At 42.3% G+C, this 230,686-nt stretch carries 236 protein-coding genes, 2 pseudogenes, 2 riboswitches and 2 other annotated features (2 of these 242 running past the window's edge); of the genes and pseudogenes, 33 read left to right on the forward strand and 205 right to left on the reverse strand.

The window, feature by feature from the left end; translation table 11 throughout:
• The 6 genes from ACN6MY_RS16640 to ACN6MY_RS16665 all read right to left on the reverse strand — a co-directional run.
• A protein-coding gene (locus tag ACN6MY_RS16640) for a CCA tRNA nucleotidyltransferase (RefSeq protein ID WP_419881193.1) crosses the window boundary here: on the reverse strand, nucleotides 1–134 show its start. 1,057 nt of this gene lie to the left of the window's left edge; the window shows 134 of its 1,191 coding nt (coding positions 1–134); the start codon lies at nucleotides 132–134; its stop codon lies beyond the left edge, outside the window.
• Complete coding sequence (bshA, locus tag ACN6MY_RS16645) at nucleotides 127–1,287, reverse strand: N-acetyl-alpha-D-glucosaminyl L-malate synthase BshA (protein ID WP_419881194.1); 1,161 nt, start codon at nucleotides 1,285–1,287, stop codon at nucleotides 127–129. The genes ACN6MY_RS16640 and bshA overlap by 8 nt, the downstream gene beginning before the upstream one ends.
• Nucleotides 1,288–1,423: 136 nt before the next feature.
• Nucleotides 1,424–2,122, reverse strand: a complete 699-nt coding sequence (bshB1, locus tag ACN6MY_RS16650; RefSeq protein ID WP_419881195.1) for a bacillithiol biosynthesis deacetylase BshB1 — start codon at nucleotides 2,120–2,122, stop codon at nucleotides 1,424–1,426.
• On the reverse strand, nucleotides 2,115–2,513 hold the full coding sequence (locus ACN6MY_RS16655) for a methylglyoxal synthase (RefSeq protein ID WP_090989351.1): 399 nt from the start codon (nucleotides 2,511–2,513) through the stop codon (nucleotides 2,115–2,117). The genes bshB1 and ACN6MY_RS16655 overlap by 8 nt, the downstream gene beginning before the upstream one ends.
• Before the next feature lie 12 nt (nucleotides 2,514–2,525).
• A complete protein-coding gene (dapB, locus tag ACN6MY_RS16660; protein ID WP_419881196.1) occupies nucleotides 2,526–3,326 on the reverse strand; it encodes a 4-hydroxy-tetrahydrodipicolinate reductase in 801 nt (266 codons plus the stop codon).
• The gene (locus ACN6MY_RS16665) at nucleotides 3,313–3,723 is read right to left on the reverse strand and encodes a nucleotide pyrophosphohydrolase (RefSeq protein WP_419881197.1); all 411 of its coding nucleotides are present in this window, start codon (nucleotides 3,721–3,723) and stop codon (nucleotides 3,313–3,315) included. Before ACN6MY_RS16665 ends, dapB begins: the two co-directional genes overlap by 14 nt.
• A gap of 176 nt (nucleotides 3,724–3,899) precedes the next feature.
• Between ACN6MY_RS16665 and ACN6MY_RS16670 the strand changes: the two genes are divergently transcribed.
• Nucleotides 3,900–4,772 (forward strand): YitT family protein, encoded by an 873-nt coding sequence (locus tag ACN6MY_RS16670; protein WP_419881198.1) that lies wholly within the window; start codon nucleotides 3,900–3,902, stop codon nucleotides 4,770–4,772.
• A gap of 53 nt (nucleotides 4,773–4,825) precedes the next feature.
• On the opposite strand, the gene ACN6MY_RS16675 is transcribed toward ACN6MY_RS16670, so the two are convergent.
• The 30 genes from ACN6MY_RS16675 to ACN6MY_RS16820 form a co-directional block, all read right to left on the reverse strand.
• A complete protein-coding gene (locus tag ACN6MY_RS16675) occupies nucleotides 4,826–5,503 on the reverse strand; it encodes a zinc metallopeptidase (RefSeq protein ID WP_419881199.1) in 678 nt (225 codons plus the stop codon).
• 57 nt (nucleotides 5,504–5,560) lie between these two features.
• A complete protein-coding gene (ypjB, locus tag ACN6MY_RS16680) occupies nucleotides 5,561–6,346 on the reverse strand; it encodes a sporulation protein YpjB (protein ID WP_419881200.1) in 786 nt (261 codons plus the stop codon).
• A gap of 74 nt (nucleotides 6,347–6,420) precedes the next feature.
• A complete protein-coding gene (locus ACN6MY_RS16685; RefSeq protein ID WP_419881201.1) occupies nucleotides 6,421–7,014 on the reverse strand; it encodes a DUF1405 domain-containing protein in 594 nt (197 codons plus the stop codon).
• Between the two features lie 437 nt (nucleotides 7,015–7,451).
• The gene (locus tag ACN6MY_RS16690; protein ID WP_419881202.1) at nucleotides 7,452–7,697 is read right to left on the reverse strand and encodes a hypothetical protein; all 246 of its coding nucleotides are present in this window, start codon (nucleotides 7,695–7,697) and stop codon (nucleotides 7,452–7,454) included.
• A complete protein-coding gene (locus ACN6MY_RS16695; protein ID WP_071351193.1) occupies nucleotides 7,672–8,436 on the reverse strand; it encodes a menaquinol-cytochrome c reductase cytochrome b/c subunit in 765 nt (254 codons plus the stop codon). The genes ACN6MY_RS16690 and ACN6MY_RS16695 overlap by 26 nt, the downstream gene beginning before the upstream one ends.
• Nucleotides 8,437–8,490: 54 nt before the next feature.
• Nucleotides 8,491–9,165 carry a menaquinol-cytochrome c reductase cytochrome b subunit gene (gene qcrB, locus ACN6MY_RS16700; RefSeq protein WP_071351192.1) on the reverse strand — a complete coding sequence of 225 codons (675 nt, stop codon included), beginning with the start codon at nucleotides 9,163–9,165 and terminating at the stop codon, nucleotides 8,491–8,493.
• A gap of 14 nt (nucleotides 9,166–9,179) precedes the next feature.
• Nucleotides 9,180–9,677: a ubiquinol-cytochrome c reductase iron-sulfur subunit gene (locus ACN6MY_RS16705; protein WP_071351191.1), complete on the reverse strand. Its 498-nt coding sequence runs from the start codon at nucleotides 9,675–9,677 to the stop codon at nucleotides 9,180–9,182.
• Nucleotides 9,678–9,836: 159 nt separating this feature from the next.
• Complete coding sequence (locus ACN6MY_RS16710) at nucleotides 9,837–10,295, reverse strand: YpiF family protein (protein ID WP_419881203.1); 459 nt, start codon at nucleotides 10,293–10,295, stop codon at nucleotides 9,837–9,839.
• Nucleotides 10,296–10,812: 517 nt separating this feature from the next.
• Entirely contained in the window at nucleotides 10,813–11,358 is a 546-nt protein-coding gene (locus ACN6MY_RS16715; protein WP_090989424.1) for a ReoY family proteolytic degradation factor, read from the reverse strand.
• A 44-nt stretch (nucleotides 11,359–11,402) separates the two neighbouring features.
• Complete coding sequence (locus ACN6MY_RS16720) at nucleotides 11,403–12,674, reverse strand: tetratricopeptide repeat protein (protein ID WP_419881204.1); 1,272 nt, start codon at nucleotides 12,672–12,674, stop codon at nucleotides 11,403–11,405.
• A gap of 431 nt (nucleotides 12,675–13,105) precedes the next feature.
• On the reverse strand, nucleotides 13,106–14,395 hold the full coding sequence (aroA, locus tag ACN6MY_RS16725) for a 3-phosphoshikimate 1-carboxyvinyltransferase (RefSeq protein WP_419881205.1): 1,290 nt from the start codon (nucleotides 14,393–14,395) through the stop codon (nucleotides 13,106–13,108).
• Nucleotides 14,396–14,416: 21 nt separating this feature from the next.
• On the reverse strand, nucleotides 14,417–15,520 hold the full coding sequence (locus ACN6MY_RS16730; RefSeq protein WP_419881206.1) for a prephenate dehydrogenase: 1,104 nt from the start codon (nucleotides 15,518–15,520) through the stop codon (nucleotides 14,417–14,419).
• Nucleotides 15,521–15,660: 140 nt separating this feature from the next.
• Nucleotides 15,661–16,779, reverse strand: coding sequence for a histidinol-phosphate transaminase (hisC, locus tag ACN6MY_RS16735; RefSeq protein WP_419884194.1), 1,119 nt, complete (start codon nucleotides 16,777–16,779; stop codon nucleotides 15,661–15,663).
• Nucleotides 16,780–16,949: 170 nt separating this feature from the next.
• Nucleotides 16,950–17,315 carry a chorismate mutase gene (aroH, locus tag ACN6MY_RS16740; protein ID WP_419881207.1) on the reverse strand — a complete coding sequence of 122 codons (366 nt, stop codon included), beginning with the start codon at nucleotides 17,313–17,315 and terminating at the stop codon, nucleotides 16,950–16,952.
• 17 nt (nucleotides 17,316–17,332) lie between these two features.
• Entirely contained in the window at nucleotides 17,333–18,421 is a 1,089-nt protein-coding gene (aroB, locus tag ACN6MY_RS16745; protein ID WP_419881208.1) for a 3-dehydroquinate synthase, read from the reverse strand.
• Between the two features lie 3 nt (nucleotides 18,422–18,424).
• Nucleotides 18,425–19,597: a chorismate synthase gene (aroC, locus tag ACN6MY_RS16750; protein WP_419881209.1), complete on the reverse strand. Its 1,173-nt coding sequence runs from the start codon at nucleotides 19,595–19,597 to the stop codon at nucleotides 18,425–18,427.
• Between the two features lie 257 nt (nucleotides 19,598–19,854).
• A complete protein-coding gene (locus ACN6MY_RS16755) occupies nucleotides 19,855–20,628 on the reverse strand; it encodes a CheR family methyltransferase (protein WP_419881210.1) in 774 nt (257 codons plus the stop codon).
• 145 nt (nucleotides 20,629–20,773) lie between these two features.
• A complete protein-coding gene (gene ndk, locus ACN6MY_RS16760; protein ID WP_419881211.1) occupies nucleotides 20,774–21,220 on the reverse strand; it encodes a nucleoside-diphosphate kinase in 447 nt (148 codons plus the stop codon).
• Between the two features lie 94 nt (nucleotides 21,221–21,314).
• Nucleotides 21,315–22,277, reverse strand: coding sequence for a heptaprenyl diphosphate synthase component II (gene hepT, locus ACN6MY_RS16765; RefSeq protein ID WP_419881212.1), 963 nt, complete (start codon nucleotides 22,275–22,277; stop codon nucleotides 21,315–21,317).
• Between the two features lie 33 nt (nucleotides 22,278–22,310).
• Entirely contained in the window at nucleotides 22,311–23,018 is a 708-nt protein-coding gene (locus tag ACN6MY_RS16770; RefSeq protein ID WP_419881213.1) for a demethylmenaquinone methyltransferase, read from the reverse strand.
• Nucleotides 23,019–23,023: 5 nt separating this feature from the next.
• The gene (locus ACN6MY_RS16775) at nucleotides 23,024–23,848 is read right to left on the reverse strand and encodes a heptaprenyl diphosphate synthase component 1 (RefSeq protein ID WP_419881214.1); all 825 of its coding nucleotides are present in this window, start codon (nucleotides 23,846–23,848) and stop codon (nucleotides 23,024–23,026) included.
• A gap of 228 nt (nucleotides 23,849–24,076) precedes the next feature.
• A complete protein-coding gene (mtrB, locus tag ACN6MY_RS16780; protein ID WP_083392109.1) occupies nucleotides 24,077–24,307 on the reverse strand; it encodes a trp RNA-binding attenuation protein MtrB in 231 nt (76 codons plus the stop codon).
• Nucleotides 24,308–24,354: 47 nt separating this feature from the next.
• Nucleotides 24,355–24,921, reverse strand: a complete 567-nt coding sequence (gene folE / locus ACN6MY_RS16785; RefSeq protein ID WP_419881215.1) for a GTP cyclohydrolase I FolE — start codon at nucleotides 24,919–24,921, stop codon at nucleotides 24,355–24,357.
• A 236-nt stretch (nucleotides 24,922–25,157) separates the two neighbouring features.
• Entirely contained in the window at nucleotides 25,158–25,430 is a 273-nt protein-coding gene (locus tag ACN6MY_RS16790; RefSeq protein ID WP_419881216.1) for an HU family DNA-binding protein, read from the reverse strand.
• Nucleotides 25,431–26,101: 671 nt separating this feature from the next.
• Nucleotides 26,102–27,580, reverse strand: coding sequence for a stage IV sporulation protein A (gene spoIVA / locus ACN6MY_RS16795; RefSeq protein ID WP_419881217.1), 1,479 nt, complete (start codon nucleotides 27,578–27,580; stop codon nucleotides 26,102–26,104).
• A 368-nt stretch (nucleotides 27,581–27,948) separates the two neighbouring features.
• Nucleotides 27,949–28,671, reverse strand: a complete 723-nt coding sequence (locus tag ACN6MY_RS16800) for a hypothetical protein (protein ID WP_419881218.1) — start codon at nucleotides 28,669–28,671, stop codon at nucleotides 27,949–27,951.
• A 13-nt stretch (nucleotides 28,672–28,684) separates the two neighbouring features.
• A complete protein-coding gene (locus ACN6MY_RS16805) occupies nucleotides 28,685–28,882 on the reverse strand; it encodes a DUF2768 domain-containing protein (protein ID WP_419881219.1) in 198 nt (65 codons plus the stop codon).
• 303 nt (nucleotides 28,883–29,185) lie between these two features.
• On the reverse strand, nucleotides 29,186–30,238 hold the full coding sequence (locus tag ACN6MY_RS16810) for an NAD(P)H-dependent glycerol-3-phosphate dehydrogenase (RefSeq protein ID WP_419881220.1): 1,053 nt from the start codon (nucleotides 30,236–30,238) through the stop codon (nucleotides 29,186–29,188).
• Nucleotides 30,239–30,255: 17 nt separating this feature from the next.
• Nucleotides 30,256–31,566, reverse strand: coding sequence for a ribosome biogenesis GTPase Der (gene der / locus ACN6MY_RS16815; protein ID WP_071351170.1), 1,311 nt, complete (start codon nucleotides 31,564–31,566; stop codon nucleotides 30,256–30,258).
• Nucleotides 31,567–31,979: 413 nt separating this feature from the next.
• A complete protein-coding gene (locus ACN6MY_RS16820) occupies nucleotides 31,980–32,582 on the reverse strand; it encodes a YphA family membrane protein (protein WP_419881221.1) in 603 nt (200 codons plus the stop codon).
• A gap of 131 nt (nucleotides 32,583–32,713) precedes the next feature.
• Between ACN6MY_RS16820 and ACN6MY_RS16825 the strand changes: the two genes are divergently transcribed.
• Nucleotides 32,714–32,848, forward strand: coding sequence for a YpzI family protein (locus tag ACN6MY_RS16825; RefSeq protein ID WP_071351168.1), 135 nt, complete (start codon nucleotides 32,714–32,716; stop codon nucleotides 32,846–32,848).
• A gap of 161 nt (nucleotides 32,849–33,009) precedes the next feature.
• On the opposite strand, the gene rpsA is transcribed toward ACN6MY_RS16825, so the two are convergent.
• From rpsA to prsW, 8 genes are all read right to left on the reverse strand, one after another.
• A complete protein-coding gene (rpsA, locus tag ACN6MY_RS16830; protein ID WP_419881222.1) occupies nucleotides 33,010–34,146 on the reverse strand; it encodes a 30S ribosomal protein S1 in 1,137 nt (378 codons plus the stop codon).
• A 200-nt stretch (nucleotides 34,147–34,346) separates the two neighbouring features.
• Nucleotides 34,347–34,928, reverse strand: a complete 582-nt coding sequence (locus tag ACN6MY_RS16835) for a lysophospholipid acyltransferase family protein (protein ID WP_071351166.1) — start codon at nucleotides 34,926–34,928, stop codon at nucleotides 34,347–34,349.
• Between the two features lie 2 nt (nucleotides 34,929–34,930).
• The gene (cmk, locus tag ACN6MY_RS16840; RefSeq protein ID WP_419881223.1) at nucleotides 34,931–35,605 is read right to left on the reverse strand and encodes a (d)CMP kinase; all 675 of its coding nucleotides are present in this window, start codon (nucleotides 35,603–35,605) and stop codon (nucleotides 34,931–34,933) included.
• A gap of 270 nt (nucleotides 35,606–35,875) precedes the next feature.
• Nucleotides 35,876–36,058, reverse strand: a complete 183-nt coding sequence (locus ACN6MY_RS16845; protein ID WP_071351244.1) for a DUF5359 family protein — start codon at nucleotides 36,056–36,058, stop codon at nucleotides 35,876–35,878.
• Nucleotides 36,059–36,145: 87 nt separating this feature from the next.
• The gene (locus tag ACN6MY_RS16850; RefSeq protein ID WP_419881224.1) at nucleotides 36,146–36,805 is read right to left on the reverse strand and encodes a flagellar brake protein; all 660 of its coding nucleotides are present in this window, start codon (nucleotides 36,803–36,805) and stop codon (nucleotides 36,146–36,148) included.
• Between the two features lie 185 nt (nucleotides 36,806–36,990).
• Nucleotides 36,991–38,343, reverse strand: a complete 1,353-nt coding sequence (ypeB, locus tag ACN6MY_RS16855; RefSeq protein WP_419881225.1) for a germination protein YpeB — start codon at nucleotides 38,341–38,343, stop codon at nucleotides 36,991–36,993.
• 53 nt (nucleotides 38,344–38,396) lie between these two features.
• Nucleotides 38,397–39,182 (reverse strand): spore cortex-lytic enzyme, encoded by a 786-nt coding sequence (gene sleB, locus ACN6MY_RS16860; RefSeq protein WP_419884195.1) that lies wholly within the window; start codon nucleotides 39,180–39,182, stop codon nucleotides 38,397–38,399.
• A 374-nt stretch (nucleotides 39,183–39,556) separates the two neighbouring features.
• Entirely contained in the window at nucleotides 39,557–40,222 is a 666-nt protein-coding gene (prsW, locus tag ACN6MY_RS16865) for a glutamic-type intramembrane protease PrsW (protein WP_419881226.1), read from the reverse strand.
• Nucleotides 40,223–40,376: 154 nt separating this feature from the next.
• Here prsW and ACN6MY_RS16870 point away from each other — a divergent pair, with 154 nt between their 5' ends.
• Complete coding sequence (locus tag ACN6MY_RS16870) at nucleotides 40,377–41,306, forward strand: asparaginase (protein ID WP_419884196.1); 930 nt, start codon at nucleotides 40,377–40,379, stop codon at nucleotides 41,304–41,306.
• Between the two features lie 51 nt (nucleotides 41,307–41,357).
• On the opposite strand, the gene ACN6MY_RS16875 is transcribed toward ACN6MY_RS16870, so the two are convergent.
• From ACN6MY_RS16875 to ACN6MY_RS16900, 6 genes are all read right to left on the reverse strand, one after another.
• Nucleotides 41,358–42,332: a YpdA family putative bacillithiol disulfide reductase gene (locus ACN6MY_RS16875; RefSeq protein WP_419881227.1), complete on the reverse strand. Its 975-nt coding sequence runs from the start codon at nucleotides 42,330–42,332 to the stop codon at nucleotides 41,358–41,360.
• Nucleotides 42,333–42,501: 169 nt separating this feature from the next.
• Nucleotides 42,502–43,779 (reverse strand): Glu/Leu/Phe/Val family dehydrogenase, encoded by a 1,278-nt coding sequence (locus tag ACN6MY_RS16880; RefSeq protein ID WP_419881228.1) that lies wholly within the window; start codon nucleotides 43,777–43,779, stop codon nucleotides 42,502–42,504.
• A gap of 674 nt (nucleotides 43,780–44,453) precedes the next feature.
• A complete protein-coding gene (locus ACN6MY_RS16885) occupies nucleotides 44,454–45,032 on the reverse strand; it encodes an adaptor protein MecA (RefSeq protein ID WP_419881229.1) in 579 nt (192 codons plus the stop codon).
• Nucleotides 45,033–45,099: 67 nt separating this feature from the next.
• On the reverse strand, nucleotides 45,100–46,005 hold the full coding sequence (locus ACN6MY_RS16890; RefSeq protein WP_419881230.1) for a MerR family transcriptional regulator: 906 nt from the start codon (nucleotides 46,003–46,005) through the stop codon (nucleotides 45,100–45,102).
• A gap of 86 nt (nucleotides 46,006–46,091) precedes the next feature.
• Complete coding sequence (locus tag ACN6MY_RS16895) at nucleotides 46,092–46,901, reverse strand: metallophosphoesterase (RefSeq protein ID WP_419881231.1); 810 nt, start codon at nucleotides 46,899–46,901, stop codon at nucleotides 46,092–46,094.
• Nucleotides 46,902–47,118: 217 nt separating this feature from the next.
• Complete coding sequence (locus tag ACN6MY_RS16900; protein WP_419881232.1) at nucleotides 47,119–47,577, reverse strand: YpbF family protein; 459 nt, start codon at nucleotides 47,575–47,577, stop codon at nucleotides 47,119–47,121.
• A 227-nt stretch (nucleotides 47,578–47,804) separates the two neighbouring features.
• Here ACN6MY_RS16900 and ACN6MY_RS16905 point away from each other — a divergent pair, with 227 nt between their 5' ends.
• The gene (locus ACN6MY_RS16905; protein ID WP_419881233.1) at nucleotides 47,805–48,602 is read left to right on the forward strand and encodes a phosphotransferase family protein; all 798 of its coding nucleotides are present in this window, start codon (nucleotides 47,805–47,807) and stop codon (nucleotides 48,600–48,602) included.
• Between the two features lie 325 nt (nucleotides 48,603–48,927).
• Here the strand turns inward: ACN6MY_RS16905 and ACN6MY_RS16910 are convergent, their stop codons facing one another.
• Genes ACN6MY_RS16910 through ACN6MY_RS16925 form a run of 4 tightly spaced genes read right to left on the reverse strand, consistent with a single transcriptional unit; the run spans nucleotide 48,928 to nucleotide 52,782 of the window.
• Nucleotides 48,928–49,692 (reverse strand): LysM peptidoglycan-binding domain-containing protein, encoded by a 765-nt coding sequence (locus tag ACN6MY_RS16910; RefSeq protein ID WP_419881234.1) that lies wholly within the window; start codon nucleotides 49,690–49,692, stop codon nucleotides 48,928–48,930.
• 15 nt (nucleotides 49,693–49,707) lie between these two features.
• Entirely contained in the window at nucleotides 49,708–50,289 is a 582-nt protein-coding gene (locus ACN6MY_RS16915) for a CPBP family intramembrane glutamic endopeptidase (protein ID WP_419881235.1), read from the reverse strand.
• Nucleotides 50,279–51,796, reverse strand: a complete 1,518-nt coding sequence (locus ACN6MY_RS16920) for a RecQ family ATP-dependent DNA helicase (RefSeq protein WP_419881236.1) — start codon at nucleotides 51,794–51,796, stop codon at nucleotides 50,279–50,281. The genes ACN6MY_RS16915 and ACN6MY_RS16920 overlap by 11 nt, the downstream gene beginning before the upstream one ends.
• Nucleotides 51,793–52,782, reverse strand: coding sequence for a helix-turn-helix domain-containing protein (locus tag ACN6MY_RS16925; protein ID WP_419881237.1), 990 nt, complete (start codon nucleotides 52,780–52,782; stop codon nucleotides 51,793–51,795). Before ACN6MY_RS16925 ends, ACN6MY_RS16920 begins: the two co-directional genes overlap by 4 nt.
• A gap of 400 nt (nucleotides 52,783–53,182) precedes the next feature.
• Between ACN6MY_RS16925 and ACN6MY_RS16930 the strand changes: the two genes are divergently transcribed.
• Entirely contained in the window at nucleotides 53,183–53,431 is a 249-nt protein-coding gene (locus ACN6MY_RS16930; protein WP_071351144.1) for a ferredoxin, read from the forward strand.
• A 155-nt stretch (nucleotides 53,432–53,586) separates the two neighbouring features.
• Here the strand turns inward: ACN6MY_RS16930 and ACN6MY_RS16935 are convergent, their stop codons facing one another.
• From ACN6MY_RS16935 to ACN6MY_RS16945, 3 genes are all read right to left on the reverse strand, one after another.
• Nucleotides 53,587–54,498 carry an ABC transporter permease subunit gene (locus tag ACN6MY_RS16935; protein WP_419881238.1) on the reverse strand — a complete coding sequence of 304 codons (912 nt, stop codon included), beginning with the start codon at nucleotides 54,496–54,498 and terminating at the stop codon, nucleotides 53,587–53,589.
• Nucleotides 54,499–54,504: 6 nt separating this feature from the next.
• Complete coding sequence (locus tag ACN6MY_RS16940) at nucleotides 54,505–55,380, reverse strand: ABC transporter permease subunit (RefSeq protein ID WP_419881239.1); 876 nt, start codon at nucleotides 55,378–55,380, stop codon at nucleotides 54,505–54,507.
• A gap of 615 nt (nucleotides 55,381–55,995) precedes the next feature.
• Nucleotides 55,996–56,577, reverse strand: coding sequence for an ECF transporter S component (locus tag ACN6MY_RS16945; RefSeq protein WP_419881240.1), 582 nt, complete (start codon nucleotides 56,575–56,577; stop codon nucleotides 55,996–55,998).
• A gap of 171 nt (nucleotides 56,578–56,748) precedes the next feature.
• A riboswitch (FMN riboswitch) is annotated at nucleotides 56,749–56,881 on the reverse strand.
• 524 nt (nucleotides 56,882–57,405) lie between these two features.
• Here ACN6MY_RS16945 and serA point away from each other — a divergent pair.
• On the forward strand, nucleotides 57,406–58,980 hold the full coding sequence (serA, locus tag ACN6MY_RS16950) for a phosphoglycerate dehydrogenase (protein WP_419884197.1): 1,575 nt from the start codon (nucleotides 57,406–57,408) through the stop codon (nucleotides 58,978–58,980).
• 241 nt (nucleotides 58,981–59,221) lie between these two features.
• Here the strand turns inward: serA and ACN6MY_RS16955 are convergent, their stop codons facing one another.
• From ACN6MY_RS16955 to rluB, 9 genes are all read right to left on the reverse strand, one after another.
• Complete coding sequence (locus tag ACN6MY_RS16955) at nucleotides 59,222–59,389, reverse strand: hypothetical protein (protein ID WP_419881241.1); 168 nt, start codon at nucleotides 59,387–59,389, stop codon at nucleotides 59,222–59,224.
• An 82-nt stretch (nucleotides 59,390–59,471) separates the two neighbouring features.
• Nucleotides 59,472–60,659 carry a hypothetical protein gene (locus tag ACN6MY_RS16960; RefSeq protein ID WP_419881242.1) on the reverse strand — a complete coding sequence of 396 codons (1,188 nt, stop codon included), beginning with the start codon at nucleotides 60,657–60,659 and terminating at the stop codon, nucleotides 59,472–59,474.
• Nucleotides 60,634–61,185 carry an RNA polymerase sigma factor SigX gene (gene sigX / locus ACN6MY_RS16965; RefSeq protein WP_419881243.1) on the reverse strand — a complete coding sequence of 184 codons (552 nt, stop codon included), beginning with the start codon at nucleotides 61,183–61,185 and terminating at the stop codon, nucleotides 60,634–60,636. The genes ACN6MY_RS16960 and sigX overlap by 26 nt, the downstream gene beginning before the upstream one ends.
• 165 nt (nucleotides 61,186–61,350) lie before the next feature.
• Complete coding sequence (locus tag ACN6MY_RS16970) at nucleotides 61,351–63,138, reverse strand: ATP-binding protein (protein WP_419884198.1); 1,788 nt, start codon at nucleotides 63,136–63,138, stop codon at nucleotides 61,351–61,353.
• Entirely contained in the window at nucleotides 63,135–63,851 is a 717-nt protein-coding gene (locus tag ACN6MY_RS16975) for a response regulator transcription factor (RefSeq protein WP_071350431.1), read from the reverse strand. The genes ACN6MY_RS16970 and ACN6MY_RS16975 overlap by 4 nt, the downstream gene beginning before the upstream one ends.
• 486 nt (nucleotides 63,852–64,337) lie before the next feature.
• On the reverse strand, nucleotides 64,338–65,516 hold the full coding sequence (ccsB, locus tag ACN6MY_RS16980; protein ID WP_419881244.1) for a c-type cytochrome biogenesis protein CcsB: 1,179 nt from the start codon (nucleotides 65,514–65,516) through the stop codon (nucleotides 64,338–64,340).
• 11 nt (nucleotides 65,517–65,527) lie between these two features.
• Nucleotides 65,528–67,156 (reverse strand): cytochrome c biogenesis protein ResB, encoded by a 1,629-nt coding sequence (gene resB, locus ACN6MY_RS16985; protein ID WP_419881245.1) that lies wholly within the window; start codon nucleotides 67,154–67,156, stop codon nucleotides 65,528–65,530.
• A gap of 19 nt (nucleotides 67,157–67,175) precedes the next feature.
• Entirely contained in the window at nucleotides 67,176–67,706 is a 531-nt protein-coding gene (resA, locus tag ACN6MY_RS16990; protein ID WP_071350388.1) for a thiol-disulfide oxidoreductase ResA, read from the reverse strand.
• Nucleotides 67,707–67,965: 259 nt separating this feature from the next.
• The gene (gene rluB / locus ACN6MY_RS16995; RefSeq protein WP_419881246.1) at nucleotides 67,966–68,697 is read right to left on the reverse strand and encodes a 23S rRNA pseudouridine(2605) synthase RluB; all 732 of its coding nucleotides are present in this window, start codon (nucleotides 68,695–68,697) and stop codon (nucleotides 67,966–67,968) included.
• Nucleotides 68,698–68,934: 237 nt separating this feature from the next.
• Here rluB and ACN6MY_RS17000 point away from each other — a divergent pair, with 237 nt between their 5' ends.
• Nucleotides 68,935–69,120: a hypothetical protein gene (locus ACN6MY_RS17000; RefSeq protein ID WP_419884277.1), complete on the forward strand. Its 186-nt coding sequence runs from the start codon at nucleotides 68,935–68,937 to the stop codon at nucleotides 69,118–69,120.
• 189 nt (nucleotides 69,121–69,309) lie between these two features.
• Here ACN6MY_RS17000 and ACN6MY_RS17005 read toward each other — a convergent pair whose 3' ends face one another.
• The 7 genes from ACN6MY_RS17005 to ACN6MY_RS17035 form a co-directional block, all read right to left on the reverse strand.
• Nucleotides 69,310–69,846 carry a spore maturation protein gene (locus ACN6MY_RS17005; RefSeq protein ID WP_419881247.1) on the reverse strand — a complete coding sequence of 179 codons (537 nt, stop codon included), beginning with the start codon at nucleotides 69,844–69,846 and terminating at the stop codon, nucleotides 69,310–69,312.
• Nucleotides 69,847–70,440 carry a nucleoside recognition domain-containing protein gene (locus tag ACN6MY_RS17010; RefSeq protein WP_419881248.1) on the reverse strand — a complete coding sequence of 198 codons (594 nt, stop codon included), beginning with the start codon at nucleotides 70,438–70,440 and terminating at the stop codon, nucleotides 69,847–69,849. It abuts the gene before it with no gap.
• Nucleotides 70,433–71,587, reverse strand: a complete 1,155-nt coding sequence (locus ACN6MY_RS17015; protein ID WP_419881249.1) for a D-alanyl-D-alanine carboxypeptidase family protein — start codon at nucleotides 71,585–71,587, stop codon at nucleotides 70,433–70,435. The genes ACN6MY_RS17010 and ACN6MY_RS17015 overlap by 8 nt, the downstream gene beginning before the upstream one ends.
• A 208-nt stretch (nucleotides 71,588–71,795) precedes the next feature.
• A complete protein-coding gene (locus ACN6MY_RS17020; protein ID WP_419881250.1) occupies nucleotides 71,796–72,284 on the reverse strand; it encodes a YpuI family protein in 489 nt (162 codons plus the stop codon).
• 49 nt (nucleotides 72,285–72,333) lie between these two features.
• Nucleotides 72,334–72,723: a hypothetical protein gene (locus ACN6MY_RS17025; protein ID WP_419881251.1), complete on the reverse strand. Its 390-nt coding sequence runs from the start codon at nucleotides 72,721–72,723 to the stop codon at nucleotides 72,334–72,336.
• Nucleotides 72,724–72,813: 90 nt separating this feature from the next.
• Entirely contained in the window at nucleotides 72,814–73,401 is a 588-nt protein-coding gene (gene scpB, locus ACN6MY_RS17030; RefSeq protein WP_419881252.1) for an SMC-Scp complex subunit ScpB, read from the reverse strand.
• On the reverse strand, nucleotides 73,391–74,152 hold the full coding sequence (locus ACN6MY_RS17035; RefSeq protein WP_071350398.1) for a segregation/condensation protein A: 762 nt from the start codon (nucleotides 74,150–74,152) through the stop codon (nucleotides 73,391–73,393). The genes scpB and ACN6MY_RS17035 overlap by 11 nt, the downstream gene beginning before the upstream one ends.
• A 586-nt stretch (nucleotides 74,153–74,738) precedes the next feature.
• Here ACN6MY_RS17035 and ACN6MY_RS17040 point away from each other — a divergent pair.
• The gene (locus ACN6MY_RS17040) at nucleotides 74,739–75,263 is read left to right on the forward strand and encodes a DUF309 domain-containing protein (RefSeq protein WP_419881253.1); all 525 of its coding nucleotides are present in this window, start codon (nucleotides 74,739–74,741) and stop codon (nucleotides 75,261–75,263) included.
• Between the two features lie 90 nt (nucleotides 75,264–75,353).
• On the opposite strand, the gene ACN6MY_RS17045 is transcribed toward ACN6MY_RS17040, so the two are convergent.
• Nucleotides 75,354–75,701, reverse strand: a complete 348-nt coding sequence (locus ACN6MY_RS17045) for a GNAT family N-acetyltransferase (RefSeq protein WP_419881254.1) — start codon at nucleotides 75,699–75,701, stop codon at nucleotides 75,354–75,356.
• Between the two features lie 694 nt (nucleotides 75,702–76,395).
• Here ACN6MY_RS17045 and ACN6MY_RS17050 point away from each other — a divergent pair.
• Nucleotides 76,396–77,271 carry a DUF1002 domain-containing protein gene (locus ACN6MY_RS17050; protein ID WP_419881255.1) on the forward strand — a complete coding sequence of 292 codons (876 nt, stop codon included), beginning with the start codon at nucleotides 76,396–76,398 and terminating at the stop codon, nucleotides 77,269–77,271.
• Nucleotides 77,272–77,965: 694 nt separating this feature from the next.
• Here the strand turns inward: ACN6MY_RS17050 and lysA are convergent.
• The 17 genes from lysA to spoIIM all read right to left on the reverse strand — a co-directional run bounded on the left by lysA (nucleotide 77,966) and on the right by spoIIM (nucleotide 94,710).
• Nucleotides 77,966–79,285 carry a diaminopimelate decarboxylase gene (lysA, locus tag ACN6MY_RS17055; RefSeq protein ID WP_419881256.1) on the reverse strand — a complete coding sequence of 440 codons (1,320 nt, stop codon included), beginning with the start codon at nucleotides 79,283–79,285 and terminating at the stop codon, nucleotides 77,966–77,968.
• A 319-nt stretch (nucleotides 79,286–79,604) separates the two neighbouring features.
• Nucleotides 79,605–81,083: a spore germination protein gene (locus tag ACN6MY_RS17060; RefSeq protein ID WP_419881257.1), complete on the reverse strand. Its 1,479-nt coding sequence runs from the start codon at nucleotides 81,081–81,083 to the stop codon at nucleotides 79,605–79,607.
• The gene (locus tag ACN6MY_RS17065; protein WP_419881258.1) at nucleotides 81,046–81,645 is read right to left on the reverse strand and encodes a stage V sporulation protein AE; all 600 of its coding nucleotides are present in this window, start codon (nucleotides 81,643–81,645) and stop codon (nucleotides 81,046–81,048) included. The genes ACN6MY_RS17060 and ACN6MY_RS17065 overlap by 38 nt, the downstream gene beginning before the upstream one ends.
• Before the next feature lie 63 nt (nucleotides 81,646–81,708).
• Entirely contained in the window at nucleotides 81,709–82,131 is a 423-nt protein-coding gene (locus tag ACN6MY_RS17070; protein WP_419881259.1) for a stage V sporulation protein AB, read from the reverse strand.
• Nucleotides 82,121–82,717, reverse strand: coding sequence for a stage V sporulation protein AA (locus ACN6MY_RS17075; protein ID WP_419884199.1), 597 nt, complete (start codon nucleotides 82,715–82,717; stop codon nucleotides 82,121–82,123). Before ACN6MY_RS17075 ends, ACN6MY_RS17070 begins: the two co-directional genes overlap by 11 nt.
• A gap of 491 nt (nucleotides 82,718–83,208) precedes the next feature.
• On the reverse strand, nucleotides 83,209–84,501 hold the full coding sequence (locus ACN6MY_RS17080; protein ID WP_419881260.1) for an NCS2 family permease: 1,293 nt from the start codon (nucleotides 84,499–84,501) through the stop codon (nucleotides 83,209–83,211).
• Nucleotides 84,502–84,804: 303 nt separating this feature from the next.
• Nucleotides 84,805–85,563: an RNA polymerase sporulation sigma factor SigF gene (gene sigF, locus ACN6MY_RS17085; RefSeq protein WP_419881261.1), complete on the reverse strand. Its 759-nt coding sequence runs from the start codon at nucleotides 85,561–85,563 to the stop codon at nucleotides 84,805–84,807.
• Nucleotides 85,564–85,576: 13 nt separating this feature from the next.
• Nucleotides 85,577–86,017: an anti-sigma F factor gene (gene spoIIAB / locus ACN6MY_RS17090; RefSeq protein WP_419881262.1), complete on the reverse strand. Its 441-nt coding sequence runs from the start codon at nucleotides 86,015–86,017 to the stop codon at nucleotides 85,577–85,579.
• Nucleotide 86,018: 1 nt separating this feature from the next.
• A complete protein-coding gene (spoIIAA, locus tag ACN6MY_RS17095) occupies nucleotides 86,019–86,369 on the reverse strand; it encodes an anti-sigma F factor antagonist (protein WP_071350409.1) in 351 nt (116 codons plus the stop codon).
• 120 nt (nucleotides 86,370–86,489) lie between these two features.
• Nucleotides 86,490–87,656, reverse strand: a complete 1,167-nt coding sequence (locus ACN6MY_RS17100) for a D-alanyl-D-alanine carboxypeptidase family protein (protein WP_419881263.1) — start codon at nucleotides 87,654–87,656, stop codon at nucleotides 86,490–86,492.
• A gap of 144 nt (nucleotides 87,657–87,800) precedes the next feature.
• Nucleotides 87,801–89,105: a pyrimidine-nucleoside phosphorylase gene (locus ACN6MY_RS17105; protein WP_419881264.1), complete on the reverse strand. Its 1,305-nt coding sequence runs from the start codon at nucleotides 89,103–89,105 to the stop codon at nucleotides 87,801–87,803.
• A gap of 61 nt (nucleotides 89,106–89,166) precedes the next feature.
• A complete protein-coding gene (locus tag ACN6MY_RS17110; protein WP_419881265.1) occupies nucleotides 89,167–89,982 on the reverse strand; it encodes a purine-nucleoside phosphorylase in 816 nt (271 codons plus the stop codon).
• Between the two features lie 11 nt (nucleotides 89,983–89,993).
• Nucleotides 89,994–91,181, reverse strand: a complete 1,188-nt coding sequence (gene deoB, locus ACN6MY_RS17115) for a phosphopentomutase (RefSeq protein ID WP_419881266.1) — start codon at nucleotides 91,179–91,181, stop codon at nucleotides 89,994–89,996.
• Between the two features lie 545 nt (nucleotides 91,182–91,726).
• Nucleotides 91,727–92,620 carry a site-specific tyrosine recombinase XerD gene (gene xerD, locus ACN6MY_RS17120; protein ID WP_419881267.1) on the reverse strand — a complete coding sequence of 298 codons (894 nt, stop codon included), beginning with the start codon at nucleotides 92,618–92,620 and terminating at the stop codon, nucleotides 91,727–91,729.
• Between the two features lie 5 nt (nucleotides 92,621–92,625).
• On the reverse strand, nucleotides 92,626–92,853 hold the full coding sequence (locus tag ACN6MY_RS17125; protein ID WP_090989276.1) for a YqzK family protein: 228 nt from the start codon (nucleotides 92,851–92,853) through the stop codon (nucleotides 92,626–92,628).
• A gap of 629 nt (nucleotides 92,854–93,482) precedes the next feature.
• Entirely contained in the window at nucleotides 93,483–93,953 is a 471-nt protein-coding gene (locus ACN6MY_RS17130) for a Fur family transcriptional regulator (RefSeq protein ID WP_071350418.1), read from the reverse strand.
• A 109-nt stretch (nucleotides 93,954–94,062) separates the two neighbouring features.
• Entirely contained in the window at nucleotides 94,063–94,710 is a 648-nt protein-coding gene (gene spoIIM / locus ACN6MY_RS17135) for a stage II sporulation protein M (RefSeq protein WP_419881268.1), read from the reverse strand.
• A gap of 174 nt (nucleotides 94,711–94,884) precedes the next feature.
• On the opposite strand from spoIIM, the gene ACN6MY_RS17140 reads away from it, so the two are divergent.
• The gene (locus tag ACN6MY_RS17140; RefSeq protein WP_419881269.1) at nucleotides 94,885–95,448 is read left to right on the forward strand and encodes a GNAT family N-acetyltransferase; all 564 of its coding nucleotides are present in this window, start codon (nucleotides 94,885–94,887) and stop codon (nucleotides 95,446–95,448) included.
• Nucleotides 95,449–95,502: 54 nt separating this feature from the next.
• On the opposite strand, the gene ACN6MY_RS17145 is transcribed toward ACN6MY_RS17140, so the two are convergent.
• Nucleotides 95,503–96,675: an endonuclease Q family protein gene (locus ACN6MY_RS17145; RefSeq protein ID WP_419881270.1), complete on the reverse strand. Its 1,173-nt coding sequence runs from the start codon at nucleotides 96,673–96,675 to the stop codon at nucleotides 95,503–95,505.
• Nucleotides 96,672–97,226 carry an NUDIX hydrolase gene (locus ACN6MY_RS17150; RefSeq protein WP_090989271.1) on the reverse strand — a complete coding sequence of 185 codons (555 nt, stop codon included), beginning with the start codon at nucleotides 97,224–97,226 and terminating at the stop codon, nucleotides 96,672–96,674. Before ACN6MY_RS17150 ends, ACN6MY_RS17145 begins: the two co-directional genes overlap by 4 nt.
• Nucleotides 97,227–97,299: 73 nt before the next feature.
• Here ACN6MY_RS17150 and mciZ point away from each other — a divergent pair, with 73 nt between their 5' ends.
• Together mciZ and ACN6MY_RS17160 are read left to right on the forward strand one after the other, a co-directional pair.
• Nucleotides 97,300–97,482 carry a Z-ring formation inhibitor MciZ gene (gene mciZ / locus ACN6MY_RS17155; RefSeq protein ID WP_419881271.1) on the forward strand — a complete coding sequence of 61 codons (183 nt, stop codon included), beginning with the start codon at nucleotides 97,300–97,302 and terminating at the stop codon, nucleotides 97,480–97,482.
• A 57-nt stretch (nucleotides 97,483–97,539) separates the two neighbouring features.
• A complete protein-coding gene (locus ACN6MY_RS17160; RefSeq protein ID WP_419881272.1) occupies nucleotides 97,540–98,463 on the forward strand; it encodes an aldo/keto reductase in 924 nt (307 codons plus the stop codon).
• A gap of 70 nt (nucleotides 98,464–98,533) precedes the next feature.
• Here ACN6MY_RS17160 and ACN6MY_RS17165 read toward each other — a convergent pair whose 3' ends face one another.
• Nucleotides 98,534–98,797 carry a YqkE family protein gene (locus tag ACN6MY_RS17165; RefSeq protein ID WP_419881273.1) on the reverse strand — a complete coding sequence of 88 codons (264 nt, stop codon included), beginning with the start codon at nucleotides 98,795–98,797 and terminating at the stop codon, nucleotides 98,534–98,536.
• Between the two features lie 137 nt (nucleotides 98,798–98,934).
• Here ACN6MY_RS17165 and ACN6MY_RS17170 point away from each other — a divergent pair, with 137 nt between their 5' ends.
• Nucleotides 98,935–99,843, forward strand: a complete 909-nt coding sequence (locus ACN6MY_RS17170; RefSeq protein ID WP_419881274.1) for an alpha/beta hydrolase — start codon at nucleotides 98,935–98,937, stop codon at nucleotides 99,841–99,843.
• Between the two features lie 249 nt (nucleotides 99,844–100,092).
• Here ACN6MY_RS17170 and ACN6MY_RS17175 read toward each other — a convergent pair whose 3' ends face one another.
• From ACN6MY_RS17175 to ACN6MY_RS17185, 3 genes are all read right to left on the reverse strand, one after another.
• The gene (locus ACN6MY_RS17175) at nucleotides 100,093–100,425 is read right to left on the reverse strand and encodes an iron-sulfur cluster biosynthesis family protein (protein WP_419881275.1); all 333 of its coding nucleotides are present in this window, start codon (nucleotides 100,423–100,425) and stop codon (nucleotides 100,093–100,095) included.
• Nucleotides 100,426–100,487: 62 nt separating this feature from the next.
• Entirely contained in the window at nucleotides 100,488–100,898 is a 411-nt protein-coding gene (locus tag ACN6MY_RS17180) for a DUF3997 domain-containing protein (RefSeq protein ID WP_419881276.1), read from the reverse strand.
• A 326-nt stretch (nucleotides 100,899–101,224) separates the two neighbouring features.
• The gene (locus ACN6MY_RS17185) at nucleotides 101,225–102,160 is read right to left on the reverse strand and encodes an NADP-dependent oxidoreductase (RefSeq protein WP_419881277.1); all 936 of its coding nucleotides are present in this window, start codon (nucleotides 102,158–102,160) and stop codon (nucleotides 101,225–101,227) included.
• A gap of 165 nt (nucleotides 102,161–102,325) precedes the next feature.
• Here ACN6MY_RS17185 and ACN6MY_RS17190 point away from each other — a divergent pair, with 165 nt between their 5' ends.
• The gene (locus tag ACN6MY_RS17190; RefSeq protein WP_419881278.1) at nucleotides 102,326–102,541 is read left to right on the forward strand and encodes a CDGSH iron-sulfur domain-containing protein; all 216 of its coding nucleotides are present in this window, start codon (nucleotides 102,326–102,328) and stop codon (nucleotides 102,539–102,541) included.
• 151 nt (nucleotides 102,542–102,692) lie between these two features.
• On the opposite strand, the gene ACN6MY_RS17195 is transcribed toward ACN6MY_RS17190, so the two are convergent.
• From ACN6MY_RS17195 to ACN6MY_RS17205, 3 genes are all read right to left on the reverse strand, one after another.
• A complete protein-coding gene (locus tag ACN6MY_RS17195) occupies nucleotides 102,693–103,028 on the reverse strand; it encodes a YolD-like family protein (protein WP_419881279.1) in 336 nt (111 codons plus the stop codon).
• A 45-nt stretch (nucleotides 103,029–103,073) separates the two neighbouring features.
• Nucleotides 103,074–104,330 carry a DNA polymerase thumb domain-containing protein gene (locus ACN6MY_RS17200; protein ID WP_419881280.1) on the reverse strand — a complete coding sequence of 419 codons (1,257 nt, stop codon included), beginning with the start codon at nucleotides 104,328–104,330 and terminating at the stop codon, nucleotides 103,074–103,076.
• 258 nt (nucleotides 104,331–104,588) lie between these two features.
• On the reverse strand, nucleotides 104,589–105,116 hold the full coding sequence (locus ACN6MY_RS17205; RefSeq protein ID WP_419881281.1) for a hypothetical protein: 528 nt from the start codon (nucleotides 105,114–105,116) through the stop codon (nucleotides 104,589–104,591).
• A gap of 220 nt (nucleotides 105,117–105,336) precedes the next feature.
• Here ACN6MY_RS17205 and ACN6MY_RS17210 point away from each other — a divergent pair, with 220 nt between their 5' ends.
• Entirely contained in the window at nucleotides 105,337–105,876 is a 540-nt protein-coding gene (locus ACN6MY_RS17210; RefSeq protein WP_419881282.1) for a peroxiredoxin family protein, read from the forward strand.
• Between the two features lie 40 nt (nucleotides 105,877–105,916).
• Here the strand turns inward: ACN6MY_RS17210 and proS are convergent, their stop codons facing one another.
• The 3 genes from proS to ACN6MY_RS17225 form a co-directional block, all read right to left on the reverse strand.
• On the reverse strand, nucleotides 105,917–107,347 hold the full coding sequence (gene proS / locus ACN6MY_RS17215) for a proline--tRNA ligase (RefSeq protein ID WP_419881283.1): 1,431 nt from the start codon (nucleotides 107,345–107,347) through the stop codon (nucleotides 105,917–105,919).
• Nucleotides 107,348–107,392: 45 nt separating this feature from the next.
• Nucleotides 107,393–107,623, reverse strand: a binding site (T-box leader).
• A 53-nt stretch (nucleotides 107,624–107,676) separates the two neighbouring features.
• Nucleotides 107,677–108,468, reverse strand: a complete 792-nt coding sequence (locus ACN6MY_RS17220; protein ID WP_419881284.1) for an SDR family NAD(P)-dependent oxidoreductase — start codon at nucleotides 108,466–108,468, stop codon at nucleotides 107,677–107,679.
• Nucleotides 108,469–108,472: 4 nt separating this feature from the next.
• Entirely contained in the window at nucleotides 108,473–109,450 is a 978-nt protein-coding gene (locus ACN6MY_RS17225) for an MBL fold metallo-hydrolase (RefSeq protein ID WP_419881285.1), read from the reverse strand.
• 821 nt (nucleotides 109,451–110,271) lie between these two features.
• On the opposite strand from ACN6MY_RS17225, the gene proC reads away from it, so the two are divergent.
• Nucleotides 110,272–111,120 (forward strand): pyrroline-5-carboxylate reductase, encoded by an 849-nt coding sequence (proC, locus tag ACN6MY_RS17230; protein WP_419881286.1) that lies wholly within the window; start codon nucleotides 110,272–110,274, stop codon nucleotides 111,118–111,120.
• A gap of 97 nt (nucleotides 111,121–111,217) precedes the next feature.
• A complete protein-coding gene (gene namA, locus ACN6MY_RS17235; RefSeq protein WP_419881287.1) occupies nucleotides 111,218–112,231 on the forward strand; it encodes an NADPH dehydrogenase NamA in 1,014 nt (337 codons plus the stop codon).
• Between the two features lie 423 nt (nucleotides 112,232–112,654).
• Here namA and ACN6MY_RS17240 read toward each other — a convergent pair whose 3' ends face one another.
• From ACN6MY_RS17240 to rnz, 5 genes are all read right to left on the reverse strand, one after another.
• Entirely contained in the window at nucleotides 112,655–113,449 is a 795-nt protein-coding gene (locus ACN6MY_RS17240; protein ID WP_419881288.1) for an ABC transporter ATP-binding protein, read from the reverse strand.
• Complete coding sequence (locus ACN6MY_RS17245; protein WP_419881289.1) at nucleotides 113,442–114,452, reverse strand: ABC transporter permease; 1,011 nt, start codon at nucleotides 114,450–114,452, stop codon at nucleotides 113,442–113,444. The genes ACN6MY_RS17240 and ACN6MY_RS17245 overlap by 8 nt, the downstream gene beginning before the upstream one ends.
• Before the next feature lie 81 nt (nucleotides 114,453–114,533).
• Nucleotides 114,534–115,526: an ABC transporter substrate-binding protein gene (locus ACN6MY_RS17250; RefSeq protein ID WP_419881290.1), complete on the reverse strand. Its 993-nt coding sequence runs from the start codon at nucleotides 115,524–115,526 to the stop codon at nucleotides 114,534–114,536.
• 207 nt (nucleotides 115,527–115,733) lie between these two features.
• Nucleotides 115,734–116,549, reverse strand: a complete 816-nt coding sequence (locus ACN6MY_RS17255) for a squalene/phytoene synthase family protein (protein WP_419881291.1) — start codon at nucleotides 116,547–116,549, stop codon at nucleotides 115,734–115,736.
• Between the two features lie 189 nt (nucleotides 116,550–116,738).
• On the reverse strand, nucleotides 116,739–117,671 hold the full coding sequence (gene rnz / locus ACN6MY_RS17260; RefSeq protein ID WP_419881292.1) for a ribonuclease Z: 933 nt from the start codon (nucleotides 117,669–117,671) through the stop codon (nucleotides 116,739–116,741).
• 249 nt (nucleotides 117,672–117,920) lie between these two features.
• Here rnz and zwf point away from each other — a divergent pair, with 249 nt between their 5' ends.
• Both zwf and ACN6MY_RS17270 read left to right on the forward strand, forming a co-directional pair.
• Nucleotides 117,921–119,414: a glucose-6-phosphate dehydrogenase gene (gene zwf / locus ACN6MY_RS17265; RefSeq protein WP_419881293.1), complete on the forward strand. Its 1,494-nt coding sequence runs from the start codon at nucleotides 117,921–117,923 to the stop codon at nucleotides 119,412–119,414.
• A 680-nt stretch (nucleotides 119,415–120,094) separates the two neighbouring features.
• Nucleotides 120,095–120,478 (forward strand): SET domain-containing protein, encoded by a 384-nt coding sequence (locus tag ACN6MY_RS17270; RefSeq protein WP_419881294.1) that lies wholly within the window; start codon nucleotides 120,095–120,097, stop codon nucleotides 120,476–120,478.
• 176 nt (nucleotides 120,479–120,654) lie between these two features.
• On the opposite strand, the gene ACN6MY_RS17275 is transcribed toward ACN6MY_RS17270, so the two are convergent.
• The 7 genes from ACN6MY_RS17275 to mce form a co-directional block, all read right to left on the reverse strand.
• A complete protein-coding gene (locus tag ACN6MY_RS17275; protein ID WP_419881295.1) occupies nucleotides 120,655–121,974 on the reverse strand; it encodes a DNA polymerase IV in 1,320 nt (439 codons plus the stop codon).
• A 1,039-nt stretch (nucleotides 121,975–123,013) separates the two neighbouring features.
• Nucleotides 123,014–124,705, reverse strand: coding sequence for a DUF2642 domain-containing protein (locus ACN6MY_RS17280; protein WP_419881296.1), 1,692 nt, complete (start codon nucleotides 124,703–124,705; stop codon nucleotides 123,014–123,016).
• A gap of 66 nt (nucleotides 124,706–124,771) precedes the next feature.
• Complete coding sequence (locus ACN6MY_RS17285; RefSeq protein WP_419881297.1) at nucleotides 124,772–125,395, reverse strand: hypothetical protein; 624 nt, start codon at nucleotides 125,393–125,395, stop codon at nucleotides 124,772–124,774.
• Between the two features lie 776 nt (nucleotides 125,396–126,171).
• A complete protein-coding gene (locus tag ACN6MY_RS17290) occupies nucleotides 126,172–126,648 on the reverse strand; it encodes a chemotaxis protein CheW (RefSeq protein WP_419881298.1) in 477 nt (158 codons plus the stop codon).
• A gap of 181 nt (nucleotides 126,649–126,829) precedes the next feature.
• Nucleotides 126,830–127,951: a M20/M25/M40 family metallo-hydrolase gene (locus ACN6MY_RS17295; protein WP_419881299.1), complete on the reverse strand. Its 1,122-nt coding sequence runs from the start codon at nucleotides 127,949–127,951 to the stop codon at nucleotides 126,830–126,832.
• A gap of 158 nt (nucleotides 127,952–128,109) precedes the next feature.
• On the reverse strand, nucleotides 128,110–129,660 hold the full coding sequence (locus ACN6MY_RS17300) for an acyl-CoA carboxylase subunit beta (protein ID WP_071352718.1): 1,551 nt from the start codon (nucleotides 129,658–129,660) through the stop codon (nucleotides 128,110–128,112).
• A complete protein-coding gene (gene mce / locus ACN6MY_RS17305; RefSeq protein ID WP_419881300.1) occupies nucleotides 129,653–130,075 on the reverse strand; it encodes a methylmalonyl-CoA epimerase in 423 nt (140 codons plus the stop codon). The genes ACN6MY_RS17300 and mce overlap by 8 nt, the downstream gene beginning before the upstream one ends.
• 239 nt (nucleotides 130,076–130,314) lie before the next feature.
• Here mce and prli42 point away from each other — a divergent pair, with 239 nt between their 5' ends.
• Nucleotides 130,315–130,410 (forward strand): stressosome-associated protein Prli42, encoded by a 96-nt coding sequence (prli42, locus tag ACN6MY_RS17310; protein ID WP_170846185.1) that lies wholly within the window; start codon nucleotides 130,315–130,317, stop codon nucleotides 130,408–130,410.
• A gap of 481 nt (nucleotides 130,411–130,891) precedes the next feature.
• Here the strand turns inward: prli42 and ACN6MY_RS17315 are convergent, their stop codons facing one another.
• The 16 genes from ACN6MY_RS17315 to ACN6MY_RS17390 form a co-directional block, all read right to left on the reverse strand.
• Nucleotides 130,892–131,395: a L,D-transpeptidase gene (locus ACN6MY_RS17315; RefSeq protein ID WP_419881301.1), complete on the reverse strand. Its 504-nt coding sequence runs from the start codon at nucleotides 131,393–131,395 to the stop codon at nucleotides 130,892–130,894.
• A 36-nt stretch (nucleotides 131,396–131,431) separates the two neighbouring features.
• The gene (locus ACN6MY_RS17320) at nucleotides 131,432–132,427 is read right to left on the reverse strand and encodes an aromatic acid exporter family protein (RefSeq protein ID WP_419881302.1); all 996 of its coding nucleotides are present in this window, start codon (nucleotides 132,425–132,427) and stop codon (nucleotides 131,432–131,434) included.
• Nucleotides 132,428–132,687: 260 nt separating this feature from the next.
• The gene (locus ACN6MY_RS17325; RefSeq protein WP_419881303.1) at nucleotides 132,688–133,410 is read right to left on the reverse strand and encodes an amino acid ABC transporter ATP-binding protein; all 723 of its coding nucleotides are present in this window, start codon (nucleotides 133,408–133,410) and stop codon (nucleotides 132,688–132,690) included.
• Nucleotides 133,403–134,062, reverse strand: coding sequence for an amino acid ABC transporter permease (locus ACN6MY_RS17330; protein WP_419881304.1), 660 nt, complete (start codon nucleotides 134,060–134,062; stop codon nucleotides 133,403–133,405). Before ACN6MY_RS17330 ends, ACN6MY_RS17325 begins: the two co-directional genes overlap by 8 nt.
• Before the next feature lie 113 nt (nucleotides 134,063–134,175).
• A complete protein-coding gene (locus ACN6MY_RS17335) occupies nucleotides 134,176–134,973 on the reverse strand; it encodes a transporter substrate-binding domain-containing protein (protein ID WP_419884200.1) in 798 nt (265 codons plus the stop codon).
• A gap of 223 nt (nucleotides 134,974–135,196) precedes the next feature.
• Nucleotides 135,197–135,634 carry a BrxA/BrxB family bacilliredoxin gene (locus ACN6MY_RS17340; RefSeq protein WP_419881305.1) on the reverse strand — a complete coding sequence of 146 codons (438 nt, stop codon included), beginning with the start codon at nucleotides 135,632–135,634 and terminating at the stop codon, nucleotides 135,197–135,199.
• Between the two features lie 183 nt (nucleotides 135,635–135,817).
• Complete coding sequence (meaB, locus tag ACN6MY_RS17345; RefSeq protein ID WP_419881306.1) at nucleotides 135,818–136,942, reverse strand: methylmalonyl Co-A mutase-associated GTPase MeaB; 1,125 nt, start codon at nucleotides 136,940–136,942, stop codon at nucleotides 135,818–135,820.
• Nucleotides 136,942–139,134, reverse strand: a complete 2,193-nt coding sequence (gene scpA / locus ACN6MY_RS17350) for a methylmalonyl-CoA mutase (protein WP_419881307.1) — start codon at nucleotides 139,132–139,134, stop codon at nucleotides 136,942–136,944. Before scpA ends, meaB begins: the two co-directional genes overlap by 1 nt.
• A complete protein-coding gene (locus ACN6MY_RS17355; protein WP_419881308.1) occupies nucleotides 139,121–141,046 on the reverse strand; it encodes a methylmalonyl-CoA mutase family protein in 1,926 nt (641 codons plus the stop codon). Before ACN6MY_RS17355 ends, scpA begins: the two co-directional genes overlap by 14 nt.
• 214 nt (nucleotides 141,047–141,260) lie before the next feature.
• On the reverse strand, nucleotides 141,261–142,541 hold the full coding sequence (locus ACN6MY_RS17360; protein ID WP_419881309.1) for a dihydrolipoamide acetyltransferase family protein: 1,281 nt from the start codon (nucleotides 142,539–142,541) through the stop codon (nucleotides 141,261–141,263).
• A gap of 27 nt (nucleotides 142,542–142,568) precedes the next feature.
• Entirely contained in the window at nucleotides 142,569–143,552 is a 984-nt protein-coding gene (locus tag ACN6MY_RS17365) for an alpha-ketoacid dehydrogenase subunit beta (protein ID WP_071352245.1), read from the reverse strand.
• Nucleotides 143,553–143,563: 11 nt separating this feature from the next.
• Nucleotides 143,564–144,559 carry a thiamine pyrophosphate-dependent dehydrogenase E1 component subunit alpha gene (locus ACN6MY_RS17370; RefSeq protein WP_419884201.1) on the reverse strand — a complete coding sequence of 332 codons (996 nt, stop codon included), beginning with the start codon at nucleotides 144,557–144,559 and terminating at the stop codon, nucleotides 143,564–143,566.
• A 173-nt stretch (nucleotides 144,560–144,732) separates the two neighbouring features.
• Entirely contained in the window at nucleotides 144,733–146,154 is a 1,422-nt protein-coding gene (gene lpdA, locus ACN6MY_RS17375; RefSeq protein ID WP_419881310.1) for a dihydrolipoyl dehydrogenase, read from the reverse strand.
• Between the two features lie 74 nt (nucleotides 146,155–146,228).
• Nucleotides 146,229–147,359, reverse strand: coding sequence for a butyrate kinase (buk, locus tag ACN6MY_RS17380; protein ID WP_419881311.1), 1,131 nt, complete (start codon nucleotides 147,357–147,359; stop codon nucleotides 146,229–146,231).
• A 210-nt stretch (nucleotides 147,360–147,569) separates the two neighbouring features.
• Nucleotides 147,570–148,667: a branched-chain amino acid dehydrogenase gene (bcd, locus tag ACN6MY_RS17385; protein WP_090989231.1), complete on the reverse strand. Its 1,098-nt coding sequence runs from the start codon at nucleotides 148,665–148,667 to the stop codon at nucleotides 147,570–147,572.
• Nucleotides 148,668–149,183: 516 nt separating this feature from the next.
• Entirely contained in the window at nucleotides 149,184–151,262 is a 2,079-nt protein-coding gene (locus ACN6MY_RS17390) for a sigma 54-interacting transcriptional regulator (protein WP_419881312.1), read from the reverse strand.
• A 168-nt stretch (nucleotides 151,263–151,430) separates the two neighbouring features.
• Here ACN6MY_RS17390 and ACN6MY_RS17395 point away from each other — a divergent pair, with 168 nt between their 5' ends.
• Nucleotides 151,431–151,661, forward strand: coding sequence for a DUF2627 domain-containing protein (locus tag ACN6MY_RS17395; RefSeq protein ID WP_419881313.1), 231 nt, complete (start codon nucleotides 151,431–151,433; stop codon nucleotides 151,659–151,661).
• Between the two features lie 130 nt (nucleotides 151,662–151,791).
• On the opposite strand, the gene ACN6MY_RS17400 is transcribed toward ACN6MY_RS17395, so the two are convergent.
• The 28 genes from ACN6MY_RS17400 to ACN6MY_RS17535 all read right to left on the reverse strand — a co-directional run bounded on the left by ACN6MY_RS17400 (nucleotide 151,792) and on the right by ACN6MY_RS17535 (nucleotide 179,205).
• Nucleotides 151,792–152,520 carry a glycerophosphodiester phosphodiesterase gene (locus ACN6MY_RS17400; protein WP_419881314.1) on the reverse strand — a complete coding sequence of 243 codons (729 nt, stop codon included), beginning with the start codon at nucleotides 152,518–152,520 and terminating at the stop codon, nucleotides 151,792–151,794.
• 87 nt (nucleotides 152,521–152,607) lie between these two features.
• Complete coding sequence (locus ACN6MY_RS17405; RefSeq protein WP_419881315.1) at nucleotides 152,608–154,185, reverse strand: DUF342 domain-containing protein; 1,578 nt, start codon at nucleotides 154,183–154,185, stop codon at nucleotides 152,608–152,610.
• A gap of 331 nt (nucleotides 154,186–154,516) precedes the next feature.
• Nucleotides 154,517–155,227, reverse strand: coding sequence for a sporulation transcription factor Spo0A (gene spo0A / locus ACN6MY_RS17410; RefSeq protein WP_419881316.1), 711 nt, complete (start codon nucleotides 155,225–155,227; stop codon nucleotides 154,517–154,519).
• A 565-nt stretch (nucleotides 155,228–155,792) separates the two neighbouring features.
• The gene (gene spoIVB, locus ACN6MY_RS17415; protein ID WP_419881317.1) at nucleotides 155,793–157,088 is read right to left on the reverse strand and encodes a SpoIVB peptidase; all 1,296 of its coding nucleotides are present in this window, start codon (nucleotides 157,086–157,088) and stop codon (nucleotides 155,793–155,795) included.
• Between the two features lie 274 nt (nucleotides 157,089–157,362).
• Nucleotides 157,363–159,078 carry a DNA repair protein RecN gene (gene recN, locus ACN6MY_RS17420; RefSeq protein WP_419881318.1) on the reverse strand — a complete coding sequence of 572 codons (1,716 nt, stop codon included), beginning with the start codon at nucleotides 159,076–159,078 and terminating at the stop codon, nucleotides 157,363–157,365.
• A gap of 24 nt (nucleotides 159,079–159,102) precedes the next feature.
• A complete protein-coding gene (gene ahrC / locus ACN6MY_RS17425) occupies nucleotides 159,103–159,552 on the reverse strand; it encodes a transcriptional regulator AhrC/ArgR (RefSeq protein WP_419881319.1) in 450 nt (149 codons plus the stop codon).
• A 258-nt stretch (nucleotides 159,553–159,810) separates the two neighbouring features.
• Entirely contained in the window at nucleotides 159,811–160,647 is an 837-nt protein-coding gene (locus tag ACN6MY_RS17430; RefSeq protein ID WP_419881320.1) for a TlyA family RNA methyltransferase, read from the reverse strand.
• A gap of 4 nt (nucleotides 160,648–160,651) precedes the next feature.
• Nucleotides 160,652–162,541 (reverse strand): 1-deoxy-D-xylulose-5-phosphate synthase, encoded by a 1,890-nt coding sequence (dxs, locus tag ACN6MY_RS17435; RefSeq protein WP_419881321.1) that lies wholly within the window; start codon nucleotides 162,539–162,541, stop codon nucleotides 160,652–160,654.
• A 549-nt stretch (nucleotides 162,542–163,090) separates the two neighbouring features.
• The gene (locus tag ACN6MY_RS17440) at nucleotides 163,091–163,981 is read right to left on the reverse strand and encodes a polyprenyl synthetase family protein (RefSeq protein WP_419884202.1); all 891 of its coding nucleotides are present in this window, start codon (nucleotides 163,979–163,981) and stop codon (nucleotides 163,091–163,093) included.
• Nucleotides 163,982–164,215, reverse strand: coding sequence for an exodeoxyribonuclease VII small subunit (locus tag ACN6MY_RS17445; protein ID WP_071352260.1), 234 nt, complete (start codon nucleotides 164,213–164,215; stop codon nucleotides 163,982–163,984). It lies immediately after the preceding gene.
• On the reverse strand, nucleotides 164,208–165,563 hold the full coding sequence (gene xseA / locus ACN6MY_RS17450; RefSeq protein WP_419881322.1) for an exodeoxyribonuclease VII large subunit: 1,356 nt from the start codon (nucleotides 165,561–165,563) through the stop codon (nucleotides 164,208–164,210). The genes ACN6MY_RS17445 and xseA overlap by 8 nt, the downstream gene beginning before the upstream one ends.
• Nucleotides 165,564–165,898: 335 nt before the next feature.
• Nucleotides 165,899–166,759: a bifunctional methylenetetrahydrofolate dehydrogenase/methenyltetrahydrofolate cyclohydrolase FolD gene (gene folD / locus ACN6MY_RS17455; protein WP_419881323.1), complete on the reverse strand. Its 861-nt coding sequence runs from the start codon at nucleotides 166,757–166,759 to the stop codon at nucleotides 165,899–165,901.
• A gap of 156 nt (nucleotides 166,760–166,915) precedes the next feature.
• Nucleotides 166,916–167,305: a transcription antitermination factor NusB gene (gene nusB, locus ACN6MY_RS17460; RefSeq protein ID WP_419881324.1), complete on the reverse strand. Its 390-nt coding sequence runs from the start codon at nucleotides 167,303–167,305 to the stop codon at nucleotides 166,916–166,918.
• A gap of 357 nt (nucleotides 167,306–167,662) precedes the next feature.
• Nucleotides 167,663–168,073 (reverse strand): Asp23/Gls24 family envelope stress response protein, encoded by a 411-nt coding sequence (locus ACN6MY_RS17465; protein ID WP_419881325.1) that lies wholly within the window; start codon nucleotides 168,071–168,073, stop codon nucleotides 167,663–167,665.
• Between the two features lie 26 nt (nucleotides 168,074–168,099).
• Nucleotides 168,100–169,452, reverse strand: a complete 1,353-nt coding sequence (gene accC, locus ACN6MY_RS17470; RefSeq protein ID WP_419881326.1) for an acetyl-CoA carboxylase biotin carboxylase subunit — start codon at nucleotides 169,450–169,452, stop codon at nucleotides 168,100–168,102.
• A gap of 16 nt (nucleotides 169,453–169,468) precedes the next feature.
• The gene (gene accB / locus ACN6MY_RS17475; protein WP_419881327.1) at nucleotides 169,469–169,960 is read right to left on the reverse strand and encodes an acetyl-CoA carboxylase biotin carboxyl carrier protein; all 492 of its coding nucleotides are present in this window, start codon (nucleotides 169,958–169,960) and stop codon (nucleotides 169,469–169,471) included.
• Between the two features lie 637 nt (nucleotides 169,961–170,597).
• The gene (locus ACN6MY_RS17480; protein WP_419881328.1) at nucleotides 170,598–171,170 is read right to left on the reverse strand and encodes a SpoIIIAH-like family protein; all 573 of its coding nucleotides are present in this window, start codon (nucleotides 171,168–171,170) and stop codon (nucleotides 170,598–170,600) included.
• Nucleotides 171,171–171,184: 14 nt separating this feature from the next.
• Nucleotides 171,185–171,838 carry a stage III sporulation protein AG gene (spoIIIAG, locus tag ACN6MY_RS17485; protein ID WP_419881329.1) on the reverse strand — a complete coding sequence of 218 codons (654 nt, stop codon included), beginning with the start codon at nucleotides 171,836–171,838 and terminating at the stop codon, nucleotides 171,185–171,187.
• 1 nt (nucleotide 171,839) lies between these two features.
• Nucleotides 171,840–172,460: a stage III sporulation protein AF gene (gene spoIIIAF / locus ACN6MY_RS17490; protein ID WP_419881330.1), complete on the reverse strand. Its 621-nt coding sequence runs from the start codon at nucleotides 172,458–172,460 to the stop codon at nucleotides 171,840–171,842.
• A 15-nt stretch (nucleotides 172,461–172,475) separates the two neighbouring features.
• Nucleotides 172,476–173,669: a stage III sporulation protein AE gene (spoIIIAE, locus tag ACN6MY_RS17495; RefSeq protein ID WP_419881331.1), complete on the reverse strand. Its 1,194-nt coding sequence runs from the start codon at nucleotides 173,667–173,669 to the stop codon at nucleotides 172,476–172,478.
• A 25-nt stretch (nucleotides 173,670–173,694) separates the two neighbouring features.
• Nucleotides 173,695–174,084 carry a stage III sporulation protein AD gene (gene spoIIIAD, locus ACN6MY_RS17500; protein WP_170846165.1) on the reverse strand — a complete coding sequence of 130 codons (390 nt, stop codon included), beginning with the start codon at nucleotides 174,082–174,084 and terminating at the stop codon, nucleotides 173,695–173,697.
• Between the two features lie 12 nt (nucleotides 174,085–174,096).
• Nucleotides 174,097–174,300, reverse strand: coding sequence for a stage III sporulation protein AC (gene spoIIIAC / locus ACN6MY_RS17505; protein WP_071352273.1), 204 nt, complete (start codon nucleotides 174,298–174,300; stop codon nucleotides 174,097–174,099).
• A gap of 20 nt (nucleotides 174,301–174,320) precedes the next feature.
• The gene (spoIIIAB, locus tag ACN6MY_RS17510; RefSeq protein WP_419881332.1) at nucleotides 174,321–174,836 is read right to left on the reverse strand and encodes a stage III sporulation protein SpoIIIAB; all 516 of its coding nucleotides are present in this window, start codon (nucleotides 174,834–174,836) and stop codon (nucleotides 174,321–174,323) included.
• Entirely contained in the window at nucleotides 174,812–175,756 is a 945-nt protein-coding gene (gene spoIIIAA / locus ACN6MY_RS17515; protein WP_419881333.1) for a stage III sporulation protein AA, read from the reverse strand. Before spoIIIAA ends, spoIIIAB begins: the two co-directional genes overlap by 25 nt.
• 662 nt (nucleotides 175,757–176,418) lie before the next feature.
• Complete coding sequence (efp, locus tag ACN6MY_RS17520; protein ID WP_090989210.1) at nucleotides 176,419–176,976, reverse strand: elongation factor P; 558 nt, start codon at nucleotides 176,974–176,976, stop codon at nucleotides 176,419–176,421.
• A 19-nt stretch (nucleotides 176,977–176,995) separates the two neighbouring features.
• Nucleotides 176,996–178,057, reverse strand: a complete 1,062-nt coding sequence (locus tag ACN6MY_RS17525; protein WP_419881334.1) for a M24 family metallopeptidase — start codon at nucleotides 178,055–178,057, stop codon at nucleotides 176,996–176,998.
• A gap of 1 nt (nucleotide 178,058) precedes the next feature.
• Nucleotides 178,059–178,505: a type II 3-dehydroquinate dehydratase gene (aroQ, locus tag ACN6MY_RS17530; protein ID WP_419881335.1), complete on the reverse strand. Its 447-nt coding sequence runs from the start codon at nucleotides 178,503–178,505 to the stop codon at nucleotides 178,059–178,061.
• 199 nt (nucleotides 178,506–178,704) lie between these two features.
• On the reverse strand, nucleotides 178,705–179,205 hold the full coding sequence (locus ACN6MY_RS17535) for a YqhR family membrane protein (protein ID WP_419881336.1): 501 nt from the start codon (nucleotides 179,203–179,205) through the stop codon (nucleotides 178,705–178,707).
• A 166-nt stretch (nucleotides 179,206–179,371) separates the two neighbouring features.
• Here ACN6MY_RS17535 and ACN6MY_RS17540 point away from each other — a divergent pair, with 166 nt between their 5' ends.
• Both ACN6MY_RS17540 and ACN6MY_RS17545 read left to right on the forward strand, forming a co-directional pair.
• Nucleotides 179,372–180,331, forward strand: coding sequence for a DUF1385 domain-containing protein (locus ACN6MY_RS17540; RefSeq protein WP_071350325.1), 960 nt, complete (start codon nucleotides 179,372–179,374; stop codon nucleotides 180,329–180,331).
• A gap of 155 nt (nucleotides 180,332–180,486) precedes the next feature.
• Complete coding sequence (locus tag ACN6MY_RS17545; RefSeq protein WP_419881337.1) at nucleotides 180,487–180,873, forward strand: SA1362 family protein; 387 nt, start codon at nucleotides 180,487–180,489, stop codon at nucleotides 180,871–180,873.
• A gap of 35 nt (nucleotides 180,874–180,908) precedes the next feature.
• Here ACN6MY_RS17545 and ACN6MY_RS17550 read toward each other — a convergent pair whose 3' ends face one another.
• From ACN6MY_RS17550 to ACN6MY_RS17560, 3 genes are all read right to left on the reverse strand, one after another.
• Entirely contained in the window at nucleotides 180,909–181,796 is an 888-nt protein-coding gene (locus ACN6MY_RS17550; protein WP_419881338.1) for a patatin-like phospholipase family protein, read from the reverse strand.
• 92 nt (nucleotides 181,797–181,888) lie between these two features.
• Nucleotides 181,889–182,914 carry a spore photoproduct lyase gene (gene splB, locus ACN6MY_RS17555; protein ID WP_419881339.1) on the reverse strand — a complete coding sequence of 342 codons (1,026 nt, stop codon included), beginning with the start codon at nucleotides 182,912–182,914 and terminating at the stop codon, nucleotides 181,889–181,891.
• A 236-nt stretch (nucleotides 182,915–183,150) separates the two neighbouring features.
• Nucleotides 183,151–184,386, reverse strand: coding sequence for an MFS transporter (locus ACN6MY_RS17560; protein ID WP_419881340.1), 1,236 nt, complete (start codon nucleotides 184,384–184,386; stop codon nucleotides 183,151–183,153).
• Nucleotides 184,387–184,907: 521 nt separating this feature from the next.
• Nucleotides 184,908–185,147: a binding site (T-box leader), on the forward strand.
• A 56-nt stretch (nucleotides 185,148–185,203) separates the two neighbouring features.
• On the opposite strand from ACN6MY_RS17560, the gene ileS reads away from it, so the two are divergent.
• Nucleotides 185,204–188,299 carry an isoleucine--tRNA ligase gene (gene ileS / locus ACN6MY_RS17565; protein ID WP_419881341.1) on the forward strand — a complete coding sequence of 1,032 codons (3,096 nt, stop codon included), beginning with the start codon at nucleotides 185,204–185,206 and terminating at the stop codon, nucleotides 188,297–188,299.
• A 250-nt stretch (nucleotides 188,300–188,549) separates the two neighbouring features.
• On the opposite strand, the gene modB is transcribed toward ileS, so the two are convergent.
• Both modB and modA read right to left on the reverse strand, forming a co-directional pair.
• Nucleotides 188,550–189,206, reverse strand: coding sequence for a molybdate ABC transporter permease subunit (modB, locus tag ACN6MY_RS17570; RefSeq protein WP_419881342.1), 657 nt, complete (start codon nucleotides 189,204–189,206; stop codon nucleotides 188,550–188,552).
• A gap of 6 nt (nucleotides 189,207–189,212) precedes the next feature.
• Nucleotides 189,213–190,025: a molybdate ABC transporter substrate-binding protein gene (gene modA / locus ACN6MY_RS17575; protein ID WP_419881343.1), complete on the reverse strand. Its 813-nt coding sequence runs from the start codon at nucleotides 190,023–190,025 to the stop codon at nucleotides 189,213–189,215.
• Nucleotides 190,026–190,167: 142 nt separating this feature from the next.
• On the opposite strand from modA, the gene ACN6MY_RS17580 reads away from it, so the two are divergent.
• Nucleotides 190,168–191,100, forward strand: a complete 933-nt coding sequence (locus tag ACN6MY_RS17580) for a substrate-binding domain-containing protein (protein WP_419881344.1) — start codon at nucleotides 190,168–190,170, stop codon at nucleotides 191,098–191,100.
• Nucleotides 191,101–191,114: 14 nt separating this feature from the next.
• Here ACN6MY_RS17580 and ACN6MY_RS17585 read toward each other — a convergent pair whose 3' ends face one another.
• From ACN6MY_RS17585 to ACN6MY_RS17595, 3 genes are all read right to left on the reverse strand, one after another.
• Nucleotides 191,115–191,540 carry a DUF2500 domain-containing protein gene (locus ACN6MY_RS17585; RefSeq protein ID WP_419881345.1) on the reverse strand — a complete coding sequence of 142 codons (426 nt, stop codon included), beginning with the start codon at nucleotides 191,538–191,540 and terminating at the stop codon, nucleotides 191,115–191,117.
• 245 nt (nucleotides 191,541–191,785) lie between these two features.
• Nucleotides 191,786–194,350: a vitamin B12-dependent ribonucleotide reductase gene (locus ACN6MY_RS17590; RefSeq protein ID WP_419881346.1), complete on the reverse strand. Its 2,565-nt coding sequence runs from the start codon at nucleotides 194,348–194,350 to the stop codon at nucleotides 191,786–191,788.
• Between the two features lie 437 nt (nucleotides 194,351–194,787).
• Nucleotides 194,788–195,624 (reverse strand): lipoate--protein ligase family protein, encoded by an 837-nt coding sequence (locus tag ACN6MY_RS17595; protein ID WP_419881347.1) that lies wholly within the window; start codon nucleotides 195,622–195,624, stop codon nucleotides 194,788–194,790.
• Between the two features lie 189 nt (nucleotides 195,625–195,813).
• On the opposite strand from ACN6MY_RS17595, the gene ACN6MY_RS17600 reads away from it, so the two are divergent.
• Nucleotides 195,814–196,194, forward strand: coding sequence for a rhodanese-like domain-containing protein (locus ACN6MY_RS17600; protein WP_071350306.1), 381 nt, complete (start codon nucleotides 195,814–195,816; stop codon nucleotides 196,192–196,194).
• Between the two features lie 124 nt (nucleotides 196,195–196,318).
• Here ACN6MY_RS17600 and ACN6MY_RS17605 read toward each other — a convergent pair whose 3' ends face one another.
• The 6 genes and pseudogenes from ACN6MY_RS17605 to gcvT all read right to left on the reverse strand — a co-directional run bounded on the left by ACN6MY_RS17605 (nucleotide 196,319) and on the right by gcvT (nucleotide 202,389).
• On the reverse strand, nucleotides 196,319–196,750 hold the full coding sequence (locus ACN6MY_RS17605; RefSeq protein ID WP_419881348.1) for an NUDIX hydrolase: 432 nt from the start codon (nucleotides 196,748–196,750) through the stop codon (nucleotides 196,319–196,321).
• A gap of 203 nt (nucleotides 196,751–196,953) precedes the next feature.
• Nucleotides 196,954–197,820: an IS3 family transposase gene (locus ACN6MY_RS17610; RefSeq protein WP_419881046.1), complete on the reverse strand. Its 867-nt coding sequence runs from the start codon at nucleotides 197,818–197,820 to the stop codon at nucleotides 196,954–196,956.
• The gene (locus ACN6MY_RS17615; protein ID WP_419881349.1) at nucleotides 197,784–198,347 is read right to left on the reverse strand and encodes a transposase; all 564 of its coding nucleotides are present in this window, start codon (nucleotides 198,345–198,347) and stop codon (nucleotides 197,784–197,786) included. The genes ACN6MY_RS17610 and ACN6MY_RS17615 overlap by 37 nt, the downstream gene beginning before the upstream one ends.
• 119 nt (nucleotides 198,348–198,466) lie before the next feature.
• A complete protein-coding gene (gene gcvPB / locus ACN6MY_RS17620) occupies nucleotides 198,467–199,927 on the reverse strand; it encodes an aminomethyl-transferring glycine dehydrogenase subunit GcvPB (RefSeq protein WP_090989195.1) in 1,461 nt (486 codons plus the stop codon).
• Nucleotides 199,920–201,265: pseudogene (gene gcvPA / locus ACN6MY_RS17625) on the reverse strand (aminomethyl-transferring glycine dehydrogenase subunit GcvPA). The gene gcvPB and the pseudogene gcvPA overlap by 8 nt, the downstream one beginning before the upstream one ends.
• A 17-nt stretch (nucleotides 201,266–201,282) precedes the next feature.
• Nucleotides 201,283–202,389: a glycine cleavage system aminomethyltransferase GcvT gene (gene gcvT, locus ACN6MY_RS17630; protein WP_419881350.1), complete on the reverse strand. Its 1,107-nt coding sequence runs from the start codon at nucleotides 202,387–202,389 to the stop codon at nucleotides 201,283–201,285.
• 199 nt (nucleotides 202,390–202,588) lie between these two features.
• Nucleotides 202,589–202,677, reverse strand: a riboswitch (glycine riboswitch).
• Between the two features lie 271 nt (nucleotides 202,678–202,948).
• On the opposite strand from gcvT, the gene ACN6MY_RS17635 reads away from it, so the two are divergent.
• Nucleotides 202,949–204,637: a DEAD/DEAH box helicase gene (locus tag ACN6MY_RS17635; RefSeq protein ID WP_419881351.1), complete on the forward strand. Its 1,689-nt coding sequence runs from the start codon at nucleotides 202,949–202,951 to the stop codon at nucleotides 204,635–204,637.
• The gene (locus ACN6MY_RS17640; protein WP_419884203.1) at nucleotides 204,615–205,430 is read left to right on the forward strand and encodes a YqhG family protein; all 816 of its coding nucleotides are present in this window, start codon (nucleotides 204,615–204,617) and stop codon (nucleotides 205,428–205,430) included. Before ACN6MY_RS17635 ends, ACN6MY_RS17640 begins: the two co-directional genes overlap by 23 nt.
• A gap of 79 nt (nucleotides 205,431–205,509) precedes the next feature.
• Here ACN6MY_RS17640 and ACN6MY_RS17645 read toward each other — a convergent pair whose 3' ends face one another.
• The 11 genes from ACN6MY_RS17645 to ACN6MY_RS17695 all read right to left on the reverse strand — a co-directional run bounded on the left by ACN6MY_RS17645 (nucleotide 205,510) and on the right by ACN6MY_RS17695 (nucleotide 211,623).
• Nucleotides 205,510–205,686 carry a YqzE family protein gene (locus tag ACN6MY_RS17645; protein ID WP_419881352.1) on the reverse strand — a complete coding sequence of 59 codons (177 nt, stop codon included), beginning with the start codon at nucleotides 205,684–205,686 and terminating at the stop codon, nucleotides 205,510–205,512.
• Between the two features lie 51 nt (nucleotides 205,687–205,737).
• Nucleotides 205,738–206,118, reverse strand: a complete 381-nt coding sequence (gene comGG / locus ACN6MY_RS17650) for a competence type IV pilus minor pilin ComGG (protein ID WP_419881353.1) — start codon at nucleotides 206,116–206,118, stop codon at nucleotides 205,738–205,740.
• A complete protein-coding gene (gene comGF, locus ACN6MY_RS17655) occupies nucleotides 206,111–206,548 on the reverse strand; it encodes a competence type IV pilus minor pilin ComGF (RefSeq protein ID WP_419881354.1) in 438 nt (145 codons plus the stop codon). The genes comGG and comGF overlap by 8 nt, the downstream gene beginning before the upstream one ends.
• The gene (locus tag ACN6MY_RS17660; RefSeq protein ID WP_419881355.1) at nucleotides 206,529–206,864 is read right to left on the reverse strand and encodes a hypothetical protein; all 336 of its coding nucleotides are present in this window, start codon (nucleotides 206,862–206,864) and stop codon (nucleotides 206,529–206,531) included. Before ACN6MY_RS17660 ends, comGF begins: the two co-directional genes overlap by 20 nt.
• On the reverse strand, nucleotides 206,851–207,327 hold the full coding sequence (gene comGD / locus ACN6MY_RS17665) for a competence type IV pilus minor pilin ComGD (protein ID WP_419881356.1): 477 nt from the start codon (nucleotides 207,325–207,327) through the stop codon (nucleotides 206,851–206,853). The genes ACN6MY_RS17660 and comGD overlap by 14 nt, the downstream gene beginning before the upstream one ends.
• Nucleotides 207,302–207,613 (reverse strand): competence type IV pilus major pilin ComGC, encoded by a 312-nt coding sequence (gene comGC, locus ACN6MY_RS17670; protein WP_419881357.1) that lies wholly within the window; start codon nucleotides 207,611–207,613, stop codon nucleotides 207,302–207,304. Before comGC ends, comGD begins: the two co-directional genes overlap by 26 nt.
• A 9-nt stretch (nucleotides 207,614–207,622) precedes the next feature.
• Complete coding sequence (comGB, locus tag ACN6MY_RS17675; protein ID WP_419881358.1) at nucleotides 207,623–208,654, reverse strand: competence type IV pilus assembly protein ComGB; 1,032 nt, start codon at nucleotides 208,652–208,654, stop codon at nucleotides 207,623–207,625.
• Nucleotides 208,641–209,711, reverse strand: coding sequence for a competence type IV pilus ATPase ComGA (gene comGA / locus ACN6MY_RS17680; RefSeq protein WP_419881359.1), 1,071 nt, complete (start codon nucleotides 209,709–209,711; stop codon nucleotides 208,641–208,643). Before comGA ends, comGB begins: the two co-directional genes overlap by 14 nt.
• A 133-nt stretch (nucleotides 209,712–209,844) precedes the next feature.
• The gene (locus ACN6MY_RS17685) at nucleotides 209,845–210,216 is read right to left on the reverse strand and encodes a hypothetical protein (RefSeq protein ID WP_419881360.1); all 372 of its coding nucleotides are present in this window, start codon (nucleotides 210,214–210,216) and stop codon (nucleotides 209,845–209,847) included.
• 93 nt (nucleotides 210,217–210,309) lie between these two features.
• Complete coding sequence (locus ACN6MY_RS17690) at nucleotides 210,310–211,113, reverse strand: hypothetical protein (protein ID WP_419881361.1); 804 nt, start codon at nucleotides 211,111–211,113, stop codon at nucleotides 210,310–210,312.
• 192 nt (nucleotides 211,114–211,305) lie between these two features.
• Nucleotides 211,306–211,623, reverse strand: coding sequence for a hypothetical protein (locus ACN6MY_RS17695; protein ID WP_419881362.1), 318 nt, complete (start codon nucleotides 211,621–211,623; stop codon nucleotides 211,306–211,308).
• 149 nt (nucleotides 211,624–211,772) lie between these two features.
• On the opposite strand from ACN6MY_RS17695, the gene ACN6MY_RS17700 reads away from it, so the two are divergent.
• Nucleotides 211,773–212,318 carry an N-acetyltransferase family protein gene (locus ACN6MY_RS17700; protein WP_419884204.1) on the forward strand — a complete coding sequence of 182 codons (546 nt, stop codon included), beginning with the start codon at nucleotides 211,773–211,775 and terminating at the stop codon, nucleotides 212,316–212,318.
• 65 nt (nucleotides 212,319–212,383) lie between these two features.
• Here ACN6MY_RS17700 and ACN6MY_RS17705 read toward each other — a convergent pair whose 3' ends face one another.
• The gene (locus tag ACN6MY_RS17705; protein WP_419881363.1) at nucleotides 212,384–213,268 is read right to left on the reverse strand and encodes an SDR family oxidoreductase; all 885 of its coding nucleotides are present in this window, start codon (nucleotides 213,266–213,268) and stop codon (nucleotides 212,384–212,386) included.
• Nucleotides 213,269–213,553: 285 nt separating this feature from the next.
• On the opposite strand from ACN6MY_RS17705, the gene ACN6MY_RS17710 reads away from it, so the two are divergent.
• Nucleotides 213,554–214,126 carry a GNAT family N-acetyltransferase gene (locus ACN6MY_RS17710; RefSeq protein ID WP_419881364.1) on the forward strand — a complete coding sequence of 191 codons (573 nt, stop codon included), beginning with the start codon at nucleotides 213,554–213,556 and terminating at the stop codon, nucleotides 214,124–214,126.
• Between the two features lie 27 nt (nucleotides 214,127–214,153).
• On the opposite strand, the gene ACN6MY_RS17715 is transcribed toward ACN6MY_RS17710, so the two are convergent.
• From ACN6MY_RS17715 to spx, 5 genes are all read right to left on the reverse strand, one after another.
• Nucleotides 214,154–214,612, reverse strand: a complete 459-nt coding sequence (locus tag ACN6MY_RS17715) for an NUDIX hydrolase (protein ID WP_419881365.1) — start codon at nucleotides 214,610–214,612, stop codon at nucleotides 214,154–214,156.
• Nucleotides 214,613–214,736: 124 nt separating this feature from the next.
• Complete coding sequence (locus ACN6MY_RS17720; RefSeq protein ID WP_419881366.1) at nucleotides 214,737–215,207, reverse strand: GNAT family N-acetyltransferase; 471 nt, start codon at nucleotides 215,205–215,207, stop codon at nucleotides 214,737–214,739.
• Nucleotides 215,208–215,318: 111 nt separating this feature from the next.
• Nucleotides 215,319–216,206, reverse strand: coding sequence for a TIGR01777 family oxidoreductase (locus tag ACN6MY_RS17725; RefSeq protein ID WP_419881367.1), 888 nt, complete (start codon nucleotides 216,204–216,206; stop codon nucleotides 215,319–215,321).
• A 628-nt stretch (nucleotides 216,207–216,834) separates the two neighbouring features.
• Nucleotides 216,835–217,443: a hypothetical protein gene (locus tag ACN6MY_RS17730; protein ID WP_419881368.1), complete on the reverse strand. Its 609-nt coding sequence runs from the start codon at nucleotides 217,441–217,443 to the stop codon at nucleotides 216,835–216,837.
• A gap of 228 nt (nucleotides 217,444–217,671) precedes the next feature.
• A complete protein-coding gene (spx, locus tag ACN6MY_RS17735) occupies nucleotides 217,672–218,052 on the reverse strand; it encodes a transcriptional regulator Spx (protein ID WP_090989172.1) in 381 nt (126 codons plus the stop codon).
• Nucleotides 218,053–218,359: 307 nt separating this feature from the next.
• On the opposite strand from spx, the gene ACN6MY_RS17740 reads away from it, so the two are divergent.
• The gene (locus tag ACN6MY_RS17740) at nucleotides 218,360–218,605 is read left to right on the forward strand and encodes a DUF2626 domain-containing protein (protein ID WP_071350278.1); all 246 of its coding nucleotides are present in this window, start codon (nucleotides 218,360–218,362) and stop codon (nucleotides 218,603–218,605) included.
• 121 nt (nucleotides 218,606–218,726) lie between these two features.
• On the opposite strand, the gene ACN6MY_RS17745 is transcribed toward ACN6MY_RS17740, so the two are convergent.
• The 7 genes from ACN6MY_RS17745 to ACN6MY_RS17775 form a co-directional block, all read right to left on the reverse strand.
• A complete protein-coding gene (locus tag ACN6MY_RS17745) occupies nucleotides 218,727–219,842 on the reverse strand; it encodes a class I SAM-dependent methyltransferase (RefSeq protein WP_419881369.1) in 1,116 nt (371 codons plus the stop codon).
• A 129-nt stretch (nucleotides 219,843–219,971) separates the two neighbouring features.
• Entirely contained in the window at nucleotides 219,972–220,409 is a 438-nt protein-coding gene (locus ACN6MY_RS17750) for a hypothetical protein (RefSeq protein WP_419881370.1), read from the reverse strand.
• 89 nt (nucleotides 220,410–220,498) lie between these two features.
• Complete coding sequence (locus ACN6MY_RS17755) at nucleotides 220,499–220,918, reverse strand: hypothetical protein (RefSeq protein WP_419881371.1); 420 nt, start codon at nucleotides 220,916–220,918, stop codon at nucleotides 220,499–220,501.
• A gap of 285 nt (nucleotides 220,919–221,203) precedes the next feature.
• On the reverse strand, nucleotides 221,204–221,836 hold the full coding sequence (locus ACN6MY_RS17760; RefSeq protein ID WP_419881372.1) for an MBL fold metallo-hydrolase: 633 nt from the start codon (nucleotides 221,834–221,836) through the stop codon (nucleotides 221,204–221,206).
• A gap of 662 nt (nucleotides 221,837–222,498) precedes the next feature.
• Entirely contained in the window at nucleotides 222,499–223,791 is a 1,293-nt protein-coding gene (locus ACN6MY_RS17765) for an MFS transporter (RefSeq protein WP_419881373.1), read from the reverse strand.
• 131 nt (nucleotides 223,792–223,922) lie between these two features.
• Nucleotides 223,923–224,897 carry a sugar phosphate isomerase/epimerase family protein gene (locus ACN6MY_RS17770; RefSeq protein ID WP_419881374.1) on the reverse strand — a complete coding sequence of 325 codons (975 nt, stop codon included), beginning with the start codon at nucleotides 224,895–224,897 and terminating at the stop codon, nucleotides 223,923–223,925.
• A 2-nt stretch (nucleotides 224,898–224,899) separates the two neighbouring features.
• Nucleotides 224,900–225,079 carry a hypothetical protein gene (locus ACN6MY_RS17775; protein WP_419881375.1) on the reverse strand — a complete coding sequence of 60 codons (180 nt, stop codon included), beginning with the start codon at nucleotides 225,077–225,079 and terminating at the stop codon, nucleotides 224,900–224,902.
• Nucleotides 225,080–225,401: 322 nt separating this feature from the next.
• Between ACN6MY_RS17775 and ACN6MY_RS17780 the strand changes: the two genes are divergently transcribed.
• Nucleotides 225,402–226,025 carry a nitroreductase family protein gene (locus tag ACN6MY_RS17780; protein ID WP_419881376.1) on the forward strand — a complete coding sequence of 208 codons (624 nt, stop codon included), beginning with the start codon at nucleotides 225,402–225,404 and terminating at the stop codon, nucleotides 226,023–226,025.
• A 293-nt stretch (nucleotides 226,026–226,318) separates the two neighbouring features.
• On the opposite strand, the gene ACN6MY_RS17785 is transcribed toward ACN6MY_RS17780, so the two are convergent.
• The 5 genes and pseudogenes from ACN6MY_RS17785 to ACN6MY_RS17805 all read right to left on the reverse strand — a co-directional run bounded on the left by ACN6MY_RS17785 (nucleotide 226,319) and on the right by ACN6MY_RS17805 (nucleotide 228,221).
• A complete protein-coding gene (locus ACN6MY_RS17785) occupies nucleotides 226,319–226,492 on the reverse strand; it encodes a hypothetical protein (RefSeq protein WP_419881377.1) in 174 nt (57 codons plus the stop codon).
• 137 nt (nucleotides 226,493–226,629) lie between these two features.
• Nucleotides 226,630–227,070 (reverse strand): OsmC family protein, encoded by a 441-nt coding sequence (locus tag ACN6MY_RS17790; protein WP_419881378.1) that lies wholly within the window; start codon nucleotides 227,068–227,070, stop codon nucleotides 226,630–226,632.
• Nucleotides 227,071–227,407: 337 nt separating this feature from the next.
• A pseudogene (locus ACN6MY_RS17795) lies at nucleotides 227,408–227,615 on the reverse strand (NADH-dependent flavin oxidoreductase); the annotation flags it as partial.
• 65 nt (nucleotides 227,616–227,680) lie between these two features.
• The gene (locus tag ACN6MY_RS17800; RefSeq protein ID WP_419881379.1) at nucleotides 227,681–227,971 is read right to left on the reverse strand and encodes a putative quinol monooxygenase; all 291 of its coding nucleotides are present in this window, start codon (nucleotides 227,969–227,971) and stop codon (nucleotides 227,681–227,683) included.
• A gap of 91 nt (nucleotides 227,972–228,062) precedes the next feature.
• Entirely contained in the window at nucleotides 228,063–228,221 is a 159-nt protein-coding gene (locus ACN6MY_RS17805) for a hypothetical protein (RefSeq protein WP_419881380.1), read from the reverse strand.
• A gap of 429 nt (nucleotides 228,222–228,650) precedes the next feature.
• Here ACN6MY_RS17805 and ACN6MY_RS17810 point away from each other — a divergent pair, with 429 nt between their 5' ends.
• Complete coding sequence (locus ACN6MY_RS17810) at nucleotides 228,651–228,824, forward strand: DUF2759 domain-containing protein (RefSeq protein WP_071350258.1); 174 nt, start codon at nucleotides 228,651–228,653, stop codon at nucleotides 228,822–228,824.
• A 55-nt stretch (nucleotides 228,825–228,879) separates the two neighbouring features.
• Here the strand turns inward: ACN6MY_RS17810 and ACN6MY_RS17815 are convergent, their stop codons facing one another.
• From ACN6MY_RS17815 to ACN6MY_RS17825, 3 genes are all read right to left on the reverse strand, one after another.
• A complete protein-coding gene (locus ACN6MY_RS17815; RefSeq protein WP_419881381.1) occupies nucleotides 228,880–229,188 on the reverse strand; it encodes an MTH1187 family thiamine-binding protein in 309 nt (102 codons plus the stop codon).
• A 6-nt stretch (nucleotides 229,189–229,194) separates the two neighbouring features.
• Nucleotides 229,195–230,154 carry a hypothetical protein gene (locus ACN6MY_RS17820; protein ID WP_419881382.1) on the reverse strand — a complete coding sequence of 320 codons (960 nt, stop codon included), beginning with the start codon at nucleotides 230,152–230,154 and terminating at the stop codon, nucleotides 229,195–229,197.
• Nucleotides 230,155–230,496: 342 nt separating this feature from the next.
• A protein-coding gene (locus ACN6MY_RS17825) for a M14 family metallopeptidase (RefSeq protein ID WP_419881383.1) crosses the window boundary here: on the reverse strand, nucleotides 230,497–230,686 show its 3' end. It continues 971 nt past the right edge of the window; the window shows 190 of its 1,161 coding nt (coding positions 972–1,161); its start codon lies off the right edge, out of view — the gene reads right to left on this strand; it ends in the stop codon at nucleotides 230,497–230,499.

Raw genomic sequence — 230,686 nt, forward strand, 5'->3', positions numbered from 1 at the left:
GTGGCAATATCCACATCATTTATTTCCCTGCCTGCTATTTCATCACGGACCGAGCCTCCAACAAAATAAGCTTGAAAACCGGCTTTTTCTATTTTTTCAAGAATCGGCACGGCAGATAAAAATATTTCATTCATCTCTCCCGTTCTCCTGTTTTTGTAGAGCCTCAGGCAGCAGTTCACGATATATGGATTCATATTGGGCCGTAATGATATCAGAGCGGAATTTTGTTTTAACTAGCTTTTTTGAAGCTTCGGAAAAACGCTGATGCATGTCTTCATCCTGAAGCAGCATAATTGCCTTTGACGCCACATCTTGAACGTCTCCCAGCTTGCAGATAAAGCCAGTTTTCCCGTCCTCAATTACTTCAGGTATCCCGCCGATATCCGTTCCAATTCCAGGGACACCGCAGGCCATCGCTTCGATAAGGACCAAACCGAAGCTTTCTTTTTGCGAAAGAAGCAGAATCAAATCACTCATGGAATACAATTCTTCCAGATTATCCTGCTTTCCGAGAAAAAGGACTTTGTCTTCTATGCCAAGCTCCTTGACAAGATTGCACACGACTGTAATTTCCGGACCGTCTCCTACCAGAAGCAATTTTGAAGGGACCTTTTCGCTAATAGAGTAAAAGGCTCTGACAACATCCTGCACCCTTTTTACAGCCCTGAAATTGGACACATGGATGATGACTTTTTCGCTGCTGTCTATTCCGTATTCCTGCTTAAGAGATTGAGATTCTTTTTTTTGATATACTCGTTCATCAATAAAATTGTAAACCGTCCTGATATCCTTATCAGGAGCAATCACTTCTGATGTTTGGGCGACAAGCGCATCGGAAACAGCAGTAACAGCATCCGATTTTTCAATGCCAAATTTGATCAGTTCAGTCAAAGACGGATCATACCCAAGCACCGTGATATCTGTTCCATGAAGCGTAGTAACGATTTTTACCGGATGTCCTGCCATCTGCTTTGCCAATATGGCACATACAGCATGAGGGATTGCATAATGAACATGGAGGATATCGAGTTTTTCCCTGTTGATGACTTCAGCCATCTTGCTGGCCAGCGCCAAATCGTACGGCGGGTATTGGAAAACAGAATACGAATTCACTTCTACCTGGTGGTAATACACATTGTGATACATTTTATTAAGCCTAAAAGGCAGGCTTGAGGAAATAAAGTGAATTTCATGCCCTTTTTCGGCCAAAAGCTTGCCTAGCTCAGTTGCCACGACTCCTGAGCCTCCCACTGTGGGATAGCAAGTAATTCCTATTTTTAGTTTCATAATATTCTCCTATTGCTTAAATATAAAGTGACATTCCCCTTACATCTGCTTGTTAGTTGGTCAAATGTTTTTGGGGCATTTTTTCCCCTCTGGTACTTCTGTAGTTCTATTAAACGGATGAGAGTCTGCTGTATCCTTAATTAAATAAATCGGCTGAAAGCAGCAAAGGTTTCTTGGCAATAAAGCCCTCTGCAAACTTAACGCCTGCTTCTTTCCCAAACAGCCGCTCTCTTGCTTCAACAGTTTCTATATAACCATTCACAAGAGGTGTGTCCACGCCATCCCCGCTTTTTTGGAATTGGCTTTGATAGGCACGCAGGCTCTCAAGCTTTGCATCCATCTCATTTGTCACATCCACAACAAAATGCGGCTTATGAAACCCATTAATCATATAAAGGTACATGGCATCTATCTTATGCGCAGGCAAACCCGTTTCTTCCATATACCGTCTGACTCCAGCAGAAAAAGCGGCTTCCTCCACCAGCTTCGCGCAGTTTCCATGATCCGGGTGGCGGTCTTCCAAATAAGGGGCAAAGATAATTTTGGGTTTATACTTTCTTATAACCGCAGTGATTTTCTTTATGTATTCTTCTTTCATATATAGCCCCCTGTCGGGAAGATCCAGTGCCATTCTTGAAACACCAAGAATCCGGGCAGCTTTTTCTGATTCTTCCGCACGCAGATCGACAGTTCCGTTGGATGACATTTCGGCTTTTGTCAAATCACATATTACTATTTTTTTGCCTTGTTTTGCGTATTTTGCCAAAGTGCCGCCCATGCCAATTTCTGCATCATCGGCATGAGCGCCAAATGCAATTATATCCACATTATCCATTATCTTTTTTTCTCCATTCCATATAACCGCTTCTCAAGCCTTGAATCAGCACTTCGGCAGTTCCCATATTGGTTGCAAGCGGCACATTGTAAACATCAGACAGGCGCATAAGAGCCGTTACATCAGGCTCATGGGGCTGGGCAGTCAGCGGGTCACGGAAAAAAATAATTAAATCCATTTCATTTCTGGCAACCATTGCCCCGATTTCCTGGTCCCCGCCCAAAGGGCCTGAGTTAAACCTTGTAACTGGAAGAGAGACCTCATCAATAATTTTCTGGCCGGTAGTTCCTGTGGCATATAGATGATGCTTTGCAAACACTGCTTTATAGGCAGTAACAAACCTCATTAAATCTTCCTTCTTCTCATCGTGGGCAATTAATGCAATATTCATCCTTTTCCCCTCCTACTCCATGATGTTTTCCAGACCGTATACCAAAACATCAAGTTTCATAATCGTTTCAACTGCAAGTCTGACACCTGACATGAATGATGCCCGGTTGAAGGAATCGTGGCGGATTGTCAGCATTTGTCCATCAGCTCCAAACATGACCTGCTGGTGCGCAACCAGCCCCGGCAATCTGACACTGTGGATATGCATCCCATCCACATCTGCTCCGCGGGCACCTTGTATGGTTTCTTTTTCATTTTGATGGCCCTGGGTTTTAGCTTCCCTTACTTTAGAAATTAAGTCTGCTGTTTTAACAGCTGTCCCAGACGGGGCATCAAGCTTTTGGTCATGATGCATTTCAATGATTTCAATATCAGGAAAATACTTGGCAGCCATTTGTGAAAATTTCATCATCAAAACCGCTCCTGTTGCAAAGTTAGGTGCGATGATGCAGCCAAGACCTGTGTCTTTAGTTAATCCATCCAGTTTTTCCAAATCCTCTCCGGAAAAACCGGTTGTGCCCACTACTGGGCGGATTCCATGCCTTAGGGCTGCTTCCGTATGGAACATGCCTGTTTCAGGTGTTGTCAGGTCAACAAGGACATCTGCTTTAACAGAAGAAAAACATGCTTCTGCATCCGTGTATACCGGAGCATCCATGTCTTGGAAACCCTCCATATGTTTTATGTTGCTGTAATCTTGCTTTCTGTCTAACACGGCTGCTAATTCAAAATGGGCAGTTTCATGGATCAGCTTTACTGCTTCCCTTCCCATTCTTCCCCTAGGCCCTGCTACTATTACTTTAATTGTCTCCATTTTCTTTTTCCCCTTCCTCTATCCCGCTGCCTTCAATTTTAGTCCATCTGTTGCTGTCGCGCGTCGAAAATTTATGCATAACAGCATCATGTGCAGTCTGCAGGTCAATATTAAGGGAGTTTGCAAAACAGATTAGCACGAACAGCATATCACCCAGTTCTTCTTCTACTGTATTTGCCGCCTCTGACGCTTTTTTCGGCTTTTCCCCGTAATAGTGATTCACTTCCCTTGCAAGTTCTCCCAATTCTTCAGACATCCTTGCAAGCATGGCCAGAGGGCTGAAGTACCCTTCTTTGAATTGGCTGATGTACCTGTCGACTTCTTTTTGCATCATTTGAAGTGTTTTCTTTTCTTCCAAATCATTCACCTGCTCATATGTAGTCAATGCACTTGCCATTTATCCGCAAAGAATTGCTGATTCTTCTATTCTTTCTTCATGTTAGCTAAAAGTTGCGATAATGACAAGATTTTCGCTGTCAGGCTGATTATTGCTGTTACTTGATTATTCCTATATAATAATGAACATTGAGATTTTTGGCATTTTCATTTATTTACATTGGAGGTATTTTCCGCATGTTTTTCGGATTGCGCATTAAAAATATTTTGTTTATCCTCTTTGGTTCAGCCATTTTCGGATTTGGGCTCGTACACTTTAATATGCAAAACCATCTTGCAGAAGGCGGGTTTACTGGGATTACCTTAATTATCTATCAGGTATTTGGTTTAAATCCTTCTTATTCTAACTTAATCCTGAATGTTCCCCTCTTTTTCATCGGATGGAAATATCTTGGGAAAACCTCCTTTCTTTATACAATTGTAGGTACTGTAGGATTATCGATATGGCTTTGGGTTTTCGAGAAATATCAGCTGAAAATTGCCCTTGGCCATGATTTGATGCTGGCTGCCTTATTTGCTGGTGTTTTTGTAGGTATTGGACTGGGAATTATCTTCCGGTTTGGCGGTACTACGGGAGGCGTCGATATCATTGCTACGCTGGCCCATAAATTCTGGGGGCGCAGCATGGGCAGGACCATGTTCATGTTTGACGCAGTTGTCATCACCCTTTCCATTATCATCTACTTGGATTATCGCCAGGCAATGTATACCCTTGTCGCTGTTTTCATTGGCGCCAGAGTCGTGGATTTCATGCAGGAAGGCGCTTATTCAGCAAGGGGCGCCATGATTATCAGCGATAAAAACACAGAAATCGCAGATAAGATCATGAAAGAAATGGACCGGGGAGTTACAGTTCTGCGCGGGCATGGATCTTTTTCTAAAACAGACCGTGATGTACTGTATTGCGTGGTCGGAAAAAATGAATTAATGAGGCTGAAGAATGCCATTACTTCTGTTGATCCGCATGCCTTTGTTTCGGTCAGCGAAGTGCATGATGTTTTAGGAGAAGGATTCACGCTTGATGAAAATAAAAACCCGATACAAAGGTAACTTTAGTACATTTCAAAAAAAATCCCCCTGAAATCAGGAGGATTTTTTTTGATTTAATCGTCATTTCTTGAAATCCCTGTATAAACAAGGATTAATCTTGCTAATTCAGCGACTGCGACAGTAGCTGCAGCAACATAAGTGAGAGCGGCGGCATTCAGGACCTTTTTCGTTTCCCGCTCTTCATCATTCCTGATAATGCCAAGCGAGACGACTTGATCCATGGCGCGGGACGAGGCATTAAATTCAACGGGAAGTGTAATGATCTGAAATAGCACGGCCGCTGCCATAAATACGATTCCAAGCAGCAGGAGCCCTGAGAGATGGGCAAATATTCCTATAAGAATCAGAATCCAGGATACATTCGAACCTAGATTGGCGACCGGTACTAAAGCATGCCGGAACCTAAGGAATGCATACCTCTTCTGGTCCTGGATGGCATGGCCGCATTCATGGGCCGCAATGGCAGAACCCGCAAGCGAGTAGCCATGGTAATTATCTGAAGACAGCCGCACTGCCTTTGCACCGGGGTCATAGTGATCGCTCAGCACCCCGGCAGTTTCTTCAACAGTAACATTATAAAGACCGTTCTGGTCCAGTATAGTCCGGGCAGTTTGGGCGCCTGTCATTCTTGACGAAGAAGGAACCTGTGAATATTTTCTATACGCGCTTTTTACTCTTGATTGCGCAAAAAGAGGGATCAAAATAATGATCGCAAGATAAATAAAATACATATTAGCCTCCTGTTCTCGCTGTAATAAGTCTTATTTTAGGAGGGGATTACTTCCCTGTCAATCATTGCGTTCTTTCCTCGGACTTTCGGTTCCCTCTCCCCCTTTGTATTTTCTCCAGCCTACATAAGATAAAGTCAAAATGATAATGCTTCCTGTTGTAATGATTACCCACCATAATGAAGGGTCCGCTTCATCCTTGGACATATCATCAAAAATGGATTTTAAATCCTGCTGCAGCCCGTCCAATTCCTTTTGGCCAGATTCATCTGACAAAAGACCAGGCTCATACTGCTTTATAAAATTCACCCTTGCATCCAGCTTCTCTAGGGTGTCCTTTGAAAGATCTACCTTTAAGCTCGGATGTATGACGCTATATTGATTCAGCAGGATGCTAATTTGATTATGAAACTGTTTAGAATCCTTTTCTTTAACAGCTTCCTTTGTCTGGCTGAAGGCAGTCATCATAGGGTCCTCCATTGAAGTCCACAGAGGCTGCCTGTTGGACTTTACAGCGTCCATCACAAGACGGAATTTAGTGACAGCATCCACCTTTTTACTGGCGCTTGCCCGTTTATCCCTGATTGCAGTAAGCGCCTCATCATGGGATGCTGTTATGACTCTTAACTCGTCCATGTTGAATATCTGCTTTTTGCCTTTTATGAACCTATCAGAGAAAAAAAGAAGCATTTTTTCAGAATCGCTGTATTTTCCAACCTTCGCCAGCTGCAGGGAATCATCCGATATATCATCCAATTGTCCTAAAACAGAAGAGGAATTGGCGTGAACACTGGAAATGGTTATTGTAAGGAATGCGGCAGCCAGCAACAGAATTTTTTTTATCATACCCCTTGTCCCTCCTCATTTCTCTTTACACAATATGAGAACAGGAAAGGGAGTATGACCCTTTGAATCCAAAATTATTGGATCTTCAGAGTAAAACGTTTTTCTCTATAACCAAAATAATATCCTGCAAAAATAGATAGTATACTAAGCCAGAATGTAAAATATCCGATTTCGTTCATATACATCCATAAATCACTGTACCTGGGCATCATATCGAATACATAATCAATGATGTCGTTATGAACAGTCCATACAGCTGCTGCTGCAAGATGCCAGGCTTTAATTCTGTAAAACGGGGAGTACAAAATGCCCTGAATCGCCATCGCCCCATGTGAACAAATCAGCATATACCCTTCCCATGGCAGATGGCCTGTAGTGGCAAGAGTAAGCAGATTCATGACCACTGCCCATATCCCATATTTGAATAAAGTGATAAGGGCCAGCGCTTCCATGAGTCCCCAATTTCTTTTCAATATAAATCCTACAAGGACAAAGACAAAGAAAAGGGTTGCAGTAGGGCTGTCCGGGACGAATGGGAGGAAAATTGCCGGTGTCTCCTTCAGCTGATAGCCGTACCAGTAATATCCATATATTGTGCCGAGAACATTTACAGCCAGAAGCAGTCTTAATGTGTGTTTGTTGGCAAAAAATCCGTATAGCATATTCATTTTCCTACCTCTTCCTGCTAAGTCATTACTTTCAATATATTATTTTATCCTTTTTACAGATGATTTCATAGCTCCCTCCGCTTTTTGAAGATTAAAAGTATGGTTTTTAAGTAGCTTCATGCTCTTTCTGGTAAAATAGCAAAAAACCGGCGGTACTGACCGAAGACATTGAATAAGACTTTAAAGGATGCCTTTGTTAAATTGGCGGCTGATTTCCGCTGCCGGATGCTCGCTTTCCGCGGGGCGGGTGGTGAGTCTCCCAGGCTGCGCCCGCTGGGTCTCACCTGTTCCGCTAATCTAAGCAGGAGTCTCACCTTACGCTCCAATCAGCCTGACTTAACAATGGCACACATTAAGAAACAACCATCATAAAGAAAAGAGCCTTTATAAAACATTAACGAATGTTCACGAGGTCAAATTCCTTATTCTTTTAGGAATCAGATCTTTTCGATTTGGCCATTTCCATTGATGGATACAACATCATACTCAGGCAATACAGCCGCTTCCTCAAATTGATTAAGAGAACTATGAACATAAAAAATCCGTACTTCTTCCAAAATTATGGAATAAGTACGGATTTTTTGTCTCCAGGTCCCCAGGAAACCGAAAAATCTGCTATTTACAGAAGTCCCGGTTCTTGGCCTGTCAATTTTAGTTTTACTTGCTTTTAGCTTTAGAAACAAAGTCAGCAAGCACCTTTAGTTGTGCATCTGTTCCTTTAAACATCCCCTTTGGCATGGCTCCCCGGCCGTTTTTCGCTATTTTGGCGATTTCTTCCGGTTTAAGGCCATTGTCCATCAGTGCTGGTGCTGCGCCTCCGCCTGTCAGCTCAGCTCCATGGCAGCTGATGCATCCGTTCGATTGAAACAGTTTATATCCTTCACTGTTTTTATCGATTGCGCTGGCTTTTACAATCGCACCCTGCTTCTTAGCAGCTTTCCAGTCATGATGTGCTGCGGACTGCCAGGTTAAAAACGCAATTGAAGCGACAGCCAAAAGCATGAAACCTGTTGCCAGCGGCCTGCGTGCAGGACGCCTTTCAGGTCCCCGGTCAAGGAATGGAGCCAAAAGCAATGCCCCAAATGCAATTCCCGGAATGATCAGCCCGATCAGATTATAAGGCCCTGAAGCATAAGAATATTTTAATAGCTGATACAGAAACAGGAAATACCAGTCAGGAAGCGGCACATATCCAGTATCTGTCGGATCGGCAATCCGTTCCAGCGGAGATGGCTCAGCAATGGTTACGCATAAATAGCCTACAAGGAAAACAGCCCCGACCATCCATTCCTTTAGAAGGAAATTCGGCCAAAATGCTTCCGTCTTGCCAGGGTATTCCGAATAATCTTTTGGAATATTCGGTTTACGATCTGCAGGAACACGCGAATCGCCTACAAATTTCATACCTTTTCCTCTATGCATTGAACAATCCCCCTCCTTTATGAAAAGGTTATTAATACTAATAAATCAGAAATTTTACAATGGTCCAGAAATCCCTTGTTTACGGATCATCAGGAAGTGGCCAGCCATTAATGCCAGCAGCGCTGCAGGAAGGAAGAATACATGGATGGCAAAAAAGCGTGTCAGCGTCTGGGCACCGACAATTGTCGGATCACCGGCTATTAATGTTTTGATGGCTGGTCCGATAAGCGGAACAGATTCCGCAATTGTCAAACTAACCTTTGTAGCAAATAGCGCTTTCATATCCCAAGGAAGCAAATAGCCTGTCAGGCCCAAAGCCAGCATAACGAAGAAAATCAGTACACCGACCATCCAGTTCAGCTCGCGCGGTTTTTTGTATGCGCCCTGGAAAAATACGCGGAGAGTATGTAAAAACATCATAACAATAACCAAGCTTGCTCCCCAGTGGTGCATGCCGCGGACAATTTGCCCGAAAGCGACTTCATTTTGCAGGTAGTAAACAGACTGCCATGCATTTTTAATATCCGGAACATAATACATGGTTAAAAACATGCCGGAAAGAATTTGTATGGCTGTTATGAAAAAAGTCAGCCCGCCAAAACAATAAACAAATGCAGAAAAATGATGTGCAGGGTTTACATGCTCAGGAACCTCGTGGTCAGCAATATCCCGCCATAATGGCGTAATGTCTAACCGTTCGTCTACCCAGTCATAAATCTTGTTTAACAATGATTACGCCCCCTTTATTGCGGCTTCTTTGGACCTAAATAAAGAATTCCGTCTTTTTCTTTGGTTTCATACATATCAAGCGGTTTCGCCGGCGGAGTACCCGGTACGTTCACTCCTGCTTTTGTGTACCTGCCATAGTGGCAAGGGCAGAAAAACTGATTTGGGTTGCCTTTGTCTGTGTTCCATCCGACCGTGCAGCCCAAATGCTTGCAAATAGGTGATAAGGCCACGATTTTACCGTCTTTTCCCTTATATACCCACGCAGTGTTTGTAACCTCAGATTCATACCAGCCGTCAACTTCCTTGAAAGAGAAGTCAACACGTTTAGGTTCATCGGTTAAATCGCTGACCTTTTCTTTGGTAGCGACAAAATTGCCGCCAGCGCTCGTTTTAAGAACAGGATCTACAGCAAACCGCACCATTGGCATCAACGCGCTCGCTGCCATAAACCCGCCAACACCAGTGAGTGTGTAATTAAGGAATTGACGTCGTGAAACATTATGTTTACTCATGCTTTTTCCCCCCTTTATCACTTAACTGAGTCCAAAGGACCAATGAAATAAGAACACTATTAAACTAGGACATTACAATGATATATCAATAATTCGACAAGGTCAATATTTCTCAGGATAATTTAAGCGCTTACAGAGCCAAATTTCACAAAATTCGAACTAAATGGCTTTTTCCCAGTTTAAGGTGAATATTTCCATTACCTGGCGCACTTGTTCACTGACAAGAGAACGTGCCTGTGCCAGTTCAAGATGCTCAAGAGGAAGTGACGGAATCCAGATGAGGCCACCTTCAAGCTCGCTTTCACATCTTTTCCATTCACTGTCACACGAAAGAAAAAAGACATGCTTGAAATTATTCCCGCGTAATTTTGCAGCCCAGGAGTTAGCATAGCTATAGTTTCTTTCCTCCTCCATTAAATAGGTCAACGAAGGCATTAGAAGAATCCTGCCTTTAAATTGCCTTTCAATTTCAGCGGATAATATGGCAAGGAATTCATACATGGAAGAAGATTGCTTCATTTGGCTGTCAAGTGAAATGGGAGCCAGCGGAATCAGGACCGTATCCACAAAATCCTTGGCCCCGTTATACATTTCAATATCAGCAGGTATCCATTTCATTTCATTCACTTCTCCATTCTTTTTTAGGTGTCATACAATATTTTATCATTATTTCATTAATTTGGGATACCTGCTTTCTCCCGTATTCTTCGCCTCAAGCTTATAGAGGCTCTTAAAACTTCCCCTTAGAGTACTCGCTTTCCTGAAACTCAACCTGTTAGCTATACTTATTATTTTTTCTGCACTCGAATAGTGATCTCCATTATAAGACAAAAAAGCCAGAACCCTTAAAAAATAAGGGATCTGGCATCGTGAAGTTTGGTTAATACCTTTATAATAGCAATAGGTTGATTGGAACGAAAGGTGCGAGACTCCTGCGGGATCAGCGGGACAGGTGAGACCCCGCAGGAGCTTGCACTGAGGAGGCGCACCGTCCGCCCCCGCGGAAAGCGAAGCATCCTGCAGCGGAAATCAGCCGGCCATTTTAAGAAAGGCTACCATTTAAAGGCTTTTTCAGTGATTTTCCTGTCAGGCAGGGGCTTAAAACCGGTAAAGCTTTTGCCATGTCGGATGCTTGTCAGACTTTTTGCAGCTTGAGAAGCTTTTCTGTCAGTGTTTTAAACATTTTTTCGTCATTGTTGTCAAGCGCATCATCAATTTCCTTTAATATCCGGTCTTTCTGGAAAGACAAAATGGTATTTTCCAGGAATTGCTCAGCGAGAATCTTATCCTTATCATTGCCAGCCGTGCTTCTCGGCATAAACGGATTATTCTCAAGCACTGAAGCATATTGATAGGAAGAATAAGCAGATTTAAAATTCAGCTGGATAAATATATCTTCTTCCCGGTTAAGGCGGATGTCATGAAAGGACTTTTCAGCATCCGTTGTCATGATATTTGACTTATAAAATCTGAAAGGAGCTTCATCAACACAGTGGGTTGACATGATCAGGCCCCGCGGGCAATACTGTGCATGCTCCACAAAATGAACTTTTTTCATCAGCTGGTCATGGCTCATCAGGTAATTTAATATCCAGACGCATTCCCTTCTTTTAAGCTGATAATGATTTAAAAACCACCGTATAAAATCTTTCTTTTCGTTCACAGATACAGGGGCAGCCACCATGAGTTCCCTCCTCTGTATTAGATTTTCCCACCCTGGCTAACCTACATTGAATCAGGTTCTTCTGCAAGCCGGTCTAGCATCATTGCATAATCATCGTTTGCAGGATTCATTTTCGTAAGCTTAGTAAATATTTCTCTGGAGGTATGGCGGTCTCCTTCTTCAATTAAAAAGAATCCGTAATCTTCTAGAAAATCTTCATTGCTGTTAAATGAATTATATGCTTTATGATAGCTCTTTAATGCCTCTTGATATTGCTCATTTTTCTGATAGCTAACTGCAGCCATCCATTCAAACTGGGGATCGTCTTCTCCATATTCCCTTACACTTTCGATGCATTCGAGCACTTCATCATATCTTTCTTCATGCATTAGCAATTTGATAAGAGTCAGCACCGCTTCAAGGTATCCTGGATCAATGGCAATCGCCTCTCTGAATAATTTCTCTGCATCTTCTGAAACTCCTTTTTTCAGGGCGATTTTTCCGCCGAAAAAATAAAGCTCCTTATTGAATTCATCTTCCCGGATTCCTTCCTTTACAGTTTCAAGTGCAGAATCCAGGTCTTCAAGATGTTCGTATGTTTTTGCAAGGTGCAGATAAAGTGAATGATACTCTTTATCCAGTTCTTTCAATTCAGTGAACTTTGTTGCCGCCGTTTGATACATGCCCGCCTGGTAGGCTGTGAAGGCATATTCAAATAAAGTGTTGATCTCCAGTTTGTCCTTCAGGGCCTTTTCAAAGTACGGAAGAGCTTCTTCAAACTTTCCGGAGGTGCTTAGTGCCTCTGCAACTCTTTGATTCACATTAGTGCCGCCTATCTCTTCCTGCTGCTCCAGCACTTTTATGTAGCTTGACACCGCATCCTGGTCTCTTCCCTGCTGGTAATAAAGCTCTCCCAATGCAAAATCAATGAGGACTTCGTCCGGCAGCAGTTCCTTTGCTTTCAGCAGTTTTCTTTCGCTGACTTCGTCCATTCCCTGAAGCTGGAATAAATCAGCTTCCAGCAGCAGTGCACTTGGATAAAGGTCATCATCAGGTCTAACTTTCTCAAGCAGCAGCATGGCTTCATCTTCCTGATCCAAATCAATAAGAATTTCAGCAAGGGAGACAATAAGCTCCCCTTCATTAGGGTACAGCTTAAGCAAATGTTCAAATATATCTTTTGCTTCCTCAATAAAACCCAGCTGAAGCATTTCATCTGCCAAAACCAGCATATCCTCAGCTGATTCAGAGGTTTTAATTCGATTTATATGAACATAGGCGTCTTTTAATTCGCCTTTTTTCAAATGTTGAATGGCTTTATCCACTATATTCATGAAATTTTCCTTCCTGTGATAGTCAGTCTGCACCTGCAGTATTCGGTGAAATTAAAAAATTGCAGCAGGAAAAGCCGTAACTGGCATCACACAGCGCCTTGCACTGTTTTACTTCAGCCTGCATAATTTCCGCCGCCTGACTTATCGCATTATTAATGCTGCGATTATAAGTTTATCATAATTACGTTCGGCATTTCCATTCGCACTCCTTGCTTGCCTGGATTTTCGTAATTCCCTATCCATGGCTTCTCCAGCACGATGCGGTTTTCCTTCAATTCTAGGCCAATAATTCAATAAGCTTCCTTCCTTTTTCACGGAAGATGGGCGCTGATATTCTGGAATCCCTGACAAGCAAAGCCTGAGGCCAGAAAAAGCCGTTTTTCAGGAGAAACTTGAACAAATGATAAAAAACACCAGGCAAATACCTGGTGCTACGATGGAAGGAGAGTATTTAAATGATCGAAAAACTGCGGATATGAAACTTCTATAGCCTCAGAGCCAGTAAGATTCATTTCTCCTTCTGTAATGAGTCCTGCTATTGCCAGCATCATGCCGATGCGGTGGTCTCCATGGCTCGAAACAGTGTTTCCGGCAAGGGGTTTTCCGCCTTTGATTATTAATCCGTCATCAGCAGCCAGAATGTCAGCACCCAGTTTGGATAACTCTCCTGCAACTGTGTCAATCCGGTTCGTTTCTTTTACCTTCAATTCTGCGGCATCCTTAATGATCGTCGTTCCGCTAGCGTGAGCAGCAAGGAGGGCGATGATCGGAATTTCATCAATCAATCTTGGAATCAGGCTGCCGCCTATGGTTATCCCCCTCAATTGAGAAGATCTCACGGTTATTGTGCCGTATGGCTCACCGGATTCTTCTGCTTGATCAATAGTAATATCAGCTCCCATTTCCTTCAATACGTCAATGATGCCGGTTCTGGTAGGATTCAGCCCTACATTTTCCAGGACCACTTCACTATTTTCCGTTATGGCTGCTGCGGCCATAAAAAAGGCAGCAGATGATATGTCACCGGGAACAGAAATATGCGTACCTTTTAATTTCTGGCCGCCTTTAATCGTAATTTTATGGCCGTCTTTTTCAATTTCCCCTCCGAAAAGCGAAATCATTCTTTCTGTATGATCTCTTGTTTTCTCCGGTTCAATAATCACTGTTTCCCCTTCTGCCTGCAGTCCAGCGAGAAGGATGGATGATTTAACCTGTGCACTTGCAACAGGCAGTTCATAACGGATTCCGCGGAGCTGTCCCCCCCTAAGTGATAAGGGTGTGAAGTTCCCATCTTTCCTGCCGTCAATTTTGGCACCCATTTGGCGCAATGGCTGAACGACGCGGTTCATCGGCCTTTTTGCAATGGAAGAGTCACCTTGTATGGAGACATGAAAGTCAATTCCGGCTAAAATGCCCATCATGAGACGGATGGTTGTTCCTGAATTGCCCACATCAAGCTGCTCAACTGGCTCTATTAACCCTTCCAGTCCTTTCCCGATAATAGAGACAGAATCCCCATCAGCGGAAATTTGGACGCCAAGTGCCTTAAAGCATGAAATCGTGCTCAGGCAATCTGCACCCGGCAAGAAATTTTCAACAGTGGTCTTTCCTTCAGCAATTGACCCAAACATGATAGACCGATGTGATATTGATTTATCACCCGGTACTTTAATAGATCCCCGCAATGAGGAGATTTTAGTTTGAAGTTTTCTAGTATTCACTGACATCCCCCTATTTGTATATTAAGCCAGGATTGTTTCATAGTCGGTTAATCTGCCTATGCAAGCTGCTGCTTTTTTTCTGTCCTCATCTGTCTGGAAGCTGATGACTAGCACTCCGTAGATTTCTTCTCTAGTCTCGAGGATCCTGATGTTTGTAATGCTGATTTCTTCATTTGCCAAATAGCCGGTTATTTCTGAAATGACACCTGCAAAGTCCGGGATATTTATATATAAATCGTAAAATGCAGGGATGGCCCCCTTTGCACTTTGAGGCAATTCATCTCGAAATGATTTAGCATTTTTAAAAAAACGGTGTATTTCCGTGCCGTCTTCCGCTGCCATAAATGCTTTAACTTCGTTCATCATGTCAAGCCAATCTTCCATGAGTGCAAGCAGTACATCTTTGTTATGCAAGAGGATATCACGCCACATGTCAGGACTGCTTGAAGCAATCCTTGTTATATCCCTGAATCCTCCTGCAGCAAGCCTTGCGACCAGATTATTTTCTTTGCTGTAGCCTTCCGCCTGTTTAACAAGGCCAGCGGCTACAATATGAGGAAAATGGCTGATGACGCCTGTCAGCAAATCATGTGTCTCCGGAGAAACAACAAGAAAATTTGCCCGAGTGCCTATGAGCCACCCTTTCAATTTCTCCACATGCTCATCCTCAATCCCAATGCCGGGAGTAAGAAGATAGAAGGCATTTTCAAAGAGGTTATCTTTCGCTGCACCAGCACCGCTTTTATGCGAACCTGCCATAGGATGGCCGCCTATGAAGGTGATTCCGCTTGCGGAAAGCTTTTCAGCTCTTTTCACAATGGTGCTTTTGGTGCTTGCTGCGTCTGTAACCAGCACCCCCGGCTTTAGAGGAAGACTGGACAATGCATCCAGGACTTTTTCTGCCGCTGTTACTGGAACGGCAATGATGATTAGATCTGCCTCAAGGGCCCCTTCTTGAAGGGAATCGGCTGATTCATCTATAATTCCAAGCAGCTTCGAAAGTTTGATATTCTTTTCACTGATATCATATCCCGTGATTTCAGCATCAGGATGTCCCATTTTAATGTTTTTTGCTAGTGATCCGCCTATTAAACCCATTCCGATGACAAATACTTTTTTGGCCATGTTTTCCCCCCGCTTTTTTAATGTTGCCGGTCAGTGTCAGCTTAAGCAAAAAAATGCAGGAAAACTGCCATTCATAAAATGCAGGCCAATTGATTAAATCCGGCTACATGATCTTAACGATTAACCTGCCGGGCAATAAATCATAACACTGTGTCAGCGGCATCTTTTTCGTTTGCAGCTTTTACATACTCTTTCATCACTTGGATGATTTCTTCATTTTGCTCATGCGATCCGATTGTAATGCGGAGACTTGTAGGGAAGCCAAGATTTTTTCCGGAACGAGTGATAAATCCGCGCTCAAGCAAAAACTGGAATACCTCATCAGCATCTCTATTAAAATCTATTAATATGAAATTCCCCTGTGAAGGGTAATAAAAAAGATTTTGTTCTGCGCAGAAAGCATAGTACTGCCCGAGTCCTTCGCGGTTCACACGCTTGCATGTTTCAACGAATTCCTGATCTTCCACTGCAATCATAGCAGCCCTTTGGCCAAGGGTGTTGACGTTGAAAGGTTCTCTTGCAGGCTCCAGTTTTTTAATGATATCTTCGTTCGCCATTCCATATCCTACTCTAAGGCTGGCCAAGCCATAAATCTTGGAGAAAGTCCGCAGCACGATGATATTCTGATATTCATTGATCCAATTTGACGGATCAGGAAGGTCATCAGCAACTGCATACTCAAAATATGCTTCATCCAAAACAACCAGTACGTCGCTTGGAACAGCATCCAGTACATTTCGCAGATCAGTCTCGTTTATATAAATGCCAGTAGGATTGTTTGGTGAGCATAGCCAGAGGACTGCTGTATTTCCATCAATGGATAACAGCATTTTTTCTAAATCATGCGCCCCGCCGATCAGCGGAATTTCCCTGATTTCAGCTCCCTCAAGGACGGCATTATGGCGGTACTGGGGAAATGTCGGCGCAGCCATGACTGTGTTCAGACCTGGTGCAAGCAGGCTGCGTGAAATCATCTGAATGATTTCATCCGACCCATTCCCGAAAATCAATTCTGTTTCCTTCACCCCTGCATGCCGGGCAACAGCTGTTCTTAACAGTGTGGCGTAGCCGTCCGGATAAAGCGCAAGAGATTCATTAAACTCAGCAAGATATTGCTTTACTTTGCCGGAACTTCCAAAAGGGTTTTCATTTGATGCAAGCTTTGTAATCTTGTCAAGGCTATATAGCCTCTTGACTTCCTCAATTGATTTACCAGGCTGATAAGGCTTTAAGGCAAGAACGGCTTCTTTCCATTTCATCATGACCACTCCTTTTTTTCATCACATTAAAGCAATAAAGATAACTAAATTATATCACAGTATGCTGCCTGTTTAGCTTGTATCTAAAAAAACAGTTCTTGTCAGGCCACCCTTTTGCCTCCCGCAACATTCCAATTTTTTGCAGTCAGCCGCTTAGAGCAAGTTATACATCATGCTTCCTTCAAATCCGGACGCAATGCCACAGCTTTCTCCTGATAAACATGCTGAATATCCTGCTGACTTTTTTCTGTATTCCAGTGCACCATAATCCTTATGCAGGCAGGCAGGGATCCCGTCACAGGAATCTCTGTCATGCACATGACAGGAACGTATTTCCATCCTTTTACCTGCCGCAGAGCCTTTGCCGGAAAAGCGGATGAAATGTCTTCTGTGACAGAAATGAAAACAGAAGCTACCAAGTCTGGTTCAATTTCATTCGCTGAAATCATTTCAGACAGTAATTTCTCTGATGCTTCGATAACGTCTTTTTCTGTGTCTCTATTTACTGTTGTTGCCCCTCTGACTCCTCTAATCATTTCTCATCCTCCCTTGTTTACTTGCTGGTGTACATGGAATCTAAATCAGCCAAGATAACTGAGGCCGGCATATCAGCGAGCAGCGGCGAACCAATTTCGTTTAAAAGCACAAATGTCAGATTTTCCGAAACGGTTTTTTTATCTTTTTTCATTAACTCCACAAGAGGTTTTTTATCGAGCTGCTTTGGTATATCTGTCTGATAGCCAAGCTTCTTCACCCAGCGCAGGAATTCCATTTCATCAAATTGCAAGTTTTTATATTTTTTGCTGAGGTACAGGGCAAATACCATACCGATCAAAACTGATTCACCGTGAGTGAAGTTTCCATAACCCATCAGCTTTTCAACACCATGGCCAAGTGTATGCCCAAAGTTCAAATATGCCCGGACTCCTGTCTCCTTTTCATCAAGGCCAACAATTGACGCTTTGATGTTTATTCCTTTTTTAATTACAGTCTGATATTGCCCGCTGCTTATGAATCGTAAATCCGTGATATTCTCTTTCAGCCAGTGATAAAAGTTGCCATCCGCTATCAAAGCATGCTTAATCACTTCTGCAAAACCTGATCTAACCTCCTTGAGAGGGAGTGTGGTTAAAAAATCAAGGTCATAAAATACAGCTTCAGGCTGATAAAAAGTCCCTATCATGTTTTTCCCCTCTGGATGGTTGATGGCAGTCTTCCCTCCCACTGCACTATCATGTGCAAGCAATGTCGTGGGAAGCTGTATGAATGGAATACCCCTCATAAAGGTGGAAGCGACAAACCCGGCCAAATCGCCAACAGCACCTCCGCCTAAAGCGAGGATGAGGGATTTTCTGTTCAGATTATTTTCCAGTGCGAATGTTTGGCACTCAAGAAAGACTTCAAACGTTTTGGCAAACTCCCCTTCCGGTACAAGTATTGACAGCACGTCCTTCCCTGTATTGGACAGGGTGCTTTTCACCTTATCCAAATGAAGCCCAGCCACTTTTTCGTCAGTGATAATTAAAATTTTATTTGCCCCTGCCGCATGCTCCTCAATGAATTCCGGCAGGTTAGCAATAACGCCTTCTCCGATAAAAACAGGATAATTTTTTGAAGAAGTTTTGATATCAATCCTGTCCATGTATTAAAACTCCTTAATTTCTTCTCTGTATGCCTCCAGGTAGCTTGCAAGCTGCCCGAATTGATCAGAAGGGAATTGTTCGGCTATGGCTGCTGCAAGCTCCCAGGCAACCACTGCTTCAGCCACTACAGCGGCGGCAGGAACGGCACAGCTGTCACTTCTCTCAACACTTGCCTGGAATGTTTCCTTGGAATCAATATCCACGCTTTTCAAAGGCTTATATAACGTGGGGATCGGCTTCATTACACCGCGCACGACAATAGGCATGCCTGTAGTCATCCCGCCTTCAAAACCACCGAGGCGATTGCTTGTCCTGTAATAGCCTCTTTCTTGATCCCACGCAATTTCATCATGCACCTCACTGCCAAAGCGATGGGCAGCTTCAAAACCGATGCCAATCTCTGCGCCTTTGAAAGCATTAATACTCATGATTGCAGCTGCAAGCCTGGCATCGAGCTTGCGGTCATAATGCACATAACTGCCGACTCCAGCTGGCATTCCCTCCACAATCACTTCCACAATTCCTCCAATGGAATCGCCATTTTTCTTGGCATCATCAATCGCATCCATCATATTCTGTTCTGCACCTTTATCAAAGCAGCGAACAGGCGATGCTTCCGTTGCATCCTTCAGTTCTTTCAGCGAGCTATATGGAAGTGATTCCGCCTTAATGCCGCCAATTTCAAGAACCTGTGAAGCTATTTCGATACCAAGCAAAGATAACATTTTTTTCGCCACTGCTCCTGCGGCAACCCTTACTGTTGTTTCACGTGCTGAAGAGCGTTCAAGTACATTGCGCAGATCTCTGTGTCCGTATTTAATTCCGCCGTTTAAATCCGCATGCCCTGGACGGGGCCTGGTTATTTTTCGTTTAACTTCTTCTGCTTCTTCTTCACTGATGGGTTCACTGCCCATAATTTTGGTCCAGTGTTTCCAATCTTTATTCTCTACAACCAAGGCAACCGGCGAGCCCAGCGTATAACCATGCCGTATGCCTGAGGCAATGAAGGCCTGGTCTTTTTCAATTTGCATCCGGCGTCCGCGGCCATGACCTTTTTGCCTCCTGGCCAGTTCTTCCGAAATATCTCCTTCTGTAATCGGCATGCCTGCTGGCAAACCTTCGATTATCGCAGTAAGCTGCGGACCATGTGATTCTCCAGCTGTTAAATATCTCAATTTCCTTCACTCCTTTTGTGCTGTAAAGCGTGTATGTACTAATATAACACATTTTATCATGAAACGGCCTGCGATACATCAAAAAATTCTTCCGGTCATCTAAAAATAAATCCTTGTTCATGCTCTATTCTGATATTTGGCTCCATGCAGCGGCCATCTATTAAAAAAAGGCTGAGTATCCACAGATAGGATACACAACCTCATTATAAATCATTAAAATGCCGAAAAAAACTCTTCCATCTCTGAAAGACAGTAATCTAAATCTTTTTATAGAAAAAAGTATCTTCTGTTTCAAATTGAAATTGTGACGGGTTGAAAATCTGCTCCGTGCTTCCTACAAAGAAAACTCCTCCGCTTTTTAATGATTCACTGAATTTTTTGTACAAAGAGTTTTTGGCTTCTTCAGTAAAATAAATCAGGACGTTCCTGCATACAATCAAATCATACTGAGATTGAAACCTGTCAGCAAGCAGATTGTGTTTTTGGAAGGTGACGGTTTTTTTTATCTCATCTGAGACCAGATAATATTCCCCTTCTTTTGAAAAATGCTTTTTCTTCATTTCCAGGGGTACTTCATTTAATGAACGCTCAGGATAAACACCAGTTTTGGCCCTGGCCAATACATTCTCATCAAGATCTGTAGCAAGTATCTCAATCTGTGAAAGCGGGAGCCACCGGGAAAGCACCATGGCCATCGTGTAAGGCTCTTCCCCTGTTGAACAAGCAGCGCTCCAGATTTTCAGTTTTTTTGAAGATCCGATCAAACGGGGCAAGATTTTTTTCTCGAGCACTTCCCAGCGTTTTGCATTGCGGTAGAACTCAGAAACGTTGATTGTAATCCTGTCCAGGAATTCGTGAAGAAGGGCAGGATTTCCTTGAATATCACGAAAATATTCCCCAAAGGATTTGAAGCCTTTTTTTTCATATAATGATGTTAACCGGCGTTTCATTTGAGCTTCTTTGTAAAGAGACAAATCAATGCCTGTCAGATTTTTAATGCTGATGATAAATTGTTCATAATCCCGTGGCATATTCCAACGACTCCCTGTTAATTATTCCATCTAATTAGGTATATCGGATCAATGGGAGCATAGTTTTATGGTTCTAATGATTTTTCTTGGTTTTAAAAAATAAGGCCAGAACTCTTTTAAAAGTTCTGGCCTTGATAACCTATTTTCAGTATACCCACTCGTTAATCAGCTTTGAATATTCCACTAGTTCTTCTTCTTTAAAGAACAGGCCAATTTCACGAACAGCGCTTTCAGGTGAGTCAGATCCGTGAATAATATTCTTGCCTACCGTTACTGCGAAATCGCCGCGGATTGTAGCAGGAGCTGAATCCTTAGGATTTGTAGCACCCATCATTTGGCGTGCTGTGCTAATAACATTTTCGCCTTCCCAAACCATTGCGAATACAGGGCCGGAAGTGATGAAATTAACTAGTTCACCGAAGAATGGACGTTCTTTATGTTCACCATAATGCTTTTCTGCAAGCTCCTCAGAAATGCGCATAAGCTTTGCTCCAGCAAGGTGGAAACCTTTTTTTTCAAATCTTGATACGATTTCACCGATTAAGTTACGTTGTACGCCATCAGGCTTGACCATTAAAAACGTCTTTTCCATAATTGTCCACTCCCACTATGTATTAAGTGATTTGCCTTTTTCAGGCAGTCGTAGAAATATTATCATGGTTTGCCTCAATACGCAATATATACCCTTAAAACTTTCTTTTGCCAATGTTTTTGGCAATTTCGGATAGTGCTCTTTTTGCCCTGATGGAGGGAAGTCCGTCTAACTCCCTAAAGGCTTTATCCAGATAGGCACTGCTTATTTTTGACGCTTCATCAATGGCTCCCGATTTCTTAATGGCATTGATGATTTCAGGCATTTTATCTGCGTCCATTCCTTCATGGACTGTTTCTATCAAGGGTTTTAAACCATGGGATTTCATGGCTATCAAAACAGGCAGAGTAATGTTCCCCTGGATCAGGTCACTTCCTGCAGGCTTTCCAAGATCTTTCTCTGATGATGTAAAGTCAAGAATATCATCTGTGATTTGATAGGACATGCCGACATAATATCCGAAGCGGAATAACTTTTTATGTATTTCTTCATCTGCCCCCGCAGCCAAGGCCCCAAGCTGACAGCTTGAAGCAATCAGCAGAGCTGTCTTGCGGCGGATTCTTCTCAGGTAAGTCCGCAGGTTTTGTTCAAAATAAAATTTATGCTGGATTTGCTCGATTTCTCCGACACACAGCTCCACCATGGTATGCGAAAGGATTTGATGAGCAAGGGGGTCTGATATCTGCGTCATCATTTCAAGCGAGCGGGCAAATATGTAGTCGCCTGTATACATAGCGACGCGATTATCCCATTTCGATTTAATGGTAGCAGTTCCTCTGCGCAAATCGGAATCATCCACAACATCATCATGCACAAGTGATGCAGTATGAATGAGTTCAAGCGATACAGCAACATGTTTTACAACATGAATATCATAGTTCCCAAACTGTGCAGCCAGCAATACAAAAACCGGGCGAATCCTTTTCCCGCCTGATTGCAGCAAATGCAAAGACGCTTCTGTTAAAACAGGAGATTCAGCCTGTATGGCAGCCTCTAGTTCTTTTTCAATTAATTGCAGATCCGTATTCAAGAAAGAATACAACATTTTAAATTTCATAAACTCCACCCAGCTTTGCAAATGCTTTTGCTACTATTTATCAGTTTTATATCCAAAATGCGAGGCAGCTACTCCGCCGGTATGGGCTTTATAACTTACATTGGCAAAGCCCGCTTTTTTAAACATTGCTTCCAATTCCTTCATGCCGGGAAAATCACGGGCAGACTCCTGAAGCCATGAATATTCGCTGAAACTTTTAGCAAATAATTTTCCAAAAAGCGGCATAATGAATCGGAAATAGAAATAATACATTTGTTTGAAACCGGCCATTGTCGGCTGGGACGTTTCAAGGCATACAGCCATTCCGCCGGGTTTAAGGACACGGTACATTTCCTTCAGCACTGTCATATAATCAGGAACGTTTCTAAGCCCGAAGCCAATTGTCACATAATCGAAGCTATTATCCTCAAACGGCAGTTCCATTGCGTTGCCATGTATAAGAGTAATGTTGTCCGCTTTAAGGTTCTTCACCTTTTGTTCACCGATTTTCAGCATGTTTTTGCTGAAGTCAAGACCAGTGACCTTGCCTTTCGGACCTGTTTTTTCAGCAAGCGCAATGGTCCAATCAGCTGTTCCGCAGCAGACATCCAGAGCTTTTGATCCAGGTTTAACATCCATAACCTGCATCGTGGCTTTCCGCCATTTTATATGCTGTTTAAAGCTGATGACAGAATTCATCGCATCATAATTTCCATATATTTTCTCAAATACATGATGGACTCTTTCTTCTTTTGATTCCAAATCGCTTACCCCTCTTCCACGAATGAACTTGCTGCAACGGCTGTCTGTTCAAGGATTGCACTTATTCTCTTTTTTAGCAGGCTAGCTGGAGAAAGCTTGTCCGCTGCCTGTTTGGCTGACTTTTGTGCATATATGATGCAGTGGTCCATTTTATTCAGCAGGAATTTTCTTTGTTCATTTGACAATTCGCTGTATTTGTCTTTATTGGAAAAGGAAATCTTCGCAAGGATTTCCATGGCAAGTGACTTCCCGCCAGTTAAAAACCTGTCCTTTTCCGATTGAAGCCGGTTCAATAAAAGCAGGCTTCGTGATAATTCCATCCACAAAGGCAATTTATAAAGATCGGCTGTTTTATATATCAAAGAGGATTCAATTACCCCCAGGCTATAGAGCAGGCCGGACGTTTCATCTATCGTTTTTTGATATAAGGCGATTTTATGCTCGTTCATATCTTTTGTCGCGCTGGCCAATATGCGGATTAACGGCAGGTTTTCTTCATCTGCCAGGATTTGATAATATAAACCGCTATAAAAGTCACCAGCCAGGACAGTCAGCTGCCGGGTTCTGAGCACTTTACCGCTTTCGCCGCTTTCCACAGAATTCGTGACGTTCTCATGCGTATCGAGAGCGACCTGCATCAGCATGGCAGATAAGATGCTGCTGTTTTTGTCTTCTTCAGGCATATCCAATTCATTGAATAGGCCCCATAAAAGCAGCAGTTTATCTTCATCGATCAAGGGCTTATCCAGGAACTCGGCGAGATATGGATGATTTGCCTTTGATTCAATCATTCCTTTTAATTTTGTTAAAAGATTATTTATATTTAACAATTGAGATCACCTTGCATCCCCGTAAGATAATTTTAATTAATGTTCAGTTTAGTGTTCTTGCCGTTTAAAAAACCCACATCATTATAACATAAAAATATTAGGTTGGTACTTTGAACACATTATTTTTGCAATAAAGCAACTGAACGGTATGCATTACGGCATTATAGCAAGTTCCCATGTGATAGGCGCCAGGATATTTTTTAAAAAGAGAATAATATACGGTCATCCTTATTTGTCAGAAGAACTCTTTTTTGACTCGCTTTCAATTTCTCCATACGGAGTATAAATTTTAGCATGTCCTCTTATTTTAATCGCAGACGTATGCTCAGTGAATTGGGCGATCATCACTTCCCCGGAGTCCAGCTTTTCAGAGTGATGAAATTTTGTATCCGTACCCCGTGTAAGCCCAATGACGTTGACGCTGTCTTCTATCGCTTTTATCACTACAAAATCATTCATGATTTTCTCTTCCACTATTACCCGCCGCCTTTCACTTGGATTATCGGTTAATTTTTGATGAATGACAGCACTTCAGATCTGGTGCGGTGGTCTTCAGCAAATACTCCCCTTACTGCAGAAGTAACGGTTTTTGCACCAGGTTTCTTGACTCCGCGCATTGTCATGCACATGTGCTCTGCTTCCACAACCACCATTACTCCATGCGGCTCCAGCTGTTCCATGATGGAGTCTGCTACTGTAGAAGTGATCCTTTCCTGCAGCTGCGGTCTTTTCGACACAGCCTCTACTGCTCTCGCAAGCTTGCTTAACCCTGTAACACGGCCGTTTTTAGGAATATAAGCAACATGGGCATTACCGTAAAAAGGCACAAGATGATGTTCACATACAGAATAAAACGGGATATCCTTTACGAGCACTAGCTCTTCATGGTCCTCGCCGAATATTGTTTCAAAGTACTCCTTTGGATCCTGGTTCAGGCCTGAAAAAATTTCTTCGTACATCCTTGCAACCCGCTTCGGTGTATCAAGCAATCCTTCGCGCTCAGGATCTTCTCCGACCGCTTCCAGTATCATCCGTATTGCTTCTTCTATTTTTTCATGGTTTACATTTGCCATGGTTCATCCTCCTAAAATCAATCATTCATTATGTATATCACAATCGTATCCATGATTGCCCTGCTGACACGCGGGGCAGAAATAGGATTTCCGATTTACCGCAAATTTTGGCATATGCTCTATTTTAGCAAATATCCCAGCTGTAATGTATCTTATCACACTTTAAAAATAAGAAGCAAAAAGGACCACGCTTTGTTTCACGTGGTCCTCCCTTAACGCTAACAGTCAGTATGTAATTACTTAACAGCGTCTTTAAGTGCTTTACCTGGTTTAAATGCCGGCACTTTGCTTGCAGCGATTTCGATTTCATCGCCAGTTTGAGGGTTGCGCCCTTTACGAGCCGCACGCTCACGGACTTCAAAGTTGCCAAAACCAATTAATTGAACTTTATCTCCACTTTTCAAAGCGTCTAAGATTGTATCAAAAACAGCATCAACAGCTTTCGTAGCGTCTTTCTTAGAAAGCTCTCCTGCTTCTGAAACTGCGTTAATTAATTCTGTTTTGTTCATGCCATTCACCTCCTCCCAAAGAACTTTATAAAAAATCAATATTACAAACACTGTATAATAGTGATTTGTTACTTTTAGCTGCAACACTAATCCTGTCCATTAGCAAAAAAAACGATGGCAGTTTAGCATTGGCATATCCGGAAAAGGACCGGGAACATGCATTAGTCAGGTTAAAATGGCGTCTTTACGCGTTTTCTGTATGTAGATTATCATAAATGGCATTCTCTTAGCAAGGAAATTCAAAAAATAATGGGAATCTTTTCATAAGAATTTGCATATATTAAAAATTTTCCCTTCTGTATACCTGATTCTTTCCCTAAATATGGTTGTTTAAACACTGTAATTCGTTTAAAACACAGTTATACCAAGGTTTTTTTCACTTCATTTTTGTTTTTTAAAAGGCTGTTTTCGTAAACTTTGTTGCTATGGAACAAGGTGGTTGATTTCCGCTCCAGGATGCTCGCTTTCCACGCAAGCGGTGAGACTCCTCAGCTGCGCCTGCGGGGTCTCACCTGTCCCGCTAATCCCTCAGGAGTCTCGCACCTTACGCTCCGATCAACCCGATTTAACAATGGGATTGCCTCATAGAACTCATTAAAAAACAACAATCTTTAAGAAAAGATCCTATCAAAAAAAGATCAATCCACAATGGAATTGATCTTATGCCTGTTCTATAAAATGATGGCTATCAGGCCGCCCGAACCTTCATTTATGATTCTTTCCAGTGTTTCCTTCAACTTATAACGTGCATTTTCAGGCATTAGAGAAAGCTTTGCCTGGATTCCTTCTCTCACGATAGAGCTCAGGCTCCTGCCGAAAATATCGGAATTCCAGATGGACAATGGGTTATCTTCAAAGTCCTGCATTAAATATCTAACAAGCTCTTCACTTTGTTTTTCTGTACCGATAATCGGTGCAAATTCTGATTCAACATCTACCTTAATCATATGAATGGAAGGCGCGACAGCCTTCAGCCTGACTCCAAAACGTGAGCCCTGCCGGATAATTTCCGGTTCATCGAGGCTCATATCATTCAATGAAGGAGCTGCAACCCCGTACCCTGTCTGCTTCACCATTTTTAGAGCATCAGCCACCTGATCGTATTCTGCTTTAGCATAAGCAAAATCCTGCATAAGTGACAAAAGATGATCTTTCCCCCTTATTTCAACGCCGACTATTTCTTTTAAAATATCATCATACAATTCGTCAGGCGCGTATAAATCAATTTCCGCGACTCCCTGCCCCATTTCAATTCCCGCAAGGCTTGCATGATCAATAAATTCAAAATCATTGAAATGGCCCACAACACGGTCCACGTCCCTTAACCGTTTAATATCTTTCACTGTTTCTTTAACGGCTTCCTGATAGCTTTCACGAAGCCAGTGATTCTCCCTCAGCACCATTACCCAGCTTGGAAGATTAACATTCACCTCAAGGACAGGAAATTCATACAGTGCTTCCCGGAGCACACTGTATACATCCGTTTCCCTCATTCCCTCCACGCTCATCGCAAGGACTGGAATATCGTATTTATCCTGAAGATTTTCCTTCAGAGCAACAGTATCAGGATGGTGCGGCTGAACAGAGTTTACGATCATGATAAAAGGCTTCCCAACCTCCTTCAATTCTTCGACAACCCGTTCTTCTGCCTCGAGATAATCCTTGCGCGGTATTTCACCGATCGTTCCGTCTGTTGTAATCAGGACACCTAGAGTGGAATGATCTTGAATCACTTTTCTTGTGCCTATTTCAGCTGCTTCATGAAAGGGAATGGGCTCTTCATACCATGGCGTATGAATCATCCGGGGGCCATTTTCATCTTCATACCCCTTCGCACCAGGCACTGTATATCCAACACAGTCCACCAGCCTGATGTTTACATCAAGTCCCTCAGAAACATGGATAGAGGCTGCCTGGTTAGGAACAAACTTAGGCTCGGTTGTCATAATCGTCTTGCCTGCAGCACTTTGCGGCAGTTCATCCTGGGCGCGTGCCCTGTCAGCTTCTGTGCCAATGTTAGGGATGACCACCAGCTCCATGAACTTTTTAATGAATGTAGATTTACCGGTCCTAACTGCACCGACTACACCTAAATAAATATCACCGCCTGTACGCTCCGCTATATCTTTAAAAATATCTACCTTTTCCAAGGGAACCCCTCCCGCATTTAAAGTCTTGGGATCAATCAGCTTATTTCATTCGGACATTATAATCATATGATGTTGTCCTAAAAATTTATTCTTCCTTTTGCAGAGTTATGTGCATTCCTCCATACAAATTTAATTTGCCAAAATTGCTTCTGAAAACAAGCCAGGGTAGCAGGTACTGCAGAAACAGGCGCCCTATCTGGCTGTTTTTGCGCGAATGTTTTTATATAAGGGCCGCTATTATTTAAATAAATCAATAAATAGTCTCCATAACGAATTCCCGGCAGTTCTGCTGGCCGTTACGGAAATTTTAGAAGATGATAAAAAATAACCCTTCTACTACAATATATTTTGCAGAAGAAGGGTTATGACTATTTTGTAAGGAATATCGGCTTATTTGTTTTTGGGTCAATTGTATACGGCAATGAATAGGCAGGTACAAAATCAGAATGTTCCACAAGGATACTTCTGATATCCTCTCCATTTTTAAAGGTTTTTTTGTATTTTTGAAGGAAATCGTACAGATCCGGTGTATAGTCCGCAAAAATTTCACCATCGGAATCGATGACCAGCGGCAGCTCTTTTTTAGAGTAAGGGCTCATGACAGCTGGGGCTTCCTTTAATCCAAGCTTTTTATAATCCAGGGTGAAAACATCAGCAGACAGCCTTTCTTTAAATGGAGGGTAACCATGGTCCTGCCTGTAGCTGTTCAGCCTCATTGAAAGGCTCTGGATGGCATCGGCCAGCCGGACATCAAATAATTTCACTGTCGGATGATGCTCGGGATCAACGAGCACATATTGAAATACCCCACCTGATTCAAAAGAGTTACCAGGAGGCTCTGCCATGTATTTAGGGGAAACCCTTGTAAAATCGATAATATATTTTTGATAAATCGGGGTATCTCCCGGCTTCGTTTTTATCGGGAGGATTCCGTCTTCATCCTTTTGAAACTGGTTGACAGCCGTTTGAACTGACTGGATTTGTTCACGATATGGTACCAGGTTTTTTGACATCTTTTCATGAGGATACGCACATCCGGCAAGCAACAGTAAAATACATAGTGAAATAGAAATCATTTTTAAGTTTTTCATAGTTTCGCCCCGCCTAATCGGTCGGCCCGCTGAAAACGATGATAAATATTATCAGGCCGGCTAAGATCATAAGTATGTATGCAAAAACAGCAGTAATCTGTTTAAGGAATCCCCTTAATTTATTACGGCTTATGTATATGGCTATAATTGATATTCCCATAAAAAACATGGCTGCAAATGAAATCCACATTTTCTGAAGCGCTGGTGTCATAAATATCACTCCTCTATCCAGGTCATATTATAACATATTCATTTCCTAATATAGAATAAAATAACAAGATGCCGCGTTACTTATTTGGTCGTGATGACCTTAACCCCAAATAGCCGATCTGGTGAGGAGCAAAAAAAACAGAAGATATCATGAATAACATCTTCTGTCATCGACTAAATTACCCTTGCCAGGCTGCAATACCAGCTTACTTTCGTTGCATTGTATGCAGGAAAAAGGAAATTTGCACCACGAAATGCCCAATTCATGCAAATTTCCTTTCCTTTCCCTGATAAAGCCTAATGGTCAATCATTCTTTCTTTCATCCAATATATTAAACAAGTCTTCCATTTCGCCTGTTTTCATGCGAGTCATCAAGGCATCAACAGAATCCTTAACATCCTGGCCATTAAACAGCACATTGTATAGCGCCTTTGTAATCGGCATGTCCACCTGATATTTTTCTGCCAGCTGATATGCAGCCTTTGTGGTTCTTACACCCTCGACAACCATGCCCATACTATCAAGCACTTCATCGAGGTTTTTACCTTTGCCAAGCATATTTCCCGCTCTCCAGTTCCTGGAATGGATGCTTGTACAGGTCACAATCAGATCCCCGATTCCTGTCAAGCCGGAGAAGGTAAGGGGATTTGCCCCCATCGCTGTTCCTAGACGCGAAATTTCCGCAAGGCCGCGGGTGATCAGTGCTGCCTTGGCATTATCGCCATATCCCAGTCCATCTGTGATTCCAGCAGCAAGTGCAATGATGTTCTTCAGGGCGCCGCCTATTTCTACACCAATGATATCAGGATTCGTGTAAACCCGGAAATTCTGGTTGATGAACAGATCCTGTATCTGTTCAGCCGTTTTCATATCACGTGCAGATACGGTTACTGTTGTAGGATGGCGGAGGCTTACTTCCTCCGCATGGCTTGGACCGGATAATACCACAACTTCTTCCAGTAATTCCCCCGGAACGGCTTCTTCGATCATTTCTGAAATGCGAAGTAGCGTATCCGGCTCGATTCCCTTGCTGACATGAACGATGATAAGAGGCTGCGATGCTTCTGCTGATGCTTTTGCAAGCACTTCACGTATCGCTTTTGTCGGAACAGCCAAAACCGCAACAGTTACCCCATCCAAAGCCTGCGTGAGGGAATGATAACCTGTAATTCTTTCAGGCAAAGTGATATCAGGCAAGTATTTATGGTTTGTATGATGTTCATTGATTTCTGCAATCTGGTCCTCATTATGGGCCCACAGCCTTACTTCATGCTGGTTGTCGGCAAGCACCATGGCAAGTGCAGTTCCCCAGCTTCCAGCACCGATGACGGCCACTGTTTGTTTTGTTTCTGCCATTATTAGCACCGCCCTTTTTATTTTCTTTGCCGGCCAAAGATCCTGATTGGTGTACCCTCGAATTCAAAGGCATCACGAATCCGGTTCTCAAGAAATCTTTCATATGAAAAATGCAGAAGCTCAGGGTCATTTACAAATACGATAAAGGTTGGAGGCTTTATCGCCACCTGGGTGGTATAGTAAATCTTCAAACGGCTTCCATTATGCGTCGGAGTCGGGTTCATGGCAACAGCGTCCATCACGACTTCGTTCAGAACGTTCGTCTGCACGCGCAGGGCATGGCTTTCGCTGACTTTATCTATGATCGGCAGCAATGTATGTGTCCGTTTCCTTGTTTTAGCAGATAAATAAACGATTGGAGCATAATCCAAAAACAGAAAATGCGCGCGAATGTTTTCTTCAAATTCCTTCATCGTTTTTTCATCTTTTTCTATGGCATCCCATTTATTTACGACGATAATGACGCCTCGCCCTGCTTCATGTGCATAGCCGGCTATCTTTTTGTCCTGTTCCCTGATGCCTTCTTCTGCATTCAGGACAACAAGCACAACGTCGGAGCGTTCAATTGCCCGCAAGGCCCTCAGTACACTATATTTCTCTGTACTTTCGTAAACCTTTCCTTTTTTCCTCATTCCAGCCGTATCGATAATGACATATTCCCTGCCATTATATGTATAAGGAGAATCAATCGCATCTCTTGTCGTTCCTTCGATTTCACTTACAATAACGCGGTCTTCGCCAAGAAGCGCATTAACGAGTGAGGATTTCCCGACATTAGGCCTTCCGATTAAACTGAACTTGATGACATCTTCATCGTAATCCTGGCCATTAAATTGCGGAAAATGCTTTGAAGCTTCATCAAGCAAATCTCCAAGACCCAATCCGTGAGATCCCGAAATCGGGAATGGTTCGCCGAATCCCAGTGAATAGAAATCATAAATCTGTTCTCTCATTTCAGGATTGTCCACTTTATTGACAGCAAGCACTACAGGCTTTTTCGATTTATAAAGGATTTTTGCGACTTCTTCATCGGCGCCTGTCACGCCTTCACGGCCATTAGTCATAAAAATGATAACATCCGCTTCATCAATGGCAATTTCCGCCTGCTGGCGTATCTGCTCAAGAAACGGTTCATCCCCGATATCAATTCCGCCTGTATCAATAATGTTAAAATCATGGTTCAGCCATTCTCCTGAACTGTAAATCCTGTCTCTTGTCACGCCTGGTACATCTTCAACAATGGAAACCCTCTCGCCCACTATTCTATTAAAAATGGTCGATTTCCCAACGTTCGGACGTCCGACGATTGCAACTACCGGTTTTGGCATTGCTTCTCACCCTTTCATAAGCTGTATCTGTTATCATGAAATTCATGAATGCATTCATTATTATGGTTTAAAGTCTGCATTGTTGATTTCCATCTTTCATTGCGGGTGTACGACGTGTATGCCACAAGCAGTCTTACATAAGACCGCTTCTTGATTTCAGTCTTATCCCGCAAAAGATGTTAGAAGATCGCAAAATTTTGCATCCTGGCATGCGAACCTGCAAAAATGGCTTGATTGGAAAAGATTCCATCAGACCTGGCCGTCATGCCCCATGGCTTTGTATCCGCATGGTTTTTCATTCCTCAGTTCCGCTAACTATCATATAGTATCAAATTTTCAGCTAATCAACAATGATTGTATGAAAACAGCTTGCCCTCCAAGATCAGGCCACAAATTTAAAAGAGCCTATTCATTTAGCCCTGTTTCTCCCTTTGACCATATTTCATATAGCTTTGAAGAAGCCCGATGACAGTCTCCATCAGTACCCAGCTTAAGCCCGCTCCGATAATAACCGCTGCTTTATCCAGCCACTCGAAAGAAGCAGCAGGATAAGGCATGCCAATGTGATAGAGGACGGCGGCATATAAACAGTCTCCAAGCACCAGGCCCAGAATAATGGATAAAATCCTCATTTTCCAGTCTTTAATTAAAAGGATAGCCGCATAATTAATTAAAATGGCCAGCATGGCTGTTTTGCTGAATATAACCCAAACCGGGTCTAATAGGGCAAACATCTCTAAACTTGAATATGCAAGTGCCAGAATGACACATGCACATATAAAATTAATCTGATTGCTCAGCGTTTTATTGCGAATGGACGCGCATATAACCGCGAAAAGATAAATGGCTGCGGTATTTATGCTGTATCTCTGCACGTCAAGCTGATAACCTGCCAAGGATATTACTGACAGTATGTGAAACAACAAAACAAAACGGAATTTTATCGTTTTTGGCATAAAAAACATGACAACTACCCAAGACATCCATGCCATCCAATAAAAAAGCAAACCCTCCATACACACGCCTCCTATAGGAAACATTATGTCTGCTTTAATTCAGGATTAAACCTTTCATTCATCCTGTCATGAACCCGATACATAATACAGCCATTTTTTAGTCATCTTACAGAAGAAGGGGGTGTGCAAATATGGGAAAAGACCGCCAAGAGAAAAAATTAAGGGAGAGCAAACGTGTAGAATCCGATCGTGATCAATCACTGAGCCTTCCAGGAGCAACGAAAATGGAAAGCCCGGAAGAAGCAAGGAAAAGAAATGAACACTAATCCCTTACTGGATTAAGTGTAGAGCCGCAAAAAAAGCCGCCTATGGGCAAGAAGCGCAAAACAGCGCTTTTAGCCCAGGCTGGCTTTTATAAGGTTTGCCCCGCTTTGTCTGGCAGTCAGTATATGACGGTCATCTGCCAATCCGCGAGGGAAAATTGACTTTATTTTAATTTTTTCAGCTGATCGCCGATCATTTCACCCAGCTGGAAACCTTTTGATTCTTCAGGAAGTTCATAGTCAGAATTATACGAGGATGGCTGTTCTTCAAGATCCTTGATGCTAAGTGACAAACGCTGCTCCTCTTCATTTACATCCAGGACTTTAACCTTCACGCCTTGTCCCTCTCTCAGCACCTCCTGAGGAGTGCCGATATGCTTATGGGAAATTTGCGAGATATGAACAAGTCCTTCTACTCCCGGCAGAATTTCAACAAAAGCACCGAAAGTGACTAATCGTTTAACCGTGCCTTCCAGAACAGCTCCTCTTGGGGCTTTTTCAGAAATTCCCTGCCAAGGCCCTGGCAGAGTATCCTTAATGGACAGCGAGATTCTTTCATTATCTCTGTCTATGGAAAGCACCTTGACCTGGACCTTATCGCCTTCTGTTACGACGTCAGAGGCTTTATCCACATGTTTATGGGAAAGCTGGGAGATGTGAACGAGTCCGTCTACTCCGCCGATATCAATGAATGCGCCAAAATCCGTAAGCCTTTGTACAGTCCCTTCCAGGACATCCCCAGATTGGATGGAGTCGAGGACCCTGGATTTTTTCTTTTCCTTTTCATCCTGAACGACCGCACGGTGAGAAAGGATCAGCCGGTTTTTGTCTTTCTCCAGCTCGACAATTTTAAAGGCAAGGGTTTTATCTTTGTAATCAGAGAAGTCTTCTACGAAATAGTCTTCAACCAATGAAGCAGGCACGAAACCCCTCACTCCAAGATCGACCACCAGCCCGCCTTTAACGACATCCTTGACTTCAGCTTCGAATACCTCCTGGGTTTCGAACTTTCTTTCAAGCTCATCCCAGGCTTTAATCGCCTCAATTTTGCGTTTTGATAGAATAATAGCTTCGTCTTCGACTTTTATTACTTCAAGCTCAAGCTCATCGCCTTCAGAAACTGCATCACTTGCTTTCTCGATATGAAGGCTTGAAAGCTCGCTGATCGGGATGATGCCGTCTGTCTTGCTGTTTTCGACATCAACAATTACTTGCTTTTCTTCAACTTTAGATACCCTTGCTTTTACCTTATCCCCAACCTCATAGCTGTTTACTTCCACTTGGTTCATGTCTTCTGTCATTACGAACTCCTCCTTAACCCATGACTGCTCTGCAGAATTTCTCTTGATTAGGCTATATGCTCTGGACTGAAAGCTTCAGCAGGGAAAAGCCAGCCTTTATAAGAGTGAAATACATAAAGCTTCATATAAATTCATAATTCGGAATAATTCCCCTAATTAATAAATTCCAATAAAATCGCCAAATTGTCAAGCAAGAAGACTTATTTATGCTCGGCAATCAGCTTTCGGATTTCTTCCATAATAATGACAGTGGCTTCATCCGCAGACGTTTTTTGTTCGCGATATTTATTGAAATCAATTGGTTTTCCATAAACAACCTTCAGCCTGCCAAAAAGCTTGTAGGGGCCAATGATGGCGCATGGAACGATTGCTGCCTTTGAACGTAATGCAAAGAAACCGGCACCGGCAAGCCCTTCACCAAGCTCGCCGTTTTTGCTTCTGGTTCCTTCGGGAAACAGTCCAAGAACCCTTCCTTCCTTAAGAAGCGACAGACCCTTTCGAAGGGCTTCCCTGTCGCTCATCCCTCTTTTGACAGGAAAAGCATTGACCCTCGGCAAAATTTCCTTTAAAAGCGGAAGACGGAACAGCTCCTCTTTAGCCATAAAGTGGATATCTCTTGTTGCCGTCATTCCGACTACAGGGGGATCCAGGTTGTCGATATGGTTTGAACAGATTAAGACCCCTCCTTCTTTTGGTATATTTTCTTTGCCGATGATCCTGACTCTGTAGATGGGTGTTAAAGATGCTTTAACAACGTTTTTACCGAATTTATAAAGATTCAAACCTATCTTGTCCTTTCTTCGATCAATGACATTATTTTCTCAGCCACCTGCTGTATGGACAATGATGTTGTATCTATTTCAATTGCATCTTCTGCTTTCCGCAAAGGAGAAACTTCCCTTTCTGAATCAAGCTTGTCCCTTAATGCGATTTCTTCCTTTAATTTCTCTATGTCAGAAGAAAAACCTTTTTGCTGATTCTCCAAATGCCTTCTTTCTGCACGTTCCTCAACTGATGCTATCAGGAATACCTTAACTTCTGCATCTGGAAGCACGAATGTTCCAATATCTCTTCCATCCATGACAACTCCGCCGCGCTCGCCTATTTTCTGCTGTCTTTTTACCATTTCTTCACGGACAGAACGGTGCTTTGAAGCTTCTGAAACAGAAGCTGTCACCTCAGGATTTCTGATTTCGGATGTAACGTTTTTTCCATCGAGGTAAACAAGCTGCCCTAACTCACTTGGCATAAGCTCAATTTCTGTTTCCATCAAAAGGGAAGATAGGCCATTTTCATCCGACAGATCAATTCCTTCCTGAAGGGATTTATATGTCAAGGCGCGATACATAGCTCCTGTATCCACGTATATGTAGCTGTATTTTTCTGCAACAATTTTAGCCACCGTGCTTTTTCCTGCAGCAGCAGGCCCGTCAATTGCAATCGATATCTTCTTTTCCATAATTCCTCCTGTAATACCCAATCTTGCTGATCGTTTTATTTCTCTTTTTATTTTATCACAAAACACCTGTTTTCTATGAAAAAAGTGTTCTTTTGCAGGCTTCACTTTTCTGGAAGAATGCAATTTGATTGCATTGTCGATCCCGTTACTTAGAAGGGATACAGGGAAAAAGGCTCATTTTCTGCACTTACCCGAAATATCCTTAAGAGTCAAAATGAATAACAATTCATTTTATGGCAAAAAAAAAGCGGCATTCCCGCTTTTCCCGCTTTAATCATCCAAACCACGAAAGGTTTCTATGACTTTTGAATAATTATTGCTGTTTACACCCTCATAACGGACCAGTTTGTTCAGCTCCCGCGGTGCGGCCTGATTAAACCAAATCTGTGTAAGAATCAGGAAAATAAGCTGGATCAGTATTAGTTTCACCATAAGTCTTTCTACTGTTTTCATATTATTATCCACCCTTGCATCACTATATCCACAGTATGGAGAAAAAGGATGATTTTATACGGTTCAGTAAAAATATTTACGGCTATCTTAACCCATGATTCCTTTTTTCTTAAACTCAAGCTGCTTTTCGAATATGAAGCGCAGGAGGGTTTGGGTGTCAGCTTCAGAGGGATCAGCAAACTGCACTGACAGCAGCTGAAAACCGTTGTCGCTTTCACTCATCCTGATGACCCTGCTATTCATGTGGAGATACTGAATTTCTCCGGACTTCAAAGGCAGCACGAGCCACAGGGCAATCATGGAAGAAGGCTCAATATGCCGCCATCCTGCAAACCTTAATGCAGCTCCTCCTGCGCTGATATCCTCTGTAATTGCGCGAAAAGGCTGAAATTCCTGATTCAAGGGATGAATGGCTGCATCTATGGGTGTTTCGACCCTTACAAACTGCCTGCGCTGAATTTTAATAAATGTGCTTTCATCAGGACGGGACATTTGAATAGCCGGTATATTTCCCTTCACCCTTCCTAGCACTTCCGAGTCAAAAAGATATGCAGTTCCATCAGGGGATGTAAAGGTCATTTTCATTTGAGATCCGTCTGTCAGAAACACGACCTTGCCTGTCTGGGTATTGACCGGATAATCAATGTATAAGCTGTCTTCATTCATTTCTACAATCATGCATTTATATTTCTCGCGCTGAGGTGAAAATTTAGGTTCCAAAATTAATATATCGCCAATAGTAATCATCTTTCCACACACTTCCTAGATGTAATTTCCCATTACTTATGTACCGTTAAATTGATATAATTATCCGAAATATCATTCACCTGTCAATTATTGCATGAAATGAAAAAAAGGAAAAGTACATTTGTACCTTTCCTTTCCATGAATTTTAATGATTCAGTAAAATTCGGGACAATCAGCTTTGCAAGCTATAAAAATTTGTCATACATGCGTTCTGCATTCTTTAATTTTTCCACTTTTTCTTCCTGCCCTGTATTGCCATTGATGAAAATCCTGTATGTATCTTCACCAATTGTTCCAAGAAATTCATAGCAGAGCACTTCTTGGTCAACATCGTTAATGATCAATGCTTTCCGCTCTTCCATAACCTTCACCTTAGGATTGATTTTCGTCCTGGCCTGCTCAAGGGAAAGCTTTGCAGTTCCAATTTTTCTCATTTTATTGGATTTTAGAAATTCTTCTGCCGAGAAACCGATGACACTTCCGTCATCAAGTGCTATTTTCACCTTAACGGAATCAGGGTAAATCCTTACCCCGCCCACCGATCCGACAAAATTAAATAAACCTATATGGTCGTATTGTGAGCTTTCATATAAATCCAGCGAATTAAATTGATGACTCTTTAAAAATTGTTTAGCCTTCATCTCCGCCTGATTTAGACCCAATTTTTCATCATTTACCTTTCGGGTATTAATCATCCAAATAGGATAACCGCCTTTTTTGGCAATATCCATATTCGCTTCATCTTTTGTTGCGGGATCAGTCAGGGTGATGCTGTAAAACCCGTAGTTTGCGCCCTTTCCGTTACTTTCTGCTGAAACTTTTGCAGACTTGCTGAAATTCGCATATTTCCTGGCTTCCGAAACGGCCTCTTTTTTTGTTATTTCCTTCCCCTTTAAGTTTCTGTAATTTTCGTTTTGCTTTTCCATGCTGACATTGGTGGGATTTTGTGTATCAGACTCGCTGTAGCCTGATACTTTTTTTTCGACAGTTTTTAAGCCATCAATAATCGTATTATCAGACTTTGCCTTGCCTGCAGCAAGCGCAGTTTCAACATCCATCCATTTCAGATGATTTTTCAGGACAAGGTATTGTGTTTTTCTCAATTCATCCTGTATTTCCCCAGCCTGCGTATATAAAGTTTTAAGATTTGCGTATTCCTTGTCATTAAGAGGCTCCTTTTCAAGATCCCTCACAGAGGTCCGATAGCTGAAATCTCCTATTTTGGAAAGGAACTCTTCAGTTTTATTAAACGCCATCAAAGAAAGAGGCAGCTGCCCAACATCATTTTGCGCCTCGGAAGTGAGCCTCCATACATCGGTAAGCGCCGGGCTTAAAGACTTTCTGGAATTCATCGCAAGTGTGTTTCCGATTTTATCATGCAGGGTATCTACCTGATAGGCCAAATCATGGAATGCCCGCTGGTATGTATTTTCTGCATGTATTAAAACAGCGGTTTTTTCTTTATGTTCCTTATATCCCCACACAGACACCCCGATCAATGCTGCAGCGAGGACCGCAATCCCTATATTTTTGATCATCACTTTCACCTCATTGCTTAGCTGTAATTAAGATACTTGCCGGGAAAGCTTTGTTATTTGCAGAAAATATGCTTTCCGATTTTTTTAATTTGGGGCCTGGACCATATCCATTTGCTCGTTGCTGTTTCAGGGTTAAAATAGTATTGTGCATTCCCTGTAGGATCCCAGCCGTTTATGGCATCTATAACAGCTTCCCTTGCACGGTCATTGGGTGTAAGCCAAATTTGCCCGTCCGAGACTGCTGTAAAGGCTCCCGGTTCAAATATGACCCCTGAAATGGAGTTAGGGAACGACGGGCTTTCCACTCTGTTTAAAATAACCGCCGCTACCGCAACCTGCCCGATGTACGGCTCACCCCTGGATTCACCGTATACTGCATTGGCCAGAAGCTTTATATCATTTTGCGAATATCCGGCAGGCAAATTGGCTGCTGAAGCTGTACTTGTTTTTGCCGGACTATTTTTTGAAGGTGGATTCGCAGGCTTGGCAATGCCTTTGTTAGGCTTAATTTGCTTATTGATATCCACTCCGCCATAGTAAGTAAAATCATTTCCTTTTGCTATCTGCCCATGGACAAACGCACGATCAAAATTCGAGGCCTTTGCCAGCTTATTTTTTGTGGTTGTACCAGCAAGCCCGTCAATCGGCAAACCGAAATCCTTCTGGAAATTCCTGAGCGCCCAATATGTGCCCCACCCGTATACACCATCAATCTTCCCTTTAAAATAACCGATATTCTGAAGGCGTGCCTGGAGCTCTATGACATCATCACCAACCGCACCTTTTTGAATGACCTGGCCGGAAAAGGCACTTATCTTTGTTTGATGTGCTGCAAGCATGCAAACTATACAGCAGGACAGAAACAAGACCCTCCATTTTGACGAAACCCCTTTCATCAAATACACTCCCTCTTTTCATATATGGATGTAAACCTATTTTCCTCTTAATAAAAGATTTTATTCCCCGAATAACAACGCTGTTTCCGTAAACTTTGCTGCTGTGGAACAAGGGGCTTATGATGCTGCTTTCCGCAGGGCAGGCTGTGAGCTTCCCCGGCTTCCCGCTAATCCCGCAGAGTTTCGCACTTTTCTCTCTAATCAACCCTATTTCACAATGGAATCGCGTCCGAGAACTCATAAAAAACAACAATCTTAAGAAAAGAGCAGAAAAAAAGAGCCAAAAAAAAAGACAAACCTCTGTAAGTTTGTCTTTTTTATAGTGATCCGCTTGCATGGAAATCTGAAAGAAGCCTTGCCATCTTGACTTTTTTCAGGCCGAGCCACCACAGGAATACCATGAATGGAAGAATCCAATATCCCCAGGATTTTTGGGCCAACAGTATATAATCGTAAATGCCATGCAATAAAAACGGAATAGCCAGTGCAAGCAGTACATATGCCCTCTTTTTCGATTTGGCAAATTTCCCTTTGCCGATATAATAGCCCATGATCACGCCAAAAAGAGCATGGCTGGAAACCGGCAATATTGCCCTTGTGAACGCGTGTTCCACACCATTTCCTACTAAATACAGAATGTTTTCCATCGTAGCAAAACCCAAGGAGACAGATGCACCGTAAACAATTCCATCATACGGTTCGTCGAAAGCAACATGCGGATAAATCGCATAAATGAGTATGAGCCATTTAAAGGTTTCTTCCAAAAGAGAAGCAGACAAAAAGGCATGTCCAAAATCAGTGCCGACAATATTCTCCGCCTGCAGGACATATTGAAGAAACATAATCGGGAACACTAAACAAGCGCCAAATATAAAAGCCTTTATCACAACAGATAATGGTTCGGTATCATAATGGTCCTTTAAGTAAAAGTAGCTGAGCAGAGCCAAACCAGGTGCAATGCCCGCTGATAATATGACCAGCATAGGCTGACCCCTTTTCATTCTTTTTATTTAATCGTATCATGTATTAAGGAAAAAGAAAACGAAAGGGTTCATCCCTTCAGAGATCCATCAAAACACGGAGGTAACTGCGTTGAAAAAAAACATTTTAGTGATACATACAGGCGGAACCATTTCCATGACGGAGGATTCAAGAACAGGAGCGGTAATTCCCTCTGAAGAAAACCCGATGAAATTGCATTCCGGGGCTTTATCGGAAATGGCCCATTTAATTATTGATGAACCTTTTAATCTGCCATCACCTCATATCACCGCAAAAGAAATGCTGAACATAAAAATGAGAATCGATCATGCCCTAAGCGTGCAGCATATAGATGGCATTGTCATAACTCATGGCACGGACACGCTTGAGGAGACCGCTTATTTTCTTGATCTGACTTTAAATGCCAGCATCCCCGTTGTTGTGACAGGCGCCATGCGCTCAAGCAATGAAATAGGGTCTGATGGATTGTATAATTTCATCTCATCCATAAAAGTAGCTACCTGTGAAGAGGCTGCAAGCAAGGGTGTGCTTGTGGTATTGAATGATGAAATTCATTCCGCGAAAAACGTGACAAAAACTCATACAAGCAATATATCAACTTTTCAAAGCCCGCAATTCGGCCCAATCGGAATCGTTACAAAGCGAGGTGTTTCTTTCCATCACCAGCCTACCGGCAAGGAGCATTATCCCATTGATTCCATCCATAAGCGGGTTGCCTTGGTCAAGGCCCATTCCGGCATGGATTCACTCCTCTTTTATGCACTGAAAGAAATGAAGATAGACGGTCTTGTGATAGAAGCCCTCGGACAGGGCAATATGCCGCCCGGAACGATTGAAGGCATAAAGTCCCTTATCGAATCAGATATCCCCATTGTCGCTGTTTCTAGATGCTTTAATGGCATTGCACAGGATATCTACGGCTACCAGGGCGGCGGAAAACACCTGAAAGAAATGGGTGTAATCTTCTCTAATGGACTTAACGGGCAAAAAGCGAGGATAAAATTGCTGATTGCCCTCCATTCTGAAAGCTCCCAGGATGCCATCAGTGACATTTTTTCCTTATAGCTGACAGAAGAAAAGGCTCATCCTATGCATATGCAGGGCGAGCCTATTTCATTATAGTCCTTCAGTTTTCATTGACATATCTTTTGCAATGAGCCCGCCATGAAAGCGTCCATTTTCGATGAAAATTTCATTGGCATTGTTTCCCGCTGCTATAACTCCTGCAATATATATGCCTTCTGCATTAGTTTCCATCGTTTCCGGATTATGGACTGGCTTGCCTGTTTCTTCATCAATGCCGATTCCCATGCTCATTAAAAAAGAATGATCAGGATGATAGCCTGTCATTGCAAAAACGGCGTCATTCTTTAGTGTTTTTTTCACATCGCCAGTATGATAACTCACTGTGTTTTCGGTGATTTCATCTACTACCGCCCCAAATTCCATGTTAATCGTTCCGTTTCGGACGAGCGCTTCGAATTCCGGCAGAATCCACGGCTTTATGCTTGGAGAATATTCCAGTCCCCTGTATATAACCGTTACCCGTGCACCTGCTTTAACCAATTCTAAAGCAGCATCGATGCTTGAATTTTTTCCGCCAATCACCAATACATCATGATTAAAAAATGGGTGCCCTTCTTTGAAGTAATGATGGACCTTCGGTAAATCCTCACCGGGAATGCACATATAATTTGGGTTATCATAGTAGCCTGTTGCCACAACAATTTTATTTGCCTGATACTGCTGCTTCGAGGTTTGCACAAGGAAAGTTCCGTTGTTTTGTTTTTTAATGCTTTCAGCATGTTCAAAAGAATGGATGCGGAGATTTTTTCTTTTTACAACCTCCCTGTAATAAGCCAGGGCCTGGTTTCTTACTGGCTTGCGGTTTTCTGTAATGAACGCTATATCTCCAATTTCAAGTTTTTCGCTTGAGCTAAAAAACGTCTGATGTGTCGGATAGTTATATATGGCATTGACAATATTGCCTTTCTCTATGACAAGTCCCTTTATCCCGGCATCTTCAAGAGCGATTGCCGCTGCCAGTCCGCAGGGCCCGCCGCCAATTATGATTACATCTTCTATGTTCATGTCCTATACTCCTCCAGCCGGATTTTTATAGCCGGTTTTTATTGCAGAAAAACTATATTTTAATTGCTCTTCCTGCTCATCCAGAGATTTTTTTTAACGTAAAAAAATCCCCTATCAAGATAATGATAGGAGATTTTACAATCAGTTTCAATGCAGAAGGCTTATTTTATCAAATCCACCCGCGGAAACGGGATGCTTCTGCCATTTTTCTTACGCCGACCATGTAAGCTGCAAGCCTCATATCCACACGCCGGGTCTGGGCTGTTTCATAAATATTATTAAACGATTTTAGAAGTATTTTTTCCAGTCTTTCTTCCACTTCTTCTTCTGACCAGTAGTAGCCTTGATTATTCTGGACCCATTCAAAGTAAGAAACAATAACACCGCCTGAAGAAGCAAGCACATCCGGCACAAGCAGTACTCCGCGCTCAGTCAGGATCTGGGTGGCTTCGATGGTTGTCGGTCCGTTTGCAGCCTCGACAACGATTTTGGCCTGTATATTGTGGGCATTTTCTTCAGTGATCTGATTTTCAATGGCCGCAGGCACCAGGATCTCACAATCCAATTCCAGCAATTCCTTGTTTGAAATGGTATTTTTAAATAGCTTCGTAACCGTACCAAAGCTGTCACGGCGATCTAAAAGATAATCAATATCAAGGCCATTAGGATCGTATAAGGCGCCGTAAGCATCAGAAATGCCGACTACCTTCGCGCCTGCATCGTGCATGAATTTGGCAAGGAAGCTTCCGGCATTGCCGAATCCCTGTACAACTACACGGGCACCCTTAATATCTATGCCGCGCTTTTTCGCAGCTTCATTAATGACAATTGTTACCCCTTTGGCTGTGGCGGATTCACGGCCATGTGAACCACCAAGCACAAGAGGCTTTCCGGTAATGAAACCAGGCGAGTTAAATTCATCAATCCTGCTGTATTCATCCATCATCCATGCCATGATCTGGGAGTTGGTGAATACGTCCGGGGCTGGAATATCCTTAGTGGGCCCGACTATTTGGCTGATTGCCCGCACATAGCCGCGGCTCAGCTTTTCAAGCTCACGGAAGGACATATTGCGCGGATCGCAGACGATGCCGCCTTTTCCGCCGCCATAAGGAAGATCAGCAATGCCGCATTTCAAGCTCATCCATATAGAAAGCGCTTTTACTTCACGTTCCGTTACATCCGGATGGAAACGGATTCCTCCCTTTGTAGGACCCACTGCATCATTATGCTGTGCACGGTATCCTGTAAAGATCTTTACAGATCCATCATCCATTCTTACCGGAATTTTAACGGTGAGCAAACGTAAAGGTTCTTTCAAAAGCTCATACACTTCCTCGGGATATCCGAGCTTCTCCAATGCTTTATGTATTACAGTCTGAGTAGACTTCAGCACATCATGTTTTTCTTCTTCGTTAGTATGGTCAGTACCTTTTTCGGCTACCATCTGCTTACCTCCTAAAGTCTCGTTTAATAGGCTATTTTCAGGCTTTGGCTCACCTTCCATGACATAGTATACACCTTAACCAACCTTCTGCAAAGGATAAAAAAAGCAATTGTCCAATTTTTTCACATGATTTTGTAAACGTTGCCAACTCCCGGCGTTTTCAATCATAATTAAAAGATAAAAGAGTATAAATCGAGTTCTAAAATTATGGTAATATAAATTATTTGATTGATTCCATATGAACTGCCTGCAACCCGCCAAAATATCAATGTATCTTAACAGTGCCAATAGCTGGTTTCGAAAACTTTACGGCTATGAAACAAGGCAGCTGATTTCCGCGGGGCGGGCGGTGATCCTCCCGGTTCCCTGAGAAGTCTCACCTGTTCCCTTAATCCCGCAGGAGTCACGCACCTAACGCTCCAATCAACCTGATTTAACAATGGAATCGTCAAATTAGGAAAATAGCCTAAAATAAAGAAAGGGAACTCCAAAGTAAATGGAGTTTCCTTTTGAATAAGGCTTTATTTAACCGCCTATAGGGCTTTCACACCGCCATTAAATAGTACACTAGTATCTCCTTTGCCCATTCTTGGAGATTATCGCAAGCAGAAGAAAGCCTAATTCTCAACGACAAATCTGCATTTGGCATAAATTCAGCAACAGTACTCACAGAGTCATTTTTTAAAATATTCCGTCATAACTGAAATAGCATTTCCTGAAATAATGCAAGTCCCATACTCCTGAAGCCTATAAAGTGTCAGCGTAGAAACTGAGCCATATTCAGCTGCCAGGGAGATGGCCAAATTGAATAAATCTTCTCCGACATCTTCTATCCACATATAGTAATGGCCTTCAAGGCTAAACAGCGAGCTTTTAGCTATCCCATTGAACCTTAGCGAATGCGACAATTGTATGACGTCCTCAAAATCTTCGAATCTGTATAAAATGTGCGGATGCTCCCCTACCTTAACCTGCAGGTCCAAAAACTCATCTTCATCAGACAGCAGCTCTTCTTCGTCCTTTGTGACGATAATAACCAGTCCCTGAGCCTGGAGGCTGAAAATCTCAATCGCAATGGATCCTGTCATTTTAAAACTTAATTCATCACATGCTTCTTCTACCATATCCTGAAAAAGCTTGTGGACCTTCAGCGAATTCCCTTTTATATCTTCTTTCGTTATGCCTCTGTCGATAAGGTCATCTAAGGTTAAAAATATTTTTATTTTATTGTTGGTCAATCGCTCAAGCTTCATAAAAAAATGCCCCCTGGATACCATCTTCATATATCATATGAAGGCGGCTATCTGGGGTGCATATATCCTAAGAGGTTTGAATAGACGCATCAAGCCAGTTTTCCCATTCAGTGCGGGAATTTCCGACAAGACAATCTTTGTACTTTTTTAAGACAGCGGGTGAAGAGGCATCAACAGCCGCACCGCCAATTCCTACAGCAAGATCAGGAAACTGCTTTTTCAGTTCGCCGATCAGCTCGAGTGCCGGGTTTAAGCAATCTATCATGGTGCAGGAAAAAAACAGCCCTTTAGGTTTGATGATATCAAGGACAACAAAAAGATCTTTTTCTGCAATGCTTGGCCCTAAGTAAACCGTTTGATATCCTTTTCTTTTTAAAAACAATGAAAAAATCAGCAATCCAAATTCATGCCATTCTCCCGGAGCACAGACTGTAATCACTTTAGGCAGCATGCTGTTGACCGGCAGGGTATGCATGATAAAGCTGATTCTGCTTCTTAATACAGATGATGCGAAATGCTCGTGGGCAGATGTAATCTCCCCTTTTTCCCACATATCCCCTATCTGAACCAGAAGCGAGCCTAAGATGTTCACGACAGCCTGTTCAATCGTATACATACCAAAAGCCTGATTGATAATGCCATGTGCCCTTGTTTCATCAAAGCTTAAAAGAGCCTGAAGAAGCTCGTCCCCCAGGTTCTTTTCATGCGGGCCCTCGTCTGGATGATCTTCACTTTCCTCTTTGGGGTCATCCCGGTCCAAAAGAGCAATGGCCTGGGAAATGGTAAATCCCTGGTTTAATTTAGCAATCAGCCATTTGAGCGTTTTCACATGCTGTTCTGTATATAGACGATGCCCTGATTCGTTCCTTACAGGAGCAATTACTTTATATCTCCGTTCCCAAGCCCGCAAGGTACCTGGCATGATGTCCAGCATTTTAGAAACTGCTTTTATATTGTATTTTCCTTCCTGCATCCTTCATAAGTCCTCCATCCAGAACGTTCTACTGAAAAAAGTATAGAACATTACATAGGCGATGTAAAATTCCAATATGCTGTACGCTACATTTGCAGCTCATTTCTTATTGCTGAGGTCTTCTCTCCCTTTTGGATAGTGATTATATGCGTTTCCGGTTTGGCCCCGAGCCTGAGAGGAACCGTACTTGTCCCATAGCCATTGCTTGTTAGATATACACAATCTCCTTCAGTGTAAATGCTGCCGATTTCATAAGGCCCATAACCGAATACCCTGATCTGCCCTCCATGCGTATGCCCGGATACTACCAGGCTGATACCATGTTCGTCTTCAATTTGTTTTTTCACGATAGGATTATGTGAGACCAATATCCGGAAAGTCCCTTTTTCGGCATCAGAAAGCGCCAAATCAAGCCGGTCCCGTTCTTCGCTGATATCATCAATGCCAATCAGCGAAATTTTTTCTCCCTGTTCTGATTGAAAAGATACCGCAGTATTATCAAGAATCCTGACTCCATGATCCAGAAGCATCGCATCGAGTGAATGATAGTCACCTTCATAATCATTGTTGCCCCATACGAAGTAGAGAGGTCCCGCTTCTTTAAGCTTAATGATATTGTCTTCTGCCTGTTTTAAGGCAACGCCGCCTTCTCTAATATCTCCCCCGAGTATCACCATGTCGGCTTTTCCCTTGACTGCCCCGATCAGCTTATCCGTAACCCGTCTTCTATGTATATCAGAAATAAAAAAGACCGTAACCTTCCCAAAGGATTCAGGAAATTGCGGGAATGTAAGATCTTCCGACAAAACACGGTCCAAAAAAGCATTTCTATACATAATCACTATAATCACAGCAATAATTGCTGCAATAACTGCAAGGCATATTAATACAATCATCGCAAAGGCAAACCTTCCCTCTAATAAGATCTGATTTAAAAAACAGCGTTATTCGATACATTGATTATTGACATTCCTATATATTCCTACACTATCTATAAATGACTGTCAGTGCAAGCTTTGTATGGCTGTATATATCTCAGCCTGCGCAGGATATTCTCCCCGCCTTTGTTTTGATAAAAAAAATCCCCTCATTGAAGAGAGAATATGCATGTATTTATTTACTTTCATGATATAGGTTTATATCATAGTTGCTTTTCATCATTTCAAATACCTTATGGCGGTTTTTCCACTCCTGTTCCTTTTTCCAGAGATCCTTGCTTTTATCAATAATTTCACAGCGCAAGCCATGATACTCTTTTTCAGCTTTATCCATTTTCTTTTTAATCATAAGCATATACCCATACATGCCTATTGAAGCCGATAAAAATACAAAGTGTGAAAAGCGGTCAACAAACATTGAAAACATAGTAAAAAAAGAAGAAGAATATGGTACAACAATATAATAATACACATACCCAAACAATAGGACAGCCATAATCATAGAGGTCCAAATGCTGAAAATATGCTTGTTTTTTAAGCGTTCATATTTTCTTTTTTTCTCAATTACTTTCTGAAGCATTTGCCTTGTTGCCTGATCTGTATTTTCATCAAGCATTATAATCGCAGAGTCCATGACAGTCTGCCCCCTTATAACATTCTCTCAGGAAAACTATATGCGCTTGTACCAAATATATTCCGCAAAGAAAGGCACCGGGCTGGCAGCCCTGCTTACGGGATGATTTTTAGATAAGACTGTTTTCGTAAACTTTGTTGCTTTTTAAAAGGGATTTTTGATTTCCCTGCGAAATAACATACGTGAAGCCAAGGTGTTGAATAAGGAGTAATGGAGGAGTTCGTAAGTTGCTGCCAATACGAATGGACGAAATTCCTGTTGAAATAAAAGAATATTTAAATAAAATAAATTCTATAAGCTATCCGCGCCAAGGTTACACCTCTGATGTAGGATTGATTAATAGTGACCAAGGATTTTTTGTACTTAAAAGGACAAAGGGTAAAGTGTTTTGTTCTATATTAAAAAAAGAACGATTCATTTTAAACATTTTAACCAATAAGACAGAATTGCCCATTCCAAAGGTGAAAAAATTTTTAGAGGTAGAAAATGATACTGTTTCTTGGATCCTAATGGATTTTTTAGAAGGAGAAACTTTAAGGTCGTCAGCTTTACTCAATGAGAAGAAAAAAGAAAATCGTCATGAAATAATATTTAACTTTGGCAGAATCTTGTCTCAAATACACTCAACGCCGTGTCCCGATGAATTAATAAATGAACATCGCTGGCTTAACCTAATGCTGTATAAAGCAGAAAAAAACAGTAAAATCCATGAGGTAGACGGAACTAAAGAGTTATTAAAAAGCATAAAAGAAAATCAGCCAAAAGACTATAATCAAACCCTTATTCACGGAGATTTTACGATAGATAATGTATTGGTATCACATGGAGTAATTACTGGAGTTATCGATTGGGGCTATGGAGCATTTGGAGACCCCAGGTTTGATGTTTCATTAGCTATTCGTCCTAAACGGAATGCTTTTGAAAATGAGATAGATAAACAAATATTTTTTGAAGGCTATGGAGGAAAAATTATCACTGATAATGATTATGATTATTTTGCTAATGGGTTATATGAATTCTTTTAATTTTACATTGTTATTACCGGCTTTGAATAGATCTTCTAAATACTCGGCCCTGCCCACTGGAGACTGCCCAGAAGGACAGCAACAATATACTCGAAAACAGGAAAATTAAAAAAAGCCAGATTCCTTTAAAATCGGCTTTGTTAATGTACATTATTGATGTTTGCACTTTGTTGACTGGAGCAGGTGTGCCACAATCCTGCAGGACTATAATATGCTCCCGTAGAGCAAGCATCCCTGCGTTCCAATCAACAGCAAATTCAACATAGCTTATCCTGTATTTATTGATTGGCCATGCAGCTTTGCATAAAACATGATTTCCCTGGATTTATTGTTTAATCGGGATTTTAAGTATTTGGCCCGCTGCTAAATCGTAGCTAGACAAGTGATTCCACTTCATTATAAGCGGTATGCCGTCCTTTGAATGGTAATAAGTCATTGAAATATGGTACATTGTTTCCTGCGGTTTTACGGTGTGCAGCAGTATTTTATAGTGGCTGGCAGAAGCAGCCGGCGCACTTTTTGCATTTCCGCTGTATACAGGAGCAGCCTTTTTCTGCGCTTTTGCTGTTTCAGCTTTCTTGGGCGCTGCCGAGGCTGTTTCAGCTTTCTTCTTTGGTGACGTCCAAGCAGGCACTGTTTTTTTCTCAGATGCTGCGGAAGCTGTTTCCGCATTCCTCTCAAGTGCCGGAGAAGCTGTTTCGGCATTCTGCTGCGCACTTTGAGTTTCCGTTTTTACAGGGGCAGCAGATTTCTTCTCCGTTTCCCCTGATGCATCTTTCTCAATTTCCCCAGCCGTGCTTACAGGTTCATCGACAATTTCCACCTGCTCAACATTGGATGGCTCAGAATGAGAAAGTATCTTTAAGGGACTTTTAAAATGGGCATTCAAAAAGTAAATGGTAATCGGCAAAAGAATAAAAAATAAGGCCAGCAGCTTAAGCAGAGGAAATTTGATTTTCAATTTGGTTTTCTTTTTTTTATTTCGATGTATTTCACTTCTGCTTGGCAGAGGCGGATATGTTTTCAGCCTCTCTGCTTTCGTTCTCAGCTCATGGGCTTGATCTTGCTGTGAAGTTCTTTCCGTGTCCATAAACATCCTCTTTCTTCAGGCTTTTCCCTGCTTATTTTTCAGTATAATTCCCAGGATGAAATCAATAATAAAATGGGCAGTGATGGTTACCATTAAATTTCCTGTTACGCTATAAATCCAGCCGATAAAAAAGCTAAGGCCGGCAATGTTCACCAGCAGATACCATTTAAATAAATAGCGGTAATGAACGAGCGCGAATATAACGCTTGTCCAAACTAGCCCAATATTTGTCTGGATTACCCCGCGAAACAGCACTTCTTCGCAAAAAGCGACAATCAGGGCAGCTGCAGGCACCAGCGGATAGCTGAGGCTTTTAAAAATCCTTTCGTTGACGCCGCCATCATCCTGCCAGGAAGCAGGAATGGTTTTCATCATGATTATATCAAAAGCCACAACAGCAGCTCCTGCCGGCAGTCCAATCACCGCAATATTGATGTCGCTTATCCTGAACAAGGCAGTAAATGAGGCGATATCCGGGAATAAAAATAGACCTAAAAGCAGGGCCGCCGCCAATAATATCAGCTGCGTAATAAATAAGTTATAGATCAGCTGTTTATCTGAGAGCTGTTTGATCAATTCCGCTTGTTTATTTTTCATCGTGAACATCTTTCAGAAGCAAAAACCGGGCTAATTCTTCTTTCCAGCTGAAGTAAAAGTTGTCCCCGTGATTACCTTGATCTGGCATGCTTTTAAAAAAGTCCTCTGCCCTCAATCCGCAATGGTCACAGCAATCCTTTTCCTTCTTGCCTGCCGGCGTCTCTTCAAAATATTCCATAATTCCTGTACGCCTGCACAATGTACTATGCAGCCATCCGAAAAAGCGATGAAACTTTTTCAAATTGTATTGCGTTCTGTCAGCTGCATACTCTTGCATATCTCTTTGTATATCCCCTATACTTCTCAATCGGTTATTTTGAATGAAATGTTTAATGAACCCCCACTGAGTTTCATTCAGGGAGTATGCCATCATCAGCTTTTCTTCTTCCTCTAAAATCACATCAAGATTTCCGCCATGATTTCTTATAAAGGAAAAAACAGCCTCCATCTGGACGGGAAGAGGAAATTGCTGCTCCAAAAGACGAATGGGCAGGCCCTCATCTCCTTCGGAATATAGGAGGACTGCCAGGCTTTCTAAACCGTCCCGTCCTGCCCTGCCGATTTCCTGGACATATGACTCCATGCTGGCTGGGGTGTGAAAATGGATGACAAATCTGACATTTTCCTTGTTGACACCCATGCCAAACGCGGATGTTGAACAGATGATATTCAGCTGGCCGTTTAAAAATTGCTGCTGGATCAGAATCCGATTTTCCTGTTCCATTCCCCCATGATAGCAGCCGACCCCTTTTATTCCCATTTCCAATAATTTTTGCGCTGACGATTCCGCGGCCTTTTTACTCGAAAAGTATATGATTCCTGGTCCCTGTAAGGATTGGACCAGTTCGTTTAAACGGTTTAATTTATCATCAAAAGAATGATGCTTTTCCACAATAAGTGAGATATTGGCACGGTCAACGGAGGAAATCACTTCGCGGCACGAGCTAAGCCCCAGCTTCTCTTTAATATCGCTCCTCACTTCCCTTGTTGCGGTAGCAGTAAGTGCTAACGTAAGCGGATTGGATAATTTCCCTCTAATCACGCCTAGTTCGAGGTATTCCGGCCTGAAATCATAACCCCATTGGGAGATACAGTGAGCCTCATCAATGACAAACAATCCGATTTCGAGACGCATCAAAGCTGCCTTGACATGTTCAAGTACGAGCATTTCAGGTGACATAAATATGAAACGGAAATCCTGCAGGTTTGCGATTGCCTTTCTTTTTTCAGCTGGAGATAAAAAGGAATTCAGCGTCAAAACGCTCTTTTCCCCACCTGCTTTCAGCTGTTCCGCCTGATCCTGCATCAAAGACAGAAGCGGTGAAACAATAATAACCGGCTTATTCAGCAGATATGCCGGCAGCTGGTAGCATAACGATTTACCTGACCCAGTCGGCAGCATGCCAATCGTGTCCTCCCCGTGAAGAAGCGAGGAAATGATTTCCTCCTGGCCGGGGCGGAACTCCTTAAAACCAAAATATTTATTTAATGCTGCATGTAGATTCATAAGTTATCCCCTGCTTTAGCGAGCACAAGACGAATTTTAAAAAAGCTGATGCTTTCATCTTTTACCAGCATTTTAATGGATTTTAACTGTTTAGTTTTACTTTCGCCAGCTGCCTGTAAAATGACCATTTTTTCTTTCTCCGATACATAGTCATGGATCGGAAATTCTTTGTCAGCCAGTGCAATTTCGACGATATGGTCTTCTATGGTATTTGACTTAAGTTTCCTTATTCCCGCTATATCCTGCAGGGAATAGCCTTTTGCCAAAAAGTCAAGTGTAGCTTTTGACGATTGTGTCAGGGAATCATTATGGCTTTTTCCCTTATTTTTCAGCAAGGATGCCAGCAAAGGGTAATCCCCCTTGCCTAATGATATTTGCTCCATCATAAAATGAATGGTACCCAGGAATACAAACTTTATATGCCATTCATCATCTGCAAGCTCTGCAGCAATCTGATTATATGTATTGCCTATACGGTGGCTTCCGGACAATTTCAGCACAAATATTTTCTGCTCCAGTGCTTCCCTTGTTTCTAAAAGACTGACCAGTTCGGAATAAAGATGTTCTGCCAAAAGAAGGCGGTTTTTTCCTGTGCCAGACAGAAACTGTTTCACAAAGCTTTGTATGCCCAGATTCCGCTGAATCGGATAAAAGGATTTTTGAGAGCGAATAATATGCGAAAGGGATTGGATAAGCAATGAAAGCCGCCCCCAAAAAGCAAAAGCTTCACTTTGAAATTTCAATCCGTTAAGCGCCGCCGGCAATGGCTGTTTGTCCAGATAATCTGTGAGCAGTTCCTCTCCCTGCCGGCTGATGATAAAATGATCTTCTCTTGTTCCAGAATCAATCAGCCCATTTTTCTCCAGCCCTACCGCTGTTTTCATCAATTCTTCCCTAGAAAGCGAAGGAACGGTCCCAAACAAGGGAGCCAGGCGGAAGAAGTGTGCATCCTGGATGGTCTGTGACGATTTTTTTCCTTTTAGCATATGATAAATTCCATGAACCGAGCGTTCACCTTTAAACTTTTTAATGCTATATAAAATAACTGCCTCTAAATAGTGGCGAATCAATGTCCATCACAACCCTATAGTAAAGTTAGTTCCATTGTATCAAATTGCAGGAATCACCGTGATAATTTATTACCGCCTGAAACATAGAACAGCCAAAATGAAAGATAAAATCTTCAAATTTCTTGGACTCAGCAAGCGTTCAGCTGACAGGTGAATGGTCATTTTACAAACTGAAAAAATAACAGGGACCCTCTTTCCAGCTCGCTGTATTAGAGATTTTTATTGAAAAGTTTGTATTTCAGTTTTACAATAGTAAAGAGTTAGAGCTTCCAACCTCTTGGGAGCGATAGCGCTGAACCTACCGGGAGGGATATTAATGGCAAAATATACAATCGTTGATAAAGAAACATGTATCGCATGCGGCGCTTGCGGTGCTGCTGCGCCAGACATTTATGATTACGATGACGAAGGAATCGCATTTGTTACGCTTGATGACAATGAAGGCATCGTCGAGATTCCAGATGTTCTCCTTGATGATATGATGGATGCATTTGAAGGCTGCCCGACAGATTCAATCAAAGTTGCCGATGAACCATTTGACGGCGACGCAATGAAATTCGAATAACAAAAAAAGCCATCTCAAAATGAGGATGGCTTTTTTTGTTATTCTTCCCCAAAGTGTTGGTACCGTTTATTCCATATACATACATGTTAAAAGGTCTATTTATCGAGCAAGCAGCAAAGTTTACGAAAGCAGCCTTTCTTAAAAATATTTAATTTCTAATTTTCGCCTATTTTAACTTCCTGTTTTGACAGTAAGTTAACTATTATTAAAAATATTACTGATAGTAAAAGTGGGCTAAATAATATCCATGGAGCAGTTAATATATCGTTTATGCTCTGTCCAATCATACCAGCCCATTCTCCGGATTGGGATAAGTATTTTGCATCTCTTTCGGGATCTGCTGCAATATTCCCCGGCTTTATTCCCCCAATGAAATATTTAAATACCCCCAAATGAATTAATAGTAATAAATTAGCTGAAATTTGCTGTAAAAATAAACTAATTAAGCGATTTTTCATAACTGGCACTATATGTTTCGTTAAGATACGCCAATTAGAAGCACCTAAATGCATTGAGGCCTCTATGTATGAACTTTTTACTATTTCTTTCATTTCATTTGAAACAGTATTTATTAATATAGGAAATCCCACAAAAATGATGATCAAAAGCTGAATTATAATCATTTTGGTATAGCCCATTTGAGTCTTCAAGAATATAAGGTCTGGAGAAAGAATATTTACTAAAACAAAAGCCGGAATATACTGAAAGGGCATTAAAAAAAGCTGTATTTTATTGCTGACCTTCTTAAGTGGAAATACTAAAAGATAAGCACATGTAATGCTAATTATGATTCTGGCAAGAGATACTATAGTAATGAAAAAAATGGTGTATTTTGCACCATCGAGTACTCTTAAAACTAAATCATTTCCTCCTCTATCAGTTCCTAATGGATGATGAATGGATGGAGGAAATGGAGCAAATTCAGTATCACCATTTTCTGTTATATGTATTCTATCAGCCTTAATATGTTCCTTAACTATTACACTATAAAATAAACTAATGATACATATCGTTATTAATATAACTAAAAGTGTTAGCAGTGGCTTTTTTTTAATAAAATTCAACATAATAAATCACACTCCCGTTTTTATAACGGTTGTTTTTATTAATAAAAATATTATTCCATATGGGATTAAAATTAGAATGATGCCTATAGCAAGTACATCTTCAGACATAAAACGGTACATTAAAAGGGTAAATCCTTTCATTTGAAATAAATATTCAATAATTATCAAGCTAGACAGCATAACCCAATAAATTACTGTTAAATATTGCAATAAAGAATAACATAAATTTCTAAAAACGTGTTTAAAGAAAATTTGATTTCTAGAGACACCTGTCGCTACTGCAAATTCAACATACATCTTTTCATATTCCTCTTCAGTAATGGCAATTAGTAATCTTATCAACATAAACAGCGGAATAATCATTAAACAAAAAATAGGAATGACATAAACATTAGAACTAAATCCATATAATTGAAAAATCTTTATACCAGTATGTTTATAAATATAGATTATAAAGTATTGAATAGAAATAATAATAAATATATCAGGTAATATTTCAGTGATTGTAATAATTATCATTACAATCTTTTTAGCTTTCCTTGGCAGATAAATATAGATATATGTAACTAAAACAGCGATGATCATTGATAAAATTAGAGATATCAATAAAATGGTCATAGAATATGTATAGGCTTTAGGTAAATAACTAAACAAAGGTACAACTTCATGAAAACCCAGTATAATGTTTTTATCTCTAACTGAAAAAAGATTCATTAATACTGAGATAAATCTTTGTATATACTGCTCAGGATAAAATCCAATTATTTTATTTTTATATAAAATAGAAGGCAGTGAAGAAATTGCACAAATACTGCATAACAATACAAAAGCATTAAAAATGAGATGGCTAATAGTTTTTAAATTTATTTTTCCTTTTAACAAATATATACTCCCTCTGCAAATTCATCATTTACTGATTTCTTTCAGCACCTGAAGATTTGGAATTAGTAATGAAACTTTGTAAAAATATAATGCTTGTTGTATGCGGAATAAAAGCAGGGTAATTTCAGGAAAATCCACTTACCTATTTCCCATTATACTCCAAGGTTAAAAATGGTAATAGTTCCATTTTAATTATAGGCTCTTTTCCCAAAGATTGTTGTTTCTTAAAAAGTACTCGAGGCAAATCCATTGTTAAAGCAGGTTGATTGGAGCGGAAGGTGCGGAGACTCCTGCGGGATCAGCGTGACAGATGAGACCCCGCAGACGCAAGTCGAGGAGGCTCAGCTCACGCCCCGCGGAAAGCGAAGCATCCTGGAGCGGAAATCAACCACTGGTTCAGGTAGCAGCAAAGTTTACGAAAACAGCCTAAAACATTATGCTTTAGAGATATTAGGACAGAGACAAAAAAAACACCGATAATGTCTAAAGGCTGCCAACAAAGCCGGCAGCCTTTTTTAGGTTATCCATTTATGTTCCCAATGAGCTCTGAGGAAAAATTCGCACTGCATACAAAAAACCGAAAGCTTGTTAAGCTTTCGGCTTTTCCTGCAAAATTTAAGCATTTTTATAGCGTGATTGTTTATTGATCCAGGGGTGAAGGCGCGTGAACAGCAGCATGAATACAATCCCCATTAATACACCCTTGATCATATTGAACGGAAGGATCGCTGTCGTTACAAGCTGTCTTGTTTGTTCGCCAGACATAGCCGCCCATCCCATGAACATCGTATATGCCGGAAGAAAGACAAAATAATTCAGCAGGCTCATAAGGACCGCCATCGAGACAGCTCCACCGGCTAGGCCTAATGTCATTCCTTTATTAGAGCTGGCTTTTTTATAGATATAGTATGCAGGAAGAACAAATACAACCCCTGCTACAAAATTTGCAATATGTCCAACAGGGACACCTGTAGGGCTTCCAATCATGACAAAGTCCAGCAGGTTTTTAATGAATTCAACCAGAATTCCGGCCAATGGCCCAAAAATCAAGGCAGCAACCAAAGCTGGAAGATCACTGAAATCAATTTTCAGATATGCAGGCAAACCGGGAAACGGAAAATTCAGCAGCATCAAAAGATATGCCAGACTCCCAAGCATCGCCACTGTGACCATTTTTTTAACTTTACTTTCTTTCATAGTTCTCTCTCCTTCTTTTTTGTGTCTACCCCACGAAAAAGAGGATCAGTTCCATTTTTGCCTGCAGATCCCAATAAAAAACCCTTTAATTCACATTGAAATTAAAGGGATAAATAGCGGCATCAGCAAACAAACGTTCAGCAGACATGCTGTTTTGAACGTTGCCGGAACCTCCATCTTCTCCCATCCAGACTATACTGTCGGCTTTGGAATCTCACCAAATCCTGCCCTAAGGCTCGCGGGCTTAGAAGGATGATCCTTCATCACCGCCGGTGGGGAATCTCGCCCCGCCCCGAAGATAGACCTATAAAATTATCTTACACTTTTAGATTATATACGATTTTCTTTTTCTTGAATAGTCATTTGATTATATTCTATAAAGTGCCACAGAATTCCCGTCTGCAGACCTGCAATACAGGCAGCCAAGCCTTGAGCCCGCTAACAAGTTTTCCCTGCAGCGGCCCCGCACATTCCCTCCGTTCAGCAATTGATATAAGGATAAAGGTTTCCCATAGCTTTTCCGCTCGAAGATGCTCGCTTTCCGCGAGAATTCCACTCCAATCATCCCGTTTTAACAATGGTAACACCTCACGCAACACATCAATAAACCACAGTCTTTAAGGAATGCACCAAAAAATATTTTTGCTTTTTCTTCAGCTCCTCTTTGGAATCAGAATTTCTACAGATGACAGCCTTTCTGAGATCCTTCTGAAATTATCTTTCTGGCATAATAATTCCGTTAAGCGTTTACATTAGTATTTACTGAATTGACAGTTCGTAAAACCTTCTGTAAAATTGACAGAAAATTCTTATAGGCAGGTGTGTATGGTGTATCATATTTTAATTGCTGATGCTATTAAGCCCGAAGGCCTGGGCCCTCTTCTTGAGGCGCCGGATATCCTTCTCATTAACAAAACAGTAACAGAAGCGGAAGAAGAGCTTGATCAGGTTGATGCGATTCTGGTCAGAAGCGCGACAACCGTCACAGAAGAATTAATGGACCGTATGCCGAATTTAAAAATTATCGCACGTGCCGGTGTAGGCATTGATAATATCGATGTCCCGGCAGCCACTAAGCGCGGCATCGTTGTTGTAAATGCACCTGACGGAAATACTATGTCCACTGCTGAGCATACTTTTGCCATGATGGCTTCATTGATGCGCCATATTCCACAAGCTCATTCTTCTCTTAAGAATGGAGAATGGAAACGCTCATCCTTCACTGGCACTGAACTATACGGAAAGACACTGGGGATTGTGGGTATGGGGCGAATTGGCAGTGAAATTGCCAAAAGAGCTAAAGCGTTTGGAATGACCCCTGCGGTTTATGATCCCTTTCTGACAGCAGAACGAGCTAAGAAGATGGGCGTCCTCTCTTTATCTCTTGAGGATCTGCTGAAAACAGCCGACATCATTACCGTCCATACTCCATTGACAAAAGATACCAGGAATCTATTAAACAAAGAAAATCTCAGCACCTGCAAAAAAGGTGTATATCTTCTGAACTGCGCACGCGGCGGCATTATTAATGAAGATGATTTGTATTCCCTGATACAGGAAGGCCACATTGCCGGTGCTGCCATAGATGTATTTGCAACAGAGCCTCCTCATGGCCATAAGCTGCTTACGCTGGATGCTGTCATTGCTACTCCGCATCTCGGCGCTTCAACCAAAGAAGCTCAGCTCAATGTGGCAACACAGGTTGCTCAGGAGGTACTGCAGTTTTTAAATGGAAATCCCGTTTCCAATTCGATAAATCTTCCTGCGATATCAAGGGAATTATTCGAAAAGGTACAGCCTTATTATCAGCTTGTGAAGCAAATGGGCTCCATCGTTTCACAATGCATGAAGGAAGGAATTCACGAAATATCGGTAACCTACGCAGGAAGCGACCTTGATTTTGATCACTCTATTTTGACAAAAAGCTTGATATCCGGCTTTTTCAAAAGCCGTTTAGATATCCCCGTCAATGAGGTGAATGCACTTTTAGTGGCAAAAGAACGCGGAGTGACTATCGGGGAAAAAATTGCGGCAGAAACTTCCGGTTACTCCAACCTCATTACCGTCACTGCAAAAGGAGATACAGGGCTGCTGGGCATTAGCGGGACGCACATTGAGGGTTATCATTCAAGAATTGTCAGCTTAAACGGCTTTAACATTGATTTCCATCCTGAAGGGAATTTTCTTTATATTCAGCATAGAGACCGGCCCGGTGTTATTGGCAGAGTGGGAAAAATACTCGGAGACCATGATGTGAATATTGCCACCATGCAGGTAGGGCGCAAAGAAGCAGGCGGAGAAGCCATTATGGTCCTATCCTTCGATAAACGCCTTAACGAAGAAGCTTCCGGCAAACTCAATGACTTGGATGATATCACCTTCATGTCCAGAATCACCCTGTGACTTTCCTTTAAAGCATTGGCTTTGTTAAAGTACATGGATGCGTTCTGCACTATTGGAAATGATTCGCTTCTGAGGATCGTCACCAGCGGCGAAATCTGACCGCAGCCCGTGAGAGGAGGAGGCTCGGCAGTCTTCTGAGTGGAGTATACATAACATTCATGGAAAAAAGGAGAATGCATCTCATTCTCCTTTTTTCCATGCATTTACAGGCGAAAATAATCCCTGCTGCCAGGAGTGTCATTTACCAGCTGCCAGCACCATGCTTCCATACTGGCCGAGTCCAGTTGCTCCAGGAAAATGCCTGCTCCCTTTTTTCTGAAGCATGTCCGCTTTTTCCGCCAATAAATAATAACCCAACGCATAGTCCAATAATGACTGCAATCAGCAGCCTTTTCCCATAATCAAGCATCAGATTCCCCCTTAGCCGTTTATACTTTTTTATGGTATGTGAAAAGGGTTCAATATAGAACGGTCTGAGAATAGGAATGTTTTCAGTTCTGAACCTGGCTATTATTAGTTTTTGATTGACGAATGACATTTGGAGCTTGGGGCACTCTTATATCTCTATTCAATTGAAAATTGCCGATTTTTGTGAGAGGCGGATTTATAAACTTCACCCATTCATAGCCGAAATCCTTTGCTGTAAATAAAATTGCTTCTACGGTTTGCGAAGCCGCTTTTGTATCTTTCAGCTCGGAATCAGAAGAAAGAAAGATTGTTACTTTTTTTTCTTTTTTGTTTTCCTGAATTTTCTTCCATTTAAACGCCCTCGGAATCGATGGCTTTACCCCCTCTATGGCTGGGTTTTTTTTGGCTGATGCAAGCGCATCTCCTATATAGTTATATTCCATGTACGGCACGATATAGGAAGGTGATTTCTTATCAGCCTGATAAATAAGGTATGTTTGCCTGGAGTTGGCCGGAAGCTTTTCTTCTCTGATCCAGCCGGTTTCCGGGAAGTTTGCTCCCGCTTTTCCATTTTCCGTTAGCGTGAATTTGACAGCATGCTGATACTTCATTATTTGGCGGATCGTTCTTAAAAAAAGCTGATCATCTCTAATGGCTCGGCTTTTTGCCGGAATATCTATATTTATACTGGATTCACCGGGATTTTTAGTAAAAGTCAGCTGAAGAGGATAATAATCCCCTAACCCCAAGGCTTTACCTTTGAGGCCATCCATATTTTTTTTTAGCACATCCAGCCTTTTGCTTTCTGCAAATTGTTTCACTTCTATTGAAACTGGAATAATTAAATTAAATTGCCGGTCCGGAACACCTATTGTTATAGTCTTGTTTTTTGCCGGCATAGCGGATACTGATTTTCCCGCCGAATCCTTACTGCCGCCAGTTCCGAGCAGATTTCCTGAAACAGATTTTTTTGCAGCTGTACCCAGCTTGTTCCTATCAGTCTGTTTATCTGCACGGGTGCTGCTTGCCTGCTCCATATGGCCTTGGCTTGAAAGGTGATTTCTTTCATAAAAAAAAGAAACGGAAAGCAGCAAAATAATAAGCAAAGAAAAAGCTGCTGTAACGGAAGGAATCCATCTTCTCTTTCTTTTAAATAATTTTAGAGCAGAAAGAGACTGATAGACTTCCCCTTGATTGCGTTTATCACTGATTTCAGGCAATTGATGAAGCAATTTTTTTATTTCATCATCGCTCCATCGGGATTTTTTCATATTGCTCCCCCTCCTCTCCTGTATACTCCTCCATCATTTTTTTAACAGCCTTCAAAGCTCTGTGCTGCGTTGTTTTCACCTTGCTTAAGCTCCAGTTCAGCACCTCTGCCGCCTCAACGGTAGAAAGCCCCTGTACAAAGCGCAGCACCAGGACAGACTTTTGATCCATCGTGCAGCGGTCGAGGCTTTTATAAATTTGCTGAATATCCTCTTTTTGCAGGGCTATTTCCTCCGGAAGGGGTGCTGTGTCCTTTACAGTCTGCTTACTCCAATCGAAATTATGGAAAAGCCTTTCCTTAAAGCGTTTCTGCTTTCGGAAATGATCAATTGCTGCATTTCTGGCAATCGAATAAAGCCAGGTCTTTTCACTGCTTTTCCCCTGAAAATGTTCATATGACCTCAACACCCTGATATAGACTTCCTGTACGATGTCTTCTGCTGTTTCTCTGTTCCCTGTCATATAATATAAGAATTGATAAAGTTCTTTATGGTAGCCTTGATAAAGCTCATGGAAAACGGAGTCCATTTTTTCCCTCCTCCGTTAAAATATTGTCGCATCGCTATCAATATGTCACACCTTCATCATAGTCCCATAACCCAAAAAAAGGAAGATATTCCGAGAAATATCTTCCTTTTTTTGCAGCGTCCGCGTTTCTTATGAAACAAGATTTTCCGCCACGCTTTTATCCTATTATTCATTTTCTTTCATTTTCCGAGGCAATATAAAGGTAAATGTCGTCCCTTTTCCAAGCAAGCTATTGACTGTAATCATCCCTTCATGAGCATCAATGATATTCTTTGCAATAGCAAGGCCAAGGCCTGTACCTGATTGTCCGCGCGTCCGCGATTTGTCTGCCTTATAAAATCTTTCAAACACAAAGGCCAAATCTCCTTCAGGAATCCCTGATCCTGTATCTTTCACATCAATGATTAAGCCTCGTCTTTCATCGATCCTCTGAAGGACTTTAACCTCGCCGCCTACCGGAGTATGGCGGATGGCATTGTCGATCAGATTTGTCAGAACCTGTTCAATCCGGTCGGGATCGAAATCCCATCTGGCATCTTGGTCCTGCATATCCGTCTGGATGATAATGTCCTTTTCTTTTGCAAGTCCGGAAAATTTAGCGGCAATCCTCCCCAGATAAACATCCAGCTCTACTTCTTCATAATTTAAAACAATATGTCCTGATTCCATTCTGGCAAGATCGAGAAGATCATTCACCAGCCGGCCCATTCTGAGGGATTCATCATAGATGACCTTGGCCATTTCCATATTTTCTTCCTTGCTTCCGGCAATATCATCAATAATCGCTTCACTATATCCCTGCACCATCGAGATGGGGGTTCTAAGTTCATGTGAAACATTTGCGATAAAATCATCACGCAGCTTATCCATTTTTCTCTCATCTGTCATATCGCGGATGATGGCAACGGCCCCCCGGATGCTGTTTGATCCGTATAAAGGACTGACAATCAAAACCCAATCATGCCCCTGCAGGGTAATCTCACCAATCTGCTCTCTATCCTTTTCTTCTGATGCGTTAAAAAGATTCATCAAGACAGCTGGAACGCCATCAGAAGGTTCACGGTTGAATCCTTTTTCAAAATACCAGCTATGAAGAAAACGCTCTGCAGGCGGATTGGTTTCGAGGATGGCACCATCTTTATCAAAGGTAATGACACCATCTGCCATACTGCTTAAAATGCTGGCTAAATGTTCCTTCTCCTGGCTGAGTTCATTAATATTGAAGCTTAACTGATTTCCCATCTGGTTAAATGCAGCCGCAAGCTCCCCAATTTCATCTTGAGTGACAATCGGGACCTTCGTGTCGAACTTCCCTCGGGCGACTTCTAGGGCGGCTTCACGCATTTTCCTAAGCGGCGCATTAATCCTGGTTGAAAGAAAGAAAGCGAACACTGTTGTCAGAATGATGGCGACCCCGGCAGCAAGCAAAATGAATTTAGTCGTAGAATGAATGGCTTTCTCCATTGACTCTAGTGATTGAAACAGAAAAATTTCTTCTTTTTTTCCATCGAGCTGCAGGGGAACTCCAATCACAATGGCAGAAATCCCTTGGCTGCCCGGAATATCAGAAGGAAATATCATTTCTTTCTTAACCGTCATTCTTTTTTTGAAAACATTTTCCAGTTCATTATCATTTTTAAGGATACTAGGTAAATCTGCCGCATTTTTATGCTCAAATGTACTAAAAATGACATCTTTGTTATTCAATACCAGCATTTTTGTTTCCTTGCCGACCATATCAGAAGCAATCTGCAAAACCTGATCGGTATCCGGATTATCATGGATGACCTTAACAATTCTTTCCGCTGATTTCGTTAAATCATTTTCCACCTGGTCTATCTGGAAATTTTCAAAAAACTGCATGAGCAGCACGGTCAGAATGCTCAGTACAAGTGAAACCAGCAGCAAAATCGTTATCCACAGCTTTCCAACAACACTCCGCCAGAACATCAGTCAGCTGTCACCTCAAATTTATAGCCGACACCCCAAACCGTAACAATCATCCGTGCAGCATTTTCGGAGATCCGGTTCAGTTTTTCACGAAGCCGCTTAACATGTGTATCTACCGTCCGAAGATCTCCAAAAAATTCATAATGCCAGACTTCTTTTAAAAGCTGTTCCCGGTCAAACACCTTATCCGGGGACTTTGCCAAAAAATAAAGCAGTTCATATTCCTTCGGTGTAAGTGAGACTTCCTTGCCGTCCGCAGTCACCCTGTGTGCATCATTATCGATATTCAGGTGAGGAAAAACAATCACATCGTGTGAAGCAATTTCAGGCTGGATAAAGCTTGCATGGGAAGATCTGCGCAAAAGTGCCTTCACCCTCAGCACCACTTCGCGCGGGCTGAAAGGCTTGACGATATAATCATCTGTGCCTGCTTCAAAGCCTTGAACACGATTAATTTCCTCTCCCTTTGCAGTGAGCATAATAATTGGGGTGGACTTCTTCTCACGAAGCTCCCTGCATACCTCGATTCCATCCTTGCCGGGCATCATAATGTCGAGAAGAATGACATCATATTCATTTTCCAGTGCTTTGACCAGGGCAATATCGCCATTTTCTGCTTCATCAATGATATAATCTTCTCTTTCTAAATACATTCTAAGTAAACGGCGGATTCTTTCTTCATCATCTACCACCAATATCTTCAGTGTTTGATCCATGACAGGTTTTCCTCCCCTTTCATTTTTTAGCACAGCGTATCTTTTGCTAAAGGCTTTGTTAAACTTGCATGCCCTTGGAGGGAGCCTGCTCACAGCTCGTCTCCTGCAGGGTCTCGCCTGTAGCACCAATCTCCAGAAGTCTTCAATCAGCAAAGTACAATTCAGTTATGCACTTTTACAAACCCCGGCATAAAAGCTGATTAATATTGCGAATGAATCTATTTGTGAAAATGCATGACATTATGTAAGATAAGGCCTCGGTCATATTATATCTAAAAACATCATAAAAGCGAAACACATGCTTCAAGCTGCGGATAGTCTTGAGTAATACTGTCCATTTGCATAAGCTCGCACCTATCAACCTGCCTTAACAATGGGATCGCCTCACAGAACACCTTAAAAAAAGAAAAGTGCCAATTAAAAAGAACAGATCTGTACCGGACACAAAAAGATTTTGCGCCCGGTGAAATCCGTCCTTAAATATTTTTATGCGTATGAATGCAGGCCGGCGATAACCAGATTAACAGCAATTAAATTGAACATGATAATTAAAAAGCCGATCATGGCAAGCCAGGCGGATTTCTCTCCCTGCCAGCCCTTCGAAAGCCGGAGATGCAAAAACGCAGCATAAAAGAGCCAGGTGATTAATGCCCATACCTCTTTTGGATCCCATCCCCAGAACTTTGACCAGGCTGCCTGGGCCCATATCATGGCGAATATCAGTGCCCCCAAAGTAAAAATCGGGAAGCCGATCATAACAGAGCGGTAGCCGATTTCGTCGAGCAAATCCAAATTGATATTTTTGACAGCCGGCTGAATGGCGGCTGAAATCCTTTTTCTTAAAATCAGCCGGATAATGGCATAAAGAATGATTCCTCCAGCAAGCGACCATACCACTGTAGTCAGTTTCTTCGCATTAATAATGGCCGGCACTTCAATTAGCGGTTCCATTTTTCCGGCAGTCTGCAATTTCCCTTCATGCGGACCGAAAATAGCAGGCATCGTATATGTAAGCTGCTGCTGTTTGTCATGCTTGTCTGTCCAGGTAAAATCGGCTTTATAATCCATCAGCGAGAAAGCTGAAGAAGCTGCCACAAATCCCAGAGCTGTAATCAAGATGAAAAGTGATGCTTCCAGCCAAAAAGTGCTTTTGCTCCTTTTGGACTGATCAATGGACTTCAGCAGGTAAATAAGACCTGCAGCAAAGCTGATGGCCAGCACTGCTTCACCCGTTGCCGCTGTTGTCACATGAATATAAAGCCAGTAGCTTTTAAGTGAAGGGATAAGGGGCGCAATTTCCCTTGGAAACATGCTTGCATAAGCAATGATGATGAGGGCGATTGGCAAAGTTATCACCCCAAGGGCAGGTGTTTTATAAATGCTGTAAATCACCATGAATGCACAAACCAGCATCATTCCGAAAAATGTTGTGAATTCGAAGAGATTGCTTACCGGTGCATGCCCGCTCACAATCCAGCGTGTCACAAAATAGCCAAGCTGGGCAGCAAGGCCAATCGCTGAAAGAGTGATCCCAAAAATCGCCCACTTATTTTGCTTTTTTTCCATTCCGCCTTTTTTATCTTTGATTGCCCCCCCAAAGAAAAAGGTAGCCACTAAGTACAAGATAAAAGCTGTAAACAATAAATTGCTGCTTAACCCAGCCAATATGAATCCCCCTATTTTGAAGATTTCTCTTCTTGAAGTTGATCTTCCGGTTCCTGTATTCCCGTTCCTTCGATAATCGTACTGATATCACGCTTTAGTCCATGCCAGTTTTTGTTTGTGTGGCCTGCCAGCAGGATTTTTCCGTCTTTTCTGATGATCCAGATGCGCCTGTGATTCCAGTATGCACCCTGAACGACTCCTATCATAAAAATGATGCCGCCTGCAAAAATAATCCCGAGCGTCAAATCCTTCCTGATTGTCAGGGCTGTGACATTCTTGGTTTCAATACCGGCAAAAGCCATTTTATATTTATTTTCGCCCAATGGCTCCATGGTTTGTTTGATAGCTGCAAAACTGACCTCACCCTTTGGCTTATCAGGTGTGAACATCTTGAAAATAAAAGCCGGGTTGTTTGGAATCCTTGATTTGGTTGCAGGTTTGTCATTATCAAATTCAAAATCAGGAAAATAGCTCATAAGCTGAACGGAATATCCCTTTGAAAGCTGATAGTTTTTCTTAGGATTATATAAATCTATCGTAATGGAACCAAAAGATTGTAACGTTTGTTTATCAATCAGCTTAAACGACATTTTGTTCAGCTCGCCAAGCTTGTAGTCCACCTGATAATAGGAAAAATGATCATATGTCAGCGGATAATTGACCTTAATACTGTAATCCTTAATCTTTTTCAGTTTTGCTTCTTCGCCGGGAAGGGAGCTTCCATCCTTTTTATAAAGGGTGACGTCAGATTGATAGTTTTTTGCAATGGTGCCTTTTTCAGCAATGGCTTCCTTGAATTCCTTATCTTCTTTATTGTTTTTATCATAGGTTTCGAGTGTGAATTTCTTGTTATGGAGAAAATACTGGCCATTTGTCCCCGGAACTTCCTTTGTCTCTCCTTCTCTCAGCCACAGCACTTTATCTACATACATGCCAGGTACAGACCGGAGCATGGCCCCAATCAGGAAAACGATTAAACCAATATGGTTAATATAAGGTCCCCAGCGTGCAAAACGGCCTTTTTCAGCCAGCAGGTTCCCGTTTTCCTCCCGGACACGGTAATGCCTTTTCTTAAGTTTTCCCTTCGCTTCCTCTATGTTTGGCTCGAGTCCGGCACAATCCGTCGTTCCAAAGATTCTCTGCCTTTTCAGGAAACCCTCATGCCTGGTAACCTTTTGGAGCTTCAGCGAGCGGTATAGCGGAAAGAATCGGTCTATGCTCGCAATTAATAGAGATATGCCGAGGGAACCTATTAAAATCATATACCACCAGGAGCTGTATAAATTGTTAAAGCCCAGCTGAAAATACAGTTTTCCAAACCATCCGTATTCGTCGTGATAATAATCCATTGGATCCACATTAGTCGGTATGTACATTTCCTGAGGCAAAATGGTGCCCGCCGCGGATGCGACAAGGGTTATGATGATAAGTGTGACTCCTACCTTTACCGAAGAAAAAAAGTTCCAAATCTTATCGATGATTGTCTTATTATAGGTTTGTGAGCGCCTGGCACTGCCTTCGTATCGCATATCGGCGAGTTTTTCGCCCGATTGCTTTTCGTCCAGCAGCCTTCCGCAGGATTCGCAGAGAATGGTTCCTTCGGGATTTTTATGCCCGCACTCGCATATCACTTCTGCCATTTTTGAAATCTCTCCCATGTTAAGGCTTGATTCTATCCATGAATTGCTGTATGTTAGCCTCTGTTAAACTTCCGGTAAACTTATCTATCACCCTTCCATTCTTATCTATGAGAAAAGTGATAGGCAAAGGGTCAATGCCATATGCTGCCTGAACTTCCCCGCCTTTATCAATAACCACCGGGAAGGTAAGCTGATGACGGTCTATAAAGTCCTGGACCGCATAATGCGATTCACTGACATTTACAGCAAGCACTTGGACTCCTTTGTTCTTAAACTCTTTATATTGGCTGTCTATGTATGGCATTTCATGTTCACAAGGCTTGCAATACGTTCCCCAGAAGTTCAGGAACACACCTTGCCCTTTATAGTCTGACAGCTTATGTTTTTGGCCTTTCATATCCTTCAGCACAAAATCGGGAGCCTTTGAGCCAACTTGGACAGAATCATTTTTATCTTTTGTCAAATTCGCATAAAGCGTAAATGCCAGAGCTCCGCCGAGCACAAGGAGGATTGCTGTTCTCAGTATCAATCTCCGCTTTTTCTTATCCACCGCACTACCCCCTGTTTGTTTCCTTATTGCTACTTCATTATAACATTTTACATATATTCCCCAATATTTTAATTATTGAAAATTATGTGACAAAAAGAACAGGATTGATGATATAAAAAAATGTAAACGTTTTACCGAAATATTAAAGCGATGCCTTTTACAAGAATCTTCGGTAAAAGGCCTAAAAAATATATCCCATTTTGTAATTGAATGATTCTTTTGTAAAAAACATCGCTTATTTATAGTTCCTGTTTCAGTTTTATCTTTTTGATTCGTTCAAGGCAAGCGCTCTAAGCTGCTTTACTTCATGGTGTGTAAGCTCCCGTGCTTCACCGGCTGAAAGGCCCTGCAAGGTCAAAAAGCCAAATCTTTCCCTTTTCAGCTTTGTTACAGGATGGCCTATTGCTTCAAACATTCTCCGGACCTGCCGGTTTCTGCCTTCATGAATGGTGATTTCAATGATCGAAGTCTGTTTCTTCTTATCCACCGATAGGACTTTAGTGCGAGCTGGAGCCGTTTTTCCATCTTCAAGCATAATTCCCCTGTCCAATTTCTTCAAGCTTTCCCTAAGTGGAATTCCTTTCACCTTTGCTACATAGACTTTGTCTACCTCGTGTTTTGGGTGTGTCAGGATGTTGGCGAATTCCCCGTCGTTTGTCAGCAGCAGCAGGCCTGATGTATCATAGTCAAGCCTTCCGATCGGGTAGATTCTTTCCTGAATGCCTGGAAAGAATTCTGTTACCACTTTTCTATTTTTATCATCCGCAACTGCAGAAATGACACCCCGGGGCTTATATAGCAGGAAGTAAACCGGAGCTTCTTTTTCAAGAGGCACCTCGTTAACTTCCACTTTATCATTAGGGGCTACCTTAATTCCAAGTTCTTTTACCGTTTTTCCGTTTACTTTCACTCTTCCATCCAAAATCAGTTCTTCCGCTTTTCTTCTCGATGCAATTCCTGCATGAGCAATAACTTTTTGCAACCGTTCCATCTATCTTCACCTCATAAGTCATACTTGTGGCATCTTTAAAAACTGCAGTTTACACGCAATCATACAATTATTGCACAATGCTCTTAAAAAACAAATGTTTTTTAAGGAATTACCGGGTTTCTTTTTTTATTCTTGCCTTATGGCAGGCAATTGTTTCATACATTTTGACAATATGAGTGTATCACATAGCTGCCATTCCCCCATAAAAAAAGAGGATATTATAGGAAGGACAAAAACTTGGCTAAGTTACAACGATTGGCTACTAAAGTAGACAGCATAGTTGTTGTTCATAATCCTGTTAGCGAAGAAGCATGGAGTGATAGAAATGGATGGGAAATTTATAAAAATGCATATTTCAACCCCAAGTACGCCCAGTACCCAGTATGCTTTAACCATTCTAAGGACATTCTACAACTTTTGTGAAACCTATAAGTCTGCAGATAAAGAATGAACCCCTGCACAACGTTTAGGGAGTACAGAGGTTATTTTATACCTTTTTTGAATAAAAGCATTGATATAACAACAAATACAAAAGACCAAATCATCACGCGATTTGGTCTTAAAACTGATATGTTATTTCTAATGTTTCTCAAGAAATCTCCTGCTTTTTCATCATTTTGTCCCGAAGACCCATGATACTACCGCTATGGCCGCAGCAATCCCAACTAAATCTGCTAAAAGGCCCACTTTGACGGCATCGCCCATTTTCTTGATGCCGACAGCACCAAAATAAACAGTTAACACATAAAAGGTCGTGTCTGTACTTCCCTGAATGGTGGCTGCGAGCCTGCCTATAAATGAGTCTGGCCCATACACAGATATTAAGTCGCTCGTCATCCCGAGAGCTGCCGTACCTGATAGAGGCCGGATAATGGCCAAAGGAACAATTTCTGCCGGAACATGAATGATACTTAAAACAGGTTTCAAAAACCCCACAACATAATCAAGAGCACCTGATGCCCGAAAAACTGAAATCGCCACAAGCATGCCCACTAAAAAAGGAATAATGGAAAAGGATATCTGTATCCCTTCCTTTCCTCCTTCAACGAAGGTTTCGTATGTCGGGACTTTTTTGAAGGTTCCGTATAGCAGAATGCCGCCGATTAATATGGGAATCATCCAAATCGAAATCACTGTCATCCAATGCATCTACTTCACCCCATTGCGTTTTCTCTTCCTGTAATAATACTTGTCAATCATGATCGCTCCCGCTGCTGAAATGGCTGTAGCAATGATTGTCGGAAAAACAATATCGGTAGGAGACGCAGAGTTGAAATTCATCCTGATGGCTATTACGGTTGTCGGTATCAGCGTAATGCTTGAGGTGTTGATTGCCAAAAAGGTAATCATGGACCTGCTCGCTTCCGGCTTGCCTCCATTTAATTCCTTTAGCTGTTCCATTGCTTTTATTCCAAGAGGTGTTGCCGCATTTCCAAGCCCAAAGAAATTCGCCATCATATTGGAAAGGATATATCCCATCGCAGGATGGCCTGCTGGCACTTCGGGAAATAAAAATTGCACAAACGGCTTAAAAAGGCGCGACAATTTATTCAGCAGGCCAGAGTCCTCGGCAATCTTCATTAATCCAAGCCAAAATACCAGGATGCTCATCAATCCAAGGCTGAGGGTAACCGCTTCTTTTGCACTTTTAAATAATGCTTCATTCACCTCATCCATCGTGCCATTAATCATGGCGAACAGAATGCCGCAAACTGTCAGGCCCACCCAGATATAATTAACCATGATGGCTGATCCCAAGGAAGGACTTTAACAAGTCCAGCCATGATGCCTGAAAGGATTGCTGCTTGAATGCTTCCTGCTGCTTTCCGTAAAAAATGGAACGCACCCCAATGACCCTTCCATCCAGGTAAACCACTGCTTTCCCGACGATTTCAGGTATATTCTTTTTATCCTCCCAGCTCTTTTGGGGCTTTAACATTTTCAGGTCGACCGTAATTTTATCATGTTCTTTTTTCAGCAGAGGATAGGTAAAGCTGTTTCTGTAATAGATATTACCTTTGTAAGGCTTCTCTTTCACACCGGTAATTTCCCCTTTAGAAAGAATCTCTGCAGGCTTATACGTATTGTATGAGGACTCATACATATGGATATGGTCATTCCAGTCATCAGGACCATTCAGGGTTACAGCAACCAGGTGAAGCCCATTCTTTGAGGCCGTTGTCACAAGCGTCCGTTTAGCAAGCTTTGTATAGCCTGTTTTTCCTCCTGTACAATATTCATATAACTGGGTTAAAAGCTTGTTTTTATTTTTCCAGACATAATCCCACGATTCCATGGAATTGCGGGCTTTGTGGATTTTCGTTCCTGCAATTTTTTTATATGTGCTATTTTGCATGGCATATCTGGTCAGAAGAGCCATGTCATAAGCAGAAGAATAATGATCCTTTGTGTTATCAAGGCCATGCGGATTGGTAAAATGGCTGTCTTTCATTCCGATTTCTTCCGCTTTTTGATTCATCATCCAGACAAACCCGTCAAGGCTTCCACCCACCTCTTCAGCAATGGCTACAGCAGCATCATTGCCGGAACGCAGCATCAGTCCATAAACGAGATCCCGCAATTTAATTTTTTCTCCGTATTTAAGATACAGAGATGAGCCTTCTGTACCAACGGCATTGTCCGACACCGTCACTGTTTTATTCATCTTTCCGGATTCCACGGCCAATATGGCGGTCATAATTTTTGTAATGCTTGCGATGCGGCTCTTTTCATGTGCGTTTTTTTCAAATAATACTCGTCCGCTTTCCTGGTCCATTAATATGGCACTGTGTGCTGTCACTCCTGAAGCTGCCTTTGGCTCAAGCGGATAGAATGACAGAAACAGCGCTGCAGCAAGTAAGACTGGCAGGCATCTATTAAGAAAACGCATATATTCCCCTCGTCCCATTATGGTTTAGTACAAGTGTATGCAAAGGAAAATGGGATATGTATAAAACAGGCTATTTATCAAAGGGCCACAGCCAACTATGCAAGGCATTTGCAGCTTGCTTCAAGTCTTGTGCAGCGGGCAGAAAAAGAGGGTGCTCCCTAAAGGCCACTGAATCATGGCCTTTTAGGAACACCCTCTTCGTCATTTGCTATTTAGATTGAAGCATTTTCGTCCGATAATCTGTTTCATAGAATTCCAGATCTTCGCGTACAGACTGAAATTCCTTTTCCAGGTTTCTGAAGATTCCTGATATGCTCTCAGGTACCCCGCTATGGAATTTAATTGAGTTTTTGCCTGTATACGCTGAACGGCTGTCTTCAAACCAGCAATCGGATTTAGGAGAAAAGAATTCATCCACACATTGGTGGTAAATTTTATATAGTGTTTTTTCGGCCGCCGCTTTATGAAAAATTTCATTTTTAAGGACGATTTGGCAGGCTTCAAGTCCATCCTCACAGTGAACAAGCAGCCTTCTCACACTGGAAATGACTCTTTTATAATACTCTTCGTCCCCGGCACTCTCCTGCTTAAGGCTTGAAAGAGTGGTTTCATTCAGAAAGTTTTCAAGCTTTGCAACAGTACCCTCCAAAAAGACACTAACATCCTCAAGCTGAGATTTTACAATTAAATTTCCCAACCGTGCACCCTCCTCATATTTTAACAGATTTTCATTCTGCATCATCGTCTCATAGAATTTCGTATTGACTTCCATTGGAAATTGCGATAAATATCTTTTGCAGAAGGTGAAAGTCAGCAGTTTTGAAATACCCGAAAAAATCCTCTTCCGAATTCACGTACACTCTTTTTCGCTCCTTGAATCCTGAATCAGCCATCAGGCAGACAAGTGCAGCGATATCCGAGAGACAGACATCGCGGCCGGAACATTGAAACAGCGGATTGGCCTTGTAAGGAGTATATTTTTCCATTAATCCATCAAAGTAACGAAGGTACAAAACAGTAAGTGTTTTTTCAGCTCCGCCTTCTATGTATCTTACGGCCGACCTGTTAAAAAATTCCTCAGGGGAGTTGGATTTTTCCTTTTCGAGCTCATATCCCTGGCATTCCAAAATATTCAAAGACTTCCCTCCTGACTGCAAGGTATCTATATGAATAGTATATTATCACAATTATCAAAAATCTGTCATGCACCATTTGCAATCGAGAGATTAATTTTGCTCCATATTATCCTGGAATTTCCCGAAGAACAGATCGGCTTCACCCATATCATTCTCTTCACCTTGAGAATCAGCAAGCGGCGGAAGCTCCTCAAGCGATTTCAATCCGAAATAATCCAAAAATTCCTTTGTTGTGCCATACAAAAATGCCCTTCCCGGCCCATCGGCACGGCCGACTTCTTTTATCAGGACTTTTGAAACAAGGGTCTGCAGCGGACGTTCTGTCTTAACACCCCTGATTTCTTCAATCTCAGCTCTCGTCAGCGGCTGCTTATAAGCAATGATAGCCAGTGTTTCCAGTGCAGCCTGTGTAAGCCCCTGTGTTCCCGACGTTTCCACAAGTTTTTTCAGGTAATCGGCATGTTCTTTTTTGGTGGCCAGCTGAAACACCCCTCCCATCTCAGCAAGCTGTATTCCTCTCTCTTTTGAATCGTATGTTTCTCTTAAGTCTTCAATGACATTGGCAGCTTCCATCTCCGTAATATCCAGCACAGAAGAAATCTGTTTTAAGGACAAACCGTCATCTCCAGCTGCAAATAACAGGGCTTCTAAACTACCCTTCCAATTATTACCCTCCAACTGCTGCACCTTCCTTAGCTGCTACAAAAATTTCCGAGAAATTCCCGTCTTGCTCTACCATAATTTCATTCATTTTCATCAATTCCAAAACCGCAAGGAACGTTACAACAATATGTCCCTTTTCCCGGAAAGGAAAAAGATCAAAAAAGCTTCTTCTCCCGATAAAATTCTTCAGATCATACAGAATTTCATCCATCCTTTTTTCTATGGAAATTTCCTGTCTGGTTATTTTTGTATAAATCGGCTTTTGTATCTTCTGCCGGCGGAGCAGTTTTTGCAGGGCGCCCAGCATATCATACAGGCTTACATTCAAATCCTCCCGCTTCTGCTCCGTTTCTTTGGCCAAATCAGACAAATCTGCCGGAGGGCGTGTAAAAACCATGCCCCGTTCTTCTTCAAGTGTCTTAAATTCCTTTGCTGCCTGTTTGAACTTCCGGTATTCAAGCAACTGTTCAACAAGTTCGTCCCTTGGATCTTCTTCAAAGGAGGCTCCATCTTCATCAAATACCGCTTCGTCCTCATGTTTTGGAAGAAGCATTTTGCTTTTTATCGCCAGCAATGTTGCAGCCATTACCAGATATTCACTTGCGATATCCAGTTCAAGATCCTTCATTGCGTGAATATAGCCCACATACTGGTCTGTAATTTCAGACATCGGGATATCATAAATATCTATCTCAAGCCGGTTGATCAAATGAAGAAGCAAATCCATAGGACCTTCAAATGCATCAATTTTAATGTTGTAGCCCATAGTAAAAACCCCGCAATATCATGATTGGTTACCGCCCTATATAAACGGGCTGTATGCTCTCGCTTCAAAGGAGAGTCTTAAGAAGTCTAAGCGGGTAAAACTGCCCGTCGAAAACACGTTTCGTTCACCTATCCATCATAGGGGAATCCCGCCATGATAGAAGGATTATTTCTATAAAAACATTATCCCGCTATCCTTTAAGTATAGTAGATTAACGGGGTTTGTCCAATAAGATTCTTTCACTGCAGCTGCTCCTTTGTATGGGAAGATTTTTCAGATTGGGCAGCCGCCCAAACACATTTGCCTACAATTTCATACTCTGAACATGTAAAGAAAGAAAATTCCAGGGAGGTACTTTACATGGGGGGATAAGAGACCTTGCATGAAGCGGACATTTGTTTCCTGCACGGTTATTATCCTAAGAAATTGTGCTTCCTAGTTTGGAGAGGCGGCATTGCTGCCACTCGAGGAAGGAGAGCTGATTGCGATGCAATCGGCTCTTTGTCTTGTTCTGCACCCTTTCAATGTTTGTACAAACACATCCTGTGCTACAATATCTCTTATGACCATGAAAAGGAGGTGCCGCGTGAGATATCCAAAAGAGTATGTTACATATCTGGTGCATTTTCACGGAGACAGAGATTATTTCGAGTGCCATGAAATCCTTGAAGAATATTGGAAAAAAACTTCTCCAGGGGATAAACAGTCCCATTGGGTGGGATTCATTCAGCTTGCAGTAGCACTTTACCATCAGCGCAGAGGAAACGGAAAAGGCGCCCTGAAGACACTTCAAAAATCTTTGAATATCTTTCAGTGCAAAAAAACTGAAACACTTAACCTCGGATTAAATTACAGCATGCTCATGCAATTATTAGCAGAGCTTAATGAACGCCTGCTTCAAGGCAAGCCATATGAACACTTTGTTTTTCCGATTTCCGATCCGGGTCTGATAAATGAGTGTGAAGCTTTGTGCCTGAGCAAGGGCCTGGCCTGGTGTTCTGCCAGTCTGCTCCATGACCCCTTTTTAGTCAATAAACATTCATTAAGGGACCGTTCAGAGGTTATCGAAGAAAGAGCCAGGATCCTAAGCAGGAAAAATGCCGGCAGATAAGGACCTCCTCGTGTTTTTCTGCCCGGCAGCCCGGAAAAACAGGCATAGCATGAAAAAGACCTTATTCCACGAAAGGAATAAGGTCAGGCGTCATGAAGCATCACATTTTTCAAAAAACCCCGCAGTCAGTTCGTTAGGCTTTAATTCCTTATCTGCAAACATTTCTTTCAGTGCCTTCACCATTGCTTTCCCAACGCCCTGGTGCCTAAAGGCCGGGTTGACTGATATATGCTCAATTTGGATGATTCCTTCATGGGCAAGATTAATTCCGATCAGCCCGATGATTTCTTCATCCTTCCATAAAAACAGCTGCTTATCTTCATTGCCTTCATAGTCTTTCATCGTCTGCTGCAGATTCTTAATATCTTTTTCATTCGGCATAAATGATAATAAGCCCATTGCAAACTTCTCAAAACTTTTCTTATATTTAATTAACATATGATCCCTCGTTACTAGAACGTAGTTTTTTATTAAGGCTTTGTTAATCTTGCCCGCTGATTTCCGCGTGGCGCCGGCATTCCTGGCAGGTCAGAACTCTCCGCAGCTTTCCGCATGCAGCCAGCAAATCAGCACCAATCTCAAATTGGCCAAAAATCAACATAGAGCTTTAACAGAGCTTATTTAAAAATATTTTAATGATCTTATACATCATACATAAAAATCGTGTCCGTTTCAACCCGTCCCGCACCCAATGCCGTTAAAACGCTTTCTTTTTTTATTTTCCCGGCTTCATTGGGTTTGTTCATGCTGCAGAACCGTATAATGCAAGTGACAGCAAGGATCGATCATTAAGGGTGTTATTGCCCGGTTATAGGGTTAAACGGCTGCCCATGCAGCATGGTAATATGACCTGAATTTCCAGACTGTTTTTAAACGGTAACACATCGTTCTTACATGCTATCAGTTTATTTTAATTTACAGCCCTCTATATTTTACTATAATACTTCACATTATGACAAATCGCCCACATGCCCCTTTCAGACTAACTGGATTCGCGGCGGGCATCCGCTCCTTTTCGCTTTTTTTTTTGAAACTTTATCATTTTGTGATTATACTATTCTATAGAAAAGAGTTATTTCCTGTAACAGGGTTCTTTTCCATAAAGATGGTTCAGATGATTAAGGAGGAAAATATGAAAATCAGAATTTCAAAAAAATGGGCAGTTATGACCCTTATATTATGCTTGCTGCTTCCGCTGAGAGCCTTTGCGGATGCTGCAGTCGGTGACATGACCGTTACGCTCGGGGAGAATTTAACAGAAGAGCAAAAACAGATGATATTGTCAGAAATGAAGGCCCCTCAGGGAACGGATATCCTGACTGTCACAAACAAAGAAGAGCATGACTATCTTGGCGATTATATTCCAAGCCGCTTAATCGGCACAAAAGCAATATCGTCTTCTGCCATCACACTTGAGAAGGCCGGAACCGGACTTAAGGTACAAAGCAAAAATATTAACTGGGTTACAGAAGAAATGTACATTAACGCGCTTGCCACAGCCGGAGTAAAAGATGCATCCGTCTATGTGACTGCACCTATCCCTGTATCGGGAACAGCCGCATTGACCGGTGTGATTAAAGCTTACGAGCTTTCTTCCAACAAAACCATTCCGGAAGATGTCAAAAAGGCGGCCAACGAAGAAATGGTGAAAACGGCACAGCTTGGCGACAAAATAGGCTCTGATAAGGCATCTGCCCTGATGACAAAAATCAAGGAAGAAATGGCGAAGAATCCTCCAAAAACAGAGGATGATATCAAAAGCATCATTAAAAAAGCGGCAGATGATCTCGGCATCAAGCTCACAGACGATCAGCTTCAAAGCTTAACCGACTTGTTCAACAAACTAAAGGACTTGAACATTAACTGGAACTCTGTTGGAGATCAATTGACAAAAGCCAAGGAAAAATTGACTACATTTTTAAAATCTGACGAAGGCCAGTCCTTTCTTGATAAGTTAAAAGATTTTTTCAGCAGCTTGATTGATGCAATAAAATCACTGTTTTCCTGATAAAGGAGCAATAAGCGGAAGGTGAAATCCCGCTTTCAAACAAAGGGGATACGGAATGTGGTCATTCCGTATCCCCTTTTGGTTTTTATCATGGCTCTTTCCTTAAGGCTGTTTGCGTAAACTTTACCGCTATGGAACAAAGTTTACGCAAACAGCCAAATAAAACATTCACTTCATGACTCTATTTGCGCAGATCTATGCTTCCGCGGCTTTCATATATACTCTGATAACCAGCTAAAATGTAATAACTTACCATTTCATTATTACTAAAATATTACATTCAATTACTTAAATTGTAAATGACGAATCGACAATATTTTCTGACTTTTGAACAATATATTAAAATTCTTAATATTATTTAATTACTTTTGAATCGATTTGTTAGAATATCCAGTAATATAAGGTTAATGTGAACCTGCTAAGCTTCGATTCGAAGGCAAAGTCGCCAGCTAATCCAGCTAATGTGAATGATTCTAAAGGATTTTTCGAATCAACTCTAAGCTCGGCCTCAAAATAAAACAAAATGATCATTAATTTACTTTTTCTGAAAGAATCGGGTTTAGTATTTTCCAGTAAAATGGATAATTGGTTCTAATTACACAATGATTCGAGCCAAATAGGGACTCAGACCACTCCAAATCAAAAAGGGGTTACAGAATGTTCACATTCTGTAACCCCTTTTTCGGTTATTCACTTAATTTTTCACTTTTTCATGCAGTGTAAGGTCCAAGCGTATAAGATCTTCGAAGGTTTCCCTTTTCACTACCAGCCGTGCTTCGCCTTTTTCCGCAAATACGACGGCAGGCCTCGGAATACGATTGTAGTTATTCGACATCGAATATCCGTAAGCTCCTGTGCAAAATACGGCCAATACATCACCGCGCCCTGCTTTTGGCAGGGGAAGGTCCCAAATCAGCATATCTCCGCTTTCACAGCATTTTCCTGCTATCGAAACGGTTTCCTCCACCTTATCAAGAGGCCTGTTGGCCAAAACGGCATCATACTTTGCATCATAAAGAGCAGGACGGATATTGTCGCTCATGCCTCCGTCTACTGCCAGGTATTTTCTCACATTCGGCACCTCTTTTTCAGAGCCGACTTTATAAAGTGTAATTCCGGCATCCCCAACAAGCGAACGGCCCGGCTCAATCCAGATTTCCGGCATGATGATCCCTGAGCCATCTAACTCTGCCTGAACTTCATTCACGATCGCCTCTACATATTGAGAAGCAGGAAGCGGTTCATCTTCATCCGTATAGCGGATGCCAAATCCGCCGCCCAGATTCAATACATTCGGATGGAAGTTCAGTGTTTTATGCCAGATTTTCAGCTGGCCGATTATTTTTCTTGCAGCCAATATAAAACCGGTTGTTTCGAAGATTTGCGAGCCAATATGGCAATGCAGTCCAAGAACATTGATCCAACTGCTTTCCATAGCCTGGATTAGCGCCTTTTGTGCCTGTCCGTTCAGCAAGTCGAAACCGAATTTAGAATCTTCCTGGCCTGTAAGGATATAGTCGTGCGTATGTGCCTCAATCCCTGGAGTAACACGGAGAAGTATGTCGATTTTTTGTTTTTTAGTTCTGCAGATTTCCTCGAGCAGCTCCAATTCAGAAAAATTATCAACAACAATACAGCCAATTTTATGGTTCAGTGCCATGTTCAGCTCATCTTCACTTTTATTATTTCCATGAAAATGAATTCTTTCAGCAGGAAAATCTGCTTTTATGGCTGTATATAATTCACCGGCAGATACCACATCCAGCGACAGGCCCTCTTCTTCTGCCAGCTGTATCATCGCTATGGAAGAAAACGCTTTGCTTGCATAGGCTACCTGAGCACTGATTCCAAGCTTCTCAAACGTCCGCTTAAAACCTCTTGCTCTTTCACGGATCATAGCAACATCATATACATATAGCGGTGTGCCAAATTTCTCTGCAAGTTCTATTGTATCCACTCCGCCTATTTCAAGATGCCCTCTATCATTCACACTTCCCGTTCCATTCAATTGCATGTTCCCCTCTCCCCTTCCTTACAATCAGGAGCCTCTCTTTATATGACAAACAGCAGGGGCAGGCATATTGTCAAACTTCTATAAATGGGGGTTTTCATCCGCCACTCATTTTAGTTGAACAAATCAAACTTATACAGGCAAAGCTTGCACCGGAATATAATATTGCCGCACTGCCTGCTTTGCCTGCTATAGCTGTTTGCATTATGTCCGCATAACGCTATTTAGAAACGGCTCATGCTGTGTTCATGTATTTTTAGTATTTTAACGCTTTGTCTTATTAAAATAAAGTATCATAACTTTCTCACAACATCAACCAAATTCAGGATTTGGGCTGTCTGTATTTATCTCCAGGGTGAACGATGCTCGGCCGTATTGTAGAGCCAGGAACCGGTCTTCTTAATAAAATATGCGTTAAGGCTTTAGGACGAAACGGGATAAATGGCCATAAATAGGGAGTGCTTAGCGCTTTTACTCTTACAAGAAGCAGCAGGAGTATAGTAAAGCCTACAACAAATCCACCTACATGGAAGATGGCCACAAGAACCAGCAGGAACAGCCGCGAGATTTTATTGGCTACACCTAATTCCAGACTAGGTGTCAGAAACGTTCCAATTGCTGCAATGGAAACATATAAAATAACTTCCGGCACAAATAATCCTACACTGATGGCAATTTGCCCGATTAGAACTGCTGCAATCAATCCCATTGCAGTCGATAGAGGAGTCGGTGTATGAATGGCAGCCATCCTCAAGAATTCTATTCCTATATCCGCCAAAAAAATCTGGACGATGATGGGGATATGGGTATGCTTATTGGGACCTATGAAGCCAAGCTGGTCAGGAAGCAGTGAAGGCTCCTGCACAAAAACGAACCAAAGCGGCAAAAGAAACAGTGAGGCAATGATGCCGATAAAGCGGACCCATCTAACTAAAGTCCCTACCGCAGGAGATTGCCTGTATTCTTCAGCATGCTGCATGTGATGGAACATGGTAGTTGGGGCAATGATCACACTTGGAGACGTATCCACAATAATGATGACATGTCCCTCCAAAAGATGGGCGGCCGCTACATCCGCTCTTTCTGTATACCTGATCAGCGGATATGGATTGTAGCCCTGTTTGACGATGAACTCTTCTATCGTTTTATCTGCCATGGTAATTCCGTCTATTTTTATGCTGTCTATTTCCTTCCGGATCACATCCACAAGGTCCGGATCAGCCAGTCCTTCGATATAGCCGATTGAAATATCCGTCCTGGAACGTTCGCCGACATGGTGCATTTCCAGCCGGAGTCTTTCATCCCGGATTCTCCGTCTTGTCAATGCCGTGTTCAGGATAATGTTTTCTACATATCCGTCACGCGAGCCGCGGATAACCTTTTCAGTATCAGGCTCCATCGGCTGTCTGCCTGGATAGCTCCTGACATCAACAACAAGGCCCTTTGAGCTTCCATCCACCAATATAACGATTAAACCGGAAAGAACCTGGAAGATTAATTCCTCCATGTTTTCAATTTCCGCTACAGACTGATTGACAATCCTGTTCTTTACGATTTCAAATACCTTAGATGTATTCCGTTCCCGGTCATTCAGCCCGACTAGTACCTCGAGTATCTCTATAATAAACCGGGTATCACAAAGCCCATTTACATAGTACAGCTGTATTTCTTTATTGAGTACGATAAATTTCCTTACACCAAGATCAAAGCTTTTGCCAAGCCCAACGTGATCTTTCATATATTGTTCAGCTTCCGAAACCTTTTCAGGAATCGGGATGATTTTCTTTTTCTCGGACACCAATATAACCGCTCCTTTCCAAGATGATTTGAACTGCTAGCAGGGTTATCGGCGATCCAATACGGTAGTCGTCTTTTTTTGCCATTTTCCCTATGTCGCCTATACCAACCACGATGGGGGCATTCAGCTGATCAATGCAATAAACAGTATCTCCTGCAATGATTCCGGTCTCATATTCCATTGCCCCAAATTTATCTACGCCATTTGGAGTGAGGTTTCCGTCCCTATCAATACAAACGTCCACCCGTGTCCATTCCTCGCGTCTTGTTTTTGAAGCAACCGCAATAATCCCAAGCACTTCTATATCGGAATGGGAAGCAACATAGCGCATGCATGTTTCCCCCGGACCTTCCCCGACGAGGCCGCTGTCGTCGAACATGACAAGGACAGGGTCATTCGCCGCTTTTTTTATTAGCCTGACAGCATCCGGGCCTGAAAGGTGAGACGGGTTGCCATGCGAAAGGGAAATGCAGCGCCCTCCTACTTCAATGGCAGCAAGCTCCACAGCTCTCCTGGCATATTCATCTCCATCTGTAATTAAAATGACCTTCCTTTTGTTTGCCATTAGAATGTCCCTTTCAGTTTAAGAATCTTTCCGGATATCTTGCATGCAAGGCATTGCCGAACACTATAAGTCAACAAATACAATCCACTGAAATAATGAACCAGCCACCTTGCCAAGAACGATGGCCATCATCAGATAAATAATTTTTTCCTGAATCCCAATTCTTTTTGCAAGGATGGGAAAAACATTTAAAACCTCTGTCAGTGCTGCAGCAAGCATTCCATTGAAAATTCCATCTGCAAGCCCAATCGGCACTAAAATAAACCGGCTCAGCCATAAGGTATAATCATGAAGGCTCATCCATCCGCCTGCAAGCACTCCAGCCACGACAGCTGCTTCATAAAAATGTATCATCTTCATCGTTTTTGTAAGCTGAGTCAATCTGGGGATGACCCCAAGAACCGTTAAGAAGGCCACATATCCTGCTCCGACTGAAAAACCCGCGGCAAGTCCGACAAATAGGCTGACCACAATTTTACCTGTCATCAAGATTCCTGGTGCTTTCTTCATTTTCATTCATGATCACATATTGATCTAAATCCTGCTGGTAATTAAACATTTCCACTTCAAGGGGGCTTGGCTCTTCATTGAACCTCTTTCTGAAAAAGTGATTAAAAAACAGGATCATGCCGATTCCGAGCCCGAAACTGTAAGGGATTTGGATCAGCAATGGCTTTGCTTCATTTTTTCCTGTTATCATCTTATACAGATGCTGGTGTACCGCTCTCATGCTTACGTCTTCGTGAAAATTCATAATTGTAATAGCCGCTCCAATAAATAAGAGAAGCCAGACAGCAGAGAAGGCTATAATGGAAACCTCTTTTTTCTTAATAATGACTTCCACTATGGTCTGGGCTGGGCCGATATTTTGGATTTCAATGGAAGGGTCATTTTTTGTAATGATCCCAATCATATGTACAAGATCAATAACGATGATGTTCTGATCAGCTATCTCCGCCTTTTTAAGGAGAATTTGTTCCAGATTCCTTACAACATTTTCGGGCCCGATTAATTTTGCTGTGTCTTTAACCAGAATTTCCTGCCCCTGAAAAACCTGGATGCGGTTGCGCATTCTTACATACACGATATCCACTAATCTCACACCCTGTACAACATTACTTTATTTTTTAGTATGGTTAAGCAGCATGGCTATATGCATGGTAATGGTAAAGTCCATATATTGCTAAAAGTGATTTGTGAATCATCACATGCAAAAAAAAGCATGCCTCGGCAAAGGCATGCTTTTAAACGTATATACGTTTGATTTTTTCAGCGCCTAGCTCCCGAGGTCATAAGTCACACAAGAATTGAAAGCAAACAGCGCCTTCTATTCTTGTGCGTCTTATGCTGAGGCCCCCAGGATGGGGGTCACAAAGACGTTGCCGCAGGACGCGGCGTTTTTAGTCTTTGATCCGCTGAACAGGCGCTTGCGCTTTTTTATTAATCCAGCTCCAGCGCCTAGCCTCTCGGGGTCATAAGTCACACAAGAATTGAAGGCAAATAGCGCCTTCTATTCTTGTGCGTCTTATGCTGGTCGAGGCTGAACAGGCGCTTGCGCTTTTTTTAATGTGCAGGGAAGAAGATCATTTGAATCAGGAATACCACGCCGAAAATCATGATCAGCGGGTGAACCTTTCTAATTTTCCCTGTTACAAGCTTCAATAGCGGGTATGTGATGAACCCGACAGCAATACCCGTTGAGATGCTTGAAGTCAGCGGCATGACAAGGATAATGGAAAATGCCGGAAAAGCTTCGTCAAATGTTTTCCAGTCTATTTTTGCAAGTCCCTCCATCATCAGGCAGCCGACGATAATTAATACAGGCGCTGTAATGGATGGAAGTGATGAAATGGCAGAAATAATCGGCGAGAAAAAGATGGATAATGCAAAAAGAATTGCCACGATAATAGCCGTGAAACCTGTTCTTCCGCCTGCGGCAACACCTGTGCTTGATTCAACATAGGCAGTCGAAGGACTTGTCCCGAATAATGAACCGATCGTTGTGGCAAACGCATCACCGAGAAACGCCATTTTGGCTCTTGGTATTTGTCCGTCCTTCATTAACCCTGCCTGCTCTGTCACACCTATGAGTGTTCCAGTTGTATCGAAAATCGTTACAAGCAAAAAGGCAAATACTACAGCATATAAATTATGGGTAAACACCCCGCCAAGGTCAACATCAAAAAATACAGGAGTAGGAGGCGCGGATACTACACCATTGATATGCAGAAGATCAAAAATATACCCCAAAATGGCGGTTATCAGCATACCGAAAAACATGGCGCCCTTCACATTTCTCACTATAAGTATGAGTGTGATGAATAATCCTGCAAGGGAGAGAAGCGTGATAGGATCGCTAAAGTCCCCAAGTGCAACCATTGTTGCCTTATTCGGGACAACAATCTTGCTGTCTTTTAAACCAAGAAACGCAATAAATAAACCAATGCCGGCTGTGATTCCGTATTTAAGAGAACTTGGAATGGCAATGATGATCATTTCGCGAAGCTTCGTTACGCTTAATAAAAGAAATATAAGGCCGGCAAGAAACACCGTGCCGAAAACGGTTTGATAAGAAAGTCCATGCGAGCCTACGACACTTGCGAAGTAAGCATTGAGACCCATACCGGGCGCGATGGCAATCGGATATTTAGCGAAGATCCCCATAATCAGAGTACCGATAACGGCTGAAATAACAGTAGCCATGAATACCTGTTCAAACGGAACTCCTATAGAATGAAGAATGGCCGGATTCACTATTACGATATATACCATTGTTAAAAAGGTCGTTAGCCCTGCCATTATCTCTGTACGCACTGAAGTGCCGTTTTTCTTTAAGGAGAAATATTTTTCCAGCATGTTAAGTAAAACCTCCACATCGTCAAAAAAACGAATAAATTAAACAACATTTACTATAATATTCGTTTTTGAGCCTGATTTCAACCTATATTTTAAAAACAGAGTAAATTACTTATCCAAAAATACAAAAATAGGCTTTTTTTAAAATCGTTACCGCTTTAACTGGCAGCAGCACTCAATATTTATTGTTATGGAAAGCAGGAGCCAGGTCAGTAACCATCCTTGAGAAAAAGGGAACCTTTGCCGATGGTTGCTGTACAATATTCCTAGTATGCCTTCAAAAACAGTAAAAAACCACATGAATCATTGATTCATGTGGTCTTTCATTTGCTGCAGGATTTTCTTTTCGAGCCTTGATACCTGTACCTGTGATATGCCAAGGCGCACGGCTACTTCAGATTGTGTCTGGTCTTTATAATAGCGCAAATACACAATGAGGCGTTCGCGTTCATCCAATTCCTGAATGGCTTCTTTCAGCGCAATCTTATCAAACCATTTGTTCCCTGAAGTATCGGCAATCTGATCAAGGAGGGTAATGGGGTCTCCATCATTTTCATACACCGTTTCATGAATGGAGGAAGGGCTCCTGCTTGCTTCCTGGGCCATGATAATTTCTTCAGGCGACAGCTCTAAATGTTCCGCCAATTCATTGACCGTCGGCACCCTGCCGTAGGTTTTGGACAGGTCTTCCTTTGATCTGCGTATTTTGTTGGCCATCTCTTTTAGGGAACGGCTTACTTTGACAGTGCCATCATCACGGATAAAACGCTGTATTTCTCCAATGATCATGGGAACTGCATAGGTGGAAAACTTGACTTCAAATGACAGATCAAATTTATCGACGGATTTTAAAAGGCCAATACACCCGATCTGATATAGATCATCTGGTTCATATCCCCTGTTCATGAAACGCTGCACAACAGACCATACTAACCTTAAATTGCTTTGGACAATTTTGTCCCTAGCTGCCTGGTCCCCATTCTGGCTGTCCCGGATTAATCTCCGCAATTCATCATCTTTTAAATGGACCTGGCTCTTTTTGTTTTTAACCTCCACATCCATATGCAAATCTCCCTCAATTGCACAATGCTTTGCTTTTAGTTAAGTGCTTTTTTAATCGAATGATGGTTCCTTCGCCTTCATGGGAAATAACGCGCATTTCATCCATGAAGTTTTCCATAATGGTAAAGCCCATTCCTGACCGTTCAAGTTCAGGCTTTGTCGTATAGAGCGGCTGTATTGCTTCATCTACATTCGTTATCCCTAGACCTTCATCACGGATTGTCAGTTCTACCGTATCTCCTTCAATTATGCATGAGATATAGACAATTCCCTCCGGATCATTTTCATAGCCGTGGATGATGCTATTTGTCACTGCCTCTGAAACCACCGTTTTGATTTCTGTCAATTCATCCATAGTCGGATCAAGCTGTGCAATGAATGCAGCAACCGTGACACGCGCAAATGATTCATTTTGGCTTAATGCACTAAACTTAATTTCCATATTGTTTTTCATTTTACGCAACCCCCAATCTTTGCAAAGCGTTTTCTTCGGATAGTTCAAGCTTAATTATTTTAAACAAACCTGACATATCAAACAACCGCTTTACAGAAGGAGAGATTGCGCAAACTACCATTTCGCCGCCATTATGCTTAACCTGGTTATACCTTCCCAGAATTACGCCAAGCCCTGAGCTGTCCATAAAGCTCAGTTCTTCAAGATTTAAAATGATATGCTTAATGGAATGCTTGGCAATTGCCGCCTCTGCCTGGTTCTTCAGTTTTTCTGCTGTATGATGATCTAACTCTCCTTTTAGACGAATACATAATATATGGTTTTTCGCTTCCATGTTAATGACAAGACTCACTTATACAGCCCTCCTTAATCTGTTATAAGAAGTGAAATTCTAGTTTATCCTGCCATTATCCTTCCTTAAAGCAAAACTTGCGTCCATTCGTCTAAAGTAGTCCAATTCTGACAAAACTCGCTACTTTGTTTGTGAAAACATGCCAAAGGCCCTTTTATACAGTTCCCACCAATTAGCTTTTTTCACATTTTCGCGTGCAACAATCGGGGATGTCACAATGACTTTATTATCCTTCATAATCTTAAGGGTCCCAATTTGATCGCCGCGTTCAATCGGAGCTTTCAGCTGTTTTTTCATGGTGATTTTCTGAGTGAAGTCCTTGGCAGAGCTTCCTTTTTTCGTCAAAACGGAAATAGGCTCACTGGTTACTCCTGTAACGGTTTTTCGGCTGCCCTTGCTTATGCTCGATTCACCAAGCTTTATATCTCTTTTATAAATTGGATGTGTGGTGTATTGTGAAAATGCGTAATCCAGCATCTTTGTAATCTGGGCATTGCGTTCTTTAGGAGATGGCGCACCAAAAATGACCGCGATCACCCGCATGTTCCCTTTTTTAGCTGTTGCCGTCAAGCAATATTTCGCTTCATTTGTAAATCCTGTTTTCAATCCGTCAACACCAGGATAGAACTTCACAAGGCGGTTCGTATTAACCAGCCAGAATTTCTTATCTGTCCCTTCTCTGAGAAAAGACTCATAGGTGCCTGTGAACTTTGTTATTAAGTCATACTTTAATAATTCCTTGGCCATAATCGACATATCATGTGCGGTACTATAATGATTCTTGACCGGCAGTCCTGTTGCATTTTGGAATCTTGTATTTTTCAGGCCAAGCTCTTTTGCTTTTTCGTTCATCTTTTTAACGAAGGCTTCCTCTGACCCTGCCAGCCTCTCGGCAACTGCTACGGAAGCATCATTGGCTGATCCGATTGAAATACCGCGGAGCATTTGTTCAGTAGTCATTTCTTCTCCAGGCTCAAGAAAAATCTGAGATCCTCCCATAGATGCTGCGTATTCACTTGTACGGATTTTTTCGTTAAGCTTTAATTCTCCCTTGTCTACCGCATCCATGATTAAAAGCATCGTCATGATTTTGGTCATGCTCGCCGGCGGAAGCTTTTGATCAGAATTTTTTTGATATAAAACTGCACCTGTGTCTCTTTCAATCAATATAGCTGAGCTTGCATTTTCGGCCAGCTGATTTCCTTCTTTTTTAGCCGCTAAGGCAGTTGGTGCTATCAAACTTGCTGCCAGTAATATTGTCATACTCAGAGAAAGAATTCGCTTCATCTCCAAACCCTCCAATCTTAATACCAACCATTTTTTCCAAGTGTTCCAATTTTATTCAGTCGAGAGAAGGAAAGATGAAAATAAAACACAAAAAAAGCTGGCTGAAACACATGATTGTGTTCCAGCCAGCTTTACATACTATTGTTATTCTGTGATTTCTTTATGAATAAGCACAGGTTTCTCTACTTTTCCGCTTGAAACCGTAATGTTTTCATACAGCTTTTCCTTTACTGCTGCAACATCTTCAAAATTGCTGTAGATCGTCACTAAAGATTCGCCTTTTTTCACTTCATCACCAATTTTCTTGCGAAGAACAAGACCGACAGCCAGATCAATAACAGATTCCTTCGTTGCACGGCCTGCACCAAGAAGCATTGCTGCCGTCCCAACTTCATCTGCTACGATTTCAGAAACATAGCCATCTTCTTTTGCTTCAAGTTCGAAGGTATACTTTGCCTGAGGCAATCTTTCTGGATTATCGACAACAGATGCATCCCCGCCCTGTGCTTCAAGGAAGACCTTGAAAGAATGAAGAGCAGATCCATCTTCCATTGCTTTTTGAAGCATTTTCCTTGCAGCTTCCAGGGAGTCCGCTTTTTTAGCCAGATAAACCATATGGCTTCCCAGTGTTAATGAAAGCTCTGTTAAATCTTCAGGACCTTCTCCTTTAAGCGTATCGATTGCTTCCTTCACTTCAAGAGCATTTCCGATTGCATATCCTAGAGGCTGGCTCATATCTGAAATAACAGCCATTGTATTTCTGCCTACGTTATTGCCGATGCTTACCATAGCCTTAGCCAATGTTTCAGAATCCTCCAGCGTTTTCATGAAAGCTCCCGCTCCTGTTTTAACATCGAGAACGATAGCATCCGCGCCTGCTGCGATTTTTTTGCTCATGATTGAGCTTGAAATCAAGGCGATGCTGTCTACAGTTGCTGTTACATCCCTAAGTGCATACAGTTTTTTATCCGCTGGAGTCAGATTGCCGCTTTGTCCGATTACGGCAATCTTGTTTTTATTGACTAAGTCAATGAATTCTTTATTTTCGATTTCTACATGGAAGCCTTCAACAGATTCAAGCTTATCAATTGTGCCTCCCGTATGACCAAGTCCGCGGCCAGACATTTTTGCTACCGGCACTCCTACAGCTGCAACAAGCGGGCCAAGCACCAATGTAGTGGTATCGCCCACTCCGCCTGTTGAGTGCTTGTCAACTTTGATGCCTTCGATTCCAGACAGTTCAATCACATCGCCTGAGTTCACCATTGCCATTGTAAGATCTGCGCGTTCTTTTTCACTCATTCCTTTAAAATAAATAGCCATGGATAATGCGCTCATTTGATAATCAGGAATTGTGCCATCTGTATATCCGGAAATGATGAAGTTGATTTCTTCCGTTGCCAGTGCCTTGCCATCACGTTTTTTTTCTATTAAGTCTACCATTCTCATTTGAGTCACCACTTTTTTTTATTTATAGCCCTGATTAGTCTTTCATGCTATATATGTTTACTTAAATTGCTTTTACAATTTCCTTTACAAAGCTTAAAAAGCTGCTTCGTACTGCTTCAGTCGTCTCGATTACTTCTTCATGAGAAAGCGGCTGATCCAGGATGCCTGCAGCCATATTGGTGATGCAGGAAATGCCGAGCACCTTCATCTTTGCATGGCTTGCAATGATTACTTCCGGTACAGTCGACATTCCTACTGCATCTCCCCCAAGGACCCTTGCAAGCCTTACTTCTGCAGGTGTTTCATACGCAGGGCCAGTATTACCGACATATACGCCTTCCTGAATCCGGATATTAAGTGAGTCCGCGATCTCCCTTGCAAGTTTTCTTAAATCCTTGCTGTAGGCTTCGGACATATCCGGGAAACGGGGACCGAATTTTTCATCATTTCCCCCAATAAGAGGACTTGTCCCCATGTTGTTAATATGATCGGATATAATCATTAAATCTCCTGGCTTGTAGCTTTCATTCACTCCGCCGGCAGCATTTGTAACGATTAGTTTCTCTACTCCCAGCAGCTTCATCACACGTACAGGGAAAGTGACCTTTTCCATGGAATAACCTTCATAAAAATGAAATCTCCCCTGCATTGCAATGACCTTTTTCCCGCTTAGCTCGCCAAGCACCAGCTGGCCAGCATGCCCGGCAACCGTCGATACAGGGAACTCCGGGATTTCTTGATAAGGAATTGCAATCGCGTTTTCAATTTCATCTGCAAGCACGCCAAGGCCAGATCCAAGAATCAGGCCGACTTCAGGCGTGCCATCCCATTTGCTTTTAATAAAAGAGGCTGCTTTTTCTATTTGTTCAAACATCATCCAAACTCCCCTTATTCAATTTCGCCTAAAATACTTTTCCCGTAAACAGGCATTTTCACATCAAAGTTGGCTGCAACTGTAGCACCAATGTCAGCGAAGGTGTCCCTTACAGCGAGCTCTTTGCCGTTTGTAAATCTTTTTGAATAAACAAGCAATGGCACATATTCACGCGTATGATCTGTTCCCGGGGCAACTGGGTCGTTACCGTGGTCAGCTGTGATGAGCAGTAAATCATCTTCTTTCAGCTTCTCGAACACTTCAGGAAGTCGGGCATCAAATTCTTCGAGCGCTTTGCCGTATCCAATCGGATCGCGGCGGTGGCCAAACAGTGCGTCAAAATCTACCAGGTTCAAGAAGCTCATTCCTGTGAAATCCATTTCAAGTGTCTGCACCAATTTATCCATGCCATCCATATTTGAAACCGTTCTAAGTGACTCTGTCACCCCTTCGCCATCAAAGATGTCAGAAATTTTTCCGATAGCGATTACATCAAGGCCTGCATCCTTCAGTTCATTCATGACCGTTCTATCAAACGGTTTTAGCGCATAATCATGGCGGTTAGAAGTTCTCTTGAAATTCCCCGGCTCTCCCGTGAACGGCCTTGCAATAACACGGCCGACCTTGAATTCGTCTTTTAATGTGGCCTCGCGTGCGATTTCACAGATTTTATAAAGCTCTTCAAGAGGAACAACTTCTTCATGCGCAGCAATTTGCAGCACAGAGTCAGCAGAAGTGTAAACAATCAAAGCACCTGTCTTCATATGATCTTCGCCAAGCTCATCCAGGATTTCTGTTCCGCTCGCTGGTTTATTTCCTATGATGGAGCGGCCTGTTTTTGCTTCAAGCTCATTGATAAGCAATTCAGGGAATCCATTTGGAAACACACGGAATGGAGTGCTGATATTAAGGCCCATGATTTCCCAGTGTCCTGTCATGGTATCTTTCCCGCTTGATGCTTCTTTCATCTTAGTATAATAGCCAATCGGCTGTTCGGCTTTTTGGATGCCCTGTATCTCGCGGATATTGCTCAGCCCCATTTTTCCGAGGTTCGGCATGTTTAATCCATTCATTTTCTCAGCAATATGGCCGAAGGTATCTGCTCCCTTATCGCCAAACAACTCAGCATCGGGTGCTTCACCTATTCCCACAGAATCCATTACTACAACGAAAATCCTTTTAAATGCAGAAGCTTCTTTCATGTGAATTCCTCCTAAAATAGCAGATCATCTTATTTTGTGGATAAGCCTGGTTGTACTTCATTTTGGCATACTAGTATTCCAGGCTGGAATGGTTTTTTTTCATCTCTTTTATTTTACCCGTTAAGCTTGATTATAATCTTGATTTATATGTAACCGTTTTTAATGTCAGAAGTCTGACTTCTATATTGTAAACGATTTACCTTGATAACTTCAAACAAAAAATTCACTGGGTGCTGATTTTTTTTGAAGGCTTTTTTCGTAAACTTTGCTGCTATTCAACAAGTGGGTGATTTCCGCTCCAGGATGCTCGCTTTCCGCGGGGCGGGCGGTGAGCATCTACAGCTGCGCTTGCGGGGTCTCACCTTCCCGCTAATCTAAGCAGGTGTCTCGCACCTTACGCTCCAATCAACCTGATTTAACAATAAGATTGCCTCACAGAACTCATTAAAAAACAACAATCTTTAATAAAAGAGCCTTTTTGAAAGATAAAATAGAGCGGCTTTTTTGCCCCCCCCGCTCTATCAATATCCTATTCTCTCAATATGTTAAGCTCTCGGATGAAATTTCGAATAAACTTCTTTGAGCCTTACATTTGTTACATGTGTGTAAATTTGTGTGGTGGAAATATCCGCATGGCCAAGCATCTCCTGCACAGCCCGCAAATCCGCTCCATTCATGAGCAAATGTGTCGCGAAGGAATGGCGGAGAGTGTGCGGCGTAATTTCTTTTTCTATGCGAGCTTCACGCGCAAGCTTTTTTAATATTTTCCAAAACCCCTGGCGTGTCAGTGTGTTTCCGTGATGGTTCAAAAATAGGGTGTCAGCTCTATGCTTATTGCTCGCTAGCCTATTTCTGCCTTTATTCATATAGGCTTCTATTGCGTCTAGAGCCGTTTTCCCGATTGGAATGATTCTTTCTTTATTCCCTTTTCCTACACAGCGCACAAATCCCATTGATGCATGCACATCATTCACTTCAAGATTTATTAGCTCGCTGACCCTCATGCCTGTTGCATAAAGCAGCTCCAGCATGGCTTTATCCCTCAGGCCAAATTCATCAAGTATTTTAGGCGCTTCAAGAAGTGCTTCAACTTCCTCCATGCTCAGCACTTTAGGCAGTGTCCTTTCCTGCTGGGGCGTTTCTAAATGCAGGGAAGGATCCTGATCGGCTGCTTTTTCCCTGATCAGGAACTGATGGAAGGAACGAATCGAAGCAATATGCCGGGCAAGTGTCCTGCTGGATTTTCCGGAATCCTTCAAATGGGCTAAAAAATGTATAATATGAACTCTTCGCACATCATTCCAGGACTTCATTTCCTCTACATTCACAGCATAAGCCATGTACGAACGTAAATCACGTTCATATGATACCAGCGTGTTTTTAGCCAGGCCTTTTTCAATAGTCAAAAAATGCATAAAATCTCTTATCTGATCTTCCATTAACATTACTCCCCGTTTTTATAGAACAGCATCAGCCGATCCACCCATGTTTCCTTTTCAGGCTCCATGGCATTCGTGACCTTAATCGCTGCCCCCTTTGGTTCGTCATAACGATGATAATCCTGATATTCCTGATTTAACCATACCATTCCTATATAAAAAAGAACAGTAAAGCTGACAAAGAGAACCATAACCTTCGCTGTGTGCAGCACCAGTGATAATGACGACCTCATGCCTTTCCTCCATCCCGCCCCTGCAGCACCCGAAAACTGCCGGCACCAGTCACCCAGCATCCGCCGCAAGGCCCTTTTCTTTCAATTTATGCCAAGACGGACAAGATTTATACATAAAAAAGCGAAAGCGCCTGTTCAGCCTCGACCAGCATAAGGCGCGTAATCAATTCTTGCGTGACTTATGACCTCGAGAGGCTAGGCGCTGGAGCCAGATTACATAAAAAAGCGCAAGCGCCTTGTTAGCGGATCAAAGACTAAGAACGCCGCGTCCTGCGGCAACGTCTTTGTGACCCCCATCCTGGGGGCCTCAGCAAATAGGGTTTTGGCCTTGGAAGGCGTTCTTTGCCTTCTGAGGACAAAACATCTTTCAAGGATCGAAGGCTAAAACCTCTGCATCCTGCAGAAATGCCTTCATGACCTGCATCCTGCAGGCCTCAGCGGGCTAGGCGCTGGAGCTGGATTACATAAAAAAGCATAAGCGCCTTGTTAGCAGATCAAAGACTAAGGACGCCGCGTCCTGCGGCAGCGTCTTTGTGATCCCCTCCTTCGGGCCTCAGTCTATTTCAGCTAAGCGGGACGCACATTTCATAATAAAAAACCTTCTCCCGGAGGAAAAGGCTATGTAGTGATTATTTGGTTTCATCTTCATCTTCGTCTTCGTTTTTCGACTGGCACCTGTAGCATATGCCATGAAACGTCAATCTATGGTCTTTTATCTTAAAGTTCCAATCCCGTTCCACAATTGCTTCAACATCTTCTAGCAAGTCATCCTGTATTTCATCCACGGCACCGCATTCAATGCATACGAGATGGTGGTGGAAATGAGCTGCGCCTTCTTGCCTTAGGTCGTATCGGGATACCCCGTCGCCAAAATTAATTTTATCAACTATTTTCAGTTCAGTCAGCAATTCAAGTGTCCGATATACTGTTGCCAAGCCAATTTCAGGCGATTTCTCTTTGACCAGGAGGTAAACGTCTTCGGCGCTTAAATGATCTTCTTCATGTTCAAGTAAAACGCGGACGGTCGCTTCTCGCTGAGGCGTCAATTTGTAGCTGGACGAGTGCAACTGCTTTTTTATTCTCTCAATTCTGTTCTCCATACTTTTCCCTCCCGCGCCGCTATCTATATTATTATATCAAATGAAGGAAAAGTGTCAAAATACATTTCATGTTCTCAGAAAAAATTTGTTCCTTTTTACACTTTTCGGATCACTTATTTAATAAGCTTACCACATTTTTCATAAGCGGCGGTGAAAGATAGGCTTCAAGAATGCCTGCTGCAATCAGAAAGAACATCGAAAAAGCTAGTGAAAAAATATAGCGGGTTAATATTGGTTTTAGCGGATCCCTGATTTGCTTGAGGAAAATCCGCCGTATCATCTTCATCGAGATGGACACGGCCAGTGAAGCGATGATGATGAAAATCGGGACGATGAATATGTTTTGGGGCAATATCGAAACAAATGACAATAAAAATCCGTTCCAGCCCATTTGGTTCACTAAGAAACCGACCGTAAATCCCACAACCATACCCTTTAAAAATAATAGAATCAAGATGACAGGCAGTCCTATCACGGATATTCCCAATATCCAGATAACTGCTATATATTTGATATTATGTGTCAGGCTTTGAAAGAACATATCCTGGTTAGCGGCAATCTTCCCCTGAGAAACCTGGCCGAAGAATTGCGAGAGATAATAAAATAAATCATCCTTTTGGGCAGGGCTCAATGAATTTACAAGGATGGCGCCAAATATTACACCCATCAAAAACAGTACAGTGACAAATACATATAATGAGGAATGTTCAGTAATATGTTTAATTGCTGCGTTTTGTATGACAGATCTCTTCTTCATCTTTCATCCTCCCATTTATCTCTTACTAGATTCTATGTTTTTCCCTGCCATTTATGACAAGCCATGCTGCAGATATAAAGAGAGAAGGCGGGACCGGCGGAATTTTTCCGTTTTTACGATTCACCAAGCTTCCTGTGATATAATTTTTTAAATATTAAGAAAGAGGTGATAAAGATGAATGCTATTTTACGGGAATTTCCAGAAAAAATAGAAACGGACAGGCTCTATATCCGTCCATGCCAGCCTGGGGATGGACAGGCTGTGCATGCTGCAATCACCTCATCCCTAAGGGAGCTTGCTCCCTGGCTTGCTTTTGCAAACAGGTTTCAGACTTTGGAGGAAACAGAGGAGAACATCATTAAATCGTATGCTCAATTCCTTTTAAAAGAGGACATACGGCTGCATATTTACCGCAAGGAAGATCATGCTTTTATTGGTTCAACAGGTCTGCACAGGATTAACTGGCAGCTGCCTAAATTCGAAATTGGCTACTGGATTGATTCCCGCTATGGAAAAAAGGGGTATATGACAGAAGCAGCAGAAGCTCTTACAGCCTTTGCTTTCGATTACTATGGTGCAAATAGAGTGGAAATCCGCTGTGATCCCAACAATATCAGCAGCCGGCGCATTGCGGAAAAACTGGGATATCCGCTTGAGGGGATTCTCCGAAATGACGGCCTGACGGCAGATGGGAAAAATCTGCGCGATACTTGCCTGTATGCCAAAACCCAAAAATAAAGAAGAGGGAAAGAGCAAATTGCTCTTCCCCTCTTTATTTGGTTACACTGCAACCTAAGAAGGAATGATCCTTCCATATTTGCCTCCGCCCCCAGCATTGAAATTCAATTTCCCTTGCCGTGCCAAATCAATGTAACCGGCAATTTTCTCTGGAACCACAAGCTTCAGGCTATCATAATCGGCACTGTGCAAAATATTCATTTCTGTCCCAAATGCGTAAAGGAGCTTTTCCATCGTCCTTGGGCCCACTCCTGGAATAAAGTCGAGCGGCACCTGGCGGATGTATGGCGGCCTCTTTCTTTGCTTAAAGGAATCAAGGGGCTGAGAGAGTTCTTCAATCCGGTTCGAAACGCCCTTAATGATCGTCCTGCTTCCGCATACCGGACAGGCCTTGGTATCCTGCTTAACACTCGTGAAGCATTTTCCGCATACTGTTCCGTGATATTTGCCAAGTTCAGGGTTGAGTCCATAATTAGCGGATACCCTTCTTCCGCTTTCTTCTCTTAGCGCAAGCTTCAATTCATGAAATGACGGATGCTCGAGCTCAAAGTTTTGGTACTCTCTTGCCAGCTTCCCTAAAGAATGCGCATCCGAATTGGTAAGAAACACATACTGGCTTAACTCAGGAATGCCCTGTGCCATATCTGTATCCGAGCTGAGCCCAAGCTCTATCCCGTCAATGAGCACTTCATCAAACACTTCCCTCAGGCTGCGTTTTACCCCTTTGCCATATAAGCTTTTAAATGGTGTAAAAACATGTGCCGGAATAAATAATCCCCCCATGTCTTTCACCGTTTTCTGAAGCGTTTTACCATCCGCATACATTCTTTGTGAGCTTAAATGGATGTTCTTTAAATGCCCGCTCATCCATCCGGAAAATTGCTTCATTGCTTCCATGGAAGGAAAATACGCCAGCACATGGATCGGGCCATGGCAATTAGCATCATAAATTTCTATCTCAGATCCTGGTATAAGGGTTGTCTTGCCGTATTGAAGACCGCCGCCGTCCACTTCTGTGAGTTCGCCATTACCGGTCATTTCCTCAATTTCCGCAATAACTTCGGGCGAATGGCAGTCAATGATGCCAATTAAATCCAAGCCCTTTCTTTCGCTTGCCACCTTTAAAATATTCCGCAATGTCAACGTCTTTGAACCTGTAATCTTCACCGGCCTCCCGCTGCTTGTCCTGCCGATGTGGATATGCAGATCGGCAAAATAGGAATTCAAGAGTTTGCCAGCGCCTGCTGCAATTGCAGATATTGAATGGCAAAAACAGTTTTGGCATCCCGGATTTTGCCTTCTTTGATAAATGCCTGTGCTTCCTCAAGCGAAACTTCAATAAGCTCGACAAATTCATCTTCATCAGCCGGCGCAGCATTTTCTTTCTTTTTCAGGTTATGGGCAAGAAATACATGAACAAGTTCGTCAGCAAAGCCTGGCGATGTATAAAAAGAATTGATGAGTTCCATTCTTTCGCACTCATACCCTGTTTCTTCTTCTAATTCTCTTTCTGCAGAGTATTTAGGCTCTTCCCCTTTTTCCAGCTTGCCTGCAGGTATTTCCACAATACTGCGTTCCAGCGCTTTGCGGTATTGCTCGACAAGAATAATTTTATTATCCTCTGTTACAGCTATAACAGCGACAGCTCCTGGATGCTTGATAATTTCCCTTTTGCTTGTTTTTCCATCAGGCAACTCGACTTCATCCACCTGAAGCTTAATTACTTTTCCTTCAAAAATCTTGTCAGTTGATAGTGTTTTCTCTTCAAATTTATTCATATTCCCACTCCTTGTTCTACATAATGCATGTTTGTTCATACATTTTACCATACTAGCAGCGGAGGTTGTTTTTATGAAGATATATGTATTTGATAAGAGTGTGGTGTTTGCCGGGAAAGCATGGGAAATCAGGCACAAGCTGAAGGAATTGCAAAATCAGCATATTTTTGTCACAGACTGGATTGAAAATGTCCATGCCAGGCCAGCTGAAGCAAGCCTTGTCAATGAATACACATCCAAATTGAATTCTTTGTGATTGTCATCCCGCTCCTTTACAATATAAACAGCAAGTAATATAAAGGAGTGGAGCGCATTGAGAAAGAGAAAATTGGGAAATTCCGATTTGCTTGTTTCAGAAATTGGACTCGGCTGCATGTCGCTTGGCACGGATAAAAAACAGGCGGAAACCATTATTTCTGCCGCAATTGACGAAGGCATTAATTATTTTGATACAGCGGATTTATATGATTTTGGCACCAATGAAGAAATTGCCGGACATGCACTTAAGAGAGTCCGGGATCAGGTTGTAATCGCCACCAAGGCAGGCAACCGCTGGAATGAAACCAAAGACAGCTGGCATTGGGATGCATCACCAAGTTACCTCAAATCTGCCGTAAAAGACAGCCTTAAACGGCTGGGCACCGACTATATTGATCTTTACCAGCTTCACGGCGGCACGATGGAAGATGATATAGACGGGGTGATCGGAGCCTTTGAAGAGCTTAAAGCAGAAGGCCTTATCAGGCACTACGGAATTTCCTCCATCCGCCCGAATGTCATTAAGCAATACGCAGAGAAATCTTCTATTTCTTCTGTTATGATGCAATACAGCCTTCTTGACCGGCGGCCAGAAGAATGGATGAACCTGCTGATCGATAACGGAATCAGTATGATTGCCAGAGGCCCTGTTGCAAAAGGCCTGCTGAGTGATAAGATGCTTGACAAGGCCTCCAGCAGCGTCAAGGAGAATGGATATCTGGATTACAGCTATGAAGAATTGAAAGACATTTTGCCTGGCATTAAGGAAAAGCTTTCTTCCAGAAACCTTAATGAAACTGCCCTGCAGTATGTGCTTTCACATAAAGCGGTGGCCTCTGTCATTCCCGGAGCCAGCTCGGTTGAGCAGCTTCAGCAGAATTGCCGGGCAGTCAGAGCACAATCTCTTACAGAAGAGGAAATTGTCCTGTTGAAAGAATTGACCAAATCAAGCAAATATGAAGCACACCGGGATATGTAGCAGATCAAAGCAAACTAGCCTGCATGTAAAACGGGCAATGACTTCTTTCCAAGTCATTGCCCGTTTTACATTATTTAAAGTTCTTCCAGTCTGTGCTGCTTTCATTAAGCAGCTCCTCGAAGGATTTGTTTTTTTCGCGCAGTCTGCGTTCTTCCTTCTTTTTTGCTTCTTCTGCTTCTTTTTTCGCACTTTCCTCATCTGCCAGCTCTTTTTGTTTTTCACGGAGCTTTGACATAATATCACCGTTGATGAAATCACCAAGCCTTAATGAATCATTGGCCTGCTCTCTTTCCGGTTTTCTTTGATTGTTTCTTCCAGAAGTTTTCTTTTTCATTCTTATGACCCCCTTACCATCTTCACAAATATTATATCATGTCTTGCCCTGCTGGTTATATCAGACATTTTGGAGTTGGCTCTCCGCACGCGCCGTGTATTATAATAAGGAATAACAATGTCTTTTGGGAGGTCAATATGAAAAAGTGGTGGGCTGCTGCTGCAGGCATGGCTGTCTATACGATGGGTGCCGGCGTTTATTTTTCCAATCGGATCATGTATATGAAGAAAAAAGAAGAAGATTTTATCCAAAACAGAGAGATTACAGCAAAACGGCTTGATATGAAGCGTTTCGCTGAATTGCCAAAAAGTGAAATCACTATTACTTCTCCGTCTGGCTACGGCTTAAAGTGCCTGTTCATAGAACCGAACAAAACAGACAAATGGATCATTATTTCTCATGGAGTTACTGAAAATAAAATAAATTCTATTAAATATATGAACATCTTTCTTAAGCGCGGATTCAATGCGGTTATTTACGACCACCGGCGGCATGGTGAATCCGGGGGCAAAACGAGCAGCTACGGCCATTATGAAAAATTCGATTTGAAAGCCGTTGTGGATGAACTAAAAAGCCGGAAGGGACCTGGCATCACAATTGGAATCCACGGAGAATCCATGGGCGCTGCCACACTGCTGCTGTATGCCGGTATGCTCGAGGATGCTTGTGATTTTTATATTGCCGATTGCCCCTTTTCTGATTTCGAAGACCAGTTGAAGCATCAGATTAAAAAAGAAGTCAAACTTCCACCCTGGACGATTCTTCCCATTGGCAGGGCATTTATTAAAATCCGGGACGGCTACTGGACAAGCGAGGTTTCGCCGATTTCTGTTATCAAAAACATTAAAAAGCCAATCCTATTTATTCATAGCCTGCCGGATACATTCATTCCCGCTGACATGACAAAAAAACTGTACCAGGAAAAAACAGGCCCTAAACAGCTCTACCTTGCGCCATACGGAGTACACGCCCAATCCTATAACGAAAATAGCCAAGAATACCAAGAAGCAATCGACCATTTCTTAAAAGAACTCGTTTTTAAATAAGGCTGTTTTCCTATGGAACAGGGGGTTGATTTCCGCTCCAGGATGCTCGCTTTCCGCGGGGCTGGCGGTGAGCCTCCACAGCAATGCCTGCGGGGTCTCACCTTCCCGCTAATTTCGCTGGAGTCTCGCACCTTTCGCTCCAATCAACCTCATTTAATATGAGATCGCATCATAGAACTCATCAAAACTTTAAGAAAAAAGCCTTAATTAAAAAAGCGAAGGTTCCTGCCCCGGAGCCTTCGCTTTCTTTTATTTTCCTGCAGTACGGTTATAGAAGCCGAGCCGCGGGTTAAGGATTTCATTTGATGTTTTCAGCATAAAGCTATTTGCCTCAGGAGAAAAGTCGACTTTCATGCTTTCGTCCAAAAAGATCACTTTGGATCTTTCCAGATAAATATCTCCCATTCTTGTTTCCACTCTCAGGTCTTCCTCATCAATTTCATCAACGAGCCATAGTGCCGTAACGCCGCTGACCACGCAGCCGCAGCCGTCCGTATCGTATTTAAGCTTGAGAAGTCCTTTTGTTCCATTTAATTTTTCCTGGATCTTTTTCATGGCTGCCTCTGTCCATTCAATCTTCATAATGCACCTCCTAGCACAGACATATCATATATTATATAAGTATATCTTCAGTTTCTTACATTTCACAGCATATTATTATTTACCCATTTAACCTCAGAACCTATCTCTAGATCATTTAAAATATAGGTGAATTTTTTGAGGCTCAAAGGTCCGACAACATGTTCTGAAGAAATTGATATGATCCAATAGTAGTTTCGAAATTTATCCAGCTTATGTTCTTCCAAACTGTAATTTTGCTGCTTAGCAAAAATGCAATCATTATGTACGGCTGTTGAGATAACAGTATCGGGAACTAGAATTTCAAATTCTTTAAATTCCGAACTATTTACTTTTTTAACTAAGATAGATTTATTTCTGCCGTTCTTAATCAGCCAATATTTTTCAGTAATCTTATGTTCAGAATCCGATAGTCCAGGTCCAATACAGCCTGTTAATAATATCAATAAAAATAAAATTGAAATAACCTTCTTCATGAAATCTCCTTCCAATAATTACACTCATAATTTTTGGAAATTTATTACCAAAATAAATATAATGCACATTCCAAAAAATAACAATAATATCAATAAAACAAAATTAACTTTTTTAATATTACTAAACTTATTTAATTCTCTGCAAAAGTACAATGCGGCAAACTAATCGTATTCCTGTCAAGGTAAATAGCAAGTACGCAGTAAGAAATTATCTTCATTACATATTGTTCTTGCAGCATATAAAAAAGGCCCGATCTAATGAAAGGGCCTCTCTTCACTCTTAAACATTTGCCGTATTTTCTATCTTTCTATACTGTTGCCGCTTATTAATTTGCTTTAATGACAATCTTCCCTTTGGCATGATGGCTTTCGCTTTTCTCATGAGCTTTACGGATACCCTCTGCACTCAATGGGAATGTTTCGCCAATGATGGCTTTCAGCTTTCCTTCTTCCATCAGTTTCGCCAATTCTTCTAGCTGCTGGCCGTTAGGGTTAAGCCATATGGAAGCCGCTTTGATTTTTTTCTTTTCAGCGAGTTCTTTATCAGGCTCACTGACCAAGGAAGGCATTTTCCCTCCTTCTTTAAGAACAGAAAAGCTTTTTTCCTGAATTTCTCCGCCCATGGAATCCAGTACAAAGTCATAATCATGCAGGATTTTATCAAAATCCTGTTTTTTATAATCAATCACTTCATCCGCACCAAGAGATTTCATGAACTCCACATTTTGGGTTCCCGCTGTAGTTGCTACATAGGCACCTGCATTCTTTGCCAGCTGAATGGCAAGGGATCCAACGCCACCGGCCCCGGCATGGATCAGAACCTTATCGCCTTCTTTTACCTCCCCGAAATCAAATAATGCCTGGTATGCTGTCAAACCGGCCAGCGGAATCGATGCTGCCTCTTCGAAGCTGACATTATCCGGAATTTCCGCTGCAAGAATATCATCAACGGCCACATATTCCGCATATGTTCCGCGGTTTGTTGTAGCCGGCCTTGCAAATACCCTGTCCCCGGGCTTGAAATCTGTTACACCCGATCCGATAGAATCGACAGTCCCTGCCGCATCCCAGCCAAGGATAATCGGAAATTCAAATGGAAGCATTTCCTTTAGATAGCCTTCACGCAGCTTCCAGTCAATCGGATTGATCGAGGTCGCCTCAAGCTTAATGATGATCTCGTTTTCTCCTGCTTCCGGCTTTTTCATCTCTGCCTCTTTCAGCTGTTCTTTTCCGCCATATTGTTCAATTACAATCGCCTTCATCAATTATCACCCGCTATGTCTGATTTTGTTTTTTCTCCTACACTACTATTTATTTCCTATTGTCTGCATGCCAAAACATTTGAGCATGCCGGCAAAAGCATGTGCACCAATTTTTCCATCCTGTATTGTAAAAAAGGCCAATTGCCGGTACGATTATGAAAAGAGGTGATAAATTTGTCAAAGGTTCAAATTAAAGTAAACGATAATGGCTCCCTGAAAGTGACAGGAGATATTGAGCTATTGGACGGCGAAGGCAATGTAATTGAAACGAAACCAGTCTTTTCGCTCTGCCGCTGCGGGCTTTCAAAGAATATGCCCTTCTGCGACGCTTCCCACAAAGGGAAATTCCAGTCCAGTGTGCGCGTAAAAACCGAAACCTGATCGGCCTTTAAGACTGTCTCTTTTCCGGGCGGTCTTATTCTTTTTTCTTGAAGCAAAAGGGCATTTTCCCCGCTGATGTCCTGCTGGCCAATCGGGCTTTGCGTGCAGCCATCTTTGACCTTCTCGTTTTACTGCCTGTTAAGCGGTAAACTCATTCTTCCGTAAATCTTATATCTGCAATATGGCTGATCCCAATTATGTGAGTCTGCTGAAACCGGTCTACTATATGCAGCTTTTGCCCGGGTTCATTGTAATAATGTATGGTGCCGATCAAAAGCTGATATCTGTGTTTGCCGTAATGGGTGATGGTTACCGTCCTTCCGGTTTCCATGGCTTCTCCCATCACCATGTTCATTTCTTCCAGCTGCTGCTCATCCAGGGCAGCCTGTTCTTCGTAGGTATCCTCCTTTTCCCACTCCCGAAGCATTTTCACATGCTCCGGAAGCATCATTGATGTCCATTTAATCTTTCCGCGATCTCGAATCACTGCATATCCCTCCTGACAAATCCTGCATCTTTCATAATTGCTGTACTATGATTTATGGCCTCCAAGAAGCTTGCTGCGGTAAACAGCCGTTCCAGCTGCTGTATAGGAGACAGCCCGAAGCAGTGCTTTTGAGCCGTATTTATTCCGGATACGGTCAACCGTATAGGCCAAGTCCCTCTTTTTCCAGCGTGATGAATCAAACAATGTCAGCTGCATTTCATTATCATCGACGATATTGGATAAGGTAACGGATATGCTCCGTACTGTTTTGGAAACATAATTTTCCCGGAAAAGCTCCAGGCAGATTTCATATAAATCCATCGTAATGTTTGTTGGTTCATCAATGGATCTCGACCGGTGAAAGCCTCCTCCGAATTCCTCACGGCTGTAGCCGATCCCGAGGCTCACCGTCCTGCCTGCTTTGCGTGAAGACCGGGCCCTCCTTCCGACCTCCTCGCATATTTCAAGCATCACATGCTTCACTTCTTCCTCTTCCTTATAATCGCGAAGAAGAATCTGGCTTTTTCCAAAGCTCACCTGCCCCTCCATGATCGGTGCGCCAATTTCAGAAAGATCTATCCCCCATGCATGATGGTAAAGCTGGTTGCCCATAATGCCGAATTTTTCCTCCAGCAAATGGAGCGGATAATTGGCAAGCTGCCCCACTGTAAAGATGCCCATCCCATTTAAGGTTTTTTGAAGGCGTCTTCCAATTCCCCACATTTCGTTAAGGGGAGAAACGGGCCAGAGCTTTGTTTTTACATCTTCATATGACCATTCGGCGATGCCTTTTTTCTTGGCTTCAAGATCCAGGCAAAGTTTGGCTAAAAGCATGTTAGGACCAATCCCTATTGCACATGGAAGCTGGAATTCCCGTTCGATGTCATTCCTTATCTTTTCGGCAATCTCCCTGGCATCCCCCCACAGCGGCATGGCGCCGTCCACCTGCAGGAAGCTTTCGTCGACACTGTACACATGGATGGATTCCTTTGGCACATATCGATGGAACAAGCGGGTAATTTCTGTAGACATCCTCAGATATACCGCCATTTTAGGCTCTGTCAGGATAATCCGGGGATCATCAGGGATTTCAAACATCCGTGATCCGGTCTTAATTCCAAAATCCTTTTTCAGCCTGGGAGAAGCGGCGAGCACCACACTTCCGGAGCGTTCCAGATTTCCTACCACAGCGAGATGGCATTCCAGCGGATCCAGCCCGAGCATGACAGCTGAGCAGCTTGCATAAAAACTTTTAATATCGATGCACATGATAGATTTTTTCGGCATTGATCTGTAATCCATGATCTTTCTCCACCCAACAACAAGAATATACGTTCGCTTACATTAGTATACTCATTATATTAATCGAATATACGTTCGTGTTCAATGGAAATTTTACTTCAAAATTCTACATTTTGAGCTTCCATTCCGGTTATATCCAATTTTCCATGAAAATGATGGGATATTTCTGCAGAAAGCCTGCAAGCAGGCATAGGATTTGGGGATGGCAGCAATAAAAAAAACTCCCTTTTCAGGGAGGAAGATCTGCACTAGTATCCGTTAATAAAAAAGGACTTCAAAGTCTGCCGCATTGACTGTTACTGTAAAGGAAGTATCTAAATTTGACCGGCGCATCATTTCAATGACATACACCTTATCCTCAGGTATATGAGAAAAATTCCTGACCAGAAATCGTTCGCTCTTCCCCTTTTTCAGTTTTTTAATGGCGGAAAGCACGGCCTGCTGCTCCCGAAGGCTTTCCTCGTCGTTTTGGACAAGCAAGAGCTTAGCTTCTGTGCTGGCAGGAGGAGAATGAGAATGCTTAATGCTTCCAGTGTACCAGGGCTTTACTTTCATTCCGATTTTCAAATCATTAAAGTCCAGCTTTCTCCCGCTCGTATCCTTAAGATAGGTGGAATCTGAAACCGTATAATATGTATTTTTAATCAGTACCCTCTTTTTATCCTGAAGATCTGTTATAAAGCCCATTTCCCCTTTTTTCACACTTTCTGTTTGAGTCTGGAGCTGGCTGCATCCAAAAAGAAAAAAACACCCTAATACAATAAGATATGTTTTGAAATCAATCATTTTGCCCGCCTTCTTCCCGCCTGCTATACAACAAGAATAACAGAAAAGGACCATGGAAAAAACAGGGAAATTATCGAATGGGATTTTCATGAAAAGAAGCCATTATGCACAGACTAGTTTACAGCGGCTCTGCTGATCTTGTCTTCTGATTAGAGAAGTACCATGTTCCTCTCCGGTCAGCAAAGTGCTTAGAGCTCTTTATAATAAAGGAGGACTTGCGGTGAATAAGATTAAGTGTATATGCCTTATAGCCATCATTTCCGCTGCCTGCTGCCTTAATGGACAGCAGACTGCGGCATTATCTTCACAGGAAAAAGAGACGGGCCGCATCGGTCTTGAAGCTGGAAATCAGGCCCCTGACTTTGAGCTTGCCTCGTTAAATGGAAAAAAGCTCAAGCTGTCCGGCTTTCGGGGTAAAACTGTCATTTTAAACTTCTTTACAACCTGGTGCCCGCCTTGCAGGTCAGAGATCCCTGAAATGCAGAGCTTTTTCCAGAAAAATCAAAACAGAGGCATTACCATTTTAGCCGTTAACTTGACTTCAAATGACAGAAGTTTGGCAGCTGTTCAGGATTTTGTGAAGAATAACAACATGACATTTCCAATCGCACTCGATAAAAATGGAAAAATCGGAAGCCTGTATAAAGTCTATACGATTCCGACTTCGTATATCCTTGATAAAAACGGGATGATCAGGAGTGTTATGATCGGGCCTATGGATGAAAAGAAAATGGCGGAACTGACTCAGGACAGATTCTAATAAGGAGCGGGAAAGTCTTCAGCTTTCCCGCATTGAATTATTAATAGGCTTTTGCCCAATAGACCATGTGTTTTTCATCTTTGCCGCAGCAAACGCACTTATCTGAAAGGGTTTCTTTTTGAAACGGAATGCATCTGGAGGTTGCTCCGGTTTCTTCTTTTATTTTATCTTCGCATTCCCTGCTTCCGCACCACATCGCTTTGATGAATCCCGGATGAGCGGCGGACACTTCCTTGAATTCCTCCATCGTTAACACAGAGGAGGTCTTTTCTTCCCTCAGCTTTAACGCTCTTTCATATAAACTTTTCTGGATATCTTCAAGTGTTTCTGCCACTTTCTGTTCAACATCATCAATCGGAATAAAAGACTTTTCGCCAGTATCCCTGCGCACAAGGATCACCTGTCCTTTTTCAATATCACGCGGCCCTGCTTCCAGCCGGAGAGGAATGCCCTTCATTTCATGTTCATTGAACTTCCATCCTGGCGATCTATCGCTGGCGTCTATATCCGTGCGGAAGGTTTTAGAAAGCCTGTTTTTCAGATGATAAGCAAAATCCAGCACTCCTTCTTTATGCTGGGCAACCGGGATGATCATCAGCTGTACCGGAGCTGCTTTGGGAGGAATAATCAGCCCCCTGTCATCTCCGTGCACCATAATCAGAGCACCAATCACACGTGTAGTCAGTCCCCATGAGGTCTGGTTCACATATTGCAGAGCACCGGACTTATCACTGTACTGAATGTTAAAAGCTTTCGCAAAACCGTCTCCAAGGTGATGGGAGGTGCCCGTCTGCAAAGCCTTGCCATCATGCATCAGGCTTTCAATGGTATATGTGAACTTTGCGCCGGCAAATTTTTCTTTTTCTGTTTTTTGCCCCTTAATCACCGGTATGGCAAGAATCTCTTCACAAAGAGATGCATACACATCAAGCATTCTTGTGGTTTCTTCATGTGCTTCCTCGTCCGTCGCATGTGCGGTATGTCCTTCCTGCCAGAGAAATTCCAGTGTCCGGAGAAACGGCCGGGTCGTTTTTTCCCAGCGGATTACGCTTGCCCACTGATTATAAAGCTTAGGCAAATCGCGATAGGAATGAATAATTTTGCTGTAATGCTCACAAAATAGCACCTCAGAGGTAGGACGGATGCACAGGCGCTCAGCAAGCTCCTCTGTTCCCCCGTGCGTCACCCAGGCTACCTCAGGAGCAAAGCCTTCGATGTGGTCTTTTTCCTTTTGCAGAAGGCTTTCAGGTATCAGCAACGGCATATACACATTTTCATGTCCTGTTTCTTTAATGCGCATATCCAGTTCATTTTTAATGTTTTCCCAAAGCGCATACCCGTACGGACGTATAATCATGGATCCGCGGACGCTTGAGTAATCGATTAAGTCGGCTTTGGTCACAACATCGGTATACCACTGGGCAAAATCCTCGCCCATGGGCGTAATTTCTTTGACAAATTCCTTTTTCATTCTTTTCACCTCATTTTTATAAACGCAAAAAAAGCCTGCTCCCAAGAAAGGGACCAAGGCTTTGGCGGTACCACCCTTATTCATAAAACACCGAAAAAAACAGCGTTTCATGCTCTTAAGAAGGATAACGGATTTATCCGCTGCCTCTTCGCCATACGGCCCGAAGCAGAACTTGGAAGGCAGGTTCAAATGGGTCCCTTAGGAATATTTCAGCTTTATATTCCCTCTCTGTAATAGGCACCTTATATTTTACTAATCCTTCTTTAACGTTTCATTATCAGTTTTTTAGTACTATATTATTTTTAGCCCGTCAATGTCAAGACCGTATGTCATTTTTTAAAAAAGGCCCTTTTCCCAATAGTCTCCACGGTTTTCGGAAACAGGTTGTGCAGTCTGCTGGCGGCATTCATCCATCCCGGAAGGTTAATTTCCCGCTTGCCGGTAAACATGGACCCTACCACCCTTATTGCCACATACTGGGGATTCAGCATGAATTTTTCGATATTTTTCGTATATGATCCGGATTCGTCCGCAATGTTAAAAAAGTTGGTCTGGATTGGCCCCGGATTGACTGTCGTAACAAAAACATGGTCCCTCTTCAGCTCCATTCGAAGAGCATTGGAATATCCGAGGACAGCAAATTTGGTAGAAGAATAAAGGCTGGACTTCGGAGTGGCCATTTTCCCTGCCTGTGAAGCTATATTTATGATATGCCCGCTTTGGCGCCGCTTCATACCTGGAAGGACCATTTGAGTGGCCGCCATCAGCCCGAAAACATTCACGCGGAACATAGCTTCAGTTTCTTTCATATCCGTTTCATCCGCTTCCTTGAATACTCCGTATCCGGCATTATTTACAAGAACGTCTATTTCACCCGCATTTTCATAAATTTCACGGAAAACTTCCCCGACTTTACCGGAATCGCCTACATCAAGCTGATAGGCATATGCTTCAGTGCCATACCCCTTAATTAATTCTTCCTTTAATTCCAAAAGCGCATCATAGTTCCTTGCAAGCAGGACAACTTTTGCCCCAAGACTTGCAGAACGCCTGGCAATTTCCTTTCCTATTCCGCCTGATGCACCTGTTATTACCACACATTTTCCCTGTATTTTACTCACTTCTTCACCTCTGCAATTGGTTGATTGCATATATCATAACACTTGAAGAGCTGTCATGCGCAATTTCTCCTAAACTCTCCAGATAATCAAGCTGCCCTACTGTCTCTGACAGGGTGAGTCCAAGCTCTCGTTGATAAACTTTGGGAAATAGCTGCCTGCATATTTCAAAGCCTGAAGATGGATGTGCCTCTATCATTTTTTTGACCCTCATTGCACGCTCATGCTGCCGTATCCTGCCTGACTGTATCACTGCCGGCACATCCCTGATTTCTTCGCCGTGTCCCGTATATACCAGCGAAATTGGAAGCTCCAGGCACTTTTCGAGAGAACTGTTATATTGCAAAAGAGGTTTAGGACGCTCTTCTCCTGGCTTAAAAGGCGGCTCCATTAAAGGATTTGGCGTAATTTTCGCGAGCAGATGATCACCGCCTATCATGATTCCATCACTTTCCTTATAGAAGGACAAATGGCTTTGTGCATGTCCTGGAGTTTCTATTATTTTCCAGCCGCGAAGTCCTGGCAGATCGTCTCCTTCTGCCAAAAATGACGTAAGCTTCTTATTGGTAATGGAACGGTCTGCGCTCCGGTAATCATTTATGTAGCCAAGCATTTCATCTGGTATGCCCATTTCACGGGAAAAATCTTTATAAAACTGGTCATGAAGCTCAATAAAGTCCTCATCCATCTCAAACCATCTTTGGTTATAGAGGTGGCCAAGAATGTTAATATCTTTTGTGAAAAAGTCGAGCCCCCCTGCGTGATCAGGATGGTGGTGAGTAATCAGCACCTGCTCGATATCGTTCATTTCAAGACGGAGTTCTGCGAGCTGCCGGATCAGGCTAGAACGGGATTCCTCGGTCCTGGAGCCTGCGTCAATCAATGTCAATGCATCTCCTTTAACAACATACACATTCACATCCCCCACGGCATAGGGAGTCGGAAGCGATAATTTAGCAATATTTCCAATCCATTCGACCATCATACATACCCCTTATAAAGTTATATTTAAATAGATAATTATATAAACATGCAGCGTCATTTAATTAAACGCTGCCAATTTTAGCTGCATGAGCCCCCGGATCTTCCAGTGGAATCCAGCATCAGCATGAACAGATCATTAACAGAGCCGAATTATAAATGGACCATCATGTTATTAGTTTATCATTGATAATCTGAAATTGTCATTATTTTCACATAACTTTTTTTATTGAAAGCAAGGGCCAGCGGTGTGTGATGTAGCAAAGATCCTGTCTGTAAGGCATTCTATGTATAGCACGGGATAACTGTATAACCTGCCTTAGCACAGAAATGGCTGGGTTACAACTGTTTAAACAGCGTTTGTCATTCATATTTGGCATCTCCTCCCTCTGGGATTTTTCAGAAAAATTAATTATTGACAAACTGATTGTACATGCTCCATAATCACTAATAACTAAAAATAGCACGGCATTGATTAAGGCCAGTAGATGCCGCATGGCGAAAGAGAGTGAAGCTCAATTAGGCTGAAAGGCTTCACCGCCCTCTGTGACACTGAACCTACCTTATAGCTTTCAGCAAAAACTGACGTACATTCCAGCGTTAATGGATCTTAAGCTGCATCTTCCCCTGGGAAAGATGAAAAAAGGTGGTACCACGGAAGCCAGACCTTTCGTCCTTTATTGGACGGGAGGTCTTTTTATTTGTCCCGGTTAATCTTGATGATTTTCAATCCTGGCGCCAGCTGAGGTCCACATTACTAAAAGAGCTATGAGGAAATTATCCTAAGGTATTGAGCCATAACACTAATCTAAGGAGATGGGAAATATGAGGAAAATCGCTTTTATCGGAAGCGGGTCCATGACAGAAGCCATTATTGCAGGAATGCTTGCAGGCGGAAAATATCAGCCCCAGGAAATTTATGCAGGCAATAATTCCAATCAAGATAGACTCTCATATTTTGCTCGGGAATTCGGGATTCACACCACACAATCAAAACAGGATTTATTAGCGGATGCAGACATAGCTGTGCTGGCGGTAAAGCCAAAGGATGTGCATGCAGCACTTTTGGCATCAAGAAACCACCTCCAAAAAAGCACCCTGCTGATTTCTGTAGCTGCAGGGGTTCATACTTCAAGCCTTGAAGGCATTCTGAGAAAAGATATGGCCATTGTCCGCGCAATGCCCAATACATCTGCAGCCGTGGGTAAATCGGCAACAGCTCTAACAGCCAATCGCTTTGCGCATGACAAAGAAATGGATGAGGCAATCACTCTTTTTGAAACAATAGGCACCGTAGCAATGGTTGAGGAAGACCAGTTAAACGCTGTGACCGGGCTTTCCGGAAGCGGTCCGGCCTACATTTATTACCTGGCCGAGGCGATGGAAGCTTCTATCGGGGTTCTTGGGCTTGAAAAAGCAACAGCGAAATCCCTGATTGTCCAAACCTTAATAGGAGCAGCGGAAATGCTGCAAAGGTCTGACAAATCCCCTATTGAGCTAAGGAAGGAAGTCACTTCGCCAGGAGGAACGACCGAGGCCGGATTAAGGGTTTTAGCGGAATACCGGGTACAGGAAGCTTTTGAAGCATGCATATTTGAAGCAGCTCAGCAATCCAAACGCATGGGCCAGCAGATTTCACAGGAAATTGAGGATGCAGGGAAAACAGGCCTCTAAAGCATTCCTTCCTCAGCCAATATTTTGGATATACCCTTTGTAGCTTGATATACTTAATCATGTATATTATTTCATTTATTTAAAGGAGATGGGTAACATGGGCGCAAAACTTTTTTCTTCCTATACAATTAAAGATGTAACTTTAAAAAACAGGATTGTCATGTCCCCGATGTGCATGTATTCCTGTAAAGAAGATGGCATTGTGCAAAACTGGCACAAGACCCATTATACAAGCCGTGCAGTCGGCGGGGCAGGTTTAATCATTACAGAAGCCGCCGCTGTGACAAAACAGGGCAGAATCACGAACCAGGACCTGGGAATCTGGAATGACGATCAAATCGCCGGCCTCTCCGAACTTGTGTCACTTGTAAAAGAACAAGGAGCAAAAATCGGGATCCAGCTTGCCCATGCTGGAAGAAAAGCACAGGATGAAGAAGAAATTATTGCACCATCGTCGATTGCATTCAGCGGGCACTATAAACTGCCAAAAGAAATGACAAAGGTAGATATCCAGAAAACAGTGCTTGCCTTCCGGAACGGAGCAGACCGAGCGGCAAAAGCAGGTTTTGAAGTTATTGAACTGCATGCTGCTCACGGTTACCTGATTAATGAGTTTTTATCTCCTTTAAGCAATAGGCGGGAAGATGAATACGGCGGCTCAGAAGCAAACCGCTACCGTTTTCTGAAGGAAATCATTGCATCAGTCAGGGAAGTATGGAACGGCCCGCTATTTGTGCGCCTTTCTGCGCATGATTACAGTGAAGGCGGAATGACTGCAGAACAATATACAAAAATGGTTAAATGGATGAAAGAAGAAGGCGCAGATTTAATCGATGTCAGCTCCGGAGCTGTGGTTCCTGCTCCAATTAACCCATATCCCGGTTATCAGGTTCCTTTCAGTGAAACGATCAAGCATGGCGCAGAGTTGGCTACTGGAGCAGTAGGCCTGATTACTACAGGCACACAAGCAGAAGAAATCCTGCAAAACAATCGGGCAGACGTCGTCTTCATAGGACGCGAATTACTAAGAAACCCCTATTGGCCAAGAACAGCAGCCGAAGAACTAAAAGCCGAACTAGAAAGCCCAAAACAATACGACAGAGCCTGGTAACACAAAAAGCGCAAGCGCCTGGTCAGCTTGCGAAGCAAATAGGGTTATGGACTTAGACGGCGCTCTTTGCCTTCTGAGGCCATAACATCTTTTGCACAGCAGGCTAGGCGCTGAAGCTAGATTAATAAAAAGCGCAAGCGCCTGTTCAGCGTTGACCAGCATAAGGCGTATAAGAATAGAAGGCGCTCTTTGCCTTCAATTCTTATGTGACTTATGACCTCGAGAGGCTAGGCGCAGAAGCTGGATTAATAAAAAGTGCAAGCGCCTGTTCGGAGGATCAAAGACTAAGAACGCCGCATCCTGCGGCAACGTCTTAGTGACCCCCTTCCTTGGGGCCTTCGGAAAGCATAAAGCGCCCAAATAGAAAGCATAGAAAGCGCAGAAACCCCCCGTTCAAAGAATGAACGGGGGGGTATTGGTTATTCAAATTAATACGGCACGGTCATTCAGCATGCCCTCGCCTTTAATGCTTTGAAATTCATGGAGCAGCCTCTCAATGGTAAGATGCTGTTTTTCCTTGCCCCTTGCCTGGAAAATGATTCTGCCTTTATCCATCATGATCAATGAATTCCCAAGATCTATCGCCTGCTGCATGTTATGTGTCACCATTAATGCCGTCAGCTGATTTTCCTCGACTATTTTCTTTGTGAGAGAAGTAACCAGCTCTGCGCGGGATGGATCAAGCGCTGCGGTATGTTCATCCAGAAGCAGGATATTGGGATCAGTAAAGGTAGCCATCAATAGTGAAAGAGCCTGGCGCTCTCCGCCGGATAATAATCCAACCTTGGCGCCCATCCTGTTTTCAAGTCCAAGGTGGAGAGACTCCAGCTTTTCCCTGAAAAATATTTTCCTTTTCTTATTAACGCCGAATCCAAGGCTTCTTTTCTTGGTTCTGCCATAGGCGATGGCCAGGTTTTCTTCAATGGTCATATTAGGAGCTGTACCAGTCATCGGATCCTGGAAAACACGGCCTATCATCGCTGAGCGGATATGCTCCCCAGTGCCTGTAACATCCCGTCCATCAATAAAAACCTCGCCTGCATCCGGAAGAAGTTTTCCTGAAATCATGTTCATCAAGGTAGATTTCCCTGCTCCATTGCTTCCGATCACCGTGATAAATTCCCCTTTATCCAAGTGAAGCTCCAAGTCATCCAGCGCCAGTTTTTCGTCAGGAGTGCCTTCGTTGAACACTTTATATATTCCGTTTAGCTTAAGCAAACTCCTCACCGCCCTTATTTTTGCTGTTAAGCTTGCTTAGCCTCAGTTCCTCCAGGCGTTTTTTCTTCCTGCTCTCTCTCTTGCGGTAGCCGGATATTTGCGGAAGGACCAAAGCCCCTATTACGATAATGGCAGTAATTAGCTTAACATCCCCAGTTTGAAGGAACTTCACTTGCAGAGCCAGGGAGACCACAAGGCGATAAACAACCGATCCCCCGATAACAGCCAATGTGGCCCTCCCGATAGTTTTAGCTCCAAATATGGCTTCCCCTATAATCACGGATGCCAGTCCTATCACGATAATGCCAATTCCCATCCCTACGTCACTGAAGCCATTATACTGGCTGACCAGTGAACCGGAAAATGCAACCAGAGCGTTTCCGATAGCGAGCCCAAGCACCTTCATATTCCCAGTGTGAGCAGAAAAGCTTTTCACCATCGCCTCGTTATCGCCTGTCGCCCGAAGCGCAAGGCCGATTTCCGTTTTCAAAAAAGAGGATAATCCTATTTTAATAACAACAGCCAAAATCAGCATCACGATTAAAATGGACCAGGTCCCAGGAAGGCTATCTCCAAGGCCGATGGCAGTAAACGCAGAGTTAATCAAAGCATCCAATCCGGTTTTAGTCCACATATCACTGATATTAGTCATGATGGTCTGCTCTGATAAAAGAGGAACATTGGATCGCCCCATAATTCTCAAGTTTACAGAGTACAAAGCAATCATCATTAAAATCCCGGATAACAGCGGATTGATCTTTCCTCTTGTATGAAGGAGACCTGTTATGGTACCTGCTGCAAATCCGGCAACCAGGGCAGCCAGTGTTGCTGTAATAGGGGAATATCCGTTGACAATCATAATCGCTGAGACAGAAGCTCCTGTGACAAAGCTGCCATCGACTGTCATATCGGGAAAATCAAGAATCCGGAAGGTCAGGTAAACGCCTAAAGCCATGATTGCATAAATAACTCCTGACTCAAACGAACTGAATAATATAAGCATTTTTTTCCCCCTTTCGCCGCAAAATCAAAGTAAAACAGTATATTGAAAGAAGAACGAAATGTGTTACGGCGTGTTCTATGATTATTTAATGATTTCGGCCTCTTTCTTCCAGCTATCCTTAATTGTAATTCCCATATCTCCCGCTGCTTTTTCATTGATTACGAGTTTCAATTTCTGAGGATAGTCAACAGGTATGTCCCCCGGTTTTTTTCCGTCCTTCAAGATTTCCGAAGCCTTAATGCCTGCTTCATATCCAATGTCATAATAGCTGAATCCGTAGGCAGCAAAGCCACCGCGTTTTACAGAATCCAATTCTCCTACGAATAGCGGCAGATGCTTGCTTTTTGAGACCATAACGACAGATTCAAGCGCAGATACGACAGTGTTATCTGTAATGATGTACAGGGCATCCACTTTTCCGGCCAGCGATTCAGCCGCCTGTTTGACTTCAGCAGAGGTGGACACAGATGATTCAACAACCTTGATGCCCGATTTAGCTGCTTCTTCTTTAAGCTTTTTTACCTGGACAACTGAATTTTGTTCTCCGGAATTGTAGATGGTCCCAACTTTTTTAGCGCCGAGCTCATCTCCTATGAATTTAATGGATTTTGGGATGGCGTCTGGATGAGTATCCGTCGTTCCGGTAACATTCCCTCCTGGCTTATCCATGGATTTCACAAGATTGGCATCTACAGGATCTGTCACCGAAGTAAAGACAATCGGGATCTGCTTTGTGGCATTTAGGGCACCGAGTGCACTCGGGGTGGAGTTTGCAAAGATCAGGTCTACTTTATCTCCTGCAAAATTATTGGCGATTGTCTGGTTATTGTTTTGGTCTCCCTGTGCATTTTGCACATCATATTTAGCTTTTACCCCTTTATCCTTTAACGCCTGTTTGAATCCCTTGAACGCTTCATCTAATGATGGATGCTGCACAATCTGGGTGACTCCGATTTTCACTTCCTCTTTTTTCCCGCTTTCATTTCCATTTGAGCTTGTACTGCTTCCGCATCCCGATAAGAATGCTGCCGTACATAACAAGGCCGCTGCCGCGGAGATCATTCTTTTTTTCATTCCGTTTCCCCCAATAGTTATAAATTCTTCTTTATCGCTGTTATGTTTAAATTATAATCGCGGAGCAAACCTCATTTCAATGAATTTATTTAAATTTTTAGAATTTTTTAATAACTATTTTCTTTTCCAATCCATCTGTCAGCCCTGCAGTCCGCATAAATAGTAAGCACGCAAAAGGCTGACCCCAAAAGGAATCAGCCTTTATTATCATTCAACTGCACCGCTTACGATATCAGCTACATCTTTTCGTGTCAGTTTTTCTCTTCCATCTTTCAATGCCTGAAGTGTTCCCTTTGCCAATGCAAGGGGAATGTTGCAGAAATTGAAAATAACCTTTGTTTCAATTCCTTCAAGATAACGATCTGCAAGAGATAGATTTTTTTCAGTAAAAGACAGCATCTTTTCAAAGTTCCATCCTTCAGGAAAGAAATTAACGCCTCGTTCTGCATCTTCCGTTCTGTTTCTAAGGATATTGACCGTCTGCAGGCCCCGGCCAAAGGCAATGGCCATTTCACGGTCAGACTCTGTTCCGTCATACCATTCCCAGATATCCGAAAGCATGACACCCACAAGGCCAGCCACATAATAGGTATAGTCATCCAGCTCTTCTTCTGTATGTATCTGCCAATCCTTTTCCGTCCATTTTGCCATTCCATGAGCCATTATGGAGGTGGCTTCAAGAACCTTGCCGGTGATAGGCTGCGGAATCAGCATGATCCACTCTTTAAGAAGCAGAGAAACTTCAGGGAGCTCCTGTGAATGCGGATCAAGGAGAGCGGTCAATTCATCTTCGTCTGCACCATTTTGCAGAAGGTTTCCGACAGAATTCAGCAGGTGTATTTTTGTTTCTTTAGGTAAGCTTGGATGATCTTCAATTTCATCAATCGCCCTCATGCATAAATAAGCAGCACCGACCGTTTCCTTAAGGCCTTCCGGCAGCTGGCTGATAGGTATAAAGAAGGTTCTGCTGGTTTTTAATAAGTAGTCCATTGCTTTCTGCTTTAAATGTTTATCTTCAGTCATGTACATTTTCCCCTTTAAATATCTTTCACATATGTAATGTCTGCCTGATTAATGGCATACTGGAGCAAAAATCAGCGCCCTGATCCTAGCAGCAAAGTTTACGAAAACAGTCTTAATAAAAGACTATAGCACTGTTAATGATACAGAACAAACCAGCATGATTGCAATGGTTTCGGAATGTTTTCCTGTCTAGCTCCCGTTATATAAAGGAATTTTCACCATCATGGTGTCTTCCGCAACGATGGTCTCAGGAAATATCTCCCTGCTTTCTTCTGCAAGCTGAAGCACATCATCCGCAGTATAGCGTGAACTGATATGAGTTAAAATTAAATGCCTGGCATTAGCCTGCTTTGCCGTGCAGGCAGCCTGGGCGGTTGTCGAGTGGAAATACTCATGGGCCATTTCAGCTTCGCTGGCGGAGAAAGTCGCTTCATGGACAAGATAATCTGCGTGACTTGCAAGCACCCTGGCATTTTCGCATGTTCTAGTATCTCCAAGTATGCTGATAATTCTTCCCTTTTGCGGCTTGCCGATATAATCCTTTCCATTTAAAACCCTTCCATCATCAAGCGTTACGGTTTCCCCGTTTTTCAGCTCCTTAAAATGAGGTCCAGGCGCCACGCCATCCTGCAGCAGTTTTTCTATAAGAAGGCTTCCAGGCCGGTCACTTTCCTCAATCCGGTATCCTACACTGTATATTCCATGATCCAGCGGCAAAGCGGTCACGGTGAATTGGCCATCGTCAAAAACAACACCCTGCTCGATTTCCACCACTTTCAGCGGATACTTCAGATGGGTGCCGCTTACTGAAAGGCTTACTTTAATAAAGTCTGCAATACCTTTCGGGCCATAAACGGCCAGCTCTTCAGTTCCCCCCTGAAAAGACCGGGAGCTGATTAAGCCAGGAAGCCCGTATATGTGGTCACCATGAAGATGTGTGATAAAGATTTTTTCAATTTTCCTGGGTTTTACAGGTGTTTTCATAATTTGATGCTGAGTGGCTTCCCCGCAGTCAAAAAGCCAGACCGCCCCCCGTTCCTCTAAAAGCTGAAGGGCAATGGATGAAACATTTCGGGACTTAGCAGGAACACCTGCTCCAGTGCCTAAAAAAACAAAATCCACAGTGATACCTCCGATAACCAGAATTCTTTTTATTACTATAACATAATCGGGTGCCCGCATAAATCCGCACCCCCCTATACATTGAGCGGCAGATCTATTTTCCGGGAAATCAACTTATAACAGGAATATTTTTGAAAATCACCCAAGGAAAGCATTTTCATTGATTTCCTAATCCGCAAACTCTAAAATGGGAGAATCACAAAATATAGCCTTAAAAAAAACTTCACATTGAAAAGAGGTAATGTGCTTATGGAAAATGATAAACCATCCGGATTGATTATGATTTTTGGAGCAACTGGAGATCTTGCAAATCGAAAACTGTTTCCTTCGATATACCGCTTATTTCAAAAAGGAAAGCTAAATAAGTTTGCTGTTGTCGGCGTTGCAAGAAGACCTTTGACTAATGAACAATTCCAGGAAAACGTCAAGGAATCTTTGTCAGATATTGCTGGCGGTCAGGACCATGCAGAAGAATTTGCTTCCCATTTTTATTATCATTCACATGATGTAACAAGCTCTGAATCTTATATTCAATTAAAGGATATTGCCGGGAAGCTTGATGCCCAGTATGGACTTTTGGGGAATCGTATTTTTTACCTGGCAATGGCTCCGGAGTTTTTCGGAACAATTGCAGAACAGATAAAAGCACAGGGGCTCTCTGACACAGCTGGGTATAAACGTTTAGTGATTGAAAAGCCGTTTGGCCACAGCTTCGAGTCTGCAAAGGAACTCAACGAAAAAATACGCACTGCTTTTTCTGAGGAGGAAATTTACCGGATCGACCATTACCTCGGCAAAGAAATGGTACAGAACATTGAAGTAATCCGATTTTCAAATGCCATTTTTGAGCCTCTCTGGAATAGCCGGTATATCTCGAATATCCAGGTCACCTCAAGTGAAACGCTCGGTGTGGAAGAGCGAGGCCGTTATTATGAAAACAGCGGTGCCCTGCGGGATATGGTGCAAAACCATTTGCTTCAAATGGTAGCCTTGCTTGCCATGGAACCGCCTATCCGTTTAACGGACGATGAAGTGCGGAGCGAAAAGGTGCGTGCGCTTCGTTCTCTGCGCCCGGTGGCAAAAGATGAGGTGAAGAATTATTTTGTCCGGGGACAGTATGGACCAGGTTCGGCCGGAGGAAAGGAACTGCCTGCATATCGTGATGAGCACAATGTCGATTCTGTTTCCAATACAGAAACATTTGTAGCCGGCAAACTGTTAATTGATAATTTCCGCTGGGCTGGCGTGCCGTTTTACATCAGGACCGGAAAAAGGCTGGAAGCTAAATCCACTGCCATTGTCGTTCAATTCAAGGACATTCCTATGAATTTATATTACGGGGCAGAACAGGTGCTTAATCCTAACCTCCTTGTTATTCATATCCAGCCAGATGAGGGAATCACCCTTCACCTGAATGCAAAAAAGGCCGGCAAAGACATTGAAACAACCCCAATAACTTTAACGGTATCCAATAACAGCATAGACAGAATCAATACGCCCGAGGCATATGAAAAGCTATTGTTCGACAGTATGAGGGGAGATGCCACGAACTTTACACATTGGGATGAGGTTGCTCTTTCCTGGAAATTCGTCGATAGCATTTCTGAAGCCTGGGAAACAGAAAAGGATTCATCTTTCCCGAATTATCCTTCAGGTTCAAAAGGGCCGGAGTGTGCCAGTGAATTGCTGAAAAAAGACGGGCATTTTTGGTGGCCCATCGAAAAGCTGGAAACTGGCGGCTGATCCCGATCAGCTTTCAGCAGTGAAAAAGGATGCCGCGTGCGGCATCCTTTTCTGCGGGACTATGAAACTTTATTTCCAAGAAATTTCTCTTTTATGACATGCACAATCTCTTTCCTTCTATGAAGAGGTTTGTGCTGATTAACTCCTGAATTAATCCAATGTGATATTCCTGTCTCGATTCCGATAAACAGCAAGAAAATAAATATAATAACCCAGATCATAACAACAATCACCCCTCTTTTAATATCCTAATGCTATTGTATGTATGATTGCCCGGTTCCTTGTGACTGGCCGTAAAATTCTTTTACTATCCATATCCCCATTTTTTCAAAAAGCAAACATATTAATATCTTATATGAAAGAATATCTTCATAAAAATCCCAACCGGCCTATTTTAATGTAGGGATATTACCCTGTTTTAATACGGTTCTGCCAGTCTTGCCTTCTGCTATGTGCTTTTAGAAATCGCCTCACAAAACTCATAAAAAAACAACAACCTTTAAGAAAAGAACCTTAATAAAAAATAATAATTTGTTATTCATATCCCTGTCTCCGTTCGTGTTTGCAACGGAAGTGCACAATTTTACTGAAATAACTGCTAAAAACAGTTGCTTTCTTACACATAAACCTTCACTATTAGAAAGGTAAGACACTTAAAAGAAAAGATTGCAGGTGATCTCATGATAGAAATCAAAACATCTCCGCTCAGCGACGGAGAATTCAATAGAGGCGTGTTTGCAAAAACTGATATAGCAAAAGGTGAACTTATTCATGAAGCACCGGTTATTTCTTATCCCAATGAGCAGCATGTTCACATCGAAAAAACGCTGCTCGATGATTATGCTTTTGAATACGGCGTGAACCATACAGCAATCCTGCTGGGATATGGCATGCTATTTAACCATTCATACGAACCGAATGCCACGTATGATATCAACTTTAAAAACCACACCTTTGACTTTTACGCGTATAAGGATATAAAAGCAGGAGAGGAAATTCTCATCAACTATAATGGTGATGTGGATGACAATGAACCTCTATGGTTTAATAAAGAAGAAAAATAAGCTCCACTAAAAAACACACAGAAGCCTAATATATGGCCAGCTGTGTGTTTTTCTTTATGGCTATTTTCGTAAACTTTGCTGCTATGGAACAAGGTGGCTGATATAACTATGGGTTTGCCTCACAGAACTCATTAAAAAACAGCAATTTTTAAGAAAAGAGCCTTCTTCACTTATCGTCAGTCTTGATCCCATTTTTGCCTTATATCTTTTCTAGCATCCCTATTTTTTGTATCTTTAAGCGCAAAATTGTCAAACAAATCTTTGTTAAAGCTTGTTTCTGTGCCAATAGCAGCCGTCTTCGGGTCAGGTGCTGTGTAGACTCCCCTTTTTATGATGCTTTTCCCGAATTTATTCTGCAGCTGTTCCATTGCCTGATATAGGGGCTCTTTTTTAGCTTCGTTCTCAAAAGAAAAAAGATCAAGCTGTAAAGAGGCGGTTTCTTTTTCTTTCACTTCAAAAGCTGTTACACCAAGCAGCCTTACCTTCTCTCCGTCCCAATTCTTTCTGAAGAGATCCGCACAAAGAGCATGAACATCTTCCTTTAACCATACAGGATTTGGAGTGAGCCTGCTTCTCGTAATTGTTTTAAGGTTTCCATAACGGATGGTCACTCCAATTTTCTGACCGACGAGCCCTTTGTTTTTGAGCCGGATTGCCACTTTTTCAGACAATTTGCCAAGAATGTCAATAAGCTCTTTTTCGCTGGATGTATTTTTTGGCAGTGTGGTTGAATTACCCACACTTTTATGATCATGGATAGATTCTGGATCCACCAAACGGCCGTCATTGCCGTTTGCACGTTCCTTTAACCGCACTCCATTTATCCCCAACAGATTTTTAACAGAGATTTCCTGGGCCTTTGCCAGATCTCCAATTGTCATGATGTTTATCAAATGAAGTTTTTCCGCTGTTTTTTTTCCTATACCATGCATTTCGCCAACTTCGAGCGGCCAAAGCTTAGCCGGAACATCCCGTTTGCGCAAGATGGTAATTCCCATTGGCTTTTTCATATCTGAAGCTGTTTTGGCTAGGAATTTATTAGGGGCAATACCGATCGAACAGGGCAAGTCCATTGTTTCTAATATGCGCTGCTGAATACTGCGGGCAATTTCAAGTGGTGAGCCTAGCGGTGCACATTCGGTTATATCCAGATATCCTTCATCAATGGATACCGGCTCAACCTGGTCTGTGTATTGCCTTAGAATATCAAATATTGCGAGTGACGCTTTCCGGTACCGTTCGAAATTAGGCTTTTGAAGAATGAGCTGAGGACAAAGCTTCTTGGCTTCCCAAATGGGCATTGTTGTCTTTACGCCAAATTTTCTCGCTTCATAGCTGCAGGTGACAATAATTCCCCGCCGCTCTTCTACATTGCCGGCTATGGCAAGGGGTTTTCCCTTAAGGGACGAATCATAGGCCATTTCAACAGAAGCATAAAAACTATTCATATCAACATGAAGTATAACTCTTCCTTTTTTTGGGTACATTTCTTTCAAAACTGCCACTTCCTTATACACCTAACATCCTTTCACTATTGTATCAGATTATAGGTGAAATGCCAGAACACGCATTTGGTTTTTTGTGATTACTAAAGGAATGCGCCTTGATTAGCAGAACTGGTTTTCAGATGTATAAAGGTAATGACACTAGCAAGCTTGCTTTTTACTTGTTTAGTTATTTGTCTGGATGAATTTTTTAATAGAAGTCACGGGATTTTGCCATCTATCAGTAGACTGAGTGTATGTAAAAAAGCAGCGTCTTTGCTGCCTTTTATTCACGGCAGGTAATCTGTTTAAATATGATGTAGATTTAAAATATACATGAAAGATATGATTCTTCATCCCTCCTTACTGCATTAATAACCAAGCAGCCCAAAAATACACCAAAATTGAACTTCATTACTTTGCAGCCAGTGTACCAAAAGGCGTTATCAAAGTATCGACATCGCTCCAAGCCAAGTTGGCAAAATAAGCATTTTTTACTGGTTGAGGATTCTTATCGACAAAGTCCCTAACATAACTCCAGGAAGATTATTGAGTAAATTGGATATAAAAGTTATAACATTCCCATTAGTTTGATAGCGCTGAATGGATTGTCCATCATTTAGAATTTTAAAATGCTTAATGTATACATTCTTCACCAGCATATGCCAACACGAACATATTGAAAGCTGAAAGCAAATAAAACAACTTCCCATTGTGTGTACTTTACTATATCGCTCAAACCCGTTTTGATTTATAAGCATCCCAGTCATATCAGAGAGATTGATCCTGCCATACCGGTCAATTCCAAGGAGACCCAAATAGTGTAAGTAAAAAGAGGCTTACCCGGGTTAAAATGAAGATAGTAAAACATATCACCGGATTGCCATTTAAAATCGAATGGAGGAGTTTGCACATAGATGGAAGGAGTCTAATCCCATTATACAGGTACTCTGGGACTTCATTGGAAGATCTTTCTTAAAATAGTTTTGAGGTTTTGCAAAAACAGAATAGAAAACTCCTCCAATCATAGAAAACTGCAGCATCATCATTTTTAAGGCTTAACCCGTTTGTCTTTTCTTCTGTGGATTATTTGAGCATACTTCATCAAAGAAGAAAATTGGGATTCTTGCATTCTATTTTCTGTAAACATTTTTTCACTGGACTTCATTAATGTCTGAATTATCATTGCTCTTTTTTCTTTAGAATCATGTTTTTCTGGCAATTCTTTGTCAGGTTCCTGAGGGATTGAGTTCAAGCTTTCTTCTGCCTGGTTTTCCTGGATTACAGATTGTATATCCTTTTTATTAATTGCTGAAGTAAATTCCTTCTTACTTACTTCTATGTTTTTTTTCTTTTTTTCAGTGGATTTTTGTTCCTTATATTCAGCCGTATCCTCAATTGTTTCGGCCTGATATTTGTCCGCTTTATGTTCTTTAGATCGAGTAGCTGGTTGTTCGAATCCAGGCGAAACTCCATGATGTCCGCTTTTTCCTTCGCGGGTAACCGGCTCAGCAATTAGCTGTGATAATACTTCAAGTCCCTGATTTACCTCCAATAAAATTTCTTGATCTTTAGCAATTTCAGATTGAACAGATGGTTCTTCTTTTACTTCAGGTAAAACCTCCTGATGTTCACTTTTTTCAAGATGTGCAGCTGACTCTTCATTCACTTTCGAATCTAATGCATCCTTTAGTTCAGCATTAAATCCCTTTCCTTGATTTGCTTCCGATAAAACTTCTTGATCTTTAGCAATTTCAGATTGAACAGGTGGTTCTTCTTTTACTTCAGGTAAAACCTCCTGATGTTCACTTTTTTCAAGAGTTGCAGCTAACTCTTCATTCACTTTCGAATCTAATGCATCCTTTAGTTCAGCATTATGTCCCTTTCCTTGATTTGCTTCCGATAAAACTTCTTGATCTTTAGCAATTTCAGATTGAACAGGTGGTTCTTCTTTTACTTCAGGTAAAAACTCCCGATGTTCACTTTTTTCAAGAGTTGCAGCTGACTCTTCATTCACTTTCGAATCTAATGCATCCTTTAGTTCAGCATTATGTCCCTTTCCTTGATTTGCTTCCGATAAAACTTCTTGATCTTTAGCAATTTCAGATTGAACAGGTGGTTCTTCTTTTACTTCAGGTAAAAACTCCCGATGTTCACTTTTTTCAAGAGTTGCAGCTGACTCTTCATTCACTTTAAGATCTAATGCATCATTCTCTTCCTTTAATTCAGCATTAAACTCCTTTCCTTGATTTGCTTCTGACTGTTTATTATCAGTTTTTCCCTCCCTGTTTTCCTGTTGTTTATTCTCGGACGATTCCCTCTTATTGATACCTTTTAAAATATAATGTATATTAGGTAATTGAATATAAGATTGTTTATCCTTATTAAATAACTCGATATAATTATCCGTTACAGTACCCAATAACCCTTCAAAGGACAGAATACTATCTCCGTTAACAGTCACCCACTGATGTTTTAATTCATTTAGTAATTCTATAAAGGTTTGTTTCTGTGTTGAATTGTAATCAAAGACTTTACTCTTGAAATCTCTGGTATTTTTAGACACTGCATAAATCTGATTTAAGTTAAAATAACATTCTTTAGCTTGATTCATTTGAATGACAAGAAAATCATTTTTCACATCAAGCAAGAACCCATTATGAACATTATGATTATTTGTAATGATACTAATATTAAAACCTATCAGTTGATTAAGTTCCTTGTAAAAATTTGGTTTTATCAACTTAGTGTCCTCCTTAATATAGGCAGGGTCGCTTCTCTAATAGAAGCGACACAAGTATGGGATAATTTATTTATTCTTTTCTCTTGATCTTCTATCTGAATTTCTATCTTCATTTTTATCTGATTTTTTATCTTCATTCTTATCTGATTTTTTATCTGAGTTTTTATCTGAGTTTTTATCTGAGTTTTTATCTGAGTTTTTATCTGAGTTTTTATCTGAGTTTTTATCTTGATTATTTTCTGCCTTTTCATCTTCTTCTGCTTTTTCCACTTTTTCCCCTATGCTGATACTGCGGATATGGAACATGGCCAGGCGGATAACTTCTTCGTTTAAAAATACCGTAACGAATTCATCATTATTATCGCAAAGTATACCTTCAAGTTTCTCTGGGCCGCCACGGTTAATACTTACCCACTGATTTCTAAGTTCATCTAGTAAGCATTTAAAATTTGAAGCTGTTGTATAAGAAAAATCCTCAGGGACCTCAACTTTAAACTCGAATCCTTTTTTTACATTCTCAGTAATACTTTTTATATGATCAGTTTGATAGTAGATGACCCCTTCTTTCTCAGTTAATATCGCCAAATGGTCATCTGAAATGCCTAACAATAATCCCGTCCTAGATTCCGGCCCCCCTCTATCTACCCTGAGAACCTTGCCAATCATATGAGTAAACAATTCTTTATTCATCAATATTTTTCCCCTTCCTTGATAATCATTTACCCTGTATTAATATGTGTCATGGAAGGACATTGGAACGAGGTAAAAGACTATTTTCTCTTCATTAAGACTGAATTTACCTAAAAATGTGTATTCGGCCTATCGTAATACGGTGTTATTTCATATGGTTTTAATGCTTGTAAGAATGAACAACCTAAACCCTTAGGTGCCACTTGGGATTATCGAATCCTAAAACACCAAATACCCGGATTTTAATATCCCCCAATAATGATGCACCAGTGTTCATCACTGAAGACAAGGGCATTTAATTTCGCAAAAAGTATGGACAAGAACTGTTTCGCTTAGGAAAGATGGGACGATCGAAAAATGGGTAGAAAATATATTGGAGTGATCAAGCTTTGCAATCAGCAAATAGAAAACAGGGAAAATTAAGGTGGATAGCCTAACTTTTTATGAATTTTAAGAGAAGGTGGAGTGAACCTGCAGGTGTACTTTTTGAAGAAAATCAATCGCTGAAATCAGGGAAAAGCACTATACTTAGATGGTTTATACAGCCGTATCGGGCTCTTCAGAAACACAAGCAATTGTAAAGCAAGAAAGCAGCCTTAGATGGATAAGGTGAGTATTTAAGCGTGTAAAAATAAGAGACCATGATTCTGCATCCGGCACATACGGATGAACAAGATTTCGGATTAGAGCAAAGAAAATAAATTTTCTCCGCTCTTTTCCAAAAACAGAAGGACAAGACTGCATCCTGCACTTCGTCTTAATTGACGGGCCATTCATCAGCCCGATTGCTGGTTTAATATGTATTCTTCTATGCCGCTGATTCCTTCTATTGACTGGAATAGCACCTGCGGGTCAATGATGGAAATCAGCCTGCCTTCACCCAGGTCGGCTACACCTGTTATGTATTTTGTTTTTTGATAGCCCAGGAAACCCGCTACCTTAATTTGTTCCTGTGATATATCGAGGATTTCGCGGGCATCATCCGCAATAAGCCCCATCGTCATGCCATCTGTATTCAACAATATCCACTTTCCCTGTTTTTCCAAAGGTTTTTTATGCGGAAACAAAACCTTTTGAATAGAGATCATAGGAATCAGTGTATCCCTTATGGCTGCCATTCCTTCGGCAACATCGGAGAAATGGGGGATTGCCGTTAAGCTCACAGGCTTTTCAATGGATTGCACCGTTTCAATAGGCAAACCAAATTCTTCTTCCCCGGATGTAATCACCACAATTTTCCGCGAATCCTTCATACGTCATCACCCGCAATCTTTTTGATAGAAACTGTTAATCTTGTCTGATGATTTTCCAGTTTTTTAAAAAGGAGATTAGTCAAATTCACCTAAACGTCCCCTTTTTCTTCCGTGACTATTTAACCATAAAAATCAGAAAAAGAGAGAAATTCCTTTAACAGGAATTTCTCTTTTTCATTGATTATTCGCCTGCTACTTCCTTAATGATTGCAATGACCATTTCTCCCAGTTTAGTTAGTTCTTCAACTGGAATTCTTTCATTGGTCGTGTGGATTTCTTCATAGCCAACAGCAAGGTTGACAGTAGGAATTCCAAATCCGGCGATCACATTAGCATCGCTTCCGCCTCCGCTTTGCAGCAATTCGCAAGGACGCCCGATTTTTCCGGCCGCTTTTCTTGCCACTTCCACTACATGGTCACCTGCACCGTACTTGAATCCAGGGTACATGACTTTCACATCAACATCAGCCCGGCCGCCCATTTCTTCTGCAGCCGATTCAAATGCCTCTTTCATCTTTTGCACTTGCTTTTCCATTTTTTCAGGCACAAGGGAACGCGCTTCTGCTAAAATCTCAACATGGTCGCAGACGATATTCGTTTGCTGTCCGCCTTCAAAGCGTCCGATATTAGCCGTTGTTTCTGAGTCGATACGTCCAAGAGGCATCCTTGAAATGGCTTTAGCAGCAATGGTAATTGCTGATACTCCTTTTTCAGGGGCAACACCGGCATGGGCTGTTTTGCCTGTGATGACAGCAGAAACCTTTGCCTGCGTTGGAGCAGCTACAATAATGTTTCCAACCTTTTCGTCGCTGTCAAGCGCATAGCCGAATTTTGCCGTAACTAATGAACGGTCCAAAACCTTAGCACCGACAAGACCAGATTCCTCGCCGGCTGTAATGATGAATTCAATCGTTCCATGTGCAATGTTTTGCTCTTTGATCACCTTGAGTGTCTCAAGCATAACAGCAAGTCCTGCTTTATCGTCGGCACCAAGAATCGTTGTGCCGTCAGAAACAATCACACCATCTTTAATGGACGGCTTGATTCCTTTTCCAGGAACTACGGTATCCATATGAGAAGTAAAGTAGATGGTGTCTGCTCCTTCTTTTGTACCTTTAAGTGTACAAATCAGATTGCCCGCTCCATGGCCTGTTTGTGCAGTAGTATCATCTTCAAAAACTTCAACGCCAAGGCTTGAAAATTTCTCCTTTAGCACTTTTGCAATTTCTGTTTCAAATTTTGTTTCAGAATCGATTTGCACCAATTCCATAAATTCTTTTACTAAACGATCTTCATTAATCATCCCTGCAAAACCTCCAAAATTTTTCAGGCAGCATGCTGATAATTCATACAGCACTTCTGCTTTATTTGTCTGCTTTTTAGCAATATGTATAATCCCACCTTTAGTATACTGCTAAAAACAGATGCTCGGCAAATATTCCGTTTTTTTTCTTCTGATCATCAAAGCGGTATATTACCATGCTTTTTAAATGGCCGGGATTCTTTCTTGTTTCTCAGCATTTCAAGCGATTGAATAAGCTTGATCCTTGTTTCACGGGGGTCAATCACATCATCGACCATTCCCTGGCTCGCTGCTACATATGGATTTGCGAACTTCTGCCTGTACTCCTCAATTTTCTCGGCACGTGTCTCTTCAGGATTTTCGCTGTTCTGGATTTCACGCGCGAAAATAATATTGGCAGCCCCTTGGGAACCCATTACCGCAATTTCGGCATTTGGCCAGGCAAAAACAAGATCCGCTCCAATGGATTTACTGTTCAATGCTACGTACGCCCCTCCATATGCTTTCCTTAGGATAACGGTTAATTTAGGTACAGTGGCCTCTGAATAAGCGTACAGGATTTTAGCTCCATGGCGGATAATGCCTCCGTGCTCCTGTTTGACACCAGGAAAGAATCCAGAAACATCTTCAAAGGTAATAAGGGGAATATTAAACGAATCACAAAACCGGATAAACCTTGACGCTTTGTCGGAGGAATCAATATCAAGCCCTCCTGCTAATACCTTAGGCTGATTACAGATAAGCCCTACCGTCTCACCCTTGATTCTTGCCAGTCCCACAACAACATTCTTGGCAAAATTCTTCTGGACTTCCATAAAGGATCCGCTGTCAGCCACCTGCTCAATGACTTTCCGGACATCATAGGGACGAAGGCCATCAAACGGAATGACTTCTGTCAAATCCGGACGATAGTCATCTTCCTGTGAAGCCTCAAGCCGCGGCGGCTTTTCTTCATTATTCTGTGGAAGATAGCTTAGCAGTTCCCTCACCATCTTCAGGACTTCTTCTTCAGACTCTCCCTTGAAGTGGGCATTTCCGCTGATTGTATTATGGACATCCGCTCCTCCAAGGTCCTCGGAGCTTATTTTTTCTCCTGTAACCGTTTCAATGACTTTAGGCCCTGTGATAAACATCTGGCTCGTTTTCTCCACCATGAAAACAAAGTCTGTAATGGCAGGAGAGTAAACGGCGCCGCCCGCACATGGCCCCATTATGACAGATATCTGGGGAATAACGCCTGAATAAATCGAATTTCTATAGAAAATATGTCCATACCCGTCCAGCGAAACGACTCCCTCCTGGATCCGGGCACCGCCGGAATCGTTCAGTCCTACAAAGGGGGCTCCATTCTTGGCAGCCAAATCCATGACATTTGCAATTTTCTTTGCATGCATTTCTCCCAAAGCCCCGCCAAATACGGTAAAGTCCTGAGAAAATAAGTAAATATCCCTGCCATTCACTTTCCCGTATCCGGTTACCACTCCGTCACCAGGTCCCTTTACCTTATCAAGGCCAAAATCCCTGCTTCGGTGTTCAATGAAGGGATTCAATTCGATGAACGTCCCTGGATCAACAAGCAGCTCAATTCTCTCTCTCGCAGTCAGCTTTCCTTTTTCATGCTGCTTTTCAATTCGTTCGTCTCCGCCCCCTAGCTCCACTTCCCTGCGCCTGTCATAAAGCTCATTAATTTGTTCATAGATGTCAGTCATTTGTGTTTTCCTCCTTTTTGGGTTCGCACAATTCATATAGCACGCCAGAAGCTGATTTGGGGTGCAAAAAAGCAACACTTGCCTGATGAGCCCCTGTTCTCGCAGTTTCATCAATCATCTTTATCCCAGAGCTTTTTAATTCTGCAATTCGTTCTTCAATCCCCTGCACTCCCCAGGCAATATGGTGAAGGCCTTCTCCTCTTTTTTTAATAAAGTTAGCAACCGGGCTGTCTTCTGATAACGCTTCCAATAATTCCAGTTTTACATTATTTGCAGAAATGAAGGCAACCCTCACTCCCTGGCTTTCCACTGCCTCAATCCCTAACAGCTTTAAACCAAACGTTTCTGTATATAGCGGCAGCGCCTGATCAATCGACTTTACCGCTATTCCTATATGATCCACTTTTTCAATCATGGCAAGCAGCTCCCATCTTTAGATTTACCACTATTTCAACATAACAATATTCGGTATAAATCGTCATAATTCCTGCTGAAAATCTACTTTTCTTAAATATTGCATCAAAAAACAGATGAAACTGGAAAAAACCGCAAGCATGCCGGAACACTACCTGCTTTGAAGTTTGACTTTATTCTTGTGAACGCAGAGGACAGACGGTAAAATAATAGTAACAAACGTAATCGGGGAGAGAAAAAATGAAAAACAAAAAGTTCACAAAAATCGTCGTATACGTCATGCTGCTATCCATGCTGCTAACCACCCTCCTATCAGGCATAGCCTTCTTGCTTTAACTACAAAAAGCGCAAGCGCCTTTTCAGCCTCGACCAGCATAAGACGCGTAAGAATAGAAGGCGCTCTTTGCCTTCAATTCTTGCGTGGCTTATGACCTCGAGAGGCTAGGTGCTGGAGCTGGATTACAAAAAGCGCAAGCCTTGCAGAGGATCAAAGACTAAGAACGCCACGTCCTGCGGCAACGTCTTTGTGACCCCCATCCTGGGGGCCTTCGACATGCATAAGGCGCGGAAGAATAGAAGGCGTTCTTTGCCTTCAATTCTTGCGTGATTTATGACCTCGAGGGGCTAGGCGCTGGAGCTGGATTAAGAACGCCGCGTCCTGCGGCAACGTCTTTGTGACCCCCATCCTGGGGGCCTTCGACATGCATAAGGCGTGGAAGAATAGAAGGCGCTCTTTGCCTTCAATTCACTTATGACCTCGAGAGGCTAGGCGCTGAAATAAAAAAGAGAGAAAATCCGTTTGGATTTTCTCTCTTTTTTATTGAATTGCTCCATATTGGCGCCCGATGCTTTGGAAATCCTTGCTGGATTTTATGATCAAGACTTTCGCCCCAAGCGGCACCAGCTCATAAAGAGTTTCTATATTTTCTTTAAGAAGCCTTACACAGCCGTGGGATATGTGCTTGCCAACTGAAGATGGATCGTTTGTACCATGTATACCATAGATCCTGCCGTCCGTCCCTTTTGCATCAAAACCAATCCATCTTGTGCCAAGCGGATTTCTGGGATCACCGCCAGGTATATCCTTTTTCCGGTAATAAGGATTCACCGCTTTCACTTTCACCGTAAACAATCCCTCTGGTGTCAAATCATCGCTTTTCCCGGTTCCTGCGGGATAAACCTGCTGCACCTTGTTATCTTTTATATAGGCAAGTTTATTTGAATACTTATTAATGATAACCAGGGAATCCCCCGGCTGAAGAGCTGATGCTGATACAGGGAACAGGAAAACTGCAAGCAATAAAGAAAGCAAAAATTTCATTGGAAAAATCCTTTCTTTCCTTCTGTTTTGCTTAGTTTAAGCAGTTGCCCTTTTTTTCATTCTTACCTTGCCCCTATGAGGCAAACCTTTGAAGGAATGCTTCAGCATCAGGTACTCTTCCATTTCCTTCATCAGCTGAAATAAAGAAGCTCTTGATTCAAATTCTTCCCTGGATTTAGGAAGTTCCATTTGTTTAAAGTCCTCTTCCATTTCTTTCAGTTTTTCAAGATAAATGATGGCTGTATTCTGGGGGTGGACATTTTCACCCAGGTCTTTAATAAAATCAGCAAGCATCCCGCTTTGCTTCACCTTTGCGGGTATGTTCGCGGCGAGAGGAAGGATTCGCTGAATGACATCGAATTGCTTTTCCCTCATTTTAAAATAATGATAATAAATATCTTCTTCACGCAGGAAATGATTTTCGACATCCCGAAAGGCAAGGGATTTCGCTTCGGCTATGATGCTGTTTGTCTCGGTAATTTCTTTCCCGTCCCAGTCGCTGGCGTTTGTTCTCAGGTACTTCGAAATTTGCCGAAGTATCCTGCTGAAGTTTTCTTCTATTTCCTCCTGATAACGGATCATTTTATTATCAACGCTAGGCATATACCAGTTCATCGCAAGCGCCACTCCGATTCCTATGGCAATCAATGCTGTTTCATTTAGCAATAAATGCAGAGTGATGCGCCCTGCTGAATATAGATGCAGAATGATGACGCTGCTGGTCACGATTCCTTCATTGATTTTAAATGCTACAGTTGCAGGAATAAATAGCAGAAGAATCAGGCCGATTACAAGAGGGTGAAAAGCGATGGCTTCGAATAGGAAGCTTGAAAAAATCATCGCAAGCATGCAGGCCAGAAACCGAGACCATGACGCCCGCAGAGATTTCTTTTTTGTGGCTTGAATGCACAAAATGGTTATGATGCCTGCAGAGGGAAAACTATGCAGATCAAAAAGCTGGGCAAGAATAATTGCCAGCGCTGTCCCGACAGCCGTCTTGATGGTCCGGTAACCGATTTTTATTTTAAACATATTTTGTACCACCTTGCCGCAAATTCTTCGTTATAAATTATCTTGCTCTATCAAAAAATATTTTACAAATAATCATACCTCATTTAAGGCAATTTTACATGTGTGAAATGAATCACACATAAATGGCCATCGAAAAAAATCATAAAAAAGGCTGCTCCAGTAAGTCATCAATGATGACGCTGGAGGCAGCCCCTTTCCTTTAACCCGTTATTATGGCTGGCTTACAATAAGGCTCACTTTTTGAGCTTACCTGGACCCGTTTAAAGCACTTTTTCCAAAAAGTCTCTTGCCCTCGGGCTTTTTGGATTAGAAAAGAATTCCTGCGGCGAACTATCTTCAACAAGGACCCCATCATCGAGGAACAATACCCTGTCTGCCACTTCACGGGCAAATCCCATTTCATGTGTAACGATGCACATCGTCATGCCTGTATGCGCCAAAGCCTTCATGACTGACAAAACCTCTTTGACCATTTCCGGATCAAGAGCCGATGTGGGTTCATCAAACAAAATGACACCTGGGTTCATTGCAAGAGCACGGGCTATGGCCACACGCTGTTTTTGCCCGCCAGAAAGACGGACCGGATATTCATTTGCCTTATCCGCAAGGCCGACAGTTTTCAAAAGCTCCATTGCCTTTCCTTCTGCCTCTCCTTTGGACAATTTTTTAACCTTCATAGGAGCATATGTCAGATTCTCCATGACTGTTTTATGCGGGAAAAGCTGAAAGTGCTGAAAGACCATGCCAACATTTTCACGTACCTTCATAATATTGGTTTTTTTATCCGTGACTTCCATTCCATTAATGGTGATGATGCCTTCAGACGGCTGTTCAAGCAGGTTCAAGCATCTTAAAAATGTCGATTTCCCCGAGCCGGATGGACCGATGATTGCGACTACTTCTCCTTCTTTTACTGTTGTGCTGATGCCTTTAAGCACATCGAGCTTTCCAAAGCTTTTACGGAGATTTTCAACTTTAATCACTGCGTCTCATCCTCCTTTCAATTACTTTTCCGATGATTGTAAGAATCATGACCATTACATAATAGATGACCCCGGCAAAAAGGATAGGCTCAAAAAACTTATACGTTTCCCCGCCGACAATATAGGCGCGCCTCATAATGTCTCCAAGTCCGATGATCGTTACCACCGCTGATTCCTTGGTCAAAGAAATCAATTCATTCATTAGCGCTGGCAGGATATTTTTAATCGCCTGAGGGAGTATGATATTAAGCATCATGCTTCTGTAGGGAACTCCCAATGCCAAGGCGGCTTCTCTTTGGCCTTTGTCCACGCCGAGTATGCCTCCGCGGATTATTTCTGAGATATATGCTGCTGAATTCAATCCGAATGATAGAAATGCAGCTTCATAGGCTTCAATCTGCACGCCAAACAGCTGTGGCGAACCAAAGTAAATGAGCATCAGCTGAAGAACGAGCGGTGTTCCCCGAAAAATCGAGGTATAAAAATCAGCAACCCAGTTTAAAATTTTAATTTTGCTTATTTTTAAAAGAGATAATAGTATCCCAAGTATAAATCCAATGATTGCAGCAACGATGACTACTTTTATCGTTGTTGAAATGCCTCCCAAAATATAAGGGAGGGACGGCATAATGCTTTTAAAGTCAAGATTCATGTTCTTCGCCCTTTCCTATTGATATATCCATAGCCTATAAATAAGGGACAAGCGCGGAAAAACGTCCAGAAGGCATGATGCTTTCTGGACGCTTCACCAGTGGAAAGCTCAAATTATTTTGAAGCTTGATCTCCAAACCATTTAATTACAAGCTTTTTCACTTCTCCATCATCCTGCAGCTTCTTTAGTTCTTTATTGAATTTGTCTGTCAGCTTGCTGCCCTTTTGGAAAGCAATCGCAGATCCTGCTCCATTCTGGGCTGTTTTTATGACGTTTCCTGTCAGATCTTTGTTTCCTTTCAGGTAACCTTTCGCAACTGTATCCTCGATGATGGCGGCATCAAAGCGGCCTGCTTTTATTTCCTCCACTAATTCAGGGATCCGGTTTCTTTTTTCTACCTTCAAGCCTATTTTATCCTTTTTTACCAGGTCTGATGCGATGCCCTCCTGGATGGAAGCGAGCTGGACGCCTACTGTCTTTCCTTTTAAATCCTGAGGAGTTTTGATATTGCTGTCTTTTTTCGCAACAATCATGTGATTTGACGTGTAATAAACATCACTGAAGTCCACACTTTTTTTTCTATCAGGGGTTGGAGTCATTCCTGCCATTACGAAATCGGCCTGTTTGTTTTGAAGAGCCGGCACCAGTCCATTAAAATCCATGTCCTTAACCGTTAATGTGTAGCCAAGCTTTTTCGCAATTAACTTAGCCAAATCTACATCAAAGCCTTTAATTTCATCTCCTGTGGATGTTTCCACATATTCAAATGGCCGATAATCTGCAGATGTTGCCATTGTAAGTGTCTTCCCTCCGCTGCTGTTTGCTCCATCCTTGTTTCCGGATGTTCCGCAGGCAGCAAGAGCACCAGCCAGCAAAATAATAGATAGTAAGAGTCCAAGTCTTCTTTTTATACTCATGATAGTTTCCTCCGATAATTTCTTGTTTGATCATTTATTAATAACTATACGATAAAATGTATTTTAACACATATAAATAATTATGCAATATTATTCATAAAAATAATGTTTTTAACGAGTTACTCTTGATCATCTATGTATAATCACCGGTTAAAAGAAAGCGTTTTCTCGCAATTCTTCACAAAAAAAAGACCCGAATCATCGGATCTCTTAATTTTTATACTTCTTCACAGTATTGGTCGAAGTATCCTTGCAGCTTATTCACAACACTCATTGGGTCATGACCTTCAATTTCGTGTCTTTCGATCATGGTAACAAATTGGCCATCCTTCAGCAGAGCAAAAGATGGGGAAGAAGGAGGATAGCCTTCAAAATGGGCTCTCGCTTTTTCCGTTGCCTCTTTATCCTGTCCTGCAAATACAGTTACCAGGTGATCTGGGCGCTTATCATAATGAACGGAGTGAGCAGCCGCTGGCCTTGCAATTCCTCCGGCACAGCCGCAGACTGAATTTACCATAACAAGTGTGGTGCCCTTTTGTGAAAATGCAGATTCAACATCCTCAGGTGTCTTTAATTCTGTATATCCAGCGTTTTTAATATCATCGCGGGCTTGTTTTACAACATCATTCATAAAAAAATTGAAATCCATGCTCATAACAATTCTCCTTCCAAGTTTAACTATACACTTTCATTTTATCAACTTACCTGAATGGATTCAATACATCAGCTTTGATAAAAATAAGTGGTTTAACATGGCGAATATCGGGAATAAGTAAAATATAATCGTGACACCCCTAATTCCTGACCTTGGATAGCAGATGCTGCTATCCTTTTTTTGCTATTTTTTATGCATATTGCCTTCAAAGAACACATGGAAAATTTCCTGTACTCCCCCTGCAATTGTTTTGCTGCCTGACATGACCTGGTTTTCAATTACAGGGAGCAGATTTTTCACTCCTTCATCTCTGTAAAAAAGATCATGCAGGTTATCATTTATGAGGGCATAAAGCCATTGCTTGGACTGCATTCTTCTTCGTTCAAAAAACACACCCGTTTTTTTGGCATCCCCGGCAAACTGTTCGGCCATTTCCCAGATGGAATCAATTCCTTCCCCGTTTAGGGATGAGCAGGTGCAGGCTTTCGCTTCCCAGCCTTTTGTAGCAGGCTGCAGAAAATGAAGTATCCGGCTGTATTCCATTTTTGTGCGCTGGGCTGCTTTTTTATTATCACCATCTGCTTTATTGACAATAATGGCATCAACAAGCTCCAATATTCCTTTTTTCATTCCCTGGAGTTCGTCCCCCGCTCCAGTCAGAACAAGCAGCATGAAAAAATCCACCATGTCCCTGACAATTGTTTCGCTCTGCCCGACACCCACTGTTTCGACCAGGATGACATCAAATCCGGCAGCCTCGCACATGAGCATGGTTTCCCGGGTTTTGCGGTGCACCCCGCCGAGAGTGCCGCCTGACGGGGAGGGGCGGATGAAGGCTCTTTTGTTTCTGGAGAGCTCCTCCATCCTCGTTTTATCTCCCAAAATACTTCCTCCATTTACGGAAGAGCTTGGATCAACGGCCAATACTGCCACATTCATGCCTTTTTCACATAAGAACATTCCTAAAGCTTCGATGAATGTGCTTTTCCCGGCTCCGGGCACACCTGAAATTCCTATCCGCAATGAATTTCCTGTAAAAGGAAGAATGGACTGGAGAAGTTTTTGTGACGTTTCAAAATGCCTGGAAGCATTGCTTTCACAAAGAGTGATGGCTTTGGCAAGACTCGCACGGTTCCCTGCGAGTATTCCCTCTTTCAGCTCCTCAAGATCTGCAGGCTTCTCCTGTTTCTTCTTGAATTTTCCCGGCCTGCTGTCATTGTCTGAAATAACCTCTTTTCCTTTTATATAAGAAGAAGCAAATCCTTCCTGGCTGTTTTCATCCTTCCATTCAGGTTTATTATCGGGCATTATTCCGCCACTTCCTCATAGCCGAGGCGGCGGTAGATTTCCTGCAGGACCATTTTTGCTGATTGCGGGATGGCCGTTCCCGGGCCAAAAATAGCCGATGCGCCGTTTTGCAGAAGGAAATCATAATCCTGGGCAGGTATGACGCCTCCCACAATGACCACAATATCTTCTCTGCCCATTTTCTTTAATTCACTGACAAGCTGCGGCAGCAATGTTTTATGTCCTGCCGCAAGCGAGCTCATTCCGATTGCGTGCACATCATTTTCAACAGCCTGAAGAGCTGTTTCCTCTGGAGTCTGGAAAAGCGGGCCGATATCGACATCATAGCCTAAGTCCGCGAATGCTGTTGATACAACCTTTGCTCCGCGATCATGGCCATCCTGCCCCATTTTTGCCATTAGCAGCCTAGGGCGCCTTCCCTCGTTCTCCATGAATTCCCTTGTCATTTCCTGTACTTCTTCCATATCTGCATTTTTGGAATATGCTGCGCTGTATACCCCGCTGATCGAACGGATTGCCGCTTTATGGCGGCCTGCCGCTTTTTCAACCGCATCAGAAATTTCTCCAAGTGTAGCCCTGCTTCGTGCCGCCTGGACAGCTAATTCCAGCAGATTGCCCCTGCCGTTTGCTGCCGCCTCTGCAAGCCGCTTCAAAGCCATATGAACTTCTTCTTCGTCCCTTGCTAGTTTTAATGATTCAAGTTTTCTAATTTGGCTTTCGCGCACAGCCGTATTATCGATTTCGAGAATTTCTATCGGATCTTCTTTTTCAAGGCGGTATTTATTCACTCCTACAATGGTTTCCTGTCCTGAATCAATTTTTGCCTGCCGTTTTGCTGCGGCTTCTTCGATTCTCATTTTCGGCAGTCCAGTTTCAATCGCCTTAGCCATTCCCCCGAGTGCTTCTATTTCTTCAATATGCTCCCATGCCCGTTCAATCAGCCCATTTGTCAAAGATTCCAGATAATATGAACCTGCCCATGGATCAATCACCTTAGTAATCCCAGTTTCCTCCTGAAGAAAGAGCTGAGTATTCCTGGCGATTCTTGCAGAAAAGTCGGTAGGCAGCGCAATGGCTTCATCGAGTGCATTTGTATGCAGCGACTGTGTATGCCCAAGGGCTGCTGCGTGGGCTTCAAGCAGCGTACGGGTCACATTATTAAAAGGATCCTGCTGGGACAGGCTCCATCCAGAGGTTTGCGAATGTGTCCGAAGTGCCATGGATTTAGGATTTTGCGGGTTAAACTGCTTCATCAGCTTTGCCCAGATAAAGCGGGCAGCCCTCATTTTTGCCACTTCCATGAAATAATTCATTCCAACACCCCAAAAGAAAGACAGCCGGGGAGCGAATGAGTCTATGTCAATTCCTGCCTTCATCCCTGTACGGACGTATTCCAGCCCGTCAGCTAGTGTATAGGCAAGTTCGATATCTGCTGGGGCACCAGCTTCCTGCATATGATATCCAGATATACTGATGCTATTGAACTTTGGCATATATTTTGACGTATATTCGAATATATCCGCAATGATTTTCATGCTCATTTCAGGAGGATATATATACGTATTGCGGACCATATATTCTTTTAATATATCATTTTGGATAGTTCCTGACAGCTTCTCCTGGGTGACTCCCTGTTCCTCCGCCGTTACAATATAAAACGCGAGAATAGGCAGCACAGCGCCGTTCATGGTCATGGAAACTGACATTTTATCCAGGGGAATCCCATCAAAGAGCCTCTTCATATCAAGAATGGAGTCTATTGCCACACCCGCTTTTCCAACATCACCTACGACCCGGGGATGATCGGAATCGTATCCCCTGTGGGTTGCTAAATCAAAAGCAACCGAGAGACCTTTTTGCCCCATCGCAAGGTTGCGCCGGTAAAAGGCATTCGATTCCTCTGCCGTAGAAAAGCCCGCATACTGCCTGACTGTCCATGGGCGGTTCACATACATGGAGGGATAAGGGCCTCTTGTATATGGCGCAATACCGGGAAAACCATTCATATGCTCAAGGTTTTCGGAATCCATGGTCCCATATAAAGGTTTAATGGAGATATTTTCATTTGTTTCATAAAGCAAATCTTCAATTTGGGCATTTACAGCTTTTTCCGCTTTCATTTTCCATTCTTTTCTTGAGCCTTCTACAGCTGTTTGGGAAAGGTTAACTTTGGAAAAGTCAGGCTTTATCATCTTCATTCACTCCCAGCTCTTTAAGCAATTGTGTTAAAATAGCTGCCGCGTTTGTTCCCTTATAAAGATAGTCATTAGCACCAGCCCCTGACAGCGCCTCACCAGCGTCCCCTGTCTGCAATCCGGCCACATACATCCTCTTTTCCGGATATTCTCTTTTAATTTCTTGGAGTATTTGCAACCCAAGCTCCTGATAACTGTCATCGCTTCCGCACAGGCAATAGACCGGCAAATTAGTATCTTTCACAAATGCAGCTGCCTCTTCAGCGGATTGAAGGCCAGCGCTAGCAGAAACTTCAATTCCCCCTGAAGCTGCCAGTGCGGCAATAAAATCATGGCGGGGTTTATGGGTTTTTTGATCCTTCAGGCAGATTATCCCCATCACTGGCGCATGTCCGGTCTTCTGCCTATGTTTGCTGCTTCGAAGCCTTAGCTGTTCAAACCCGGCAGACAGGCGCACTGCTTTAACTGGTTCTATTTCAACGAAGTCAGAATCCGTCTCCAGATAAGAAATGTCAATCTTGCCAGGGGTCAATGCATGGTCTCCCGGATCAGGATAGACATTTGTTCCTATCAGACTATCCTTCCGTAATTCAACTTGAAGCCTTTTTTTCTCATAAACATCCTTGATTTCCTCTTGAATCCTTCCTGTCAGCAAGCCTTGGAGAATTCCGCCTGTTTGCTCGATCTGCAAAAATTTCCTCCATGCTTTTTCCGACAGTTCATCTGTCAATTGCTCAACATACCATGAACCTCCTGCGGGATCGGCAGCAGACGTAATATGCGATTCCTCCTTCAAAATATTCTGGATATTGCGGGCGATTCTCTCTGCTGATTCCCCGGAATTCCCCTGAACATGGTCATATGGGTGAACCTGAAGATATTGGATGCCGCCAATTGCTGCAGAAAAGGCCTGGCCCGCAGTCCTGAGAACATTTACATAACGGTCATACAGTGTTTCCGTAACCTCGGAGGTAACAGCATGAATATGCATTTTAAACCAGTCACCCGGCCCTCCGTATGCTTCTGACAATAAAGCCCACAGACGGCGGGCGGCACGCAGCTTCGCAATGCCCATAAAATAATTGGAATCCAAAGAAAAGGAGAATACCATTTTAGAAGTGATTTCAAGCAGGGAAAGTCCCTGTCTCTGCCCTTCCTCCAAATATTTGACGGCTGAAGAAAGCGCCAAAGCAAGCTCCTGCACAGCATTCGCCCCTCCGTTATGGAAGACTGGTGTTTTTATGAGAATGGTTTTTACATCTGGAAAACGTTCTTGGGCCTCCTTGATTGCAGAGAACCAGCGTTTAAAATATAATTCCGGATACTCTGGAATCTTTCCGTTCACAACCCATTCTGCTATTAAATCCTCTGCAATGACACCGCCAATCCTAGCCGCATCAATGGAAGACTGTTTGCAGTAATCATTCAGCAATGAGAAAAACTGGTTTTGCTTGCCCGATACATCCAAAAAAATCGGAATCTCCGTCAAAAGCAGATTGTTAAAAAGCTCGTTTGCTTCTTCTATGCTGCCTGGAAGCATATCTGCTGAAAAGGATATGGTGTTTTGGCCTCTTTTCAGGGCTTCCTGTATCCTGCGGTTTGCCTCTCCTCTGTTTGTGCCGGAAACAGGCTGGCATACAAGCCATTCCTGTTCGCGGTAGCCTGCAGCCGAAATGCCTCTTGTATAAGGATAGAGCCCCGGCCATTCCTCTCTTGTACTGTTTTCCACTGTGTAAAGGGGGTGCAGGGCAATTTCTTCAGATGTAAGGGTCTGTAAGCGATCAATGCTTTTTCCTTTTAAACTTTCTTCTATAGCTTCCTTCCATTTCTGAAAGGAAGCTTCGGGAAATGACAGATGTTTAACATTTTTCAGTTCCATTGTAATCGCTTTCTTTTTTCCATACAGCATTAAATCTGCTTTCTCCATTGGAGCGTGCAGAGCGAACGCTCAGTCAGTATGGACCAGAAAACTGCCCTCCTTTTAGATACATGAATAATATTAATATTCTAACATATTTAACTATCAAAAAAAATGGAATAGGATTTTATTTTGAAATGCTTTTATTGATGTTCAGTAAGATTCAAAAAAAACGCCGGCATGTGCCGGCGTATACATGAATCAATTAATAAATTGAAGTATTCTCACTGGAAATGTTTTCGATAATCTCCTTGACCCTCGCCAGGAATCTTCCGCAAACAAGTCCATCCAGCACACGATGATCAAGAGATAAACAAAGATTGACCATATCGCGTATAGCAATCATGCCGTTAATCACTACTGGACGTTTCACGATGGATTCCACTTGAATAATCGCTGCCTGAGGATGGTTGATAATCCCCATCGATTGTACAGAACCAAATGAACCGGTATTATTTACCGTGAACGTGCCGCCCTGCATTTCATCAGCCTTCAGTTTTCCAGTTCTGGCTTTTTGCGCTAATTCTGTGATTTCGCGCGCAATACCCTTGATTGTTTTTTCATCCGCATTTTTGATGACAGGAACAAACAAGGCATCTTCCGTTGCAACAGCAATCGAAATATTGATGTCTTTCTTTTGAATGATTTTGTCCCCCGCCCACATCGAATTGATTTGAGGGAATTCCGTAAGAGCCTGTGCGATGGCTTTTACAAAGAAAGCAAAATAGGTAAGGTTGTAGCCTTCTTTTTGCTTGAATTCAGCTTTTCGCGAATCACGGTATGAGACAAGATTGGTTGCATCGGCTTCTACCATTGTCCAGGCATGAGGCGCCTCATGCTTGCTCTTCAGCATATTGGCTGCAATGGCTTTTCTGATGCCTGTTACAGGAATTTCTTTATCTCCATGTGAAACTGGCACAGAAGCCCGCTCTGTACGGACACGATCTGGAGCTTGCTTGATTGCAGCCTGAGGAGCGGCCTGTGGTGCGGCATTATGTGAAGCTGCTTTTGACTCTGGACCTGACTGGGCAGCAGCAGCAGGAATATTTCCGGATTCAATAATATTCATTAAATCCTTCCGGGTAATCCGGCCGTCTTTTCCTGTGCCTGACACTTGGGACAGATCAATGCCATTTTCCTGTGAAATCTTCAAAACAGCTGGTGAATATCTGGCTTTTGCCTGTCCGCCGGAAACAGGTGCCTGTTCTGCTTGGGCTGGTACAGAAGATCCATTATCGCCTGATCCCTCTGTTTCTACCGTACAGATGATTTCGCCGACTGCCAGGGTCTCATCTTCCTCTGCCTTCAATTCCTTAATGATACCCGTAAAGGAAGAAGGCACTTCGGCATTTACCTTATCTGTCATTACCTCAGCAATAGGATCATATTTATTGACATGGTCACCGGGTTTAACCAGCCACTTGCTGATTGTTCCTTCTGTTACACTTTCGCCAAGCTGGGGCATTTTCATTTGCTCGATAGCCAATGCATTGACCTCCTTTTAGGAATGATATTAGTATTCAGCTAGCTCTCTCATTGCTTTTTCTACTTTTTCCGGATTAACCATGAAGTGCTTCTCCATGGTCGGTGCATACGGCATCGCCGGGATATCAGGTCCTGCAAGCCTCATGATTGGCGCATCAAGATCATACAGGCAATTTTCCGCAATGATGGCAGAAACCTCGCTGATGATGCTTCCCTCTTTGTTATCCTCTGTTACGAGCAGCACTTTTCCGGTTTTGGATGCCGCTTCAATAATCGCTTCCTTATCCAGCGGGTATATTGTACGCAGATCAAGAACATGCGCAGAAATTCCGTCGCTGGCTAATTTTTCAGCAGCCTGAAGCGCAAAATGCACACATAAACCATATGTAATGACTGTAATGTCGTCTCCCTCGCGTTTCACATCGGCTTTTCCGATAGGAAGCACATAGTCATCAGCCGGCACCTCTCCCTTAATCAGGCGATAAGCTCGTTTATGTTCAAAAAACAGGACAGGATCTTCATCCCGGATCGCTGCTTTTAATAAGCCCTTTACATCATAAGGTGTAGAAGGCATGACAACCTTAAGTCCAGGAGTGTTGGCAAAAATGGATTCAACAGACTGTGAATGGTAAAGCGCACCATGAACACCGCCTCCATAAGGAGCACGGACGACAATCGGGCATGTCCAGTCATTATTCGAACGATAGCGGATTTTCGCTGCCTCTGAAATGATCTGGTTTATGGCAGGCATGATAAAATCCGCGAACTGCATTTCGGCAATCGGCCTCATTCCATACATGGCTGCACCGATTCCAACTCCTGCAATCGCTGATTCAGCAAGAGGCGTATCCATCACACGCTGTTCGCCGAATTGCTCGTACAATCCGTTTGTTGCTTTGAACACGCCGCCCTTTTTCCCGACATCCTCACCCAGTACAAAGACGCGGGAGTCTCTTTCCATTTCTTCTCTAATCGCCATCGTAACAGCATCTATATAAGAAATTACCGGCATTTTACTTCCCCCTATTTCTCTGCATAGACGTAATTAAAAGCTGACTCTGCATCTGCATATGGTGCATTTTCCGCATAGTCTGTTGCTTCATTTACGATTTCCATGACTTTATCATTTATTTGCTTTTCCAATTCATCATTTAACACGCCTGTTTCTTTTAAGTAGGCACCAAACATAATGACCGGATCCTTCGTTTTTGCTTCAGCTACTTCATCTGGAGCACGGTAGCTGCGGTCATCATCATCACTTGAATGCGGTGTGAAGCGGTATGAAACTGTTTCAATCAAAGTAGGCCCTTCTCCCCGGCGCCCGCGGTCAGCCGCTTCCTTTACTGCTGCATACACTTCAAGAGGATCATTTCCGTCTACGGTTATTCCTGGCATTCCGTACCCAATTGCACGATCAGATACATTTTCGCATGCAAGCTGCTTTTCGATCGGGACAGAAATGGCATATTTATTATTTTCACACATGAAAATGACTGGAAGCTTGTGGACGCCGGCAAAGTTGGCTCCTTCATGGAAATCACCCTGATTGGATGAACCTTCGCCAAATGTCACAAAACTTACCAGGTCCTTGCCTTCCATTTTGCCTCCAAGGGCAATTCCAACAGCATGTGGAACCTGTGTAGTAACAGGAGAGGATCCAGTTACGATTCGATTTTTCTTCTGTCCGAAATGTCCAGGCATCTGGCGCCCGCCTGAGTTAGGGTCTTCTGCTTTCGCGAATCCTGACAGCATCAAGTCCTTTGCTGTCATTCCGAATGCAAGCACAACTCCTACATCACGGTAATAAGGAAGAACATAGTCTTTATTCCGGTCAAGGCCAAAAGCAGCGCCAACCTGGGCCGCTTCCTGTCCCTGGCAGGAAATTACGAAAGGTATTTTTCCTGAACGGTTTAATAGCCACATTCTTTCATCAATACGGCGGGAAAGCAGCATGGTTTCATACATTTCCAGCACCGTTTCATTGCTTAGGCCTAACTCTTTATGACGATTTTTAACCATCATATAACCCTCCTAACAGGTTAAAATTTAATAGAAAAAGTTTCGTATATTCTCTGTTTACTCCGCTGTGCTGCAATCCAGCTTTCGGGGAATACCCGCTTAGGCTGGACATTATACATTTCCCAGGTATTGCAGATGCGCCAAAGCGCACGTCTATGATGAGAAACAAAACATCAAGCGTGGATGGCCAGGCCTTCCACAGCAAGTGCCGCTTCTCCGATTGCCTCCGATAATGTCGGATGAGGATGGATGGTATGAGCAACTTCCCATGGAGTTGCATCCAGTACTTTGGCAAGCCCTGCTTCAGATATCATATCTGTCACGTGAGGGCCGATCATGTGAACGCCAAGGATGTCATTGGTTTTCTCATCGGCGATGATCTTGACAAATCCGTCAGATTCACCGAATACCAATGCTTTTCCTATCGCTTTAAATGGGAATTTTCCCTTTTTAACTGCAAATCCTTTGGCAATGGCTTCTTCTTCTGTATAACCTACACTTGCAGCCTCCGGGCTTGAATAGATACACTTGGAGACCAGACTGTAATCCATCTGATGCGGATTTTCCCCGGCAATATGCTCAACAGCCGTAATACCTTCATGCGAAGCAACATGAGCAAGCTGCAGACCGCCAATGCAATCTCCAATCGCGTAGATATGGGATTCTTTCGTCTGGAACATCGTGTTAGTTGCTATATAGCCCTTTTCAAGCTGGATATCCGTATTTTCCAGTCCTATTCCTTCCACATTTGCCTGCCTTCCGACAGAGACTAGCATTTTCTCTGCAGTGAACTCCTTCGTTCCGCCGTTCATTTCAGCAGAAATTACCACACTGCCGTCTTTTTTAAGCGTTTCAGGCAGAACTTTAGCTCCAGTGGCAAAGGTTATGCCTTTTTTCTTTAATAGCCGCTGCATTTCTTTTGAAATTTCTTTATCCTCAAGCGGCAGGATTCGATCTGCATATTCAATGACTGTCACTTCCACACCAAAATCATTCAGCATGGATGCCCACTCTATCCCGATGACCCCGCCTCCAACAATAATCATGGATTCCGGCAGGCTTTCAAGCTGAAGGGCTTCCTCAGAAGTAAGCACCAGATTGCCGTCGATTTCAAGTCCGGGAAGTGTCCTTGGCCTTGATCCTGTTGCCACAATCACATTTTTTGGAATAAGCATTTCATTTTCTGTGCCATTGTTCATTTCAACAGAAACCGTGCCGGGAAGCGGAGAGAAAATCGATGGTCCCAGGATTCTGCCTGTTCCCTCAAATACATCGATTTTACCTTGTTTCATTAAATGCTGAACTCCTTTATGAAGCTGCTCAACAATTTTGTTTTTGCGCTCCTGGACCTTAAGGAAATTCAAGCTCACTTCACCCGTCACTACACCGAATTCTTCGCTGTTCTTGGATGTGCTGTATACCTCTGCACTTCTTAGCAGCGCTTTGGATGGGATGCACCCTCTATGAAGGCATGTCCCGCCAAGCTTACCTTTTTCTACAACAGCTGTTTTAAGCCCAAGCTGCGCTGCACGGATAGCGGCTACATAACCGCCCGTCCCTCCGCCAAGTACGACAAGATCATATTCTTCAGCCATATTATAAAGCCTCCTGCATATACTTTGATTTTAGAATCAATGATTTGATCACTGTATTTTTCTGCATTCTGCCTTCATCCGAAGTAAGGCCCCGGGATTTCCTCTGCACTAATGGACGTGCAGTTTGGGTATCTCTTTGCTTCTTCCTCTGATCTTAAAATCCTGAGAGAGCCTTCGGCAAGTGCCTGCATATCATTTTCACCTGGATGGACAAAGACATCTGCTATCCAGCTCACCCTTTGAGAAATGGCTCCTGAAAAGCCCTTTTCATAAGCCAGGCTGCCTGTTAAAACAATGGCGTCGACCTGGCCCGAAAGCACGGCAGCTGCGGCACCGATTTCTTTGGCAACTTGATAGGCCATGGCCTCATAAACAGCTTCTGCCTGTTTGTCGCCGCATTCGGCCATCTTTTCCGCTTTTGAAAGATTGCTGGTGCCAAGGTAGCCCGAAAGCCCGCTTTTCTGTGTTAAAAGCTCCATCATCTCCTTGCAGGAATATCTTCCCGAAAAGCAGAGCCTAATTAAATCTCCGGCCGGAACAGTTCCAGGGCGTTCTGGCGTGAATGGCCCATCGCCGTCCAGGCCATTATTGACATCTATGACTTTCCCTTTTTTATGTACCCCGACGGTAATGCCTCCCTGTCCCATGTGGGCTACAATTAATTGGAGGTCTTCGTACTTCTTTTTCTTTTCTTCTGCCGCTTTTCTTGCAGCCGCTTTTTGATTGAGCGCATGAAATATGCTTTTTCTTTCAATTAAAGGAAATCCTGAAAATCTGGCAGCCGGCTCCATCTCGTCCACTACCACGGGATCCACGATGAATGCAGGGATATTCAATCCGTCTGCAATTTCAAATGCTAAAATGCCTCCCAGATTAGAAACATGCTGACCATTAAATCCCGTTTTCAAGTCCTGCAGCATTTCCTCGTTCACCAAATAGGTACCGCCTTCTATTGCTCTTAAAAGACCACCGCGGCCGCAAACGGCATGAAATTTGGAAAGGTTGATTCCCTCTTCATCAAGTGTTTCTAAAATAGCCTTCTTTCTAAACCCATATTGGGCAGCAATGGCTTCATTTTCCCGAAAGGAGCCGGCATCATGTAAAATGGTCCGGTCCATAACAGATCTTTCGTTTTCAAAAACACCAATTTTTGTAAAAGAGGATCCCGGATTAATTACTAGAATCCGATGTCTTGTTTCAGGCACCTTCCGACCCTCCAGACGCAATATAGATGCAAAATGAACCCATCCGAAAACAAAAATTGTCTCTAAAGTGAGCCCTCCTGTTACGCAAACAGGATTCCGTAAAAAGGCTGACTCATCTTCATGGTCAGCCTTCCAATTCACAGCAGGGTATTTTCCAGGTCCGTACAGCTAAAGCTTTAGCAAGACCTTCAAGCTAAAGAACTCTTTCGGTTATTTACGGCGATTCAGTATGTTTTTTTCGTTTTGAAGGAATTGGCTGCGGGAGTTTCTCATCCGCTCAATTCTTTCTTCCACCATGCGGTCAGCCGCTAAATAAGTAGGGATGGAGTCACGCTTGGCAATTTCAATAACTTTTTCAATGCTCGCATAAACGCCTTCAACTTTTTTAAGGGCTCTCTCGCGGTTATAGCCATATAATTCATCGGCAACATTAATAACACCGCCGGCATTAATTACGTAATCAGGTGCATAAACAATTCCCATCTCATGAATCTGGTCTCCGTGCGCAGTATCCTTCAGCTGATTGTTTGCAGCTCCTGCAATAACCTTAGCTTTAATTTTTGAAATGGTATCATCGTTAATTACTGCTCCAAGTGCACAAGGAGCATAAATGTCACATTCCACTCCGTAAATTTCATCAGGATCTACAGCTTTTGCACCGAATTCATCAACAGCCCTTTTTACAGACTCTGCATTGATATCCGTTACAATCAGCTTGGCGCCTTCTTCGTGCAAGTAGCGCAGCAAGTTGTATGCTACATTTCCTACTCCCTGAACGGCAATGACCTTTCCTTCAAGAGAATCAGTTCCAAATGCTTCTTTAGCAGCAGCCTTCATTCCTCTGTATACTCCATAAGCTGTTACAGGGGACGGGTTGCCTGAAGAGCCGAATGCCGGCGAGATGCCTGTAACAAAATCGGTTTCCTCATGGATCAAATCCATATCGGCTACAGTTGTGCCGACATCCTCTGCAGTGATATAACGGCCATTTAAGCCTTGGATATATCTTCCGAATGCACGGAACATTTCTTCGTTTTTATCTTTGCGCGGATCGCCGATGATGACCGTCTTTCCGCCTCCAAGATTCAATCCTGCTGCTGCATTTTTGTATGTCATCCCTTTCGCAAGGCGAAGGGCATCCTCAATAGCCGCATCCTCTGATGCATATGTCCACATGCGTGTGCCGCCAAGAGCAGGTCCTAGTGTGGTATCATGAATGGCAATGATGGCTTTTAACCCTGATTGTTTATCCTGGCAAAACAAAAGCTGTTCGTAATCGTACTTCTCCAGATATTGAAAAATTTCCATTTAAAAGATCCTCCCCAAAAGATGCAGTTTATTTGATTGGCTGCTTTGCTTTTCCAGGTACGCAAACAGGGAATCCCCCTGTCATGTCCTGATTGAATAAGCAAGAACATATTTGCGCCAGAGAGTGAATATCATGTACGTTAAGCTATACTGAAAACTGTGCAGATTATTGCATAAAAAGCAACTTTTATGCATCCTCTCCCTGCTCCGTCATGATGGAGGGCATAACAAAAGGCTTTTCACTTTCTGCCTGCCCATCAATTGCCTCTTCTGACATTGTGTATATTTGCTTGAGGCGCCCGCTTTCTGCGGACGGCCAGGCTCCGTACCTCCGACATGCGCGGTCCTTCACCTTAGAAGGAGCACCGCAACTTATCGCCATTCTGCAATTAAATAAAGATTACCTCACACTTAACTTATATGCAAGATGCGTGCCAAATCATAAAATCCTTTTTAACAGGCATCGCAGACTTCATTAACATATCATAACCTGAAATTTCTTGCATGTTTTGCAAATTATTGCACGCTAAAATTTTCAAGGTGGTACTTTTCCATTTTATAATACAAATTTCTGATTGATATTCCAAGAGTCTTTGCAGTACTTGTTTTATTGCCTCCGTGTTCCCTCAGCGCTTCCATGAGCGTCTGTTTCTCAAACTGATCCATGACCTCAGACAATGAGGCCTTTTTGGGATTCTGACGCGGTGTTATTCCTTCTTGAATGGATGCGGTTTTATCTTCACTTTCAAGGAAATCCGGAATATGCTTTTCATCAATGACCATTTCATTAAGCTTCATAAAGATAATGGTCCGGCCAAGAACATTTTCAAGCTCCCTAACATTGCCCGGCCAGTCATATTGCTTTAATTTCTTAATGGCATCATCAGTAATCCCTTCAATATTCCTGCCATATTCCTGATTGATTTTCTGGATGAGGCGGCCGCAAAGTTCCCCGATATCTTCCTTCCGGCTTCGCAGCGGCGAAATATGAATGGGCATACGATTAATCCTGAAATATAAATCTTCCCTGAAGCTGCCATTTGCAATGGCCTTCTCTAGATTCAGGTTTGTGGCAGCTATCACTCTCACGTTAATCGGAATAGGCTTCGTGCCGCCGACTCTGACAATTTCATTTTCCTGAAGAACGCGAAGAAGTTTAGCCTGGATATTGGCTGCGAGTTCACCTATTTCATCAAGAAAAATGCTGCCATTGTTCGCTTCTTCAAAAAAGCCTTTTTTCCCGCCTCTTTTTGCGCCTGAAAAGGCACCTTCTTCATAGCCAAAAAGCTCGCTTTCAAGAAGGGACTCTGATATGGCTGCACAATTCACCCGGACAAAGGTATTATATTTCTTATCGCTCGCATTATGGATGGCATGGGCGAAGAGCTCCTTGCCCGTTCCAGATTCTCCCCTTAAAAGAACAGTTGCAGGCGTTCTTGCACAAAGCTTGGCCTGCTGGATCGGCAGCTTCATTTCTTCGGATTCCCCGATGATATCATCAAATGTATACTTAGCTTCCAGTGTGCGGATAATCTGTCTTGCCCTATTTAATTCCTGGGTAAGCTGCTGAATTTCCGAAACATCATGGATAACCCCGACACTGCCCTTCAGCCGCCCATCAACGATAATAGGAGCTACATTTACAATAACCTCTCTGCGTTTCGGGCCTACTCGGATATTGACTCCCCTCACAGGCCTTCTCGTTTCAAGCACCTGCATATGCATACTGTCTCCCTCGTAAATATCTGCAGTCGCAGGCTGTCCGATTACCTGTTCCCTGCTGAGGCCAGTTATGCGTGTGTAAGCAGGATTGATCAGCAGCCCCCTGCCCTCTTCATCCACAACAGAAATAGCGTCATCGCTTGATTGGATGATGGCTTCGAGCATGGTCTGGATTTCTTTTAAATCAGTGATTTGTTCCGCAAGGTTCACAGCTTCTGTAATATCCTTAAATACTGCAAAGGCGCCGATAACGTTATTATCTTCATCCAGCAGCGGCATCCTGGTGGTAATAATTTTCAGGCCGTTGTTCAAGATTTGCTCCTGATTGGCTTCCATGCGATTAGTGTGGATAATCACTGGCAGACGGCTTGTCGGGATGACCTCCAGAATATGCCTGCCAATCACATTATTTCGCGTGGAATCAGTAATCTTTTCGGCACTTCTGTTAAAAAGTGTGATATAGCCTTCTTTATTAATGACGATCATGCCGTCATTGAGTGTATTGAAAATTGAATCGTGCTTGGAGGTTTCCTTTTCCAATTCCTGAATAAGCGCCCTTTTGTCTTCAAAAAGCCTGGCAATAATGGATGCCACTTCACACGGAATAAGGACGCAACGGCCATTGGAAACTTGGTATATTTCATCTGCCAGCTGTTTATTTCCTGCTGCTTCAATGATAATGTCATAAGAATCGGCTTTAACACTTCTCCAGTCAGAAGCAGACGGAATGCCAATCCTGACAGCTTCAACTATGCCAGGAGCCTGCGGGTTGATATCCGCTACACAGACCACCTGAAAAACATCACTTTCTGCGAGGAGCTTCAAAATGGCGGTTCCTTCTTTTCCTCCCCCGATTAACAAAACCTTTTGCAAAGAAAGAGCCTCCTGCCTGTATGCAATTTCTTTCATAGTATCAATTAAAATGCGCAATATTTTTCATAGTATTCCCTTTCATTTTAATCAATGAAAACACGCTTGACAATTTTTTTTTATACTTTATCATTTTGAATGAGAGTTTTTTTAGCAAAGAAGGGATATTTTATGAGACGATTGGTAGCCTTTTTAATCCTTTTTATTCCTGGATTGTTTGCAGTCTATGGAATTGCCATTATGAGAGATATGCTCTTTGGCATCTTAAAGTTCCCGTTTCCTGTTCTTTGGCTTCAATGTTTAACCGGATTTATCCTTATGGTCGCCGGCGTCGGATTCATAGCAGGATTTATCCTGCATCGTGACAGGAAAAATAAAAAAGTCACTGCCCGATTCAAATAGCACAGAAATACCCCATGCGGTTCAGGGGCTAATTAACACCCTTGCAGATTGAATATAAAAAGCCGGACTTATTTTGCAATAAGTCCGGCTTTTTTCACTTCATTTCATGGGGATTTCCCTGATTTTAGCTTCATTGGTAATTTTTTTTGAGCTTTACTGCGATTGCGGGGTAGTCTGTTATAATAGCACTGCAACGTATTTCAAATAGCCTCTTCATTTTATCCTCGCTATTGATTGTATATGGCCTTGTCTTGATTCCTTCTTTTATTGCCGTTTCAATGATAGAATCCGGGGCACAGGCTATAGACGGATGCATCGCTTTTGCCCCAATTGCCCTGGCATAGATCCAGGGCATGAATAGCCCGTCCCGGTATAGCGGCGCTGTTTCAATTTCAGGTGCCAGCCTATGGCAATAAATCAGGCTGTAGTGATTAAATGATGAAAATATTATTCTTTCTTCCATCCGGTAAGCCCTGACCAGCCTGATAACGGCTTCTTCCATGCCAGGATATAAAAATACCCCGTTTTTCAATTCAATATTGCACATCAAATTCGTGCCCTGAAGCCAATCCAGTACTTCCTCCAGCTCCGGCACAGCTGTTTTCCCATATTTCCCGGTGTATTTATGACTTGCATTCAGCCGTTTAATTTCAGCCATGCTGCTGTCTTTTATATATCCTTTTCCACTGGTGGTCCTGTCCAGTTTTTCGTCATGAATAACTGCCACTTTGCCATCTTTTGTCAGCTGAACATCGATTTCTATGCCGTCAGCCCCTGCCCGGTAACCTTCTTCAAAGGAAATCATTGTGTTTTCAGGATGTGTCCCCGCTGATCCTCTATGTGCAAAAATTTGCGTCAAAAAAACATCTCCTTCCATAAAAACAGGCTTACCCTATTTCTATGAATGGAGATGAAAAATATGGTCATAATATAATAATTTCTGCGATTATTCAAAATGCATCGAGTTGTCCTGACAGTAAAAAGTTCCCTTGGTGGTTTGATTAATTCTTTTGCTTAAGCTTTTGATCTGAAGTGTTGTATCGGGAAATGCCCTTTCCCCAATCGTAACTTCACCTTCTCCCTTAGCTTCAAGAATTTCCATTAGGGACCTCCTTTGTTTTTCATACTGAAAAATTTCCGCCATCACTTCATCGTATTCTCTTTGCACTTGTTGCCATCTTGAGTCCTTCCGTCCATCTTCCACAGACTCATCACCCGCCATATCCTCCAGCCGTACTTTCAGGCTTTCCGACCGCACCATTTTCTCTTTATAGCAATGAAGAAGACTGTTCAGCTCTTCTATAAGTTTACTCCGGTCAAAACCGGTTACCTGAATAATCGTTTTCCGTTCCAGGATATTCCCTATCACTGCTGCTTTAATCTTCCCATATGCCTCAGCTCTCCCGCCGATTAATTTCCCTTTTTTCTCATCTGTGATAATGTTATTTGCCTTCAAGTCACTGCCAAGAGAATAATATCCGATATGTATATTGTCGCCAGCTTCCAAAATGCAATCGTTGCTATGCTTCACAAAAATGCTGCCGCAGGCTTTGATCTTAGACCTGCTGCCTCCGAAAATACCGCCTTTGATAAACACATCACCACTTCTTGATACAATTTCATCAATATTATGTACACCCATTTCACTTAAAACAGAAATATCCCTTTCCGCCCTGACTGCAAAGCCAGCCATCACCGTTCCTTTTACCGTCACAGAACCGATGAAGTCAATGTTTCCCGTTTCAGGACCTACATCACCTTCAATGATGAGATGGTTTCCGACTTTGATTTTCCCGCCCTCAAATTCAACGACTCCATCCTTGAGTGCCCTCAGGACGATTTTGTCTCCCTCTTTAAAGGCTCCCACAGTACCTTTATCATACATGCATTTTTTGTTTGCGCCTTTATTAGGATATATGTAGTCACCCAAAATATTTCTTCCAGGCACACCTTCAGTAACCGGAATTTTTTCTCCAAGCCAAGCTCCTGCTTTTACTTCATCAAGAAAACTCATGTCATAGTAATTCGCTTTTCCATCTTCTTTTATCGCAGGTTTCCGTGCGGACCGTTTAAAATATGTGATGACAGCATCTTTGCCATGAATAGGCTCAAGGCCTTGGGCAATCAAGATCTCCTGTTGTGCAAGCAAATCCGTTATTAGTGTCTCGGCTAAAACACCCTCAACGATTCCTTTTTCATGAAGAGCAGCCTTTATTTTGGACGAGTAGTCTCCGTAATTTTCTGACAAATCTTTTTCCGTGCAGTTTAAACGAATGGAGGCAGACATTAAATCCGGCGACACGCTCCATTCTATCTCAGGCTTTAGCTCTCCAATTGCAACTTTCTCCCCTTTTCCTTCAGCAGCTGCATCCCTCAATGCTTTAAATTGACTGATAAGAATCCTCGGATGCTTCGAGAGCAGCGGATTCATATCCAGAAGTGAAAAACCCTTTTTTAAGACCGTTATATAAATCACTTCATTTTCTTCTTCAATCAGCAAATATTCATTTTCTTCGATAAGCATAGGAATATATTCCTTTCCGCGGCAAATGTTTTCGCCCTTTCTTCCTATAATTATAAAAGAAAATATCCCGTTTACCATATATTTCATTAAAGTACTAAGAATATTTTAAAAAATCTGCACTTAATTTCTTATAATCATTGTAAACAGAACGTACGTTGCTATATAATAAAAAAAAGCCTCAACGACTGCGAGGCTCTGCTTCCTGAAAAATATCGGAATTTGATGGATTGCAGAAAAAAAAGGTGATGAAATGAAGCGGGGATAACGTAACAAGCCTGAGATCATCATTTTTCCATCTATGTGTTTACACCAGAACATTACCCTAGCCTTTTCAAGAAGCTTTATGTTCTAGACGAAGCTTATCAGCTACCATGGCAATAAATTCTGAATTTGTCGGTTTTGCTTTAGTCATACTGACTGTATAGCCAAACAGCGAAGAAATCGAGTCAATGTTCCCTCTGCTCCAAGCAACTTCAATCGCATGGCGGATTGCCCGTTCTACACGGCTCGCTGTGGTATTGTATTTTTTGGCAATATCCGGATAAAGCACTTTTGTTATAGAGCCAAGCAATTCAATATCATTATAAACCATGGAAATCGCTTCCCTAAGGTATAAATAACCCTTAATATGTGCCGGCACACCAATTTCATGGATAATGCTAGTAATGCTTGCATCAAGATTTCTAGGCTTGGACTCATTTTGTGAACGGTAGCTGAACGATGGCTTCGCGGTCATCTGCACAGAATTTCCGCTTACCTGGCGGATGTGATTCGCAAGATTTTCCATATCAAACGGCTTCAATATAAAGTAAGATGCTCCGAGATCCACTGCTTTTTTCGTGACATCTTCCTGGCCAAATGCAGTAAGCATAATGACATTCGGCATTGAGCCCCGCTTTATTTCACGCAGCTTTTCCAAAACGGCCAGCCCGTCAAGGTGCGGCATGATAATATCCAGAATCAAAATATCCGGATCCGTCCCTTCGAGCAGAGCAACAAGTTCTCGATTATCATCAACTATGCAAACTTGGATTTTTTTCACCTTTGATTTCCTCCTCAACTACAATTGGTCATTTTTTCTATAATATTAAATCTATTGTAATTGAAATTTTCGACAATGGATACTAATTTCCTTTTATTTTTCTAAAAATTATACCTAATCAATATTTTTCTCGTGATATCTCTTATTTTCGACTATATTTGCCAATACTTATCCCATTTGTCGAATTATCTTTATTTTATCACATTTTTAAAAATCAGGCTTCGGTATTCTTTCTTTTTGAAAGGCTGTCTTCGTAAACATTGTTGCTATAAACAAGGTGTTTGATTTCCTCTCCAGGATGCACGCGTTCCGCGGGACGGGCGGTGAGTCTGCTCAGCTGCGTTGGCGGGGTTCTCACCCGCTAATCCCGCAGTATTGTCGCACCTTACCTTCCAAACAACCCGATTTAACAATGCGATCTCCTCAACGAACCCAATAAAAAAACCTTTAAAAGAAGAGGCTTTTGAAAAAGCTCTTTGTCCGAAGGAAGCTCTCAGGGACCACTTCAGCAATATATACAGCAAAAAAAGGAACTGACATTCAGCTCCTTTCTTGCTTCCAGCAGTCAGCTGGCCTTTGGATAGCTCACTGCTTTATCATAAATATTGATACCTGCTTCATTTAGCATCCATTCGATATGGACTCCATATCCGCTGGTTGGATCATTGACGAACACATGTGTAACGGCACCGATTAGCCTGCCTTTTTGAATGATTGGGCTTCCGCTCATGCCCTGGACAATTCCTCCAGTTTTTTCAAGGAGCTCCTTGTCAGTCACTTTAATAACCATACCCTTTGTTGCCGGAAACTTCTGAGGAATTGTACTCACGATTTCAATATCAAATGCTTCAACTTTGGAACCGTCCACGACCGTCAATATTTGAGCCGGCCCCTCTTTTACTTCATGTGATAAAGTGATCGGAATCGGTTTATCCGCTATTCCATTGCCCATTGGTTCGTTCAGCGTACCGAAAATGCCAAAAGGGCTGTTCCTGACTATATTTCCAATGATTTTCCTGTTTGATGAAAAACGGGCTAATTTTTCTCCCGGGTCTCCATTGCTGCCTTTTTCGATAGACGTAACAGTCGAACGCACGATTTGCCCGTCTTTCACGACAATGGGCTTCTTGGTATCCATATCCGAAATCACATGGCCAAGCGCCCCATATTTTTTTGAATCAGGATGAAAGAAGGTCATGGTGCCTATACCCGCTGCAGAGTCCCTAATATACAGGCCCAGTTTATAAGAACCCTCATTTTTATCCTTTAAGGGATATAGTGCAGTTTTGATGGTTTTCTTTTCGCGGCTGATGACCAGGTTCAGCGGTTTTCCCTTTTCGCCGGCAGCTTGTACATACGGAGTTACATCAGACATTTTCTTGATAACATGGCCATTAATTTCTGTAATGATGTCGCCAATTTGCACCTTAGCCAGTTCCCCGGGCGATTTTTTCCCTTTAACTGTATCTACCAGATGATGGCCGACAACCAGGACACCAAGCGTATTCAGCTTAACTCCAATGGATTGCCCTCCGGGAATGACTTTAAAATCTTTTATTACTTGAACATCTACTTTTTTAATCGGAAATCCTGCAAAATCCAATAAAAGTTCATCATTTCCCGGCCTGTCAGCATTAACATGCAGGGAGTCATTTTCTTTATCAAGGGAAATCCCTTTATCATGAGACGGCACTGCTGCCGTTACAGGCATTGATTTAGGCAAACTATAATGTTCTCCTTCAAAAAGGACAATTTTATTTGGTATCGAAATATACTCTTGAAGCGGCTGGTATAACCCTAATGCTATTAGCGAAACAAGGAGAATTCCACCGATGATTCTGCTGATCCATACAAATTTCAATCTATCCACTCTCCTCGCTTCTGAAACCTTTATGGCTACACCTATAATTTAGCCTTCCCGGCAAGCATTTATAACTTCAGCAAAAAATAAAAGCTATCCGTTTTTGGATAGCTTTTCATGGAATGAAATGTATGAACTCTGTATGGCGGCATGGCCGGCTGCAAACATGTATAATGGGCCTTATTATGGTGAAAATGATTCTATAGACAAGCGCGGAACTCCGAATCGCCAAGACGGATAAGGAAGCCCTAAAAATATCCTGTAAATGGCAGCCTTATTGTGCCGTTTTAAGTTTTTCTGCCTGGTGCAGCAGTTCCTGGGCATGCTGTTTTGTAAGATCTGTAATTTCCACTCCTGAAATCATTCTTCCAATTTCCTTCACTTTGTCTTCCTTGCACAATGGCTGGACAGAGGTATTAGTGCGACCTGCTTTAATATTTTTCGCGATGAATAAGTGCGTATCTGCCATTGCTGCTACTTGCGGAAGATGGGAAATGCAGAGTACCTGGGAGTCCACGGCCACTTTATAGATTTTTTCAGCAATGGCCTGTGCCACTCGGCCGCTGACACCTGTATCCACTTCATCAAAGATGATAGAGGTAATTCCCTGGTGTTTGGAAAAGATGCTCTTTAAGGCAAGCATGATCCTGGACAGTTCACCGCCGGATGCAATTTTAGAAAGCGGCTTTAAAGGTTCTCCGGGATTTGTTGAAATATAAAATTCCATCACATCCATGCCTTTGACTCCAAAATCCTGTTCAGCAGGATCATTCACAGAATGTGCAGTTTTATGAAAGTGCGCTTCAAAGACCGTTTTTTCCATATAAAGCTCTTTTAGCTCCTGCTGAATTTTCTTTGTCAGCTGCCTGGAAAATTTTTGTCTCAGCTCAGAGAGGTTTTTTCCTTCCAGCCATAAATCCGCTTTAATGGACGATATCTGCTTTTCCAATTTGGCAATATGTGTTTCCCGGTTCTGGAGTGTTTCAATTTCCTCTTCGATTTTCGCTGCGTACTCCAATATATCATCTATTGATTTGCCGTATTTCCTCTTCAGCTGGTTAATTTCATTTAACCGGCTTTCGATGAAATCCAGCCGTTCTGTATCATATTCCAGTGAATCAAGGCTATCCCTGATTGCCGATACGGCATCTTCCAAAATAAAAAAGCTGTTTGAAACAGTTTCGGATGTTTCCTTGACACTGTCATCAAGACTTGCTGCCTCTTCAAGGCCATTCATAGCAACTGACAGCCAATCAAGCCCTCTTTGCTCACCGCTCAAAGCCATATAGCTGGTTTGAAGCGCCTCATGGATTTTTTCAAAGTTATTGATTTTTTTCCGTTCCTCAGCCAGCTCTTCATCTTCCTGAAGCCTGAGTGCCGCATTTTGAATTTCTTCAAATTGAAACTGGATTAAATCAAGGCGGTGCACCATCTGCTGTTCGTTTTGGCTCAGGTTTTTCAATTGCTTGACCGCTGCATCATATTTACGGTAAAGATCATTATATTCTGCCAGGGCCGATGAAATTTTTTCGCCTCCAAACTGATCAAGCAATGGCAAGTGCAGGCGCTCATCCATTAATTCCTGATGCTCATGCTGGCCGTGAATATCGATGAGTGTCCTGCCTATTTCCCTTAAGACGGCAATGGTCACCAATTTCCCATTTACGCGGCAGACGCTTTTACCGCTTAATGACATATCACGCCTCAAAACGATCATTCCATCGCTGACATCAATGCCGAATTCCGCAGCCTTCGCATATACAGGATGCTTTTCTTCATCCAGTTCAAACAAACCTTCTATTTCCGCCTTGGTTTCTCCGTGACGAATAAACTCTGCAGATCCCCTGCCTCCAACAAGAAGATGGACTGCATCAATAATAATTGATTTTCCGGCTCCTGTTTCTCCGGTCAAAACGGTCAGGCCCTTTTCAAATGAAATCGACAGAGCCTCTATAATTGCAAAATTCCTTATGGATAATTCAGTTAACAATCCTAGATCACCTCACCTGGTATTTTAGAGCATGTCCAAAAATTTGCTGGAAATCACTTCGGTATCCTCAGGAGTCCTGCATATGATCAAGCACGTATCGTCCCCGCAAATCGTTCCTAAAATTTCTTCCCAGTCCAGATTATCCATCAGAGCACCTATTGCCTGGGCATTCCCCGGCAATGTTTTCATTACCAGCAGATTGCCTGCAGAGTCTATCCTTACAAATGCATCAATCAGCATTCGTCTTAGCTTCTGAAGCGGATTGAACCTCTGGTCTGCAGGAAGGCTGTATTTATATCTTCCATCCATTAGCGGTACCTTTACTAGATGAAGCTCTTTAATATCCCGGGAAACCGTTGCCTGGGTTACATTAAAACCGGCACTCTTCAGTTCATCCACTAGCTCATCCTGTGTATCTATATCATTGTTGGCAATAATTTCTCTAATTTTTATATGTCGCTGACCTTTATTCATCAAAAAGAAGCACCTCACGAGTATTTAGCTTTCCACAAGCGGATAGCTTAGTTCCTAACATGTCAGACAGGCTTTAAAAAACGCTCCCTCAGCCTTTTCTCCCCTGCTGCCCATGTTCATTTATCTCTATTGTAGCCATATAAAATCAATGTTAGCGGATTTACAGTAAATTGTACATTTATTTCTCGTTTTTTGGGCGCCTGACAAAAAAATCCCAAGACGAGTGCACATCGCCTTGGGATTAGTGCCGAAAGTATTTTATTCCCTGTTCGGATTTTTCAGTTCCTTATGGGCTTCCTCAACAATGGCTTCTACACTCTGATCAAGCAGGATTTCTCCCTTTTGTTTAGAGCCTTCCCAGAGCAAATGAAGCAAGAACTCGATATTGCCGTCTCCGCCAGTAATCGGGGAGTACGAAGCGTTTTTGATGTCATAGCCTTGTTCCTGGGCAAAAGTTATGATTTTGCTCAGTACCTCTCTATGGATCTTAGGCTCGCGGACAATACCTTTTTTGCCAACCTGGTCTTTCCCTGCCTCAAACTGCGGTTTCACCAGCGCTACAACATTGCTTCCCGGTACAAGCAGTGTCTTCAGCACCGGCAGTATCAGGGTCAAAGAAATAAAGGAAACATCTATGCTCGCAAAATCCGGCATAGGCCCGTCCAAATCAGCCGGGGTCACGTAACGGAAATTGGTTCTTTCCATTACTTTTACACGCTCATCCTGCCGCAGCTTCCATGCCAGCTGATTATACCCTACATCAAGGGCGTAAGACATTTTTGCTCCATTTTGCAGGGCGCAATCCGTGAATCCTCCGGTTGATGAGCCAATATCAAGGAGCACTTTCCCCTCAGCAGTCAAATCAAAGTTTTTCAGCGCTTTTTCCAGTTTAAGGCCGCCTCTTGAAACATAGGGCATAACCTTTCCCTTTATGGTCAAAACGATATCAGACGGTACTTTTTCGCCTGGTTTGTCCAATCTTACTTCATTTGCATAAACAAGTCCTGCCATAATGGAACGCTTAGCTTTTTCACGCGTTTCCGCAAGCCCCTGTTCCACTAGCAGTACATCCAGTCTTTCTTTCTTTGCCTTCATTTACTCAAGCCCTTTTTTGCTTTTTAGGTGTTATCGATTTTAATTTGGCTACAGTATCTTCTGTGGTCATGCCGATTTCTTCAAGGAGGCGTTCAACACTTCCATGCTCAATGAAATGATCAGGAATTCCCATACGGTCGATAATATTCTGGTATCCGTGATCATGCGCAAATTCAAGCACATAGCTTCCGAAACCGCCTTGCAGAACAGCTTCTTCAATAGTAAGAACAGGAAGCTTTGCACTGAATAATTCATGCAGCATTTTTTCATCCAGCGGCTTGATGAATCTTGCATTCACCACTTTAATGGAATACCCTTGCTTCTGAAGAATCTCAGCGGCTTCAAGAGCCATTGGGATCGTGGTTCCAAAAGTCAGAATAACGGCATCGGTGCCTTCTTTTAACACATCCCATGTTCCAATCGGAATTTGCTTCAGATCTTCATCCATTGGCACTCCCCAGCCATTTCCTCTTGGAAAACGCATGGCGATTGGGCCATCATCATATTTTAACGCTGTATTTACCATATGCTGCCCTTCATTTTCATCTTTAGGCATCATCAAGACCATATTTGGAATATGTCTCATAAAGGCAATATCAAATACGCCCTGATGGGTTTCCCCGTCTGCGCCGACAAGTCCTGCACGGTCAATCCCAATGAATACATTCAGATTTTGGCGGCATATATCATGTACCACCTGATCATATGCACGCTGAAGGAAAGTGGAATAAATTGCCAAAAACGGCTTCATGTTTTGTGTGGCCATGCCAGCAGCAAATGTAGCCGCATGCTGTTCGGCAATTCCCACATCATACATGCGCTCCGGAAACTCGCTTGCAAACCCTTCAAGCTTTGAGCCAACAGGCATAGCAGGGGTAATGGCAACGATTCTTTCATCCTCGCGGGCAAGCCTTCTCACGGTTTCGCTGACAAGGGAGCTCCATGCCGGTGCAGAAGCAGGCGTTTTGACAAATGCGCCTGTTTCTACCTTATAAGGGCCTGTGCCATGCCATGTTCCGATTTTATCGGTTTCAGCGGGCGTGTATCCTTTGCCTTTTTTTGTAATCACATGCAGCAAAACAGGACCCTTGGTTTTTTTGGCATATCTGAAGTTTTCAAACAGTTCCTCATAGTTATGTCCGTCAACAGGGCCTAAATAGGTAAACCCCAGCTCTTCAAAGAAAATGCCGGAAACAAGCAGATATTTAAGGCTATCCTTAATTCTTTCAGCTGTTGCAGCTACTTTCCCCCCGACAGCAGGTATTCTTTTTAGCAGGTATTCAAGCTCATCCTTGACCCAATTATATTTGCCCGCAGTCCTGAGCCTTCCGAGAACGGTATGCAACGCTCCGACATTCGGGGCTATCGACATTTCATTATCATTAAGGATGACAATCATATCTGTTTTTGCTGATCCGATATGATTCAGTGCTTCTAGAGCCATTCCGCCGGTCAGTGCACCGTCGCCTATTACAGGAAGAACATAGTTATTTTCCTTTTTCAAATCACGGGCCGCAGCCATTCCCATTGCTCCTGAAAGGGAAGTGGAGCTGTGTCCTGTTTCCCAGACATCATGCTCGCTTTCCGCCATTTTCGGGAATCCGCATAGACCTTTAAATTTTTTCAGCGTATCGAATTCCCCGGCACGGCCAGTCAGGATTTTATGAACATACGATTGATGGCCGACGTCCCAAAGAATTTTGTCTTTAGGGCTGTTAAATTCCTTATGAAGGGCTATTGTCAGCTCAACCACTCCAAGATTAGGGCCAATATGACCGCCGGTGATGGATAATTTTTCCACTAAAAACTTCCTTACATCTGCACTCAGGGCTTCTAATTCTTCATTATTCATTTTTTTCAAAAATGAAGGGTCTTTTATAGACTGAAGATCCAAATTGGATCACTCACTTTCCTAATTTCCTAGTTGTAAAAGCATAATAGCCGCACAGCCATTTGTTATTGCGACTGGTTGCTTTTGCTAGAAAAAGTCATTTTATTTTTCTTGAGAACAGCCTCCAGGTTAACAGAGGCGGTGCGGCTAAAAACTATGGCCCTTCTTTCACGGGCTAAAACTGCTCTTACTAACATTCATTTATATGGCAAGATACTTGCCTGTTCATGCTCCGGGGTCCGGACGGTATTGTAAAAAACCGCCGACACCTGGGTGAATCAGCGGCTTAAACATATATGCACCGGCCGGCCCCTCCGCTTCAATAAGGCAAACTGCAGCCAGAACAGGCTTAGCACTTTCAACTTAAGAGATCTATTGCTGCGGTTATTTTCATTGCACCGCAGCAGTTTTATTGACCGTCATCCCATTTTCCCAGCAGGTGCAGGGTATAAAAATTCCGGACTTCATTTTACGACAATTTTCTGCTTGAAATCGCAAGTAGAGTATACCATATTAACGATTTCTTAACAAACTCATTCAATGACAACAACATTAATGGTCGCGGTTTCCGATCATATCAGTAATGTCGTGAAGCAAACCGGATTCAAAACCTGCATTCCGAAGTTCTTCATGTGCAGCGCCAATATGTTCAGAAAGCTTCTTCTTCGCGCCCTGTAAGGTTAAAAGTGATGGATAGGTGCTTTTATGGTTATCCAAATCGCTTCCGACCGGCTTTCCGATTTTCTCTTCTGAGCCTTCAATATCAAGAATATCATCCTGAATTTGGAAGGCAAGGCCGAGATGAAAGGAAAAACGTTCAAGATGCTTTCTTTCGATTTCTCCTGCACCTGATAAAACTGCACCGGCAAGTACACTGAATGCTAGTATTTTACCTGTTTTATGTTCATGAATATACTCCAGCTCAGTTAGGCTAAGCTCTTTATTTTCACCTTCAAGGTCAGCTATTTGTCCTCCGACCATGCCTTCTGCACCTGAAGCCTTGCTCATTTGTGATATAAGCTCAAGCTTCATCTCTGGTGTAACACTTGGATGACCAGCTTCAGCAATCAGCTGGAAACTGTGAGTCAGCAAGGCATCACCCGCAAGGATGGCATTTGCTTCCCCATAAACCTTGTGATTAGTTGGCTTCCCTCTTCTTAAGTCATCGTCATCCATGCTGGGCAGATCATCATGTATCAATGAATAGGTGTGAATCATTTCAATTGCGCATGCTGCAGGAATACCTGCAGCCGGATCCTTGCCGAAGGAAGACAAAACGGCGTAAATCAGCAATGGGCGGATTCTTTTGCCGCCGGCGTTCAAGGAATATGCCATGGCTTCCTTTAAAACAGCAGGCGAATGAAGCCGGCTCACATATTCGATAAGTTGTTTTTCAGTGATGTCTTTATACTGCTTAGAAAATTCCTGGAATGTACTCAATATTTACTCCTCCTCTTGAACTGAGAAGCCTGCAAGCTCTCCGTCCTCCTGAAGGATCTGTGCCATCTGATCTTCCACCGCTTTCAGCTTTTGATGGCATAGTCTCGACAGGTCCATTCCTTTTTTATAAATGGAAATGGCCTGTTCCAGCGGCACATCTCCTTCTTCAAGCTGTTCGACAATTTCTTCAAGATTATCCATTGCTTCTTCAAAGCTCATTTCTTTCTTTTCACTCATCGCCGTTTCTCTCCTTTATTTCTTTTATCTCGCATTCAAGCGTTCCATCTTTAATCTGCACTTCAATCAGTTCGCCTTTTTTCACCTGCGCCGTGCTTTTAACAAGGGTTTCTTTATTGTCAAAAACAAGACCATATCCTCTCTCCATAATCTTCAGAGGACTCAGAGCCGACAAGGTAGCCGTCATTCGGATAAAGTTTTGGGTGTTTTCCCTGAAAACCCCTTCCATCCGGCGGTTAAGATCTTTTAGCCTCTGATCCAGCTTTGCTCTCATTTCAGTAAGCTGCTGTTCTGGATGCTGTTTTTTGAGGACTGCATGAATGTTATCGAGCTGCTCACTTTTTTTGACGAAATATCTGCTGCTCCCCCGCTGAAGCCGCTCCGTTGCCCGATCAAGCTGTTCTGTTTTTTGCTCATACATTTTCCTTGGATATCGGAATGCATATGATTTTTCAAGGCGTGCCAATTTGCTGTTTTCAAAGTTCGTTCTTTCATGAATAAAGCGCGTCAGCCGTATTTTTCGGTTCATTATCTTCTCAAGGATTTCATTATAATGAGGCACAGCCAGCTCGGCCGCTCCCGTCGGTGTCGGGGCCCTGAGGTCCGCTGCAAAATCCGCGATTGTAAAATCCGTTTCATGTCCTACAGCAGAAATGATGGGAATATCAGAATCATAAATGGACTGGGCCACTACTTCCTCATTAAATGCCCATAATTCCTCAATAGATCCCCCGCCCCTTCCTGCAATGAGGACATCCGCCTCTGCTCTTGCATTGGCAATCGTAATGGCCTTGGCAATAGAGGCTGCAGCATTGGCTCCCTGCACAAGGGCAGGATAAATAATCACTTTCGCAATGGGATATCTTCTTTTAATTGTTGTCAGAATATCGCGCAATGCTGCTCCTGTCGGTGAAGTGATCACTCCGACCGTGACAGGATACCTGGGAATGGCCTTTTTATGGTTTTGTGAAAATAACCCTTCATTTTCAAGCTTTTTCTTAAGCTGTTCATAAGCTAAATAAAGGTCTCCGACTCCATCCGGCGACATGGATTTCACATATACCTGATACTGGCCGCTTTGTTCGTAAACAGACACATCTCCCCTTGCCAGCACTTTCATGCCATTTTCCGGCTGAAATTTAAGATGCGAGCTGTTTGCAGAAAACATAACAGCCAAAAGCCGTGCTTTTTCATCCTTTAATGTAAAATACATATGGCCGCTTGAATGGCGCTTAAAGTTCGAGATTTCCCCTTTTATGTAAACGTTCTGAAGATGCGGATCGGCATCGAATTTCCGCCTGATATATTTCGTCAATGCCCACACACTTAAGTATTTTTCATTTTCCATCGTTTCTCTCCTTCAAAGCTCGCTATCTTGATGAAGCAGACACTGGAGTCAGACACCATTATATATGTATTAAAGAAAAATTCCTATCCTAAATGGAAGCATACAAAAAAGCTGCCCTCTATTTATTATAAAGCAACAGGGCAGCTTCTTCTAAGGATTTGGACAGTAATATGTGTTTTTACGATACAATTTGCATGTATGCCAGAATAAACTGCTTCTTTTTATAGGCTGTTTTCGTAAACTTTGCTGCTATGGAACACGATGCCTGAATTATCAAGTGTATCTCCTCACAGAACTTATTAAAAAACAGCAGTCTCTAAGAAAAGAGCCTATTATTAAAGAGACACTTTGTGGATCTTCTTTGCAGCTTTCACCGTATTTTTTAGCAGCATGGCAATTGTCATAGGCCCCACGCCTTTCGGAACAGGTGTGATGTAAGAGGCTTTACGGGTGACTTCCTCGAAAGAAACGTCGCCGCACAGCTTGCCCTCATCATTTCTATTCATGCCGACATCAATGACTACAGCGCCTTCTTTGACATGATCAGCGGTGATGGTATCCCTGATGCCGACTGCTGCAACCAGTATATCCGCCTGCCTTGTATAAAAAGGAAGATTTTTTGTTTTGGAGTGGCAATATGTAACAGTAGCATTTTTATTGAGGAAAAGCTGTCCAGCCGGTTTGCCGACAATATTGCTGCGGCCTACGATCACCGCATGTTTGCCTTCGATTTCATAGCCAATATGCTCAAGCATGACCATTATTCCATGCGGAGTGCATGGCAGAAAAGCATCTTGTCCTGTCATCATCCTGCCAATATTGATAGGGTGAAATCCGTCTGCATCTTTTTCAGGAGAAATGGTTTCAATAATTTCTTTTTCCCGGATATGCGGCGGCAGCGGCAGCTGAACCAAAATCCCGTGGATGCTGCTGTCTTCGTTTAATTCTTGTATTTTCCCGGAAAGTTCCGCCTGTGTAAGAGTATCAGGGAGTTCAATCAGAACAGAATGGATTCCCAGCTCCTGGCACGCTTTTTGCTTGTTTTTAACATATGTTCTTGAGGCTTGATTATCTCCTACCAAAATAACGGCCAGGCCAGGAATGATTCCTATTTCACGAAGCTGGTCTACTTCCCCGCTAATACCGTTTCGCACAGATTGAGCAATTTCTTTTCCGTTAATTAATTGAGCTGTCATGTCAGATCATCCTTCCAGTCGGTATTTACTGCAAAGAAACCGCATGATCCAAAAAGAAATCAGGCTGCCTTTCCAAACCGAAGGCAAGGCAATGCCCTGGCAGTTTTACTGTCTGACAAGCACTGCCAAAGCTATATGCAGAGATAGCCCTGATTTCTATTCCAGCTTATCTTTCACTTTGGAAAGAACCGCATTGATAAAACGGCCGGATTGGTCATCACCGAATTTCTTTGCAATTTCAATAGCTTCATCCATTGCCACATTAACTGGGACATCATCACTGTACACCATTTCATAAACAGCAATGCGCAGCAGATTGCGGTCGATGTTGGCCAGTCTTTCGATGGTCCAGTTTTCAAGGTTTTCACGCAGGATTCCATCGATTTTTTCTTTGTTTTCAACAGTACCCTTCACTAAGGCTTCGAAATACTCATCTGTTTTGCCGCCATCTAAAACACTTTCCATGGCATCTCCAATTTCAGATTTGCTGATTTCAATTTGGTAAACTGCCTGCAGTGCTTTTTCACGGGCTAATCTTCTTTTCATGGTTTTGCTCCTTTAATATCTACTATTATATATGAAAATCATCAAAAAGACGAACATTTATTAAATATTTACCCACAACATTAAGATTTAATGATAGTCCGTCTTTCATCCAACCGAAAAATGGAGGAATTATCATTCTCCAGTAAATAAATCACTATTTTACACTGTAACAGAAATCGTGCTTCAGAGAAACCTTTAAACAAGAATTTCTTTTTATCTACCTATTTGTATGCCTAAATATAAGGCCGTTTAAACAGCCTAGAGCAGGGGCATCTAAAAGAATTTTCGTCAGAATGCCTCAAACCGGCACACTTCCAAACAAAAACCCGGCAATGGCCGGGTTTTTGTTTTAATCAATTACATTTCCTGCTCATATTCTGCTTCAGCCTTGGCATTTTCGAATTGAATGCCCACAACATGTATGTTGATTTCATCCGCATCTAATGCCGTCATATTCAGCAGCGCTTCCCTGATATTATCCTGTACTTCCTGAGCTACCTTTGGAATGGAAACTCCAAATTTCATCACACAGTATAAATCAAGCTTGATGCCCTCGCCGGCTATGTCAACCTTTACACCTTTTCCGTGGTTCTTCTTGCCAAGTTTTTCGACAACGCCTGATGCAAAGTTGCCGCGCATAGACGCGACTCCCTCTACTTCTCCAGCCGCAATCCCTGCGATAACCTCTATAACGTCAGGGGCAATCTCCACTTTTCCAAGTCCGTTGCTGTGTTCATTCATTTCAAGCATTTGAATTTCTTCGCTCATTCAACAGGCCTCCCATCTAGTTTTCATTATGAATCCATTACATCATATAATTCAAGAAATTTAGTATTAAATTCTCCGGACACAAATTGCTCATGGCTGAGAAGTTTAATATGGAAAGGAATCGTTGTATGAATACCTTCAACCGCGAACTCACCCAGGGCACGTTTCATCTTTTCAATTGCTTCTTCCCTTGTCGGCGCGTGCACAATCAGTTTCGCAATCATTGAATCATAATACGGCGGTATGGAATATCCTGGATATGCCGCTGAATCGACGCGTACGCCGTAGCCGCCTGGAGGCAGATACATTTGTATCTTCCCTGCTGAAGGCATGAAATTCTTCTCAGGATTTTCAGCATTGATCCTGCATTCTATAGCGCATCCATTAAAGGTTACGTCTTCTTGTGAAAGCGAAAGCTTCTGTCCGGATGCAACACGGATTTGTTCTTTAATCAGGTCAACCCCAGTCACCATTTCCGTAACAGGATGCTCTACCTGGATTCTTGTATTCATCTCCATGAAGTAAAATGAACGGTTTTTATAGTCATAGATAAATTCAACTGTGCCCGCACCTGTATAGTCAACCGCAAGGGCCGCTTTCACGGCTGCCTCGCCCATTTCCTGGCGTATTTCGCTGTCAAGTGCAGGTGAAGGTGTTTCTTCAAGCAGCTTTTGAAGCCTTCTCTGGATCGAGCAATCCCTCTCTCCAAGATGAATCGCATTGCCAAAAGAATCTGCCATAACCTGGATCTCGACATGACGGAAATCTTCAATATATTTTTCAATATACACACCAGGATTGCCGAAAGCAGTCGCAGCTTCCTGCTGGGTAATATTAATGCCATTCACCAGCTCTTCTTCGCTGCGTGCAACCCGGATGCCTTTTCCGCCTCCGCCTGCAGTAGCTTTTATGATTACCGGGTAACCCATTTTTTCCGCCAATTCAATGGCCTGGCCGGTATTTTCAATGATTCCGCGGGATCCCGGCACAATCGGCACTCCTGCTTCACGCATTGTCTCTCTTGCTACATCCTTTGTACCCATCTTGGAGATGGCTTCAGGGCTTGGGCCGATGAATATCAGGCTGCATTCCCTGCATAGATCTGCGAAATTTGCATTTTCAGACAAAAACCCATAACCAGGGTGGATGGCATCAGACCCTGTCAGCTTTGCCGCGCTGATGATATTCGTTGTATTCAAATAGCTGTCCTTAGAAGCAGTGGGACCAATGCAATAAGCTTCATCAGCCAATTGAACGTGAAGAGCTTCTTTGTCAGCCTCGGAATATACGGCAACTGTTTCGATGCCCATTTCTTTGCATGCACGTATGACACGGACGGCAATTTCCCCCCGGTTTGCAATCAGTACCTTTTTAATCATGTGAAACAGCTCCTCATTAAGGCTTTACTAAAAATAATGGCTGGCCATACTCTACAAGCTGGCCATCCTTCACTAGAATTTCAACAATTTCTCCGTCTACTTCTGCTTCAATCTCGTTAAATAGTTTCATTGCTTCTACGATGCAGACAATAGAATCCTTTTTCACTTTAGAGCCTGTTTGCACGTATGCGCCTTTATCCGGAGATGGAGAAGAATAAAATGTGCCAACCATTGGCGAAGTAACTTTATGTAAGTTTTCCTGGCTGGCCGGCTGGCTCTCTGAGACCTGCGGTGCAGCACTTTCACTAGGAGCTTCAATAACGGGCTTGGCCGCTTGCATAGCAGCTGGAGCTGGCTGTGCAGGAGCCTGATATACAACAGAAACAGGCTGCTCCTGGTTTGTTTTCTTTAATTTAACTTTAATTCCTTCTTGTTCATAAACAAATTCATTTATGCTTGATTGATCTACTAATTTGATTAGCTCTCTAAGTTCCTGTACCTTTAACATCCTGGCACCCCTTGTCTTGTTTAGTTAAGCCCAAAGTTTTTTTGGGAGAGTCACAAAATCTGCATTCAGCAAAGTCTCTTTCAGCTATGATCACCAACCGGGCCTGCCTGGTGGTTTCACATACATTATATCAGAGATTAGGCTGCTGATTCATATAAATTGATAGATCCATCATGCGTGTTCTCCTATCACGGCTGATGGTTAGCTGAACCTATCAGGCTTTCACCGGGCAGTTCCCCCCCCGCTTAGATTACTTCAATGTTCCGCAATAAATTCATTTAAGGAAAACATGCATTAATTTTATGACCAGATGCTAACATCATACGATAATATCTTACCATATTTCAATGATCAGTTCCTCCTTAAGATTTTTGCATCAGGGAGGCAGAATGGATCATTGGGATTATGCGCCTGATCCCTGAACCCTCTGATAACACCGCCGGCAATCAGTTAATGCTGAATGATGTGCTCGGTTAACCCTTCACTATTTTACAGCTAAAAAAAAGATTTGTGAATCTTACACTTACTTTATTTGACTGCATAGTAACGAAGCAGGCAAAAGAAGCAAGTGGTGAAAGCTGGCTTTAAAACACAAAAAAGCATGCTCGCTGCATGCCTTTGTGTTCATGTGCTTGAATTATTTTTTAGGCTGAAACTCAACGGCTACATTCTGTGCATCGCCCACTTCTTTCTCGACTGTGCGGATGATTTCATTGGCTTCCTTTTGGCTTAGCTTGTCAGCTTTAACGGTCACATTTACATCTTTGCCATCAATTCTGACAAGTGCATCATCATAATTCATTGTGCCGGAAATAAGTTTCTCAAGAATTCCTTCTTTTACTTTTTCATCTCCGATTTCTTTATTTGCTTCATATGCTTTGTTTCTTTCTTCAGCAGATAATTCTGTATTGCCCATGATTGTAGTATTTTGATCTCTCAGCTGGGAGCGCTCATCCTCCATTTCCATTCTCATCGCTTCAAAATCGTCATCGCCAGAGGCAATTGATACCGCAGCAGAACCGGATTTTGTGCTCTTTTTAGCAACAGGTGCTTTTGCCTTGTCTTTTTCAACAGTCTGTTTGTCCCCTTTTTGCTCGACCGCCGCCATATCGGTTTGAGTTTTCCCCGGAGAAGTCAGATAATACACCGATAAAACCACCACAAGACTTAACATCGTTAACAGCCACACCGTTTGTTTTTTTAGCAACATGATTATATTCCTCCTTATTTTTTAGGCATTACTGAAACTCGATAGCTCGGTACGTCCAGGGAGCGGGTAACAGCTTCAATGATCCATTTTTTCACCTGCATGTTTTCTGCACCCTTTGCAACTACAAGGACTCCAGAGATTTTTGGCTTTTGTGTTTCAGAAATAATGGGGCCTTCTTTTTCCCCGCCTTTTATAATCACAAGCTGATCATCCACTGATGTGTCTTCAACTGTCCGTTTTCCGCCCTCTTTATCTGTTTCATCTGTCACCTGCTTCTGGGTCGTCTTATTTCTTTCAAACACTTTTCTTTCCGAGGAATCAGCATAGACAATCACTTTTACATCCTCAACGCCAGCAATGGATTCAAGTGCATCCTTTAATTCATTTTGGAGATTTTTTTCATAATCCTTCGTTGTTTTAGTGCCGCTGTCATCTTTCCTTCCGAAGGCAGCAACGTCCGTTTTATCAGACTGGTTACTAAAAACAGCTGTGCTTGCACTGTCTCCTGACTGTTTTTGAGACATTAAGTTTGATATCATCATGATGCCGGCGCCGAACAGGATGACAATAAGGACATACACATACATTTGCGGTTTTTTTCCGTTCTTGTCTCCATCCTTTCTTACTAATTTACTCAGCCAGTAAAGTGGGCCTTTATCATCCTTCAATTTATAAGTCCCCCCTTTCCCCTGTAATTTCAATGACCTTTTTGTCTACAGACCACTGGGATGCCAGGAACTTCTTGATTTTTTCCAAATCAGCTGTTTTTGCAGGAAGATTTTTTTCCGTATTAATTTCCACCTTCGCTACGGCTTCGATTGATTTGCTTTTGCTGCTGGCTGAAGCTTTACTCAATGACAGCGTAATTTTCTGAAGGTCTTCAGGTATTTTAGGCTGTTCCTCATTTTTTACTTTGATATCGATGTAAGCAATCTCCATTTTATATTTTTTCATCAGCTCCTCTTTTGCTTTCGCCTTCAATTGGACAGCCGTTTGTTGTAAAATATATGCATTCTGTTCAGCTTGTATTTCTTTTTTCTTCATTTCCGTTAAATTTTTTAATTTTTTTTCATCTCCATGTGTAAAGGACTCTGTGGCTTTTGATATCAATGTATTCAAGTCAGTGTGAAAGAGATTAAGGATCGGAGCAAGAATGACTGCGATCAGCAGAAGGCCGATGACCATCTTGGCATATTTCTGCATGGATGAATTAGGAAGAAGCATATCTATGACCGTCGCCAGCAAAACAAACAAGATAATATTGGTTACCCATCCTGTTAAAAAGCTCATCCGTTTTTCTCCTCCCTACCTGACCATCAGGGTGATGTTACCTGCAGCGATAATGACTGTAATGCTTAAAAAAAACATCAGCGATACAATAGCAAGCGCAGCAAAAATGTAAATCATGCTTTTAGAAATAATGTCCAGGCATGATATCACCGGACCCCCGCCAAGCGGCTGGAGAAGACTTGCCGCCAGCTTATAGATAAAGGATATCGTCAGTATTTTCAGGGCTGGAAAAGCCGTAATCAACAAGAGTATGATGACCCCTGATACTCCGACAGTGTTTTTCAGCAGTACAGATGCATTTATGACAGTATCCGTGGCATCGGTAAACATTCTTCCTATTACAGGAATAAAGTTGCCTGTAACAAATTTTGCTGTCCGGATCGTAATGCCGTCTGCAACAGCCGATGATGCTCCCTGAACAGATATGACCCCGAGAAAAACAGTCATGAATGCACCCAAAATGGCAATGGCCCAATTTCTCAGAAGCTGGGCGAGCTGGGTGACTTTGTAGTGCTCCGTGAGTGTGCTCACAATGCTTAAGATAGCAGCTAAAAACAGCAGAGGAAGGACTATATACTGAATCAATATTCCGCTTGTATTCATTAAAAATAGCAAAACCGGATGAAAGAAGGCGGCTGAAACGAGCCCTCCGGATGTTGCTATCAGCGCAAGAAGCAGGGGAATCAGCGCCATTAGAAACGAGGTCATGGCTGATATGGTGTCCTGGACGTATTGAATCGCAACATGAAAGCTGTTAAGAGCCAGAATGATCAATACCATAAAAACAATCGAATATGCCACTTTACTGATTGAGCTCTGCTCAAAGGCGTTTTGCAGCGACTGCAGAAACATACTGAAAACAGTCAACAAAATCAGTGAGCCCAGCAGTTTTCCGTTTACAAGCAATTCATGGAAGATAAACGCCGCGAAGCCTTTGCCCCATTCCGTTAAGGAAAAGTGCTTGTCCCCGCTTACAAAATCCATGAAGCTGCCTTTTTGGCTTTCCGGCAAAAAGCCGCCATATTGTGTAATGATGTCATCCCAAAACTTCTTCAGATCATCCACTCCGATGCGGTCGAGCTGTGCTTGTACCATGTCCTGGGATATGACAGGCTCTGTCTGTTCATTCCCGGAAGCCCGGGCATCATCAGGCTGCAAAAAAAGAAACAATAAAAGAAAGAATGATATATAGCGGATCATTTGCTTCATTTCTCACCTCATCCCGCCTGGCCTGCTAGCTTGGCAGCAGTTTAATGATGGTTTCAATGATGACTGTCAATATTGGTATGGCCATTGCTAAAATTAGAATTTTTCCGCTAAGTTCAATTTTTGAAGCAAGGGAACCTTGTCCCGCATCCTTTGTGATTTGTGACGCAAATTCTGCTATATAAGCAATACCGATAATTTTAAGGATGGTTTCCAGGTAAATCATATTCACATGGGCATTGACAGCAATTTTTTCAAGCATGGTTATAATTTCATATATTTTATCAGCTAAAAACAAAAAGATGGCGCATCCCGTAAATACAACAAGAAGGAAAGCGAAATTGGGCTTTTGCTCTTTAATGATCAATGCCAGGAAAGTAGCCACAAGGGCAATTCCGACAATTTTCAGGATTTCAATGGCTTATCACCCCTATTGAAAGAGAAAGACTGATTTGATTTTTTGGAAAAGGCCCTCAATAATTGTCGCCACCATAAATAAAATGTATATAAAGCCAAACAGTGTCACCCATTGGGCGTATTCCTTTTTCCCGACCTGGTCGAGGATGGTATGCAAAAATGCTACTACGATTCCAACTCCGGCAATTTTAAAGATGATATCCACATCAATGCCCATTTAAAATTCCTCCTGTATGCCTACAAAAGCATGATTATTAGCAGAAGACCGGTTAAAAAACCGAGGCTTTTCATCATTTTTTCATATTTCCCCTGTTTCTCGGCCGCATCACGTTCTTCCCGGTCCAAGTGCGCCATGGCAAGCTTTATCTGTTTTTGCTGCTGCACCCTGTCATGACGGCCAAGTGTTCCTCCAAATTGAGATAAAATTTCAAATTCCCCCTGTTTAAGAGAAAGAGATTTCCATGCTTCACGAAGGCATTCATCCCAGGCGATCTTCACGGTAGTTTCACCTGCAGCAAGCCTTTTCGAAAACGCTTCAAAAAAACCAGAAAAAGGCGAGCCGATCTGCTTTGACAGCCTAATCGATGCTTCACTTAGAGGAGTATGGCTATACATAATTTCAGCTTCAAGCGACTGCAGGGCCATCTTAATCTGCCTAAGCTGCTTGGTCCTCTGGCTGAAATGCCTGGCTGCTTCGAATCCAGCCCACGTGGTAGCCAATAGAATGATTACAGCTCCGATGATTTTAAGCATGCCATCACACTCTTCCCTGAATGAATCATGTTTCCTGATGAGTCGAGAACCTGACAGAATCTGTCCCCGTCCTGTATGCTCAGCTGAATATATCTTGTGAAAATATCCTGTTCAAGAATCTTTCCTATATGAGGGCGTCTTTTTACCTCTGCAAGTGAGCGTCCATGAGTCGTTATCATTAATTTAATGCCTGCATTTACAGCTTCCAGTACAGCGGATGTATCTTCCGCACGGCCAATTTCATCTGCCACCAGCACATCAGGCGACATGGAGCGGATCAGCATCATCATTCCCTCTGCTTTGGGGCAGCTGTCCAGTATATCGACCCTTGGCCCGAATTGCAGCTGCGGCACACCATTAACACAGCCTGCAATTTCTGAACGTTCATCCACAATCCCGACTTTTTGGGGCAATAAGCCATCCTTTGCGCTGCCGGATGATATCATGCGGGCAATATCTCTTAATAGCGTCGTTTTTCCAGTCTGCGGAGCTCCTATAATCATCGTGTGATGCCATTCCCTGTCATAAAGAAATGGCAGGAGTTTATCGGCTGATCCGATTTTTTGTTTGGCTATCCGAATATTGAAGGATGCAACCTCCCTTATTGCTTTTACCATCCCGTTTTCCAATATCACCTTTCCGGCAAGCCCCACCCGGTGGCCCCCGGCAATTGTTACATATCCCCGCTTCAGCTCTTCTTCCAGGGTGTACATGGAAAAACGGCTCAAATGCCCAAGCAATTGTTCAGCATCTGCAGCCGACACCAGGTAAGGCAGAAAAATCGGCCTTCCTCCAATAATGACTTCCAGCGGACGGCCAACCCGTATCCGCAGCTCCTCTGCTCGTTGTGCTTCATGTGCCGGGATTTTTTCAAATTCAGTACTGATACTTTTTGGCAGAACTGCAAGAATCGTCTCCATTTCACGGAACCTCCTGTAAGGCCTCAATCATTTATTAAAATGTATGCCTGTACAAAAACTTTATGCCAAAAAAAGCGCAAGCGCCTTGGTCAGAGGATCAAAGACTAAAAACGCCGCGTCCTGCGGCAACGTCTTTGTGACCCCCATCCTGGGGGCCTAAGCAAAAAGGGTTTTGGCCTCTGAAGGCGCTCTTTGCCTTCTGAGGTCTATGCATCTTTTGCACGGCAAGCTACTTTTGCACAGCAAGCTAGGCGCTGAAGCTGGATTAATAAAAAAGCGTAAGCGCCTGGTCAGCCTCGACCAGCATAAGACGCATCAGAATAGAAGGCGCTCTTTGCCTTCAATTCTGATGTGGCTTATGACCTCGAGGGGCTAGGCGCTGAAGCTGGATTACATAAAAAAGCTGAAGCGCCCCTGGTCAGGAGGAGCAAAGACTAAGAACGCCACGTCCTGCGGCAACGTCTTTGTGACCCCCATCCTGGGGGCCTAAGCAAATAGGTTTTGGCCTCTGAAGGCGCTCTTTGCCTTCCGAGGACAAAACCTCTTTCAAGGATCGAAGGCTAAATGCTCTGCATCCTGCAGAAACGCCTTAAGACGCAAAAAAGCCGGAGACTGGGTCTCCGGCTTTTGCTGCTTCCCTCTTACCAAAAAGGTCTGGGGAATTATGCACGTGATACGTATGAACTTTCAGTTGTATTGATGATCAGTTTATCGCCTTGGTTAATGAAGAAAGGAACCTGGACAGTAAGGCCTGTTTCCAGTGTAGCAGGCTTAGTGCCGCCTGAAGCTGTGTCGCCTTTGATTCCTGGTTCAGTTTCTGTCACCTCAAGCTCAACTGTGTTCGGAAGCTCAACTCCAAGAGTCTCACTTTGGAATGTCATGATGTGGACATCCATATTTTCTTTAAGGAACTTTAGCTCGCGTTCAATGGAGCTTGCAGGAAGTTCGATTTGATCGTATGTTTCGTTGTCCATGAAAACATGGTTATCGCCGCTTGCATATAAATATTGCATTTTACGGTTTTCGATATGAGCTTTCGCTACTTTTTCACCTGCACGGAATGTTTTTTCCTGAATAGCTCCCGTACGGAGATTTCTAAGTTTGGAGCGGACAAATGCAGCACCTTTTCCCGGTTTAACATGCTGGAACTCAATTACCTGCCAAATTCCATTGTCTACTTCAATCGTTAAGCCTGTGCGAAAATCATTTACAGAAATCATTTTTTTCCTCCTACATGTTTTACAGAATAATTAACTCTTTCGATGAATGAGTAAGAGCTTCATTGCCCTCTTTTGTAACAATTGTATCATCCTCTATGCGAACACCGCCAATTCCAGGCAAATAAATACCCGGTTCAACAGTGACCGCCATACCCGGTTCCAGTATGATATCAGACTTAAGGGAAAGGGCTGGCCCTTCATGGACTTCAAGGCCAATTCCATGTCCTGTCGAATGGCCGAAGTATTCCCCGTATCCTTTTTCATCAATAAGGTTGCGTGTCAAAGCATCAGCTTCCTTGCCTGTCATGCCTGGCTTGATGCCTGCCATAGCCCGCAGCTGTGCCTCCAGTACAATATTATAAATCTTCTTAAGCTCGTCACTTGGCTGTCCCACAGCAAGTGTCCGTGTGATGTCAGAAACATAGCCATTGAAATATGCGCCGTAATCCAAAGTTACAAAGTCGCCGGTTTCAATGACTTTATCCGTCGCTACTCCATGCGGCAGAGCAGAACGCTTGCCGGAGGCTACAATGATATCGAAGGAAGAAGATGTAGCTCCTTGCTTTCTCATAAAGAATTCAAGCTCATTTGAAACATCAAGCTCGGTTATGCCCGGGCGGATAAAATCTACAATATGTGTAAATGCTGCATCTGCAATATCAGCAGCTTCCTTTAATATCTTAATCTCTGAAGGAGTCTTTATCAAGCGTAATTTCTCAACAAGGCCTGATACAGGAATAAGCTCTCCATCAAAAGCATTTTCATAGCTTTTAAAAGAAGAAAAAGTTAAATGGTCCTGTTCAAAGCCCAGCTTTTTGATTCCCATGTCTTTGGCTTGTTTGGCCACTTCTTCAGGTATAGATCCTTTGTGCTGTACAATTTCGTAGCCCTGTGCCTGCTTGCCTGCCTGTTCCGTATAACGGAAATCCGTAATGAACTTAGCTTCTGACTGTGAAATCAGAACCACACCGGCAGATCCTGTGAAATTCGTCATATGACGGCGGTTGTATGTACTTGTAATTAAAAATCCATCAGCCTGCACGTTCTCCATGGCCTGGCGGAAACGCTGTAATTTCTCCATTTTATACTCTCCCTTTTATTATCTTTAACAAAGCCTGAAGCGCCAGCTCATAGCCATGCACCCCAAGCCCGGCAATCTGTCCGGCAGCGGCAGGGGCGATGACTGAAACATGCCGGAAGCTTTCCCGGGCATGGATATTTGAAATATGCACTTCAATCAATGGAACATCGATTCCGGCAACAGCATCACGTATTGCATAGCTGTAGTGTGTGAAAGCCCCCGGGTTCATAATGATTCCGTCAATAGCCTGGTCTTCAGCCCAATGAAGTTTATCAATGATTTCCCCTTCATGATTGCTTTGAAAGCACAAAAGCTCAGCATCCATTGAATGTGCGCTTTTTTTCAATTCTGTTTCCAGATCATCTAGCGTAGCCGTTCCATAATGCGCCGGTTCTCTTTTTCCGAGCCTGTTTAGATTAGGCCCATTGATAAGCAGAATTTTCTTCATATGCGGTACCTGCCTTCATTGCTGTCGGCCTGTACATCCTTCAGCGGTTATTGTTGTGCATGCATGTCTCTGCCCTTCCCCTAAAGCATGACAGAAATGAAATGTGCATATTTTACATAGCGGATTAGCTTTTAGCATACATCATGACCATTCTACCATAATTCCAAATTGTCTTACTACTTTTTTGGAGTGATTGAAATCAAGTTGTTTTCATATCCGGAATGTTTTTCTTTTGTTTCTCTTGATATTCATAGGATATGGAAGACCCGATAAAAACTCCATATAGAATAAAAATGCAAAAGCTGGTAATGCCTGTGTTTCCCTTTAGCTGTTCCATGGAGGGGATGCCTGAAAATACAGGCTTTAAAATAAAAAACAGCAATATCCAAAGCAAGGCACCATAAAAGATGCCCGCCATCATATTTTGAAATTTCTTGAGCAAGGCATAATAAAGCAGAGCGGCAGCCATAGACAGTATGCTGTAAATGAGAAGGGTGATGACGGTTCCAAGCCAGCCCTCTATCCAGTGGGCGCCCGACCAGGATGTCAGAATGAATTTTGGGCTGAACTTCATAAAATTAAAGAAGCATGCCACAATCCCGATAAAGCTCCAGAAAATCCCCCCCCAAAACCCTATTATTAATACATTGACTATTTGCGATGCTGATTCTTCATCTCTTTTCTGCCATTCACTTGACATAAAAAAACACCTCCGCAAATAGTATGCCCTTTCAGGAATTGTCCTATTTTATTTTTTTGCAGAGAATCACCTTCACATTTAATAGAAGTTTTTTCATTTTTTTTGTATGATTAAAGAAGATGCCCATGCAGGCATTGCTAAAAAATAATTGTAGGCTGGTGCAAAAATGACCGAGGTCCAAAAACCTGTTTATGGCGGGCAGGCTGTGGTGGAGGGTGTTATGTTCGGCGGCAAACACCACACCGTTACGGCAGTCCGCAGGAAAGACTCATCAATTGAATTCTACAGATTGCCGCGCGAAAGCAAACCCATTATAAAAAAACTCAAAAGGATTCCATTCCTTCGCGGAATAGTTGCGATTATCGATTCAAGTGCAAATGGATCCAAGCATTTAAATTTTTCATCTGAAAAATATGAAACAGACCCAAAAGATGATGAAAAAATCCTGGAGGAAAAGAAGGCCAAAAAGGAATCCTCCAAACTTACATTATGGCTGGGTGTGGCTGCAATAGGCGTGTTATCCTTTTTGTTCGGAAAGCTACTGTTCACGCTTATCCCAGTCTTTCTGGCAAAATTCACAGAACCTGTATTTCACACGAAAATTTCACAGATTTTAATAGAAGGACTGTTTAAGCTTATTCTGCTTTTGGTTTATATCTATTTTGTCTCACTGACACCACTTGTTAAGAGGGTGTTCCAATATCACGGTGCGGAACATAAGGTCATCAACTGCTTTGAAAGCGGCATGCCGCTTACTGTAGAAAACGTTCAGGCTTCTTCACGCCTGCATTACCGGTGCGGAAGCAGTTTTATCCTATTTACAGTCATCGTAGGTGTTTTTGTTTATATGTTTGTGCCGATTGATCCGCTTTGGCTGCGTGTACTGGACCGCGTCCTCCTGATTCCTGTCGTCCTCGGAATTGCTTTTGAGGTTTTGCAGATAACAAATAAGGTACGTGATATTCCTGTTCTCCGTTTCCTTGGCTATCCTGGGCTTTGGCTGCAGCTATTGACCACAAAAGAGCCTTCAGACGACCAAGTTGAAGTGGCACTCGCTTCCTTTAACGAGCTTCTGCGTCTTGAAAAAAGCACAGAAGAAGGTTTAGAAACAGAGGATATTGTGTAAAAAATAGATATAAGATTACAAGCTGGCGCATTTTTTGCTTCAGTCAGGCCGGTTCTTCCTAGCCGGCCTGACTGAGATGATTAATAAAATGTTTTTGGATTATATGTTTAAAATGACATAAAATTGCTCATGATGCTCTTAAGGAGGTGTCTTTGTTGAATCGTTCATTTTCCTATGTAGTCTACGGGATTATCGCCCTTGGTTTTATTGGATTATTCAGTAAATTAGCCGGAGATCCATTGGGATTGATCAAAACTGCTTTGATCTGGGCTGCAGTAGCTGGTGCAGTCTATCTCATTTATAAGCGATTAACAAAGGGGAAACTTGAGAAAAAAGAGCAGCGGGCATTCATAAAGGCCGCACGGAAATCAAAGAAAAGACTGAAAAGCAAAAATTCCCTGCCTAAGGATAAAGGAGATAATATAGCGAGCTTCTCGTTAGCTAAATCCTCCGCCAAAAAGCGTGCAAGAAAAAAATCAGAAGCACATTTGACCGTTATTGAGGGCAAAAAAAATAAAAAAAGAAACCGGGCTTTGTTTTAATAGCCCGGTTTCTTTTTTTTTGCCTAACAGCTGATTTAATAGGTCCATTTCTTTACAAACATACCCGCATAGTTCCTTCCCCGTGCAATCAGCTCATTTTTGTTTTCTTCAGTGAGCAGGAAGTCGGTTGCTGAAATTCCTTTCATGGGAATAAACAAAATGTTTTGCACATGCTTTCTTGAAATATACCGTGAATCGTGCGCATCCTTCATTGTTTTAAATAAAGCGCCAAAAAGTTCAATGGCATTGTCAACTTCCTCCGGTTTTTTCATATCATTGTCACCGCTTAATTTAATTCCGAGGACCGGCCTCGTTTTTTTCACATTCTCCGCATCAAAAAGCCACATGGGAAAATTGCTTAAAACCCCTCCGTCGACGAAGATATTTCCTGCCCTTGCCGATGATTTCAGCCGTACAGGCTCAAAAAAATAAGGAATGCTGCAGCTCATCCTGACTGCCTTGGCTACAGGAAATGCCGAGGGATCAATTCCATAATCCACCAGATCGTCAGGGATGACAACCAGATTGCCGTTTGTAATATCTGAAGCGATGACCCTCAGTGATTGCAGTGGAAGATCCTTGAAGGTCACGATACCCTTTTCAGCAAGCTTCAGGGCTACCCACCTTTCCAATGCTTCTCCTTTGTACAAACCCATCTTCCAGTAGAGCAAAAGCCATCTTGTGAATGGAATGGGCACCCAGAACCTTCTTGGATCCAGCAATTTACTCACATCTATTTCATTGAGAAGCTCTTGAATTTGATGCCCTGTATAGCCCGCAGAGGTAAACGCTGCAATAATGGCCCCTGCACTTGTCCCCGCTGTTCTGCCAAAGACAAAGCCGTTTTCTTCCAGCACCTGAATTGCCCCTACCATTGCAAAACCTTTTATGCCTCCGCCGGAAAAAACGCCGTCAATAATCATAGAAGCCCTCCCCATTTCCGGTCTTGATACATACTAATCAGGGAGGGCCGTCTTTATTACTGATTTATGCTGGTACTCTTGGACTTTCTGGCTCAGGTAAAATACTGGACCTCTGAATGCGGAAAGTACTCGCTGACATACCCGCGGATCGTCGCCTCAATATCTGAAGCTTCCTCCTTTTGATATACATATTTTCCAATGCCATAACGTCCCCATTTATATTTGCGCTTGGATTCGTCCATTTCAAGCTTTGATTTTGGATAGTTTTTTTCAATGACTTTTTTTGCCGGCCCCGTGAATCGATGCTGAATCAATTCAAAGGTAAGATCCGGAATATCTACTCCGGAAAGCTCTGCGCTTAGCCGTTCAAAGAGCTCCCGGTATCCGTCCTTCCAATTTTCATGCATATAGATGGGGGCCACGATGAAACCAAGGGGATATCCAGCTCCAGCTACCTTCCTGGCTGCTTCAATCCTTTCTTCGAAACTTGATGTTCCAGGCTCAAAGTTCTTAATCACGTATTTAGAATTAATACTGAAGCGAAAGCGGGTTTTCCCATTATGCTTCGCATCAAGCAGATGGTCGACATGATGGAATTTCGTAACAAACCGAAGGCGGCCATACTCCGTTTCCCCAATAAACTCAATCGTCTTTTTCAAGGAGTGGGTGAGATGGTCAAGGCCAACGATATCGGAGGTGCAGGCAGCCTCGAACCTTGTGATCTCATTTTGCCTTTCATCCATATATCCTTGTGCTGCACCAAAGATTTCATCCAGATTTACATAGGTCCTTATATAAGGCTTGCTTCCAAGCGTTGTCTGCAAATAACAATAATGGCAGTGACCCATGCAGCCCGTCGCAAGCGGGATTGCATATTCTGCTGAAGGCTTGGATGTATCAAATTTCAATGTCTTGCGGACCCCTACAACCAACGTCGACTTCGCTGTCCGGTATTTTTTAAAATCAGTATCTCCCGGCAAATTCCTGATTTGGTTATGTGAGGTTGTTTCCCGTATTTCAATGTTCATATCCTGAAATTTCTTTAGCAGTTCCTGACCTAAGGGATACTCGAGCGCCCTCGGTTCAATGTATACAAGCTGCGGGATAAATGGCTTCATTTTTCAATTTCCTCCTGTACTAAGGGCGTGCTAACTTTCTTGCTGCTGCCCTTTATATGAATAGTTTGGCTCTTCTTTTATATCTAATCACGCATTTCTGCTGGTAAAAACATACGGATCATTCAGGAGGTTTAATGAAGACTCTTTGCTGTATAGTCACACAAAGCAGAAAACTGCAGTGTTAAAAGGGCATAAAAAAACCGGCCATTTTGGAACAGGCCGGCTGATATGGTTTCTTATGCAGCTGCTTTTTTTGAAGTATCGGTTTTGATGAATTTCAATACAAGGAAAACCAATATGATCCCTATTATTCCTGCCGTGATATAGCTTATATTAAGAAAGTGCCCCATTACTAGTGACATTACAGGAGGTCCGGCAGCGACACCGATAAATCGTGCGGAACTATAAAATGAAGAAATGGTTCCTCTTTCCTCTTTATCAATATTTTCAGTAATCATGGCATCGAGTGTAGGCAGCAATGCGCCGATTGCGATTCCCACCAGACTTGTGACAGCTAACAAGATGAAAAGCTTTTCTACTGTAAAGCCCACAAAAACCACGCTGACAGACATGACAATCAGACAGATTATCATGATTTTTTTCATCGCCGGCAAACTTCCTTTGATGTTTCTTCCTGCAATATAAGAGGACAAACATAGTAAAAAAAGCGGTATAGCAAGGACAAAGCCTTTTTTTACCCCATGCAGATCGTGAATCTTTTCCAAATTGTCGGAGAGAAAAAACAGCACTCCGAACAAAATCAGCATGACAAAAATGCCGACAAGAAATAGTGTATAAAGCCATCTTCCTTCATCTTTAAACGTTTTTTTCGTATTATGAAGAAACTCCTTGAATTCTTTGGGTTTATCCTTTTCTTTCGGAACCTTGATAAAGAAAAAAACAAGGATGATGGAAATCAAACTAAAAAATGAAATTGAAAAAAACGGCAAAAACCATAAAAACGCTGCAAAGAAAGAACCTAATATTGGGCTTAAAACCTTTCCGAATGTATTGGAGGTTTCAATGATTCCAAGGCAGGAACTCGTTTTTTCGTCATCGTCTTTATACAAATCCCCTACCAGCGGCAGGATGATCGGTGATGCGCCCGAAGCTCCGATTCCCTGTAAGACCCGGCCAATGATAATCCAGGTATATGGATTTTCCATTTTCCACGAAGCATACCCTGCTATTAGTCCGCCAATAAGTGCGAGGATAAGACTAGGCAGGATTACAAGCTTTCTCCCATACCGGTCAGACAAATATCCTGCTACAGGAATCAGAAAGATGGAAGCGATGGAATAGCTGGTAATGACCATACTGGACTGAAAAGAAGTGATCCCCACCTTTTTTTCAAATATCGGCAGCACTGGAATAAGCATGGAATTCCCAAGAGTCATGACAAGCGGTATCGAGGCCATGCTTATGATGCACCATACCGAAACTTTGCTATCCTTGCACTCCTTATTTTCCATATAGACACCTCATTTAAGTTAATACCTGTATGGTGTCCTAATGATGGTTATTTTAAGCGGAAATGCTATCTGTAAAAATCCGTAAATCTTTTTTAGAGTCACTGAAGTTAAATCTCCTGCATTGAATCGTTTCTTAACGATTGCTGGTTTATAAATTGTTCTGTGAAGCGAAACCGTTGTTATATCAAGTTGGCTGGAGCCTAAGGAGCCTCCTGCGGGATTAGCGGGCGCAGGCGCAGCTGTTGAGACTCACCGCTGCATCCAGAAACCCGCCGCCTGCTTCTAAAGCAGAAAACAGTCTAAGGATACGCCCATTATAAAAGCCCCTTTCATTAAATGAATGAAAACCATAAAGTTTGTTCAAAATAAATAACATTAAAAAAATGTAGAAACAACGGTCAAACTGGTTATGATGATCATATATTTTTATAAATAAAATTTTCAGCCCTTTCCATAAAACTTTAAGGAACTAATTTGACAGATCAATTAATGCCTGTTACAATTTATTCCAATAAAAGCATACAAATTCGTTGATGAGAAAGAGTAACGTTTCAACTTGATCCGCAGAGAGCTGACATTTTGGTGCAAGTCAGTGTTCAAGTGTTACGTGAATATCCTCTCTGAGAAGCTGGACCGAACTTTAAAGTAAGTCCAGCCGGGAGTCTGCCGTTACAAGGAACACGTATGATTGTACGTTGCTAAGTGCTATTGACCGGAATCAATAGAATTAGGGTGGTAACGCGGTTAACCCCGTCCCTTACTTGGGACGGGGTTTTTTGTATTTTTTTATATTTTATTCTGTATAGGAGCGATATGTATGAAGGCTGATGAAGCTAAGGAAACGGTTGTACAGCGTGAGGAACGCATCCGTAATTATTGGACAGAAGAAAACACATTTAAACAATCTGTTCAATTAAGAGAAGGAAAGATACCTTTTGTTTTTTATGAAGGACCGCCAACTGCTAATGGTCTTCCCCATGTTGGCCATGCCTTTGGACGGACAATTAAAGATGTGGTAGCACGTTACAAGACCATGCAGGGTTTCTTCGTTGCAAGAAAGGCAGGCTGGGATACACATGGTCTTCCTGTCGAGCTTGGCGTTGAGAAACAACTCGGTATTTCAGGGAAACAAGACATCGAACGCTATGGAGTGGAGCGGTTTATTAATAAATGTAAGGAGAGTGTATTTACCTACGAGAAGAAATGGCGTTCCTTTACTGAAGAATTAGGTTATTGGGTAGATATGGACAGTCCGTATTTGACGTTAAGCAATGATTATATAGAGAGCGTTTGGAATATTTTAAGTAAGGTACAAAAGGACGGGTTACTGTATAAAGGACATCGTGTTTCTCCATATTGCCCCAGCTGCCAAACCACTTTAAGCTCCCACGAAGTAGCACAGGGCTACAAAGATGTAAAAGATCTATCGGCTACCGTTAAATTTAAACGTCTTGATGCAGACAATGAATATTTCTTAGGCTGGACAACAACGCCCTGGACGTTGCCTGCCAATGCTGCACTTGCTGTGAATCCAGAAATCACGTACGTTCGTGTTCAAAAAGAAAATGAAGTTTATATTGTTGCAAAATCTTTAGCAGGAAAAGTTCTTGGTGATCAAATAACGATTTTAAGTGAACATAAGGGTATTGATTTCAAAGGAATCGATTATGCCCCGCCGTTCGATTATGTGACAATTGAAAAGGGACATTATATAGTATTAGCAGATTATGTTACAGATGATAGCGGAACAGGCATTGTCCATATTGCCCCGGCTTACGGTGAAGATGATTATAAAACGGTTCAGCAGAATGGTATATCCTTTATCAATGTAGTCGATCAACAAGGCCGATATACTGCCGATGTGACAGAACTAACCGGAAGATTTGTGAAAGATTGTGACGTGGATATTATTAAAATGCTTTCTGATCAAGGTACACTTTTTCACAAGGAGAAATATGAACATAGTTACCCGCATTGCTGGAGATGTGACTCTCCTTTACTGTACTACGCAACGGATAGCTGGTTTATTAAAATGTCCTCTTTAAAGGATAAGATGCTTGCAAACAACGCAACTGTTAATTGGTATCCTGAGCATATTAAAGATGGACGCTTTGGTCATTTTCTTGAAAATCTTATGGATTGGAATATAAGCAGGAACCGATACTGGGGCACACCTCTAAATGTTTGGGTATGTTCTGCTTGTCATCATGAAGAAGCTCCGGGCAGTATCAAGGAATTACAAAGATTAGCGGCGGCTCCACTGCCTGATGACATCGAGCTGCACAAACCATATATTGATGAGGTACAGTGCACCTGCCCGAAATGTAAAGGTGCCATGCAACGGACGCCTGAAGTAATTGATGTTTGGTTTGATAGTGGATCGATGCCATTCGCACAGTATCACTATCCATTCGGAAACACAGAAAAATTCGAATCTCAATTCCCTGCAGATGTCGTAATTGAAGGAATTGACCAGACGAGAGGATTTTTCTATAGCCTGCTCGCTGTCTCTGCCCTGGTCACTGGAAAAGCACCTTATAAAAACGTCCTGTCGCTTGGCCATGTACTTGATGAAAATGGACAAAAAATGTCGAAGAGCAAAGGAAATGCTTTAGATCCTGTTGAACTTATAGAGGAATTTGGTGCAGATGCACTTCGCTTTGCATTCTTAGCCGATAGTTCACCATGGAATCCGAAACGCTTTTCAAAAAAGATTGTGCAAGATACAAAATCAAAATTGATTGATACGTTAGATAATACCTATAAATTTTATGCTATGTACGCTAAAATAGATGGCTTTGTGTATGATGGACAGCAAACGGGCAAGAAAACAATATTAGACGAATGGATTCTTTCCCGCCTGAATAGTACAGTTAAACTTGTTAATAGCTGCATGGATCGATATCAATTTACTCAAGCAACCCGGGAAATTGCATCTTTAGTAGATGAATTAAGCAATTGGTATGTGCGCCGTTCAAGAAATCGTTTTTGGGCTTCTGGACTTTCAGATGATAAACAAGCAGCTTATTCAACACTATTTGAAACACTTACCGCAATATGCCGCTTGTTAGCACCTTTTTCACCATATGCGGCTGAGGATATCCATTTAAAATTAAATCAAACTAGTGTTCACTTACAGGACTATCCACAAGCTGATGATTCAATGATTAATCCGGATTTAGAGACAGACATGAAAACGATTTTGAAAATAGTGGAACTTGGCCGCAGTATTCGTAATGCCAGAAACTTGAAGGTGAAGCAGCCTTTGCAGCAATTAATTGTGTGGCATACTCGGGAAAACCATGCTTTAACCCCCTATTCAGGCATTATTAAAGACGAGTTAAATGTTAAAGATGTTGTTTATACAGATGATTTATCACATTACCAATCCACCATCTTTAAATTGAATTTTAAGACTGCTGGTGCTGCATTCGGCAGAGTGGTTAACATGGTAAAGGAATATGTTGATCATATACCCGATGCCGAAAAAAAATCCTTATTAGATATGGGACATCTGCAAATTAATCTAAAAGGACAAACGGTAACACTGGAAAAGGAGCACATTCATATCGAATATCAAGTTGCTTCTGGTTTTGTGATGGCTGGTGATGAGCATTTAAAAGTGATATTAGATGTAACACTTACTCCCCAGCTTGCAGAAGAAGGTCAAGTTAGGGAATTAATACGAGCTATACAGGATACCCGAAAAAAATTAGATCTGCCTGTCGAAGAATATATCTCCATTAAAATTTCAACAATCGATGATGTAAAAGAAAAAATTCAGCGTTTTGAGGAACTAATTAAAGAAAATATACTTGTTCACAACGTAAGCTATGAAAAGCTGAACAACTCTAAACAGCAAATTGAAGTAAGATTTGGCGATGAGATAGTAAGAGTCTCATTGGAATATTAATTTTTCTAAAGAAAGCACTCCTGCAGTCTTATTTTGAAAGCTGCGGGAAGTGCTTTTTTACCGTTTTTAGAGGAATCGTGCAGTTTTTTGAAAGAATCATGCAGCTTCCCGAAGAAATCGTGCAGCTTGCCTAAGATACCGCCTGATTTTAAAAAGCGCACCCGTTACTATATTTATATTAAACAATCTAGTGTAGAAAAAAAGACATTCCTATATAGGTATGTCTCAATTATGAGAAGTTAAGTATTTATCAGGACCTAATATGTTGGACACAGATTAACATCAAAAATGAAATAGCTATAATACTTGTTACCCATAGCCACGCCATTTCCATATTGCCTGTATCAATGGCAATATAAATGGCTGTTGGAATCGTTTGGGTTTTCCCGGGGATGTTTCCAGCGAACATTAATGTGGCTCCAAACTCACCCAAAGCTCTTGCAAAACTTAATATTGATCCTGAAATAATAGATCTAAAAGCAAGAGGAGTGGAAATGAATAAGAGTACCTTGAATTCATTTGCCCCATCAACACGAGCTGCATTTTCAACATCTTTATCAACCGCTTCAAACCCTGTCCGTGCAGATTGATACATAAGAGGAAATGCAACAACAGCCGAAGCAATAACAGCCGCCCACCATGTAAACATCAGAGGCTGTTTAAATATCCACTCAATCCAATATCCTACTGGGCTATTCCTTCCAAAAACGATAATTAGCAAGAAACCAACAACAGTAGGAGGTAATACTAATGGTAAAAGGAAAATCGTTTCGACAAGAACCTTCCCTTTAAATTTCTTATTAGCCATTACCTTTCCAAAAAACACGCCGAAGATAAATACCCATATTATTGATACAAAGGCAATCTCAATGGATAGCCCGATAGGAGTCCAAAAGCTATTTTCCATTTTTCACTATTGTAATTTTTTAAATCCATACTTTTCTAACGTCTTCATTGATTGCTCATTTTGAAGATAATCGTAGAATAGTTGGGTTTCTTTTGAATGGGTACTATTCTTAATCACACCTGCTGGATATATGATTGGATCATGGGTGTTATCCATTGCAGTGGCTACAATTTTAACCTTTTTAGAAGTTAATGCATCCGTTTTATAGACAATTCCTGCGTCAACATTGTTCGTCTCTACATATGTAAGCACTTGTCGAACATCTTTTCCAAATACGACTTTCCCTTCAATTGACTTCCAGACATTTAATTTATCTAATGTCTGCTTACCATATTGCCCAGCTGGAACAGACTCAGGAGTTCCAAGTGCGATTTTATCAGCGTTGGTAAGATCTTCAAATGTTTTAATTCCTTTAGTTGAATTTTTTGGTACAACCAAGACAAGATCGTTACCTACTAAATCTTTTCCATTTTTCTCTTTAATCAGTCCTTCTTGAACTAACTTCTGAAACTTGTCCTCAGCAGCAGAAAAGAACAAATCAACAGGTGCTCCCTGAGAAATTTGCTGCTGTAATGCTCCTGAAGCCCCAAAGTTATAATTTATAGTGACATTAGGGTGTTTCTTTTCATAATCCGCTTTAATATCCGTTAAGGCATCCTGCAAACTTGCAGCTGCTGAAATGGTTAATTCCACTTTCTTTTCAGAATCTGCTTGTTTCTTTTCTTCTGTTTTGTTGGTATGTTCTTTTGTTGAACAACCGGATAAGGCTAATAAAACCAGCATCATCGTTAAAAATAATAAATAGAATTTTTTCATCATACTCTCCCTTTCAAACTAATTATAACTAATTATAATTAGTTATAATTAAAATGAACAGGAAAAAATTTTGAATTTCACCTTTTCAATAGAGAATTTACTTTTCTTGACTACATTAAGTTAAAATAAAAGAGGAGGGGATTTTATGTCAAAGGAGCTTTCCTATACCATTGAAGAGGTTTCACAGTTCTTAAAAGTATCGAAATTAACCCTATATGACCTTGTCAAAAAAGGTGAAATGCCTGTATTTCGGGTGGGAAGACAGATGAGGATTGATGCAAAAGACTTGGATAATTATATTAACAATCATAAAACCATTCAGGAGCCTTCTCATAAAAATCCTGTAAATGATCTCCGCCAGGATGGAACAAAGGATTCACATAAGATTGTAATTAGCGGACAAGACCTAGTATTAGATATGCTGGGTAAACATATTGAGAAAAATTCATCCTTTAAGTCATTTAGGTCCTTTACCGGGAGTCTAAACAGCCTAATCTCTATGTACAACGGAGAAGGTGACATCGTTAGCTTGCATCTGTTTGACGGAGACACAGGAGAGTATAACCTGCCTTATATAAAAAAAATTTTGGTTAGTACCCCTTTTATTTTAATTAATCTACTTTCAAGAAAAGCCGGTTTGTACGTAAAAAAAGGAAACCCTTTAAGTCTCACTTCATGGGTTGATTTAAACCGAGATGATGTGAAAATTATTAACAGAGAGAAAGGATCAGGAGCAAGGATTCTTCTTGATGAACAACTCAGAATCAACAAAATTCCCTTCAGTAACATTAAGGGATATGAACATGAAGAAACCAGCCACCTAAGTATTGCTTCAGCGGTCTCTTCTGGAATTGCAGATGTAGGAGTGGGAATTGAAAAAGCTGCCAAAATCGCTGGAATTGATTTTATTCCGTTAATTACAGAACAATATGACTTAGTAATATTAAAAACCCCTAAAACCGAAGGACTTATACGCTCTGTAAAAGCAATTCTATCCTCTATGCAATTTCAATCGGAAGTAAAATCTTTAGGAGATTACGATACCTCACAGACAGGAAAAATAATATACGAAACATAGTAAAAGAAGGCTTCTTAATTGTAGAAGCCTTCTTTTTTAGCGTTTTCAATCTGCTTTTTCCTAGTATAATTAATATATCTTGTTCCTTGAAAGGTTAATGTGCCGGTATCTCCTTCTGCAAGAATACCATACTCCTTGCCTGAAACATGAAATTCTGACCGGTCGCCACTCTCGAATTCAAATGTAATAAAGTAACTTGTTGAGGAGCTATGAGAGGGGGCATTTTGATCATGATGATGAGTATGTCTCCTTACATTTGTTCGTTTAATTTTTACGATTGCCGGAACAGATAAGCGAGGAGATTCCTCATTCTTCTTCCATTGCCTAAGTCCCATGAATAAACTAAAAATTATTCCTACAAAAATGATAACAAAAATAATTCCTATAAATATCGGGACAGCTGTGAAAAGCCAATCCCCGCCTTCACCAGCACCAAACATTATTTATTCCTCCTTATTTGTGGTATGTTCTAGTGAAATTTTTAAATATAAATCCATTTATGCTTGAGCCAATCCCAGATTCACGATCTTCTTTCATCCATTTGTCGATTCTAGATGCTCTTGTTTTTTTGACATAAAAAAATACCCCTTTAGACAATATTATCCAAAGAGGTATTTATTCACAACTTTTTTATAACCATCGCAACTTTATTTCAAAGCTACACAAAAACAAGGATGCATAATTTTTACAAGCCGCATTTTAATTGGGCACCGCAGTTTGTGCAGGTGTTGCAGCCGCCCATTTCCTTAACTTCGCCTTTTCGGCAGACCGGGCAGGTGTTTCCTACTTCAGAGCCGATTGTCATATTTGTGGAGCGAAGTTCATTGATTGTATCCACTAAGACTATTTTTTTCTTTTCCTGTGAAACAGGTTCTTCATATTTTTCTTCATCAAATGTATTTTCTTCGGCTTTCAGTGTCAATACCTGGCTGTCACGGCTTCCATCTACATAAACGGTTCCGCCTTTGGCACCGCCTTTGTATAAGCGTTCGTATACCTTCTGAACCTGGTCCACATTATAGCCTTTAGGGGCGTTGACGGTTTTGCTGATGGAACTGTCAATCCAGCGCTGAATGATGCACTGTACGTCTGCATGTGCTTCCGGTGCCAGTTCCATGGCTGAAATAAACCATTCCGGCAAATTGTCGCTATCTGTCTCTGGATGCGCTGCAAGATATTCCTGGACAATATCTGCCTTCACCTCAATAAATTTACCTAAGCGGCCGCTGCGGAAATAGGTGAATGAAAAATACGGTTCAAGGCCTGTTGAAACGCCCACCATTGTTCCGGTGCTTCCTGTCGGCGCCACTGTCAGCAAGTGGGAATTGCGGATTCCGTATTTGATAATGTCTTCACGGATATCCTCAGGCATTTTTTTCATGAATCCTGACTGGATAAAAGCATTTCTTAACTCTAGAGTCTCCGCTTCAGTCGAGCCAGTCAGGAACGGGAAGCTTCCTTTTTCCTTTGCCAGCTCGATCGAAGCCCTGTAAGCTGATACAGCAATTGTTTCAAACACTTTGTCAATCAGCACATTGCCTTCCACGGAACCATATTCTGTTTCACAGTAAATCAATAAATCATGCAGTCCCATAACGCCAAGGCCTACCCTGCGCTCTCCAAGTGCCTGATTTTTATTTTCTGCAAGAAAGTATGGAGTGGCATCAATTACGTTATCCTGCATCCTGACTCCAATTTCCACGGTCTGCTTCAACTTTTCAAAATTGACGGTTTTGTTTTCCTTATCCGCCATTTCAGCAAGGTTAACCGCAGCCAGGTTGCATACAGAATATGGTGCAAGGGGCTGTTCGCCGCACGGGTTGGTTGCTACAACCTGCTGGCCATAGCTCTTTGCATTCGTCATGTCATTAGCATTATCGATAAAGAAAATGCCTGGTTCAGCCGAATAAGTCGCACATATATTGATCAGGTTCCAAAGCTCTTTTGCCTGGATTTTTCTGTATACACGTACTTTCAAGCCGCGTTTTTCCCATTCGCGGACATCACCGACTTCATGCCAATCCCGGTTGTAAATTTCCATTTCTTCCGGGCTGTACCCTTCTGTATCCGGGAATCTCAGCTCATAGACTCCGTCGTTTTCAACAGCTTCCATAAATTCCTTTGTCAGGCAGACTGAAATATTGGCGCCAGTAAGGAATTCCTGGTTATGCACGCTGTAATTTCCGCCAGTCCTGATCTTTTCTTCCGCTTCCCTGATGATTTTATCATTAAATCCGCCCAATCCAGGAATATGCTTATAATTGATGATGCCCTGGTACATGGATTCTTCCTGCTCGCTAAGTGGAGTGAACTTCAGCTTTTCATTTGCATATTTCCTGATCGTCTCGTCCTCTGTGTTTTCCATGAGATATCTCAGGATACGCGGGTTTTGCATCTTGGAAATGATGAACTCAATAATATCAGGATGCCAGTCAGCAAGCATGATCATTTGTGCGCCGCGCCTGCTTCCGCCTTGCTCAACAAGATGTGTCAGCTTTGCAATATCATCCAGCCATGAAACGGAGCCCGATGATTTTCCGTTTACACCCTTTGCAAGGGCATTGCGCGGACGAAGTGTCGAACCATTCGTTCCGACACCGCCGCCGCGGCTCATGATTTCCATGACCTGCTTTCTATGCTCGGAGATGCCTTCACGGGAATCCTGGATAAAAGGCATAACATAGCAGTTGAAATAGGTTACATCTGTATTGGCACCCGCACCATATAGCACCCTTCCAGCTGGAACAAAGTTCATATTCGACAATTCCTGATAATATTTATCAAACCATTCCTTCTGCTTATCTTCCGCAGCTTCCACAGAAACAAGGCCTGTCGCATTTCTTTTCGCAATTTGCTCATAAAAAACTTCGAGAGGTTTTTCAATAACATCAAGCGGACGGTTTACGATGCCAGTCTCCACTTCCTCCTGGGTGTCAAGCGAACCGCGGTACTCATCTTCAACCGAAACCTTCGCCTTTTTGTTTTCCCAATCTATGTCTGTAATATAGCCAAGCCCTCTTGCCGGAAATTTCGGATCTTCCTTGATTGTCAATACAACAAAATCCCCGATGGCCAATGTAATTTTCTCTGTATCCTTAAAGGAATAACGGTCAAGCATTACAAGCCTTGAAACTCCTTTATGGGCTGTTTTCATTTCAGGCGTTACAGGATGAACCTGCGGAAATAAAGAAATATCCTTATTCAGCCTGTCCACATTTATTTTCCTCGTTTGGTTCAGTATTACAGACATGATTCCCTCTCCTTTGTGTATCCATTTCTGATGTGTATACATTTCTGACTTTAACTGTTCGAATCTATATGTAGTGCTTCTTTTTCCATTCGAGTTAAAAGATACCCTCAATTTATCACAACAAAACCATGAAATCAATATATAGTGTTCGAATTAACAAATTAACCACTATATATTGAATTTAGTTAGTGATAATTTCTTTTTGTCAAACTCCATAAAACCTCCAAGCAAAAGAAAAAGGAAGAAAAATATCGATTTTTGTTAGTTTTTGAAGGTATTTCGAACATTTCAGGAGTTGCTTTTTTATTAAGCTAAAGAAGCCTTTATTATCAATGATTTTTAAAATCCTTCAAAAAAAATAAATATTTTTTTTCGGGTTTACTTCTTGGCTGGAGGAAAATAAGACAAATAAAAAAAGCGGCCAATGCCGCTTTAAGTTATCTCATAAAATTCCAGTCATCGCTTTCATATTTGCTTTTGGCAATTTCATTCACTTCTGCAAGCTGTACCTCTGATAGCTGATATGGCTGCAGATTGATGCTTAGTCCCTCAGCAAAACCCTTTTCAAAGGCCGTTTTTGCTTCTTCAAGGGAAATAGTCCGTCCCGCAATATCGTTAATGGCAACCGCCTTGCTTTTAAAGCTCTTCATCATTCTTTCCTTGAGCCTGTCACTTGAAAAGTTAAATAAGCTGAACAGCTTTTCATCTTCCAGATCCAATAAAATGGAGCCATGCTGCAGAATCACGCCTTTTTGGCGCGTTTGTGCGCTGCCGGCCACTTTCCTTCCCTCCACCACAAGCTCATACCAGCTTGGTGCATCAAAACAAACCGACGAACGCGGCTCCTTTAGGGCGTTCTTTTCTTTTTCTGTTCTGGGGACTGCGAAATACGCATCCAGCCCTAAATTTATAAACCCTTTAAGTATTCCTTCTGATATTACCCGGTAAGCCTCTGTTACATTTTTAGGCATATCCGGATATTCTTCATTCACGATGACGCTATATGTAAGTTCGTGTTCATGCAGGACAGCGCGGCCTCCAGTAGGCCGTCTCACAAAGCCAAGCCCCTGCTTTTTGACTTCTTCAAGATTAATTTCTTTTTCTGCTTTTTGGAAATATCCGATGGAAAGAGTGGCAGGATCCCAGCCATAAAACCGGATAATCGGCGGTATCTTCCCGGCACTGTGCCAGTTTAATAGTGCTTCATCCATGGCCATATTAAAGGATGGGGAGCAATTCCCGGAATCAATAAAGGCCCAAGTTTCCTTATTCATATATAACCCTCTTCACTGCTTAGTATTTCTATCCAATTGTAGTTTAACAAAATTGGCACTTAATAAAAAGGAAATAGCTTTATCGCAGGATAATGATAAACACTGGAAAAATCTTTTGATTATCGTGCGCTGTAATTATATAATAAGTGGTGTCTGCAAGTTGGATTTAGTCAGAAAGGAGAATTTTTCATGGGATTATACATATTAATCGTCATCGCTGCTGCCGTTATTGTTTATTCAGCATTCAACTGGTTCAATCAGCGCCGTATTGTAAAAACGCTCAGCCAGGATGAATTCGTCGCCGGATACCGAAAGGCACAGCTGATTGATGTCCGCGAAACAAGCGAATATGATAACGGGCATATACTGGGTGCAAGAAATATTCCGCTTACCCAAATGAAGCCCCGCCTTAAAGAGCTTCGTCCGGACAAGCCGGTATATCTCTATTGCCAGAGCGGCCTAAGAAGCGCAAGGGCTGCACAGCTGCTTCACAAAAAAGGCTACAAAGAGCTGTATCATTTAAAAGGCGGCTTCAAGCAGTGGAGCGGAAAAATTAAGTCAAACAATTAATAACGCCTGCTGAACATTCAGCACTTCTATAAATATGAACGAAACAGGAATCCATCAGCAATGGATTCTTGTTTTGTCCCTAAATCTTTAAAGGTTAATCCCTATATAATTAAATATAAAACCGTTAAAATTCAATATAGAAAGGGTGTGTGTCTTCATTCAGACAGTATTCAATTCTTTCTCTGAAATTCTTCCAAGTGACCATTTCTAATGCTTGCTCAACAGGATAGAACCTTACTTCCAAACTTTCTGGTGAAGTCGTTAATTTGCCTCCAACCGGCTTAGCTAAAAACAGCGTATTGCATATGGAAGAGTTCACATTTTGGTATATTCCACAAAATTTTAAGACCTCAATATCAATACCTGTCTCTTCCTTTGTTTCCCTTATTGCAGCCTCTTTCAAAGATTCTCCTTCTTCAACTTGTCCGCCTGGCATTTCCCAGCCTCTTCTAGGTCCCTTTATTAATAGAATTTCCTTTTGTTCATTCAATACAATAGTCGCTGCTGAAACTATATGTTTTGGAGGTGAGTAAATATTTTGTGTGCTCTGTACCAATTGAATACCCCATTTCTTTATGTTCTTTAACGGAAAAGCTAATCATTTGGAAAATTTTGATAAATAAAGAATATCATAAGTCGCATTTGCTGAACAGGCTCTTTCAACAATCACCTTGCTAGCCGTTGTGTGGCCAATCATGAAAAAGCCGTACTTATTCCAAAAACATGGAATGGTGGTTACCCCCAAAAGTTAGAGTTTTATTATGCAGCTGATTGGCTAGATTGAGTTCGGTATTCGACTGGACTCAATCCAGCTAATTTTGTTTTTGATCGTTCATTGTTATACCAGTGGATATATTCTTCTATTCCACTTTTTAATTCTTCATAACTTACTAGTTTTTCCCCATAATACATTTCTTGCTTTAAAATGCCAAAGAAATTCTCCATCGAAGCGTTGTCTGCGCAGGTTGCTTTACGTGACATACTTTGAAATATTTTATTCTCTTTTAACGTCCTCACCCATTTGTTGTGTTGATAGTGCCAGCCTTGATCGGAATGGATCGTGGTGCGATAGGTCGCATGATTCTTTAGTACCTCTAATGTTTCTTTCAAAGGTTTCATGACAAGATCTAACGTTGGACGTTTCCCTATTTCAAACGCAACAATTTCTCCGTTATAAAGGTCAAGAATCGGATTTACATATAATTTCTCTCCGCCTAGACATTTGAATTCTGTAATATCGGTTACTAATTTTTGAAGAGGGACAGGTGTGCTAAAACGGCGAGATAATCGATTTTTCGCTACCTTTCCAATCGTCCCCTTATAGGAATTATAAGTACGAGATTTTCGCATGAATTTCACACATTTTAATCCTAGCTCCCGCATAATACGATAGACTTTTTTATGATTGACAAGGTGTCCTAGTTTCTTTAATTCCGTAGAAATACGTTTATAACCGTAGCGTTCATAAAACTTTTTAAATAGGTGTGCAATGAGTTCTTTTAATTTTATATCCGGGTCTTCTTTACCAAAACTTTTCACATGATAGTGATAAGTTGCTTCTGGAATTCCTACAACAAAGAGAATATCTTTTAATCGAAATCCTTCTTCTTTAAGTTCGAATGCCATCTTAGTTTGTGCTTTTCGTGAAAGGCGTTCGGATTCTCGCGAAAAGCTTTTAGCTTTTTTAGATACGCATTCTCCAGTCTTAGTAGTTCATTCTCACGTTCTAACTCTTCTTCTCGTGTTCCCTTTTTTTCTTCTTTTTTCTTCTGATTATTGGGTTTCTTAGACATAGAAGGCCGCCCCTTTGATTTTAGTTTCAGGCCTTCTACTCCCTGTTCTTGAAATGTTTTCATCCAGCGTCTAGTCAAGGAAGGGTGGTTCAAATTGAATTGAACAGCAGTTTCTAAATAAGAAGTACCTGTACGTAACATAAATTGTATCGTATCTAATTTAAATTGAACAGAATACTCCTTCTTCGTCTTTCTTCGTTTTAATCCTTCCATCCCCTGAGATTTATAGACTTTTACCCATTCCACGATTGGTGTCTGGCTGCCCATATTATATTTTTTTGCCAATGATTTATAGCCAAGATTTCCATCTAAATACTCGGTGACAAGCTTTATTTTAAATTCTTCACTATATTTAGCCATAAAAACACCCCCGAAAGTTCGATTTTTTCACTCTAACTTTCGGGGGTCGGTACCAATAAGTACGGCTTCTTTGTAGTTAGGCCTATCAATAGATCAAAAAGATTTTATGCTGCCTTGCCTTATTGCTTTAAATACCTGAGGACCGGCTTTCTGGCAGCGAGTGTTTCATCCAGCCGTTTAATGACGGTTGTATGCGGGGCTTCCTGCACGATTTCAGGGTTTTCCTCTGTTTCCTTAGCTATCTGGATCATCGCATCAATAAATGCATCAAGAGTTTCCTTGGATTCTGTTTCCGTCGGTTCAATCATCATGCATTCTTCCACATTCAATGGGAAGTAGATGGTTGGCGGATGGTATCCAAAATCAAGCAGCCTTTTTGCAATATCAAGGGTCCGTACTCCCAGCTTTTTCTGGCGCCTTCCGCTGATGACAAATTCATGCTTGCAATGCCTGTCAAACGGCAGGTCATAGTACGGTGCCAGCCTGCGCATCATGTAATTCGCATTAATGACTGCATTTTCCGTTACGGCCTTGAGTCCATCCGGCCCCATTGAACGGATATACGTATATGCCCTGACATTGATTCCAAAGTTGCCGTAATAAGGCTTTACACGGCCGATCGATTGTGGGCGGTCATGATCAAAGCCGTACGCTCCGTCTTTCTTTACAACCAGCGGCTTTGGCAAGAACGGAATAAGGTCGCTTTTCACACCAACCGGGCCTGAGCCGGGTCCGCCGCCGCCATGAGGGCCTGTAAATGTTTTGTGCAGATTTAAATGCACCACGTCAAATCCCATGTCGCCAGGGCGTGCCTTAGACAGTACCGCATTCAAGTTGGCTCCGTCATAATACAGCTTTCCACCTGCTTCATGGATAACCGCAGCCATTTCAAGAATATTTTCTTCAAATAAGCCCAGTGTATTTGGGTTGGTGAGCATCAATGCTGCTGTATCAGGACCAGTAACCCTTCTTAAATCCTCAAGATCGACCAGTCCATTTTCATCGGATTTTACAGTGACCGTCTCAAAGCCAGCTACTGTTGCTGAAGCAGGGTTTGTTCCATGCGCAGAATCCGGGACGATTACCTTTGTACGCCCATGATCTCCATTTGCCTCATGGAAAGCACGGATCATCATCAAACCTGTCCATTCCCCGTGAGCACCAGCTGCAGGCTGCAGGGTTACCTGATCCATGCCAGTGATTTCAATAAGATGCTCCTGCAGGTCATACATCAGTTCAAGCGCTCCCTGGACGGTGCCTTCATCCTGAAGCGGATGGATATGGGCAAAGCCTGAGATGCGGGCTGCCTGTTCATTGATTTTCGGATTATACTTCATTGTACATGAACCGAGCGGATAAAAACCTGAATCAACACCATGATTCCTGTGGGACAGAGCTGTATAATGGCGCATGATGTCGAGCTCTGAAACTTCAGGAAGCTCTGCTTCTTCTTCCCTTAGATATCCTTCAGGAAGCAAGTCTTCAAGCTTTGCTTCTTCAATATCCATTTCAGGCAGGCTATAGCCAATTCTTCCTGGTTTACTTAATTCAAAAATTAATGGCTGATCTTGGTTATTCATGGCTCTCCCCCAGTTCTTTGGCAAAAGCGTCAATTTCCTCTTTCGTCCTTAATTCTGTGACCGCTACAAGCATGTGATCTTTTAAATCAGGATAATCCGGCCCAAATCGAAACCGCCGATGATGCCTTTTTCAAATAAATTTTGATTGATTTCTTCATAAGATGCAGGAAGTTTAACGACAAATTCATTAAATGACGGGCCATCAAAAATAACTTCCAGACCCCTCTCCTTCAGTGCCTTCTTCGCATAAAAGGCTTTTTGGATATTTTGCACAGCAATTTCCTTCGCGCCTTTTTTGCCAAGTGCTGTCATGGCTACTGAAGCGGCAAGGGCATTCAAGGCCTGGTTCGAGCAAATGTTGGATGTTGCCTTGTCTCTCCTGATATGCTGTTCTCTCGCTTGCAAGGTAAGCACAAATCCGCGTTTTCCGTCTTCGTCCACTGTCTGGCCGACAAGACGCCCTGGAACCTTGCGCATTAATTTATTCGTTACGGCAAAATAGCCGCAGTGAGGACCACCAAAAGCCTGAGGGATCCCGAATGGCTGGGCATCGCCGGCAACGATATCGGCCCCGAATTTGCCTGGAGGCGTCAATGCCCCGAGTGCAAGCGGATTCGATGAAACAATAAACATGGATTTCACAGAATGAACAATTTCTTCTATTTCTTTCAGCGGTTCAATACGGCCGAAGAAATTCGGATACTGGACGATAACCCCTGCAATATCATCTGCCATCTGCTCTTTTAATGCCTCAAGGTCGGTAATTCCGTCACTGAAAGGAATTTCAATGACCTCCACATTCTGGCCTTTTGCGTATGATTTGACGACTTCCCTGGATTCAGGGTGCACAGCGCTGGAAAGCAGGATTTTCTTTCTTTTGGTATGCCCGGTGCTTAACATGGCCGCTTCAGCAAGGGACGTGCCTCCGTCATACATGGAGGAATTGGCAACATCCATCCCAGTCAACTCACAGATCATAGTCTGGAACTCAAAAATCGCCTGCAGCTCACCCTGCGAGATTTCTGGCTGGTATGGTGTATATGCTGTATAAAACTCTGAACGTGAAATGACATGATCAACAATAATAGGAGCATAATGATCATAAACACCTGCACCAAGAAAAGATGCATAGCTTTTTGTGTCGGCATTTTTCGAAGCCATTCTTGAAAGCTCTTTAATGAGAGATGATTCGGCTTTGGCCGGTTTGATGTTATATTCACCCTGGAAACGGACTTTTTCCGGTATGTCGCTGAAAAGCTCATCAACGGCTGAAACACCGATTTCAGCCAGCATTTCTTTTTTGTCTTGCTCTGTCATCGGCAAATAGCGATGCGTCATGTAACATTCATTCCCCTCTATTTTCTCGGTTTTTTATAAAAAGGTGTTGCTATGACTTTAGCTTTTAATCTTTTTGATCTTATTTCGACTTCCACTTCTGTGCCAATTTCAGTGAACTCCCTTTTTAATAGGGCAAGTCCCAAATTTTTCTTCAGTGTCGGAGACTGGGTGCCTGTAGTGATTTCACCAATCTGCTCTCCCTCGGCAAATACAGGGTAGCCATGGCGCGGAATCCCTCTGTCTATCATTTCAATTCCAGCGCTTCTTCTTGGGGCTCCTTCTTCTTTTTGCTTCTTTAAAACAGATTTCCCGTAGAAATCTGCCTCTTTATCGGTTTTGACAGCAAAGCCGATTCCCGCTTCAATCGGAGTGATATCAGCCGTAAGCTCCTGTCCGTAAAGAGCAAGATTAGCTTCAAACCGGAGCGTATCCCGGGCTCCAAGGCCAATAGGAAGGATGCCTTCCTCCTTGCCTGCAGCAAGGATCTCTCTCCAAAGAGCTGGCCCGGATTCACTTTCACAATAAATTTCAAATCCGTCCTCGCCTGTATAGCCCGTTCTTGAAACGAGCGCTGTGACTCCGTTCAAATCAACATCATCCTTGAATTTAAAAAACCCTATTTCACTCAAATCAGTATTTTTAGATAATTTTTGAAGCACGGTTTCCGCTGCCGGGCCCTGAAGTGCAAGCTGGGCATAATGAGAAGAAACATTTGTCAATTCAACATTCTCTATTAAGCTGGCCTGAAGCCACTCAAAATCTTTATCGATATTAGCAGCATTTACTACCAGAAGATATTCTTCATCCGATTTTTTATAAACGATCAAATCATCAACAGTTCCGCCATTTTCATAGCACATGGCTGTATATTGGGCTCCGCCGGGCTGCAGCTTCAGGATATCATTTGTCAGCATCTTCTGAAGAAATTCAATGCTTCCGGGTCCCTTCACTTCAAATTCACCCATATGAGATACATCGAATAGCCCCGCTTTGGTCCGGACCGTTTCATGCTCTTCCTTTATTCCGGAAAACTGGACAGGCAATTCCCACCCGCCAAAATCAATCGTTTTGCCCCCGCTCTCACGGTACACTTCGAATAATGGTGTTCTTTTTAATTCTGTCAAAATGCTGCCTCCTTAAAAATAAGATTAAAAATCTTTCTTTTGCGGCTCATACAACGTTTCAGCTTTCTTAGAAAAAAGGGCATAAAAAAGGACAGAGCTGCCCTGTTTGGGCATAATTCTCTGTCCTGAAACCTGAAAGTTTACCTTTAGTAGGCTTTCCCCTTTGGTGGTCCCGTAACGTGGACTCTCTCCAGAGCTGCGTCCAGCAAGAGTTCTTTTGCCTGAGAGATTCGCTGTTAAGCTTGCTCCTTCGGCGCTGCGCCATGCAGTCTCTCCCCATGCCTTCATCCGCTTATATTTTAAAGACCCATTGTACATACTATGAGAAAACCAGCAATCTAATCATTTATCAGAGGCTGCAGTTATGTTTTCTGCCAGTATGAAAATTTGTAAAACTCAAATTCTATTCCCATCCTACCATTAAGAATGTTTTTTCCGCAATAACTTTTATCTTGAAAACGCAAACAACTTACTAATTTTATTTTTCTACCTTCTAATGTTCGTGTTTAGCTCGATTTTATAGATATCACATTATTCATTCTGCTTAGGGGGCAAGACCATGAAGATTGAAATAAGCTTCGATCAAGACTGGGGAGAAGAGTTTTTACAAAAGATTGAGAAAGACGGGCCATGGGCTAACTGGGACTTGTATAAACTGGCCGCAGATATCGAAAGGCAGCTCGTTGTCCCGGATTTTGAAGGTCTGCAGGCGCCAAAGCATCTGCCGCAATTAGTCCCGCTGCCCCATCAGCTTGAGGCAGCAAAACAGGTAGTGGAAGAAATGAATGGAAAAGCGATCCTTGCCGATGAGGTAGGGCTTGGAAAGACGATTGAAGCAGGGCTTATATTAAAGGAATACATGATCCGCGGCCTGGTCAAAAAAGTCCTGATTCTTGTACCCGCTTCCCTTGTCAGCCAATGGGCGTTTGAACTGAATACCAAGTTTCACATTCCTGCAGTTGCCCAGAAAAAAAGCTATGTGTGGGAAGCCTGTGATTGTGTGGTGTCTTCGATCGATACGGCAAAGCGAGATCCGCACCGCGACATCATCTTTCAGCAGGAATACGATATGATCATTATTGATGAAGCACATAAACTCAAGAACAATAAAACTAAAAACTATGAGTTTGCACAGAATTTGAAGAAGAAGTTTTGCCTGCTTCTGACGGCAACACCAATTCAGAATAAACCGGAGGAAATCTTCCATCTTGTTTCCCTGCTGAAGCCGGGCCACCTGGGCAATGCCGCACTGTTTGCCGAGAAATATAAAGGCAAAGGCAGAAGCCTGAATGATGATGAACATCTGAAAGAACTGGTAAATACAGTCATGATTCGAAATCGCCGGGCCGATACCGGCATCGAGTGGACCAAAAGGATTGTGGAAACCATCATCATCGAGCTGTCTCCTACAGAGCGTGCCCTATATGATGGAGTCACGAATTTCAAGCCGGACTCAGGAGAAAAAACCGGAAGTGCCTTTTCGTCGCTCACGCTGCAAAGAGAAGCATGCAGCAGCCGGGAAGCTGTTTTTTATACATTAAAGAAGATGAAAGGAAAATATGAAAATCCTCCAGAGGAATTTTCAGCAAGACTTGATCATTTATTCACACTGGTGAATGAAACAGAACGGAACTCCAAGGCTGAGAAGGCACTAGAGCTGATCCAGAAAATTAATGATAAAGTGATCATTTTCACAGAATACCGGGCAACACAGCTTTATCTGCAGTGGTACCTGCAGCAGCATGGCATCAATTCCGTTCCCTTCAGGGGTGGCTTCAAACGAGGTAAAAAGGATTGGATGCGAGAGCTCTTCCAAAACCGGACACAGGTTTTGATTGCAACAGAAGCAGGCGGCGAAGGAATCAACCTTCAATTTTGCCATCATCTGATCAATTTTGACCTCCCGTGGAACCCGATGCGGCTTGAACAAAGAATCGGCCGGATTCACAGGCTTGGGCAAAAGGAAGATGTAAGAATTTATAACTTTGCCACCCAGGATACAGTCGAAGAACATATCCTGAAGCTTTTGTATGAAAAAATCAATTTATTTGAAAAGGTGATCGGCGAGCTTGATGATATCCTGACAAAATTGGATATCGGAAATATAGAGGAATATCTGGTGGATGTTGTCGGGGAATCCCGGACAGAAGGCGAAATGAAAATAAAAATGGAGAATCTTTCGTCGCTTATTAAATTCGCGCAGGAAATGAAGGATGGTGATCACTTTGCAGCAGCAGGAAATCCATGAGTTCCTAAAACAGTACTTCCAGTCCAACCAGTGTGAAATTCTTGAGGACCACAGCTCCCATCTGGTTGTCCAGCTTACGGTGGAAATGGATAAAGCGCTGATGAACCGCCCTTTTTATTGGCACTATCTTGAAAAAACCGGCGGCGAGCCCAACCCTCAGAAGCTGACATTAATTACGGATTCAGCTAAAGCACCTGAAGATCTTAAAGGCGAAGTGATACACTTCGGTTCGCCGCGTCTTCACCAGATTTTTGCTTCTACAAAGGAGCTTGCAGGATTCATCAGGCTTTATGAAGACATTGCACAGCAAGGAACAGCCAAACACTCCCTGTATCCTTGGCTGAATTTGAATGTGAAGGTTTCTTATCAGTGCGACAGGAAGAAAGATGTCTTCTTATCTGTTGCCCTCAATTTAATCTCAGGAGAAGTGCTGGATGAATTTCATGATAAAGTCCTCTCCTTAAAAATGACACCGAAAATTCCGGATTTTTCCTTTACGCTTTCGCCGCTTATCAAGCATAAAAGCGGGCTGTCGCGCCTGGATACCTTCATCCGGAAAAACTATGTGGAAGGTGATGACCATTCCTGGGCAGAAGAAGCGATAAACCGCTGGAATGCAGATCTTCAGCTCCTGGAGCATTTCTATGAAGATATGGAAGAAAAAAATGAAAGCTATTATACAGAAAAAGAAGCGCTTCGGGCTCAATATGAACCGAAAATCGACATCTCCATTGTAAATGGCGGATTATTTTACTTAACAGATTCCTTTTACCGGCAAAAAAATCATGCATAAAAAAACCGGTTAGCAGGGACCCCCTTCCTGTTATCCGGTTATTCCAATAAACATACCCTTTCGGCAGGAAAGGGCATGTTTACTTCCTTTTAATCAGCATTTTTAAAGCAAAAGGCATAATGCCAAACCAGGTGCTCATAAAGGGCTGCTTGTTTTCCTTTTTCATCTGCTTTTGCTCTTTGCGCTGATTTTTTGGCACATTTGTATACATCACAAACTGCTGCGTTAAAAATTTAATATAATCATTCGCTGACATCTTTATCACCCATTAGCAAGTATGCACAGATCGCCAGCTTTTTATACACGCCTACCTCTCCCTCCATTCAGTGATTTTGGCTGAAGATAGATTAAAAATAAAAATGGATTCACTTCTGCGCCCGGACTTTGTAGTGGCGAAAATCGTCACCTGAACGATTGCCAGGCCTTGTTTTTTCACCTGATAATACACGTCCCCATTTTGATAAAAGAAAATTCCGGTGCTGATTTTCCCTGTAATATCCTGAGGCAGCATTATAGAAAGATCCTTAGCTGCAAGCTTCAGCAAATGGTCGTTCACAAGCTTTTCTTCTGTCTCTTTGTGAAATTTCCTATCAGGTACATACTGGTCGATCGCAAATAGTGCTGCTGAAATGAAAGCTGCAGCAACCACCATCATTATCGGAAAAACCATGCCTTTTTGATTATTCATTCCTGCTCGTTATATAGGGCCTCAGAATTCTTGAAAAGGAAGCCCCTTCCTTGTCTGTCACTGTCAAAACAATCGACTTCCCCTCTTTTTTTGCATAAAAGCTTTTTATGTTCTGCAAAAGAACCTCATAGCCTACCCCGTTCAACTTCCTTCTTAATTTATCCTGATATTTCTCGATTGTTACCACATCGCTTCCGATGACTAAATACACCGTGTCACCGGATGCCTCCTGGCTTGTTGACTGCCTGACTTCCCTTTTTATCTGGTTGATGCAAATTTCCCATTCCCTGGGATTGATGCTGCTTTTAGATCCAAGGCTGGTATGAAGAATGGCAGCCATCTGCAGAACAAGAGAAGAAATTGACAGCAGCACAACAAGAGATGCGAGCATCTCCGCCATGGTAAATCCGTCATCTTTTCGCAGTATCACAAAATGTTTCTTCCCGCCCGTTTGCTTTTTTATATGTTATGCACCCTTCCATCATCCCCTGGGACACCGCAGATTCCCTCCAGGTTAATATATAGCTGTGCCCCCTGCTTTTAAGACTGCCTGATGCCTGTCCCTCTCCATCCATGTAAGCATCCAGCTGCTCATAAAGCAGATGATAAGCTTCTGTCTTCATGAAAAGATCACTCCGGTCATGGCGGATTTTGCTCATTATCGGGAAGATCGACACTGCCAGAAAGACGCATAGAAAAAAAGAAGCGAGCATTTCCAGATAAATATAGCCGCTAGAGTTTTTCAATTCGGAACCTTCCTTTGCCAATGTTAAGGGTCAGCTTGTAAGTGCCATCAGGGGTGAAAATAAACCAAGCGCCTGCTATCGATACGTTGCCATTGGAGGTGAAATAAATAATTAAGTTCATGGTCCCCTTCACGAAATCAATATCATGCGGAATTTGCCTGCTTCTGACAATTCCATCCTCCATTGTGTATATCTGATATTTTGAAAGAGCCGAATCTATTGCAAAACTGGTATAAGCCTGGTGGCTGATGGCATATTGCTGTGCATACAAAATATCATTGTTTAAATCAGTGAGGAATTGCCTTGTTTCCTGATGGTCCATAAACCTGGGATAAAGCCCCCAGGAGACAGAATAGATTAAGATGAAGATGCTTAAAACGATCAGCATCTCAGCGAGCGTGTAGCCTCCGTCACATTTCATTTTCACTAGGCAAATATCATTTTCCTCCATTATCCGATACACTTACCTGGCCGCCCGTATCAATAGTAACCGCTGACCCATTTGGACAGGTGGTTTCCTTCAGGTAGCCTTCTGTTTTTAACTCGGCAACTCCGGCGGGAAGCTTATTATGGTCAATCTGATAGGCCTCAACCTGAGCCTGCACCATTTTTGAAAAGGCTTCGCATCCCTTTGTCTGAATGGTTGATTGATGCTTGGTGATATTCGGGACTGTTATAATCAGCAAAATGGAAATGACTAATAATACAATGAGCATTTCAATAAGGGTAAAACCTTTTTCATTCATCATTTTTCCTCCTTAAATTCCGTCAAGCAATGAAAACATTGGCATTAGTACTGCCAGATAGATTGAAACAACCAGTAATCCGATAATAGAAAACAGCAAAGGCTGTATGATCCTTACAATCATGGCCATCCTTTCTTCTATTTTCTTCAGCAAATATGAACTGTAATGAAACAGCTCCTGATCCAGCCGTCCATGCTTTTGCCCGTTCGCGGTAATAATGCCAAGATGCTTCTCAAAGTAAGGCATCTCCCCTATAATTTTCTCGAGGGATTTTCCTTCGGTCAGTTCTTTGCGTAACCTGGTGCATAGCTTATTGTAGAACGGCTGCTGCTGATTTCTTGAAAATAAGGTGATGCTTTCATTAATGGAGAGCCCGCCAGACAGCAAACCGCTGAACTGGCTGGCAAAAAAGTGGGTTTCAAATAACCGGATGAAAGAACCGGCAATGGGGATGCGCAGCAGGAGACTCCTCTGTTTCAGGGGACAAAGCTTCCTGAACCAGAACTGCCTCAAAAGCAAAATGATGAATAGAAGAATGCCAAGTATCCATGGAACTTCCTTGAGGGTTTTTGTAAAGCTGAGAACCAGATTCATAAATACATTTTCTTTGGCGTCCATCGATTGAAAGAGAACCTGGAATTTGGGGATCAGGACCTTTTGAAGCACATAAAAAACATTGCCTGCAAACACGAGCAGGAAAATCGGATAAAAAAGCAAATTCTTGATTTTCTCCATATCCTGAGCCCGTTTCTGCCAGTAGGTTCCTGCATCTTTAAGCGCTTTTGCCAGCTGTCCATAGTGTTCTGCATAAAATATGTAGCTGATTAATTGGGGATGAAAGCGAAGCTCGCTTAACACAGAATGAAGCGGATTTCCGTCCCGCAGGCTTAAAAGGGCGTTTTCAAGGTCTGCCGTCTTTTTCTTCGTTTCCTGGAGTTTCAGGAAGTGCAGCGCCTGCGAGAGCGGATATCCATTTTCCAGCAGATCGCCGAGCCTGGATAATAACAGAGCCTGTTCCTTCATATTCCATTTACTTCGCTTCATCTTCATGCACCAGCCGGTCAAATTCCTCTTGCTTTACATATCCCATGGCCACCGCCTTGCTGATTTCGTCCTTCAGCGTACGATACTTTATTTTTCCTTTTTCGCCCTTCGCTGTCTGCAGTACACGGGTAAGCTCTTTTCCGTACAGCAATTCATACACGCTTGCCCGCTTGCTTCTTTTTTTCTCGTTACATGCTTCTGTGCAAGGCCCTTTGCAAAAAGGACATTTTAGCTCTAATAGCCGCTGTGCAGTTACAGCAATCAGTGTCTGCTGTATTTCAAGCCAGTTTACGCCAAATTCCATCAGGCGGTAAACCGCTCCTTCTGCATCACGTGTATGCATGGTGGTCAATATAAGATGCCCTGTCAGTGCTGCCCTTACGGCGATTTTGGCTGTTTCCGCATCACGGATTTCACCGACCATTATAATGTCTGGGTCATGCCTCAATGCAGCCTTAAGCCCGACTGAATACGTAATGCCGGCTTTTTCATTAATCTGCACCTGCAGCACTTTTTCAGATTCATTTTCTATGGGATCTTCAAGAGTGATGACATTTCGGTTGATGATTTCTTTTGCGTGGTGGAGCAGGGAGTAAAGGGTGGTAGTTTTGCCGCTTCCAGTTGGGCCGGTAAAGATAATCATGCCATGGGAGTGTTTAAGAAGGGCGATGAGTTTATTGGCAGTGCTGCCAAAGAGCGATAAGCGTTCAAGAGGAAGAATTGCATGCTGCGGGATCAAACGGATTACAAGGCTTTCTGAATAAGATGCGGGAAGTGTCGACAGCCTGAGGCCAACCGTTTTGTTGTCAAATGTCATGGTGATGGCACCGCTTTGCGGCCTTCTTTTTTCGCCGATATCCATCGATGCAAGAAACTTAAGATGAGATATGAGCCTGTCAGATTCATCCTGGGTGAGTACTTCTTGGGGATACAGCTTGTTATCTATGCGGAACTGGACGAGCGGCCCTTCCTTGCGGGGAAGAATGTGGATATCAGAAGCAGACAAGCGGATAGCACTTGATAATATATGATCTGCTGTTTTTTCAATGGATTCCAACCATTTTACACCTCCTTATTTGAATAACTATATATTTCGGCAAAATCTCTGACATTCCTTCTTTTTTCCTGATTTATTTTAAAATGATTCATGCTGCGCCATACCTGCAGCACTTACTAGACCTGAATCGGCTTCATCTAGTCAGATGTTCTCTGAAGATTTGTTTAAAGTATGGTTTGAAATCTATTTCAATCATTTGCTGTGTTTCCTCATTTATAACAGTTAACAGTATGCTTGAATGGTCTTTTTTATCTGCTGTAATTTCGAATTTTTCAACCCGTTCTAATTCCAATATTGATAACAATCTATTTGTACCGCTTCGGGTCACTTGAATTTTCACTACGCCATATGAGGGAGAAAGCTTAACAACAAAGTCATCTTCTCCGTTAGAAAATCGGTATGTTGCCTGATTATAATAAAATGGGACGTCTTTCGAGGTATCCAATAGAGCGGGTTCGCACTCAAATAAAGAGAGAAAGTCAATTTCACTAGGAAATTCAGGCATTTCATCCACATCCTTAACACTTAAAATGTTGTGAGGGTTGTTACTTGTAAATCTGGTTATATTTTAGGCTGTGAATATGACCAGTTTCTGTATCTATTTTATATCTGAAGATTTGTTCCGTCTATTTCGAATGATGGCATAAGCGGTGACAGCCAGTGCAGCGAGCAGGCTTATGCCTCCGTACAAGACAACAGGGCTGAGTGTCTTATCCTCATCAAGGTCTTTGGATGTGTCTCCCCCGCCACCTCCTCCGACAGAACTGTCATTTCCGTTAGCATCTAAAATAGGCTTAGCATCTTTATATCTTTCAATGATATCTTCCCTGAATTGCTTGACAGTGACAGGAGCAGGGATCATTTTTTTTGCTGGATTATTTAACCCGCTTACCTTGCCGTTTTGATAGAGATACCAGGCATCTCTCGGCATTTCATAAAAAATTTTCGTGTCAGGACTTGGCTTGAATCCAGCAAGATTTTCCGCTAAACTCTTTCCATATCCAAAAGTAGAAAGTTCATATTCATTTTCTTCATTTCTATAAGTCCCAATCACATTAACAGGTTTGCCTTCCTGATAAACAACGGAAATCCATTCATTGTCCTGTATTAATCCCTTGTGGGCTTCCTTTATATCATCTGTACTTTTCTTGAAGTCCCTCGTCATTGAATAGGTGGGGAGCAAATCACCAAATCTGATATCTTCGGTATTATCTGTGAGGTGATAGTAAGATGGATTATCTTGTTGTATAACGTCCACAACTATTTCTTTAAAATGATTCTCCGCAAATTTTTTAGCCTTTGCCGGAACTCCACCTTTTCCCTTCGGAAAATAGAACTCAGCAGCACTAGCTCCTTGAATGGTTAAAAAAAATATGAACAGAAACAGAATAATAGAAGACATTTTTGTTTTTTTTCAAATCCCCGGCCCCATTTCTGAAAACTCGAAACACTATATAAGGAAAAACGCAGTAAAAAAATTAAGTTCATTTTCAAAATTCCCATGATACTATCTTAATATTATTATCCAATTATTTACAGCTAAAAATGCATTCCCTTTTCGAGAATGCATTCATTAATGGTTATTTGCTTGGCATCAATTTGTTTTCCCTTTAATTTTTTCGCGGATGCTTTCCAATTCGTTAAGAGGAAGCTTGTTCAGGGAATTCTTAATTTCTTCTTCAATTTGCTTTCTGTTGTTTTCACGGTACTGATCCCACCAATCTCTGAGGCCCTCTGTGTGGTCCAGGAGATACTCAATATCTATTTCCTCCACTTCATCGTCTGATAGGTAGGTTAGTACCTCTCCCAAAAGGCGGCTCGTGTTTTCTGCATTCTTTGTATTTTCTTTGCCTGTGCCGGATGCCTCTTTTTCCTCTGCTGTCCCATCCCCAGTTTCATTCTTTTTTGGCATGGTAGCCCTCCTTATTTTTTTATGTGTTAGGATAGTATTTCCACACAGCACTCATTCAATGAGCACAAACAGGAAAGCACAATGCAGATGGAGAATATTTTTCTGTATGGAATTTTCTTTAAGAAACAAGGTTGAAAAAGGAGAAAATGATGATTATAAACAAACAAGAATTCTGCGTGAATGGAATGAATTATACAATCCGGTCTGCAAGTGAAAAAGATGCCGGGAATTTGTCTCAATTGAGGCTGCAGATTGATGGTGAAACTGAAAATTTAGATAGAGAAAAAGGTGAGGCATTCATTGATCCGCCAGGCTTTGAAAAAATCATCAAAACAGATGCTGACAGTAAAACAAACCTATTTCTTGTTGCTCTTGTTCAGAATAAGATAGTCGGCTTTTCAAGATGCGAGGGAAATCAATTAAAGAGATTTTCTCATAAAATAGAATTCGGAGTATGTGTCTTAAGAGAGTATTGGGGCTATGCTATAGGGAAAAATTTATTAAAAGAATCGATTTGCTGGGCGGACGTGAACGGGATCAAAAAAATGACTTTACATGTGCTGGAAACCAATGAAAAGGCTATTTCCCTTTATCGCAAGCTTGGATTTGAAATTGAAGGCATCTTAAAAAATGATAAAATTCTTTCTGACGGTTTGTATTATAATACCGTAGTTATGGGCAGATTCAATGAATGAAATCATAAGGATTCCTATAAAAAAAAACAGCTTTGGGGCCAGGGCCTCAAAGCTGTTTTTAAGTTTTAAGCCAGTTCGATTCCGCCTGTGACACCATATACTTGGGCCGTAACATAGCTTGAATCCTCTGAAGCAAGGAATACATATACACCCGCTAATTCCACTGGCTGGCCAGCACGCTTGAGCGGTGTGTTTTGTCCAAAAGCAGGAATTTTGTCGCTTGGCTGCCCTCCTGAAATTTGCAGTGGTGTCCAGATCGGGCCCGGGGCAACAGAGTTAACACGAATGCCCTTTGATCCCAGCTGTTTCGCCAATCCGCGGGTAAAACCGGTAATCGCGAATTTTGTTGATGCATAATCCAGCAGGTTAGGACTAGGGTTATAGCCTTGTACTGAGGTTGTCGTAATGATGGAAGCACCTTTTGGCAAATACGGCAATGCTGCCTGAACCGTCCAAAATAATGAAAAGACATTTACTTCAAAAGTTTTGCGCAGCTGCTCTGTAGATAACTCCGCGATATCTTCAACAGCTTGCTGCTTGCCGGCAACAAGTGCCAGGACATCGAGCCCGTCTAATTCTTTATACGCCTTTTCCACAAGCTCTCTGCAAAAGGATTCATCGCTCAAATCGCCGGGAATCAGCACGGCTTTTTTTCCTTCTGCTTCAATAAGCTTTTTCACTTCCTCTGCATCTGCCTGTTCTTCGGGAAGATAATTGATGGCAACATCTGCTCCCTCACGTGCATATGCAATGGCTGCAGCGCGTCCGATTCCAGAATCACCGCCTGTCACAAGGGCCTTTCTGTTCAATAGCTTGCCGGATCCTTTATAGCTTGTTTCCCCGCAGTCCGGAAGCGGGTTCATTTGGCCCTGAACTGCTGGCGGCTCTTGATATTGTTTTGGAAAATCTTCGTTATAGTATTGGTTTAATGGATTTTCAGGATTTGACACAGGTATCTCTCCTTAGTTAAGTAAATTTCCATCATCTAAATTTTCTGCATGATTGCAAACAACGTTAAATGAAGGTGTGTATGTACAACGATTCCCTTTTTCAAATATCAATAAACCTAGCAGTACGCTCGGAGTTGTGCTTTAAAAAAAACGCTGTTTTCGCAAAGTTTGTTGTTTTTGAAATGGATGATTGATATGTCTCATAAATAACATATAATGGAAGTGTGTGTTATTTAAGTAACGGAGCAGTAATGTTGAAGAAGAAAGTTGGAGGGGTGTGGTTAAATGAATGAAGCACCAATGATAAAAGGCGATAAAGTGTTGTTACGACAACCTATTGAGCGTGATGTAATTGATTACTTAAAAATTGAAGTAAATAAAGAACTTGAAAGGATGTATGGTGGAGATACAAGGAATTTATCACCGAAAACAAAGGAAGATGCTCAGGAATTTGTTAATGCTATTAAAATCAATAAACTTGAATGGTGTGTAGAATTTGAAGGGCGTTTTGTAGGACAAGCTCGGTTAACAGTAAATAAATTAGATAATAGAGCACGTTACGCTGTTGGATTATTTGACCCAACTGTTTGGAACAAAGGATTAGGAACAAAAATTACACAATTGGTACTCCGTTACGCATTTGAGGAACTCCAACTACATCGTGTTGATTTAAGAGTTCTCCAGTATAACAAGAGAGCAATCAAATGTTATGAAAAGTGTGGTTTTATACAAGAAGGAGTAGAAAGAGAAGGAGCCTTAATTGAGGGTAAATATGAAACAGATGTATTTATGAGTATTTTAGATAGGGAATATCAATCAATAAAAGACGCCTTCATAGAAATATGTTTGTTAAGCTAATGGGGTGCACGGCAGCCTTCAATAAAGTTATAGTAATTGGTCTTTGAAGAGAGTTATTGGATATAACTCCTTATCTATTAAAGATCGTGCAATCTGTTTCATAACACCAGGATTACGGAGTTCGCAGTTTTCCATTTCTAAAAGCTCCGCTTGCGGAATCCATTTGCTATCTGTAATTTCGTCTTCTTCCAGCTTCAGTGAACCGCCGGCAATGACACCGATAAAATGGAACAATATGACCTGATGATTTGTACTGCTGACAAAGTTGTATATCCCTGTCGTGTGTGTCATCCGGATATCATAGCCGGTTTCTTCTTTCACTTCCCGGCAGGCAGCAAGGGTAATATCTTCTCCTTGCTCTATGCGCCCTGAAGGAAAATTCCACTTGTTTTTCTCAGATAACCTGTTTTCTTTTATAAGCAGTACGTCATTATTATTGTTAATAATTGATGTACTCACAACCAGGACGATGTTATTTTGAGTCATTATTTTCTCCATGAATTCTTATTTGGCCAGCAGAAATCTGATGTGCTTTCGTGTCATTTCAGAACAGAATTTTCTCCCATTTGTACTGTTTTCACAACTTAGCTTGCTTCTTTTCTTTTAATTCTCAAAAAAGCTGCGGAACAGGCAAAGACCATACATCTTCCTCGCCAATTGTCTCTCCTAAAGGAAAAAAGCCATATTTTTTATATTGCCCCCGGGCTGCATGATTTTCCCTATGTACAGTCAGCCGGATTTCTTTGCACGCAGGAAAGGTCTGCCAGATCCAGGAAATCATCCCGATAAGTGCTGCCTTTCCGTATCCCTTTCCCTGATGCTTTTCGTCAATCATAAACCCATTGATCCAATACATGCTGGATGTGTTTTCAATATATGCATGCATAATGAACCCGACCATTTTTTCATGATCATAGATGGCAAAAGGAATGTAATTGACATTGTCACCGTCTGGTTTAATATAAATTTTTGCCAGTGACACCGCTGCTTCGGGAACAAATCGGCTTTGTGCTGCCTTGACCTTCAATGACAAAGCTTCTTCCCAATTTTCCCTTGTCACATCCTTCAATTGAACCTTCATCCATAATACCTCTAATCATAGTTTTGGTGAGCTCTCTATTAATTCTTCATAATTTTTGAAAAACCTTCAATTAAATCCACACCAGCTGTCATGCCGCTTATTCACCCTTTATCAGCTGAGGATTTGATGAAGCGCATCATCAATGCGGCTGTATTCGAAGGTGAACCCCTCTTTTACCAGCCTTTCAGGGATTACCCATCTGCTTTTTAAAATTAGCTCTGTTTCTGTTTTAATGAACACAGCTCCAAGCTCAAGCATCCATTTTGCTGATGGCAGCCCGGCTTTTACCCCCATGGCTTTACGGAGGTTTTCCATTAACTCTGCGTTCGTGACTGGATTGGGCGAAGAACAGTTAAAAATACCGCTCAAGTATTCTTTTTCCTGGAGGAAGGTAATGATGCGGTAGATATCTTCAACATGGATCCAGCTGAATTTTTGTGTTCCAGGCCCCTGTGCGCCTCCCAGGCCATATTTGACCATATTTTTAAAGGGAGTCATCACGCCTCCACCTTTCCCCAGAACAATCGCAATTCTTAGAGCAATTTGCCTTGTCTCAGGCAATTGAAAATCAAAAAATGCTTGTTCCCATGCCTTGGCAACATCCACAGAGAATCCAGAGCCTATCTCCCCCTCTTCCTCCGTCATTGGGCGGTCCTCCGCGTGGCGGTAGATGGTGGCTGTACTGGAATTGATCCAGAGCTTCGGTGGGTTTTTGCATTGAGATATGGCGTTTCCAAGAATATTCGTCGTTTTAGTCCTTGAAAGAAGAATCGCTTCTTTATTACTTTTATTATAGCGGCAATCCACAGACTTGCCTGCCAAGTTGATTAGTATCTCAGCCTCTTCAAGCGCACTAATGATGGCATCTGTGTCTTGCCAGTTAATATTGGGTGCCTGCCGGGATATCACCTTTACTTCATAGCCCGATTCACAAAACTTCTTTTCAAGAAAGGCACCTATAAATCCAGTACCCCCGGCTAAAACCGCTTTCTTTTTCATAAAATTCCTTCTTCCATAGTGTTCAATCGTTTTAAATAAAACCCAGAAGATCCTTTTTTATATCTATCAAAGCGATTCTTTACTTCCTCACGTCAAGCAGTATCTTCCCTTCACTTAGCCTGCTTTCCATCAGCTGGTGTGCTTTTCCACCCTGATCTGCACCTGAAAGGGTCCTATATCAGGAATATCTGTATCTGTATAGGCAAGAACCTCAGGATTGCAATACTCTTTTACAATAATTGCTTTCATCTCTTTGTCCTCCCCGCCATTTACCTTTCCTTTATTTTACAATCTTTAAAACCCCGACGGAATGACAGATGTCTTATGTATAGCGATTAGAAAAAATTATCAGGCTGTATTACGTTACTAAACAAAAAATATTAATCTGTGAATAGCATTATAGGCTATGCGAAGAATTTCGAGGGGTGTGGATGGGAGCGATATTCCGTGGTATGCCGCGTAACAAAGTATCAGAAAAATCGTTGGCCATAATAAAGACAACCCGGGAAAAAACCGATGATTGTTCCCGTTATTAATGGAATATATACAGAGAATACTAGTAAAGTCCAAAAAGTAAATCAAGCAGAGTTATCTTATCATAACCCTTAAAATCACAAACAAAGTGCCCTTAATCCAATGTTAAGGAAAATTCTCCCTCTATTACTTTATCGCTGAATATTGAATCTTTTTTATTAAAAACCAGTTCCAGCCCGGATAAATTGTCCGGCAATGCTGGGGATATAATATATGTGTGGGTGCGGAAACCTTGTCCGCCGCCGCTGCCATCTGAACGGCAATCGTAATGTTCTATCTGCAATTTTAAAAAGTCACGGGGTCTTTTTCTTAACATATTAAGCGGGGTATCAATTTTTTCATCCCAATCAATATGAAGGTTCAGCACACTGGCATTAGTGTATTGTTTGATATAAGTAATTGTATAAATCTCTTCCTCGTGTTCAAAGGATTTTAATACAGGCAGGTGTTTTATAAATCCAGATGGCTCAACTTGCGGCTTGAAGAAAAAATCCATCCTCATCAATCCAAATAAGGATTGCAGAAACTCTTCAAAAAGATCATATTTCCCGGCCCACTCAGTGATCGTCTTATCGGGCGGAAAGCCAGGTTTACCCTCACAAAGAGCTTTCCTCTGCTGCAGCAGCTTGCAAATTTCTTCATCAATTGGATATAGACGATTATCATAATAATCTGTCGGACGTTCGAATTCTTTTTTTATCATAAATGCACTCCTCTGCATGTTTTACTTTCAGCGGCATCTTAAATAACATCTTAGTCTACTAGTTCTCCCTGTTTTCCCCAAATCCCTTCTGTCTGCAATATTTCTTTCAAATTGCCTTTTTCGTAAAAACCTCAGTTTAAGCTCTTTTAGGAACCTCACAGGGGCAAAGCATCCGGCAAAGTTGCCCGTTCCAACAAAAAAAAATTCTCGAGTGACCGAGAATTAATTTTACATACTCATTTTCAATTCATTTTTCATATGCACCATGCTTTTTAGTGCATCTTCGTGATGGCCGATAATCAGCTTTTCCCCGTCCGTAACAATCGGTCTCCTTAATAGCTTTGGCTCCTTTGATAATAGCTGGAGGACATCAGACAATTTTAAGTCATCCAAATCCAGGTTTAAGCTCTTAAATGTTTCACTTCTTGTAGCAAGCAGCTCATCGAGCCCTTCTGTCGTTAATTTTAATATTTCCTGCAATTCGTCGGGAGTTGGTGTTTCCCTGAAGATATGACGCTCCTCAAAAGTGACTTGATTGGATCGCAGCCATTTTTTTGTTTTGCGGCATGACGTGCAGCTTGGATATGAAAAGAAAGTTAATGTTTTCATTACTCATCCTCCGTTCTAAATTTTAATTATCTAAGTGGGTATATGGAGATTGTATAATATATGTATAACATTTGTACAGTATTTACTATGATATGTACAAGATTTTTATAAAAAAACTATTTAGCCTGCTTCCTGAACCGGGGAAATGACTGTATTTATTTAGAATCTCGTCTCACAAAAAAACTTGAATTATCTGTATTTTTTGGCTTTAATCGATAAAGCGCATACAATCAAGTCTTTACATCCTGCGAACTTGTAATTTATAATTATTTAGAATGGATATGATTGGCACAAAGGAGGGATACAGATGGAGCGCATGTACAGAGTTCTTGGTTTCTGGACTGGTATTATGGCCATATTTTTCTATTTAGGTGATATGTATACAACCGCCTTGATTTTCTTTGGACAAACTGGATTCTTTATTCTTTTAAGTTATTTGCGATTATCTGAGCGGATGTATATTTATGTGTTCGGAGCATATCTTACCGTTTTCTTCGTCGGATTTACCTACTGGTCCACTTTTATGATGGTTCCGGGAGCAGGCATGGAATAAAGCCCATCTATCTTACCCGGTTTGCTTCATGAAGCCAGTTGAACTAGCGGGACATAACTTCCTGCAGGCTAAACAAAAGCAGTACATAGCTCCCTGCATTCAGCAGGGAGCTTTTCTCTGTTTAATAAGGAAACAGCCTGTCAAGGTGCGGCATATTTTTGGTCTGGATCAAGGCACGGAAATATGAACTGATGCCCCCTGGAAGAAGCAGGCTGCGGATAGATCTATTACGTTTAGAAACCGCTGAAAATGGATCTGTGTTTTGATGATCGGCCACTTCCTCAAGCAGGCCGCAGCGAAGCAGAAATTCATGTTGACTAAGCACCGTTTCATTTCTTAATCCGTACTGTGCCCCGAAGCTTTTAAGTGCATCAAAATGAATATGTGACGTTATATCCATCTCGCCGGGACGTTCCAGCACATTACTCACCATTGTATGCTTATAATATCCTCTCAGACTGCCCTTTGAGTGAATATTTTCCTCCCACTCATCATGTGTATATCCATAATCGATTGTTAACAACAACCCTTTTTTCAGTATTTGGGAGAGTGACTTTAGGCAAGCAACCATATCAAGCGGTATTTCCATTCTCTGCCCTTCCGCTAAAATGATATCCTGATTCTTTAAATATCGGAGTAGTCCCGGATTTATGCAGGGCCTTAAGCATTCAGACAGAAATCCATTTTTCAATTCAAGGCATACCTCATGCAGCACACCCTGCTTTTTTTCAACAACAGAGACCGGCAGTGCATCAAATAGTTCATTAGAAAACATGATCCCTTCAAAATCTTCCAATTCAGAGAAGGATTCAGCATATACTGCATTCTCGAAACTCTTCAGCTTTTCCCTCTGCCGTTTTTGATGATAGGGACTGCTGTCCACCACAATATAGTTTAAACGTGAAAATAATTCTCTATCATTTTCTTTCAGATAAGAGAGGATGCTGTATGCCAGATTTCCAGTGCCGCCCCCAATCTCGGCAATTACAGGGTGCAGGCCAGTTTCTTTCAAACTATACGAAAACCACTTTGCAAGGGCTATTCCAAAACCATCACTCATTATACTGGATGTATAAAAATCGCCGTTTTTTCCGATTTTTTCTCTTTCCTTCATATAATAGCCATGCTCTGGTGAATAAAGCACTGTCTCTATGTACTCTCTATAAGTAATCATTCCATCTTTACTTGCAGCCACCTTTTCTTTTAAAATGCTTTCTATCGAACGGCTCGTCTCCATGAGCACTCTCCCCTTTTAAAACAGTTTCTATAGATAGAGACATGATTCCTAACAGGCTAGAATCATAAATCAGCGCAACAAGGTGTTGAATTATTCTGACTTTTAATTCTGCGCATATGGACACTCGGCCTATGCTCCATTTTTGCTTACGGTGAATTGTATTCGGTATAGTTTCGGCTGCTTTTCGTCTCCAATAAATTCTTTGTCCAAATCCCTATCTGTGTACAAGTTATATGTAATTCCTTTTTTATAGCCTTCTTTCGGCGGCTTAATGATCAGCGTGCCTGAATTTCCTGACTGCAGCCTGACAGGAACCTGTTTATTTTCATTATCCAAAACATATGCCGTTTTATTGGTAAGAATGTTTTTATTTAAGCCATGATCGAAGTGAATTTTCCATATGTAATTTTCCGGAATCTCAGTATGATAGACCCATGTCGAGATGTCAGATTTCTTTGCAGCATCTTCTTTCGGCGATGGCTGATCGTGTTCATTTACCCCATATATAAGATAGCTTCCCGCACCTAAAAAAGCTGCGATTGATAAAAAGAGTGCTGTTTTTTTCATAATGATTCTCCCTACTTTCAAATCTTTGGCAAGGTTTTATTTCGGTTTCGTTTTGTTTTAATGCTAGATCTACCCAGCCATGATTAAAGCTAATTAATATTCACATGGACAATTTTATCATTCTCAAATTTTACTTTTGTTTTGACTTCCATACGTTCCAGTAGACTTTTGAACTCGGTTAAAGAGAGTGGCCCTTTCATTTCACCACTGGAATGATGAATTACAAAGTAATGAGTTTCCGATTTGACTAATTCTTTCTTTTCCAAATCATAAGTTCGTTGACGTGCAAAAATATAATCTTCATACACATACAATCCGGTAACCGTATTAGGAATAATCTCTTCTTTTGTTCCAGAAACTTCTTTCATCAGGCTGGCTTTAAGCTTTCCTGTCTTCACTAAATAGTAATCGCCGGCTACCTTCGTTTCTGTGTCACCCAGTCCGGGACCTATGCATCCAGTTAAAGAGATTGCGAAGATGAGTGTCATAAGTAGTAATGCCTTTTTCATTTGAGGCCTCCAAAAGCTTAAAGTAGTTTTGATGTCTCCTTCCATATCCATGGTTATCGGTTCTCTTCCAATCGGAATGTGAACGTTCAGAATGCATACATTCTCATGTATCCATTTTCATATCCAGCCTCCCAATATAATAGTTTTCATCACTCCTTTTTGAAAATAATACCATATATTTTTCCCTTATAATTACATTTATTAATTGCTGCAGGGGGGCAACGATCTTCCTAGAGCCTTAAAAGAGCAAAAAAAGAAACTGCATCACTGCAGTTCCGATTGTTTTTAAAAGCCATTAAGAAACGGATTTGTTTCCATTTCATCTTCTATAGTTGTAACTGGTCCGTGGCCTGGAAGGACAATGGTGTTTTCAGGGAGAGTCAGCAGCCGGCTGTGGATGCTCTTCATCAGCAGCGCTTCATTACCGCCTATCAGGTCTGTACGGCCGACACTGTCCTTGAATAAAACGTCACCTGATATGACCATTCCTTCTTCTTTCAGGTAGTATGAAACACTTCCCGGGGAATGTCCCGGTGTTTCCAGGATATCAAAAGAAAAACTTCCGATAGTAAGCTCTTCCTTGGCAGCGATAATTTCTTCTGCAGGTAGGCAGCGCAGCGGATGTTCCGGCATAAATGATTGAGACCCGTTTAAAGCAGGGTCAAGCAGCCATTTGGCTTCCTTTTCATGGATGTAGGCGGGAATGCTGTATTGGCTCCGTATTTTATCCAATGCGCCAATATGGTCAAAATGGGCATGTGTCAGCAGCACAGCAAGCGGCTTCAATTTTTTGGAGCCTATGTAATTAATCAGTTTATCCGGTTCTTCCCCAGGATCAAAAATGATGCATTCTTCTTGATTGGACAATACATAACAATTGGTCTGCAGCGGGCCAAGGGGCAGCTGATTCCATTTCATCTTCTCATCTCCAATTCAACATTATAAATTTCATCATACACCATTACCTGTCCGTTTTTAAAGGAGAATTGCCCTAAAGGGAATGTACAAGGGAAATAAATTGTGGAAAGGAACGTAATACAGGTTGATAAGAACAACGTAATAGGAACGGATATCAGGAATGTGAGCCTTGGAAGCTTGTAATGAGCCTGAGGAGGGAAACTCTAACAGTGGATAAGTTTATTTCCTTCCATAGTTCAGAGCGCTATTATTGAACACTGATAATAGAACGATTAAGCAGACCGGCAACTTCTTTGGCAGAATATCCTTCCGAAAACATTGCTAACAGCTTTTTTCTTCCTTAATACGCCGCACTTCCCTCTTAAAGGCTTTGTTCAAATTATCATTCAGCAATCTTGTCAATTAGTCTATTGGTAGATTCCCTTTTGTTCTTATGCTGTCGAGGTTAAATAAGGGAAGCCCCACTCTTTTAAAAGACCTTCCAGTTTTCCGAGCTTCTTTTCCCTTAGAGTTCATTGGCTGTGTCATGGTTCGCATACCTCAACGCCCATAACGGACTTTCACCGTCTAGCTGATGAAGCCTGGCACACTAAAAAACCTTAACGGAACAGCCGTTAAGGTTCAAACTTTGAATCCTTTTAATGATTTATTTACATGGTTTCCTAATTCGCACTAGCAGTTCTTTCAGAAAGTTTTTCTTTGCCTTCTTCCTGCTTTTCTTCATAAGGAAGTTTCATGAATTTCATTAACACAGCACCGGTAAAGTATAGGATGGAGAATACCCATGCAAGTCCTTCTGCGCCAATGCTGTTGATGAACAGGCCAACGATTGCCGGTGCAATGAAGTAGGACATTCCGGCACCGAAGCTTACGATCGCCATGGCGGAACCTTTTTGTTCGGGTGCCAAAGCAGCTACCAGGGCAGAAAGCGGTACGAATCCGCAAAGTACGATTCCAAATACAATGGCCACTGCTGTCATAGCCCAGAAATTGTGGCCAACAACGTGTGGTGTATAGATTAATACCAGGGTCATTATGCCGCAGCCGACGCTACCCAGCCACATGACCGTGTTCCGCCAGCCGAGCCATCTTTCGCTGATGTATGGGATAACCAGGTTGAATATGATGTTCGCCAGCCAAAAGGTTCCCCAAATGGTCAACCATTCGCCTGTAGAGTATTTGTATTCGGAAGCCAAGTAAAGCGGAAAGAAAATTGGCAGGGCCCCTACACCAACTGAATTGATGATCCGGACCAGCCCGCCGATGGCCACTTTTGGTTTTTCAATACAGATCGTAAATCCGCTCAATAAGCTCTTGAGTTTGTCCTTTGCGTCACCGTTATTCTCGCTGACTTTTTCATTTCCGACTATAATAAGTCCTGCAATTCCGCCGACAAGCACCCAGGCAACCGCACTCCATAAAAGGCCCATATACCCAATCTTATCAGTCATGAAAGCCGGGAAATAACTTCCCACTACATATAAGCCGCCGCTCCATGCAGCCCAGAAAAAGCCGACTGCTGATGCCAGAATACGCTGCGGGCTGCGATAGGTTACCCAGACTAAAAATGAATAACAAAAGAAAGGATAGCCAATCCCGCGCAGTGCGTAGGTTGGTAACATCGCAGCGTAATTATGCTGCTTTAAACCCAATTCAATGAAAAGAATTTGGCCGGCCAGCCAAGTGATCAGCCCAATTACCATGACCTTTCTTGGCCCCCATATTTCCGTTAGCACTCCTGAGAAATAGGCAGCCAGCGCCAATATTGCTCCATATGCTGTGAAAAGGGTTGCTGCCTGCTGGACAGTCAATCCCTGGTGGTTAATCAAATAAGGTGATAGCCATGCGTGTTCCAGCCCATCGCCTGCCATAAAGATAAGAATCGTAACAAAGCCAAAAATCATTCTCCCGGGAAGTCCGGCTCTTTTTTGTTGTTGTTCTGTAATCGCATTCATTTTACTCACCTCGTAATCTTATGTTTACTTCTGATGATGTTTTTCAGTCCTATTAAAGGTAAGGCAGGCAGGCCCAGGGATTCGAGACAGGCGCCTAGATGAAAGTGCCTGTATCGAATCCCCGGAACGAATTACGCCCACCACATTTCGGTTAGCTGCTCTTTGAAAAGCGCGCCCTTTAATAGAGAGATAGCCTTGCCCAATCCTTCATCAACGGATGCCAGCATGTCTTCATGCTCAATAGAAACGACATAGTCATATCCAACCGCGCGAAGAGTGCTGATCATGTCTTTCCAGGCCTTTTCATCCTGGCCATACCCTACTGACCTGAATGTCCAGGAACGGTTTAAAATATCACTATAATGTTTCGTGTCCAATACGCCGTTCACACTGATATTTGCTTTATCCAAATACGTATCTTTAGCATGGAAATGGAAGATTGCTTCTTCTTTTCCCAGCACTTTAATGGCTTCCACAGGGTTGATTCCTTGCCACCACAATAGGTGGCTCGGATCAAAATTGGCACCAATGGAAGGTCCTGCGTGTTCCCTTAATTTTAAAAGCGTTTCAGGGTTATAAACGACAAAACCAGGATGCATTTCAAATGCGATTTGTTTGATTCCGTGCTGTTCGGCAAACTTTGCTTCCTCTTTCCAGTATGGAATTACAACTTCATTCCACTGCCAGTCCAAAACCTCTGTATATTCAGGCGGCCATGAGCACGTCACCCAGTTTGGAAACTTCGCTTCGGCATGGTCACCCGGGCATCCTGAAAAACCATTGATAACAGGAATTTCGAGCCGTTCAGCCAACAATACGGTTTTTCTCCATGTTTCATGTGCCGCAGCAGCAGCCTTTTTATCGGGATGGAGCGGATTGCCATGGTTGCTCAGTCCGCTGATGATCATTCCCCTGCTTTCAACAGCTTTTTTGAACGTCTTTAACTTTTCAGGACTTTCCAAGAGCTCGTCAGGATTGCAATGGCTGTTTCCCGGATAATTGCCTGTACCCAGTTCCACTGCTTCAACGCCCATACCGGCAAGCTTATCCAGCATTTCCTCAAAGGGCAGATTTTGATAAAGAACCGTAAATACACCTAATTTCATAATTACCCCTCCTGGCCTCTGCTTACTTTTACCCACTTTTGTTGTTCGTGGCTTGTTAAGATGGCGTCGGTAATGCACATGGAAACATGTCCATCCGCAAAAGTAGCAAAACCAGCCTCATCACGTTCTGGATCTTTGCCATCGCGTATGAATGAATAGAAATTCAACATTGCATTTTTCAATGCATCTGGCCATCCTTCATTGTGTCCGCCTGGATGATGGATACCACTTTGTGCTTCCAGTAAGAATAAAGATGGGTCAGCAAGCATGGTTTCATTTGGTTTATCGCGGTGCCCAATCCATAATTTTGCCGGTTCTTCCTGATTCCAGTAAGCTGAGCTTTTGCTTCCGTTGATTTCAAAGCTTAAACAATTTTTGCGGCCCGCACTTACCTGGGAAATTGTTCCTTATGAATTATGAATAAATTTGCACACACTATTTAGGCAGGCTAAACCCTGTATTTGAGAAAATGACAGTCAGTCTGTCTAAAGGAGGGCCAAATTCTTGGACACACAAATTTCAGAACAAATTTTAACGGTTAAAGAAGCGATTGAATCCCGGCAAAGCATCCGCAAATTTACTGAAGAGGAAATTCCCCGGGAAAAGCTGGATGCCATATTCAATCTGGTCCGCTTGTCTCCCAGCGCCTGGAATCTTCAACCATGGCGTTTTCATGTCGTTACGGATTCCCAACTCAAGGAAAAGCTGCAAGAGGCGGCATATGGACAACAGCAAGTTACTTCTGCACCCGCTGTTGTACTGGTAACAAGCGATATGGAGGATGTGGTCGCCAACTTGCCGGATACCGTGCATCCCGGGTTACCTCCTGAGCGAAAAGAAGAAGAGATCGCAAACCTTGCTTCTTTTTTTGGGGGAATGAGTATTGAAGAGCGCGGCCAGTGGGGCTTGAGCCAAGCTGGCATTGCACTCGGTTTTCTGTTGATAGCAATACAAGGGCTTGGTTATGCAAGTGTTCCAATGCTTGGCTTCGACCAGGAAAAGGTGAAGGAAATCCTCGGCCTTCCGGAACATGTTAAATTTGCCGCGTTGGTTCCTATGGGGCGTGCAGCCAGTGAAGGTTATCCTCATCACCGCCATAAATTAGAAAAGATTGTATCCTTTCACTGATTAGTAAAAAAGCGGGGATGGCATGGCCTCCCCGCTTTAAACGTATTCAGATATCTATTTGTCCCTGACTCCATTAAGAGAATAACTTACCGTTATTTAGCTATTTAATAGCTGTGAAACCGAGCAATATCTGTCTTTTGACAATTGGATGGCCCTGATGAGCTTATCTTCGGCAATTCTCCCTGAAGACCATAATAGATATGACATCAGTAAATTTTTTTGGATAGTCTTCCGCTCTATTTCCTTCCAGCTCCATATGAAAATGGCAGGATTCAAACGTATCTTTTTTTAAATCAGAATAATATCAATCCCGGTACTCCTGCGACCGCATGCAATAGCATTTTATGGGCCTTGCCCCGTGTTAAGGCCCCCCCCGCTTCCTCTGAAGCATCCATTGCAATTTTATGCCCTGAAGGCGTGATCCCGGAAAAAGCAAGGTACCCATCCCACTTAACAGTTGTTTTCACATTGTTCTCTCCTCCCTATTATCACTTTCTTTAATAATGGCTGCCTTTCAGTAAGCTATTCCAGTTTTGTTATGAAAAAAAGGAAAAAGGCAGACACAAAATGATATACATCGAGTGTCTGCCTAGTGGGTTACATTTTATGCTTTTGTCCAATTCGTTTCAATAGGTATGCCTGCCGCTGAAAGTGTTGCATAGATCGGGCAGCGGGAATCGGTAATCCTCTGTAATTCATCAATGCGTTCCTGAGGTTCGCTTGTTTTCACTTTAGCCTCGATGTTCACGCTTTGAAAATATGGCTTTACATTCGGATCACCCATGAAACCTCGGCGGTCCAACACCGCCTTGATATCAAAGTCGATTCCTTGAAGATCGAATTCCATCTCCCTGGCCACGACATTGGCAACGATATTTTCACATCCTGAAAGGGCACTTAATAATGTCTGCAGGGGATTAGGACCTGAATCCTGGCCGCCCATTACCGGCGGTTCATCTATGGTAAGTGTGTGCTTTCCCGTTTTGGCAATGGTTTGAAGTCCCTTTGAAGATCCAGTCACATGAAAATTAATCAAGTTTTCCATTTTCGTATTCCTCCTCGTTTGATGGTATGGTCCTGCCTTATCATATTGACAAGTACAAATTAGACTCATTGGGGCTTTTAAGGACATTTTCAAGAAGTCAACCATGCAAAATGTCCATATTCTTGGCCAAAGCGGACATTTCAAGAATACCAGCCAGGCAAAATGTTCATCTCAAAAGCTATTTTGTCCATTTTACAGGAATCTACTACGTAAAATGCCGATCCCCGCCTCAGACGCTCCTTCTCAAACCAAAGGAAACTACCCCGATGTATTTATAATCGCCTGCTGAGGTAATCCAGATCTTTATCTGCCAGCGCATCGACGAAGGTTAAAGTATCTTTCCGTTTTCAGTTACATATGTACAGGCTGTAATCACCATTCCGGCTCCCTTTGAACAGCGAACATAGTCAACTTCCCCAGTAGCGGCCGTTCCGTCTGGATTGGAAGAATAATTGTTCATCGGTGCCATCACGAGGCGGTTTTTTAATTCCACACCGCTTCGTACAGAAAAAATTCTCAAATAAAGGTGCATATTTCTGCTTCATTATGCGAGTCTCTCCAGTTGTATAAATAAGCTTACGAAAACTGACCTACATCATAACAGCAAACGTTATATCCCAGCAGCCTGGTACTTCTCCACACGTAAAGGTTCAAGCAGGAATTGTTCCAAACCTTGGACAAACGATTTAAAATGCTCAGTTTGTTCATGGGTTTCGATAGCTTTCTCATCCTTCCACATTTCTAAAAAAACAAACTCATTATCAATTGAGGCGTCCGCAAATAATTGATAGCTTATATTTCCCTCTTCTTCCCTGGAACTTGAAACCACTGATTGAGTATGCGCCAAAAAATCTTGCCGTTTGTTTGGGTCCACCTTCAAAAAAGCATGAATAATGATCATTTTCTTCCTCTCTCCTTTTCAAACAGAATTCTTTTTATCTTTCCCTAATAATGTTAAAGGAAACCCTCAGGAATGATTTAAAGTACTAGCCTTAAGAGAAGATTTCCATCATTGATTCGTACGCCGGGCTGCTGGTGCCCGTCATCAAATTTTCTGCCATATCGGCGATATTGCTTCCTTCTCCCGGCAATACAATAGCTCTGAAAAAATCGTTTTCCAGTTCAATACTCCTATATTCTAAATCATTCACTTATCTAACTGCCATATAAACAGCCTCCTATAAATAGATTTGATTTTATTATTGTGTATATTTTATAAAATCCTAAGCACCTTAAAGACATATTGTACCCGGTTTCTTCATTAGTCAAATAAAAGAGTTTCAAAAAGGATAAAAACCATGGACTTATTCCCCCGATCACGCAAAAATCAAGGGGCTGTCCAATAAGTCCCTAAAATAAAACAGGTAGCGGATGCCGGCTGCTTTCAGGATGTTGTGGGCTAATGCCATGAGCGCAAACTCGTATTTGAATAATGTGGACAATTTTTAGAAAAAACAGTAAAATGTAAGTGATTGCAATCTTCTTTACATATTTTTCTTCAGCTTTCCCTCACAGCGCAAATTGAACCTTGTGCCGCAGAGGGCTCTGACTCATTATGAAACGCAAGGGGGCTTAATGAAATGCTATTGGTTATTATCTTTGGTCTTGTTTCACTATTGGCATTAGCAGGCATTTTAAAATCTCTTAAAAGCAAAAATATTCTTGGTCTTCTGTTTGCTGTCATCAGCACAGGAATTTTCGGCTGGTTTACCATCATGACGCTCATTCATAATGGTTTCCCAGTTTCGCATTAAAAGCGAAAAGTTTCTTCGGCTATAAGAAAAGAGGCGGTTATGGCCGCCTCTTTTCTTATAGCTTTTCTTTTACGCTTTTCATTTTGCTTTCCATATTCGATGGTTTATCTCTTCGCTCATCAATTCTGATCGATGTTGCGACACGGGGAACTCCCTTAGAAAACGGAGATTCATGGATTTCCTGTATCACAGTGAAAATGTCAGACAGATTGCCTTCAATGATCGTATTCATCGGGGTCAGCTGAAAGTGTATTGTGCCCTCTTCTTCATGCCTCTTTAAGATGCGCTGAATGTCTGCCACATACTGGCTGACGCTTGGACCTTCCATTCCTACTGGTATAACGGTAACATCTGCGATTGCCATTCTTATTCATCCTCTTTTCCTTGAAAAAAGTTTATAGCTTTTATTCGTCTTCATATTGACTATATTCTCTAATTGGGTGCCATATAAACACCATTGTCCATTTGGCGAACAGCTTAAAGGCTCATTGTCCTTATGCTTTAAGAGCTCTTCTTCTTTTCCCGTCTTCCAGTTGAAACTGACCAGAGAGAAATGATTGCCTGCCCCGCTGCCATCACCCCCGCGCTCAGGCCGGAAGGTGATCAGCTCTGTTGTTTTCTCGATTACATCCATCTTGGGAATCACCCAGTCCGAAAAGGTTTTGAGCAATGGCATAGACATAGAGGATAATGCTTTGCCTTTATTATTGTAAAAAATATAATCCGCCTTATCAGGGCTTTCACTGCTGGCAGCTATGCTCATAAGCCCTTTGCCCCACTTTTTAAAATATCCTGTATCCAGCATGACGGTTTCTGTTTTTCCTGATGTAAGATTTCTTTTCATTAATGGAGCTGTCTGCCCGGGATTTTGTTTATCCCAGTCCAAATATAGCAAATCATCCTTAGAGCACCATTGCGCAAAAGGCTGCGGAAAATGAACCTTGTCCATTTTCTTGCGGGTGACGTCCGCCACATAACTGCTGTATGTCCAATTTTCATTAAATCCGGAAATAAACAAAACACCATCGCTGTAAGGATTCCATTCATAGGTAAGCTCTGTAGAGGGAATTGCTGCAGAATAGACGGATTTTCCTGTGTGATTCAGGATTTCAATGACCGCCTTCTTTTTTGAAGAAGACAACCTAACCAGCACAAAGGATTTTGAGGGACTGATTTTCACATCCGATATGGAAGCTTCATTTCGAAAAAAAACACTTTTTTTGTTCGTCTTCATATTCCAGGAAATTATCTCCTGCATTTGATGGCCTTTTTTCCCTGAAGAGTAAAGAATCGTATGGGAGTCCAGCCATCCATAAGCAATAGCATTCAACTCACCGGCCTGCATGGGGATGTTTGGAGCAGGTTTCGTATCCTGCGGGGGAGCATCTTCCAGACGGCCATGAAACATGCATCCGGATAGGAATACGATCAAAATGAAGCAATAGAGCAGTATAACAGCGCTATGGCTTTTGTTAAAAAAGGCGCCCTTTTTTGGCCGGCGCCTGTTGAGCAATGACCAAAATAATGAAATCTCAACACACCCCCAGCATACTTATAAATTTCATTATAAAACAAAAATCTTCAAGCTGCTGAAATAAAATACGAGATTTTTTTACTATTTTTTCATCGAGGACCCTTTGAAGCAGGTCTAGCTTTATTAAAGGCATTTGCCCTACGTATATAATCCTGCCATTAAGATCCCTAATGTATCTATATATATTTCCTCCATTTGTGAAAGCGGAAGCGGATTGATGCCAAAGCCAAGCTCCAGCGTAAAGCCTGGCTGCCGGAATTCCTGGATGAACCAATCCTTATACCCTCCATGGCTGTCAATATATTGAACGGCGCGATACGGACTTCTC

Origin of the sequence: Peribacillus sp. B-H-3, from assembly GCF_048572925.1 — a bacterium.
GTDB lineage: Bacteria > Bacillota > Bacilli > Bacillales > DSM-1321 > Peribacillus.

Excerpts from the sequence above, each read along its gene's own strand:
- bshA (WP_419881194.1), bottom strand. The coding sequence starts at position 1,287 with ATGAAACTAAAAATAGGAATTACTTGCTATCCCACAGTGGGAGGCTCA.
- bshB1 (WP_419881195.1), bottom strand. The coding sequence starts at position 2,122 with ATGGATAATGTGGATATAATTGCATTTGGCGCTCATGCCGATGATGCA.
- ACN6MY_RS16655 (WP_090989351.1), bottom strand. The coding sequence starts at position 2,513 with ATGAATATTGCATTAATTGCCCACGATGAGAAGAAGGAAGATTTAATG.
- dapB (WP_419881196.1), bottom strand. The coding sequence starts at position 3,326 with ATGGAGACAATTAAAGTAATAGTAGCAGGGCCTAGGGGAAGAATGGGA.
- ACN6MY_RS16665 (WP_419881197.1), bottom strand. The coding sequence starts at position 3,723 with ATGGCAAGTGCATTGACTACATATGAGCAGGTGAATGATTTGGAAGAA.
- ACN6MY_RS16670 (WP_419881198.1), top strand. The coding sequence starts at position 3,900 with ATGTTTTTCGGATTGCGCATTAAAAATATTTTGTTTATCCTCTTTGGT.
- ACN6MY_RS16675 (WP_419881199.1), bottom strand. The coding sequence starts at position 5,503 with ATGTATTTTATTTATCTTGCGATCATTATTTTGATCCCTCTTTTTGCG.
- ypjB (WP_419881200.1), bottom strand. The coding sequence starts at position 6,346 with ATGATAAAAAAAATTCTGTTGCTGGCTGCCGCATTCCTTACAATAACC.
- ACN6MY_RS16685 (WP_419881201.1), bottom strand. The coding sequence starts at position 7,014 with ATGAATATGCTATACGGATTTTTTGCCAACAAACACACATTAAGACTG.
- ACN6MY_RS16695 (WP_071351193.1), bottom strand. The coding sequence starts at position 8,436 with ATGCATAGAGGAAAAGGTATGAAATTTGTAGGCGATTCGCGTGTTCCT.
- ACN6MY_RS16705 (WP_071351191.1), bottom strand. The coding sequence starts at position 9,677 with ATGAGTAAACATAATGTTTCACGACGTCAATTCCTTAATTACACACTC.
- ACN6MY_RS16710 (WP_419881203.1), bottom strand. The coding sequence starts at position 10,295 with ATGAAATGGATACCTGCTGATATTGAAATGTATAACGGGGCCAAGGAT.
- ACN6MY_RS16720 (WP_419881204.1), bottom strand. The coding sequence starts at position 12,674 with ATGAATATAGTGGATAAAGCCATTCAACATTTGAAAAAAGGCGAATTA.
- ACN6MY_RS16730 (WP_419881206.1), bottom strand. The coding sequence starts at position 15,520 with ATGGCCAAAAAAGTATTTGTCATCGGAATGGGTTTAATAGGCGGATCA.
- hisC (WP_419884194.1), bottom strand. The coding sequence starts at position 16,779 with ATGAAATGGAAAGAAGCCGTTCTTGCCTTAAAGCCTTATCAGCCTGGT.
- aroH (WP_419881207.1), bottom strand. The coding sequence starts at position 17,315 with ATGATTAGAGGAGTCAGAGGGGCAACAACAGTAAATAGAGACACAGAA.
- aroB (WP_419881208.1), bottom strand. The coding sequence starts at position 18,421 with ATGGACAGGATTGATATCAAAACTTCTTCAAAAAATTATCCTGTTTTT.
- ACN6MY_RS16755 (WP_419881210.1), bottom strand. The coding sequence starts at position 20,628 with ATGCCACGGGATTATGAACAATTTATCATCAGCATTAAAAATCTGACA.
- ndk (WP_419881211.1), bottom strand. The coding sequence starts at position 21,220 with ATGGAAAAGACGTTTTTAATGGTCAAGCCTGATGGCGTACAACGTAAC.
- hepT (WP_419881212.1), bottom strand. The coding sequence starts at position 22,277 with ATGAAATTTAAAATGTTGTATTCTTTCTTGAATACGGATCTGCAATTA.
- mtrB (WP_083392109.1), bottom strand. The coding sequence starts at position 24,307 with ATGAATGATTTTGTAGTGATAAAAGCGATAGAAGACAGCGTCAACGTC.
- folE (WP_419881215.1), bottom strand. The coding sequence starts at position 24,921 with ATGGCAAATGTAAACCATGAAAAAATAGAAGAAGCAATACGGATGATA.
- ACN6MY_RS16790 (WP_419881216.1), bottom strand. The coding sequence starts at position 25,430 with ATGAACAAAACAGAATTAATTAACGCAGTTTCAGAAGCAGGAGAGCTT.
- ACN6MY_RS16800 (WP_419881218.1), bottom strand. The coding sequence starts at position 28,671 with ATGAAAAACTTAAAAATGATTTCTATTTCACTATGTATTTTACTGTTG.
- ACN6MY_RS16805 (WP_419881219.1), bottom strand. The coding sequence starts at position 28,882 with ATGACACCAGCGCTTCAGAAAATGTGGATTTCATTTGCAGCCATGTTT.
- ACN6MY_RS16810 (WP_419881220.1), bottom strand. The coding sequence starts at position 30,238 with ATGGCAGAAACAAAACAAACAGTGGCCGTCATCGGTGCTGGAAGCTGG.
- der (WP_071351170.1), bottom strand. The coding sequence starts at position 31,566 with ATGCCAAAACCGGTAGTTGCAATCGTCGGACGTCCGAACGTTGGGAAA.
- ACN6MY_RS16820 (WP_419881221.1), bottom strand. The coding sequence starts at position 32,582 with ATGGAGGGTTTGCTTTTTTATTGGATGGCATGGATGTCTTGGGTAGTT.
- ACN6MY_RS16825 (WP_071351168.1), top strand. The coding sequence starts at position 32,714 with ATGGGAAAAGACCGCCAAGAGAAAAAATTAAGGGAGAGCAAACGTGTA.
- rpsA (WP_419881222.1), bottom strand. The coding sequence starts at position 34,146 with ATGACAGAAGACATGAACCAAGTGGAAGTAAACAGCTATGAGGTTGGG.
- cmk (WP_419881223.1), bottom strand. The coding sequence starts at position 35,605 with ATGGAAAAGAAGATATCGATTGCAATTGACGGGCCTGCTGCTGCAGGA.
- ACN6MY_RS16845 (WP_071351244.1), bottom strand. The coding sequence starts at position 36,058 with ATGAAAACAGTAGAAAGACTTATGGTGAAACTAATACTGATCCAGCTT.
- ACN6MY_RS16850 (WP_419881224.1), bottom strand. The coding sequence starts at position 36,805 with ATGATTACTATTGGCGATATATTAATTTTGGAACCTAAATTTTCACCT.
- ypeB (WP_419881225.1), bottom strand. The coding sequence starts at position 38,343 with ATGATCAAAAATATAGGGATTGCGGTCCTCGCTGCAGCATTGATCGGG.
- sleB (WP_419884195.1), bottom strand. The coding sequence starts at position 39,182 with ATGCTTGCAGCACATCAAACAAAGATAAGTGCCTTTTCCGGCCAGGTC.
- prsW (WP_419881226.1), bottom strand. The coding sequence starts at position 40,222 with ATGCTGGTCATATTATCAGCGGGCATTGCACCTGGTTTGGCTCTGCTC.
- ACN6MY_RS16870 (WP_419884196.1), top strand. The coding sequence starts at position 40,377 with ATGACGGAGGATTCAAGAACAGGAGCGGTAATTCCCTCTGAAGAAAAC.
- ACN6MY_RS16875 (WP_419881227.1), bottom strand. The coding sequence starts at position 42,332 with ATGAACATAGAAGATGTAATCATAATTGGCGGCGGGCCCTGCGGACTG.
- ACN6MY_RS16880 (WP_419881228.1), bottom strand. The coding sequence starts at position 43,779 with ATGGTAGCCGAAAAAGGTACTGACCATACTAACGAAGAAGAAAAACAT.
- ACN6MY_RS16885 (WP_419881229.1), bottom strand. The coding sequence starts at position 45,032 with ATGAAGCTTGAGCGATTGACCAACAATAAAATAAAAATATTTTTAACC.
- ACN6MY_RS16890 (WP_419881230.1), bottom strand. The coding sequence starts at position 46,005 with ATGCAGGAAGGAAAATACAATATAAAAGCAGTTTCTAAAATGCTGGAC.
- ACN6MY_RS16895 (WP_419881231.1), bottom strand. The coding sequence starts at position 46,901 with ATGATTGTATTAATATGCCTTGCAGTTATTGCAGCAATTATTGCTGTG.
- ACN6MY_RS16900 (WP_419881232.1), bottom strand. The coding sequence starts at position 47,577 with ATGGACTCTGCGATTATAATGCTTGATGAAAATACAGATCAGGCAACA.
- ACN6MY_RS16910 (WP_419881234.1), bottom strand. The coding sequence starts at position 49,692 with ATGGACACGGAAAGAACTTCACAGCAAGATCAAGCCCATGAGCTGAGA.
- ACN6MY_RS16915 (WP_419881235.1), bottom strand. The coding sequence starts at position 50,289 with ATGAAAAATAAACAAGCGGAATTGATCAAACAGCTCTCAGATAAACAG.
- ACN6MY_RS16920 (WP_419881236.1), bottom strand. The coding sequence starts at position 51,796 with ATGAATCTACATGCAGCATTAAATAAATATTTTGGTTTTAAGGAGTTC.
- ACN6MY_RS16925 (WP_419881237.1), bottom strand. The coding sequence starts at position 52,782 with ATGCTAAAAGGAAAAAAATCGTCACAGACCATCCAGGATGCACACTTC.
- ACN6MY_RS16930 (WP_071351144.1), top strand. The coding sequence starts at position 53,183 with ATGGCAAAATATACAATCGTTGATAAAGAAACATGTATCGCATGCGGC.
- ACN6MY_RS16935 (WP_419881238.1), bottom strand. The coding sequence starts at position 54,498 with ATGTTGAATTTTATTAAAAAAAAGCCACTGCTAACACTTTTAGTTATA.
- ACN6MY_RS16945 (WP_419881240.1), bottom strand. The coding sequence starts at position 56,577 with ATGAAAGAAAGTAAAGTTAAAAAAATGGTCACAGTGGCGATGCTTGGG.
- ACN6MY_RS16955 (WP_419881241.1), bottom strand. The coding sequence starts at position 59,389 with ATGCTTGATTATGGGAAAAGGCTGCTGATTGCAGTCATTATTGGACTA.
- ACN6MY_RS16960 (WP_419881242.1), bottom strand. The coding sequence starts at position 60,659 with ATGAAAAAATCCCGATGGAGCGATGATGAAATAAAAAAATTGCTTCAT.
- sigX (WP_419881243.1), bottom strand. The coding sequence starts at position 61,185 with ATGGACTCCGTTTTCCATGAGCTTTATCAAGGCTACCATAAAGAACTT.
- ACN6MY_RS16975 (WP_071350431.1), bottom strand. The coding sequence starts at position 63,851 with ATGGATCAAACACTGAAGATATTGGTGGTAGATGATGAAGAAAGAATC.
- resB (WP_419881245.1), bottom strand. The coding sequence starts at position 67,156 with ATGGCAGAAGTGATATGCGAGTGCGGGCATAAAAATCCCGAAGGAACC.
- rluB (WP_419881246.1), bottom strand. The coding sequence starts at position 68,697 with ATGGAACGGTTGCAAAAAGTTATTGCTCATGCAGGAATTGCATCGAGA.
- ACN6MY_RS17005 (WP_419881247.1), bottom strand. The coding sequence starts at position 69,846 with ATGCATTGGATGACAGTGATTTCGATTTGGATGATTCCCATATTAATC.
- ACN6MY_RS17010 (WP_419881248.1), bottom strand. The coding sequence starts at position 70,440 with ATGGTTAATTATATCTGGGTGGGCCTGACAGTTTGCGGCATTCTGTTC.
- ACN6MY_RS17015 (WP_419881249.1), bottom strand. The coding sequence starts at position 71,587 with ATGCGTTTTCTTAATAGATGCCTGCCAGTCTTACTTGCTGCAGCGCTG.
- ACN6MY_RS17035 (WP_071350398.1), bottom strand. The coding sequence starts at position 74,152 with ATGGGCTACAACATTAAAATTGATGCATTTGAAGGTCCTATGGATTTG.
- ACN6MY_RS17045 (WP_419881254.1), bottom strand. The coding sequence starts at position 75,701 with ATGTTAATTAAATATAAGAAAAGTTTTGAGAAGTTTGCAATGGGCTTA.
- ACN6MY_RS17050 (WP_419881255.1), top strand. The coding sequence starts at position 76,396 with ATGAAAATCAGAATTTCAAAAAAATGGGCAGTTATGACCCTTATATTA.
- lysA (WP_419881256.1), bottom strand. The coding sequence starts at position 79,285 with ATGCAATTGAATGGAACGGGAAGTGTGAATGATAGAGGGCATCTTGAA.
- ACN6MY_RS17065 (WP_419881258.1), bottom strand. The coding sequence starts at position 81,645 with ATGGCAAACAAAAGGAAGGTCATTTTAATTACAGATGGAGATGAATAT.
- ACN6MY_RS17070 (WP_419881259.1), bottom strand. The coding sequence starts at position 82,131 with ATGACAGGTAAAATTGTGGTCAGCCTATTTGTCGGACTTGCCGCGGGT.
- ACN6MY_RS17075 (WP_419884199.1), bottom strand. The coding sequence starts at position 82,717 with ATGCGCAACCGCATCCAGGTTTTTCAGGGGCAGGAAATTCTGGTTAAA.
- ACN6MY_RS17080 (WP_419881260.1), bottom strand. The coding sequence starts at position 84,501 with ATGCTGGAAAAATATTTCTCCTTAAAGAAAAACGGCACTTCAGTGCGT.
- sigF (WP_419881261.1), bottom strand. The coding sequence starts at position 85,563 with ATGGATGTGGAGGTTAAAAACAAAAAGAGCCAGGTCCATTTAAAAGAT.
- spoIIAB (WP_419881262.1), bottom strand. The coding sequence starts at position 86,017 with ATGAAAAACAATATGGAAATTAAGTTTAGTGCATTAAGCCAAAATGAA.
- ACN6MY_RS17100 (WP_419881263.1), bottom strand. The coding sequence starts at position 87,656 with ATGAAGCGAATTCTTTCTCTGAGTATGACAATATTACTGGCAGCAAGT.
- ACN6MY_RS17105 (WP_419881264.1), bottom strand. The coding sequence starts at position 89,105 with ATGAGAATGGTAGACTTAATAGAAAAAAAACGTGATGGCAAGGCACTG.
- ACN6MY_RS17110 (WP_419881265.1), bottom strand. The coding sequence starts at position 89,982 with ATGATGTTTGAACAAATAGAAAAAGCAGCCTCTTTTATTAAAAGCAAA.
- deoB (WP_419881266.1), bottom strand. The coding sequence starts at position 91,181 with ATGAAAGAAGCTTCTGCATTTAAAAGGATTTTCGTTGTAGTAATGGAT.
- xerD (WP_419881267.1), bottom strand. The coding sequence starts at position 92,620 with ATGGAAGATCAGATAAGAGATTTTATGCATTTTTTGACTATTGAAAAA.
- ACN6MY_RS17125 (WP_090989276.1), bottom strand. The coding sequence starts at position 92,853 with ATGAGGTCGTCATTATCACTGGTGCTGCACACAGCGAAGGTTATGGTT.
- ACN6MY_RS17130 (WP_071350418.1), bottom strand. The coding sequence starts at position 93,953 with ATGGAGAACAGAATTGAGAGAATAAAAAAGCAGTTGCACTCGTCCAGC.
- spoIIM (WP_419881268.1), bottom strand. The coding sequence starts at position 94,710 with ATGAAGAAGAGATCTGTCATACAAAACGCAGCAATTAAACATATTACT.
- ACN6MY_RS17140 (WP_419881269.1), top strand. The coding sequence starts at position 94,885 with ATGAATGCTATTTTACGGGAATTTCCAGAAAAAATAGAAACGGACAGG.
- ACN6MY_RS17150 (WP_090989271.1), bottom strand. The coding sequence starts at position 97,226 with ATGAATAAATTTGAAGAGAAAACACTATCAACTGACAAGATTTTTGAA.
- mciZ (WP_419881271.1), top strand. The coding sequence starts at position 97,300 with ATGAAGATATATGTATTTGATAAGAGTGTGGTGTTTGCCGGGAAAGCA.
- ACN6MY_RS17165 (WP_419881273.1), bottom strand. The coding sequence starts at position 98,797 with ATGAAAAAGAAAACTTCTGGAAGAAACAATCAAAGAAAACCGGAAAGA.
- ACN6MY_RS17170 (WP_419881274.1), top strand. The coding sequence starts at position 98,935 with ATGAAAAAGTGGTGGGCTGCTGCTGCAGGCATGGCTGTCTATACGATG.
- ACN6MY_RS17175 (WP_419881275.1), bottom strand. The coding sequence starts at position 100,425 with ATGAAGATTGAATGGACAGAGGCAGCCATGAAAAAGATCCAGGAAAAA.
- ACN6MY_RS17180 (WP_419881276.1), bottom strand. The coding sequence starts at position 100,898 with ATGAAGAAGGTTATTTCAATTTTATTTTTATTGATATTATTAACAGGC.
- ACN6MY_RS17185 (WP_419881277.1), bottom strand. The coding sequence starts at position 102,160 with ATGAAGGCGATTGTAATTGAACAATATGGCGGAAAAGAACAGCTGAAA.
- ACN6MY_RS17200 (WP_419881280.1), bottom strand. The coding sequence starts at position 104,330 with ATGGATTACAGATCAATGCCGAAAAAATCTATCATGTGCATCGATATT.
- ACN6MY_RS17205 (WP_419881281.1), bottom strand. The coding sequence starts at position 105,116 with ATGATTGATTTCAAAACATATCTTATTGTATTAGGGTGTTTTTTTCTT.
- proS (WP_419881283.1), bottom strand. The coding sequence starts at position 107,347 with ATGAAAAAGGAATTTGTCAAAGAAATTACGCCCATGGGCGAGGATTTT.
- ACN6MY_RS17225 (WP_419881285.1), bottom strand. The coding sequence starts at position 109,450 with ATGATGGTCGAATGGATTGGAAATATTGCTAAATTATCGCTTCCGACT.
- proC (WP_419881286.1), top strand. The coding sequence starts at position 110,272 with ATGAGGAAAATCGCTTTTATCGGAAGCGGGTCCATGACAGAAGCCATT.
- namA (WP_419881287.1), top strand. The coding sequence starts at position 111,218 with ATGGGCGCAAAACTTTTTTCTTCCTATACAATTAAAGATGTAACTTTA.
- ACN6MY_RS17245 (WP_419881289.1), bottom strand. The coding sequence starts at position 114,452 with ATGCTTATATTATTCAGTTCGTTTGAGTCAGGAGTTATTTATGCAATC.
- ACN6MY_RS17250 (WP_419881290.1), bottom strand. The coding sequence starts at position 115,526 with ATGAAAAAAAGAATGATCTCCGCGGCAGCGGCCTTGTTATGTACGGCA.
- ACN6MY_RS17255 (WP_419881291.1), bottom strand. The coding sequence starts at position 116,549 with ATGACTGAAGATAAACATTTAAAGCAGAAAGCAATGGACTACTTATTA.
- zwf (WP_419881293.1), top strand. The coding sequence starts at position 117,921 with ATGGAAAATGATAAACCATCCGGATTGATTATGATTTTTGGAGCAACT.
- ACN6MY_RS17270 (WP_419881294.1), top strand. The coding sequence starts at position 120,095 with ATGATAGAAATCAAAACATCTCCGCTCAGCGACGGAGAATTCAATAGA.
- ACN6MY_RS17285 (WP_419881297.1), bottom strand. The coding sequence starts at position 125,395 with ATGAATAAAGAATTGTTTACTCATATGATTGGCAAGGTTCTCAGGGTA.
- ACN6MY_RS17290 (WP_419881298.1), bottom strand. The coding sequence starts at position 126,648 with ATGAAGGATTCGCGGAAAATTGTGGTGATTACATCCGGGGAAGAAGAA.
- ACN6MY_RS17295 (WP_419881299.1), bottom strand. The coding sequence starts at position 127,951 with ATGATTAATGAAGATCGTTTAGTAAAAGAATTTATGGAATTGGTGCAA.
- ACN6MY_RS17300 (WP_071352718.1), bottom strand. The coding sequence starts at position 129,660 with ATGACTGACATCTATGAACAAATTAATGAGCTTTATGACAGGCGCAGG.
- mce (WP_419881300.1), bottom strand. The coding sequence starts at position 130,075 with ATGATTGAAAAAGTGGATCATATAGGAATAGCGGTAAAGTCGATTGAT.
- prli42 (WP_170846185.1), top strand. The coding sequence starts at position 130,315 with ATGAAAAACAAAAAGTTCACAAAAATCGTCGTATACGTCATGCTGCTA.
- ACN6MY_RS17315 (WP_419881301.1), bottom strand. The coding sequence starts at position 131,395 with ATGAAATTTTTGCTTTCTTTATTGCTTGCAGTTTTCCTGTTCCCTGTA.
- ACN6MY_RS17320 (WP_419881302.1), bottom strand. The coding sequence starts at position 132,427 with ATGTTTAAAATAAAAATCGGTTACCGGACCATCAAGACGGCTGTCGGG.
- ACN6MY_RS17330 (WP_419881304.1), bottom strand. The coding sequence starts at position 134,062 with ATGAATCTTGACTTTAAAAGCATTATGCCGTCCCTCCCTTATATTTTG.
- ACN6MY_RS17340 (WP_419881305.1), bottom strand. The coding sequence starts at position 135,634 with ATGAGCATGGATTTCAATTTTTTTATGAATGATGTTGTAAAACAAGCC.
- meaB (WP_419881306.1), bottom strand. The coding sequence starts at position 136,942 with ATGCCCGATAATAAACCTGAATGGAAGGATGAAAACAGCCAGGAAGGA.
- scpA (WP_419881307.1), bottom strand. The coding sequence starts at position 139,134 with ATGATAAAGCCTGACTTTTCCAAAGTTAACCTTTCCCAAACAGCTGTA.
- ACN6MY_RS17355 (WP_419881308.1), bottom strand. The coding sequence starts at position 141,046 with ATGCTGTATGGAAAAAAGAAAGCGATTACAATGGAACTGAAAAATGTT.
- ACN6MY_RS17365 (WP_071352245.1), bottom strand. The coding sequence starts at position 143,552 with ATGCCGGTAATTTCTTATATAGATGCTGTTACGATGGCGATTAGAGAA.
- ACN6MY_RS17370 (WP_419884201.1), bottom strand. The coding sequence starts at position 144,559 with ATGGTTAAAAATCGTCATAAAGAGTTAGGCCTAAGCAATGAAACGGTG.
- lpdA (WP_419881310.1), bottom strand. The coding sequence starts at position 146,154 with ATGGCTGAAGAATATGATCTTGTCGTACTTGGCGGAGGGACGGGCGGT.
- bcd (WP_090989231.1), bottom strand. The coding sequence starts at position 148,667 with ATGGAAATTTTTCAATATCTGGAGAAGTACGATTACGAACAGCTTTTG.
- ACN6MY_RS17395 (WP_419881313.1), top strand. The coding sequence starts at position 151,431 with ATGAGACGATTGGTAGCCTTTTTAATCCTTTTTATTCCTGGATTGTTT.
- ACN6MY_RS17405 (WP_419881315.1), bottom strand. The coding sequence starts at position 154,185 with ATGCTTATCGAAGAAAATGAATATTTGCTGATTGAAGAAGAAAATGAA.
- ahrC (WP_419881319.1), bottom strand. The coding sequence starts at position 159,552 with ATGAATAAAGGTCAGCGACATATAAAAATTAGAGAAATTATTGCCAAC.
- ACN6MY_RS17430 (WP_419881320.1), bottom strand. The coding sequence starts at position 160,647 with ATGAAGGCAAAGAAAGAAAGACTGGATGTACTGCTAGTGGAACAGGGG.
- ACN6MY_RS17445 (WP_071352260.1), bottom strand. The coding sequence starts at position 164,215 with ATGAGTGAAAAGAAAGAAATGAGCTTTGAAGAAGCAATGGATAATCTT.
- xseA (WP_419881322.1), bottom strand. The coding sequence starts at position 165,563 with ATGGAAAATGAAAAATACTTAAGTGTGTGGGCATTGACGAAATATATC.
- folD (WP_419881323.1), bottom strand. The coding sequence starts at position 166,759 with ATGACAGCTCAATTAATTAACGGAAAAGAAATTGCTCAATCTGTGCGA.
- nusB (WP_419881324.1), bottom strand. The coding sequence starts at position 167,305 with ATGAAAAGAAGATTAGCCCGTGAAAAAGCACTGCAGGCAGTTTACCAA.
- ACN6MY_RS17465 (WP_419881325.1), bottom strand. The coding sequence starts at position 168,073 with ATGAGCGAAGAAATTCAAATGCTTGAAATGAATGAACACAGCAACGGA.
- accC (WP_419881326.1), bottom strand. The coding sequence starts at position 169,452 with ATGATTAAAAAGGTACTGATTGCAAACCGGGGGGAAATTGCCGTCCGT.
- accB (WP_419881327.1), bottom strand. The coding sequence starts at position 169,960 with ATGTTAAAGGTACAGGAACTTAGAGAGCTAATCAAATTAGTAGATCAA.
- ACN6MY_RS17480 (WP_419881328.1), bottom strand. The coding sequence starts at position 171,170 with ATGTTGCTAAAAAAACAAACGGTGTGGCTGTTAACGATGTTAAGTCTT.
- spoIIIAF (WP_419881330.1), bottom strand. The coding sequence starts at position 172,460 with ATGAGCTTTTTAACAGGATGGGTAACCAATATTATCTTGTTTGTTTTG.
- spoIIIAE (WP_419881331.1), bottom strand. The coding sequence starts at position 173,669 with ATGAAGCAAATGATCCGCTATATATCATTCTTTCTTTTATTGTTTCTT.
- spoIIIAC (WP_071352273.1), bottom strand. The coding sequence starts at position 174,300 with ATGGGCATTGATGTGGATATCATCTTTAAAATTGCCGGAGTTGGAATC.
- spoIIIAB (WP_419881332.1), bottom strand. The coding sequence starts at position 174,836 with ATGCTTAAAATCATCGGAGCTGTAATCATTCTATTGGCTACCACGTGG.
- spoIIIAA (WP_419881333.1), bottom strand. The coding sequence starts at position 175,756 with ATGGAGACGATTCTTGCAGTTCTGCCAAAAAGTATCAGTACTGAATTT.
- efp (WP_090989210.1), bottom strand. The coding sequence starts at position 176,976 with ATGATTTCTGTAAATGATTTTCGCACAGGCTTAACGATTGAAGTAGAC.
- ACN6MY_RS17525 (WP_419881334.1), bottom strand. The coding sequence starts at position 178,057 with ATGGAGAAATTACAGCGTTTCCGCCAGGCCATGGAGAACGTGCAGGCT.
- aroQ (WP_419881335.1), bottom strand. The coding sequence starts at position 178,505 with ATGAAGAAAATTCTGCTTATCAATGGGCCTAATCTAAACAGGCTCGGA.
- ACN6MY_RS17535 (WP_419881336.1), bottom strand. The coding sequence starts at position 179,205 with ATGTCAAGTGAATGGCAGAAAAGAGATGAAGAATCAGCATCGCAAATA.
- ACN6MY_RS17540 (WP_071350325.1), top strand. The coding sequence starts at position 179,372 with ATGACCGAGGTCCAAAAACCTGTTTATGGCGGGCAGGCTGTGGTGGAG.
- ACN6MY_RS17550 (WP_419881338.1), bottom strand. The coding sequence starts at position 181,796 with ATGATTATTGACGGCGTTTTTTCCGGCGGAGGCATAAAAGGTTTTGCA.
- splB (WP_419881339.1), bottom strand. The coding sequence starts at position 182,914 with ATGAAGCCATTTATCCCGCAGCTTGTATACATTGAACCGAGGGCGCTC.
- ACN6MY_RS17560 (WP_419881340.1), bottom strand. The coding sequence starts at position 184,386 with ATGGAAAATAAGGAGTGCAAGGATAGCAAAGTTTCGGTATGGTGCATC.
- ileS (WP_419881341.1), top strand. The coding sequence starts at position 185,204 with ATGAAGGCTGATGAAGCTAAGGAAACGGTTGTACAGCGTGAGGAACGC.
- modB (WP_419881342.1), bottom strand. The coding sequence starts at position 189,206 with ATGGAAAATAGCTTTTGGACTCCTATCGGGCTATCCATTGAGATTGCC.
- modA (WP_419881343.1), bottom strand. The coding sequence starts at position 190,025 with ATGATGAAAAAATTCTATTTATTATTTTTAACGATGATGCTGGTTTTA.
- ACN6MY_RS17580 (WP_419881344.1), top strand. The coding sequence starts at position 190,168 with ATGTCAAAGGAGCTTTCCTATACCATTGAAGAGGTTTCACAGTTCTTA.
- ACN6MY_RS17585 (WP_419881345.1), bottom strand. The coding sequence starts at position 191,540 with ATGTTTGGTGCTGGTGAAGGCGGGGATTGGCTTTTCACAGCTGTCCCG.
- ACN6MY_RS17590 (WP_419881346.1), bottom strand. The coding sequence starts at position 194,350 with ATGTCTGTAATACTGAACCAAACGAGGAAAATAAATGTGGACAGGCTG.
- ACN6MY_RS17595 (WP_419881347.1), bottom strand. The coding sequence starts at position 195,624 with ATGAATAAGGAAACTTGGGCCTTTATTGATTCCGGGAATTGCTCCCCA.
- ACN6MY_RS17600 (WP_071350306.1), top strand. The coding sequence starts at position 195,814 with ATGGGATTATACATATTAATCGTCATCGCTGCTGCCGTTATTGTTTAT.
- ACN6MY_RS17610 (WP_419881046.1), bottom strand. The coding sequence starts at position 197,820 with ATGGCATTCGAACTTAAAGAAGAAGGATTTCGATTAAAAGATATTCTC.
- ACN6MY_RS17615 (WP_419881349.1), bottom strand. The coding sequence starts at position 198,347 with ATGGCTAAATATAGTGAAGAATTTAAAATAAAGCTTGTCACCGAGTAT.
- gcvPB (WP_090989195.1), bottom strand. The coding sequence starts at position 199,927 with ATGAATAACCAAGATCAGCCATTAATTTTTGAATTAAGTAAACCAGGA.
- ACN6MY_RS17635 (WP_419881351.1), top strand. The coding sequence starts at position 202,949 with ATGAAGATTGAAATAAGCTTCGATCAAGACTGGGGAGAAGAGTTTTTA.
- ACN6MY_RS17645 (WP_419881352.1), bottom strand. The coding sequence starts at position 205,686 with ATGTCAGCGAATGATTATATTAAATTTTTAACGCAGCAGTTTGTGATG.
- comGG (WP_419881353.1), bottom strand. The coding sequence starts at position 206,118 with ATGAATAATCAAAAAGGCATGGTTTTTCCGATAATGATGGTGGTTGCT.
- comGC (WP_419881357.1), bottom strand. The coding sequence starts at position 207,613 with ATGATGAATGAAAAAGGTTTTACCCTTATTGAAATGCTCATTGTATTA.
- comGB (WP_419881358.1), bottom strand. The coding sequence starts at position 208,654 with ATGAAGCGAAGTAAATGGAATATGAAGGAACAGGCTCTGTTATTATCC.
- ACN6MY_RS17685 (WP_419881360.1), bottom strand. The coding sequence starts at position 210,216 with ATGCCTGAATTTCCTAGTGAAATTGACTTTCTCTCTTTATTTGAGTGC.
- ACN6MY_RS17690 (WP_419881361.1), bottom strand. The coding sequence starts at position 211,113 with ATGTCTTCTATTATTCTGTTTCTGTTCATATTTTTTTTAACCATTCAA.
- ACN6MY_RS17695 (WP_419881362.1), bottom strand. The coding sequence starts at position 211,623 with ATGCCAAAAAAGAATGAAACTGGGGATGGGACAGCAGAGGAAAAAGAG.
- ACN6MY_RS17700 (WP_419884204.1), top strand. The coding sequence starts at position 211,773 with ATGATTATAAACAAACAAGAATTCTGCGTGAATGGAATGAATTATACA.
- ACN6MY_RS17710 (WP_419881364.1), top strand. The coding sequence starts at position 213,554 with ATGAATGAAGCACCAATGATAAAAGGCGATAAAGTGTTGTTACGACAA.
- ACN6MY_RS17715 (WP_419881365.1), bottom strand. The coding sequence starts at position 214,612 with ATGACTCAAAATAACATCGTCCTGGTTGTGAGTACATCAATTATTAAC.
- ACN6MY_RS17720 (WP_419881366.1), bottom strand. The coding sequence starts at position 215,207 with ATGAAGGTTCAATTGAAGGATGTGACAAGGGAAAATTGGGAAGAAGCT.
- ACN6MY_RS17725 (WP_419881367.1), bottom strand. The coding sequence starts at position 216,206 with ATGAAAAAGAAAGCGGTTTTAGCCGGGGGTACTGGATTTATAGGTGCC.
- ACN6MY_RS17730 (WP_419881368.1), bottom strand. The coding sequence starts at position 217,443 with ATGATAAAAAAAGAATTCGAACGTCCGACAGATTATTATGATAATCGT.
- spx (WP_090989172.1), bottom strand. The coding sequence starts at position 218,052 with ATGAAAACATTAACTTTCTTTTCATATCCAAGCTGCACGTCATGCCGC.
- ACN6MY_RS17740 (WP_071350278.1), top strand. The coding sequence starts at position 218,360 with ATGGAGCGCATGTACAGAGTTCTTGGTTTCTGGACTGGTATTATGGCC.
- ACN6MY_RS17745 (WP_419881369.1), bottom strand. The coding sequence starts at position 219,842 with ATGGAGACGAGCCGTTCGATAGAAAGCATTTTAAAAGAAAAGGTGGCT.
- ACN6MY_RS17750 (WP_419881370.1), bottom strand. The coding sequence starts at position 220,409 with ATGAAAAAAACAGCACTCTTTTTATCAATCGCAGCTTTTTTAGGTGCG.
- ACN6MY_RS17755 (WP_419881371.1), bottom strand. The coding sequence starts at position 220,918 with ATGAAAAAGGCATTACTACTTATGACACTCATCTTCGCAATCTCTTTA.
- ACN6MY_RS17760 (WP_419881372.1), bottom strand. The coding sequence starts at position 221,836 with ATGAAATGGAATCAGCTGCCCCTTGGCCCGCTGCAGACCAATTGTTAT.
- ACN6MY_RS17765 (WP_419881373.1), bottom strand. The coding sequence starts at position 223,791 with ATGAATGCGATTACAGAACAACAACAAAAAAGAGCCGGACTTCCCGGG.
- ACN6MY_RS17770 (WP_419881374.1), bottom strand. The coding sequence starts at position 224,897 with ATGAAATTAGGTGTATTTACGGTTCTTTATCAAAATCTGCCCTTTGAG.
- ACN6MY_RS17790 (WP_419881378.1), bottom strand. The coding sequence starts at position 227,070 with ATGGAAAACTTGATTAATTTTCATGTGACTGGATCTTCAAAGGGACTT.
- ACN6MY_RS17800 (WP_419881379.1), bottom strand. The coding sequence starts at position 227,971 with ATGATCATTATTCATGCTTTTTTGAAGGTGGACCCAAACAAACGGCAA.
- ACN6MY_RS17810 (WP_071350258.1), top strand. The coding sequence starts at position 228,651 with ATGCTATTGGTTATTATCTTTGGTCTTGTTTCACTATTGGCATTAGCA.
- ACN6MY_RS17815 (WP_419881381.1), bottom strand. The coding sequence starts at position 229,188 with ATGGCAATCGCAGATGTTACCGTTATACCAGTAGGAATGGAAGGTCCA.